The sequence below is a fragment of the Clavibacter sp. VKM Ac-2872 genome, assembly GCF_015351105.1.
In the GTDB taxonomy this organism is placed as follows: Bacteria; Actinomycetota; Actinomycetes; order Actinomycetales; family Microbacteriaceae; genus Clavibacter.
The window spans coordinates 53831-277452 of record NZ_JADKRR010000004.1 but is presented as its reverse complement, the minus strand read 5'-3'; the positions used below and the strand labels follow the sequence as shown (position 1 = coordinate 277452).

218 protein-coding genes, 4 tRNA genes and 1 pseudogene (2 of these 223 running past the window's edge) are annotated in these 223622 nt (G+C 72.7%); 100 read left to right on the top strand and 123 right to left on the bottom strand.

Going from position 1 to position 223622, the window contains the following annotated elements:
- A protein-coding gene (locus ITJ40_RS16000; RefSeq protein WP_194668005.1) for a LacI family DNA-binding transcriptional regulator crosses the window boundary here: on the bottom strand, positions 1–474 show its 5' end (the start). 576 nt of this gene lie to the left of the window's left edge; 474 of the gene's 1050 nt are visible here — the first part of the coding sequence; it begins with the start codon at positions 472–474; its stop codon lies beyond the left edge, outside the window.
- Complete coding sequence (locus ITJ40_RS15995; protein WP_194668004.1) at positions 453–2471, bottom strand: aldo/keto reductase; 2019 nt, start codon at positions 2469–2471, stop codon at positions 453–455. Before ITJ40_RS15995 ends, ITJ40_RS16000 begins: the two co-directional genes overlap by 22 nt.
- Before the next feature lie 312 nt (positions 2472–2783).
- On the opposite strand from ITJ40_RS15995, the gene ITJ40_RS15990 reads away from it, so the two are divergent.
- Together ITJ40_RS15990 and ITJ40_RS15985 are read left to right on the top strand one after the other, a co-directional pair.
- Positions 2784–3623 carry a trypsin-like serine protease gene (locus ITJ40_RS15990; RefSeq protein WP_194668003.1) on the top strand — a complete coding sequence of 280 codons (840 nt, stop codon included), beginning with the start codon at positions 2784–2786 and terminating at the stop codon, positions 3621–3623.
- A gap of 177 nt (positions 3624–3800) precedes the next feature.
- Positions 3801–4277 (top strand): OsmC family protein, encoded by a 477-nt coding sequence (locus ITJ40_RS15985; protein WP_194668002.1) that lies wholly within the window; start codon positions 3801–3803, stop codon positions 4275–4277.
- 39 nt (positions 4278–4316) lie between these two features.
- Here ITJ40_RS15985 and ITJ40_RS15980 read toward each other — a convergent pair whose 3' ends face one another.
- Positions 4317–4823 (bottom strand): MarR family transcriptional regulator, encoded by a 507-nt coding sequence (locus ITJ40_RS15980; RefSeq protein ID WP_194668001.1) that lies wholly within the window; start codon positions 4821–4823, stop codon positions 4317–4319.
- Between the two features lie 97 nt (positions 4824–4920).
- On the opposite strand from ITJ40_RS15980, the gene ITJ40_RS15975 reads away from it, so the two are divergent.
- Positions 4921–5418, top strand: coding sequence for a general stress protein (locus ITJ40_RS15975; protein ID WP_194668000.1), 498 nt, complete (start codon positions 4921–4923; stop codon positions 5416–5418).
- 52 nt (positions 5419–5470) lie between these two features.
- Here the strand turns inward: ITJ40_RS15975 and ITJ40_RS15970 are convergent, their stop codons facing one another.
- The 3 genes from ITJ40_RS15970 to ITJ40_RS15960 all read right to left on the bottom strand — a co-directional run bounded on the left by ITJ40_RS15970 (position 5471) and on the right by ITJ40_RS15960 (position 8712).
- Positions 5471–6082: an acetyltransferase gene (locus tag ITJ40_RS15970; protein ID WP_194667999.1), complete on the bottom strand. Its 612-nt coding sequence runs from the start codon at positions 6080–6082 to the stop codon at positions 5471–5473.
- Positions 6083–6226: 144 nt separating this feature from the next.
- On the bottom strand, positions 6227–7528 hold the full coding sequence (locus tag ITJ40_RS15965; RefSeq protein WP_228512630.1) for a nucleotidyltransferase domain-containing protein: 1302 nt from the start codon (positions 7526–7528) through the stop codon (positions 6227–6229).
- Positions 7525–8712, bottom strand: a complete 1188-nt coding sequence (locus tag ITJ40_RS15960; protein WP_194667998.1) for a ThiF family adenylyltransferase — start codon at positions 8710–8712, stop codon at positions 7525–7527. The genes ITJ40_RS15965 and ITJ40_RS15960 overlap by 4 nt, the downstream gene beginning before the upstream one ends.
- Between ITJ40_RS15960 and ITJ40_RS15955 the strand changes: the two genes are divergently transcribed.
- Positions 8711–10417, top strand: coding sequence for a hypothetical protein (locus ITJ40_RS15955; RefSeq protein WP_194667997.1), 1707 nt, complete (start codon positions 8711–8713; stop codon positions 10415–10417). The genes ITJ40_RS15960 and ITJ40_RS15955 overlap by 2 nt on opposite strands.
- Here the strand turns inward: ITJ40_RS15955 and ITJ40_RS15950 are convergent.
- Positions 10393–11289, bottom strand: coding sequence for an alpha/beta fold hydrolase (locus tag ITJ40_RS15950; protein WP_194667996.1), 897 nt, complete (start codon positions 11287–11289; stop codon positions 10393–10395). The two genes, ITJ40_RS15955 and ITJ40_RS15950, sit on opposite strands and share 25 nt — an antisense overlap.
- Before the next feature lie 87 nt (positions 11290–11376).
- On the opposite strand from ITJ40_RS15950, the gene ITJ40_RS15945 reads away from it, so the two are divergent.
- Both ITJ40_RS15945 and ITJ40_RS15940 read left to right on the top strand, forming a co-directional pair.
- Positions 11377–11880 (top strand): CGNR zinc finger domain-containing protein, encoded by a 504-nt coding sequence (locus ITJ40_RS15945; protein ID WP_194667995.1) that lies wholly within the window; start codon positions 11377–11379, stop codon positions 11878–11880.
- Positions 11881–11911: 31 nt separating this feature from the next.
- A complete protein-coding gene (locus tag ITJ40_RS15940; RefSeq protein WP_194667994.1) occupies positions 11912–12331 on the top strand; it encodes a hypothetical protein in 420 nt (139 codons plus the stop codon).
- Here ITJ40_RS15940 and ITJ40_RS15935 read toward each other — a convergent pair.
- From ITJ40_RS15935 to ITJ40_RS15910, 6 genes are all read right to left on the bottom strand, one after another.
- Positions 12328–13215: a DMT family transporter gene (locus tag ITJ40_RS15935; RefSeq protein ID WP_194667993.1), complete on the bottom strand. Its 888-nt coding sequence runs from the start codon at positions 13213–13215 to the stop codon at positions 12328–12330. The two genes, ITJ40_RS15940 and ITJ40_RS15935, sit on opposite strands and share 4 nt — an antisense overlap.
- 18 nt (positions 13216–13233) lie before the next feature.
- Positions 13234–14172: a 4-(cytidine 5'-diphospho)-2-C-methyl-D-erythritol kinase gene (locus ITJ40_RS15930; protein WP_194667992.1), complete on the bottom strand. Its 939-nt coding sequence runs from the start codon at positions 14170–14172 to the stop codon at positions 13234–13236.
- Between the two features lie 10 nt (positions 14173–14182).
- Entirely contained in the window at positions 14183–15109 is a 927-nt protein-coding gene (gene rsmA / locus ITJ40_RS15925; RefSeq protein WP_194667991.1) for a 16S rRNA (adenine(1518)-N(6)/adenine(1519)-N(6))-dimethyltransferase RsmA, read from the bottom strand.
- Positions 15106–16056 carry a TatD family hydrolase gene (locus ITJ40_RS15920; protein WP_194667990.1) on the bottom strand — a complete coding sequence of 317 codons (951 nt, stop codon included), beginning with the start codon at positions 16054–16056 and terminating at the stop codon, positions 15106–15108. Before ITJ40_RS15920 ends, rsmA begins: the two co-directional genes overlap by 4 nt.
- Positions 16057–16127: 71 nt before the next feature.
- Entirely contained in the window at positions 16128–17705 is a 1578-nt protein-coding gene (metG, locus tag ITJ40_RS15915) for a methionine--tRNA ligase (RefSeq protein ID WP_194667989.1), read from the bottom strand.
- A 72-nt stretch (positions 17706–17777) separates the two neighbouring features.
- Complete coding sequence (locus ITJ40_RS15910; protein WP_194667988.1) at positions 17778–18929, bottom strand: bifunctional 2-methylcitrate synthase/citrate synthase; 1152 nt, start codon at positions 18927–18929, stop codon at positions 17778–17780.
- A 255-nt stretch (positions 18930–19184) separates the two neighbouring features.
- On the opposite strand from ITJ40_RS15910, the gene ITJ40_RS15905 reads away from it, so the two are divergent.
- From ITJ40_RS15905 to ITJ40_RS15895, 3 genes are all read left to right on the top strand, one after another.
- Positions 19185–20666: an NAD(P)/FAD-dependent oxidoreductase gene (locus tag ITJ40_RS15905; RefSeq protein ID WP_194667987.1), complete on the top strand. Its 1482-nt coding sequence runs from the start codon at positions 19185–19187 to the stop codon at positions 20664–20666.
- A gap of 34 nt (positions 20667–20700) precedes the next feature.
- Positions 20701–21282, top strand: a complete 582-nt coding sequence (locus ITJ40_RS15900) for an NAD(P)H-dependent oxidoreductase (RefSeq protein WP_194667986.1) — start codon at positions 20701–20703, stop codon at positions 21280–21282.
- Between the two features lie 74 nt (positions 21283–21356).
- A complete protein-coding gene (locus tag ITJ40_RS15895; protein ID WP_194667985.1) occupies positions 21357–21740 on the top strand; it encodes a VOC family protein in 384 nt (127 codons plus the stop codon).
- A gap of 49 nt (positions 21741–21789) precedes the next feature.
- On the opposite strand, the gene ITJ40_RS15890 is transcribed toward ITJ40_RS15895, so the two are convergent.
- Positions 21790–22263 carry a DUF3021 domain-containing protein gene (locus ITJ40_RS15890; RefSeq protein WP_194667984.1) on the bottom strand — a complete coding sequence of 158 codons (474 nt, stop codon included), beginning with the start codon at positions 22261–22263 and terminating at the stop codon, positions 21790–21792.
- A gap of 154 nt (positions 22264–22417) precedes the next feature.
- Between ITJ40_RS15890 and ITJ40_RS15885 the strand changes: the two genes are divergently transcribed.
- Genes ITJ40_RS15885 through ITJ40_RS15875 form a run of 3 tightly spaced genes read left to right on the top strand, consistent with a single transcriptional unit; the run spans position 22418 to position 26636 of the window.
- Positions 22418–23833: a 3' terminal RNA ribose 2'-O-methyltransferase Hen1 gene (locus tag ITJ40_RS15885; protein WP_194667983.1), complete on the top strand. Its 1416-nt coding sequence runs from the start codon at positions 22418–22420 to the stop codon at positions 23831–23833.
- The gene (locus ITJ40_RS15880; RefSeq protein WP_194667982.1) at positions 23830–26421 is read left to right on the top strand and encodes a polynucleotide kinase-phosphatase; all 2592 of its coding nucleotides are present in this window, start codon (positions 23830–23832) and stop codon (positions 26419–26421) included. The genes ITJ40_RS15885 and ITJ40_RS15880 overlap by 4 nt, the downstream gene beginning before the upstream one ends.
- Before the next feature lie 59 nt (positions 26422–26480).
- A complete protein-coding gene (locus tag ITJ40_RS15875) occupies positions 26481–26636 on the top strand; it encodes a hypothetical protein (RefSeq protein ID WP_194667981.1) in 156 nt (51 codons plus the stop codon).
- A gap of 3 nt (positions 26637–26639) precedes the next feature.
- Here the strand turns inward: ITJ40_RS15875 and prpB are convergent, their stop codons facing one another.
- The 3 genes from prpB to ITJ40_RS15860 form a co-directional block, all read right to left on the bottom strand.
- Complete coding sequence (prpB, locus tag ITJ40_RS15870) at positions 26640–27554, bottom strand: methylisocitrate lyase (protein WP_194667980.1); 915 nt, start codon at positions 27552–27554, stop codon at positions 26640–26642.
- A complete protein-coding gene (locus ITJ40_RS15865) occupies positions 27554–29104 on the bottom strand; it encodes an MmgE/PrpD family protein (protein ID WP_194667979.1) in 1551 nt (516 codons plus the stop codon). Before ITJ40_RS15865 ends, prpB begins: the two co-directional genes overlap by 1 nt.
- A 147-nt stretch (positions 29105–29251) precedes the next feature.
- Entirely contained in the window at positions 29252–31093 is a 1842-nt protein-coding gene (locus ITJ40_RS15860) for a glycoside hydrolase family 3 protein (RefSeq protein ID WP_370532073.1), read from the bottom strand.
- Between the two features lie 166 nt (positions 31094–31259).
- Between ITJ40_RS15860 and ITJ40_RS17495 the strand changes: the two genes are divergently transcribed.
- From ITJ40_RS17495 to ITJ40_RS15845, 3 genes are all read left to right on the top strand, one after another.
- Positions 31260–32171, top strand: a complete 912-nt coding sequence (locus ITJ40_RS17495) for a GNAT family N-acetyltransferase (RefSeq protein WP_194667978.1) — start codon at positions 31260–31262, stop codon at positions 32169–32171.
- Between the two features lie 165 nt (positions 32172–32336).
- On the top strand, positions 32337–32687 hold the full coding sequence (locus tag ITJ40_RS15850) for a putative quinol monooxygenase (RefSeq protein ID WP_194667977.1): 351 nt from the start codon (positions 32337–32339) through the stop codon (positions 32685–32687).
- Positions 32688–32736: 49 nt separating this feature from the next.
- Positions 32737–33339, top strand: coding sequence for a TetR/AcrR family transcriptional regulator (locus ITJ40_RS15845; protein WP_194667976.1), 603 nt, complete (start codon positions 32737–32739; stop codon positions 33337–33339).
- A gap of 43 nt (positions 33340–33382) precedes the next feature.
- On the opposite strand, the gene ITJ40_RS15840 is transcribed toward ITJ40_RS15845, so the two are convergent.
- A complete protein-coding gene (locus ITJ40_RS15840; protein ID WP_194667975.1) occupies positions 33383–34129 on the bottom strand; it encodes an SDR family NAD(P)-dependent oxidoreductase in 747 nt (248 codons plus the stop codon).
- A 380-nt stretch (positions 34130–34509) separates the two neighbouring features.
- Between ITJ40_RS15840 and ITJ40_RS15835 the strand changes: the two genes are divergently transcribed.
- Positions 34510–34683 (top strand): hypothetical protein, encoded by a 174-nt coding sequence (locus ITJ40_RS15835; RefSeq protein ID WP_194667974.1) that lies wholly within the window; start codon positions 34510–34512, stop codon positions 34681–34683.
- Between the two features lie 3 nt (positions 34684–34686).
- Entirely contained in the window at positions 34687–35526 is an 840-nt protein-coding gene (locus tag ITJ40_RS15830) for a DNA-3-methyladenine glycosylase (RefSeq protein WP_194667973.1), read from the top strand.
- 52 nt (positions 35527–35578) lie between these two features.
- Here the strand turns inward: ITJ40_RS15830 and ITJ40_RS15825 are convergent, their stop codons facing one another.
- Positions 35579–35788, bottom strand: a complete 210-nt coding sequence (locus ITJ40_RS15825) for a three-helix bundle dimerization domain-containing protein (RefSeq protein WP_194667972.1) — start codon at positions 35786–35788, stop codon at positions 35579–35581.
- Between the two features lie 161 nt (positions 35789–35949).
- Here ITJ40_RS15825 and ITJ40_RS15820 point away from each other — a divergent pair.
- A pseudogene (locus ITJ40_RS15820) lies at positions 35950–36790 on the top strand (aldo/keto reductase).
- A 122-nt stretch (positions 36791–36912) separates the two neighbouring features.
- On the opposite strand, the gene ITJ40_RS15815 reads toward ITJ40_RS15820, so the two are convergent.
- From ITJ40_RS15815 to modA, 4 genes are read right to left on the bottom strand one after another with little or no spacing between them, the layout of a single operon-like run.
- Positions 36913–37959, bottom strand: coding sequence for a sulfate/molybdate ABC transporter ATP-binding protein (locus tag ITJ40_RS15815; RefSeq protein WP_194667971.1), 1047 nt, complete (start codon positions 37957–37959; stop codon positions 36913–36915).
- Positions 37956–38765, bottom strand: a complete 810-nt coding sequence (locus ITJ40_RS15810) for an ABC transporter permease (protein ID WP_194667970.1) — start codon at positions 38763–38765, stop codon at positions 37956–37958. The genes ITJ40_RS15815 and ITJ40_RS15810 overlap by 4 nt, the downstream gene beginning before the upstream one ends.
- Positions 38766–38790: 25 nt before the next feature.
- Positions 38791–39195 carry a molybdopterin-binding protein gene (locus tag ITJ40_RS15805; RefSeq protein ID WP_194667969.1) on the bottom strand — a complete coding sequence of 135 codons (405 nt, stop codon included), beginning with the start codon at positions 39193–39195 and terminating at the stop codon, positions 38791–38793.
- 43 nt (positions 39196–39238) lie between these two features.
- A complete protein-coding gene (modA, locus tag ITJ40_RS15800; RefSeq protein WP_194667968.1) occupies positions 39239–40030 on the bottom strand; it encodes a molybdate ABC transporter substrate-binding protein in 792 nt (263 codons plus the stop codon).
- Positions 40031–40373: 343 nt separating this feature from the next.
- Between modA and ITJ40_RS15795 the strand changes: the two genes are divergently transcribed.
- From ITJ40_RS15795 to ITJ40_RS15785, 3 genes are all read left to right on the top strand, one after another.
- On the top strand, positions 40374–41900 hold the full coding sequence (locus ITJ40_RS15795; protein WP_194667967.1) for a tyrosine-protein phosphatase: 1527 nt from the start codon (positions 40374–40376) through the stop codon (positions 41898–41900).
- Complete coding sequence (locus ITJ40_RS15790) at positions 41897–42547, top strand: class F sortase (protein ID WP_194667966.1); 651 nt, start codon at positions 41897–41899, stop codon at positions 42545–42547. Before ITJ40_RS15795 ends, ITJ40_RS15790 begins: the two co-directional genes overlap by 4 nt.
- A 62-nt stretch (positions 42548–42609) precedes the next feature.
- Positions 42610–43713, top strand: a complete 1104-nt coding sequence (locus ITJ40_RS15785) for an aromatic acid exporter family protein (RefSeq protein WP_194667965.1) — start codon at positions 42610–42612, stop codon at positions 43711–43713.
- Between the two features lie 18 nt (positions 43714–43731).
- Here the strand turns inward: ITJ40_RS15785 and ITJ40_RS15780 are convergent, their stop codons facing one another.
- Entirely contained in the window at positions 43732–44694 is a 963-nt protein-coding gene (locus tag ITJ40_RS15780; RefSeq protein ID WP_194667964.1) for a DMT family transporter, read from the bottom strand.
- A gap of 73 nt (positions 44695–44767) precedes the next feature.
- On the opposite strand from ITJ40_RS15780, the gene ITJ40_RS15775 reads away from it, so the two are divergent.
- The 3 genes from ITJ40_RS15775 (at position 44768) to ITJ40_RS15765 (ending at position 47228) form a co-directional block, all read left to right on the top strand.
- Positions 44768–45337, top strand: coding sequence for a CGNR zinc finger domain-containing protein (locus ITJ40_RS15775; RefSeq protein WP_194667963.1), 570 nt, complete (start codon positions 44768–44770; stop codon positions 45335–45337).
- 171 nt (positions 45338–45508) lie between these two features.
- The gene (locus ITJ40_RS15770; protein ID WP_194667962.1) at positions 45509–46096 is read left to right on the top strand and encodes a hypothetical protein; all 588 of its coding nucleotides are present in this window, start codon (positions 45509–45511) and stop codon (positions 46094–46096) included.
- A gap of 508 nt (positions 46097–46604) precedes the next feature.
- Positions 46605–47228 (top strand): hypothetical protein, encoded by a 624-nt coding sequence (locus ITJ40_RS15765; RefSeq protein ID WP_194667961.1) that lies wholly within the window; start codon positions 46605–46607, stop codon positions 47226–47228.
- Positions 47229–47337: 109 nt separating this feature from the next.
- Here the strand turns inward: ITJ40_RS15765 and rsmI are convergent, their stop codons facing one another.
- The 3 genes from rsmI to ITJ40_RS15750 are packed head-to-tail and all read right to left on the bottom strand — an operon-like array spanning position 47338 to position 48641.
- Positions 47338–48153 (bottom strand): 16S rRNA (cytidine(1402)-2'-O)-methyltransferase, encoded by an 816-nt coding sequence (gene rsmI / locus ITJ40_RS15760; RefSeq protein WP_194667960.1) that lies wholly within the window; start codon positions 48151–48153, stop codon positions 47338–47340.
- Positions 48150–48482 (bottom strand): hypothetical protein, encoded by a 333-nt coding sequence (locus ITJ40_RS15755; RefSeq protein WP_194667959.1) that lies wholly within the window; start codon positions 48480–48482, stop codon positions 48150–48152. Before ITJ40_RS15755 ends, rsmI begins: the two co-directional genes overlap by 4 nt.
- 3 nt (positions 48483–48485) lie before the next feature.
- Positions 48486–48641 carry a hypothetical protein gene (locus ITJ40_RS15750; RefSeq protein ID WP_228512623.1) on the bottom strand — a complete coding sequence of 52 codons (156 nt, stop codon included), beginning with the start codon at positions 48639–48641 and terminating at the stop codon, positions 48486–48488.
- 380 nt (positions 48642–49021) lie between these two features.
- On the opposite strand from ITJ40_RS15750, the gene ITJ40_RS15745 reads away from it, so the two are divergent.
- Positions 49022–49465, top strand: a complete 444-nt coding sequence (locus ITJ40_RS15745; RefSeq protein WP_194667958.1) for a DoxX family protein — start codon at positions 49022–49024, stop codon at positions 49463–49465.
- A 9-nt stretch (positions 49466–49474) separates the two neighbouring features.
- On the opposite strand, the gene ITJ40_RS15740 is transcribed toward ITJ40_RS15745, so the two are convergent.
- The 3 genes from ITJ40_RS15740 to ITJ40_RS15730 all read right to left on the bottom strand — a co-directional run bounded on the left by ITJ40_RS15740 (position 49475) and on the right by ITJ40_RS15730 (position 51958).
- Positions 49475–49699, bottom strand: a complete 225-nt coding sequence (locus tag ITJ40_RS15740) for a hypothetical protein (protein WP_194667957.1) — start codon at positions 49697–49699, stop codon at positions 49475–49477.
- Between the two features lie 73 nt (positions 49700–49772).
- Positions 49773–50693: a hydroxymethylglutaryl-CoA lyase gene (locus ITJ40_RS15735; protein ID WP_194667956.1), complete on the bottom strand. Its 921-nt coding sequence runs from the start codon at positions 50691–50693 to the stop codon at positions 49773–49775.
- Positions 50690–51958: a CaiB/BaiF CoA transferase family protein gene (locus ITJ40_RS15730; protein ID WP_370532075.1), complete on the bottom strand. Its 1269-nt coding sequence runs from the start codon at positions 51956–51958 to the stop codon at positions 50690–50692. Before ITJ40_RS15730 ends, ITJ40_RS15735 begins: the two co-directional genes overlap by 4 nt.
- Before the next feature lie 275 nt (positions 51959–52233).
- Between ITJ40_RS15730 and treS the strand changes: the two genes are divergently transcribed.
- Entirely contained in the window at positions 52234–54504 is a 2271-nt protein-coding gene (gene treS / locus ITJ40_RS15725) for a maltose alpha-D-glucosyltransferase (protein WP_194667955.1), read from the top strand.
- 177 nt (positions 54505–54681) lie between these two features.
- Here the strand turns inward: treS and ITJ40_RS15720 are convergent, their stop codons facing one another.
- Positions 54682–55107 (bottom strand): hypothetical protein, encoded by a 426-nt coding sequence (locus ITJ40_RS15720; protein WP_194667954.1) that lies wholly within the window; start codon positions 55105–55107, stop codon positions 54682–54684.
- Positions 55108–55291: 184 nt separating this feature from the next.
- Here ITJ40_RS15720 and ITJ40_RS15715 point away from each other — a divergent pair, with 184 nt between their 5' ends.
- From ITJ40_RS15715 to ITJ40_RS15695, 5 genes are all read left to right on the top strand, one after another.
- Positions 55292–55978 (top strand): hypothetical protein, encoded by a 687-nt coding sequence (locus tag ITJ40_RS15715; RefSeq protein WP_194667953.1) that lies wholly within the window; start codon positions 55292–55294, stop codon positions 55976–55978.
- 66 nt (positions 55979–56044) lie between these two features.
- Entirely contained in the window at positions 56045–57739 is a 1695-nt protein-coding gene (locus ITJ40_RS15710; protein ID WP_370532072.1) for a dolichyl-phosphate-mannose--protein mannosyltransferase, read from the top strand.
- On the top strand, positions 57739–58743 hold the full coding sequence (locus tag ITJ40_RS15705) for a YeiH family protein (protein WP_194668031.1): 1005 nt from the start codon (positions 57739–57741) through the stop codon (positions 58741–58743). The genes ITJ40_RS15710 and ITJ40_RS15705 overlap by 1 nt, the downstream gene beginning before the upstream one ends.
- A 79-nt stretch (positions 58744–58822) precedes the next feature.
- On the top strand, positions 58823–60118 hold the full coding sequence (locus ITJ40_RS15700; RefSeq protein WP_194667952.1) for an O-acetylhomoserine aminocarboxypropyltransferase/cysteine synthase family protein: 1296 nt from the start codon (positions 58823–58825) through the stop codon (positions 60116–60118).
- 98 nt (positions 60119–60216) lie between these two features.
- Positions 60217–60747: a CoA-binding protein gene (locus ITJ40_RS15695; protein ID WP_228512690.1), complete on the top strand. Its 531-nt coding sequence runs from the start codon at positions 60217–60219 to the stop codon at positions 60745–60747.
- An 18-nt stretch (positions 60748–60765) separates the two neighbouring features.
- On the opposite strand, the gene ITJ40_RS15690 is transcribed toward ITJ40_RS15695, so the two are convergent.
- Entirely contained in the window at positions 60766–61275 is a 510-nt protein-coding gene (locus tag ITJ40_RS15690) for a DUF427 domain-containing protein (protein ID WP_194667951.1), read from the bottom strand.
- Positions 61276–61460: 185 nt separating this feature from the next.
- Here ITJ40_RS15690 and ITJ40_RS15685 point away from each other — a divergent pair, with 185 nt between their 5' ends.
- The 4 genes from ITJ40_RS15685 (at position 61461) to ITJ40_RS15670 (ending at position 65646) form a co-directional block, all read left to right on the top strand.
- Positions 61461–61721 carry a GlsB/YeaQ/YmgE family stress response membrane protein gene (locus ITJ40_RS15685; protein WP_043583378.1) on the top strand — a complete coding sequence of 87 codons (261 nt, stop codon included), beginning with the start codon at positions 61461–61463 and terminating at the stop codon, positions 61719–61721.
- A gap of 172 nt (positions 61722–61893) precedes the next feature.
- Complete coding sequence (locus ITJ40_RS15680) at positions 61894–62553, top strand: hypothetical protein (protein ID WP_194667950.1); 660 nt, start codon at positions 61894–61896, stop codon at positions 62551–62553.
- Positions 62554–62562: 9 nt separating this feature from the next.
- A complete protein-coding gene (locus ITJ40_RS15675; protein WP_194667949.1) occupies positions 62563–63930 on the top strand; it encodes an L-serine ammonia-lyase in 1368 nt (455 codons plus the stop codon).
- A gap of 1320 nt (positions 63931–65250) precedes the next feature.
- Positions 65251–65646: an SdpI family protein gene (locus ITJ40_RS15670; protein WP_194667948.1), complete on the top strand. Its 396-nt coding sequence runs from the start codon at positions 65251–65253 to the stop codon at positions 65644–65646.
- On the opposite strand, the gene ITJ40_RS15665 is transcribed toward ITJ40_RS15670, so the two are convergent.
- From ITJ40_RS15665 to ITJ40_RS15655, 3 genes are read right to left on the bottom strand one after another with little or no spacing between them, the layout of a single operon-like run.
- Positions 65643–66749 carry a hypothetical protein gene (locus ITJ40_RS15665; RefSeq protein WP_194667947.1) on the bottom strand — a complete coding sequence of 369 codons (1107 nt, stop codon included), beginning with the start codon at positions 66747–66749 and terminating at the stop codon, positions 65643–65645. The genes ITJ40_RS15670 and ITJ40_RS15665 overlap by 4 nt on opposite strands.
- A complete protein-coding gene (locus tag ITJ40_RS15660; RefSeq protein ID WP_194667946.1) occupies positions 66746–67540 on the bottom strand; it encodes an IclR family transcriptional regulator in 795 nt (264 codons plus the stop codon). The genes ITJ40_RS15665 and ITJ40_RS15660 overlap by 4 nt, the downstream gene beginning before the upstream one ends.
- Positions 67534–68328: an NAD(P)-dependent oxidoreductase gene (locus ITJ40_RS15655; protein WP_194667945.1), complete on the bottom strand. Its 795-nt coding sequence runs from the start codon at positions 68326–68328 to the stop codon at positions 67534–67536. Before ITJ40_RS15655 ends, ITJ40_RS15660 begins: the two co-directional genes overlap by 7 nt.
- Positions 68329–68441: 113 nt before the next feature.
- Here ITJ40_RS15655 and ITJ40_RS15650 point away from each other — a divergent pair, with 113 nt between their 5' ends.
- From ITJ40_RS15650 to ITJ40_RS15630, 5 genes are read left to right on the top strand one after another with little or no spacing between them, the layout of a single operon-like run.
- Positions 68442–69788 carry an ABC transporter substrate-binding protein gene (locus ITJ40_RS15650; RefSeq protein WP_194667944.1) on the top strand — a complete coding sequence of 449 codons (1347 nt, stop codon included), beginning with the start codon at positions 68442–68444 and terminating at the stop codon, positions 69786–69788.
- Positions 69785–70747 (top strand): carbohydrate ABC transporter permease, encoded by a 963-nt coding sequence (locus ITJ40_RS15645; RefSeq protein WP_194667943.1) that lies wholly within the window; start codon positions 69785–69787, stop codon positions 70745–70747. The genes ITJ40_RS15650 and ITJ40_RS15645 overlap by 4 nt, the downstream gene beginning before the upstream one ends.
- On the top strand, positions 70744–71649 hold the full coding sequence (locus tag ITJ40_RS15640) for a carbohydrate ABC transporter permease (RefSeq protein ID WP_194667942.1): 906 nt from the start codon (positions 70744–70746) through the stop codon (positions 71647–71649). Before ITJ40_RS15645 ends, ITJ40_RS15640 begins: the two co-directional genes overlap by 4 nt.
- A 4-nt stretch (positions 71650–71653) precedes the next feature.
- A complete protein-coding gene (locus ITJ40_RS15635; protein ID WP_194667941.1) occupies positions 71654–72886 on the top strand; it encodes an enolase C-terminal domain-like protein in 1233 nt (410 codons plus the stop codon).
- Positions 72886–73854, top strand: coding sequence for a 5-dehydro-4-deoxyglucarate dehydratase (locus ITJ40_RS15630; protein ID WP_228512621.1), 969 nt, complete (start codon positions 72886–72888; stop codon positions 73852–73854). The genes ITJ40_RS15635 and ITJ40_RS15630 overlap by 1 nt, the downstream gene beginning before the upstream one ends.
- 103 nt (positions 73855–73957) lie before the next feature.
- Here the strand turns inward: ITJ40_RS15630 and ITJ40_RS15625 are convergent, their stop codons facing one another.
- The 5 genes from ITJ40_RS15625 to ITJ40_RS15605 form a co-directional block, all read right to left on the bottom strand.
- Positions 73958–74392 (bottom strand): hypothetical protein, encoded by a 435-nt coding sequence (locus tag ITJ40_RS15625; protein ID WP_194667940.1) that lies wholly within the window; start codon positions 74390–74392, stop codon positions 73958–73960.
- Between the two features lie 117 nt (positions 74393–74509).
- A complete protein-coding gene (locus ITJ40_RS15620; RefSeq protein WP_194667939.1) occupies positions 74510–76417 on the bottom strand; it encodes a thioredoxin domain-containing protein in 1908 nt (635 codons plus the stop codon).
- 51 nt (positions 76418–76468) lie between these two features.
- The gene (locus tag ITJ40_RS15615) at positions 76469–77638 is read right to left on the bottom strand and encodes a magnesium and cobalt transport protein CorA (protein ID WP_194667938.1); all 1170 of its coding nucleotides are present in this window, start codon (positions 77636–77638) and stop codon (positions 76469–76471) included.
- Between the two features lie 46 nt (positions 77639–77684).
- Positions 77685–78524, bottom strand: a complete 840-nt coding sequence (locus ITJ40_RS15610; RefSeq protein ID WP_194667937.1) for an aldo/keto reductase — start codon at positions 78522–78524, stop codon at positions 77685–77687.
- Entirely contained in the window at positions 78521–80107 is a 1587-nt protein-coding gene (locus ITJ40_RS15605; protein WP_194667936.1) for a long-chain fatty acid--CoA ligase, read from the bottom strand. The genes ITJ40_RS15610 and ITJ40_RS15605 overlap by 4 nt, the downstream gene beginning before the upstream one ends.
- 140 nt (positions 80108–80247) lie before the next feature.
- Between ITJ40_RS15605 and hrpA the strand changes: the two genes are divergently transcribed.
- From hrpA to ITJ40_RS17490, 6 genes are all read left to right on the top strand, one after another.
- A complete protein-coding gene (hrpA, locus tag ITJ40_RS15600; RefSeq protein WP_194667935.1) occupies positions 80248–84066 on the top strand; it encodes an ATP-dependent RNA helicase HrpA in 3819 nt (1272 codons plus the stop codon).
- Between the two features lie 154 nt (positions 84067–84220).
- A complete protein-coding gene (gene atzF, locus ITJ40_RS15595) occupies positions 84221–86002 on the top strand; it encodes an allophanate hydrolase (RefSeq protein ID WP_194667934.1) in 1782 nt (593 codons plus the stop codon).
- Between the two features lie 130 nt (positions 86003–86132).
- Positions 86133–87662: an ABC transporter substrate-binding protein gene (locus ITJ40_RS15590; RefSeq protein WP_194667933.1), complete on the top strand. Its 1530-nt coding sequence runs from the start codon at positions 86133–86135 to the stop codon at positions 87660–87662.
- The gene (locus tag ITJ40_RS15585; RefSeq protein ID WP_194667932.1) at positions 87659–88633 is read left to right on the top strand and encodes an ABC transporter permease; all 975 of its coding nucleotides are present in this window, start codon (positions 87659–87661) and stop codon (positions 88631–88633) included. Before ITJ40_RS15590 ends, ITJ40_RS15585 begins: the two co-directional genes overlap by 4 nt.
- Positions 88630–89454 carry an ABC transporter permease subunit gene (locus ITJ40_RS15580; RefSeq protein ID WP_194667931.1) on the top strand — a complete coding sequence of 275 codons (825 nt, stop codon included), beginning with the start codon at positions 88630–88632 and terminating at the stop codon, positions 89452–89454. Before ITJ40_RS15585 ends, ITJ40_RS15580 begins: the two co-directional genes overlap by 4 nt.
- Positions 89451–90917, top strand: coding sequence for an ATP-binding cassette domain-containing protein (locus ITJ40_RS17490; RefSeq protein ID WP_194667930.1), 1467 nt, complete (start codon positions 89451–89453; stop codon positions 90915–90917). The genes ITJ40_RS15580 and ITJ40_RS17490 overlap by 4 nt, the downstream gene beginning before the upstream one ends.
- 33 nt (positions 90918–90950) lie before the next feature.
- Here ITJ40_RS17490 and ITJ40_RS15570 read toward each other — a convergent pair whose 3' ends face one another.
- From ITJ40_RS15570 to ITJ40_RS15555, 4 genes are all read right to left on the bottom strand, one after another.
- Positions 90951–91796, bottom strand: coding sequence for a sulfurtransferase (locus ITJ40_RS15570; RefSeq protein WP_194667929.1), 846 nt, complete (start codon positions 91794–91796; stop codon positions 90951–90953).
- A 28-nt stretch (positions 91797–91824) separates the two neighbouring features.
- A complete protein-coding gene (locus ITJ40_RS15565) occupies positions 91825–92358 on the bottom strand; it encodes a GNAT family N-acetyltransferase (RefSeq protein WP_194667928.1) in 534 nt (177 codons plus the stop codon).
- A 129-nt stretch (positions 92359–92487) separates the two neighbouring features.
- Complete coding sequence (locus ITJ40_RS15560; RefSeq protein WP_012039117.1) at positions 92488–93483, bottom strand: ribonucleotide-diphosphate reductase subunit beta; 996 nt, start codon at positions 93481–93483, stop codon at positions 92488–92490.
- Between the two features lie 153 nt (positions 93484–93636).
- Positions 93637–96141 (bottom strand): ribonucleoside-diphosphate reductase subunit alpha, encoded by a 2505-nt coding sequence (locus ITJ40_RS15555; protein WP_194667927.1) that lies wholly within the window; start codon positions 96139–96141, stop codon positions 93637–93639.
- Positions 96142–96470: 329 nt separating this feature from the next.
- Here ITJ40_RS15555 and ITJ40_RS15550 point away from each other — a divergent pair, with 329 nt between their 5' ends.
- Positions 96471–97682 (top strand): MFS transporter, encoded by a 1212-nt coding sequence (locus ITJ40_RS15550; RefSeq protein WP_194667926.1) that lies wholly within the window; start codon positions 96471–96473, stop codon positions 97680–97682.
- A 97-nt stretch (positions 97683–97779) separates the two neighbouring features.
- Positions 97780–98253: a hypothetical protein gene (locus tag ITJ40_RS15545; protein WP_194667925.1), complete on the top strand. Its 474-nt coding sequence runs from the start codon at positions 97780–97782 to the stop codon at positions 98251–98253.
- A 66-nt stretch (positions 98254–98319) separates the two neighbouring features.
- On the opposite strand, the gene ITJ40_RS15540 is transcribed toward ITJ40_RS15545, so the two are convergent.
- Together ITJ40_RS15540 and ITJ40_RS15535 are read right to left on the bottom strand one after the other, a co-directional pair.
- Positions 98320–99312 (bottom strand): aldo/keto reductase, encoded by a 993-nt coding sequence (locus ITJ40_RS15540; protein WP_194667924.1) that lies wholly within the window; start codon positions 99310–99312, stop codon positions 98320–98322.
- A 9-nt stretch (positions 99313–99321) separates the two neighbouring features.
- The gene (locus ITJ40_RS15535) at positions 99322–99843 is read right to left on the bottom strand and encodes a hypothetical protein (protein ID WP_228512615.1); all 522 of its coding nucleotides are present in this window, start codon (positions 99841–99843) and stop codon (positions 99322–99324) included.
- A 135-nt stretch (positions 99844–99978) separates the two neighbouring features.
- Between ITJ40_RS15535 and ITJ40_RS15530 the strand changes: the two genes are divergently transcribed.
- Positions 99979–101619 (top strand): S1C family serine protease, encoded by a 1641-nt coding sequence (locus ITJ40_RS15530; protein WP_228512613.1) that lies wholly within the window; start codon positions 99979–99981, stop codon positions 101617–101619.
- 70 nt (positions 101620–101689) lie between these two features.
- Here the strand turns inward: ITJ40_RS15530 and ITJ40_RS15525 are convergent, their stop codons facing one another.
- The 5 genes from ITJ40_RS15525 to ITJ40_RS15505 all read right to left on the bottom strand — a co-directional run bounded on the left by ITJ40_RS15525 (position 101690) and on the right by ITJ40_RS15505 (position 107704).
- Positions 101690–103228 carry an alpha-N-arabinofuranosidase gene (locus tag ITJ40_RS15525; protein WP_194667922.1) on the bottom strand — a complete coding sequence of 513 codons (1539 nt, stop codon included), beginning with the start codon at positions 103226–103228 and terminating at the stop codon, positions 101690–101692.
- 82 nt (positions 103229–103310) lie between these two features.
- Complete coding sequence (locus tag ITJ40_RS15520; protein ID WP_194667921.1) at positions 103311–104231, bottom strand: carbohydrate ABC transporter permease; 921 nt, start codon at positions 104229–104231, stop codon at positions 103311–103313.
- Positions 104228–105172, bottom strand: a complete 945-nt coding sequence (locus tag ITJ40_RS15515) for a carbohydrate ABC transporter permease (RefSeq protein ID WP_194667920.1) — start codon at positions 105170–105172, stop codon at positions 104228–104230. The genes ITJ40_RS15520 and ITJ40_RS15515 overlap by 4 nt, the downstream gene beginning before the upstream one ends.
- A gap of 78 nt (positions 105173–105250) precedes the next feature.
- Complete coding sequence (locus ITJ40_RS15510) at positions 105251–106600, bottom strand: extracellular solute-binding protein (RefSeq protein WP_194667919.1); 1350 nt, start codon at positions 106598–106600, stop codon at positions 105251–105253.
- A gap of 102 nt (positions 106601–106702) precedes the next feature.
- Positions 106703–107704 carry a LacI family DNA-binding transcriptional regulator gene (locus ITJ40_RS15505; protein ID WP_194667918.1) on the bottom strand — a complete coding sequence of 334 codons (1002 nt, stop codon included), beginning with the start codon at positions 107702–107704 and terminating at the stop codon, positions 106703–106705.
- A gap of 118 nt (positions 107705–107822) precedes the next feature.
- Here ITJ40_RS15505 and ITJ40_RS15500 point away from each other — a divergent pair, with 118 nt between their 5' ends.
- The gene (locus ITJ40_RS15500) at positions 107823–108260 is read left to right on the top strand and encodes a pilus assembly protein CpaE (protein WP_194667917.1); all 438 of its coding nucleotides are present in this window, start codon (positions 107823–107825) and stop codon (positions 108258–108260) included.
- Positions 108261–108279: 19 nt separating this feature from the next.
- On the opposite strand, the gene ITJ40_RS15495 is transcribed toward ITJ40_RS15500, so the two are convergent.
- From ITJ40_RS15495 to galU, 7 genes are all read right to left on the bottom strand, one after another.
- Positions 108280–108675 carry a DUF3054 domain-containing protein gene (locus ITJ40_RS15495; protein WP_194667916.1) on the bottom strand — a complete coding sequence of 132 codons (396 nt, stop codon included), beginning with the start codon at positions 108673–108675 and terminating at the stop codon, positions 108280–108282.
- A gap of 9 nt (positions 108676–108684) precedes the next feature.
- Positions 108685–110304 (bottom strand): methyltransferase, encoded by a 1620-nt coding sequence (locus ITJ40_RS15490; protein ID WP_194667915.1) that lies wholly within the window; start codon positions 110302–110304, stop codon positions 108685–108687.
- A 76-nt stretch (positions 110305–110380) separates the two neighbouring features.
- Positions 110381–111973, bottom strand: a complete 1593-nt coding sequence (locus ITJ40_RS15485) for a cellulase family glycosylhydrolase (RefSeq protein ID WP_194667914.1) — start codon at positions 111971–111973, stop codon at positions 110381–110383.
- Between the two features lie 112 nt (positions 111974–112085).
- A tRNA-Ala gene (locus ITJ40_RS15480) sits at positions 112086–112158 on the bottom strand.
- A gap of 47 nt (positions 112159–112205) precedes the next feature.
- The gene (locus ITJ40_RS15475) at positions 112206–113165 is read right to left on the bottom strand and encodes a hypothetical protein (protein ID WP_194667913.1); all 960 of its coding nucleotides are present in this window, start codon (positions 113163–113165) and stop codon (positions 112206–112208) included.
- 98 nt (positions 113166–113263) lie between these two features.
- On the bottom strand, positions 113264–113932 hold the full coding sequence (locus ITJ40_RS15470) for a GNAT family N-acetyltransferase (RefSeq protein ID WP_194667912.1): 669 nt from the start codon (positions 113930–113932) through the stop codon (positions 113264–113266).
- A gap of 54 nt (positions 113933–113986) precedes the next feature.
- Positions 113987–114883, bottom strand: a complete 897-nt coding sequence (gene galU / locus ITJ40_RS15465) for a UTP--glucose-1-phosphate uridylyltransferase GalU (RefSeq protein ID WP_012039135.1) — start codon at positions 114881–114883, stop codon at positions 113987–113989.
- A gap of 40 nt (positions 114884–114923) precedes the next feature.
- Here galU and ITJ40_RS15460 point away from each other — a divergent pair, with 40 nt between their 5' ends.
- The 3 genes from ITJ40_RS15460 to mscL are packed head-to-tail and all read left to right on the top strand — an operon-like array spanning position 114924 to position 116418.
- Positions 114924–115499, top strand: a complete 576-nt coding sequence (locus ITJ40_RS15460; RefSeq protein ID WP_194667911.1) for a 5-formyltetrahydrofolate cyclo-ligase — start codon at positions 114924–114926, stop codon at positions 115497–115499.
- Between the two features lie 6 nt (positions 115500–115505).
- A complete protein-coding gene (locus tag ITJ40_RS15455) occupies positions 115506–115907 on the top strand; it encodes an FmdB family zinc ribbon protein (protein WP_194667910.1) in 402 nt (133 codons plus the stop codon).
- A gap of 28 nt (positions 115908–115935) precedes the next feature.
- A complete protein-coding gene (gene mscL, locus ITJ40_RS15450) occupies positions 115936–116418 on the top strand; it encodes a large conductance mechanosensitive channel protein MscL (RefSeq protein ID WP_194667909.1) in 483 nt (160 codons plus the stop codon).
- A gap of 39 nt (positions 116419–116457) precedes the next feature.
- Here the strand turns inward: mscL and ITJ40_RS15445 are convergent, their stop codons facing one another.
- Both ITJ40_RS15445 and ITJ40_RS15440 read right to left on the bottom strand, forming a co-directional pair.
- Positions 116458–116706 carry a hypothetical protein gene (locus ITJ40_RS15445; protein WP_194667908.1) on the bottom strand — a complete coding sequence of 83 codons (249 nt, stop codon included), beginning with the start codon at positions 116704–116706 and terminating at the stop codon, positions 116458–116460.
- Positions 116706–120512, bottom strand: coding sequence for a DUF4011 domain-containing protein (locus ITJ40_RS15440; RefSeq protein WP_370532071.1), 3807 nt, complete (start codon positions 120510–120512; stop codon positions 116706–116708). Before ITJ40_RS15440 ends, ITJ40_RS15445 begins: the two co-directional genes overlap by 1 nt.
- A gap of 129 nt (positions 120513–120641) precedes the next feature.
- Here ITJ40_RS15440 and ITJ40_RS15435 point away from each other — a divergent pair.
- The 10 genes from ITJ40_RS15435 (at position 120642) to ITJ40_RS15390 (ending at position 128748) form a co-directional block, all read left to right on the top strand.
- A tRNA-Arg gene (locus tag ITJ40_RS15435) sits at positions 120642–120713 on the top strand.
- A 145-nt stretch (positions 120714–120858) separates the two neighbouring features.
- Positions 120859–122856 (top strand): hypothetical protein, encoded by a 1998-nt coding sequence (locus ITJ40_RS15430; RefSeq protein WP_194667907.1) that lies wholly within the window; start codon positions 120859–120861, stop codon positions 122854–122856.
- Positions 122857–122860: 4 nt separating this feature from the next.
- Positions 122861–123634, top strand: a complete 774-nt coding sequence (locus tag ITJ40_RS15425) for a hypothetical protein (protein WP_194667906.1) — start codon at positions 122861–122863, stop codon at positions 123632–123634.
- 42 nt (positions 123635–123676) lie between these two features.
- The gene (locus ITJ40_RS15420) at positions 123677–124273 is read left to right on the top strand and encodes a hypothetical protein (protein ID WP_194667905.1); all 597 of its coding nucleotides are present in this window, start codon (positions 123677–123679) and stop codon (positions 124271–124273) included.
- Positions 124274–124311: 38 nt separating this feature from the next.
- On the top strand, positions 124312–124890 hold the full coding sequence (locus tag ITJ40_RS15415; RefSeq protein ID WP_194667904.1) for a PqqD family protein: 579 nt from the start codon (positions 124312–124314) through the stop codon (positions 124888–124890).
- Positions 124887–125396 carry a hypothetical protein gene (locus ITJ40_RS15410; RefSeq protein WP_194667903.1) on the top strand — a complete coding sequence of 170 codons (510 nt, stop codon included), beginning with the start codon at positions 124887–124889 and terminating at the stop codon, positions 125394–125396. The genes ITJ40_RS15415 and ITJ40_RS15410 overlap by 4 nt, the downstream gene beginning before the upstream one ends.
- A gap of 21 nt (positions 125397–125417) precedes the next feature.
- A complete protein-coding gene (locus ITJ40_RS15405) occupies positions 125418–126119 on the top strand; it encodes a hypothetical protein (protein WP_194667902.1) in 702 nt (233 codons plus the stop codon).
- A 42-nt stretch (positions 126120–126161) separates the two neighbouring features.
- Positions 126162–126746 (top strand): hypothetical protein, encoded by a 585-nt coding sequence (locus tag ITJ40_RS15400; RefSeq protein WP_194667901.1) that lies wholly within the window; start codon positions 126162–126164, stop codon positions 126744–126746.
- Positions 126747–126795: 49 nt separating this feature from the next.
- On the top strand, positions 126796–128121 hold the full coding sequence (locus ITJ40_RS15395) for a type IV secretory system conjugative DNA transfer family protein (protein WP_194667900.1): 1326 nt from the start codon (positions 126796–126798) through the stop codon (positions 128119–128121).
- 48 nt (positions 128122–128169) lie between these two features.
- Complete coding sequence (locus ITJ40_RS15390; protein ID WP_194667899.1) at positions 128170–128748, top strand: hypothetical protein; 579 nt, start codon at positions 128170–128172, stop codon at positions 128746–128748.
- Positions 128749–128891: 143 nt separating this feature from the next.
- Here the strand turns inward: ITJ40_RS15390 and ITJ40_RS15385 are convergent, their stop codons facing one another.
- Positions 128892–130004 carry a type I restriction endonuclease gene (locus ITJ40_RS15385; protein ID WP_194667898.1) on the bottom strand — a complete coding sequence of 371 codons (1113 nt, stop codon included), beginning with the start codon at positions 130002–130004 and terminating at the stop codon, positions 128892–128894.
- Positions 130005–130240: 236 nt separating this feature from the next.
- Here ITJ40_RS15385 and ITJ40_RS15380 point away from each other — a divergent pair, with 236 nt between their 5' ends.
- Together ITJ40_RS15380 and ITJ40_RS15375 are read left to right on the top strand one after the other, a co-directional pair.
- Entirely contained in the window at positions 130241–130819 is a 579-nt protein-coding gene (locus tag ITJ40_RS15380) for a hypothetical protein (RefSeq protein WP_194667897.1), read from the top strand.
- A 559-nt stretch (positions 130820–131378) separates the two neighbouring features.
- Positions 131379–132581 carry an LLM class flavin-dependent oxidoreductase gene (locus ITJ40_RS15375; RefSeq protein ID WP_194667896.1) on the top strand — a complete coding sequence of 401 codons (1203 nt, stop codon included), beginning with the start codon at positions 131379–131381 and terminating at the stop codon, positions 132579–132581.
- Positions 132582–132605: 24 nt separating this feature from the next.
- Here the strand turns inward: ITJ40_RS15375 and ITJ40_RS15370 are convergent, their stop codons facing one another.
- The 3 genes from ITJ40_RS15370 to ITJ40_RS15360 form a co-directional block, all read right to left on the bottom strand.
- Complete coding sequence (locus tag ITJ40_RS15370) at positions 132606–133106, bottom strand: hypothetical protein (RefSeq protein WP_370532070.1); 501 nt, start codon at positions 133104–133106, stop codon at positions 132606–132608.
- A 664-nt stretch (positions 133107–133770) separates the two neighbouring features.
- Entirely contained in the window at positions 133771–134397 is a 627-nt protein-coding gene (locus tag ITJ40_RS15365) for a hypothetical protein (RefSeq protein WP_194667894.1), read from the bottom strand.
- A complete protein-coding gene (locus ITJ40_RS15360) occupies positions 134394–135041 on the bottom strand; it encodes a hypothetical protein (RefSeq protein WP_194667893.1) in 648 nt (215 codons plus the stop codon). Before ITJ40_RS15360 ends, ITJ40_RS15365 begins: the two co-directional genes overlap by 4 nt.
- 283 nt (positions 135042–135324) lie before the next feature.
- Between ITJ40_RS15360 and ITJ40_RS15355 the strand changes: the two genes are divergently transcribed.
- From ITJ40_RS15355 to ITJ40_RS17485, 9 genes are all read left to right on the top strand, one after another.
- Complete coding sequence (locus ITJ40_RS15355) at positions 135325–136692, top strand: cytosine permease (RefSeq protein WP_194667892.1); 1368 nt, start codon at positions 135325–135327, stop codon at positions 136690–136692.
- Positions 136689–138248, top strand: coding sequence for a hydantoinase/oxoprolinase N-terminal domain-containing protein (locus ITJ40_RS15350; RefSeq protein ID WP_194667891.1), 1560 nt, complete (start codon positions 136689–136691; stop codon positions 138246–138248). Before ITJ40_RS15355 ends, ITJ40_RS15350 begins: the two co-directional genes overlap by 4 nt.
- On the top strand, positions 138241–139368 hold the full coding sequence (locus tag ITJ40_RS15345) for a DUF917 domain-containing protein (RefSeq protein ID WP_194667890.1): 1128 nt from the start codon (positions 138241–138243) through the stop codon (positions 139366–139368). Before ITJ40_RS15350 ends, ITJ40_RS15345 begins: the two co-directional genes overlap by 8 nt.
- Positions 139369–139391: 23 nt before the next feature.
- Positions 139392–140486 carry a DUF917 domain-containing protein gene (locus tag ITJ40_RS15340; RefSeq protein ID WP_370532069.1) on the top strand — a complete coding sequence of 365 codons (1095 nt, stop codon included), beginning with the start codon at positions 139392–139394 and terminating at the stop codon, positions 140484–140486.
- The gene (locus ITJ40_RS15335; protein ID WP_194667888.1) at positions 140483–142036 is read left to right on the top strand and encodes a helix-turn-helix domain-containing protein; all 1554 of its coding nucleotides are present in this window, start codon (positions 140483–140485) and stop codon (positions 142034–142036) included. The genes ITJ40_RS15340 and ITJ40_RS15335 overlap by 4 nt, the downstream gene beginning before the upstream one ends.
- A 218-nt stretch (positions 142037–142254) precedes the next feature.
- A complete protein-coding gene (locus ITJ40_RS15330) occupies positions 142255–143037 on the top strand; it encodes an L-threonylcarbamoyladenylate synthase (RefSeq protein WP_194667887.1) in 783 nt (260 codons plus the stop codon).
- Between the two features lie 361 nt (positions 143038–143398).
- The gene (locus ITJ40_RS15325) at positions 143399–143749 is read left to right on the top strand and encodes an Lsr2 family protein (RefSeq protein WP_012039150.1); all 351 of its coding nucleotides are present in this window, start codon (positions 143399–143401) and stop codon (positions 143747–143749) included.
- A 220-nt stretch (positions 143750–143969) separates the two neighbouring features.
- A complete protein-coding gene (locus tag ITJ40_RS15320; protein ID WP_194667886.1) occupies positions 143970–145223 on the top strand; it encodes a hypothetical protein in 1254 nt (417 codons plus the stop codon).
- A gap of 239 nt (positions 145224–145462) precedes the next feature.
- Positions 145463–146227 (top strand): bacterial transcriptional activator domain-containing protein, encoded by a 765-nt coding sequence (locus ITJ40_RS17485; RefSeq protein ID WP_194667885.1) that lies wholly within the window; start codon positions 145463–145465, stop codon positions 146225–146227.
- A 42-nt stretch (positions 146228–146269) separates the two neighbouring features.
- Here the strand turns inward: ITJ40_RS17485 and ITJ40_RS15310 are convergent, their stop codons facing one another.
- The 4 genes from ITJ40_RS15310 to ITJ40_RS15295 all read right to left on the bottom strand — a co-directional run bounded on the left by ITJ40_RS15310 (position 146270) and on the right by ITJ40_RS15295 (position 151173).
- On the bottom strand, positions 146270–148336 hold the full coding sequence (locus ITJ40_RS15310; RefSeq protein WP_194667884.1) for a prolyl oligopeptidase family protein: 2067 nt from the start codon (positions 148334–148336) through the stop codon (positions 146270–146272).
- A 33-nt stretch (positions 148337–148369) separates the two neighbouring features.
- Complete coding sequence (locus ITJ40_RS15305; protein WP_053775155.1) at positions 148370–148867, bottom strand: HNH endonuclease; 498 nt, start codon at positions 148865–148867, stop codon at positions 148370–148372.
- A gap of 358 nt (positions 148868–149225) precedes the next feature.
- The gene (locus tag ITJ40_RS17340; RefSeq protein ID WP_370532068.1) at positions 149226–149948 is read right to left on the bottom strand and encodes a C40 family peptidase; all 723 of its coding nucleotides are present in this window, start codon (positions 149946–149948) and stop codon (positions 149226–149228) included.
- Positions 149949–150474: 526 nt separating this feature from the next.
- On the bottom strand, positions 150475–151173 hold the full coding sequence (locus ITJ40_RS15295) for a metal-dependent transcriptional regulator (protein WP_194636120.1): 699 nt from the start codon (positions 151171–151173) through the stop codon (positions 150475–150477).
- Positions 151174–151281: 108 nt separating this feature from the next.
- On the opposite strand from ITJ40_RS15295, the gene serC reads away from it, so the two are divergent.
- Positions 151282–152400, top strand: coding sequence for a phosphoserine transaminase (gene serC / locus ITJ40_RS15290; protein ID WP_194667882.1), 1119 nt, complete (start codon positions 151282–151284; stop codon positions 152398–152400).
- A gap of 69 nt (positions 152401–152469) precedes the next feature.
- Here serC and ITJ40_RS15285 read toward each other — a convergent pair whose 3' ends face one another.
- Positions 152470–153123, bottom strand: coding sequence for a DUF3027 domain-containing protein (locus tag ITJ40_RS15285; RefSeq protein WP_194667881.1), 654 nt, complete (start codon positions 153121–153123; stop codon positions 152470–152472).
- Positions 153116–153499 carry a cold-shock protein gene (locus tag ITJ40_RS15280; RefSeq protein WP_194636117.1) on the bottom strand — a complete coding sequence of 128 codons (384 nt, stop codon included), beginning with the start codon at positions 153497–153499 and terminating at the stop codon, positions 153116–153118. The genes ITJ40_RS15285 and ITJ40_RS15280 overlap by 8 nt, the downstream gene beginning before the upstream one ends.
- Before the next feature lie 157 nt (positions 153500–153656).
- On the opposite strand from ITJ40_RS15280, the gene ITJ40_RS15275 reads away from it, so the two are divergent.
- From ITJ40_RS15275 to ITJ40_RS15250, 6 genes are all read left to right on the top strand, one after another.
- Complete coding sequence (locus ITJ40_RS15275; protein WP_194667880.1) at positions 153657–153926, top strand: hypothetical protein; 270 nt, start codon at positions 153657–153659, stop codon at positions 153924–153926.
- A 10-nt stretch (positions 153927–153936) separates the two neighbouring features.
- On the top strand, positions 153937–155823 hold the full coding sequence (locus ITJ40_RS15270) for a helicase-associated domain-containing protein (protein WP_194667879.1): 1887 nt from the start codon (positions 153937–153939) through the stop codon (positions 155821–155823).
- Positions 155824–155843: 20 nt separating this feature from the next.
- Complete coding sequence (locus ITJ40_RS15265) at positions 155844–157484, top strand: DNA repair helicase XPB (protein WP_194667878.1); 1641 nt, start codon at positions 155844–155846, stop codon at positions 157482–157484.
- Positions 157485–157549: 65 nt separating this feature from the next.
- Positions 157550–158242, top strand: coding sequence for a response regulator transcription factor (locus ITJ40_RS15260; RefSeq protein WP_012039163.1), 693 nt, complete (start codon positions 157550–157552; stop codon positions 158240–158242).
- 124 nt (positions 158243–158366) lie between these two features.
- A complete protein-coding gene (locus ITJ40_RS15255; protein WP_194668026.1) occupies positions 158367–160127 on the top strand; it encodes a HAMP domain-containing sensor histidine kinase in 1761 nt (586 codons plus the stop codon).
- A 46-nt stretch (positions 160128–160173) separates the two neighbouring features.
- Complete coding sequence (locus ITJ40_RS15250) at positions 160174–160464, top strand: WXG100 family type VII secretion target (protein WP_015491075.1); 291 nt, start codon at positions 160174–160176, stop codon at positions 160462–160464.
- A gap of 122 nt (positions 160465–160586) precedes the next feature.
- Here the strand turns inward: ITJ40_RS15250 and groL are convergent, their stop codons facing one another.
- The 4 genes from groL to ITJ40_RS15230 all read right to left on the bottom strand — a co-directional run bounded on the left by groL (position 160587) and on the right by ITJ40_RS15230 (position 163777).
- On the bottom strand, positions 160587–162206 hold the full coding sequence (groL, locus tag ITJ40_RS15245; protein WP_012039166.1) for a chaperonin GroEL: 1620 nt from the start codon (positions 162204–162206) through the stop codon (positions 160587–160589).
- Positions 162207–162398: 192 nt separating this feature from the next.
- Complete coding sequence (locus ITJ40_RS15240) at positions 162399–162617, bottom strand: cold-shock protein (protein WP_012039167.1); 219 nt, start codon at positions 162615–162617, stop codon at positions 162399–162401.
- Between the two features lie 222 nt (positions 162618–162839).
- Positions 162840–163415, bottom strand: coding sequence for a LytR C-terminal domain-containing protein (locus ITJ40_RS15235; protein WP_194667877.1), 576 nt, complete (start codon positions 163413–163415; stop codon positions 162840–162842).
- A gap of 32 nt (positions 163416–163447) precedes the next feature.
- On the bottom strand, positions 163448–163777 hold the full coding sequence (locus ITJ40_RS15230) for a DUF3263 domain-containing protein (protein ID WP_194668025.1): 330 nt from the start codon (positions 163775–163777) through the stop codon (positions 163448–163450).
- A gap of 236 nt (positions 163778–164013) precedes the next feature.
- Between ITJ40_RS15230 and msrB the strand changes: the two genes are divergently transcribed.
- Together msrB and ITJ40_RS15220 are read left to right on the top strand one after the other, a co-directional pair.
- Positions 164014–164415 carry a peptide-methionine (R)-S-oxide reductase MsrB gene (gene msrB / locus ITJ40_RS15225; RefSeq protein ID WP_012039170.1) on the top strand — a complete coding sequence of 134 codons (402 nt, stop codon included), beginning with the start codon at positions 164014–164016 and terminating at the stop codon, positions 164413–164415.
- Complete coding sequence (locus ITJ40_RS15220; protein ID WP_370532067.1) at positions 164412–165023, top strand: nitroreductase; 612 nt, start codon at positions 164412–164414, stop codon at positions 165021–165023. Before msrB ends, ITJ40_RS15220 begins: the two co-directional genes overlap by 4 nt.
- 14 nt (positions 165024–165037) lie before the next feature.
- Here the strand turns inward: ITJ40_RS15220 and ITJ40_RS15215 are convergent.
- Positions 165038–165110, bottom strand: a tRNA-Thr gene (locus ITJ40_RS15215).
- Positions 165111–165151: 41 nt separating this feature from the next.
- On the bottom strand, positions 165152–166087 hold the full coding sequence (locus ITJ40_RS15210) for a thioredoxin domain-containing protein (RefSeq protein WP_194667876.1): 936 nt from the start codon (positions 166085–166087) through the stop codon (positions 165152–165154).
- Positions 166088–166401: 314 nt separating this feature from the next.
- Here ITJ40_RS15210 and ITJ40_RS15205 point away from each other — a divergent pair, with 314 nt between their 5' ends.
- Positions 166402–167502 carry an ABC transporter ATP-binding protein gene (locus tag ITJ40_RS15205; protein ID WP_194668023.1) on the top strand — a complete coding sequence of 367 codons (1101 nt, stop codon included), beginning with the start codon at positions 166402–166404 and terminating at the stop codon, positions 167500–167502.
- A gap of 100 nt (positions 167503–167602) precedes the next feature.
- On the top strand, positions 167603–168907 hold the full coding sequence (locus tag ITJ40_RS15200) for a DUF4032 domain-containing protein (protein ID WP_194636109.1): 1305 nt from the start codon (positions 167603–167605) through the stop codon (positions 168905–168907).
- Between the two features lie 71 nt (positions 168908–168978).
- Here the strand turns inward: ITJ40_RS15200 and rlmB are convergent, their stop codons facing one another.
- From rlmB to ITJ40_RS15180, 4 genes are all read right to left on the bottom strand, one after another.
- On the bottom strand, positions 168979–170049 hold the full coding sequence (gene rlmB, locus ITJ40_RS15195) for a 23S rRNA (guanosine(2251)-2'-O)-methyltransferase RlmB (RefSeq protein WP_194667875.1): 1071 nt from the start codon (positions 170047–170049) through the stop codon (positions 168979–168981).
- On the bottom strand, positions 170039–171493 hold the full coding sequence (cysS, locus tag ITJ40_RS15190; RefSeq protein WP_194667874.1) for a cysteine--tRNA ligase: 1455 nt from the start codon (positions 171491–171493) through the stop codon (positions 170039–170041). The genes rlmB and cysS overlap by 11 nt, the downstream gene beginning before the upstream one ends.
- A gap of 83 nt (positions 171494–171576) precedes the next feature.
- Entirely contained in the window at positions 171577–172809 is a 1233-nt protein-coding gene (ispD, locus tag ITJ40_RS15185) for a 2-C-methyl-D-erythritol 4-phosphate cytidylyltransferase (protein WP_194667873.1), read from the bottom strand.
- Between the two features lie 44 nt (positions 172810–172853).
- Positions 172854–173336 (bottom strand): CarD family transcriptional regulator, encoded by a 483-nt coding sequence (locus ITJ40_RS15180; protein ID WP_045529466.1) that lies wholly within the window; start codon positions 173334–173336, stop codon positions 172854–172856.
- A 164-nt stretch (positions 173337–173500) separates the two neighbouring features.
- Between ITJ40_RS15180 and ITJ40_RS15175 the strand changes: the two genes are divergently transcribed.
- Positions 173501–174067 carry a hypothetical protein gene (locus tag ITJ40_RS15175; RefSeq protein WP_194667872.1) on the top strand — a complete coding sequence of 189 codons (567 nt, stop codon included), beginning with the start codon at positions 173501–173503 and terminating at the stop codon, positions 174065–174067.
- Between the two features lie 85 nt (positions 174068–174152).
- On the opposite strand, the gene ITJ40_RS15170 is transcribed toward ITJ40_RS15175, so the two are convergent.
- Both ITJ40_RS15170 and ITJ40_RS15165 read right to left on the bottom strand, forming a co-directional pair.
- Positions 174153–174833, bottom strand: a complete 681-nt coding sequence (locus ITJ40_RS15170) for a response regulator transcription factor (RefSeq protein WP_194667871.1) — start codon at positions 174831–174833, stop codon at positions 174153–174155.
- Entirely contained in the window at positions 174830–175993 is a 1164-nt protein-coding gene (locus ITJ40_RS15165) for a cell wall metabolism sensor histidine kinase WalK (protein WP_194667870.1), read from the bottom strand. The genes ITJ40_RS15170 and ITJ40_RS15165 overlap by 4 nt, the downstream gene beginning before the upstream one ends.
- Before the next feature lie 205 nt (positions 175994–176198).
- Here ITJ40_RS15165 and phoU point away from each other — a divergent pair, with 205 nt between their 5' ends.
- Positions 176199–176852, top strand: coding sequence for a phosphate signaling complex protein PhoU (gene phoU / locus ITJ40_RS15160; protein WP_012039182.1), 654 nt, complete (start codon positions 176199–176201; stop codon positions 176850–176852).
- Positions 176853–176935: 83 nt separating this feature from the next.
- Here phoU and ITJ40_RS15155 read toward each other — a convergent pair whose 3' ends face one another.
- The gene (locus ITJ40_RS15155; RefSeq protein ID WP_194667869.1) at positions 176936–177691 is read right to left on the bottom strand and encodes a phosphoglyceromutase; all 756 of its coding nucleotides are present in this window, start codon (positions 177689–177691) and stop codon (positions 176936–176938) included.
- Positions 177692–177726: 35 nt separating this feature from the next.
- On the opposite strand from ITJ40_RS15155, the gene ITJ40_RS15150 reads away from it, so the two are divergent.
- Positions 177727–178545, top strand: a complete 819-nt coding sequence (locus tag ITJ40_RS15150) for a class I SAM-dependent methyltransferase (RefSeq protein WP_194667868.1) — start codon at positions 177727–177729, stop codon at positions 178543–178545.
- A gap of 27 nt (positions 178546–178572) precedes the next feature.
- Here ITJ40_RS15150 and ITJ40_RS15145 read toward each other — a convergent pair whose 3' ends face one another.
- From ITJ40_RS15145 to ITJ40_RS15125, 5 genes are all read right to left on the bottom strand, one after another.
- Positions 178573–180093, bottom strand: a complete 1521-nt coding sequence (locus tag ITJ40_RS15145) for a hypothetical protein (RefSeq protein ID WP_194667867.1) — start codon at positions 180091–180093, stop codon at positions 178573–178575.
- A gap of 178 nt (positions 180094–180271) precedes the next feature.
- On the bottom strand, positions 180272–181276 hold the full coding sequence (locus ITJ40_RS15140) for an aromatic acid exporter family protein (RefSeq protein WP_228512605.1): 1005 nt from the start codon (positions 181274–181276) through the stop codon (positions 180272–180274).
- A 100-nt stretch (positions 181277–181376) separates the two neighbouring features.
- Positions 181377–182531: a folate-binding protein YgfZ gene (locus tag ITJ40_RS15135; RefSeq protein WP_194667865.1), complete on the bottom strand. Its 1155-nt coding sequence runs from the start codon at positions 182529–182531 to the stop codon at positions 181377–181379.
- Positions 182521–183120, bottom strand: coding sequence for an FABP family protein (locus tag ITJ40_RS15130; protein ID WP_194667864.1), 600 nt, complete (start codon positions 183118–183120; stop codon positions 182521–182523). The genes ITJ40_RS15135 and ITJ40_RS15130 overlap by 11 nt, the downstream gene beginning before the upstream one ends.
- 171 nt (positions 183121–183291) lie before the next feature.
- Positions 183292–183558, bottom strand: coding sequence for a hypothetical protein (locus tag ITJ40_RS15125; RefSeq protein WP_194667863.1), 267 nt, complete (start codon positions 183556–183558; stop codon positions 183292–183294).
- Between the two features lie 53 nt (positions 183559–183611).
- On the opposite strand from ITJ40_RS15125, the gene ITJ40_RS15120 reads away from it, so the two are divergent.
- The 8 genes from ITJ40_RS15120 (at position 183612) to pstB (ending at position 192801) form a co-directional block, all read left to right on the top strand.
- A complete protein-coding gene (locus ITJ40_RS15120) occupies positions 183612–184304 on the top strand; it encodes a response regulator transcription factor (RefSeq protein ID WP_194636094.1) in 693 nt (230 codons plus the stop codon).
- Positions 184273–185202, top strand: coding sequence for a mycothiol synthase (mshD, locus tag ITJ40_RS15115; RefSeq protein ID WP_194667862.1), 930 nt, complete (start codon positions 184273–184275; stop codon positions 185200–185202). Before ITJ40_RS15120 ends, mshD begins: the two co-directional genes overlap by 32 nt.
- A 93-nt stretch (positions 185203–185295) precedes the next feature.
- Positions 185296–187479, top strand: a complete 2184-nt coding sequence (locus ITJ40_RS15110; RefSeq protein ID WP_194667861.1) for an RNA degradosome polyphosphate kinase — start codon at positions 185296–185298, stop codon at positions 187477–187479.
- 32 nt (positions 187480–187511) lie between these two features.
- The gene (locus tag ITJ40_RS15105) at positions 187512–188462 is read left to right on the top strand and encodes an NUDIX domain-containing protein (protein WP_194667860.1); all 951 of its coding nucleotides are present in this window, start codon (positions 187512–187514) and stop codon (positions 188460–188462) included.
- Between the two features lie 203 nt (positions 188463–188665).
- Positions 188666–189763 (top strand): phosphate ABC transporter substrate-binding protein PstS, encoded by a 1098-nt coding sequence (locus ITJ40_RS15100; RefSeq protein ID WP_194667859.1) that lies wholly within the window; start codon positions 188666–188668, stop codon positions 189761–189763.
- Positions 189764–189868: 105 nt separating this feature from the next.
- A complete protein-coding gene (gene pstC / locus ITJ40_RS15095; RefSeq protein ID WP_194667858.1) occupies positions 189869–190879 on the top strand; it encodes a phosphate ABC transporter permease subunit PstC in 1011 nt (336 codons plus the stop codon).
- Positions 190879–191979, top strand: a complete 1101-nt coding sequence (gene pstA / locus ITJ40_RS15090; protein ID WP_194667857.1) for a phosphate ABC transporter permease PstA — start codon at positions 190879–190881, stop codon at positions 191977–191979. Before pstC ends, pstA begins: the two co-directional genes overlap by 1 nt.
- Positions 191980–192021: 42 nt before the next feature.
- Positions 192022–192801: a phosphate ABC transporter ATP-binding protein PstB gene (gene pstB, locus ITJ40_RS15085; RefSeq protein ID WP_012298002.1), complete on the top strand. Its 780-nt coding sequence runs from the start codon at positions 192022–192024 to the stop codon at positions 192799–192801.
- A gap of 77 nt (positions 192802–192878) precedes the next feature.
- Here the strand turns inward: pstB and ITJ40_RS15080 are convergent, their stop codons facing one another.
- From ITJ40_RS15080 to ITJ40_RS15070, 3 genes are all read right to left on the bottom strand, one after another.
- A complete protein-coding gene (locus tag ITJ40_RS15080; protein ID WP_194667856.1) occupies positions 192879–193742 on the bottom strand; it encodes an anti-sigma factor in 864 nt (287 codons plus the stop codon).
- Entirely contained in the window at positions 193739–194341 is a 603-nt protein-coding gene (locus ITJ40_RS15075; RefSeq protein WP_086514237.1) for a sigma-70 family RNA polymerase sigma factor, read from the bottom strand. The genes ITJ40_RS15080 and ITJ40_RS15075 overlap by 4 nt, the downstream gene beginning before the upstream one ends.
- A gap of 547 nt (positions 194342–194888) precedes the next feature.
- Positions 194889–195521 (bottom strand): DNA-directed RNA polymerase subunit beta, encoded by a 633-nt coding sequence (locus ITJ40_RS15070; protein ID WP_194667855.1) that lies wholly within the window; start codon positions 195519–195521, stop codon positions 194889–194891.
- Between the two features lie 98 nt (positions 195522–195619).
- On the opposite strand from ITJ40_RS15070, the gene ITJ40_RS15065 reads away from it, so the two are divergent.
- The 3 genes from ITJ40_RS15065 to ITJ40_RS15055 all read left to right on the top strand — a co-directional run bounded on the left by ITJ40_RS15065 (position 195620) and on the right by ITJ40_RS15055 (position 196375).
- A tRNA-Lys gene (locus tag ITJ40_RS15065) sits at positions 195620–195695 on the top strand.
- 82 nt (positions 195696–195777) lie between these two features.
- Positions 195778–196119: a hypothetical protein gene (locus tag ITJ40_RS15060; RefSeq protein ID WP_194667854.1), complete on the top strand. Its 342-nt coding sequence runs from the start codon at positions 195778–195780 to the stop codon at positions 196117–196119.
- 70 nt (positions 196120–196189) lie between these two features.
- Positions 196190–196375 carry a hypothetical protein gene (locus ITJ40_RS15055; protein ID WP_194667853.1) on the top strand — a complete coding sequence of 62 codons (186 nt, stop codon included), beginning with the start codon at positions 196190–196192 and terminating at the stop codon, positions 196373–196375.
- Here ITJ40_RS15055 and ITJ40_RS15050 read toward each other — a convergent pair.
- The 21 genes from ITJ40_RS15050 to ITJ40_RS14950 all read right to left on the bottom strand — a co-directional run bounded on the left by ITJ40_RS15050 (position 196372) and on the right by ITJ40_RS14950 (position 216905).
- Positions 196372–197616, bottom strand: coding sequence for a GDSL-type esterase/lipase family protein (locus tag ITJ40_RS15050; protein WP_194667852.1), 1245 nt, complete (start codon positions 197614–197616; stop codon positions 196372–196374). The genes ITJ40_RS15055 and ITJ40_RS15050 overlap by 4 nt on opposite strands.
- The gene (locus ITJ40_RS17480; RefSeq protein ID WP_194667851.1) at positions 197616–200081 is read right to left on the bottom strand and encodes an Ig-like domain-containing protein; all 2466 of its coding nucleotides are present in this window, start codon (positions 200079–200081) and stop codon (positions 197616–197618) included. Before ITJ40_RS17480 ends, ITJ40_RS15050 begins: the two co-directional genes overlap by 1 nt.
- 9 nt (positions 200082–200090) lie before the next feature.
- Positions 200091–202121 carry an SGNH/GDSL hydrolase family protein gene (locus ITJ40_RS15040; RefSeq protein WP_194667850.1) on the bottom strand — a complete coding sequence of 677 codons (2031 nt, stop codon included), beginning with the start codon at positions 202119–202121 and terminating at the stop codon, positions 200091–200093.
- A 153-nt stretch (positions 202122–202274) separates the two neighbouring features.
- Complete coding sequence (locus tag ITJ40_RS15035) at positions 202275–202601, bottom strand: hypothetical protein (RefSeq protein WP_228512603.1); 327 nt, start codon at positions 202599–202601, stop codon at positions 202275–202277.
- A complete protein-coding gene (locus ITJ40_RS15030) occupies positions 202598–203008 on the bottom strand; it encodes a hypothetical protein (protein WP_194667849.1) in 411 nt (136 codons plus the stop codon). The genes ITJ40_RS15035 and ITJ40_RS15030 overlap by 4 nt, the downstream gene beginning before the upstream one ends.
- Positions 203008–203490, bottom strand: a complete 483-nt coding sequence (locus tag ITJ40_RS15025; RefSeq protein ID WP_194667848.1) for a hypothetical protein — start codon at positions 203488–203490, stop codon at positions 203008–203010. The genes ITJ40_RS15030 and ITJ40_RS15025 overlap by 1 nt, the downstream gene beginning before the upstream one ends.
- On the bottom strand, positions 203487–204392 hold the full coding sequence (locus tag ITJ40_RS15020; RefSeq protein WP_194667847.1) for a hypothetical protein: 906 nt from the start codon (positions 204390–204392) through the stop codon (positions 203487–203489). Before ITJ40_RS15020 ends, ITJ40_RS15025 begins: the two co-directional genes overlap by 4 nt.
- A 3-nt stretch (positions 204393–204395) precedes the next feature.
- Positions 204396–205718 (bottom strand): hypothetical protein, encoded by a 1323-nt coding sequence (locus ITJ40_RS15015; RefSeq protein WP_194667846.1) that lies wholly within the window; start codon positions 205716–205718, stop codon positions 204396–204398.
- Positions 205718–206608, bottom strand: a complete 891-nt coding sequence (locus ITJ40_RS15010) for a hypothetical protein (RefSeq protein WP_194667845.1) — start codon at positions 206606–206608, stop codon at positions 205718–205720. Before ITJ40_RS15010 ends, ITJ40_RS15015 begins: the two co-directional genes overlap by 1 nt.
- A complete protein-coding gene (locus tag ITJ40_RS15005; protein ID WP_194667844.1) occupies positions 206605–209775 on the bottom strand; it encodes a hypothetical protein in 3171 nt (1056 codons plus the stop codon). Before ITJ40_RS15005 ends, ITJ40_RS15010 begins: the two co-directional genes overlap by 4 nt.
- A 381-nt stretch (positions 209776–210156) precedes the next feature.
- Positions 210157–210486: a hypothetical protein gene (locus ITJ40_RS15000; RefSeq protein WP_194667843.1), complete on the bottom strand. Its 330-nt coding sequence runs from the start codon at positions 210484–210486 to the stop codon at positions 210157–210159.
- 83 nt (positions 210487–210569) lie between these two features.
- Positions 210570–211175, bottom strand: coding sequence for a hypothetical protein (locus ITJ40_RS14995; protein ID WP_194667842.1), 606 nt, complete (start codon positions 211173–211175; stop codon positions 210570–210572).
- Between the two features lie 65 nt (positions 211176–211240).
- A complete protein-coding gene (locus ITJ40_RS14990) occupies positions 211241–211669 on the bottom strand; it encodes a hypothetical protein (RefSeq protein ID WP_194667841.1) in 429 nt (142 codons plus the stop codon).
- Positions 211662–211931, bottom strand: coding sequence for an HK97 gp10 family phage protein (locus ITJ40_RS14985; RefSeq protein WP_194667840.1), 270 nt, complete (start codon positions 211929–211931; stop codon positions 211662–211664). The genes ITJ40_RS14990 and ITJ40_RS14985 overlap by 8 nt, the downstream gene beginning before the upstream one ends.
- 1 nt (position 211932) lies before the next feature.
- Positions 211933–212283 carry a hypothetical protein gene (locus tag ITJ40_RS14980; protein ID WP_194667839.1) on the bottom strand — a complete coding sequence of 117 codons (351 nt, stop codon included), beginning with the start codon at positions 212281–212283 and terminating at the stop codon, positions 211933–211935.
- Positions 212283–212636: a hypothetical protein gene (locus tag ITJ40_RS14975; protein ID WP_194667838.1), complete on the bottom strand. Its 354-nt coding sequence runs from the start codon at positions 212634–212636 to the stop codon at positions 212283–212285. The genes ITJ40_RS14980 and ITJ40_RS14975 overlap by 1 nt, the downstream gene beginning before the upstream one ends.
- A 17-nt stretch (positions 212637–212653) precedes the next feature.
- A complete protein-coding gene (locus tag ITJ40_RS14970; RefSeq protein ID WP_194667837.1) occupies positions 212654–212908 on the bottom strand; it encodes a hypothetical protein in 255 nt (84 codons plus the stop codon).
- Positions 212908–213846 carry a hypothetical protein gene (locus ITJ40_RS14965; RefSeq protein ID WP_194667836.1) on the bottom strand — a complete coding sequence of 313 codons (939 nt, stop codon included), beginning with the start codon at positions 213844–213846 and terminating at the stop codon, positions 212908–212910. Before ITJ40_RS14965 ends, ITJ40_RS14970 begins: the two co-directional genes overlap by 1 nt.
- Before the next feature lie 7 nt (positions 213847–213853).
- Positions 213854–214219: a capsid cement protein gene (locus ITJ40_RS14960; protein WP_194667835.1), complete on the bottom strand. Its 366-nt coding sequence runs from the start codon at positions 214217–214219 to the stop codon at positions 213854–213856.
- A 2-nt stretch (positions 214220–214221) separates the two neighbouring features.
- The gene (locus ITJ40_RS14955) at positions 214222–215481 is read right to left on the bottom strand and encodes a head maturation protease, ClpP-related (RefSeq protein ID WP_194667834.1); all 1260 of its coding nucleotides are present in this window, start codon (positions 215479–215481) and stop codon (positions 214222–214224) included.
- Complete coding sequence (locus ITJ40_RS14950; RefSeq protein ID WP_194667833.1) at positions 215478–216905, bottom strand: DUF935 family protein; 1428 nt, start codon at positions 216903–216905, stop codon at positions 215478–215480. Before ITJ40_RS14950 ends, ITJ40_RS14955 begins: the two co-directional genes overlap by 4 nt.
- A 46-nt stretch (positions 216906–216951) precedes the next feature.
- Between ITJ40_RS14950 and ITJ40_RS14945 the strand changes: the two genes are divergently transcribed.
- Positions 216952–217512 (top strand): NUMOD4 motif-containing HNH endonuclease, encoded by a 561-nt coding sequence (locus ITJ40_RS14945; protein ID WP_194667832.1) that lies wholly within the window; start codon positions 216952–216954, stop codon positions 217510–217512.
- On the opposite strand, the gene ITJ40_RS14940 is transcribed toward ITJ40_RS14945, so the two are convergent.
- The 11 genes from ITJ40_RS14940 to ITJ40_RS14890 all read right to left on the bottom strand — a co-directional run.
- Positions 217509–219065 (bottom strand): terminase, encoded by a 1557-nt coding sequence (locus ITJ40_RS14940; protein WP_194667831.1) that lies wholly within the window; start codon positions 219063–219065, stop codon positions 217509–217511. The genes ITJ40_RS14945 and ITJ40_RS14940 overlap by 4 nt on opposite strands.
- 73 nt (positions 219066–219138) lie before the next feature.
- Positions 219139–219498 carry a hypothetical protein gene (locus ITJ40_RS14935; protein ID WP_194667830.1) on the bottom strand — a complete coding sequence of 120 codons (360 nt, stop codon included), beginning with the start codon at positions 219496–219498 and terminating at the stop codon, positions 219139–219141.
- A gap of 172 nt (positions 219499–219670) precedes the next feature.
- Entirely contained in the window at positions 219671–219820 is a 150-nt protein-coding gene (locus tag ITJ40_RS14930) for a hypothetical protein (protein WP_194667829.1), read from the bottom strand.
- Positions 219821–219822: 2 nt separating this feature from the next.
- Positions 219823–220230 (bottom strand): hypothetical protein, encoded by a 408-nt coding sequence (locus ITJ40_RS14925; RefSeq protein ID WP_194667828.1) that lies wholly within the window; start codon positions 220228–220230, stop codon positions 219823–219825.
- On the bottom strand, positions 220227–220478 hold the full coding sequence (locus tag ITJ40_RS14920) for a hypothetical protein (RefSeq protein WP_194667827.1): 252 nt from the start codon (positions 220476–220478) through the stop codon (positions 220227–220229). The genes ITJ40_RS14925 and ITJ40_RS14920 overlap by 4 nt, the downstream gene beginning before the upstream one ends.
- 304 nt (positions 220479–220782) lie before the next feature.
- Positions 220783–221262, bottom strand: a complete 480-nt coding sequence (locus ITJ40_RS14915) for a hypothetical protein (RefSeq protein ID WP_194667826.1) — start codon at positions 221260–221262, stop codon at positions 220783–220785.
- A gap of 137 nt (positions 221263–221399) precedes the next feature.
- Entirely contained in the window at positions 221400–221672 is a 273-nt protein-coding gene (locus tag ITJ40_RS14910) for an HNH endonuclease (RefSeq protein ID WP_194667825.1), read from the bottom strand.
- Positions 221673–221705: 33 nt separating this feature from the next.
- Positions 221706–222638 (bottom strand): M15 family metallopeptidase, encoded by a 933-nt coding sequence (locus ITJ40_RS14905; protein ID WP_194667824.1) that lies wholly within the window; start codon positions 222636–222638, stop codon positions 221706–221708.
- Between the two features lie 315 nt (positions 222639–222953).
- Entirely contained in the window at positions 222954–223184 is a 231-nt protein-coding gene (locus ITJ40_RS14900) for a hypothetical protein (RefSeq protein ID WP_194667823.1), read from the bottom strand.
- A gap of 9 nt (positions 223185–223193) precedes the next feature.
- Positions 223194–223529: a hypothetical protein gene (locus ITJ40_RS14895; RefSeq protein WP_194667822.1), complete on the bottom strand. Its 336-nt coding sequence runs from the start codon at positions 223527–223529 to the stop codon at positions 223194–223196.
- 73 nt (positions 223530–223602) lie between these two features.
- On the bottom strand, positions 223603–223622 hold the end of the coding sequence (locus ITJ40_RS14890; protein ID WP_194667821.1) for a hypothetical protein. Its footprint extends 349 nt past the window's final position; only the last 20 of its 369 coding nucleotides appear in the window; its start codon lies off the right edge, out of view; the stop codon is at positions 223603–223605.

Genomic DNA, 223622 nt, shown 5'->3' with positions numbered 1-223622 from the left:
GCCGAGCCGGGCGATCCACTCGGCGGCCCGCGATCCGAGGGTCCCGATCACGGCGTCGGTCTGCGCACCGAGCGCCTCCACCATGCGGTCGGAGTCGGCGGCGAGGCCGACGTCGGCGAGCGAGACGTTCCAGCCCCGGGCCGCGGCGATGCGCACCACCGCGGACGCGAGCTCCGGCGACCACGGGTTCCGCAGGTCGTCGACGACGAGGCCGAGCTGATGGTCGCCGCCCGTGACGAGCCCGCGCCCGAACCGCGACGGCCGGTACGCGAGTCGATCCGCGGCCTCGAGCACGCGCCGCTTCGTCTCCTCGCTGATGCCCGGCATGCCGTTCATCGCGCGCGTCACGGTCTGGCGGGAGACCCCGGCGGCGGACGCGACGTCGTGGATCGTGGCGCGGCCGGCCGGCTCCCTGCCCGGCTCCCGGCCGGCCGCGCCGTCGCCCGCGCCGCTCAGCCGCGCAGGTCCAGCCACGCCACCTGCTCCGGGGTGAGCTCGATCGAGAGGCCGCGCATCGATGAACGGACCTCGGAGATGGTGCGCGGCCCGAACAGCGGGAACGTCGGGAACGGCTGCGCGAGCACGTAGGCCAGCGCGATCGCCGTGGCCTGCACGCCGTGCTCCGCGCCCAGCTGCTCGGCGCGGCGCAGGCGCTCGAAGTTGTCGTCGCCGTAGTAGCAGCGCACGAGCTCCGGGTCGCTCAGGTCGTCGGGGCGGGCGCGGCCCGTGAAGAAGCCGCGCGCCTGCGACGACCACGGCAGCAGCGGGATCTGCCGCTCCTCGAGCCATGCCTTGGACGCGGGATCCGTGACGTGCACGCATCCCGCCCACGGCACGTCGTACGCCTCGGCCAGGCCGAAGTGGTCGCTCAGCGCCTGGAACCCCGCGCGGCCGTTGGCCTCCGCGTACGCCTGCGCCTCGTCGAAGCGCTCGGGCGTCCAGTTCGAGACGCCGTAGGACCGGATCCGGCCGGCGCGCTGGTGCTCGTCCATCACGTCGACGAACTCCCCCACCGGCACCTCGAGGTTGTCGCGGTGCATGAGGTAGATGTCGGCGTAGTCCGTGCCCTGGCGCTCGAGGCTCTCGAGCAGCTGGCTCGTGAGCGACTCGGGGTCGCAGTGCGGGGTGTGGGCGCCCTTGGTGATGACGACCACGTCCTCGCGGATGCCGCGGTTCTGGATCCACTTGCCCAGGCGGCCCTCGAGCACGCCGCCGCCGTAGATGTAGCCGGTGTCGAAGGCGTTGCCGCCCTGCTCGACGAAGTGGTCGAAGATCGCGGACGCGTGCGCGAGGTCGGGCTGGTTGTCGACGCCCATGACGAGGCGCGACATGCGCTTCCCGACGCCGGGGATCTCGCCGTAGAGCATCGGGCTGTCGTCGCGGACGCGCAGCGGGCGGCCGGAGACGGTGGGGATGTCGGCGTCCTCGGACTCGAACGGGTAGCGCAGCTCGAGCGCCGCGCGCCAGCGGTCGAGGGTGCGGGCGGTGGCGAGGGTCTCGTCGAGCGTCATCTGCGCCGCCTCGCCGAGGCCGGCCGCGAGGGCGTCGGTCGTGGCGTCGGCCTCGATCGCGTACGGCTTCGCGCCCGCGAACGTGAGGGTGCGCGGCTCCTCGCCGACGACGGAGACCTCGATGGTGGGCGCGTCGCCGAGGGTCCACGGGTCGCTGAGGTGGATGCGGCCCCGCGAGCCCAGGATCGTGAGCGCCTGCGGCTCGTCGAGCGCGACGCCCGTGCGGAGGGTCGCGGTGATCCCGCCGCGGTAGGTGGCGCGCGCGACCGACCACTCGTCGACGCCGGTCGGCCCGACGGTGCCGTCGACCTCGAGCGTGAGCGGCTCGGCGACGGCGATCCCGGTGGCGGCCTGCACGACGGCGGCCGCGGCGGTGACCGTGTAGCCGCCGACGTCGAGGATCCCGCCGCCCGCGGTCGCGGTGTCGTAGAGGCGGCCGGTGCGGGATCCGGTGCGGAAGGAGAAGGACGCGTCGACGTGGGCGACCTCGCCGATCACGCCGTCGCGCAGCAGCTCGAGGAGCGCCGCGGTCTGCGGGTGGAAGCGGTACATGTACGCCTCGACGAGCGGGAGGCCCGCCTCGCGGGCCGTGTCGACGAGCGCCATGGCGGTGCCGTGGTTGACGGCGAGCGGCTTCTCGCAGAGGACGGCCTTGCCGGCCTCGAGCGCGCGGATCACGAGGTCGGCGTGGCCGGTGTGCACGGTCGAGATGTAGACGGCGTCGACGTCGGGATCGGTGAGGACGGCGTCGTAGTCGGCGGCCGTGACGTCGGCGAAGCCGTGGTCGGCGGCCTCGGCCGCGAAGGCCTGTGCGCGCTCGGCGCTCGAGCTGCCGGCCGCGACGAGGCGCGCGTCCCGCTCGCTCGCGGGGAGCTGGGAGAGGAAGCGGCGGGCGATGCTGCCCGGGCCGAGGACCGCCCAGCCGGGTGCGGTCGAGGTGGTCGGGGTGGGGTCGGTCATGGTGGGGCCCTTCGCGGCGTCGTCGGCGTGAACGTTCACGTCGACGCTACGTGGATCGGTCCAGGATGGTCAAGGGCCATGGTCGAATCAGGTCGTGAACGTTCACGTCAGCAGCACTCGACCGTCCCTCCGGGGAGGGCATCCCGATCTCGCCCCGGCCGCCGCGCATGTGCGCTGCGCGCTCGGCCCGCACGATGCCGCGGCTAGCGTCCGCATCCGGAGGAGGCGCGCACCGGGAGGTACCGGTCGGACAGCAAGCCACCTCCACCCCGGCCGCGTGATCACGCGGCCGCGCATCCAGAAGGAGAACCCATGCACCTCGCACGTCCTCGCAGCACCCGGAACCGGAGCGGCCTCGGCCGACGATCCCGGCTCGTCACCCTCCTCGCCGCCTTCGTCGCCGTCGTGGCCCTGGCATCCGCCGGCGCCGCCCCCGCGAACGCCGACCAGGCCGATCGGAGGCCCCTGCCCGTGATCGCGGGCTCGATGATCAACTCGTCGGCCGGCACCTGCACAGTGGGCGCCGTGCTCGTCCCCCGCAGCTGGTTCCTGAGGCTCACGCCGTACCAGAACGCGACCAGGTACATCGTCACAGCTGCGCACTGCGGGCCGATGTACTCCACCGTCCACGTCGGCGCCGCGGCCATCGGCACGGTCGACTGGATCTCGCCCCACAACTCCGACATCGAGCTGATCCGCGTCTCGCCCCAGCCCGACGAGCGGACGCTCTACTGCCGGTCGCACCACTCGTCGGCGGCGTTCTGCAGCCCCATCCAGACCTACACGCCGCGCGCGAACAGCCAGGTCTTCATGCCCAGCCGCGGCCGCGTCGGACGCCAGCCCATCCAGGGCACCACCGCCCCCGAGGGCAGGTTCTGCACGAGCGGACACGCGTCCGGGGTGAAGTGCGTGTTCCAGCCGGTGAGCCTGCCCCCTGGCGTCGAGACCAGGTGGAACCACGTGTCGGCGGGCGAGTCGGACGAGCACAACGCCATCACGGGTGGTGACTCCGGGGGTCCCGTCGTGTCCTACGGACACAAGCTGATCGGCATCATCTCGGGCCAGACGGCGAACGGTCACTTCCTGCTCTACACGTCGATCGACCAGGTGCTCGCGGAGCTGCCCGCCTACGTGCTGGCACCCACGAGCTGATCCCCTCCGGTGGCCGGCGGACGACCGACGGCCACCGGAGCCCTCGCCGGCGGGTGCTCCCCGCGTCACGTTCCGTCACGCGGGCCCGGATCGCAGAACGGCTGCCTAGGGTCGACCGCACCGCACCGCACCGCGGCCGGCCGGCCGCCCACGAGCCGCACGACGAAGGAGCGCACCATGCCGCAGCACCCCAAGGGATCCGTCCTCGAGTTCGACCTCCGCGGAACGGGATCCGGTGTCCTCCAGGAGGTGTCGATCGACGGGAGCGCGCACATCGTCCGGGCGGAGGGGCACACCGCGTTCGGCGGCACGGACAGCGCGCCCAGCCCGCTCGACCTCGTGCTCTCCGCGTACGTCTCCTGCAACCAGGTGACGGCGACGATCATGGCGCTCGGCCAGGGAATCACCCTCGGCGCGTTCGAGGGCCGCGTGCAGGCCGAGCTCGACAACTCGGTGCTCGTGTTCGGCGCCGAGGGCGACGGCACGTTCCAGCGCCTGACCCTCACGGTGGACCTCGAGACCGAGCTCGACGACGCCGACTTCGACGCCTTCGTCGCCGAAGTCGCCCGCCGTTGCCCGCTGACGCAGCTCTTCGAGCGGGCGGGCGTCGAGATCACGAACGTCTGGACGAACCGCGCGCTCGCGCGGGTCTGATCGCTCCGTCTCCGAGGCGTCCCCGCCGGTCCGCGCTGCTCACCGGGTCGCGCGGTCCGCCGCATCGCTCGCCCAGCCTCCGCCCTCCGCCTCGATCTCCGCGACGAGCCGCCCGAGCAGCCGGGTCAGCTCCGTCCGCTCCCGCGGCGACCACTCCCCCACGAGCTCGCCGAGGAGGGCGCGCGCCGTCGCCGAGTTGCGGTCGAGCACGCGCTCGGCGTCCGGAGTCGCGCGCACGAGGACCGCGCGCCGGTCGTCGGGGTCGGGCTCGCGGATCACGAGGCCCCGCTCCTCGAGGCGCCGCACGTGCGCGGTCATCGTCGACTTGTCGACGCCCTGCCAGTCGGCGAGGACGCGCATGCGGGTCGCCCCGGACTCGGCGAGGTGGGCGATGAGCCAGGTGTCGGTCGGCGAGAACGCCTCCCCCTCGGCGGCGAGCATCCGCCGACGCACGTCGGGCCGCGAGGCCCAGCGGGTGATCGCGAGGACCGCCCGTTCCATCGCGGCCGCGACGGCGATCCCGTCCTTGCCTGGGAGCTCGCTCACTGTCGCATCCCCGTCCCCTCCGCGCTGGCCGACCGTTGGTATCCTCAAACCATATCATCCCACCCGGATCGATCGAACGACACGAGAGGAAGACCCCATGTCCACCCCGAGCACCGACCCCCGCGCGCACGCCGTCCCGGCCACGCCCCGCGAGGTGATCGCGAGCTACACCGAGTACGCCGACGCGCAGGCCGCCGTCGACACCCTGTCCGACCGTGAGTTCCCCGTCGCCTCGACGCAGATCGTGGGCCACGACATCCGCACGGTGGAGACCGTGACGGGCCGGGTCACCAACGGCAGCGCCGCCGTGCGCGGGGCCGCGGGCGGCGCCTGGTTCGGCCTCATGCTGGGCCTGCTGTTCGGGATCTTCACCCCCGGCGTCGCGTGGTTCGGCGTCCTCCTGGTCGCGGTCGGGATCGGCGCGCTCTGGGGCGCGCTGTTCGGCTTCGTCGGCCACTACGCCACGCGTGGGAAGCGCGACTTCGCGTCCGTCCAGACGCTGACCGCCGGCCGCTACGACGTGCTGGTCGACAGCGCGCGGGCCGCCGAGGCGTCGCGGATCCTGTTCGACACGACGGGCGCGCCGCGCGCCTGAGCGTCCGCATCCTCACGACGCGGACGGACGGCTCAGCCGCCCGTCCGCGTCGTCACGTCCGGGGTGCGTCCTCGGGCGCCTCGAGCGTGAGCCACTCCTCGTCGATGCGGTAGCCGAGCGCGGCGCCGGCCGCGATGATCGCCGCGTTCTCGCGGGATCCACCGGTGCGGAACGCCGTCACGCCCGCCCCGAGGAGCGCCAGCACGGAGGCCGCCTTCACGCCCGCGCCGAGGCCGCGCCCGCGGTGGGCGGCGTCGACGACCGTCACGTCGGTCTCGGCGGCTTGGCCCGTGGGATCCAGGTCGACGAACGTCATCGCGAGGAGCACGCCGCCCGCGTCGAAGGCGCCGTAGCCGCGGCGGCCGGATGCCGGCACCCGCACGTCCTCGGGTGTGAAGGCGGCGTGTCGGGTGGCCGGGCCGCCCGGGTAGTCGTCGAGCGTGGCGGCGTCGAGCGCGAGGATCGCATCGGCGTCGTCCGGGCCCAGCTCGCGCAGCACTGCGGATCCGGCGACGCGGGCGACGAGCGCGCGCAGGCGGTCGGGCTCCGCGTCCGCCGCGTCGAGCTGCGCGCCCCACGACCGGGCGGTCACGATCCAGCCCTCCTCCACGAGGCGGGCCACCCGCGGGTCGTCAGATCGGGCGATGACGGGCTCGGCGCTCATGTCGCGAGCCTCCCATGGCGGACTGCTCGACCCGACCGTGCTGCCGATACGGAACGGCCGCGCCCGGCTCGGAGAGCCACGAGAAGCTGCGGCTGCTCGGGGTGAACGGCGCGCTGGCGTCGGGGCGAGGTGCCCCGATCCCCGTCAGCCGAGGAAGTAGTCGCGGGTCTTCTCCTCGGAGTCGAGGATCCGCTCCGTCTCCACCCCGACCGAGCGCGCGAGGTCGACCGAGCCCAGGAGGGCCGCCTCGACGTCTGGAGAGAAGGCCCGTTCGAGCACGGCGAGGAACGTGGCCATGCTCGCGTCGAGCTCGTCGATCAGCTCCTGGTGCTCGGCGGCGAGGCGCTCGTCCAGCTCGCGCTGCTCATGCAGGTAGCCCTCGATGAGGGCGGCCTCCCGCCGCGAGAGCGCGTCCGAGACGGCCGAGTGCATGATCATGCCCACCGTGTTCCCGATGACCGCCCCGAGCACCGGCACCGGGATGAGCGCCTGGCCCACGAAGGAGGACAGCGCGCCGACGGCCGCCTCCAGGCATACGAGCTCGGCGTTCTCGAGGAACTCGACCTCGGCGATCTCCCCCGTGCGGAGCCGGTGCGCCTGCTCCGCGACCCCGAACGCCGCGGTCACCATGGCACTGGCGACCGCGGCGGAGGTGGCGGTGAAGTTGGTGAGCGAGTAGATGCTGAGGCCACGGATCCCGCCCGTGAGGAAGCCCTTGCCGGAGTCGCCCGCGATCTCGGCCCAGTCCTCGCTCGTGAAGTCCTGGAGCCTCGTCCCCGCGCGGCGCTTCCGCACGACGGTGAGGCGGTGGGCGAGGATCGCGTGCGCCGCGGAGCACGCCGCCTCGGAGAGGAGACCCGCGCACTGCGCGACCCGGCCGTGGCGGGCGTGGCCCTCGCGGGCGTAGTGCAGCGTCAGCTCCGCGCGCTGCCACCAGACCGCGGGCGCCGACGCGCGCAGGGCCGGCGGGTACGGGAACCGCGGCACCTCGCCGCGGAGGGCGCGGTTGACGCCGACCTCGGCCAGCAGGATCGTGCTCGGCAGGCCCGCCTGGTGGAAGAGCAGCGTCTCGATGGCGAAGCGGCCGGCGAGCGCCTCCGCGTGCACGGCCTCGATCGCGTCGAGGTCGCGGTAGTGCACGTCGACCGTGCGCCCGTCGACGCGCAACGCGCCGCCGCCGTCGAAGATGCGGCCCCAGCCGCCCCGAGGGCTGAGGACGCCGGGCCAGCCGAGCGCGCGCAGGTCGTCGGGATCGAAGGACCCGCGGTAGTAGACGGCGACATCCCAGTCGCTGTCGGGCCGCGCGACGCCCTGGGCGCGGGATCCGCCGAGCGCCACCCCGCGGACTCCGGGCACGGAGACCAGCGCGTCGGCGACGTGCTCGAGGAACGCGTCGTCGTCGAGCCCGAGGGCCGAGCCGGCGTCGAGGTCGTCGCCGGAGCTCACGCCCGCCCCGCCACGCTCCGCCACGACTGGATCCCGCCGCGGAGGCTCACCGCATCCCGCCCCGCCTCGCGCAGCGCCGCCGCAGCCGCCCGCGAGCGCACGCCCGAGGCGCAGTAGACGATGACGCGGTCGGTGATCTCGCCGGGCACCGCACCCGGATCCACCGTGACGATGCGGACCGGCACCGCGACGTGGCCGGGGATGGAGTCGACGAGGCGCTCGTCGGGCTCGCGCACGTCGAGGAGCACCACCTTCTCGTCCGAGGCGAGGATCCGCTCCACCTCCTCCGCGTCGAGCTCGGTGCCGTCGGTGGCCGCGCCCACGCCGCAGAAGAGGTCGTAGTCGGCGAGCGCCGTGACCCGCTGGCGGCCCTTCGCGCGCTTCACGCCGATGGTGCGGCTGGTGCCGGCGAGCGCGTCGAGCACGACGACCCGGCCGACGAGCGGCGTCCCCGCGCCGGTGACGAGCTTGATGACCTCGGTCGCCATGAGCGCGCCGACGGTGCCGCACACCGCGCCGAACACCCCCGCCTCCTCGCAGGAGAGCACGGCGCCGTCGGCGGGCGGCTCGGGGAAGACGTCGCGGTAGTCGATGCCGCGGCCGTCGGGTGCGGCATCCCAGAAGACGGTGACCTGCGCGTCCCACCGGTACACGGATCCCCACACGCACGGCACGCCGACCAGGGCCGCCGCGTCGCTGATGAGGTACCGCGTGGCGAAGTTGTCGGTGGCGTCGACGACCACGTCGTATCCGCTGAGGATCCGGACGGCGTTGTCGTTCGTGAGGCGCTCGGCGTGCTCGATCACCTCGATGCCCGGGTCGGTGCGGTGCACGGAATCGGCCGCTGACGTGGTCTTCGGCCGGCCGACGTCGGGCGTGCCGTGGATGGTCTGGCGCTGGAGATTCGAGAGGTCCACAGCATCGTCGTCTACGATTCCGAGGGTCCCGATCCCCGCCGCGGCCAGGTACTGCAGCACGGGGGAACCGAGGCCGCCCGCGCCGATCACGAGCACGCGTGCCTGGTCGATGCGGGTCTGACCCCCCATCCCGATGCCGGGAAGGGCGAGGTGCCGGGAGTGGCGTTCGCGTCTCTCGTGCGCATCCTGCCCGGAGCCATGACCACCGAGGCCCCGCCCCCCGGGGTGCGTGCCGTCCAGATCGACGAGCGGCAGAGACGACCCCATGACAGACCTCCGTACGGACGGCGGACGCGGACCCGCGTCGACCGGTCCCAGCGTACGACGGCCCGCCGACGGGATCCGCGGCGGACGCCCCGCGGGCGGCCTCGGCCGCTTCCACCACCGCCGCTGGGGCGACGCGTGGCTCATCGGCCTCCTCGGCTTCCTGCTCGCGCTCCCCCTCGCCGGCGCGCCCTCCGTCTGGTACGACGAGGCGGCCACCGTCATCTCGGCCACGCGCGGCTGGGACGACCTCCTCCGCGAGCTCAGCACGGTCGACGCCGTCCACGGCCTCTACTACGCGGGCATGAAGGTGTGGTTCGAGCTGGTCGGCTACTCGCCCACGTCGCTGCGCTTCCCGAGCGAGGTGTTCATCGGCCTGGCCGCCGCGGGCGTGGTGCTGCTCACCCGCACGATCTCCACGCGCGCCACGGGCATCGTCGCGGGGCTGGTCTTCGTCGTGATCCCCCGCTCGGCGTGGATGGGCACGGAGGGGCGCTCGTTCGCGCTCGGCACCCTCACCGCGGTGGCGCTCACGGTCGCGTTCGTCCTGGCCGCCCGCCGCGCGGGATCGAGCTGGCAGGTGCAGGCCAGGTGGTGGGCGCTGTACGGGCTGCTCGCGTGGCTCGGCGCGTCCACCTTCGTGTACCTGGCGCTGCTCGTGGGCGCGCACGGCGTCGTGATCCTGTGGGCCATCGCCTCCGCGCGCGCCGGCCGCCGCAGCCGCCGGCCCATGGTCGTGTCGCTGCTCGGCTGGGCGCTCGCCTCCATCACGGCCGGGCTCCTGTCGCTGCCGCTCGTGCGCGTGGTGACGGAGCAGTCGGGCCAGGTCGGGTGGATCAAGCCCATCGGGTGGAACACGCCGTTCCAGGTCGTCTCGACGCAGCTCTTCGCCGACAACGACGCCTTCGCCGTGCTGGCCTGGGCGCTCGCGCTCGTCGGCCTCGCGCTGCTGGTGCGCCGCGGGATCCGCCTGGTGCGCGCCCGCCGGGCCTCGACGGTCGAGCCCGAGGGCGGACTCGCCGAGTTCGAGTCCGCGTACCTGCACGCCGGGTGGTCGCCGACGATCCTGCAGCTCGCGGTGGTCTGGTTCGTCGTCCCCACGCTGCTGCTCATCGGCGCGTCCACCCTCATGTCGCCGCTGTACTCGCCGCGCTACATGGCGTACACGGCGCCGGCGTTCGCGATGCTCATGGCGGTCGGGATCCTCGCGCTCAAGCGGAGGCCGCTCATCGCCGCCGTCACTGCCGTGCTCGTGGCGCTCTCGCTCCTGCAGATCGTGCACGACCGCACCACCACCGAGAAGGCCGACTCCGACTGGGCGGCCATCGCGCGGATCGTCTCCGAGGAGCGCGCGCAGGAGGCGCCCGGCACCGCCGAGGCCGTGATCTTCGGGCCGGTCCGCCGCCACCCCAAGGCGACCTCGCGCATCGTCGCGTACTCCTACCCGGACGCCTTCCGCGGCATGGACGACATCCTGCTGCGCACGCCGCCCGGCGACACGGACGGCCTCTGGGAGCAGACGTACCCGCTGGCCGACCGGGTCGACGAGGTCGACGGCGCCGACGTCGTCTGGCTCGTCACGAGCGACAAGCAGGACATCCGGGACGACGTGGCCGCGGCGCTCACCCCGCGCGGCTTCGCCAAGACCGACGCCTGGCACGTGATGAACGCGAACGTCGAGCGCTACGAGCGGGTCGCAGCGGGCTGATCCACCCCGGCTCGCTCCGCGGGGTGCCACTTCCCGATCGCCGCGACGACCTCGTCGAGGTGGGACTCGAGCAGGAAGTGGCCGCCGTCGACGAGCTCCACGCGCGCGTCCAGGGCGTCGCGGCGGAAGGCCTCCGCACCGGCCGCGGCGAAGATCTCGTCGTCCCGGCCCCAGATCGCGAGCACCGGCACCCGGGACTCCCGGAGCCAGGCGTGCACCGCCGGGTACAGCTCCCGGTTGGTGGCGTAGTCGCGGAAGAGCGCGAGCTGCACGTCGTCCTGGCCGGGGCGGGCGAGGAGCGCCAGGTCGTGCTCCCAGGCGTCCGGATCCACGACCGTCGGATCCGGCACGCCGTGCGTGTACTGCCACTCGACCGCCGCGCGTCCGAGCGCCGGCCGGAGGGCGTCGCGCGTGGCGTCGGTGCGCTCGGCGGCGTCGGCCCAGATCGGGTCCCAGAACGACGGCACGAAGCCCTCCTCGTAGGCGTTGCCGTTCTGCGTGATGACGCCCGTGACCGCGGTCGGGTCGGCGAGCGCCAGGCGCCAGCCGACCGGGGCGCCGTAGTCCTGCACGTAGATCGCGTATCGCTCGACGCCGATCGCGGCGAGGAAGCGGGCGGCCACCTCGGCGAGCGCGGCGAACGTGTAGTCGAAGTCGTCGACGGACGGCGCGGACGAGCGCCCGAACCCGAGGTGGTCCGGCGCGATGACGCGGAAGCGGCCCGCGAGCGCCGGGATCAGGTGGCGGAACATGTGCGAGCTCGACGGGTACCCGTGCAGGAGCAGGAGCACGGGGGCGTCGGCGGGCCCGGCCTCGCGCCAGAAGACGTCGAGGCCGTCGATCGAGACGGTGCGGTGGTGGACGGCGACCATTGCTAACCCCTTTGGCTTGTTTTGGTGGGTAGCAGGACGGTAGCATGGATCCATCGCGCCACCCGGGCGCGGAGGATCGAGGAGCAGGTGGACCGCGACGAGGAGCTGCTGCTGGCCGTGCTGAACAGCGCACCGGTGGTCGACGGGCAGCGCGAGGACCGGCTCGCCGGCGCATCCGGCCGCCAGCTCGCCCGCGACTGGGGCGGCACCGGCACCGCCGCCGAGCTCGAGCGCCTGCGTCGCACCCGCGATGCTCTTCACGCCGTGATCCGCCGCGATGCCGCTGCGCCCGCCGCCCTCGAAGAGCTCGCGGCCGTGGTCGACGGCGCCGTGCGCACGCCGCGCGTCACCGCCGACGGCGTGGTCTGGGAGCTCCGCGTGCCGCGCGACGACCGCATCCCGGTGGACGCCGTGCTCGCCTGGTCGACCGTCACCGCCCGCCTGCCCGGCCGCCTCCGCCCGTGCGCCAACGACGAGTGCGAGCTGTTCCTCGTGGACCACAGCCGCCCGGGCACGGCGAGGTGGTGCTCCATGGCGACGTGCGGCAACCGGATGAAGGCCCGCGCCCACGCGCAGCGCGTGCGCGACTGAGGCGACCCGGCACCCGCGGTACGGTCGCCGCGTGAACTCGTTCTTCATCGCCGGCAGCTGGCGCAACCGGGATGCGGTCGCCGAGGTCCTCGACGCGCTCGACGACGTCGGCGCGCGCTCCTCCTGCTTCATCCGCACCTCCTACGACGCCGAGGCCGCCGCCTTCGCGTCGCCGGGCGGGGCGGACGACGCCGACCTCGACCACCCGGGGATCCGGCGCCTGTTCGAGCAGGACCTCGCGGCGCTGCGAGCCGCCGACCGGTTCGTGCTCGTGCTGCCCGCCGGCGCCGCCGCGCACATGGAGGCCGGCATCGCGTTCGGCCTCGGGAAGCCCTGCGTCGCGGTGGGCCCGGCCGACCGCACCGAGACGCTGTACCTGGCGTTCGAGGCGATGTGCGCCGACCCGGCCGACCTGATCCGCCACCTCCGCGCGACGGGGGCCGTGCGCTAGACGGGCCCCCGCGCCGCCCGCGGACGCAGCTCGCTGACCAGCGTCCCCGCGACGATGAACGCCGCGCCGAGGATGGCGAGCGCGGGCAACCGCTCCCCCGCGACCCGGCCGATGACGCCCGCCCACACCGGCTCGCCCGCGTAGATGATGGTCGCGCGCGTCGGCGAGACCGAGCGCTGGGCCCAGTTCATCGTGAGCTGGATGTGGCAGCTGCTCGCCCCCAGCGCCAGCGCCGCCACCAGCCACACCCCGGAGAACGCCGGGATCGCCTCGCCGGCGACGGGCATGCACGCGAGCGACAGCGCCCCGGCGACGACGAGCTGCACGACCGTCACCCGACCGACGTCCACGCGTCCGGCGAACAGCCCGATGAGGATGATCTCGGCGGCGATCGGCAGCGTGCTCACGAGCGTCGCCAGCTCCCCCGCACCCAGCGCCACGCCCTGCTGGGGGCCGGCGACGAGGAGCAGCCCGACGAACGCCAGCGCCACGCCCGCCAGGGCGAGCGCGCTCGGCCGCCTCCGGAACGCGGCCCACTGGAGGAGCGGCACCAGCGGCACGTAGAGCGCGGTGATGAAGGCGGACGTACTGCTCGGGATCGTCTGCAGGCCGTAGGTCTGGAGTCCGTAGCCGAGGAAGATCATCAGGCCGATCGCGGACCCGGCCGCGAGGTCGATCCGACGCATCCCGCGGATGGCCCGGCGGAACAGGACCGCGCTGATCAGCCCCGCCGCGAGGAACCGGAGCCCGACGAAGAACAGCGGCCCGCTGTGCTCCATCGCCACGTGCACCGCGAGGAACGTGCCGCCCCAGATGGCCGTGATGCCCATCAGCGCCCACTCGGGGCGGGACGGCCGGACGGCGCGGGGCAGCATCGTGCGCATGGGGCGGAGCGGGCCGGGTCAGCCGGTGATGATGCGCGCGCCGTGCACGGGCCCGGTGGCCCGGATGACCTGCAGGCGGGCGGCGCTCAGCGCGATCTGCAGCTCGAGCGCGCTGTCGAGGTCCGCCGCGAGGAACGCGACCGTGGGGCCGGATCCCGAGACGATGCCCGCGAGCGCGCCGTTCTCCTCGCCGAGCTGCAGCACCTCGCCGAGGCCGGGCGCGAGGTGGAGCGCCGGCGCCTGGAGGTCGTTGTGGAGGACCTCGGCGAGCATGTGCGGATCCCCCGCCCGCAGCGCCTGCAGCACGCCCGAGTCGACCTGCGGGATCTGCTGCGCCGGGAAGATGTCCTGCGCGTGGCGCTCGCGGTGCCGGTCGAGCTCGCCGTAGACGTCGGGCGTGGAGACGCCGAACTCGGCGATCGCGAGCACCCACTGGAAGGTGCCCTTGGCGAGCGCGGGGCTCAGCCGGTCGCCGCGGCCCGTGCCGATGGCGGTGCCGCCGGCGAGCGCGAACGGCACGTCGGCGCCGAGCTCCGCGCCGAGGGCGAGCAGCTGGTCGCGCGTGCGCTCGGTGCCCCACAGGGTGTCGCAGGCGAGGAGGGTGGCCGCGGCGTCCGCGGATCCGCCGCCCATGCCGCCCGCGATGGGCACGTCCTTCTCGATGCGCAGGTGCACGCCGCCGCGGTAGCCGGTGCTCCGGGCGAGGAGGCGCGCGGCGCGGACGGCGAGGTTGTCGGCGCCGGTGGTGAGGTGCGACGTGTCGATGGATCCGCCGAACTCGACCGAGAAGCCGTCCGAGCGGGTGGCGTACACGTCCTCGTAGAGGCTCACCGCCTGGTACGCCGTGGCGACGTCGTGGTAGCCGTCCTCCTGGAGGGCGCCCACCGTGAGGGAGACGTTGATCTTGCCCGGGGCCCGCGCGTGCACCACGTCAGAGCTGGTGGCCGCGGAGGTCATGTGCTCCAACCTAGCGGAGGCTGGGAGCCTCTCCGTCACCCTCCCGATCGGCCCAGGCACGGGCTATGCGGAGGTAGTCGTGGACGCTCAGCTCCTCGCCCCGCGAAGTGGGGGCGACCCCTCCGGCCTCGAGGAGGCCCGATGCGGCCTCGCTCCCGCCGAGCAGCTCGGCGAGCGCCTGGCGGAGCATCTTGCGGCGCTGCTGGAAGGCCGCGTCGACGATCCGGAAGGTGCGCGTGCGCAGCTCCTCCGAGGCGAACGGCTCCGCGTGCCGCTCGAACGCGACGAGCACGGAGTCGACGTTCGGCACCGGCCAGAACACCTGGCGGCTGACCTGGCCGGCCGTGCGCCACGCGCCGTACCAGGCGGCCTTGACGCTCGGGGATCCGTACACCTTGGATCCGGGCCCGGCGGCGATGCGGTGCCCCACCTCGGCCTGCACCATGACGACGCCCGTGCGGATCGCGGGGAAGTGCTCGAGCAGGTGCAGTAGCACGGGGACGGACACGTTGTAGGGCAGGTTCGCGACGAGCGCGGTGGGATCCCCGGGCAGCTCGGCGACCCGGAGCGCGTCCTCGTGCACGACGGTGAGCGCGGCCTCCGGTTGGTAGAGGCGCACCGTGATCGGCAGCTGCTCGGCGAGCCGGCCGTCGATCTCCACCGCGACGACGCTCGCGCCGGTCTCGAGGAGGCCGAGCGTGAGGGATCCGAGGCCGGGACCGACCTCCACCACGTGCGTGCCGGCCTCGACGCGGGCGACCCGCACGATGCGGCGCACGGTGTTCGCGTCGATGACGAAGTTCTGGCCGAGCTTCTTGGTGGGCGCGACGCCGAGCAGCTCGGCGAGGTCGCGGATCTCGGCGGGGCCGAGGAGCGTCGGCGCGGGCGCGGGCGCGGGCGCGGCGGCAGGAGCGCCGGACGCCGTCTCGTCGCTCACGCGCGGTCCGCCGGGTCGAGCTCGGCGGGGTCCTTGGCGGGCGACGTCACGGGCTCGTCGTCCCAGCGCCCGTAGACCAGCTCGGTGTTGGAGGAGATCTGCGCGGCGAGCATCGACACGTCGGTGCCGAGGTGCGCGGCCATCGCGCGGAGCGTGTGCGGGATGAGGTAGGGCGCGTTCGGCCGGCCGCGGAACGGCACGGGCGTGAGGAACGGCGCGTCCGTCTCGACGAGCAGCAGCGAGCGCGGCGCGAAGGCGAGGGCCTCGCGGAGGTCTCCCGCGTTCTTGAAGGTGACCGTGCCGGAGAACGACATGTACCAGCCGTTCTCGGCGCAGATCCGGGCGAGGTCCTCGTCGCCGGAGAAGCAGTGGAAGACCGTGCGCTCGGGGGCGCCGACGCGCAGCAGCGTGGCGACGACCTCGTCGTGCGCGTCGCGGTCGTGGATCTGGAGGGCGATGCCGCGCTCCTTGGCGATGCGGATGTGCTCCTCGAACGAGCGCTGCTGGGCCGCGCGGCCGTCCTCACCCGTGCGGAAGAAGTCGAGGCCGGTCTCGCCGACGGCGCGCACGCGCGGGCGCCCGGCGAGCTCGTGGATCTCGGCGAGCGCGTCGTCGAGCGTGCCCGCCTCCTCGTACGCCGGGGCCTCGTTCGGGTGGATCGCGACGGCCGCGAGCATGCGCGGCTCGTGCGCCGCGGTCTCCGCCGACCAGCGGGAGGTCTCGAGGTCGCCGCCGACCTGGATCACGCCGCGGACGCCGACCGAGCTCGCGCGGTCGAGGTGCTCGGTGAAGTCGATGGGCGACTCGCCGTCCGCGATCTCGAGGTGCGTGTGGTTGTCGTAGACGGGGACCGTGAGCGCCTCGGGCAGCGGCGGGTACGTGAGGTCGCGCGTCTGGCCGTGGGCCGCGGAGGTGTCGCGCTGGCGCACGTAGTTGGAGTCGGACATCGCGCTCACTCTACCGACGGGCGGGTGCCGTGCCCGGCGGGGCGCGGCGGTCGCGGATCAGGCGGCGGGCGTCAGGCGGAGGCGGTCGCCTGCTCCTGCTCGATGCGCGGGAACAGCGGGGCGTCGAGCGGGGTGACCGTGCCGGATCCGGTCCACTCGTCCGCCAGGTCGATGCGCTGGGCGCCGACCGTGCCGGTGCCGCCGAGCGCGGTCCAGAGCTTCGTGGTGGCGCCGGGCAGCACGGGCGCGAGCAGCACGGCGAGCGTGCCGAGCCCGCGGACCGCGGTGTGCAGCACGGTCTCGAGGCGCGCGCGGTCCTCGTCGTTCTTCGCGAGGGCCCACGGCTCCTGGCTCGTGATGTAGCCGTTGAGCTCGTCGACCAGGGTCCACACGGCGGCGAGCGCCTCGTGGATCGCGAGCCGGTCGATGGCCTCGTCGGCGGTGGATGCGGCGGCGCGCGCGACGGCGAGCACGCGCTCGTCGGCCTCGGTGAGCGCGTTCGCCGCGGGGATCCGGCCGTCGAAGTAGCGGCCGACCATGGCGATCACGCGGGAGGAGAGGTTGCCGAAGCCGTTGGCGAGCTCCGCCTGGTAGCGCGCCGACAGGTCCTCCCAGCTGAAGGATCCGTCCTGCCCGAACGCGATGGAGCGCATGAAGTGGTAGCGGAACGCGTCGATGCCGAAGGTGTCGGTGATGGTCTGCGGCACGATGCCCGTGAGCTTCGACTTCGACATCTTCTCGCCGCCGACGAGCAGCCAGCCGTGGCCGAAGACGCGGCGGGGCGGCTCCTCGCCGAGCGCCATGAGCATGGCCGGCCAGATGACCGCGTGGAAGCGGAGGATGTCCTTGCCCACGAGGTGGGTGGCGGGCCAGCGGCGGCGGAACGCGTCGTCATCCACGCCGTAGCCGATGGCCGTGACGTAGTTCATCAGCGCCTCGAACCACACGTACACGACGTGGCTCTCGTCCCAGGGGATGGGGATGCCCCAGTCGAAGCTGGAGCGCGAGATCGAGAGGTCCTCGAGGCCGCGACGCACGAACGACAGGATCTCGTTGCGCGCGCTCTCGGGCTGGATGAAGTCGGGACGCTCCTCGTAGAACGCGAGGAGCCGCTCGCCGAAGTCGCTCATGCGGAAGAAGTAGTTCTTCTCCTCCAGCAGCTCGACGGGCTTGGAGTGGATGGCGCACACCAGCTGGCCCTCGAACGGGCCCGTGCCCTCGAGGAGGTCGGAGGGCTGCTTGTACTCCTCGCAGCCGACGCAGTAGTAGCCCTTGTACTCACCCGTGTAGATGAACCCGGCGTCGTGGAGGCGCTGCAGGAAGATCTTGACGCTCTCCTCGTGGCGGGCGTCCGTGGTGCGGATGAAGTCGTCGTTGGAGATGTCCACGGCCTCGAGCAGCGGCTGCCAGCTCTCGGTGACGAGGCGGTCGGCCCAGGCCTGCGGGGTCGTGTCGTGCGCCGTCGCCGTGCGGAGGATCTTCTGCCCGTGCTCGTCGGTGCCCGTGAGGAACCAGGTGTCGTCGCCGCGCTGGCGGTGCCAGCGGGCGAGCACGTCGGCGGCGACCTCGGTGTACGCGTGCCCGATGTGCGGGACGTCGTTCACGTAGAAGATCGGCGTGGTGATGTAGAAGGGCTCGCCGCGGGACATGGGCTCCATCCTAACGATCGGCGGGAGCGCTCCCGGCCGTGTGACGGGGGCTCGACGGGGCCGCGCTCCGTCCTAGGACAGGTGGCGCTCCGCCGGGCCGTCGTACTCGGAGAGCGGCCGGATGAGCGAGTTCGACGCGCGCTGCTCCACGATGTGCGCGGTCCAGCCGACCACGCGCGCGGCGACGAACAGCGGCGTGAAGGCGCGGGTCTCGAAGCCGAGGAGCGCGTACGCGGGGCCGGACGGGTAGTCGAGGTTCGGCAGGATCCCGGTGCGCGCCGCCATGCCGCGCTCGAGCGCGTCGTACAGCTCCATGGTGCGGGTGGCGGACTCCCCCGTGGGGCCGCCGCCGGCCACGCGCGCGGCGACGAGGTCGTCGAGCGCCGCCTTCATGGTGGGCACGCGCGAGTCGCCCGCGCGGTAGACGCGGTGGCCGAAGCCCATGACCTTGCGCTTGGCGGCGAGCGCCTCGTCGAGCCACGCCTCCACGCGCGACGCGTCGCCGATCTCGTCGAGCGTCTCGAGCACGGCCTCGTTGGCGCCGCCGTGCAGCGGGCCCTTGAGCGCGCCGATGGCGCCCGTGACCGCGGAGTGCAGGTCGGCGAGGGTGGAGGTGATGACCCGGGCCGTGAAGGTGGAGGCGTTGAAGGAGTGCTCGGCGTAGAGGATCAGCGACACCTCCATGGCCTTCGTGTCGGCCTCCGTGGGGCGCTCGCCGTGCACCATGAGGAGGAGGTTCTCGGCGAGGCCGAGGTCGTCCCGGGGCTCGACGGGCGCGAGGCCCTGGCGGCGGCGCTGGTCGTACGCGATGAGCACGGGGATCTGCGCGAGCAGCCGCACGGACCGCTCGAGGTCGGCCGCAACCGAGTGGTCGTCGGGCGTCGGATCCGCGGCGCCGATCGCGCTGACGGCGGTGCGCAGCACGTCCATGGGGTGCGCGTCGACGGGCAGCGCGTCGACGATCCGCAGCACCGCGTCGGACGGCCGCCGCTCGGCGCGCTCCTGGTTCTCGAAGTGCGCGAGCTCCTCGTCGGTGGGCAGCTCGCCGTGCCAGAGGAGGTACGCGACCTGCTCGAAGGAGCAGTGCGCGGCGAGCTCCTGCACGGGGTACCCGCGGTAGAGGAGGGAGTTGGTGGCCGGCTCGACCTTGCTGATGCGGGTCGTGTCGACGACGACCCCGGCGAGGCCCTTGCGGATGTCGGCCATGATGCTCCTTCGCGGCATGCCGCACCCGTGTCGGTCGGGCGGATCGGGTCGCCTCGGGGTGCGTTCGTCACTGTATCGGGGCGGGCGGCGCGGGGGCGAGGTCCGCGGACGTCGATGCGGTGGACGCGCGGCGGCGGGCTGGGGAGGAGGCGCGGGCGACCGCGCGATGACGAGAGCCTCCGCACACGGGCCGCCGGTGGATCCGCTCGGTAGCCTCTCGATCAGGCGCACCCGAGGCGCCGCCCGCGCAGCCGCGCCGACCCGGAGGACGCCATGCCCGAGAGCACCGACCACGCCGATCCCGCCGCAGAGGCCCAGGCCGCGGCCGACGCGCAGTCCGACGCCGCGACCGGGCCCGACCGCTACGACGTCGCCGTCATCGGCGCCGGCCCCGCGGGCACGGCCGCCGCCCTCCGCGCCGCCGAGCTGGGCGCGTCCGTCGTGGTGCTCGAGGCCGGCCGCGTCGGCGGCACGTGCGTCAACACCGGGTGCGTGCCCACGCGCGTGCTCGCGAAGACCGCGCGGCTCGTGCGCGAGGTGCGCTCCGCCGGCGAGAACGGGATCGGCGTGGGCGAGCCTGCGCCGCACTGGCCGTCGATCGTGGCGCGCGTGCACGCGCAGGTCGACCGCGTGCGCTCGCTCAAGGATGAGGCGGCGCGCTTCGAGGCGGCGGGCGTGACGCTGATCCACGAGGGCCGCGCGCGCTTCGTCGACGACCGCACGCTCGTGCTCGACAGCGGCCGGCGGATCACCGCGGGCTCGATCATCGTCTGCGTCGGCGGCCACTCGCGCCGCCTGCCCGTGCCCGGCGCCGAGCTCGCGACCGTGCCCGAGGGCGTGCTCGCGCTGCCGGGGATCCCCCGCCGCCTCGCCGTCATCGGCGCGGGCAACACGGGCGCGCAGCTCGTCACGGTGTTCCGCTCGTTCGGATCCGAGGTCACGCTGCTCGACGTCGCGCCGCGCGTGCTGACGGCGTCCGACGAGGCGATCTCGGAGGCCGTCGCCGACGCGTTCACCGCGCAGGGCGTGCGCGTGCGCACCGGCATCGACACCGTGACGGGCCTCACGAAGACGGGCGACGGGTCCATCACCCTGCTCTGGCGCGCGGGCGACCGCCCGCAGTCCTCCAGCTTCGACGCCGTGATCATGGCCACCGGCTGGCCCGCCGACGTCGAGGATCTGGGGCTCGAGCACGCGGGCGTCGAGGTGTCGCGCTCGGCGATCCCCGTCGACCGGTACCTCCGCACGCGCGTGCCGCACATCCTCGCGGTGGGCGACGCGAACGGCAAGGACATGCTCGTGCAGGCCGCGCAGTCCGAGGGCGAGGCCGCGGCCGAGAACGCGGTGCTCGGCGTCAACAGGCGGATCCCGCTGCAGCTCCTCCCGGCCGGCGGCTTCACCGACCCCGACTACGCGGGCGTCGGCCTCACCCAGGCGGAGGCGCGCGAGCGCGACGGCGCGTGCGTGGTCGCGCGGGTGCCGTTCGCCGAGGTCGACCGGGCCGTGATCGACGACCGCGAGGCCGGCTTCCTCCTCCTCATCGCCGACCGACGCCGCGAGCTCATCCTCGGCGCGCACGCCGTGGGCGAGAACGCGGTCGAGGTGATCCAGTCGGTCACCACCGCGATGGCCGCGGGCGTCGACGTCGCCACACTCGCGCACGTGCGGTTCGCGTACCCGACGTACAGCGCGATCATCGGGATCGCGGCCCGGCGCCTGCTGCAGGAGGACGACCGGGAGGGCGAGCTCGACTGAGGCGCTGCCCGGGCGGGCGTGATCGGATGGAGGCATGACCGCGCTCATCGTCACGGCCCATCCCGATCCCGACTCCCTCACCCACCACGTCGCCCGCCGGCTCGTCGCCGAGCTCGGGGCCGACCGGACGGAGGTCGCGCACCTCGCCCAGGAGGGCTTCGACCCGGTGTTCGGCATGGCCGACCGGGCCGCCTACGCCGGCGGCCCCGCGCCCGCGGACGTCCTCGCCGAGCAGGCGCGCCTCGACGCCGTGGACCACGTCGTGCTCGTCTTCCCCGTGTGGTGGTGGTCGATGCCGGCGCTCCTCAAGGGCTGGATCGACCGGACCTTCATCGGCGGGTGGGCGTTCGACATCGACGACGACGGGCGCGTGCACACGCACCTCGAGCGCCTCACCGTGCACCTCCTGCCCGTCGCCGGCTTCGGCCGCGCGTCGTTCGCCCGGCACGGCTACCTCGCGTCGTTCCAGACGCAGATCGGCCACGGGATCCTCGACTACTGCGGCGCCCGCCACGGCGCCCTGGCGTTCGTGCACGACTCGGAGTCGGGCGACCGCGACGCCGTGGGCGCCGAGGTGGATCGGGCCGTCGCGGAGGTGGTGGCGGCGGTCGGCTGATCCCGCGGGCCTCCGGCCCTGTTCATCCCGCCGGGAGACCCGCCGTCGTCCGCGGCCGTCGGTACAGTGCCGACATGGCCTCCCGCACCGCCAACTTCTGCATCGACGCCGTCGACCCCCGCGCCCAGGCGCTCTGGTGGGCGCAGGTGCTCGACGACTTCGAGATCGTGCCCGCGGGGACGATGGAGGACGACGAGGCCGAGCTCCGCGGCCCGGGCGGACGGTGGCTGGAGTTCATCCGGGTCCCAGAGCCGAAGTCGGTGAAGAACCGCATGCACATGTGCCTCCGGCCCGCCGGCACGACGCGCGATGCCGAGGTGGCGAGGATCCTCGCGCTCGGGGCGAGCATGGTGGACGACCGCCGCGAGACCGACGGATGGGCGGTGCTCGGCGATCCGGAGGGCAACGAGTTCTGCGTCCTCGCCACGTCGGCGGAGGACGCCGGCATCAGCCGCTGAGGCCGAGCGCGACGGGCGGGCGGCAACCGGCGTCCGGATCCCCGGACACCTAGGCGCGCGACGCCGACCGTGCCGCGCGACGCCGCTCGACCGCCGTCATCACGAGGTACAGCGTCGTCCAGAGCACGAGGCCCGTGGCGAGGAAGATCCCGACGACCGCGAGCACGCCTCCCGCGGTGTCCGTCGGGAACCAGCCGCTGAGCAGGAGCGCCGGGAGCACGGTGACGAGCATGAGCGCGAAGTGCGTGACGGATGCCCGGGTGACGCTCCAGCGGTCCACCTGGTAGAGGAGCGAGCCGGCGGCGGTCGCCGCGACGATGACGCCGACCGCGAGGGTGGAGCGGCCGTCCGCGATCTGGCCGGCGGCGAGCAGGGACGCGCCGATCGCCGACATGACCACGAGCGGGATCCCGCCGAGGAGCGCGGCACGGAGGAGCAGGCGCGGTCGGCGGCGCGCGGCGGGCGCGCCCGCGGGGCTCTCGGCCGGCGCTGATGCCGGTGCCGGTCTCGGTGCTGGTCGCATGGCTCCTCGTCCCCCACCCAGTCGACCACGCGCGCGACGCCGGAGGGAACCCCCGATGAGGGGGCCGTGTCGCGCGCCCCCGCGGGGACCCCCCGATCGCTACGGTGGCCCCAGGCCTCCGCACCGGGTCGCATCCCCCACGAGAGAGACCACCGTGCTCATCACCCTCACCTCGACCGCGCCGTCGGCGTCCGACCTCAGCCACCTGCTCCGCAAGCACCCGGCGAAGGCGCAGTCCTTCGCCCTCCCGGTGGGCGTCGCGCACGTCCTCTACCCGGAGGCGACCGACGAGCGCTGCACGGTCGCGCTGCTCCTCGAGGTGGATCCCATCGGGCTCGTCCGCTCCACGCGGTTCCGGAGCGCGGGCGCCGCGAGCATCACCCACTACGTGAACGACCGGCCGTACGCCTCCTCGTCGATGCTCGCCGTCGCGCTCGGGCACGTGTTCCGCACGGCGATGGGCGGCCGCAGCGACAGCTTCCCCGACCTCGCGGCGAGCGCCCTCCCGCTGACGATCACCGTCGCGGCCCTCCCCGCGCGCGGCGGTCCCGACCTCGTGCGCGACCTGTTCGCGCCCCTCGGCTGGCGGGTCGAGGCGACGCCCGTGCCCCTGGATCCCGCGTTCCCCGGGTGGGGCGACTCCCTGTACGTCGACCTCGTGCTCACCGGCGACGTCCGCATCGCCGACGCGCTCCGCCACCTCTACGTGCTGCTGCCCGTGCTCGACGACGGCAAGCACTACTGGGTCTCCGAGGACGAGGTGGGCAAGCTCCTGCGCGCCGGCGAGGGGTGGCTGGCCGAGCACCCGGCGCGCGACCTCATCACCCGGCGGTACCTCGCGCACCAGCGCGACCTCGTGGGCGAGGCGGGCGAGCGGCTCGACGCGGGATCCGGCGCGGCCGCCGAGACCGCTGCCGCCGCGGCCGCCCCCGCCGGCCCCGCGCTCCCCGCGCCGCGCTCCCCCTCGCTCGCCCGCCTGCGCGCCGAGACCGTGCACGCGGTGCTCACGGAGGTGGGCGCCCGCACGGTGGCCGACGTGGGCTGCGGCTCGGGGGCGCTGCTCGCGCACCTGATGGCGGATGCGGCGTTCACGCGCATCATCGGCACCGACGTCTCCTCGTCCGACCTGGAGGCGGCCGCCCGGCGCCTCGACCTCCGCGACGCGAGCGACCGGGTGCGCGAGCGGATCCGGCTGCTGCAGTCGTCCGCGACCTACGAGGACCCGCGCCTCGCCGGCCTCGACGCCGTCGTGCTCATGGAGGTGATCGAGCACGTGGATCCCGACCGGCACGCGGCCCTCGAGGCGTCCGTGTTCGGATCCGCGTCCCCCGCCACCGTGGTCGTCACGACCCCGAACGCCGAGCACAACGCGCTGTACCCGGGCCTCGCGGCCGGGGCGCTCCGGCACCCCGACCACCGCTTCGAGTGGACCCGCGCGGAGTTCGCCGCCTGGGCCGCGCGCGTCGCCGACCGCTTCGGCTACCGCGTGGAGATCCGGCCCGTCGGCGATGCGGATCCCGTCCACGGCGCCCCCACCCAGCTCGCGCTCTTCCGGAAGGCCACGCGATGACCGACGCCACCGCCCCCGCGGCGCTCCCCCTCCCCCGCATGTCGCTCGTGCTGCTCGTCGGCGCGAGCGGATCCGGCAAGTCCACCTTCGCCCGCACCCACTTCGGCCCCTACGAGGTGCTCTCGAGCGACGCCTTCCGCGGCCTCGTCTCGAACGACGAGAACGACCAGAACGCCACATCCGCCGCGTTCGAGGCGCTCCGGCACGTCGCCGCGCACCGCCTCCGCCGGGGCCTGATGACCGTGATCGACGCCACCAACGTGCAGCCCGAGTCGCGCCGGTCCCTCGTGCAGCTCGCCCGCGACCACGACGTGCTGCCGGTCGCGATCGTGCTCGACGTGCCGGTGGGTGTGTGCGTGGAGCGGAACGCCGCCCGCACGGATCGCACGTTCGGCGCGTCCGTCGTGAAGCGGCAGCACGACCAGCTGCAGCGCTCGCTGAAGGGCCTCGGCCGCGAGGGCTTCCGGAAGGTGCACGTGCTCCGCGGCGTGGACGAGATCGCCGCCGCGCGCTTCACCGTCGCGCCCCTGCTCAACGACCTCCGGCATGAGCGCGGGCCCTTCGACGCGATCGGCGACGTGCACGGCTGCCGCGCGGAGCTCGAGACGCTGCTCCGGGAGCTGGGCTACGAGATCCGGCGCGACGAGCGGGGCCGACCCGTTGACGCCGCGCACCCCGCGGGCCGCCGCGCGGTGTTCCTCGGCGACCTCGTGGATCGCGGACCCGACACCCCGGGCGTGCTCCGCCTCGTGATGGGGATGGTGCGCGCCGGCCACGCCTTCGCGGTCCCGGGCAACCACGAGGACAAGCTCGTGAAGGCGCTGCAGGGGAAGAAGGTGCGGGTCGCGTACGGCCTGGCCGAGTCGCTGGCGCAGCTCGCCGAGGAGGACGAGGCGTTCCGCGCGGACGTCGAGCGCTTCTGCCGCGAGCTCGTCTCGCACCTGGTGCTCGACGGGGGCGACCTCGTCGTCGCGCACGCGGGCCTGATCGAGGCGTACCAGGGCCGCGCGTCCGGCCGCGTGCGCGCCTTCGCGCTCTGGGGCGACGCCACCATGGGCGAGACGGATGAACACGGCCTGCCCGTGCGTCGCGACTGGGCGCTCGACTACCGCGGATCCGCGACGGTCCTCTACGGGCACGTCGCCGGCGTCGGCACCGAGTGGGTCAACGGCACCATGTGCCTCGACACCGGATGCGTGTTCGGCGGCGAGCTCACCGCCCTCCGCTGGCCCGAGCGCGAGGTCGTCGCCGTGCCCGCCGAGCGCGTCTGGTCGGAGCCGACCATGCCGCTGGGGCGCCGGTACACGTCGGCCGCCGCCGCATCCGCTGACGGATCCGCGGCGGACGACGTGCGCGACCCCGGCCTCCTCCGCATCGACGACGTGCTCGGCAAGCAGGTGGTGGAGACGCGCGCCTTCGGCCGGGTCGGGATCCGCGAGGACGCCGCCGCCGGCGCCCTCGAGACCATGAGCCGCTTCGCCATCGACCCCCGGCACCTCCTCTACCTGCCGCCGACGATGAGCCCGCCCGCGTCGTCCGGCCACGACGACGTGCTCGAGCACCCGGCGGAGGCCTTCGAGGCGTACCGGCGCGACGGGCTCGAGCGGGTGATCTGCGAGGAGAAGCACATGGGATCCCGCGCGGTCGTGCTCCTCACCCGCGACCCCGCCCGCTTCGACGCGCCCGCGGGCTGGCGCGGCGTCGTGCACACGCGCACCGGCCGCCCGTTCTTCGACACCGCGGACTCGGACGCGCTGCTCGCCCGGCTCGACGCCGCGGCGGACGAGGCCGGCCTCTGGGCGGAGCTCGACACGTCGTGGCTGCTCCTCGACGCCGAGCTGCTGCCGTGGTCGGTGAAGGCCGGGCCGCTGATCCGCGACCAGTACGCGTCCGTCGGCGCCGCCGCCACGGCCGCGCTGCCCGCCGCCGTCCGCGCGCTCGAGCAGGCCGCCGGGTCCGGCATCGACGTCGCCGACCTCCTCGCGCGCACGCGCGCCCGGGCCGCCGACGCGGAGGCGTATGTCGCCGCATACCGGCGCCACGCCGCGCCGTACGACGGCCTCGACGACGTGCGCCTCGCGCCGTTCCAGCTCCTCGCCACCGAGGGCGCGACGCACCTGGCGCGCGAGCACTCCTGGCACCTGGCGCTGGCGGGGCGGCTGGCCGACGCGGATCCGGGCCTCGTCGTGCCGACCCGCTCGATCGCCGTCGACCTCGCCGACCCGGAGTCGGAGGCGGCCGCCACGCGCTGGTGGCAGGAGCTGACGGACCAGGGCGGCGAGGGCATGGTCGTGAAGCCCGTCGCGGGTCTCGTCCGGGGGCGGAAGGCGCTCGCGCAGCCGGGCATCAAGGTGCGCGGACGCGAGTACCTCCGCATCGTCTACGGCCCCGACTACACGGAGCCCGCGAACCTGCATCGCCTCCGCGACCGCGACGTGGGCCACAAGCGGTCGATGGCCCTCCGCGAGTACGCGCTCGGCGTCGAGGCGGTCGAGCGGTTCGTCGCGGGCGAGCCGACGTGGCGCGTGCACCAGGCGGTCTTCGGCGTGCTCGCGATGGAGTCCGAGGCGGTGGATCCGCGGCTGTGATCCCCGCCGTGTGTGGACGCTCGGGGGCCGCGCGGCGCGCCCGCGGCTAGCCTCGCGGGATGCCCGCCGCCCCCGCCGCCCGATCCGGCGGGGTGCGCGCGGTCACCCGGGCGGGGCACGTCCTCGCGTCGCTCGCGATGGGGATCCTGCTGGCCGTCATGATGCTGGGCCTCGCGCTCGACGGATCCCTCCGGCGCCTCGTCGAGCGCGACTAGGGATCACGCCCCGCCGCGGTTCCCCTCCAGCGTGAACGTGAAGACGTCCTCGTCGAAGGCGCTGTAGCCCGCGTAGTCGAGGAGCTCGTAGAGGCGGGCGCGGGTCTGCATCTCGGGCACCTTGCCGGCGAGCGTGCCCTCCTCGAGGATCGCGTCGAGGCCGCGCTCGGCGGCGCCCATCGCGAGACGCAGGAGCGAGACCGGGTAGATGACGATGTTGACGCCCACGTCGCGGAGCTGCGACGTCGTGAACAGCTCGCTCTTCCCGAACTCGGTCATGTTGGCGAGGATCGGCACGTCCACCGCAGCGCGCATCGCCTCGAACTCGGCGAGGTCGGCCATCGCCTCGGGGAAGATCGCGTCGGCGCCCGCGTCCACGAGCGCGCGGGCCCGGTCGACCGCGGCGGCCATCCCATCGACGCCGCGCACGTCGGTGCGGGCCATGACGAGCAGGTCGGGGTCGCGGCGGGCGTCGACGGCCGCGCGGATCCGCTTCAGCGCCGTCGACTCGTCCACCACCTGCTTGCCGTCGAGGTGGCCGCAGCGCTTGGGGTTCACCTGGTCCTCGATGTGGAGGCCCGCGACGCCGGCGTCCTCGAGCATCTGCACGGTGCGCGCGACGTTCATCGGCTCGCCGAAGCCCGTGTCCGCGTCGACGAGGCAGGGCAGGTCGGTGACGCGCGCGATCTGCTGCGAACGCCCGGCAACCTCGGTGAGCGTGGTGAGGCCGATGTCGGGCAGGCCGAGATCCGCCGAGAGCACGGCGCCGGAGATGTAGACGCCGTCCATGCCCTTGTCCTGGATGAGGCGGGCCGACAGCGGGTTGAACGCGCCGGGCATCCGGAGCAGCTCGCCGCTCGCGAGCCGCTCGCGGAACGCGCGGCGCTTGGCGGCGGCGGTGAGGGTGGAGTGCAGCACTAGAGGAGTCCCTTCGGGGCGCCGGCGCCGTCGAGGAGGCCGGGTCGTGCGGTCACGGTGAGGCCGGCGAGCTCGTCGGCGGTGAGCTCGGGCAGGCGCTCGACGAGCGCGAGGAACCGGTCGACCTCGCGGTCCTCGAGCACGCCGTCGGCGAGCGTGCGGAGCTTGGCCACGTAGTCGGCGCGCGCGAACGGCCGGGCGCCGAGCGGGTGCGCGTCGGCGACGGCGATCTCGTCGACGATGGTCGAGCCGTCGGTCAGGCGGATCTCCACCCGGCCGCCGAACGCCTTCTCGGCCGGGTCCATGGAGTGGTACCTGCGGGTCCACTCCGGGTCCTCGGTCGTGGTGACGCGGCGCCAGAGGTCCACCGTGTCGGGGCGGCCGGCGCGCTCGGGCGCGTACGAGTCGACGTGGTGCCACGCGCCGTCCTGCAGGGCGACCGTGAAGATGTACGGGATCGAGTGGTCGAGCGTCTCGCGGCTGGCGCGCGGGTCGTACTTCTGCGGGTCGTTCGCGCCGGATCCGATGACCACGTGCGTGTGGTGCGACGAGTGGATGAGGATCCGGTCGATGGCGTCCGCGTCGGCGAGCACCGGATGCGTGTTGTGCAGGCGACGGGCGAGGTCGATCCACGCCTGCGCCTGGTACTCGGCCGAGTGCTCCTTCGTGTAGGTGTCGAGGATCGCCCGCTTGGCCTCGCCCGGTGCGGGCAGCGGCACCTCGTAGGAGGCATCGGGGCCGTCGAGCAGCCACGCGATCACGCCGTCCTCGCCCTCGTAGATGGGGGTGGGGCTGGTCTGGCCGCGCATCGCCCGGTCGATCGCCTCGACGGCCATCTTCCCGGCGAACGCGGGCGCGTGCGCCTTCCACGTGCTGATCGCGCCCTTGCGCGACTGGCGCGTGGCGGTGGTGGTGTGGAGGGCCTGGCCGACGGCCTGGAAGACGGTCTCCTCGTCGAGCCCGAGCAGCGTGCCGATGCCGGCGGCGGCCGACGGGCCGAGGTGCGCGACGTGGTCGATCTTGTGCGCGTGCAGGCTGATGGCCTTCACGAGGTCGACCTGGATCTCGTAGCCGGTGGCGATGCCGCGGATCACGTCGGCGCCGGTCAGCGCGCGGCCGTCGGGCCGGCCTCCCGCTGCGGCGTGCTGCGCGGCCGCGAGGATCGGCGGGATGTTGTCGCCCGGGTGCGAGTACTCGGCGGCGAGGAAGGTGTCGTGGTAGTCGAGCTCGCGCACGGCCACGCCGTTCGCCCACGCCGCCCACTCGGCGCTGACGCGCGTGGCGGGATCCGCGCCCACGACGGTCGCGCCCGCACCGCCCGTGGACGGGCCGTGCGCGAGGGCCTGCGCGCGCGCCGCGACGACGGGCGCGCGGGTGAGCGACGCGGTCGCGACGGCGGCGTTGTCGATGATGCGGTTGACGATCATCTCGGTGACCTCGGCGTCGACCTCGACCGGGTCGGCGGCGACGGCGGCGATGCGCCCCGCCAGCTGCTCCCCGGGAGGCAGGGCCTCGTCGCTGCGGTGGACGCGGACGCGGTGGATCTGCATGGTCTTCCTCACGGTCGGGGCACCGTCGCGGAGGGCTCGGGGCCTCGTCCGCGTGGCACCGGTCCAGCGTATCCATCGAGCACCCGGACGCGTCCGACGCCCCACCCGAATCGGATGGGGCGTCGGACGGGACAGGGCTGGGCGCCGTTACCGCGTGAACGCCACGTGGTGGCCGCGGCGGTAGAGCACGCCCGTGGCGTCGCTGCGCGGGATGTCCACCGCCAGACGACCGGTGGGGGCGACCTGCCCGTAGAGCACGCGACCGAGCGCCTCGAGGGCGTTCTCGGCGTACGAGTACGTGAGCAGATGGGTGGCGACCTCGGTCGTGTACGCGATGTCGTAGGGCTCGAGCACGGCGACCGAGACGACGGGCGTGCCCGCCTTCACGAGCTCGGCGACCAGATCCCGCTGCCCGGAGCTCGTGTCGGCACCGAGGTCCCGCGTGCACACCACCACGAGGTCGGCCTGCTTCGCGAGCGCCACCGTGGAGCCGATGGTCGCCGCATCCGGGGAGATGCCGGTGGTGGCGAGCGTGGTGGTGGAGCCGTGCGCCGTCAGGACCTTCGCCAGGTTCTTCGTGGTGGTGACGCCCCAGCCGGTGACCAGCACCGAGCGCGGCCCCGTCGACAGCGGCAGCAGGTCCGCGTCGTTCCTGAGCAGCGTGATGCCGCGCTCCGTGGCGGCCCGCGCGGTCGCGAGGTGCGCGGCGCTGCCGACCACGAGCGTCGCGGCCTGCTCGTCGACCGGGGCGGCGCAGAAGATCCCCGCATCCCTCTTCAGCCGGAGGATGCGGGTGACGGCCTCGTCGATGCGCGACCCGGGGATCTCCCCGCTGCGCACCGCGGCGAGCACCGCGTCGCGCGCCGTGGGGAAGTCCGGCGGCATGAGGAGCTGGTCGACGCCGGCCTTCAGGGCGAGCACGGGCACGCGGGCGTCGGTGTACTTCTGGCGGACGCCGGCCATGTTGAGCGCGTCGGTGATGACGACGCCGTCGTAGCCGAGCTGGTCGCGGAGCACACCCGTGAGGATGGGCCGCGAGAGCGTGGCCGGGTCGCCGCTCGGGTCGAGCGCGGGGACGACGATGTGCGCCGTCATGATCATCCCGATGCCCGCGTCCACGGCCGCGGCGAACGGCGGCAGGTCCACGCGCTCGAGCTCCTCACGGCTGCGGGTGATGATGGGGATGCCCGTGTGGCTGTCGGTGTCCGTGTCGCCGTGGCCCGGGAAGTGCTTCGCCGCGGCGACCAGGCCGCCCGGCTGCTGGAAGGTGCGGATCATCGTGGTGGCGAGGGCGGACACGGTGCCCGGGTCGTCGCCGAACGAGCGCACGTGGATGATCGGGTTGGCCGGGTTCGACGCGACGTCCACGACGGGCGCGAAGTCCTGGTTGAGGCCCATGGCCCGGAGCTCGTCGCGCGTGATCGTGGCGACGTCCCGCACGTCGTCCTGGGCGCGCGGGCTCGCGGCGAGCGCCATCTCGCCCGGCAGGAGGGTGATCGGCGCGCGCACCACGTATCCGCCGTTCTCCTGGTCGGTGGAGAGGAGGAGCGGGATGCGGCTCGGCTGCGCGACGGCGGCGCGCTGCAACCCGTTGGACAGGGCGGCGATCTGCTGCGGGTCCGCCAGGTTGTCCTGGTCTCCGGGGAAGTAGATGATGCCGCCCGGCCGGTGCGCGGCGATGACCTGCGCGGGCGTGTCCACGCCGTAGGCCGCGCGATTGGCGGCGACGGCCGTCGCGTCGGTCGTGTCCGCGGTCCGGCCCGAGACGGCGAGCACGAAGAGCTGGCCCACCTTGTCCTCGAGGGACATGCCCGCCAGCAGCGCGGCGACGTCCGGCTCCGTGCCGGTCGCCGCTTCCGCCCGGTCCGCCGGCATCAGCTGCGACGCCACGACGGCGCCGAGCGAGCAGGCCGCGGCCGCGGCCACGAAGCTCCGCCGCGTGAACGCGGATCCCTCGTGCGATGGGCGTGGGTCGCGGTCGAAGTCCACGTGTCCTCCTCCAGGGCGGAGGGAGACGTCGCCGAGGCGGACACGTCGCTCACCGCGGTCGAGCACCGAGGATACGCATGGCCGTCGCGGTCAGGTCAGACCCTCCACATCGTGGAGCGGCGCCGGCCCCTCGGCTCCGCGCGACCCACCCGTCCTACGCTGGGGCGTGCCCACCGTCACCCCGGAGTCCCCCCGCCAGGACGACGTGCTGCCGCTGCTGCGGCAGGCCGACGACTTCGCGCTCGCCCTCTACCCGGCCGAGAACTACCACGCGCTCGACGTCGGCGACCTCGAGCGGCCCGGCGTCACGTTCCTCGTGGCGCGCGAGGACGGCCGCGCGCTCGGCACGGCGGCGGTCGTCGACGGGGGCGATGGATCCGCGGAGCTGAAGCGCGTGTTCGTCACGGACGGGGCGCGCGGCCTCGGCGTCGGTCGGGCGCTGCTCGTCGCCGCGGAGGACCGCGCCCGCGAGCTCGGCGCCGACGTCATGCGGCTCGAGACCGGCCTGCCGCAGACGGCGGCCATCGCGATGTACGAGCGAGGCGGGTACCGGCACGTGCCGCGGTTCGGGCCGTACGCGGCGGATCCGACGAGCGTCTGCATGGAGCGCGACCTGCGGGTCGCCCCCGGGCCGCTCCCCCGCTGGATCCTCCGCCCGGCGCTCCCCGACGACGCCACGTGGATGGCCGAGCTGCGCGCCATCGTCCTCCGGCCCGACCTCGAGCGGCTCGGCCGGTGGGATCCGGTGCGGGTCCGCCGTCGCTTCCTCGACAGGTGGGCGCCCGAGCGCACCTGGGTGATCCGGGTCGGCGGCCGCGACGCGGGCCTCATCGCCCGCCGCGACGAGCCCGACGCGCACTGGATCGAGCACTTCTACCTGGATCCCGCGCTGCACGGCCACGGGGTCGGCGGCGAGGTGCTGCGCGATCTCATGGACCGGCACGACGACGGCCGCCCGTTCCGCCTCGACGTGCTCCAGGGCAGCGCGGCGCGGCGGCTCTACGAGCGGGCGGGGTTCCGCGTCGAGCGCGAGGACGCGGTGGACGCGTGGCTGGTGGCGCTGCGGTCCTGCGGATGACGGGGTGGTCGAGATCCGCGGGCGTCGTCCGGATCTCGAGCCGGAGCGCCGGCCCGCCGACGGGAGGACGGTCCGCGGCGCAGAGTTATTGACGACTTGGTCAATAACGGAGGTAGGGTGGCCATGCCGACGCGGACGCCCCGTGGTCGCAGAGGAGAGGGCACGATGATCCCCCACACCAGGCACACCCCCACCGGCAAGGTCATCAGCGCCTGCTACACGATCCACCCCGACGACCGACAGGCGTTCCGCGACGCCGTCATCCCCCACCTGACCACCACCGCCCGGCAGGACGGCTGCACGTACTACGTCTTCGCCGAGGACCTCACCGACCCGAACACGATCCACCTCACCGAGGGGTGGCGCGACCAGGCGGCCATCGACGCCCACATGGCGGATGAGCGCTTCCTCGAGGCCGTCACCGCCGTCCTCGGCGGCATCCGGATCCTCGACTACCAGGCCGAGTACTACGACGTGGCCGCCCAGACCGCCGACGCCCTCCCCGCCGCGAGCTGAGGGCATCCCGACCAGCGGCCCCGGCCCCGGCCCCGCATAGGATCACGCCATGCCCCGACCGCGGAAGTTCGACGAGGACGCCGTCGTCGACGCGGCCGCCGGTGCCTTCGCGGCTGCCGGCTACGGGGGCACCACGATGGAGGAGCTCAGCCGCGCCACCGGGCTCGGCAAGCAGAGCATCTACAACACCTTCGGCGGCAAGCGGCAGCTCTTCCTGCGCGCGCTCGAGCGGAGCACCTCCACGCAGGTCGAGCGACTGACCGTCGAGCTCGCGTCCGGGACCCCCTCTCCGCTGGGGAGGATCCGAGCGCACCTGGACGCGCTCGCCATCACGTTCACCTCGGCAGGCCCGCTGGACTCGCTGTTCACCAAGGCCACCGTCGAGCTGGCCGACCGCGACCCGGACGTCGCCGCAGCCGCCCGTCGCGCCTACCGCCGCCTCGAGGACGAGTACGCCGGATGCATCGTGCAGGCGCAGGAGGCCGGGGAGGTGGACGCGGCGCTCGACGCCCGTGCCGCCGCGACGTACTTCGTCGCCGTCACCCGCGGCATGGAGGTCCTCGGCACCGCCGGCGCCGACCGGACGGTGCTGCTCGACCTCGGCCGAGCGGCATCGACCCTGCTCACGCGAGGCGCTGCTCGCGGGGACTAGGTCGTGCCGCGCCTCCGCGTCGTCGAGCGGATCGCCGTCGGGACTAGGGACGGACCGCCAGGTTGGAGGTGGTGTGCCCTCCATCGACGGCCAGCGTCTGCCCGGTGACGAACGCCGCGGCCGAGCTCAGCAGGAACACGACCGCGTCGCCGATCTCCTCGCCGATCCCGAGGCGACCCAGGGGAACCGTCCCTTCGTACGTCGCGAACAACACGCCGTCCGCGTGCTCGTGCTCGGTCGCCTCGGTGCGGGTCAGACCGGGCCGGACGCCGTTCACCCGGATGCCGCGGGGCCCGAGCTCCGCGGCCAGGGCTCGAGTGGCCGCGTCGAGCGCTCCCTTCGCCGCCGCGTAGAGCGCCGAACGCGGGCTGCCGACAGCGGCCAACGTGGACGAGATGTTCACGATGCTCCCGCCGTCGCGCATCGCCTTCGCGGCCGCGCCGGCCAGCAGGAGTGGTGCACGGACGTCGAGTGACATCGTCAGGTCGATGTCGCTGGCGCTGAGGAGCTCGATCGGCGAGAAGTGCGCGGTCCCGGCGTTGTTGACCAGGCCGTCGATCCGTCCATGGCGTTCGAGGGTCCGGGCGAGGATCTCGGTCGGAGCCGCCGGGTCGTGCAGGTCCGCCTGGACCCAGCTGGCGGCCTCGCCGAGCGTCGCGGCGTGCTCGCGCAGCGTCCGGGCGTCGCGGCCGACGAGGACGACATGGGCACCTGCTGCCACGCAGCGGGAGCTGATCGACGCGCCGAGGCCCCTCGAGCCCCCGGTGATGATCACGACCTCGTCGGCCAAGGGGGAGAGGGGGGACGGGTGTGGGGTGTGGACGCTCATGGCTGCTCTCTGTGCTGGGAACGCACGCCAGCCACCGCTCGCGACGTGGGTCGCCGCGCGGACGACGGGGCTGGATGCGAGGGTTTCCGGCCCCGGATCACCCACGCAGGGCGACCGCTTCACGAAGGTGAACGACGGGATCGTATCGGTCTCCTCCCTGGGGGCCTCCCCGTCGTCACCGCCCGGCCGCGACGCACGGCGCAGACCGTCGATGACGGGGAGCGTGGGCTACGGTGGTCTCCTGACCGACTCCCATCGGTGTGGTCGATCCGCTTCTCGATGCGGTCGATCCGTGGCTGAAGACCTCCGGAGATGCGCACTCGAAGCCCGGAGGTCGTCCCATGATCGCGTCGCCGCCGACCGCGCCCCGCGCATCCTCCTCGCGCGCGGGGGCGCTCGTCGCGCTCCCCCGACCCGTCGTCGTGCTCGACAGCACCATCGTCGGTCGCGCTGGCAGCCCGCTCACCGACTCCGACCCCGACGGCGACGCCGCCGCCCTGAACGACGAGGACTGATCCATGACACGACTCGAGACCGTCCACGAGGTCCTCGGGCCCTGGTCGCTCGCGACCACCACGCGCTTCTGGGAGGGCTTCACCCCCAACCGACTCGCGTCCCAGCCACAGGCCGCTGGCCTCCACGCCGCCTTCCTCTGCGATGCCGACTGGCAGCGCGTGGATGCCGCTGTCACCCAGGACGGTCCATCCGTGCGCATCGTGGTCGAGGGCCCGGGCGACCTGGACGCCGCCACCGAGCAGGTGCGCCGCCTGCTGTCGGTGGACATCGACGGGCGCGGCTGGCCCGACGTCGCGGTGCGCGACGACGTCATCGCGGATGCGCAGGCACGGCTCAGCGGGTTCCGGCCATGCGGCTTCTTCTCCCCCTACGAGGCGGCCGTGTGGACGGTCCTGTCGCGCCGCCTGCAGATACGGCAGGCGGCCGCGCTCCGGACGCGGCTCACGGAGCGGCTCGGCGACGACGGCGCGTTCCCGTCCCCGGCCATCCTGCGTGCGGCGGCGCTCGATCTGCCCGACCGCAAGGCGGAGTACCTGCACGCGATCGCCGAGGCCGCTCTCGACGGCCGGCTCTCCGGGGCGCATCTGCGCTCGTCACAGCCGTCCGATGCGCTCGTCCAGGTCCAGAGCATCCTCGGGATGGGGCCGTTCTCCGCCGAGCTCGTCGTGATCCGCGGCGCGAACTTCCCCGACGTGCTCCCGCGCCACGAGGGCAAGCTGAGCGACGAGATCGCGAAGCGCTACGGCACCGACCGCTCGATCGACGAGATCACCGAGGCGTGGAAGCCGTTCCGTTCGTGGGCAGCGGTGCACCTGCGCGCGCTGCGGGCGCTCGAGGAGTAGGCGATCGGCTCCCGGGCACCGCGGACATCGCCGACGCAGCGCACGCTGCTCGTCAGTCGGCGCGGCCCTGCGCCTTCATCCGCTTGCGGGCGGCGCGGACGGTGAGCACGGAGAGGTAGTCCTGCACCGTCGCGTCCCGGAGCGTCGCCAGCTCCTCCTCCACCACCGTCCGGAGCTCGGCCTCGGAGCGCTCGGGGAACTTCTTCCGCAGCTGCTCGATGGAGTCGCGGACGATCTGGTCGTAGTCGACGTCAGTGGTCATGACAGCATCATCCCCCGGGATCGGGATGGCCCCCCACCGCGCTCCTGGCCGGCCCGGCACGGCGGCCACGCGCATCGCGCATCCTCCGAGTGGCTCCTGGCACCAGCCCGACATCCCGCCCGCCGGGCGACCGATGCCGGTGCCGCCTCGCCCTCGGCTGCATGACGTACGGCGATCCCACCCGGGGCATGCACTCCTGGACCATGGACGAGGAGGCGTCGGCGCCCTTCTTCCGCCAGGCGGTCGAGCTCGGCATCACGTTCTGGGACACCGCCAACGTGTACCAGCAGGGCACGAGCGAGGAGTACGTGGGCCGTGCCATCCGGCGCTTCTCCCGGCGCGAGGACATCGTGCTCGCGACGAAGGTGTCCGGGTGGATGCCACGACGGACCCGGCGGATCCGGGCTGTCCCGCGCCGCGATCCTCGAGCAGGTCGACGCCTCGCTGCGCCGGCTCGGCACGGACCACATCGACGTCCACTACCTGCACCGCTTCGATCCGGAGACGCCCGTCGAGGAGACGATGCAGGCGCTCGACGACGTCGTCCGCGCGGGGAAGGTCCGCTACCTCGGCGCCTCGTCCATGCACGCGTGGCAGTTCGCGAAGCTGCAGCGGGCCGCGGCGGTCAACGGGTGGACGGGCTTCGCCGCGATGCAGGACCAGTACAACCTCCTCAAGCGCGAGGAGGAGCGCGAGATGATCCCGCTCTGCGCCGCCACCGCGCGATCGCAGACCGACGAGGTCGCCCGCGCCTTCGACACCGACGCCGACGGTCCGGTCATCGACGCCGTCGAGCAGGTCGCCTCCGCGCGCGACGTGCCCATGGCCCGCGTCGCGCTCGCCTGGGTGCTGCGGAACCCGACGGTCGCCGCGCCGGTCATCGGGGCGACGAAGCCGCACCACCTCACCGACGCCGTCGCCGCGCTCGACCTGGAGCTGACCGACGACGAGGTCGCCCGCCTCGAGAGCCCCTACGTGACCCAGCCGCCGTTCTGGTGGTGACGCGCGCCCGGTGGTGGTGCCGCACCCGATGGGCGATCGTGGCGTCGCGGCCCCTCGTCAGCGCGGCGGATCCCCGGGGAGGTCGAGCCCTCCGACCGCGGTCGCGGAGGTCTGCCGGGCGGTCAGCCCACCGGGTACAGCACGACCGCGTCGGGGTCGATGGTGAAGTCCACCTCGTCCCCGATCTCGATGCCGGATGCCGCGAGCTCCGCGGGGCCGAGATCCGCCGAGATGCCCGCGGCGCGCACCCGGATCGCGTCGCCGTGGCGCTCGAGGTCGTGCACGCGGCCGCGCACGCGGTTGCTCGCGGGCTGCTGCGGGGTGGCGGCCGCGACCGTGACGGCGGTGGGCCGGAACGCCGCGGCGACCGCGGCTCCCGCAGGGAGATCGCGGCCGCGAGGGAGTCGCAGCTCGTGGCCGGCGCCGTCGTCCAAGCCCGTCCCGGTGGAGGTCCCGACGAGGAGGTTCAGGCCCGCGATCTCCGCGGCGAAGGCGGTGCGCGGGCGCTCGAGCACGTCCCGGGTCGGCCCGTGCTCCACGATCCGGCCGCCGTGGAGGATGGCGACGCGGTCCGCGAGCGTATGGGCGTCGAGCACGTCGTGGGTGATGAGGATCGTGGTGCGGTCGCGGAGGACGCGACGGAGCATGCGCCGCAGCTGCGGGGCGACGGTCACGTCGAGGGCGGCCATCGGCTCGTCGAGCAGCAGCAGCTGCGGGCGGGGCGCGAGGGCCCGGGCGAGGGCGATCCTCTGCGCCTGCCCGCCGGAGAGCTCGCGGGGGCGACGATCGGCATGCTCGGTGGCATCGACCGCGGCGAGCCAGGTGCGCGCCAGCGCGGTCGCCTCCGCGCGGCCCATGCCGGCGCTCCGGGGTCCGAAGGCGACGTTCTCGAGCACGCTGAGGTGCGGGAACAGCAGCGCGTCCTGCGCCAGGAGCGCCACGCCGCGCCGGTGCGGCGGGAGGCGCAGCCCGGTGCCCGTGTCGAAGAGCACCGTGCCGGCGAGCGACGCCCGGCCCGCGTCGGGCGCGAGGAGGCCGGCGATGAGGCTCACCAGCGTCGACTTGCCGGCGCCGTTGGGGCCGAGGACCGCGGTCGTGGTGCCCGTCTCGACGCGGAGGTCGACGTCGAAGTCGCGGTCCCGCAGCCGCGCGCGGAACTCCAGGCTCATGATCCCGTCGCCCGGCGCGCGGGGCCGGGTCGGCCCGATCGGCCGTGGGCCAGGCCGATGACGAGCACGGCCACGACGACCAGGACCAGCGACAGCGCGACCGCGGCATCCGGGTCGGTCTCGCGCTGCAGGTAGATCTCGAGCGGCAGCGTCCGGGTCACGCCCTCGAGGCTCCCCGCGAACGTGAGGGTGGCGCCGAACTCCCCGAGCGCCCGGGCGAAGGCGAGGATCGCGCCGGACAGGAGCCCGGGGAGGATCAGCGGCAGCGTCACCCGGCGCAGCACCGTCGTCGGCCGCGCGCCGAGGGTGGCGGCGACGCTCTCGTAGCGGCTGCCCGCGGAGCGCAGCGCCCCCTCGAGGCTGAGGACCAGGAACGGCAGCGCGACGAAGGTCTGCGCGAGGACCACGGCGGCGGTGGAGAAGGAGATCTGGATCCCCAGCGCCTGCAGCGTGCCCCCGAGCAGGCCGAGCCGGCCGAACGTGTAGAGCAGCGCGATGCCCCCCACCACGGGCGGCAGCACGAGCGGCAGGAGCACCAGCGACCGGACGAGGCCCTGGCCGGGGAAGGACGTGCGGGCCAGCGTCAGCGCCATCGGCACGCCGATCACGACGCACAGCGCGGTGGCGGTCCCGGCCGTCCGCAGGCTGAGCGCCAGCGCGGCGACCGACGACTCGGAGGTGATGAGCGGGATGAACCGGGCCCAGTCCACGCGGGTGAGGATCCCGACGAGGGGGAGGAGCACGAACGCGCCGCCGACGATCGCCACGGCGACGACCCAGCGCGGGAGACCGGACGAGGCCCTCATCCGCCTCCCCTCCGATGGCGCGGGATCATGCCCTGCCGGTCGGGGTCTCGACGATCACCATGGTGGCCTTGACCACCGCGATCGCGGGCGACCCGGGCTCGAGCCCCAGCTCGCGGACCGCCTCGGTGGACATGAGCGAGACCACCCGGTGCGGGCCGCACTGCAGCTCGACCTGGGACATGACCCGGTCCGAGGTGATGTCGGTCACGATGCCCACGAAGCGGTTCCTGGCCGACCGGCCGACCTCGCTCGCGTCGACCGGCAGCACCGCGTTCTCCCGAGCGTGGCGCGCGAGCGAGAGGCTGTCGATGACGAGGCGACCGGATCCGTCCTTGGAGCTCTCCAGGGTGCCGTTGTCGATCCACCGCCGGATGGTGTCATCGCTGACGCCGAGGTAGTCGGCGGCGTTCTTGATCCTGATCTGCGGCATGCGACCCATGCTAGGTCCGGATCAGCGGAAGGGGAGGCCCGTCCTAGGGGGTGCCGAACCCGGCGGCGGCGAGGACCCGCCGGCCGGCGGCACCCGTGACGTACGCGGTGAAGGCCGCGGCGAGGTCCGGGTCCGGGGCGGCCTTCACGGGCGCGATCGGGTAGGTGTTCACCGCCCCCGCGGACTCCGGGAACGGGATGCCCGTGACGGCGTCGCCCGCGGCCGTGACGTCGGTCACGTAGACGAGGCCCGCGTCCGCCTCCCCGGAGGTGACCTTGCCGAGCACGTCGGTGACGGAGGACTCCTCGCTCACCGGCCGGATGTCGACCCCGGTCGCCTTCTCGAGCGTCGCGGTCGCGGCGCCGCAGGGCACCTGCGCGGCGCAGACGACGGTCGTCACGCCCGCCTTCCCGAGGTCCGCGAAGGAGGCGACGCCGGCCGGGTCGCCCGGGGGCACGGCGATCTCGAGCGTGTTGGTCGCGAAGTCGGTCGGGGTGCCCTCGATGAGGCCCGCGTCGGTGAGCTTGGCCATGTTCTTCTCGTCCGCGGAGGCGAAGACGTCCGCCGGGGCGCCGTTGGTGATCTGCGTCACGAGATCCGAGGAGCCGGCGAAGCTGAGCTCGACCGTCGTCCCGGGGTGCTGCTCCTCGAACGCCGACGCGAGCTCGGTGAACGTGCCCTTCAGGGACGCGGCGGCGAACACGGTGATGGAGCCCGAGGGGGACGAGCCGGGCGACGCGGGCGTCCCCTCCCCCGCGGGAGCCGAGCATCCGACGAGGGCCGCGAGGAGCGCTCCCGTCGCGACCATCGAGGCGAGGGAGCGGGACCGCATCATGCGCGTGCCTTCCGGTCGACCGGACGCGAGCAGCGCCGCGCCGGATGCGGGGATCCGCGTCCGCGTGATCCCGGCCAGTCTAGGCGGGCAGACGCGGAACCGCAGGCAGTCTCCAGCCGAGCCTGCGTACCGGGTCACCCCGGCGCGAGCCGGTGCGCACGGGCGGGAGCGACGGATCGCACGGCGAGCGCCGATCGCGTCGGGGCCCTCCCCTCGGCGGATGTTCACCGAAGCAGAACGTCCCGTTCATGCCCGGCCCCGCGCCGTGCTCCATGCTCCTGTCGCCGAGCGCCCGCGCCGGCCTGCGCGACCCCGCGCGCACCCCCACCACAGAAGGACGAACGTGACGATCCCCCCTGCCCGCCGTGCCGCCCCCGCGCGCATCGGCGCCCTCACCGTGGCAGCCGCCGCGGTGGCGCTCTCCGTCGGCATCGGCGCGCCCGCGCACGCCGCCGCCGACCCCGCGCTCCAGCCGGCCCCGACCGCGCGCGACCACCTCATCACCGACGTGCCCGGCCTCGTCAACGGCCGGGAGCTCGGCGCGTACACCGGCCTCGACGGGCGCACGGTCGCCGCGAGCCGCCTGATCCGCACGGAGTCGCTCGACAAGATCACCTCCGCCGGCGCCGCCACGCTCGCGAGCGTGCACCACGTCGACCTCGTGATCGACCTGCGCACGCCCGGCCAGATCCAGGCGAAGCCGGACGTGCCGATCCCGGGCGCGAAGACCGTCGCCATCTCGATGTTCGGCGCCGACGGCGACTACCCGGACGACACCGTCATGTACCGGGACCTCATCGACAAGGGGCGCGTCAACGACGCCCACCCGGGCGTGATGATCAGCGCCTACCGCAGCATCCTCCAGGCCATCGCGTCGCACACGGGCGGCGGCACGATCCTCATCCACTGCTCGCACGGCATGGACCGCACCGGCACGGTCATCGACCTGCTCGACCGGATCCTCGGCGTCGGCAGCGCGGACATCCTGCACGACTACCTGCTCTCGAACACGCAGCTCGGCGTCGACTGGGCGAAGCCCGCGCTCCTCCAGGGCACCTTCGAGGCCGGCATCGCGTCGCGCTACGCGGGGCTCGACTCCTACATCCGCACCACGCTCGGGGTCGACGACCAGGAGATCCAGGCCCTGCGCTCCGAGTTCCTCGTCTCGGACGACGCGGCTGCCGCATCCATCACCGTGGGCGGCGTCACCGTGCCGCTCGGCGACGCGGCCGGATCCGCCGGTGCGGTCGTGCCCGTCGGCCTCCCGGCCCTCACGGCCGGCGACGTGCGGGTCACCACCGCGGACGGAACCGCCACGTCGGCCGTCGCGGTCGACGGCCGCACCGTCACCGTCACCGTGACCGCGGCGGACGGGCGCACGACGCGCACGTACCGGATCACGGCCGGGCTCTCCGAGATCGCGCTGCCGACGGGATCCGCACCCACCGCGGGCGGCACCGTCGCGTTCCGCGCCGCCGGCCTCACCCCGGGCGCGACGTACCGCGTGGTCCTGCACTCCACGCCGACCGACGTCGGATCCGTCACCGCGGCCGCCGACGGCACCGCGGCCGGCACCGTCACGATCCCCGCGGGCACCGACCCCGGCACGCACACGCTGACCCTCGTGGACGCGCAGGGCCAGGCGGTCTCGGATCCCGCGACCATCACCGTGAGCGCCGCGGCCGTCTCCGGCATCACGGCGACCGCGACCGGCGCGCGCCACGCGGGTCCCGCGGTCGCGACCGGCGGCGCCTCCGTCGCCGCCGACCCGTGGCCGGGCCTCGCGCTCGCGGCCCTCGGGCTCGCGGGCCTGGCCGCGATCGCGGGCCGCACCATCGCGCGCCGCCGCGCGTCGCTGCGCAGGCCGTGACGACGGACCGCCCGGCGCCCCGGCGGCGGCTCCTCGCCGCCGCCGGCGTCGTCGTCGCGTCCGCGGCCGTGGTCGCGGGCGCGCTCGCCGCGGTGGGCGGGTGGCCGGTCTCGGCCGACCTCCCCCGCGACCTCGCGGGCGCGCCGGTGCAGGCCGACGTCCCGGCACCCGCCGCGAGCGCCGACGGCGCCGGCACCGCGGTCGACTCCGGTCTCGGCCGCTTCCGCGCGCCCTCGGTCGGGCTCGACGTGCCGCTCGGCGCGGTCGACGTGGTCGACGGGGTCGTGGATCCCCCGGGCTTCTCCTCCGCGTACCGCGTGCGCGGCCTCGGCGTCGCCCCCGAGGACGCCGCGACGGGCACGGTGTTCGTCGTGATGCACTCGGTCCGCGGCGGCGGCACGGGCCCCGGCGACCTGCTCATCGACGCCGCCGCGGGCAGCGCGAGCGTCGCCCCGGGCGCGGTGATCCAGGTGGCGGGCGTCGACTACGCCGTCGGATCCCGCCGCGCGGTGCCCAAGGGCCAGCTGCCGGACGACGCCGAGGTCTGGGCGGACACCCCGGGCCGGCTGGTCGTGATCACGTGCCTGCAGCGTCCGGACGGCAGCCCGTCGCGCGACGACATGGTGATCGAGGCGACGCGCGCCTGATCGAGGCGGGGAGCGCGACGCCGGATGCGGCCGGGCGCTCCCCGCCTCGATAGCCTCGGCACATGGGGATGGACGGCGCACGGCTCGAGGTCGCGCGCGCCTGGCGCGCCGCCGTCTCCCCCGACCGACTGCTGCTCGCCGCCAAGACCGCGCTCGCGGTCGGGATCGCCTGGGCCGTCGCGCCGTTCGTGCCCGGCGTCGCGAACGAGTACCCCTACTACGCGCCGCTCGGCGCGCTCGTGAGCATGTACCCGACGCTCATGGGATCCGCGCGCACCGGCCTCCAGACGCTCCTCGGCCTCGCGGCGGGCATCGTGCTCGCGACCGCCGTGATCGCCACCACCGGCCCCTCGTGGTGGTCGATCCCCGTGATCGTCGGCATCGGCGTGATCCTCTCCGGCTCCGGCTGGTTCGGCGCCGGCCGCGAGTACGTGCCGATGGCGGCGCTGTTCGTGCTCATCGTCGGCGGGCAGGACGCCGACCAGTACTCGCTCGGCTACCTCGTGCAGATGGCCGTCGGCGTCGTGACGGGCCTCGTCATCAACGTGCTCATCGCGCCGCAGCTGTCGAGCGGGGCCGCGGGCGCGCGCATCAGCGCGTTCCAGCGGGAGGTGGCCGACCGGCTGCGCGACGTCGGCGACGCGATCGAGGCCGACTCCCCTCCCGCGCATGCCGACTGGATCCGCGCGAGCGAGGACCTCGCGGGCACCGCGCGCGCCGTGGGGGCCGACCTCCGCGAGGCCGACGAGAGCCGCAAGGGCAACCCGCGCGCGCTCGTCAACAAGCGCGACGTGCGCATCGACCACGCCCGGCTCGAGGCGATGGACCAGATCGTCTTCCACGTCCGCGACATCTCCGCGGCGCTCGCGGACACCATCTGGCAGGAGCGGGGCGCGCTGGGCCTCGACCGGGAGATCACCGGGCCGGTCCACGACGCGTGCCACGCGGTCGCGGGCGTGCTCGACCTCGACGACCCCGATTCCCCCGAGCGCCACCGCGCGATGGGCGAGGCGGCGCGGCAGGTGCGCCTGCTCGTGGAGGCGGTCGACCGGCGGGCGCAGGAGCTCGGCCGGGCGATGGGCCCGGGCGTGCTCACCGCGATGCACCTGAAGCGCGTGCTGCACCACCTCGAGCCGGTGGACGCGGCGGAGTCGCCGGCGCCGTAGCGCGCTTCCGCGCGCGGGCTAGGCCGACGCCGCAGCAGCCGCCGCGCCCGCCTCGCCGCCCACCGGGAGCGGGTCCGCCCGCGCGTCGAACCGCACCGCGACGATGCCGGCCACGATGAGCACCCCGCCCACCAGCTGCAGCGCCGTCAGCTCCTCGCCGAGCAGGATCCACGCCCAGGCGCCGGCCGCCGCGACCTCGAGCAGGCCCGTGAAGGACGCGAGGCGGGATCCGAGCATCGCGCCCGCCGTGATCCCCGCCCCGTACGCGAGCGCCGTCGCGACCACGCCGACCACGAGCATCGGCACCCACCACGGCACGACGCTCCCCAGCATCACGACGTCGGCGACGGAGCCCGTGAACGGCAGGATCCCCGTCGCGCCGACGAGCGCCAGCAGCACCGCCGCCACCAGCAGCCCCGCGGCCGCGAGCGCCACCGGCGGCAGCCCGTCGGCGCCGCGGGCCGCGATCGCGAAGTAGCCCGCGCAGCCGACCATCGCGCCGAGCGCGAAGAGGAGGCCGACGGGATCGAGCGCCCCGCCGCCGGACGGCGACACCACGAGCGCGAGCCCGCCCGCCGCGGCGACGGATCCGAGCAGCACCGGCACCGCGGGCCGCCGACGGCTCATCGCCCACGCCACCGCCACGAGCAGCAGCGGAGCCATGAACTCGATGAGGATCGCCGTGCCGACGGGGATCCGCTCGATGGCCGCGAAGTACATGACCTGCGCGCCCGCGACGCCCACGAGCGCCATGCCGAGCACCCGGCGCCACGCCCGCAGCACGGGCCGGAGGTCGCCGCCGAGCTGCACGAGCGCGACGGGCGCGAGGACCAGCCCGCCGATGAGCGCCCGCAGCGCGACAGCCGCGACCGGGCTCCACCCGGCCTCGAGCAGCGGCTTCACGAACGCGCCCGACAACCCGAATGAGCAGGCGGCGACGATCGCGAGTACGAGTCCGGTGGTCAGGTGGCGTCGATCCATGGTGCGCTCGTCTCGTCAGGGGCCATGCGGCCTACGGTCCTGACGTTAGACTCGTGGTGGATAAGGAGTCAACTTGCCTTTCACCCCTGACACCGAGGACGTGCTGACGTTCGACGCCGTGATCCTCAACACGGCCCCGCGCGCCACCCGCTCGGGCGACGACCTGCTCGCGACCCCGGAGCAGCTCGCCGACCTGATGACCCGCAGCGGCTTCTCCGGCCGCTTCGACCGCGACGAGCGCGAGCTGCGCGAGGTGCACCGCGCCCGCTCCCGCCTGCGGGAGATCTGGGGCCTCGACCGCGACGCCATGGTGGATCCCGTCAACGAGCTGCTCGCGCGCCACCACGCCGCGCCCCGGCTCGTGCGGCACGACGCCCTCGACTGGCACCTGCACGCGACGCCGGAGGACGCGCCGCTCGCCGACCGGATCCTCGTGGAGGCCGCCATGGCCCTCGTCGACGTCGTGCGCTCCGACGCCACCGACCGCCTCCGCGAATGCGCCGCCGACGACTGCGACGGCGTGCTCGTCGACCTCTCCCGCAACGGGTCGAAGCGGTTCTGCAGCGTGCGGTGCGGCAACCGGATGAACATGGTCGCGTTCCGCGAGCGCCGCGCGTCCGCGCCCGCCGCTCCCGCCCCATGACCGCGCATTCGCCTGCAGATGCATTCGGCGGGGACGATGCGCGAAGCTCCCCGGCAGGCCGGGAATCGCCGCGAAGAGAATGCAGAATACGTGCGAGGAATTCGCCGCGCTGATCTGCGCCGGGCCGTCCCCGCCATCGCCGGACTGGTCGCGGTCGTCGGCTCCCTTCTGGTGGCCCCGTCGCCCGCGCACGCGTCGGAGGTCGCCCTCGACGGCGCTCGGGCCGCGATCTCCTCCTCCGTGAGCCGCGGCACCTACGAGCAGGACGTCCTCTCCGGGAAGATCACCGTCGAGCACATCGTCGATGTGAACCTCGATGCGCGTTCGTCGGCCGCACCGTCGTCCACCGCGGTACCGAGCCGCGCCGAGCTCACGCGCGAGACCACCGAGGAGATCGCCCAGATCCGAGCGACCGGCGTCGACCCGGCCACGTCCGAGCCGACCACGACCACCGGCTCCGCCCCCGCCACCGACCCGGTCGCCACGGACAAGCACCGGTGGAACACGTTCACGCACTGGGGCACGGCCAAGGTGTCAGCGCTGGCGCTCGCCGTCGCGGGCGGGACCACAGGTGGCGTCCTCCGCTTCCTGGCCGGTGCGTGCGCCAGCTTCGGCGCCTTCCTCTGCGCGGCCGTGGACACCATGGCCACCGCCACCGCCGCCGCCCTCGGCGTGCGGGGATCGCTCTGCCTCGCCGATCACCACGACTACCTCTACATCAAGATCCCCGACGTCACCGACTCGCACTGCGGCGACTGATCGCACGGCCGCGCCACCGCGGGTGATCCCCGCGGGCCACGGGGCCTCCCGGATGGACGACACCCCTCGTCGTCGTCCGGGAGGCCCCGTGGCACGCTCGCACCCGGATCACCCGATCCGAGACGGCCTCGTGCGCAGGTCGTGTCGATGCTGCCACCTCACGCGTGCACGCGAGGATGCGCGCAGATGACGACGCGAACGACGCGTGGAATGCCGAGCCGAATCTCGGTCACGCTCGATATCGAACGCCGAACGACTCGTTGATATCCGCTCGCACGAGCGCGCCGGACCGGAGATGCATTCGAGGGCCTGTGCACGGCATGCACGAATCGCCGCGTTCCCCCTTATGCTCATCGCGCATATGCGGTCGCAGCATCCCGCATCTGCGCCCTGTCGATCGACGTGGCGCTTCCTTCTCCGAAAGGCCGTCATGTCCTCATCCGCATTCCCCACCTCATCCCCCGGTGCGTCCTCCCGTCGGCACCGCACCGGGCGGATCATGCCCGGAATGGCCGTCGCCGGACTCGTGGCCGTCATCGGCTCCCTGATCGCCGGACCCGCGCACGCCTCCGAGACGACCCTCGCCGAGGCCCGAGCCGCGATCTCCTCCTCCGTGACCGGGGGCACCTACGAGCAGGACATCATCTCCGGGAAGATCACCATCGAGCAGATCGTGGACGTCAACCTCGCCGTTCGCTCCACCGCCGCCGCCACCGCCATCACTCCGGCCCCCAGCCGGGAGGAACTCACCCGACAGGCCACGCAGGAGCTCGCCCACCTCCGCACCACCGGATCCCTGAACACACCGGACCTCTCCCCCACCACCGGCTCACGCCCCGCAACCGACCCTCTCGTCGAGAACAAGCACTGGTGGAACAAGCTCAGCCACTGGGCCACCATCCCCATCAACGCGCAGAACCTCGCCATCGGCTCGTCGGTCGGCGCGAGCACGCTCGCGGCCCTCTTGGGCGCCTGCTCGGCCAGCGGCGCCGCCATCTGCGCAGCCGTCGCGGGGATGTCCTTCCTCACCGTTACCGGTCTGGGCCTGGAGGGGATCAAGTGCCTGGCGTATGGCGAGAGGACGTTCTACGTCAAGATCCCCGACTTCTGGAACAGCCACTGCGGCAACTGACCGCACTGCCGACGAAGGCAGCGCTCGACTCCGCCCCGGTCCCGTCGTGCACGGCGGGACCGGGGCGGAGTCGCCTGCGGAACAGCGCCGACCACGCGACCCGCGCGCGTCACCGGGCCTGCAGCGCCGCCTGGTACAGATCCCGCTTGCCGAGGCCCGTCGCCTCCGCGATGGTGCCGGCCGCGTCCTTGAGGCGCGCGCCGTCGCCCACCAGCTCGAGCACCTGCGTCACGCCGGTCGCGAGGTCGATCTCCAGCGCCGCGGCGCCCTCCGCGACCACGACGATCTCGCCGCGCACGCCCTCGGCGGCCCAGGCGGCGAGCTCGGCGGCGGATCCGCGGCGCACCTCCTCGTACAGCTTCGTGAGCTCGCGGCACACGACTAGCCGGCGATCCGGGCCCCACTCGGCGACGACGTCCTCGAGCGACGCCTGCAGCCGGTTCGGCGACTCGAAGAAGACCATGGTGCGGCGCTCGCGCACGAGCTCGCGGAGCACCCGGCGCCGGTCGCCGCCCTTGCGCGGCAGGAATCCCTCGAACGTGAAGCGGTCGGTGGGGAGGCCGGAGACGGCGAGCGCACTGAGCACAGCACTGGGGCCGGGGATCACCGTGACGCGGACGCCCGCGGCGGCCGCCGCCTCCACGAGGTGGAAGCCGGGGTCGGAGATCGCGGGCATGCCGGCGTCCGACAGCACGAGGACGTCTGTCTCGCGGGCCAGCTCGACGAGGTCGGCCGAGCGCTCCTGCTCGTTGTGGTCGTGCAGCGCGATGAGGCGCGGCCGGTTCTCGACGCCGAGCGCGCCGAGCAGGCGGATGGTGGTGCGGGTGTCCTCGGCGGCGATCACCGTGGCGGAGGACAGCGCCTCCACGAGCCGCCGCGACGCGTCGCCCAGGTTGCCGATGGGGGTCGCGCCGAGGATGATCACCGGTCGATCATCCCATCCGGGCGGCGCTCGTCCTCGACCCCGCCGCCACCCTCGCCTTCGCGCGGGAGGCCGGCCCGGTCGCCGACGGGCGCGGGGTCCTCGACCTCCTCGTCGCCCGGGTCGCTCCAGCCGCGGAGCGCATTCGCCACGCCGACGCCGATCGACATGAGCCCGAGCGGCACCCCGAACAGCACGAGAGCGGATCCGCGCGAGGTGGTGAGCTCGCCGAGGACGCCCGTGAGGCCCAGCACCGACGTCAGGCAGAGGAAGAGGCCGAGGATCACGTAGCCCCAGGTCTCGCGCCCCCGCGACCGGCTCCGCAGGAACACGGGTCAGCCCACGTCGGGCGCGTCCGCGCCCAGCGCCGTGAGGTGCCGGTGCGCGATGACGGGATCCCACCGCTTCCGGGTCTCCCCCTGCGTCCGCGAGATCGCGAACGCCACCTCCGGCGGGACGGGGACGATGCGACGGGACTCGACGACGGGCACGCATCCATGCTGGCACGGCGGGCGCGGGCCCCCGTCTGCCCGCGGCGGGATTTGACTCCCCTCGACGCACGCCCCTACGTTGGTTGAACGCTCAACGAATGAGCGCCGGGCGCCACGGCGCCGGACGGACCCGTCGCTCGACGGCGGGCCGGCCGGGTCTTCCGCCGTCGATCCTCGCGCACCACGCGGGCGCGGCGGACGCCCGGGGAGACCGCACCGGATGCCTCCGCCCCGCCTCGCCGGCCCCTCGATGCCGCCCGGATCCCGGTGCTCGCGCGCACGATCGCGCGCCCTCCCGCCGACACCGTGCCCGCGCGCCGGACCGCTCGACCACGCATCCGCACGTCGACCCTCACCACCGAACAGAAGGAGAACCCCGCATGCGCACGCTGCTCCACCCCGCCCGCACGTCGCCCGTCCTCCAGGACGCCGCCCTGCTCATCGCCCGCGTGGCGATCGGCTTCATCCTCATGGCGCACGGACTGCAGAAGTTCCTCGACTACACGCTCGACGGCACCGCCGCCTCCTTCACGCAGATGGGCATCCCGATCCCGGCCGCGGCGGCGGTCTTCGCCGCGACGGTCGAGACCGTCGGCGGCGCCGCGCTGATCATCGGCCTCCTGACCCCCGTGGTCGCGGCCCTCAACGTCCTCAACCTGCTCGGGGCCTTCGTCATCGTCCACGCCGACAAGGGCGTCTTCGTCGACGGCGGCGGCTACGAGCTCGTGCTCGCCCTGATCGCCGGCCTGGTCGTCGTCGGGCTCCTCGGGGCGGGCCGCCTCAGCGTCGACGGCCTCCTCGGCCGCCGCACCCGCGCCGCCTGAGCGCAGGGGCTACAGGCCGCGCCGCGCCATCCATCGATAGACGAAGAACGCGATCACCCCGAGCGCCATCAGGGCGGGGCCGGCGATGAGGAAGATCGAGCCCAGACCCCCGGTCGCACCCCGATACGTCGCGATCGCGCCGCCCGCCACCGCGGCCCACGGCATGATCTGCCGCGCGGATCCGGAGCCCGGCTTCGGTCGTCCCTCGGGAAGATGGCCCGCGTCGTCGATCATGCGGCCAGGCTATCCGCCGGCTCCACCGCGGCCATCGCGCCCGGCTCCCCACCGGGACCTGCGCCCGACGCGGTCAGCCGTCGGCGACGACCCAGGGGAACGCCCGGGCCGTGGAGCGGGCTCCCTGCCGGGCCCGCGAGCGGTTCGGCTCGCCCAGGTCGTCGAGCAGCCGCTCGGATGCGCGCACCAGGTCGGCGAAGGCCGCGGTGGTGAGCCAGTCCGGGCGCAGCGCGAAGACGAGGTCCTCGGTGGCGGTGTTGCCGCTCGCGCCCGGGGCGAACGGGCACCCGCCGAGTCCCCCGAGCGCCCCGTCGACCACGGTGGCCCCGGCCTGGATCGCGGCGAGCGCGTTCGCGACGCCCGCGCCCCAGGTGTCGTGCCCGTGGAACACGATCTCGCGGGCCGGCGTCTCCGCGGCCACGCGGCCGACGAGGGACGCCACCCGCTGCGGGTGCGCCTGCCCGAGGGTGTCGCAGATCACGATGTCCTCCGCCCCCGCGGCACGCGGGTCGTCCGCGATGTCGATCACGCGCCGCTCGGGGACGTCGCCGTCGAACGGGCAGGTGAACGAGGTCGCGATGCAGAGCTGGATGCGCCCGCCCACCGCGTGGGCCAGATCCACCGCCTCCGGCATGGCGCCCAGGCTGGCATCCGTGGTCCGGCCGATGTTCGCCTGGTTGTGGGCGTCGGATGCGGAGAGGCAGTACTGGAAGTTGCGGGCCCCCGCGGCCGCGGCGCGCGCGACGTGACGCGGCGTGGCGACCCACACCCACGAGCGCTCGAGCTCCTCCGGGGTCAGCGCGGCGATGACGTCGAGCGTGTTCGCCATCGGCGGGACCAGGTCGCCGCGCGCCATGGAGCCGATCTCGAGCTCGGGGACCCCGGCAGCGAGGAGGGCCCGCGCGAGCTCGACCTTCCGCTCGGTGGGGAGCATCCCGCCCGTGAGCTGCAGCCCGTCGCGGAGGGTGACGTCGCGGAGCCGGACGGCGGTCATCGGTCGCCCGCCGTCTCGTCGTCGCCGCCGGCATCGCGGGTCGCGCCGGTCGCGCCTGGCGCTCGGGGGTCGTCGAGCATCGCGAGCACCTCCTCGGTGTCCTGGCCCAGGGCGGGCGCGAGCGTGCGGATGGGGAGGGAGCGGCTGCCGAGGACGGGCACGATGCCGGGGAAGCCGACGCCGGGGACGATCCCCGCCCCCGTGTCGACGTCGAACTCCTGGATCATGCCGCGGGCGGCGTACTGCTCGCTGGAGCTGATGTCCGCCGCCGTGTAGATGGGGCCGGACGGGACGCCCGCCTCGTCCAGGGCGGCCAGCGCCTCCGTCGCGGTCCGGGTCGCGGTCCATGCGCCGATGGCCGCGTCGAGCTCGTCGCGGCGGATCCACCGCTGGTCGTTCGCGGCGAGGCCCTCGTCCGCGGCGAGATCGGGTCGTCCGATGATCCCCATCAGGCGCGGGAAGATGGCGTCGCCGTTGCCGGCGATGATGATGCTGGCGCCGTCGGAGCACGTGTAGGCGTTGGACGGGGCGATGCCCTCCATGCGCCCACCGACGCGCTCGCGCACGATGCCGTGGGCCTGGTAGTCGGGGATGAGGGACTCCATCATCGAGAACATGGACTCGTTCAGCGCGACGTCGACGACCCGCTCGGCGAGCGGCGCGGGCGGGAGGCCGGCGCCCCGTCGCGCCTCGCGCTGGTAGAGCCCCATCATGGCCCCGTAGCCCGCGTAGAGGCCCGCGACGGAGTCGCCGATCGAGATGCCCACGCGCACGGGAGGACGATCGGGGTCGCCCACGAGGTCGCGGAACCCCGCCATCGCCTCGGCGACGGCGGCGAAGCCGGGACGCTGCGACAGCGGCCCGGTCTGCCCGAAGGCCGAGATGCGCGCGATGACGATCTCGGGGTTGATCGCGTCGAGCACGTCCGGCCCGATCCCCCAGCGCTCGAGGGTCCCCGGCCGGAAGTTCTCGAGCACGACGTCGCACTCCGCGGCCAGCCGCCGCACGGCGTCGCGCCCCTCGTCCGTGCGCAGGTCGAGCGTGATCGAGCGCTTGTTGCGGTTGATGGCGTGGAACAGCATCGACGTGGTCGAGCCGGCGTGCAGGCGCCACCTCCGCAGCTCGTCGCCGGTGCCGGGCCGCTCGACCTTGATCACCTCGGCCCCGAAGTCCGCGAGGAGCCGTCCGGCGGTGGGGGCGGCGATGAGGTTCCCGAGCTCCAGGACCCGGATGCCGGCGAGCGGGGCGATGCTCGATGCGTCGATGATGATCGGCCTTCCTGACGGGGTGCATGGGGGTGCGGACGGGGATCGCGCCGCGCGCGACGACCGACGCTATCGAGACCGCGCGGGCGCGAGCCGTGAGGGTCCCCCGGTGGCCGGCCGGGCGCTGACGGCAGGGCCGGAGCACGTCGCCCGGTCGCCGTCGCCGCCCCGTCGCCGCGCACGGCGCCCCCGCATCCTGCGTACGCTCGTCACAGCGGCCCCGCGGGCCGACGGCGCCCGCATCGGGCGCGCACCACCACACCCGAGGAGCACCAGTGGACGACGCCATCGAGACGAACGCGATCCCCGAGCCGGAGCCCACGGAGATCACGTACGACGAGGAGCGCTTCCCGGCCCGCCCCGCCCGCCTGCGCGCCCGTCCGCAGCTGCGCGCCAGCGGGATCCGCCGCTCGTCGAACGACCCGCGCGCCGCCGACGCCTCGAACCCCTCCTACGTGGAATGGCTCCGCCGCCAGTCGATGCTCGGCGACGCCGACGTGCTGAGCCGCGGCCTCTCCGGATCGCCCAGCATGTGGTCGAACCCGTACGCCCGGCCGGACGCGCGCCGCGCCATCGACACCGCGTCCGTCTGGTTCACCGCCTACCCGATCTCGCTCATCACGAAGGAGGGCGAGTCGTACCTCGGCGCGCTCGGCGACCCGCAGCTGTGGGAGATCTTCCAGTCCATCGGCATCGAGGCCGTGCACACCGGACCCGTGAAGCTCGCCGGCGGCATCACCGAGTGGTCGCAGACCGCGAGCGTCGACGGCCACTTCGACCGCATCAGCACCCAGATCGACGCGGCATTCGGCACGGAGGACGAGTTCCGACGCCTCACCGAGGTCGCCGACCAGCACGGCGGCAGCGTCATCGACGACATCGTGCCCGGCCACACCGGCAAGGGCGCCGACTTCCGCCTCGCCGAGATGGGCTACAAGGACTTCCCCGGGATCTACCACATGGTCGAGATCCCCGAGGAGGACTGGGGCCTCCTGCCCGACGTGCTGCCCGGCCGCGACGCCGTGAACCTCGACGTGGCCGCCGAGCAGGCGCTCGCCGACCAGGGCTACATCATCGGCCGCCTGCAGCGCGTGATCTTCTACGCGCCCGGCGTCAAGGAGACCAACTGGAGCGCCACCGCGCCCGTGCTCGGCGTCGACGGCCGCGTGCGCCGCTGGGTCTACCTGCACTACTTCAAGCAGGGCCAGCCCTCCATCAACTGGCTCGACCCCACGTTCGCCGGCATGCGCATGGTCATCGGCGACGCCCTGCACTCGCTGGGCGACCTCGGCGCGAGCGCGCTCCGGCTCGACGCGAACGGCTTCCTCGGCGTGGAGAAGAGCGTCGAGGGTCCGGCGTGGTCCGAGGGCCACCCGCTCTCGGAGGCCGCGAACCACCTCATCGCGAGCATGGTGCGCAAGGTCGGCGGGTTCTCCTTCCAGGAGCTGAACCTCACGATGGAGGACATCCGCGACACCGGCCGCGTCGGCGCCGACCTGTCCTACGACTTCATCAACCGGCCCGCGTACCAGCACGCCCTCGCGACGGGCGACACCGAGTTCCTGCGCCTCACGCTCCGCACCTCGCTCGAGGTCGGCGTCGAGCCCGTGACCCTCGTGCACGCGCTGCAGAACCACGACGAGCTCACCTACGAGCTCGTGCACTGGGCGACCGAGCACTGCGCGGACGTGTTCCCGTTCCGCGGCGACGAGATGACCGGGGCGGACCTCGCGGAGACGATCCGCGGCGACCTCCTCGAGGAGCTCACGGGCGAGAGCGCCGACTACAACCACGTGTTCACGACGAACGGCATCGCCTGCACCACGGCGTCGGTCATCGCGGCCGCGCAGGGCTTCACGACGCTCGACGCGATCGGCGACGACGACGTGGCCGGGATCCGCGCCGCGCACCTCCTGCTGGCCAAGTTCAACGCGTGGCAGCCGGGCGTCTTCGCGCTCTCCGCGTGGGACCTGCTCGGCGTGCTGCCGCTGCAGGCGTCGCAGGTGGCCGACCTCATCGAGGGCGGCGACACGCGCTGGGTGCACCGCGGCGGGCACGACCTGCTCGACGCGGCGCCCGAGGCGACCGGATCCGCGTCCGGCATGCCGCGCGGCCGCTCCCTGTACGGATCGCTGCCCGCCCAGGTCGGCGATCCGTCGTCGTTCGCCTCGGGGCTCCGGAGCGTGCTCGAGGTGCGCGAGCGCTTCGACGTCGCGCTCGGCACGCAGCTCGACGTCCCGGACGTCGGCCACCCCGGCATGCTCGTCATGGTGCACCGCCTCGACAACGGCGACCCGGAGGCCGACGCGCGCCTGCAGCTCACGGTGCTCAACTTCACGGGCGAGCCGGTCCTCGCGACGGTCCGCTCCGAGGAGCTGCCCCCGCGCCGGACCGTCCGCGACGCCACCACCGGCGAGGAGGTCGGCACGGTCGACGACCTGTCCAGCTTCCCCGTGCAGCTCGAGCCCTACGCGGGCCTGTTCCTGCTGCTGGACGAGGCGCCCGAGGTCGAGGGCGACGACGCCGAGGACGACGCGGACAGCTAGGAGCAGCCCGCGCCGCCGCCGGCACCCCTGCACGTGACGGCGCCAGGGTCTCGTGGACGCTCACCGCCGAGCGTCCTCCGGTCGGATGGATACGGGGCGGATCAGCACGGTCGGCACACGGCGCGGGAAGGGCATGCGCCCGGTCCACCCCGCGCCGCCCCTCCCGCGTCGGGACGCTCAGCCGTGCTCCTCGGCCTCGTGCTCGCCGCGACGGCCGCAGCCCGGATCACCGCGCGGGCGTCGCGGACCCGCAGAGCGCACGCCGCCGTCGCCCCGGCCGGTCCGACCGCGCGTTCCGACGCGGCCGCCGAAGACGACGCCCAGCGCGGCCGCCGCGAGCGCGAGCACCAGGAGCGTGAGCGGCGGCACGACGGACTCGCGACGGCGGGCGTGCACGACGACGACGATCATCAGCGCCGCCAGGCCGATCGCTTCGACGACCTCGAGGGCCGCGATCGCCTTCACGGCGGTCGCGGAGAAGCCCTCGGCCCATTGCATGCCGCCTTCGACGGTGTCCTGTCGCGAGCGGACGAGCTCGAGGGTCCCGGCGCCGAGCATGCTGACGGCCAGCATGCGGGACACGGCCCGGAGGGCGATGAGCACGGGTCCCGCTCGTCGTGCTCCGGCGACTGCATGGCGGGTGCCGGCCGAGCACCGCGTCGCGCGCGGCCCTGTGCACCCGGTCGACCTGGCCGAGGCCCCGCGCCCTACGGTCTCGAGTCACACGGGCATCCCGCGCCGTGTCGACTGCGATCCCCGGTCGATCGTCCACCGTAGAAAGGCCCTCATGTCCTCGACGCCACCCCGCCCCGCGTTCCGCACCCCCTCCTTCATCGCCCGCTCGCATCGTCCCGGTCGGGCAGGTGCCGGCGTCGCCATCGTCGGCGTCCTCGCCGTCGTCGGCTCCTTGGCCGTCGGCCCCACCCCTGCGCGGGCCTCCGAGGTGTCCACGCAAGCTGCAGAAGCAGCGATCTCCGCATCGGTGAGCCGAGGCACGTACGAACGGGATCTCGTCACGGGCCGCATCACCCCTGAGCAGGTCGTCGACGTCACCGTCGCGGCAGACACCGCCTCCGGGACCGCCGTGGCCGACCGGGACACGCTCGTCCAGCGAGCGACCGCGGAGATCGCCCAGCTCCGCGCGGACAGCATCGCCGAGTCCGCCCCGCCCGCTGCCCTTTCGAACGCCCCGGTCACTGAGAGCAAGTCCTTCTGGAAGAAGTTCAAGCACTGGGCCACGCTGACGGTCGACTCGAAGGCGCTCGCGAGCGCCGGCGGCGGCGCCGCCGGCGTGCTCGCCGTCATCGGCGGTACGTGCTACGGCTTCGCCGCGTACGTCTGCGCCGCTGTCTTCGCACTCGGGGCAGGGGCCGCGCTCGGCCTCTTCGCCCTCGCGATCGGGTGCGTCGAGGACGGACAGAAGTACACCTACGTCAAGGTCCCGGACTTCGGGAACAGCCACTGCGGCAACTGACGAACCCGGGCGCGCCGCGGAGCGTCCGCCCCCGGGTGGCCGCGCGCGTGCGTGCGATGATGAGCCGTGCCCGACCTGCCCCATCGCCCCGCCGAGCACGACGCCCCGCCCGCCGGTGTCCCGGGGCACGACGACGACAGCCCCACCTTCGTCGGCCGCCGCGCTGACGAGCGCGCGGTCTCTGCCCGCGGATCCCGCCTCGACGACCTGCTGGCCCGCCTCGTCACGACCCCCTCCCGCCGCCGCGCGCTCGAGTGGGGCACGGTCGCCGCGATCGCCCTCCTCGCCGCGGTGCTCCGCCTCCAGCACCTCGGCCACCCCGACACGCTCGTCTTCGACGAGACCTTCTACGTGAAGGACGCGTGGACCCTCCTCCACCTCGGCTACGAGGGGTCGTGGCCCACCGATCCGAACCCCGCCTTCATCGCCGGGCAGACCGACGGGTACCTCCAGGCGCCCGGGTTCGTGGCGCACCCGCCGCTCGGCAAGTGGGTCATCGCGCTCGGGCTCGCGGTCTTCGGCGCGGCGGATCCGGTGGGCTGGCGCATCGCGACGGCCGTCGTGGGCACGCTCGCCGTCGTCCTCCTCGTCCTCATCGCCCGCCGGCTCACCGGATCCGCCGTCGTCGCCGCCATCGCCGGCCTCCTGTTCGCGATCGACGGCCACGCCATCGTCATGAGCCGCACCGCGCTCCTCGACACGCACGTCATGTTCTTCGGCCTGCTCGGCGTCGGCGCGATCCTCCTCGACCGCACCTGGCACGAGCGCCGCTTCACCGCGCTGCTCGAGCGGCGCCGCGCCGCCCGCCCCGACGACGCACGGCCGCTCGAGTTCGGCCCGGTCGTGCTGTGGCGCCCGTGGCTCATCGCGGCCGGCCTCGCGTTCGGCGCGACCTCCTCCGTCAAGTGGTCCGGCATCTTCTTCCTCGCGGGCTTCGGCCTCTACGTGGTGCTCACCGACATGCTGCTGCGCCGCCGTCACGGGCTCGCCGCGTGGTTCACGGCGGGCGCCGCGGTGCAGGGTCCGGTCTCGTTCCTCCTCCTCGTGCCGCCCGCGATCGCGGCGTTCCTCGCCTCCTACGCGGGCTGGTTCGCCACCTCGAACGGGTACTTCCGCAACTGGGCGGCCGAGGGCGCGAACGCCTGGCAGGGCGGCCTCGCGTGGGTGCCGCTGTCGATCCAGAGCCTCTGGCACTACCTGGCGCAGCAGTACGCGTTCAACGTGGGGCTCGACGTCACGCACCCGTACCGCGCGGATCCGCGCCTCTGGCTGCTCCTCTACCGGCCGACGCAGTTCTACTACGAGGCCTACGGCTACGGGCAGTCGGGCTGCACGATCGACGCGTGCTCGGCGTCCATCACGTCGATCGCGAACCCCATCATCTGGTGGCTGTCCGTCGCCGCGATGCTGTACCTCGTCTACCGGCTCGCCGCCCGCCGCGAGTGGCGCGTGGGCCTCGTGCTCATGGGCATGGTCGTCGGGTACCTGCCGTGGCTGCTCTACGTGAACCGCACGGTCTTCCAGTTCTACTCGATCGCCTTCGAGCCGTACCTGATCCTGTGCCTCGCGATGGTGCTCGGCATGATCCTCGGCGACCGCGGCGATCCCCGGCCCCGCCGCACGCGCGGCATCGTGATCGTCGGCGTCGTCCTCCTCGTGTGCGCGCTCGTCAGCGCGTTCTTCTACCCGCTCTGGACCGGGCAGCTCGTGCCCACGTGGTTCTGGCGGCTGCACGCGTGGATCCCCTCGGGCTGGATCTGATGCCCGCGACCGCCACCCGGCTCCACCCCGCGCTCCCCGGCCTCGGCGCCGCGGCGGCGGCGGCGCTCGTCGCGTGGGCCGTGCACGCGCTCGTCCCGGCGATCCCGCTGCTCACGGTCGCGGTGGCGCTCGGGATCGTCGCCGCGCAGATCCCGGCCGCGCGCCCCGCGCTCACCGGCCCGCTGAAGCCCGGCCTCACGCTCGCCTCCAAGCGGCTGATGCGGATCGGCGTGGTGCTGCTCGGCCTGCAGCTCGGCCTCTCCGACATCGTCGGCCTCGGCTGGCGCGCGGTGCTGCTCGTGGTCGCGGTCGTGGTGCTGTCGTTCGCGGGCACCTACGCCATCGCCCGCGCCCTCCGGATGCCGGGCCAGCAGCCGCTCCTGCTCGCCGCCGGATTCTCGATCTGTGGCGCGAGCGCGATCGGCGCGATGGCGGGCGTCACGCGCGCCAAGCCCGCCGACCAGGGCGCGCCCGTCGCGCTCGTCACCCTCTGCGGCACGCTCGCGATCGCCGTGCTGCCGCCGCTCGCGGGCCCGCTCGGCCTCGACGACGTCGCGTTCGGCCACTGGGTGGGTGCCGGCGTGCACGACGTGGGACAGGTGGTCGCGACCGCGCAGATCGCCGGATCCGCCGCCCTCACCATCGCGATCGCCGTGAAGCTCACGCGCGTGCTGCTGCTCGCGCCCGTGGTCGCCGTCGCGGGCGTCGTGATGCGCCGCCGCGAGGGCCGCGTCGAGGGCGCCGCGCGTCCGCCGATCGTGCCGCTGTTCGTGCTCGGCTTCCTCGCCGCCGTGCTGGTCCGCACCCTCGTGCCGCTGCCGGACGGCGTGCTCGACGCCGCGCAGGTCGTGCAGACGGCGCTGCTGGCGATCGCGCTCGTGGCGCTCGGATCCGCGGTGCGCCTCCGCGAGCTCGTCGGCCAGGGCGGATCCGCGCTCGCCGCCGGCCTCCTCTCCTGGGCGCTCATCGCGGGCCTCGCGCTCGCGGCCGTGCGCCTGTCCTGATCCGCCGGGCCGCCGCCCGCATGTCGCCCCGTTACGGCCCGGCCGGGGAACCGTCGGGAGCGCGGGCTAGCGTCGGGTCATGGTCGATCGCGAGTACGGGTTCAAGACGAGGGCGATCCACGCGGGCAACATCCCCGACGCCACCACGGGCGCACGCGCCCTCCCCATCTACCAGTCGAGCGCGTTCGTCTTCGACGACACCGCCGACGCCGCCGCGCGCTTCGCGCTGCAGAAGTACGGCAACGTCTACTCGCGCCTGTCGAACCCCACGGTCGCCGCGTTCGAGGAGCGCGTCGCGAGCCTCGAGGGCGGCCTCGGCGCGGTCGCGACCTCGAGCGGGCTGAGCGCGCAGTACATCACCTTCGCCTCCCTCGCGGGCGCCGGCGACCACATCGTCGCCTCCGCGAACCTCTACGGCGGATCCATCACCCAGCTCGACGTGACCCTCCGCCGCTTCGGCGTCGAGACCACGTTCGTGCAGTCGAGCGACCCGGCCGACTACGCCGCCGCCATCACCGACCGCACCAAGCTCGTCTTCGCCGAGACCGTCGCGAACCCCTCGGGCGAGATCGCCGACATCGAGGGGCTCGCGGCCGTGGCGCACGCAGCGGGCGTCCCGCTCGTCATCGACTCCACCATCGCGACGCCGTACCTCAACCGGCCCATCGAGTGGGGCGCCGACATCGTGATCCACTCGGCCACCAAGTTCCTCGGCGGGCACGGCACCACGCTCGGCGGCGTGGTCGTCGAGTCCGGCCTCTTCGACTGGGAGAGCGCGCGCTTCCCGCTCCTCGACCAGCCGGTGCCGAGCTACGGCGGCCTCAACTGGACCGGCAACTTCGGCGAGTACGCATTCCTCACGCGCCTCCGCGCCGAACAGCTCCGCGACATCGGTCCGGTGCTCGCGCCGCACTCCGCGTTCCTGCTCGCGCAGGGCGTCGAGACGCTCCCGTACCGGATGCAGGCGCACATCGACAACGCGCGGGCCGTCGCCGAGTGGCTGGATGCGGATCCGCGCATCACGGCCGTCAACTGGGCCGGCCTCCCCGCGCACCCGCACCACGAGCGGGCGCGCAAGTACCTGCCGACGGGACCCGGATCCGTGTTCACGTTCGAGGTCGCGGGCGGCCGCGCGGTCGGCCAGCGCTTCATCGAGTCGGTCGAGCTCGCGAGCCACCTCGCCAACATCGGCGACGCGAAGACGCTCGTCATCCACCCGGCGTCCACGACCCACGCGCAGCTGAGCGAGGCGCAGCTGATCGACGCGGGCGTGCTGCCCGGCATCGTCCGCATCAGCGTCGGCATCGAGGACGTCGCCGACATCATCCACGACCTGGACCAGGCGCTGACCGCCGCCACGGAGGGAGCGAAGTGAGCTTCGACACCGGCGGCGTGCCGCCCGAGCGCACCGGATCCGCGCCCCAGCCCGCGGCCGACGCCGCCGGCACCCAGACCACCCAGCTCCAGAACGGCCTGACCTGCGCGATCCCGCGCTCCAGCCCGCTCGCCGCGCTGCTGCGCTCCGAGCGCACGTGGACCGGCCCGAGCGCGAAGGAGCGCCAGGCGATCCTCCGCCGCGCGAAGAGCGTCGCCATCGTCGGCGCCTCGCCGAACCCGGCCCGCTCCAGCTACTTCGTCGGCACGTACCTCCAGCAGTCGAGCGACTTCCGCGTGTACTTCGTGAACCCGAACGCCACCGAGATCCTCGGCCAGAGGGCCTACCCCGACCTCGCGTCGCTGCCCGAGGTGCCCGACATCGTCGACGTCTTCCGGAAGGCGAGCGACATCCCGTCCGTCGTGGACGACGTGGTCGCGATCGGCGCACCCGTCATCTGGGTGCAGCTCGGCATCTGGAACCAGGAGGCGGCCGAGGACGCCGAGGCCCGCGGCCTCACGGTCGTGATGGACCGGTGCATCAAGGTCGAGCACGCGCGCTTCCACGGCGGCCTGCACCTGCTCGGCTTCGACACGGGCGTCATCAGCTCGCGGAAGGCGGCGGTCTAGCGGAGGCGGCCGCGCGGATCACCAGCCGAGCGTGCCCGGCGCGCCCTTGAACGGGCCGACCACGCGCGGCGTGATCCAGCCGCCGTAGAAGTCGCCCTCCTGCGCCTCGACGACGACGCCGTCGACCGTGATGCGGTCCATCGCCGAGGGGTACACGGCGATCTTGTCGGCGAGCACCTCGAAGCCGCGCGTGGGCGACGGGTACCACCAGGCCGCGCGGTCGGCCGTGACGCCGCCGGCCGTGAGCGAGAGGTACGACGCCTCCCCCTTGTACTCGCACCACGACCGGCCCGCGGCGGAGGACAGCACGCCCGCCGCGAAGTCGGCGGAGGGGAGGTAGTAGACCGGCGGGTGACTCGTCTCGAGCACGCGCACGGCGGATCGGCTGTCGAGGACCACGCGTCCGCCGAGCTCGATCACGACGCGCTCGGCCGTCGGCTCGACGCGCGGCGGCCGCGGGTAGTCCCACACCGACTCCTGCCCGTCGCCGGGGATCTCGCGGGGACGACGGGCCGGTGGGATGCGCATGCGCCGACGGTACCGCGGGTGCCTGGGCGCCCCGGATCCCCCGACGGGCCGGGCCTCGCGCCCCCGTCCGGTAAAGACGTATCCACTAAACGTTTTTGCACGAATGGTCCTCAGGGTGCTTGACTGGGTGACGTCCACCCGCATTCGGGTGTCACACAGCACGAAATCTTCGAGGAGTAACGCACATGGGCATCATCGGTTTTCTGGTTCTGGGTCTGATCGCCGGAGCGCTCGCCAAGCTGATCCTCCCGGGCAAGCAGGGTGGCGGAATCATCGTCACGCTGATCCTGGGCGTCGTCGGGGCCTTCCTCGGCGGCTTCATCGGCAGCGCGCTCTTCAACAAGCCGGTCGACGGCTTCGACCTCGGCTCGCTCGCGCTCGCCATCGTCGGCGCGATCATCGTCCTGCTGGTCTACGGCGCGATCGTGGGCCGCAAGAAGGCCTAGTCCTTCTGCACCGCGGAGCCCTCGTCGCCTGATCCGGACCGGATCGGCGGCGGGGGCTCTCGTCATGCATGGGGTGTCCGCCTCCCGATGCGCGTGGATGGACGGGGGCTCTCGTCATGTCGGGCTCCTGATGCGCAGCCGGACCCGGGCGCACCCTGCCTACGATGACCGCATGCCCGACGCCGTCGCCCCCGCCCGATCCCGCTCCCGCACCGCCGCCGTCCTCGTGGCCGTGGCCCTCCCGCCGCTCGCCCTCGCGGCCGCGGGCCTCTCGCACCCCAGCTCGCTGACCGACGACACCGCGATGCACTGGCGCGACCTGCACATCGCGCTCCTGCCCGTCTTCCCGCTGCTCGCCATCGCGCCGATCCTCGTCACGCGCCGCCACGACCGCCGCCTCGGGATCCTCGCGGTCGTCCTCGGCTTCGCCTACGCCGTCTGCTACCAGGCGCTCGACATCCTCGCGGGCATCGCGGCCGGCGCCCTCCAGCTCGAGGGCGGCCAGGGCGTCGGCACCATGTACGGGCTCGCGGACCAGATCGTCGTCACGGGCGTGTGGTCGTACGTCGCCGCGACCGTGCTCGCGAGCGCGCTCGTGATCCGGCACGCGGGCCTGCGCGCGCTGCCGGGCGCGGCGATCGCCGTGGTCGCGGCCGTCTCGTTCGTCGACAGCCACATCTTCTTCCCCCGCGGCGTGATCACCATGCTCGGCCTCGCGGTCGGCTGGACGTGGCTCGCGCTCGCCTCGTACGGACGCGCCCGCGGGCCGATCCGCGCGTCCGCCGGCTCCGCGGGTGCCCCCGTCGCCGACCGCGCGGGGGCGGCGGCATAGTCTGACGGGATGACAGCGTACGTCTCGGCACTCGACCTCTTCTCGATCGGGATCGGGCCGTCGAGCTCGCACACCGTCGGGCCCATGCGCGCGGCATTGCTCTTCGCCGAGGAGTGCCGGGAGGCGCCGCGGTTCACCGAGATCGCGCGGGTGACGGTGCGGCTGTTCGGCTCCCTCGGCGCGACCGGGCTCGGCCACGGCACGCCCGACGCGGTCGTCGCCGGACTCGCGGGCCTCGCGCCCGAGACGTGCGACCCGGACGAGGTGCGCGGCCGCTGGTCCGGGCTCGGCGAGGGCGTCGACGTGCCGCTCGCGGGCGTCCACCCGGTGCGCATGGTCGGCCGCGACCTCACGTTCGAGCCGTTCACGCGCCTCCCCCGCCACCCCAACGCGATGCACCTCGCCGCGCTCGACGCCGACGGCGGCACGGTGCTCGAGAGCACGTGGTTCTCGGTCGGCGGCGGGTTCGTGCTGCGCGAGGACCAGGCGCCGTCGGCCGTGCTGCCGACCGGGCTCCCGCACTCCTTCTCCAACGCCGACGAGCTGATCGAGCTGGCCGAGACCACCGGGCGCTCCATCGCCGACGTCGCGCGCGACACCGAGGAGTCGATCCACGGATCCCGCCGGGCGGTCGCGGGCCTCGACGCGATCTGGGACGCCATGGCGGCGTGCGTGACCGCCGGGCTCGGCGGCCAGGGCACGCTGCCGGGCGGTCTCAACGTCCGACGCCGGGCGGCGCGCGTGGCGTCGCAGCTCGCGACGATCGACGCCGAGGGCGCGCGCGACACCTCGCACGAGTGGCTGCACGCGTTCGCGCTCGCGGTCAACGAGGAGAACGCATCCGGCGGCCGCGTGGTCACGGCGCCCACGAACGGCGCGGCCGGCATCATCCCCGCGGTCGGCTCCTACTACCTGCGGTTCGTGCCCGGCGCCGACCGCGAGGGGATCCGCGACTTCCTCCTCACCGCGACCGCGATCGGGTCGCTCGTGAAGGCAAACGCCAGCATCTCGGGCGCGGAGGCCGGCTGCCAGGGCGAGGTCGGCACGGCGTGCGCGATGGCGGCCGGCGCGCTGTGCGCGGTCCTCGGCGGATCCCCGCGGCAGGTCGAGAACGCCGCCGAGATCGCGATGGAGCACCACCTCGGCCTCACGTGCGATCCCGTGGGCGGGCTCGTGCAGATCCCGTGCATCGAGCGGAACGCGATCGCCTCCTCGACCGCCGTGAACGCCGCGCGCATGGCGCTGCACGGCGACGGCACGCACCTCGTCTCGCTCGACACCGTGATCGAGACCATGCGCCAGACGGGCCTCGACATGTCCACCAAGTACAAGGAGACGTCCACCGGGGGCCTCGCGGTCAACGTCATCGAGTGCTGAGCGCCTGCCGCGCGTCATAGGTCTCGAGCTGGGCGTTCGCCTGCCGACTTAAGGTAGCCAGTGACCCTTCACCCGCCAGCGTGTTCTCAACTGCTTGAAGTTCTCCAAGGTCGCTATCCGAGTAGTTGAATTTGGCGGCCAGGTACCTTCCTCAGCAAAGGGGTACAAACAAAAGCGGACCGCAGCCGGGTGGCGCCAGAGGTCCGGACAGGTTGCGGCCCCTACCAGCCGAATGATCTGCATTTTGCGCACGGAACTGAGAGAACTAGCCGCCTCGGAGTCATAAGCAGTACGGAGCAACTGCAACCCATCTTGCCGAACGGCACCCAGCGACGCGGGTCGCTGAGCGTAAGTTTTTCTCGGGTAGCATATCTCCGAGTAGGCGTGGCTTGCATTCCCACTTGCCAGCTCATCCAAATACTCCGAGACAATGCTGCACCAAACGTGCGCGTCCACGATGTTGATACTGTCGACGTCGGAGCCAATCACGCCGATCGCCGACGTTGTTATGCGTTCCACGAAGGCGCGCTGTGCAGACCGCAACTGAGTGTCTTCAGCCATACTTGCGGCCGCAATCTCAATGAAGGCAGCGTGGAGCCCTTCATCTACAACCAACGACTCAAACCAGGACGCCCCTTTTTTAACTCCTGTGCGAAGGTGAGGCAGCTCCTGCGCCTCTGGGACCGCCCTTGACCCACGGGAAGGCGTCGTGATATCCGAAGGGGAAGAGTGAAACCCACCTAGTACTCGCTCAAGGTCATTGAGCAGCCCAGTGTAAATTTCTGCATCGCTGCACGAGACTGCACGGACAAGGAGGTCATTCTGATGACCAGCGCCGTGGCAGAAGCAGTGACAGTCAGCCAAAGTAGCAGTTTCGCACGCATGATTATGCTCATGCTCAATAATCTGATTCACGGAGGCCATCAAGAGTCCTTAGCTAGTCCATATATTTCGCATCCCCTAGGCGAATTTTACAGCCGATAGCCAGCTGCAGAGACCCCCAATATTGGGGCTAGATCCCTGTGCGCAGCGCTGAGCAAACTCGTGCGCGAATGTGCTTAACGCAACTCCGGAGATTACGCCGGGGCGATTCGAATGGCCGCGTCGCCGCCCCAAGATGCGCTCCGCGGTCCAGTTCTTCACATATCCGCATCTGTGGCCAGCATCCACTGCAACGACTGAGGCAGGCACGCGACGTCGAGTGCGCGCGCTTTTTTGCCCCAGTGATGAACGATCCGAACGTCGCGAAGGGCAGCCTCGCGGTCAACGTCATCGAGTGCTGAGGGCGCGGGGCGCGGCCCGTCGTGTCAGGCTGGGCGCATGGGTGTCCCCGCGCTGCTGCTCGCCGTCGCGGCGCTGCTGATCCTCGGCACCACGCAGCTCGCGGCCTGGGGCCTCCTGAAGCGCAACGGCTGGATCGGGATCCGCACGCGTCCCCTCCTGGCGAGCGACGAGGCCTGGCGCGCCGGGCACGTGGCCGCGCTCCCGGCGCTCCGCAGCACGTGCCTGCCGGTCGCGATCGGCGGCGTCATCGGCGGGATCGCGGCGGGCGCCGGCATGAACAGCGTCGCCAGCTGGGGTGGGCTGCTGCTCGTGGGCGGCATCGTCTGGAGCACGTTCCGGGCGGGGCAGGCGGCCAAGCGGGTCGCCCGCCGGCAGGAGGCCGAGCGGCAGGACGCCGGGCGGTACGGGCCGCCGCGGATCCGGCGCGACTAGCGCGGCGCAGCCGCCTCGCGCAGCGCGTCGCCCACGGCCGCCAGGCGCTCCCGGCCGATGAGGCCGAGGTGGTACACGTACGTGTCGTCGAGCCCGCGGACGGCGGCGGGCCAGCCGGCGCGGATGCTCGCGGGGGTGGCTGGCGGCAGCGCCCAGAGGTAGCCGCCGATCGGGGTGCCGGGCAGCCGTTCGCGGAGCCCGCGCATGGCCGCGGGGTCGTGGGCGACGGCGTCGAGCACCACGACGCCGTCCACCTCGTCGAGGTCGTCGAGGAGCGCGGCGAACGGACCGGTGGCCCAGGGATCCGCCTGGGCGTGCACCACGACGCGGGCGACGCCCGCGGCGCGCGCGGCGGCGACGCACGCGTCGAGGAGCCGCCGCCTGGCCCGGCCGCGCACACGCAGGACGGCGTCGAGGCCGTCGAGCCCCGCGGATGCGTCGACGCGGGCGCGCACCTCGGCCCGGAGCGCGTCCGGGTCCTCGCCCGCCTCCGCCAGCAGCGCGACGCACGCCGTGCAGAAGCAGATCGACAGCAGGGCCTCCGCCTCCGCGGACCAGTCCGCGCCCGCGGTCTTCTCGTGGTGCCCGAGGTGGCCGAGTCCCATGGGGCCGCACGCCTCGAGCATCACGCCGTCGAGGTCCACCGCCCGGGCGGTCTCGGCGACCAGCGCCGCCGCGTACTCGCGCACCTCGGGGCGCGCGGGGCAGAGCGCGTAGGGGTAGGCCTCGCCGAACGCGTTGACGACGCAGCTGTCCGGGTTGCGCGTGCCGACCGACGTCGAGTGCGTGAGCACGATCCACGCCTCGACGCGCAGGCCCGCCGCGCGCGCGACCGCGGCGGCGCGCACGAAGGCGTCCGGCCCGACCCAGGGCGTGTCGTCATCCGGACGGAGCGCGCCCCACGCCCCCTCCCGCACCGGGAGGTAGAGCGCGGCCGAGCGCGCGTCGACGATGCGGTGCCGCGGATGCAGCGGCGTCGCGGCCCGCACCGAGTGGTACGCCGCGGCGATGGCCACGCCGTCGGCGCCCGCCGCCCGCACGCGGGACGCGGCGTCCGGGTCGTCGATGAGGTCCCACGGGTAGGCGCAGAAGGAGACGCTCACCGCACGCCCGCCGACCGCAGCGTCTGGGCGAGTCGCTCCGCGTGCGCGCCGATGATGCGGGCCACCCGCTCCGCCTCCTTCGGCGTCGCGCGGTCGATCGGCATGGAGCAGCTGATGGCGTCGGTCGCGGGGATCCGGTAGCCCACGCTCACCGCCACGCAGCTGACGCCGGCCAGGTTCTCCTCGCGCTCGTGCGCGTAGCCGCGCTCGTGCGCCTGGTCGAGCTGCGCGTCGAGCGCGGCCGGGTCGGTCACGGTCTGCGGCGTGAGGGCGGCGAGCGGGCCGGATCCGAGGGCCTCCCGCCGCTCCTCGGCGCTGAGCTCGGCGAGCAGGGCCTTGCCGAGCGAGGTCGCGTGCGCGGGCAGCTGGCGGCCGACCCGCGAGGTCGCGCGCCGGGACTCGGTCGTCTCGCGCGTGGCGAGGTACAGCACCCGGTCGCCCTCGCGGCGGGCGTAGTGCGCGGTGTAGCCGGTCTCGTCGCGGATCCGCTCGAGGGCGGCGAGCGCGTGCGGCAGGGCCTTGTCGCGGTCGAGGTAGGCGGTGCCGACGACGAGCGCGCGGGATCCGATGGAGACGTGCGTGCCGTCCTGCAGCATCTCGATCCAGCCGCTCGCGGCCATGGTGTGCAGCAGCTGGTGCAAGCTCGAGCGCGGGTAGCCGGACGCGCGGTGGAGCTCCACCACGGAGACCGGCTCGGACGACGCGGCGAGCCGCTCCAGCAGGGCGAGCGTGCGCTCCGCCGACTTGACCGGCCGGGCGCCGCGCTCCGTCGCCGGTCCGTCGGTCACCATGCGTCTCCCAGTGCGTGCTCCGGGGCGGCCCACTCGCCGCCGATGAGGCCGTTCGCGTCCGCGTCGTCCGCGTCGTCGATGTCCGCGGCGAAGGCCTCGGCGTCGTCCTCAGGGTAGTAGCCGATCCGCTCGCCGGCATCGGGCGAGAACCACGCGCGCGCGTTGCGCGACACGCCCCAGACGATGTGGGCCCCGGGCTCCTCGAGCGCGGCGACGGCCGCGATGAGCCGAGCCAGGTCGGGGAAGGAGAGCCAGGTGGACAGCGAGCGACGACCGTTCGGGCGGTCGAGCAGGGTGCCGATCCGCGCGCTCACGACGCTCATGCCGTGGCGGTCGGCGTACACGGATCCGAGCGCCTCCATGGCCGCCTTGGTCACGCCGTAGAGGCTGTCCGGCCGGGGCGGGAGGTGGTCGGCCGGCTCCGCGGGCGCGGGATGGAAGCCGACGGCGTGCGTGGAGCTCGCCAGCAGCACGCGGCGGACGCCCTCCGCGCGGGCGGCGTCGAGCACGGTCCGCGTGCCGTCGACGTTCGCCGCGAGGACGTCCTCCCACGGCCGCTCCCGGCTGATGCCGCCGAGGTGCACCACGAGGTCGGCCCCGCGCACGGCCTGGCGCATCGCGTCGAGGTCGCGCACCGAGGCGATGATCGCGCGCTCCCCGTCGACCGGATGTGGGTCCACCAGGTCGAGGAGCACGAGCTCGTGGCCCGCCGCCCGCAGGAGGGGCCGGACGCCGCGCCCGGCCATGCCGGCGGCCCCCGTCATCACGATGCGCGTCGGGTTCGTCATGCCTTCTCCCCAGGGTCGTGGCGCGGCGATTGACATCGCCATCGAGTGCACCTACGGTAGCAGCGCATTCACACTGACGTAATGCATTCATGCATGCAAATGGAGATTCGATGATGAAGACTCGACTCGCGCGGCGGGCGATCGCCCTGGCCTCCGTCGCCGCGCTCGCGGGCACGCTCAGCGCCTGCTCCGCGTCGGACGGCGGCGGCTCCACCTCCACGGACGACCGCTCGCTCGAGGTGTGGACGCGCAGCACGCCGGACGACGCCGCGTCCTACCAGTTCGTGTTCGACGCCTTCACCGCGAAGACCGGCATCAGGATCGACTACAAGCCGATCCCCGAGTTCGACACGCAGCTGCAGGCGCGCGCCCAGCAGCGGAGCCTCCCCGACGTCATGGTCACCGACGCGGGCAACCTCGGCACCTACGAGTCGCAGGGCTTCCTCCGCCCCGTCGACCGCGACGCCGTCGCCGGCGGCGACCAGATCTCCGACGCCACCTGGCAGAGCACCCGGGGCATCGACGGCGACTACTACGGCATCCCGTGGTCGCGCCAGGCGAACATCACCTTCATCCGCAAGGACTGGCGCGAGAAGCTCGGCCTGCCGGTGCCCAAGACGTGGGACGACCTCTCCGCCCTCGCCAAGGCGTTCGCCGACGACGACCCCGACGGCGACGGCCAGGCCGACACCTACGGCATGGTCGTGCCGGGCAGCGCCGAGAACGGCTACATCGCGCGCTGGGCCGCGTCGTACATCTGGCAGGCCGGCGGCGACATCCTCAAGGCCGGCGGCGACGGCACCTACACCGCCGACTTCGACAACCCGGGCACCGCGACGGCCGTGAAGTGGATCCGCGACCAGTTCTGCACGCCCGGCGTGGTCGTCCCCGGCTCGGTCAACCTCACCACCGCGAACACGCCGTTCTTCGCGCAGGGCACGGCCGGCATCTACCAGACGGGCCCCTACAACCTCAGCTCGTTCGACGCGGCGGTCGGCGCGGACAACGTCGAGGTCATCCCGACCCCGGCGGGCCCGGGCGGCGGCACGGACTCGTTCGCGGAGGGCGAGAACATCTACTTCGGCGCCTCCTCGAAGAAGCAGGACCTGCAGGAGCAGCTGGCCGAGTTCATGATCACGCCCGAGGCGCAGGAGCTCGCGATGCAGGTGAAGACGAACGCGCAGGGCGTGCTCGCGCAGCCGGTGGTGCGGATCCCCGTCAACACCTCGGTCGACATCGGCCAGGTCAAGGCCGACCCGCGCTGGGACACCGCGAAGGAGGTCTACGAGGACCACGGCAGGTCGTTCCCCTGGGCGATCGACTTCACGCCGTACCGCCAGATCGTCGCGGACGGCCTGAACGGCGTCATCGCGGACTGCTCCAGCGACATCCCCGGGGCGCTCTCCGACATCCAGTCCCAGCTCTCCGACGAGCTCGACGAGCAGGGGGTCCAGGGATGAGCATCGGCGCCCCCGCACCCCTCCTCGTGGATCCCGAGCGCCGCGCGCCCGCGGGCCGCACCCCCGTGCAGCCGAAGGGCCGCCTGCCGTTCCGCACGCGCTCCCTCATCCCGTGGGCCTTCCTCGTGCCCGGCCTCGTGCTCGGCGCGCTCTTCAAGTTCATCCCGATGCTCGAGGGCTTCCGGATGAGCTTCGTGAAGGTCCAGCCGTTCCTCGGCGACAGGTTCCTCGGGCTCGACAACTACGTCCACGTGCTGCGCGACCGCCGCTTCACGGAGGCGCTCGGGCACACCGTGCTGCTCGGCGTCGGGCAGACCGTCGGCGCGCTGATCATCGGCCTCGCGCTCGCGCTGCTGCTCGAGGGCACGTCGCGCCGGCTGTGGTTCGTGCGCACGGCCGTGTTCCTGCCGGTCGTCACCGCGGTCGCGGTCATCGGCGAGATCTGGCGGATCCTGTACTTCCCCACCGAGACCGGGTTCCTCAACTCGCTGCTCGGGATGGTGGGGATCCCGCCGCAGGGCTTCATCAGCGACCAGTCGACGGCGCTCGGGTACGTGATGCTCGTCGGGATCTGGACGGGCGCGCCCTACAACATGGTCATCATCCTCGCGGGCCTGACCGGGATCGACCGCACGCTCTACGAGGCGGCCGCGGTCGACGGCGTGACCCTGCGCCAGCGCTTCCGGTACATCGTGATCCCGGCGCTCCGCCCCGCCGTCAGCGTGGTGCTGACGCTCGCGGCGATCCGCAGCCTCCGCACCTTCACCGAGGTGTACGTGCTCACGGGCGGCGGACCCGCGGGATCCACCGAGGTCTGGATGACCCGGGTGTTCTCGCTCGGCTTCAAGGCCAACGACCTGGGCGTCGCGTCGGCGGCATCCGTGCTGCTGCTCCTCGCGACGCTGGGCCTCACCCTCGGCGTCCGCGCCCTGTCATCCCGCAAGGAGAAGGCCAGATGAGCATCCTCGACCGCCCCACCGGCGCCACCCGCCGCGGCAACGACGGCCAGTTCGACAGCGCGCTCGGCTGGAAGCCCGGCCTCCGCCCGTCGAACGTGATCCGCTTCGCCCTCTGCGCCGTCGCCTTCGTGGTGTTCGCCGCGCCGTTCGTGATCATCGTGTCCGGCGCGTTCGACGCCTTCACGTCCTCGACGAGCATCCACCTCTTCCCGCAGCAGCTGTCGCTGGAGTCGTTCCGGGTCGCGTTCGACTCGGGCGTGCTCGGCTACCTCCGCAACTCGCTCGTGATCGCGGGCGGCGGGCTCCTCCTGCAGGTGAGCGTCGCGATCCTCACGTCGTACGCGCTCGCCCGGCACCGGTTCCGCGGCCAGTCGTTCGTGCTGCTGCTGTTCCTGCTCACGATGATGCTGCCGGAGGAGGTCATCGCGATCCCGCTGTCGCAGGTCATCGGGAACGTGGGCGGCACGGGCCTCGACCTCCGCGGGACGCCGTTCGGCGTGATCCTGCCCGTGGCGGTGTGGGGCTTCTCGATCCTCGTCATGACGGAGTTCATGAAGGACATCCCGCTCGAGATCGAGGAGGCCGCGCGCCTCGACGGCTGCGGCGAGCTGCGCATGCTGTGGACCGTGATCCTGCCCCTGTGCAAGCCGGTGCTCGGGGTCGTCACGATCTTCGGCTTCATGATGATCTGGGACCAGTACCTGCTCCCCCTCATCGCCGCGAACGACCCGAGCGACTACACGCTCACGGTCGCGCTCGGCGTCCTCCGCACCGACCCCACGGTCGGCTCGGGCGTCCTGCTCGCCGGGGCGCTGCTCGCGCTCCTGCCGAGCCTCGTCATCTACCTGCTCATGCAGCGGTCGCTCATCCGGGGGATCACCTCGGGCGCGACGAAGGGATAGCACCATGATCATCCACGACCTCGTCGTCACCCCCATCGCCTTCCGCGACCCGCCCCTGCTCAACGCGGACGGCGTGCACGAGCCGCTCGCGCTCCGCACGATCGTCGAGCTCGTCGTCGACGGCGGGATCGTCGGCCTCGGCGAGGGGCAGGGCGGCGCCGTCGTGGCCGCGCGCGTCGCGTCCGTGCGGGACGCGATCGTCGGCCTCCGCGTCACCGACCTGCACGGCATCGAGCGGGCGGTGGACGCCGCCCTCGGCGGGGACGCCGGGCCGCTCAGCCGGCAGGAGCGCCGCGTCGTGTTCTCGATGATCGACGTGGCCGCGCACGACGCGTGGGGCCGGATCACCGGGTTGCCCGTGAGCGAGCTGCTCGGCGGGCGCGTGCGCGACCGGGTCCCGTACAGCGCGTACCTCTTCTACAAGTGGGCGGCGCACCCGGGCGAGGCGCCCGACGCGTTCGGCGAGGCCCTGGATCCCGCGGGCATCGTCGCGCAGGCCCGCCTCCTCATCGACCGCTACGGCTTCGGCTCCATCAAGCTCAAGGCGGGCGTGTTCCCGCCCGACCAGGAGGTCGCCGCGATCCGCGCGCTCGCCGAGGCGTTCCCGACGCACCCGCTGCGCATCGACCCGAACGGCGCGTGGACGCACGAGACGGCGGTGCGCGTGGCGGCCGAGCTCGACGGCGTGCTCGAGTACCTCGAGGATCCGGTGCTCGGCATCGACGGCATGGCGCGCGTCGCGGCCGAGGTGCCGCAGCCGCTCGCCACGAACATGTGCGTCGTGACCTTCGAGCAGATCCGGGAGGCGTTCGCGAAGGACGCCGTGCAGATCGTGCTCTCCGACCACCACTACTGGGGCGGCCTGGCGCACACCCGGGAGCTCGCGGCCATCTGCCGCACCTTCGGCGTGGGCCTCTCGATGCACTCCAACTCGCACCTGGGGATCTCGCTCGCGGCCATGACGCACGTCGCCGCCGCCAGCCCCGAGCTCGCCTACGCCTGCGACACGCACTACCCGTGGAACCGCGGCGACGACGTGATCGTGCCGGGCGCGCTCGAGATCGTCGGCGGATCCGTCGCCGTGCCGACCGCCCCCGGCCTCGGCGTCGAGCTCGACCGCGACGCGCTCGACCGCCAGCACCGCGTGTTCGTGGAGTCGGGGCGCACCGCGCGCGACGACTCCGGGTACATGCAGAGCATCCAGCCCGCCTACGACCCCACCCTCCCGAGGTACTGATGACGACGACCGACACCGCCGCCCACCCCGCCGCGGCTCCCGCACCCGCGACCGCGGGCCTCCTGCCGCCCTTCGAGGGCGTGCTCTTCTTCCCCGTCACGCCGTTCGACGCCGCCGACCGCGTCGATGTCGACGTGCTCGCCGCGCACGTCTCCCACGGCCTCGACCAGGGCGCGGGGGCCGCGTTCGTCGCGTGCGGCACGGGCGAGTTCCACGCGCTCGACATCGACGAGTACGCCCAGGCCGTGCGGGCCGGCGTCTCCGCGGCGGGCGGCCGCCACCTCGTCATCGCGGGGGTCGGCGGGCCGCTCGGGCACGCGCGCCGCTGCGCGCGGCTGGCCACCGAGCTCGGCGCCGACGGGATCCTCGTGCTGCCGCCGTACCTCGTCGCCGGCCCCCAGGAGGGCCTCGCCGCCTACGTCGAGGCCGTCGCCCGCGCGACCCCGCTGCCGCTCATCGCCTACCACCGCGGCCAGGCGCAGTTCACGGAGGCCACGGTCGAGCGGCTCCTCGCGCTGCCGACTCTGGCCGGGATCAAGGACGGCGCGGGCGACGTGGCCCTGTTCCAGCGCTTCGTGCTCGCCGCCCGCCGGGCGGGGCGCGACGACGTGCAGTTCTTCAACGGGCTCCTCACGGCCGAGTCGAGCCAGGCCGCCTACCGGGCCATCGGCGTGCCGCTGTACTCGTCGGCCGTGTTCGCGATGGCGCCCCGCATCGCGAGCGCGTTCCACGCGGCGTACCGCGCGGACGACCTCGAACGGCAGCGGTTCCTCCTCGACGAGTTCTTCACGCCGCTCGTGCGCCTGCGCGACGAGACGCCCGGGTTCGCGGTGTCGCTCATCAAGGCGGGGCTCAGGCTGGGCGGCGTGCCCGTGGGATCCGTGCGGGCGCCGCTCGTGGATCCGTCACCGCGGCAGCTGGCCGAGCTCGAGCGGATCCTCGCCCGCGGGGAGGACGTGGTCGCCTGAGCGGTCGCGCCCCGCTCCCGCCCGCGCACGTCCCCGGTCCGGATGCGCGAACGGCCCCGTCCACGCGGACGGGGCCGTTCGGCGTCGGAGGGTCCGCGCGGGATCAGTTGCGCCAGAAGGAGAACGACGGGTTGTCCGACGGGTAGCGCTCGTCGGCCGCCGACGTGAACTTGTAGATGGCGTTCTGCCGGAGCTGGTAGCAGGGGTCGCCGCCGAGCCCGATGCGCTCGCCGAAGCTCTCGCACGTGATCATGTACGCGAAGTTCTTGGCGGACGACCCCGCGTACGCCTGCCCGTAGTAGTTCTGCATGTACTCGACCTTGCGGGCGCAGGTGTCGTCACCGCCCTTGTAGACCTTGGTGACGAGGCCCGTGCCGATGCCCCCGCTGGTGTTCGCGGAGTTCCACGCGACGCATACGCGGAAGTTCGACTGGGCCTCGGCCGCGGGAGCGGGCCCGGCGGCGAGAGCGGAGAGGGCGAGACCGGCGACGGCGAACGCGCCGAGGCCGAGGCGGGTGAGCCGGGGGGAGATGCGCATGGGGGAGCTCCTTGTCGGTGGGGTGGAGCGCACGGGATGCCGTGGCGGACGCATGCTAGTGATGTCCTGACATGGCGCACGGGACCTCTCCACGGCCCGGATCCGTCGCGCCCGATCTCAGGCGACCGCGTCCACCTGCGCCCGGAGCTCCTCCGCCGTCGTTGCCGGGAGGCGGCACACGAACGCGCGGCAGAGGTAGGCCGTCCCCGCGGATCCCGCGACCCGGTCGGCGAGCAGCTCGAAGCCCGCGTCGGCCCACGCGCGCGCGGCCGTCTCCGTGACGACCAGCGAGACGTCGGGCGGGCGGATCATGGCGTCCGCGATCGCGGCGAGCGGATCCTCGGCGCGCGCTCCCCCGTCCGGCAGCACCACCACGAGCTGCCGTCCGCCCGCCTGCACCGCCGCCGCCTGCTCGAGCGCGCCGCCGAACGCGATCGGCCGGGTCGCGCCGCCCGCCGCGACCGTCGCGAGCGCGGCGCGGGCCGCCCGCTCGTAGCGCGGATCCGCCGTCAGCTGCCCGAGCACGCGCGCGGCCGACGACGCGGCCGTGAGGCCCGACGGGTACGCGCCCTCGGAGGGGTCGGAGGCGAGGTCGAGGCCGAAGCCCGCGAGCACGGGATCCGCGCCCGTCGGCACCCGGAACCCCGCCGCGCCCGCCCGCGGGTCGGCGTCGGCGTCGGCCGCCGCGATCAGCGCGTCGACGATCCCCCGCGCGCGCACGGCAAACGCGACCTCGCCCGTCGCGAGCGCGAGCGCGAGCAGCCCGTCGGCGAGCATCCCGTGGTCCTCGAGCGTCGCGACCGCGGGCGAGACCCGGCCGTCGATGGACGCCCGCACGAGCGATCCGTCTGCGCGGACGTGCTCCGCGAGCAGCATGTCGGCGGCGGCGCGGGCGGCGGCGATCCACGCGGGCCGGCCGGACGCGCGGCCCGCCCGCGAGAGCGCGCCGATCGCGAGCCCGTTCCACCCGGTGAGCACCTTGCCGTCGACCGCCGGCGGCTCCTCGGCCGCGCGCCCGGCGGCGTCGAGCGCGTAGTACCCGCCCTCGACGCGGCGCCCGCCCACCGTGCTCTCCGAGTCCTGCGCCGATGCGAACCCGCCGGACGGCCGCCGCAGCGTGCCGGTGAGGAACGCCGCGATGCCCGCCGCGACCTCCGCGTCGCCGGCGCGCGCGTACGCGTCGAGCAGCAGCGCGTTGTCGTAGAGCATCCGCTCGTAGTGCGGCTCGGACCAGTCGCGGCGCGTGGAGTAGCGGAAGAAGCCGCCCTCGACCGGATCGCGCAGGTCGGATCCGGCCATCGCGTCGAGGCTGCGACGCACGAGCGCGCCGGTCGCCGCGGCGCGCTCGGCCGCGAGCGCTCCCGAGGTCACGAGCGTGTCGAGCAGCAGCACCACGGGTGCGACGGGGAACTTGGGGGCGGATCCGAACCCGCCGTGCTCGGGGTCCTCGAAGCCGGCGAGCTCGGCGGCGACCCGGTCGAGGGCGGCGGCGTCGGGCAGGGGCGAGGCGACGGATCCGCGTGCCGAGGCATCCCGGATCGCGGCGCTCAGCTGCCCCGCGCCCTGCTCGACCTGGTCGCGCCGGGTGGTCCAGGCGTCGGCCACGGCGTCGAGCACCTGCCGGAACGAGGGGTGCCCGGCGCGCGGCTCGGGCGGCGAGTAGGTGCCCGCGTGGAAGGTGCGACCCTCGGGCGTCGTGAAGACGTTGAGCGGCCAGCCGAGCTGATCCGTGAAGGCGCCGGCCGCGGTGATCAGCGCCGCATCCACCTCGGGGTGCTCCTCGCGGTCGACCTTGATCGCGACGAACCCGTCATTGAGACGCGAGGCGAGCGCCGGATCGGAGAACGTCTCGCGCGCCATGACGTGGCACCAGTGGCAGGTCGAGTAGCCGACCGAGACGAGCACGGGCACGTCGCGGCGGCGGGCCTCCGCGAACGCCTCCTCGCCCCACGGCCGCCAGTCGACCGGGTTGTCCGCGTGGCTCTGGAGGTACGGGCTGACGGCGTCGGCGAGGCGGTTGGGCATGCGTCCACGCTACGCGCGGGCGCGCGACGGGACGAGGCGAGAAGCCGGGCGTCAGATCCAGTCGCGCTTGCGGAAGATCCCGTAGAGCACGCCGCTCACGCCGAGCATCAGCACGAGGGAGAAGGGGTAGCCCCAGTCCCAGTGCAGCTCCGGCATGATGTCGAAGTTCATGCCGTAGACGCTCGAGACGAGCGTGGGCGCGAAGAGGATGGCCGCCCAGCCGGAGATCTTGCGGGTCTCCACGCTCTGCCGGTTGCTCGACTCGCTCAGCTCGCGCATCTCCTCGTTCTGGCGCTGGCCGACGAGCGTCGAGTTCACGGTGAGGATGTCGCGCAGCAGCACGCGGAACTCCTCCACGCGCTCGTTCACGACGATGACGTGGTCGGCCACGTCGCGGAGCGCCTGCTGGAGGTCCTCGCTCACCTCGTACTTGCCGGATCCCGCCTGCAGCTGCTGCAGCATGCCGCCGAGCGGGCGCACCGCGCGCTGGAAGTCGATGACCTCGCGGGACAGCTCGTAGATGCGGCGGGACACGGCCGGATCCCCGTCGAACACCTGGTCCTCGATCTCGTCGATGTCGTTGGCGAGGCCCGTGACGACGGGCGCGTACCCGTCGACCACGGCGTCGAGGATCGCGTAGAGCACCGACTGCGGGCCGTGGGTGAGCAGCTCGGGCCGCTCCTGCATGCGCGTGCGGATGGCCGAGAGGTCGGGCGACTCGGCGTGCCGGACGGTGATCACGAAGTTGCGGCCGAGGAACACGTGCAGCTCGCCGAACTCCACCTCCTCGCGGTCGTCCACGTAGCGGGCGGCGCGCAGCACCGTGAAGAGGGTGGAGCTGTAGCGCTCGGTCTTGGGGCGCTGGTGGGCCTGGACCGCGTCCTCCACCGCCAGCTCGTGCAGGTCGAACTCCTCGGCGAGCGCCTGCAGCTCCTCGACCGTGGGGCGGTAGAGGCCGATCCACGCCATGGCCTCGGGCCGCTCGTCGAGCTCGCGGAAGGTGTCCGCGAGCGTGGCGGGCGAGGCGACGCGGCAGCCGTCGACGTACACGCCGTTGTCGACGAGGCTCGGGCGGCGCGCACCGGTGGGCTCCGCCGGATCCTCCCGTTCGGCCCGGGCCCGCGCCGCGCCGCCCGCGTGCCCGCCGCCGAGGGGCGCGACGCCCCGGGAGACCACGGACTTGAGGCGCGTGCGGATGCGGTGCTGGGACATGACGGACACGGTACCCGGCCGGGATGACGCGTCCGTGCCGCTGGGAGCGGCCCGCTCAGACCACCTGGTCGGGGTGGCTGCCGACGCGTCCCGCGGCCTCGAGCGCGGTGATCCCGGCCATCTCCTCGTCGGTCAGCGCGAAGTCGAAGACGTCGGCGTTCTCGATGAGCCGCTCGCGCCGCGTGGTCTTCGGGAAGACGACCGTGCCGCGCTGAATGTGCCAGCGCAGCACGACCTGCGCGTCCGTCTTGCCGTGGGCCCGGGCGGCGCCGCGCACCACGGGGGCGTCGGCGACGGCGCCGCGCGCGAGCGGGCTCCACGCCTGCACGGTGATCCCGTGCGCGGCGAGGTGCTCCGTCGTCGCGCGCTGCTGGTGCCGCGGGTGCAGCTCGATCTGGTCGACCGCGGGCGCGGGCAGGCCGGCTGCATCCAGCGCCTCGAGGTGCGGCACGAGGAAGTTGGAGACGCCGATGGAGCGGGTCAGCCCCTCGTCGCGGGCCGCGACGAGCGCCTCCCAGGTCTCGACGTAGAGGCCGCGCTCGGCTGCCGGCCAGTGGATGAGGATGAGGTCCACCGTCGGCAGGCCCAGCCGCTCGAGGCTCCGGTGCATCGCGTCGCGCGCCCGGTCCCGGCCGTGGTCGTCGTTCCAGACCTTGGTGGTGACGAACAGCTCGTCGCGCGGGATGCCGGACGCGCGGATCGCCCGCCCGACGCCCTCCTCGTTGCCGTACATCGCCGCGGTGTCGATGTGCCGGTAGCCGACCTCGAGCGCCTCGGCGACGATCCGCTCGGCGTCTCCGTCCGGCACCTTGTACGTGCCGACGCCGAACTGCGGGATCGGGACGCCGTCACCCATCGCGACCGACGGGATGGGGGTGCGGAGGGCGCCGCTCACGCCCCGAACCGCTCGACGAGCGCCCGCTTGAGGATCTTCCCGCTCGGCCCGAGCGGCAGCGCCTCGACCACCTCGACCCGGCGCGGGTACTTGTAGGACGCGATCCGCTCCTTCATGTACGCGACCACCTCCGCGGCGTCGACGGTGGCGTCCGCCTTCGCCACGATCGCGGCGACGATCTCCTGCCCGTGCTCCTCGTGCGGCACGCCGAACACGGCGCACTGCGCGACGGCCTCGTGCCGCGCCAGCACCTCCTCGACCTCGCGCGGGTACACGTTGTAGCCGTTGCGCAGGATCATGTCCTTCGTCCGGTCGACGACGCGGATGTAGCCCTCGTCGTCGATGGTGCCGAGGTCGCCCGAGCGGAACCAGCCGTCGACGACCGCGCGCGCGGTGTCCTCGGGGCGGTGCAGGTACCCGTTCATGAGGTTGTGGCCGCGGATCACGATCTCGCCGAGGACGCCGCGCTCCAGCAGCACGACGCGGTCCTCGTGCTCCGGGTCGGCGATCTCGATCTGCACGCCCCAGATGGGCTTGCCCACCGTCCCGGGCCGCGCCGGGACGCCGACGTGGTTGAACGACGCGACGGGCGACGTCTCCGTGAGGCCGTAGCCCTCGTGGATCTCCGCGGCGAAGGCCTCGCGGAAGGCCTCGATCACGGCCACCGGCAGCGCCGCGCCGCCCGAGACCGCGTAGCGCAGGGCCGGGCGCGCGGGGTTCCGGGCGGCGGCCGCCAGCAGCGCGAAGTACATGGTCGGCACGCCCATGAAGACCTGGGTGTCGTGCTCGACCATGAGCGCGAGCGCGGTGTCGCCGTCGAAGCGGGGCACCATCACGATCGTGGCGCCGGCCCGGAACGACGCGTTCATGGTGCAGGTCTGGCCGAAGGTGTGGAACAGGGGCAGGCAGCCGAGGATCCGGTCGCCCGCGCGCAGGTCGAAGGTGTCGAGGAGGACGACGTCGACCTGCATCACGAGCGCGAGGTGGGAGCCCTCGGCCCCCTTCGGCTGGCCCGTGGTGCCGGAGGTGTAGAGGATCGTCGCGGTGTCGGACGGCCGGCGCGGCACGTAGGTGCGGATGGGCGTCGCGGCCCGCGCGAGCTCCTCGAGCCGGTCGGGCCCGCCCTCGGTGGATGCCGGCACGAGCACGCTGATCACGGGCACCTCGGCGAGCGCCGCGCCCTTGGCGCCCTGCTCGAGCAGCGGGCCCGCGCAGACCAGCAGCGCGGATCCCGAGTCGCGCAGCACGTACGCGATCTCCTCGGCCTTCAGCAGCGCGTGCACGGGCACGACCACGCCGCCGAGCGCGAGCACCGCGTAGTAGACGCGGGGGAAGTCGGCCACGTTCGGGATGAGCATCGCGACGCGCGTGCCCTCCCCCACGCCCTGGCCGGCGAGCGCGCCGGCGTAGGCGCGGGTCTCGTCCCAGAGCTCGCGGTACGTGGTGGAGACGTCGCCCACCACCACGGCGACGCGATCGGCGTGCCGCTCGGCGGACTCGGCGAGGATCGCGGCGACCGAGACGGTGGAGAACCCGCCGTGGGGCTGCTCGTGCTCGGGCTGGAGGGGCGTGTCGGAGCTCATGGGTGGATCCCGTCGGTCGTCGTCGACTCGGGAGGCGGTGCCGCCCGCGCGCCGGTGTGGCCGGCGCCTTCTCTCGACGATATCCACCGGCACCCGCCCCGGGGGGGGGCCCGACGGCCCGCGGATAGACTGACCCCAGCATGGAATTCAGCATCGCGTACCCGCCCGAGCTCCCCGTCAGCCGGATGCGGGACGAGATCGCCGACGCCATCCGCGACAACCAGGTCGTCATCGTCGCGGGCGCCACGGGCTCCGGCAAGACCACGCAGCTGCCGAAGATCTGCCTCGAGCTCGGCCGCGAGAGCATCGGCCACACGCAGCCGCGCCGGCTCGCCGCGCGCACCATCTCGGAGCGCATCGCGGAGGAGCTCGGCGGCGAGGTGGGCCAGCTCGTCGGCTACCAGGTGCGCTTCACCGACAAGGTCTCGGCCGACACCCGCATCAAGCTGATGACCGACGGGATCCTGCTCAACGAGCTCCAGCGCGACCGGCTGCTGAGGAAGTACGACACGATCATCATCGACGAGGCCCACGAGCGCAGCCTCAACATCGACTTCCTGCTCGGCTACCTCAAGCAGCTGCTGCCGCGCCGGCCGGATCTGAAGCTCATCATCACGTCGGCCACGATCGACCCGCAGAGCTTCTCGCGGCACTTCGGCGACGCGCCCATCGTGGAGGTCTCCGGGCGCACGTACCCGGTGGAGATCCGGTACCGCCCGCTCGTCGCCGAGGCCGCCGTCGCGGGCGAGGACGACGACCTCGCCGACGCGCCGATGGAGCGCCCGGCCGACGATCGCGACTTCCTCGAGGGGATCAACGCGGCGCTCGACGAGCTGGCGGGCGAGACGTCGGGCGACGTGCTCGTGTTCCTCAGCGGCGAGAACGAGATCCGCGACGCCGAGGACGCGATCCGCAGCCGGAACCTCCCGCACACCGAGGTGCTGCCGCTCTACGGCCGCCTCTCGTCGGCGGACCAGCACCGCGTCTTCCAGGCGTCGACGCAGGCCGGCGTGCGCCGCCGCATCGTGCTCGCCACCAACGTCGCCGAGACGAGCCTCACGGTGCCCGGCATCAAGTACGTGATCGACGCCGGCACCGCGCGCATCTCCCGCTACTCCGTGCGCTCGAAGGTGCAGCGCCTCCCCATCGAGGCGATCTCGCAGGCGTCCGCCAACCAGCGCTCGGGCCGCTCCGGCCGCACGAGCGACGGCATCGCGATCCGCCTCTACTCGGAGGAGGACTTCCTCCGCCGGCCCGAGTTCACGGAGCCCGAGATCCTGCGCACGAACCTCGCGGCCGTCATCCTGCAGATGGTGTCGCTCGGCCTCGGCGACATCGCCGCGTTCCCGTTCCTCCAGCCTCCGGACTCGCGCGGCATCAAGGACGGCGTGGACCTGCTCACCGAGCTCGGCGCGGTCGTCCGCTCCCCCGATGGCACGCCTGCCCTCACCAAGGTGGGCCGCGACCTGTCGCGCCTGCCCATCGACCCGCGGTTCGCGCGCATGGTCGTCGAGTCGCGCAAGCACGGCGTGAGCCGCGAGGTCATGATCATCGTGGCCGGCCTCACCATCCAGGACGTGCGCGAGCGCCCGCTCGAGAAGCGCCCGCAGGCCGACCAGCAGCACGCGCGCTTCGTGGATCCGGCGAGCGACTTCATCACGCTCCTCAACCTCTGGAACCACCTGGAGGAGAAGGAGTCCGAGCTCTCCTCGAGCGCGTTCCGCCGCATGTGCAAGGCCGAGTTCCTCAACTACGTGCGCGTGCGCGAGTGGAAGGACGTGTTCCGGCAGCTGCGCCAGCTCGCCCGCCCGCTCGACCTGCAGATGAACGAGCCGAAGGCCGATCCGGACGGGATCCACAGGTCGCTGCTCGCGGGCCTCCTCTCCCACATCGGGCTGAAGGACGCGCAGAAGAAGGACTACGTCGGCGCGCGCCAGTCGCGGTTCGTGGTGTTCCCCGGATCCGCGCTCGCGAAGAAGCAGCCCGACGCGATCATGAGCGCCGAGCTCGTGGAGACCAGCCGCCTGTTCGCGCGCACGAACGCGGCGATCGACCCGGCGTGGGCCGAGCCGATCGCGGGCTCCCTCGTGAAGCGCACCCACAGCGAGCCGCACTGGGAGAAGAAGCAGGGCGCGACCGTCGCCTGGGAGCGCGTGACGCTGTACGGCGTGCCGATCGTGCTCAAGCGCCGCGTGCAGTTCTCCCGCATCGACCCGGCGTACGCGCGCGAGCTCTTCATCCGGCACGCGCTCGTCGAGGGCGACTGGGAGTCGCAGCAGGCGTTCGACCGCGCGAACCGGAAGCTCCGCGAGGAGCTCGCCGAGGTGGAGGAGCGCACGCGTCGCCGCGACATCCTCCACGACGACGAGGCCGTCTTCGAGTTCTACGACAAGCGGATCCCGCGCGACGTCGCCTCCACCCGCGCCTTCGAGGGCTGGTGGAAGAAGCAGCGCCAGGAGACGCCCGAGTTCCTCACCATGACCGCCGAGGAGCTGCTCGCCGAGGACGCCGTCGACGTCGACGAGGCCGCGTTCCCGCCCACCTGGCAGCAGGGCGACCAGCGCCTCTCCCTCACCTACCGCTTCGAGCCCGGCGCGCCCGACGACGGCGTGACCGTGCAGGTGCCGCTCGCGCTCCTCGCGCGCCTCAGCCCCGCCGGCTTCGACTGGCAGGTGCCGGGCATGCGGCGCGATCTCGTCACCGCCATGATCAAGGCCCTCCCGAAGGCGCTCCGCAAGAACGTGGTGCCCGCCGCCGACTGGGCCGACCGGCTCCTCGAGGGGCTGCCCGAGCCGGATCCGCAGCACCCCGTGGCCTTCACCACCACCATCGCCGGCCTCATCATGCGGAAGGCGCACGTGCGGGTCGCCGACGACGACTTCGACCTGGACCGGATCCCCGCCCACCTCCGGATGGCGTTCCGCGTGGTCGACGAGCGCGGCCGCGAGGTCGCCGCCGGCCGCGACCTCACCGAGCTGCAGGCGCGCCTCTCCCGCCGCGCCCGCGACAGCGTCGCCCGGGCCACCGCGCGTCCCGTCGAGCGCGTCGCGGGCGCCTCCGGCGGCGCGACCCGCGGCATGGAGCGCACGGGCCTCACCACGTGGGACCTCGACGAGCTGCCGCGCTTCGTCGACACCGCGCAGGGCGGCACGGGCGACAGCCGGCACGTGATCCGCGCGTACCCCGCCCTCGTCGACGAGGGATCCACCGTCGCGATCCGCCTCATGGCGACCGCCGAGGACCAGGCGCGCGCCATGCCCGGCGGCGTGCGGCGCCTGCTCGTGCTCGCCATCGCGAACCCCTCGGCCTACGTGAAGCAGCACCTCACGAGCCAGGAGAAGCTGATGCTCGCGACCAGCCCCTACCCGAACGTGCAGGCGCTCTTCGACGACTGCCTGCTCGCCTGCATCGACCAGGTGCTCGAGCGCGTGGCCTCGGGCGGCGCCATCTACTCCAAGGAGCTGTTCGAGACGGCGCGCGACCGCGTGTCCGGTGTCGTCATGGACTCCATGTTCGACACGGTCGCTCTCGTCAACCGCGTGCTCACGGGCGCGCGCGACGCCGAGCGGGCGATCAAGCAGGCCACGAGCATGCAGCTGATCGGCGCGCTCACCGACGCGCGCGAGCAGCTCGCGGGGCTCGTGCACCCGGGCTTCGTCTCGGCGACCGGTCTCGCCCGGCTCCAGCGCCTGCCCGCGTACCTGTCCGGCCTCACCCACCGCGTGCAGCGCCTCCCCGACCAGCCGGCGCGCGACCGCGCGTGGATGACCGAGGTGCAGAAGGCGACCGACCTCTACCGCGAGGCCGGCGGCGTCATCCCGTCCGCGCCGCACGCTCCCGAGTCGCTCGTGCACGCCAGATGGATGCTCGAGGAGCTGCGCCTCAGCCTGTTCGCCCAGCACCTGCCGACGGCCGAGCCCGTGTCGCTGCAGCGGATCCGCAAGGTGCTCGCGGGCTGACGCGGCGGATCCGGTCCCGTCTCCGCGATGCGACGCGCGCCGCCGGCTCCGCGCCCCTCCCTCTCGGGCGGGGAAGATGGAGCCGCCCGTCCGCGCGCCGCCCCGCCATCGCCGCCGCGCCCCGACCGCCGCACCCCGAACGGAGAGACCCCGCATGACCGCATCGTCCCCGACAGCTCCCCTCGCGCATCCCGCCGACCCCGCGGGGGCACCGGATCCGGTCGCCCGCGTCCGCGCCGCCTACCGGCGCATCGCGGAGGCGGACCGGCCGGAGGTGTGGATCGCGCTCCGCACGGAGGAGGAGGCCGTCGCCGTCGCGGCCGGCGTCGCCCGGGCCCTCGTCGAGCAGGGGGCCGGGGCGCTGCCGCTCGCGGGCCTGGTGGTCGCCGTCAAGGACAACATCGACGCCGCCGGGTTCCCGACGACCGCGGCCCTGCCCGCCAGCGCCTACGAGCCCCAGGAGAGCGCCACGGTCGTGGCCCGCCTCGAGGCGGCGGGCGCCGTGGTCATCGGCAAGACCAACCTCGACCAGCTCGCCACCGGGCTCGTGGGGACGCGCAGCCCCTACGGCGAGGTGCGGGGAGCGGCCGATCCCGAGCTCGTGTCCGGCGGATCCAGCTCGGGCTCCGCGGTCGCGGTGGCGCTCGGCATCGTGGACGCGGCGCTCGGCACCGACACCGCCGGATCCGGGCGCGTGCCCGCCGCCTTCAACCGGCTCGTGGGGATCAAGCCCACCCTCGGCCTCCTGCCCGCCCGCGGCGTCGTGCCCGCCGCGCCCTCCTACGACACCGTGACCGTCTTCGCGCGCACCCTCGCCCTGGCCGAGCGCGTGGCCGGGGTGATGGCGGGCGTCGACGAGGCGGATCCGGCCAGCCGCCCCTGGCCCGCCGACGCCCCGCTGAGCGCGGCCCCCGCCCTCCGCCTCGCCGTGCCGGGCGACGCGGACCTCACGCCCATGTCGCCGGCATGGCGGAGGGCCTTCGACCGGACGGTGGCGATGCTCGCGGATGCCGGCGTGGAGATCGTCGAGGTCGACATCTCCCCGCTGCTCGCGGCCGCCGCCCTCCTCTACGACGGCGCCCTCGTGGCCGAGCGCACCCAGGCCGTCGGGCACCTGCTCGCCGGGTCGCCCGCGGGCGCGGATCCGTCGGTGGCCCGCATCATCGGATCCGGCGCCGCGAAGACGGCCGTCGAGCTCGTCGCCGACCAGCAGGCCCTCCGCCGCCACCGCCTGGACGCCCGACGCATCCTCGCCGACGTGGACGCGCTCCTGCTGCCCACCGCGCCCGGGCATCCGTCGCGGGCCGAGGTCGCGGCCGATCCGATCGGCGTGAACTCCTGGGTCGGCACCTACACGAACTTCGTGAACCTCCTCGACCTGGCCGCGATCGCGGTGCCCGGGCCCGACGCCGACGGCCGGCCCTTCGGCGTGACACTGGTCGGCCCGGCGTTCTCGGATGCCGCGCTCGTCGACGCCGCGGACCGGCTGCAGCGCGCGGTCGGCACGTCGCCGGACCAGCCGCGCACGCCGGCGCCGTCGTGGGGCCCCGCTGCCACGCCGATCGCCGTGTTCGGCGCGCACATGGTCGGGCAGCCCCTCAACGGGCAGCTCACCGCGCTCGGCGCCCGGCTGCTCGGCGATGCGGTCACCGCGCCCGCCTACCGCCTCCACGCGCTCGCCACCGTGCCGCCCAAGCCGGGTCTCGTCGCCACGGAGTCGGGCGGCGCGTCCATCACCGGGGAGCTGTGGGCGATCCCGTCGGGCCGCGTGGCCGACTTCGTCACGCAGCTCGCGCGCCCCATGGTGGTCGGGAAGGTGGCGCTGGCCGACGGATCCGAGGTGCTCGGCTTCCTCTGCGAGCCCGCCGCGATCGCGGGCGCCCCGGACATCACCGACGGCGGATCCTGGCGCGCGCACCTCGGCGCCGGTCGCTGACCCGGGCGGGACCATGCGGGTCCTCAGGTGGGCATGTGGAACTTCCTGAGAATGATTCTCGATAAGCGGCTAGCCTGCGTCTCGATCCGCGCCGTCGCGCGGATCCCCACGCAGCTGCACGGAGGATCCCATGACCACGCTCCCCAGGAGGCATCCCGCGATCACCGCGGCTCTGCTCGCCCTCGCGATCACGGCGGGAGCGTCCGGCTGCGCGCCGTCCGCGCCCGCCACCGCGGACGCCGCCGCGACCGGCGGCACGCTCCGCGCGGCCTTCCCCGGCGGCGGCGCGGCCGAGACCCTCGACTACCTGGTCGGCCCGACCGCGCTCGACTACGTGCGCGCGCGGCTGGTCCACGCGCCCTTCTGCGAGATCGACGCGTCGGCGGCCGACGGCGTCTCCTACGGCGCCCTCTCCTCCATCGACGTGAGCCCCGACCTCTCCTCGTACACGCTGCACGTGCGGCCCGACGTGCCGTTCACCGACGGATCCACGCTCACCGCCGCGGACGTCATCTACTCGCTCCGCGCCCCCGGGCTGCTGCACGGCCTGCCCTTCACGCAGATCGTCGCGCGCGACCTCGACGTCGACGCCGCCACGGCCGTCGATGACCTCACCGTCACGCTGCCGACGCGGCACCCGGTCGCCGACGGGCGCCAGCTCATCTGCCAGAGCATGCTCGCCATCAAGGACGGCACCACGGAGTTCACCGAGACGACGCCGTCCTCGGGGCCGTTCACCATCAGCGGATTCGAGCCCGGCCAGAGCACGGTCCTCACCCGCAACCCGACCTTCTACGGCACCGCCCTCGGCACCGGACCGACGCTCGACTCCATCGAGCTGCTGTCCATCTCCGACCCGACCGCCCGCGAGGACGCGCTGCGCCAGGGCCAGGTCGACTACGCGAGCGGGCTCGCCCCGGCGCAGGCGCAGGAGCTCACGGGAGCGCAGGGGATCACCGTCTCCACGAGCGAGCTGCCGTACGCCTCCTCCCTGCAGTTCCTGATGAACCCGTCCTTCGCCCCCTTCGCCGACGAGCGCGTGCGGGAGGCGTTCAAGCTCGCGATCGACCGCCAGCAGATCGTCGACACCGTCTACTTCGGCCACGCGTTCGCGGGTGACGACGTCCCCGGGCTCGGCTTCCCGAGCTACGACACGACGCTGCCCGTGCGCGAGCACGACCCGGATCGGGCGAAGGCGCTGCTCGCCGAGGCCGGACAGAGCGGCATGGCCGTGACGCTCACGGCGGGCCCCGAGCTGCCCGGCATGGTCGAGACCGCGACCCTGATCGTGCAGGACCTCCGCGCGATCGGCGTCGACGCGACCCTCTCCGAGCTGCCGGCCGGCCAGCTCTACGCCGACTACGCCGCGTACCAGAAGCTGCCGTTCGCGGCCGGGTACACGCCGCCGGCGCTCTTCGAGCCGAACCACGTGCCCGGAGCGCTCCCCGAGGCGGACGCGCTCGTCGCCGAGGCCCGCAGCGCCGCCACCCCGGAGGCCCGGCTCGCCGCGTCGCACCAGGCGCAGCAGATCATCTGGGCGAAGGGCTACACGATCGCGCCGGTGTTCGTGCCCTCGATCAGCGCGCAGTCCGACGGGGTCGGCGGCGTCCGCGAGCTGCAGTTCCCCGACCTGTCGCGGGCGACGGTCGCGGCCAGGTGAGCTCCGCGGCGCCGCTCGGCCGGTGGATCGCCGGGCGCTGCGGCGCCGCGCTCGTGACCCTCGTCGCGCTCTCGGTCGTCGTGTTCGCGAGCGCGTCCGCGCTGCCCGGCGACGCCGCGGGCGCCCTCGCGGGCAGCGGCGCGACCGCGGCGGAGCGCGACGCCCTGCGCACGGACCTGGGCCTCGACCGCCCCGTGGCGGAGAGGTACCTGGCCTGGGCCGCCGGCGCCCTGCACGGCGACCTCGGCCGATCCCTCGTCTCCGGACGCGAGATCGCCCCGCTCCTCGTCGCGCGCCTCGCCGACACGCTGACGATCACGGCGCTCGCGGTCGCGGTGATCGCCGTGGCCGCGACCGGCCTCGGCCTCGCGTCGGGCATGCGGGAGGACAGCGCGGCCGACCGGGCGCTCACCTCCCTCACGGTGGTGATGATGGCGACCCCGGACTTCCTCGTGGCCGTCGCGCTCCTCGTGCTGTTCACCTCGCTCGTGCCGGTGCTCCCGGCCGTCGCGCTCCTCCCGCTGGGCGATGCCGCGTGGCAGCACCCGGAGGCGCTCGTGCTGCCGGTCGCGACGCTCGCCCTCGCCGGGGCGGGCCCGGCCGCGCGGATGCTGCGCGCGGCCGTCGTCGACGTGATGCGCGCGCCGTTCATCGAGCACGCGCGCATCAACGGGATCCGCGGTCTCCGCCTCGCGCTCGTCCACGTCCTCCCGAACGCGGCGGCTCCGGCCCTGCAGTCGCTCGCGCTGGTGGCCGCCGGGCTGCTCGGCGGCGGGATCGTCGTGGAGACGCTGCTCGGCGTCCCGGGCATCGGCCTGGAGCTCACGCGCGCCGTGTCCGCGCGGGACCTGCCCGTGGTGCAGGCGGTCGCGCTGACGCTCGGCGGCACGGCCCTCGCCATCCTGCTGGCGGGCGACATCGGCGCCGCCCTCCTCCGACGCCGCCGGGGCGCCGAGTCGGTCCGCGGATGAGCGACGCCCCCCTCGGCCCCCGCGCCCGTGCCGGGTTCCGGATGCTCGCCCTGACCCTCGCCGCGGGCGTCGTCGCCGCCGCCCTGCTCGGACCGCTCCTGCCGCTCGGCCCGCCGGACGAGGTCGTGGGCCGCCCGTTCGCGGCCCCGGACGCCGCGCACCCGCTCGGCACGGAGCTGCTCGGACGCGACCTGCTCGCGCGCGTCGCGGCGGGGGGTCGCGGACTCGTGCTCGAGGCCGTCGCCGCGACCCTGGTCGCGAGCGCCGCGGGGCTCGCGCTCGGGATCTGGGCGGGACTCCGCCCGTCCCGCCTGGCCGCCGCGGCGGTACGCGTCGTCGACGCCGTCGCCGCCCTGCCCGCGCTGCTGGTCCTGCTCGTGCTCGCCGCGGGCGCCCCGGGCCAGCCCGCGGTGATCGTCGCCGCCATCGCCCTCGTGAGCGCCCCCTTCTCCGTGCGCGTCATCCGGCAGCAGACGCGCATCGTCGCGGCGGCCGACCACGTCGTCATCGCCCGCGCGCGCGGCGACGGGCTCGGCAGCCGGCTGCGGCACGACATCCTCCCCGGCATCCGATCCGTCGCCCTGGCGGACGCGGGCCTCCGCTTCATCGCCGCGCTCCAGCTCGCCGCGGCGGCCGGGTTCCTCGGCATCGGCGCGAGCGCGCCCGCGGCCGATTGGGGGCGGATGGTCCGGGAGGACGTGGTCGGCATCCGCGCGAACCCGCTCGCGACCCTCGTGCCTGCGGGCCTCCTGGTGGCGGTCTCGCTCGGCGTCACGCTCGCGGTGGACGCGTCCGGCCGGCGACGGGAGGCAGGCCGGTGAGCCCCGCCATCGAGGTCAGCGGCCTCGTGATCCGCGGCGCGGCCGACGCGAGCGGCACCGCGCCGACGCTCCTCGACCGGATCGACCTCCGCGTCGCGTCCGGCGAGGTCGTCGGGCTGTCCGGGCCGTCCGGCAGCGGCAAGTCGACCCTCCTGCACGCGCTCGTCGGGCACCTCTCCCCCGGGACCCGGGTCGTCGCGGGGAGCGTCCGCGTCCACGGCGTGGATCCCCTCACCGAGGCCGGCCGCCGCCTCCTCCGCGGACGGGTCGTCCGGCACGTGCCGCAGGATCCCGCGAGCGCCCTCGATCCCGCGCGCACCGCGCTCCATCACATCCGCCAGGCGGCTCGGCGGTCCGCCGTCCGCCCCGGCCGCGCGGACCTGGGCCGGCTCGCGCTCGAGGCCGCGCGCGACGCGCACCTCGACCCCGCGCTGCTGGGTCGCCGCGGATCCGAGCTCTCCGGCGGCCAGGCGCAGCGCGTGATCCTGGCGGCGCTCCTCGCCGGCCGTCCCGCGGTGGTCCTCCTCGACGAGCCGACGAGCGCCCTGGACGCCGAGACCGCCGACCTGGTCGCGCGGCACGTCGCCCGCCTCCCGTGGCTCCCGGCCGTCGTCCTCGCGAGCCATGCGCCCGACGTGCTCGCGCGCACCGGCGCACGCGTCGTCACCCTGCGCGACGGGGCGGGGGGACCCGGCCCGGCGCCGACCGCCGCGCCGCCTCCGCGCGCCCGCGGTCCGGTGACCGCCGAGGCGCGCGCGGCCGCACCGGTCCCGCCCGCCGGAATGGACCTCGCCCGGCCGGTCGCACCCGTCGTGGAGGTCTCGGATCTCCGCATCCGCTTCGGCGCGCACGCGGTGGTCGATGCGGCGTCCTTCCGCATCCCGCCCGGCGGGATCCTCGCCCTCCGCGGCCGATCCGGGTCCGGGAAGACGAGCATCGGCCGGGCGGTCGCCGGCCTCCTCGTGCCCGAGCGCGGCGCGCTCGACCTGGCGGGCACCCGCATCCCGTGGGCGGGCGACGACCGCTCCCGGTCCGAGAAGCCGCTCGTGGGGCTGGTGCTCCAGGATTCGCGCGCCGCGCTGCACCCGGGCGAGACGGTCCGCGCGACCATCGGGCGAGCGGGTCGCGCCGCCGTCCGCCGGGGGTGCCCGGCCGCCGATCCCGCCGAGCTGCTGGCGCGCTTCGGGCTGGATCCGCGCCTCCTCGAACGCCGGCCGCACGAGCTGAGCGGCGGTCAGCGCCAGCGCGTCGCGATCGCCCGGGCGATGGCCGCCGCACCGGCGCTGCTGGTGTGCGACGAGATCACCGCGTCCCTCGACGCCGCCGCCGAACGGATGGCGCTCGACGCCCTCGACGAGGCGCGCACGCGCACGGGGGTCGCGATCCTGCTCATCACGCACAGCGCGAGGGCGGCCGATCGCGCCGATCGGGTGCTCACGCTCGCCGACGGCCGGCTCGGCTGACGGGTCTGCTGGCGGGGTCTGCTGGCGGGGTCGTCAGTCGCGGCCCGGCGCCGCCCCCGTCGCCGCGGGCAGCTCCGGCCGGTTCGCCCACGCCGACCAGGATCCCGGGTACAGCGCCGCGTCGATGCCCGCGATGGCGAGCGCCGCGATCTCGTGCGCGGCCGTGACGCCCGAGCCGCAGTAGACGCCGACGGCGTCACCCGGCCGGATCCCGAGGGCGGCGTACCTCGCCCGGAGGACGTCGGCCGGGAGGAAGGCGCCGTCCGCGTCTATGTTCCCGGCCGTCGGCGCGCTCACGGCGCCCGGGATGTGGCCGGCCCGGGGATCCACGGGCTCTACCTCGCCGCGGTACCGCTCCCCCGCGCGCGCGTCGAGGAGCGTCCCCGTGCGCGCGATCTCGGCGGCGGCGTCCTCGTCGAGGATGGGCAGAGCGCCGCGGGTGAGCGTCACGTCGCCCCGCTCGGGCACGACGGATCCCGTCGCCAGCGGCAGCCCCGCTGCGACCCAGGCGGGCAGCGCGCCGTCGAGGATCCGCACGTCCCGGATCCCCGCGTCCCGCAGCAGCCACCACGCGCGCGCGGCCGCCGTGTTGCCTCCCCCGTCGTGCACGACGACCGTGTCGCCCTGCCGGATCCCCCAGGCGCGCGCCGCCCGCTCGAGGTCGGCCGTCGCGGGCAGCGGGTGCCGACCCTCCTCGGGAGCGCCGTGTCGCGACAGCTCGGTGTCGAGGTCGGCGTACACGGCACCGGGGATGTGCGCGGCCTCGTGCAGCGGCCGGCCGGGAGGGCCGCCGAGCGACCACCGGACGTCGAGCACGCGCACGTCGTCGCGGGTGCGCAGGGCATGGTCGAGCTCGGCGGGCGTGATGAGGATCTCCATCGCCCCATGCTCGCAGCGCCGGGCCGGATCAGCGCAACGGCTTCTCGAAGCACACCGAGTTCGTGACCGGGATGTACGGCGGATACACGTCGATGGGCAGCCACCCCGCGGTCGCGTAGAGCTGGATCGCGTCGGGCTGCCGGTCGCCCGTCTGCAGGATCAGCCGACGCGCGCCGCGTTCCCTCGCCACGCGCTCCAGCTCCGCCATGAGCACGCGGGAGAGGCCCGTGCCGCGGTGCGCCGGATCCACGACGACCTTCTTCAGCTCGAGCTCGTCGCCGAGGTGCCGGATGACGCCGTGCGCCGCCGCGTCCCGGTCGTCGCCGTCGAGGACGAGCAGCACGACGGCCTCCACGTCGGCCGGGTCGAACGCGAACGCCACCGCCGCCTTCGCGGGCCAGTCGGGGTCGTCCGCATGGCGCCCCTCGTACCGCACGTCCATCTCGGCTTCCATGGCCGCGCGGATCCGTGCCCCGCGCGGGTCATCCCAGCCGACCACCTCGGTGCGGTAGACCCGTCCGTCGCGCGCGACGTGCCGCGCCTCGGTCTGCTGCTCGGTCATGCTCCCTCTCCCTGTCCGTCCCGGCCGGTGCCGGCGCGAGCATGACGACGCCCGCACCGGCATCCGGGTGGATGCGCGGCACGGGCGTCGTCGGTGGTGCGGTGCCGCGGTCTCCCGCGGCGCGCGGTCCTACTTGGCGCCGACGGTGGCCGACGCGTTCGACTCGTACGACGTGTTGGTCGACTCGAAGAAGTTGACGAGCTGCAGCGTGTCGTTCGCCGTCGCCATCCACTTCGCCGGGTTGGAGACCTTGTACTCGGCCTCGAAGCCGAGCTCCTCGAGGCGGCGGTCGGCCAGGTACTTCACGTACTGGTTGATGTAGTTCGCGTTGAGCCCGAGGATGCCGTTCGGCAGGAGGTCGCGGTTGTACTGCTCCTCCATCTCGACGGCGTCGAGGATCATCTGCTTGATCTCGGCGGCGAACTCCTCCGTCTGCAGGTCGGGGTTCTCCTCGAGCACCGTGAGGATGAGGTTGATCCCGAACTTGAGGTGCAGCGACTCGTCGCGCACGATCCAGTCCATGAGCGAGCCGAAGTTGCGCAGCAGGTTCCGCTGGCGGAACGACAGCGACACCATGAAGCCCGAGTAGAACCAGATGCCCTCGAGGATCACGTTGTACGCGACGAGGTTCCGGACGAAGTCCTTCTTACCCTCGGTGGTGGTGATGTCGAGGGTCTGCTCGGTCATGCGCTTGATGAACTTGACCTCGAACTCCTCCTTGCGCGCCATCGACGGGATGTCGACGTGGGAGTTGTACGCGGCCTCGCGGTCGATCGGGAACGTCTCCAGGACGTACTCGAACGACATGCAGTGGTTCGCCTCCTCCCACATCTGCTTCGCCAGGTAGAGGTGGCACTCCGGCGCGTTGATGTAGGGGTAGACGCCGAACGCGAGCGCCTTGTTCACCAGGAGCTCGTTCGGGTTGAAGTAGCTCATGAGGAACGTGATCGCGTGGCGCTCCTCGTCCGTCATCTTCTTGAAATCCGCGATGTCCTCGCCGAGCTGGATCTCGTTGGGGAACCACGTGTTGGCGACGGCCTGGTCGTACAGGTCCATGGCCCACTGGTAGTTGACGGGCTTGAGGAGGAGGCCCTCCTGGATTCCCGTGCCGAGGATCTTCGACATTGGTGTCTCTACTTTCGCGCTGCGTTACGGGTCGTGCGGGTGGGGGCGGCTGCGTTCACCGCGACGGCGGTCCTGCCTACTGGCAGGAGTCGCACTGGAGCTCGTCCATGGGGTCCATGGGGACGACGTAGTCGCCGAACGTGTCGTCGTTCATCAGCGTGCACCTCCCACTCCGCCGAAGCCGAAGCCCTTGCGGGGCGCGGGAGCGGACTGCGGCGCCGGGGCGTCCGCGGTCGCGGTGGATGCGGGAGCGGCCGACGCGGGCACGGCCGCGGGAGCGCCGCCGCCGAATCCGCCGAAGCCCTTGCGCTTGGTGCCGTCGGCGTCCTGCGACTTGTCGACCTTGACGGTCGACTGCTCGGCCGTGTGGCGCGGCTTCATGTGCAGGTAGTACGTGGTCTTGACCCCGCGCTCCCAGCCGGCGAAGTAGATGTCCATCATGTCGCCGAGGTCGCGCGTCTCGAGGTACATGTTGCGGCTGATGGCCTGGTCGATCCACTTCTGCGCACGCGCCGCGACCTCGAGGAACGCGTACGGCGAGAGCTGGAAGCTCGTGCGGTACGTGGCCTTGACCGAGTCCGGGATGGCGGCGATGTTCTGGATGTCGCCCTGGCTGCGGAGGATGTTCTCGCGCACCGTCTCCCAGAGGCCGAGCTCCTGCAGGTCCTTCACCAGGTTCCGGTTGACCTCGAGGAACTTGCCCGAGGAGGTGGAGCGGCTGAAGATCTGCGAGAACTGCGGGTCGAGGCCGGGCGTGGTGCCGGCGACGAGGCCGATGGACGCGGTGGGCGCGATCGCCATGAGCGTCGCGTTGCGCATCCCGCCCTTGACCTTGGCGCGGAGCGCGTCCCAGTCGAGGCGCGTGGTGCGGTTGACCTTGACGGGCACGCCGCGGTCGGCCTCCATGAGCGCGATCGAGTCGAGCGGCACGAGGCCCTCCGACCAGCGCGAGCCCTCGAAGTTCGGGTACGCGCCGCGCTCCTTCGCCAGATCGGCCGACTCGTCGATGGCCGCGTAGGAGACGTGCTCCATGATCTCGTCGATGAGGTCGTACGACTCCTCCGACTCGTACGAAAGCCCAAGCTTCTCCACGACGTCGGTGAAGCCCATGACGCCGAGGCCCACCGCGCGGTTCTGCTGGTTGGAGAAGTCCGCCTCCTTCACGCTGGAGCGCGTGATGTCGATGAGGTTGTCGAGCTGGCGCACCGCGAGGCGCGCGCTCTGCTCGATCTTGGCGAAGTCGATCTTCCCGTCGGCGAAGTGCTGCGACAGGTTGATCGACGCCAGGTTGCAGACGGAGACGTTGTCCTCGTCCTGCGGCAGCGTGATCTCGGTGCAGAGGTTCGAGAGGTGGATCGTGCCCGTGTTGTTGTTCAGGGCGCGGTTGTTGATCGTGTCCTTCCAGGTCAGCCACGGGTGGCTGGTGGTCTGGAGCGAGATGAGGATCGCCTTGAACTGCTCGCGCGCCTTGATGCGCTTGAACATGCGGATGCGCCCGGCCTCGGCCTCGCCGACGTAGAACGCGTAGCGCTCCGAGAAGGCCTTGCCGTAGAGCTCGTTGAGGTCGGCGACCTCCAGCGGGTCGAAGAGGTACCAGTCGTCGTCGTTCTGCACGCGCTTCATGAACTCGTCGCTGATCCACACGGCCGTGTTGGCGGTGCGGGTGCGGCGGTACGGGTCGCCCGAGTTCTGGCGCAGGTCGAGGAACTCGGGGAAGTCGAGGTGCCAGTTCTCCATGTAGAAGCAGAGGGCGCCGAACTTCTTGCCGCCGCGGCTGACCGCGCGGAGCACCGAGTCGATGGTGTGCATGAACGGGATCGGGCCCGTGGATGTGGTGTTGTTCGAGCGGATGGGCGAGCCCTGCGCGCGCAGCTTGGAGACGGAGAGGCCGATGCCGCCCGTGCCCTTGGTGAGCCACATGACGTCGCGCGTGGTCTTCGCGATGTGCTCGATGTCGTCCTGCATCTCCATGACGAAGCAGTTCGCGAGCTGGGGGTAGATGGTGCCCGCGTTGACGAGGGTGGAGCCGGCAGCGAGGTACTCGAGCTTCGACATCTTCTCGTAGAAGGCGATGGCCGTCTCGGTCGGGTTCTGCTCGTTGAGCGTGAGGCCCATCGCGATGCGCATCCAGAAGTACTGGGGCACCTCGAGGGCGTCGCCGTTGCGTCCCTTGATGCCGTAGCGGTTGTTCAGCGTGACGACGCCGATGTACTTGAGCAGCTCGTCGTGCGCCGGCTCCAAGGCCTGGGCGAGGCGCTCCAGGTCGAACAGCTGCACGAGGCGGGAGTCGAGGAGCATCTCGTCGACGCCGCGCTGGATGTTGCGGGCGAAGTGCTCCGCGTGGAGGCGCTTGAGCTCCTCGGGCGAGGAGTAGTCGCCGAGGACGCGCTTGTAGATGGTCTTGAGGAGGAGGCGCGCGGCGACGGTGTCGAACGCCGGGTCGTCCTTCACGTTCTGGAGCGCGACCTGGATGACGGCCTCATCCAGCTGCTGCGTGGTGATCCCGTCGAAGAGGGTGATCTCCAGCTCGGAGGCGATCTGCGTGACCCAGCCGATGTTCTCGTCGAGGCCCTGCGTCGCGTCCTCGATGGCGAGGTTGATCCTGTTCGCGTCGTACGGCTCCTTCGAGCCGTCCCTCTTGACTACCGTGATCGACACTCTGCATCTGCTCCTTGCGGTCTCGAGGCCCATGCCTCTGGGAGGGGCTGTGCGCCCTGGTTCATAGAGCCGATGACGTGCTGATTCCGGTCCGCTGAAATGCCAGCGCCGTGAACCCGTCATATAGCGGCTGTCGGCTGACAGCCACTATATGGCGGGTAACGGCGATCGCCTAGCCACCACATCTAGTGGGCGTGTCATCCACAGAATGTGGACAAGTCCGCGGACTTGTGCACAAGCCCCCACGCTACGGAGCGCCCCCGACATCGCTGTCCGGTGGCGCCCGGGGCTGCGGGAGGAGGCCTCCCGGCCGGTATGATCTGACCCTCGTGAGCACGTACGGAAGCCTCCTCAAGACCCGCGGCGTGGGCCGGATCATCGCCGCCCAGCTCGTGGCGCGCTTCCCGGGAGGCATGCTCTCGCTGGCGTTCCTGATGCACGTCGAGCGGATCCACGAGTCGTACGGCGCCGCCGGCCTCGTGCTCGCCGCGACGAGCATCGGCCAGGCGGTCGCCGGCCCCCTCACGAGCCGGTGGATGGGCGTCTGGGGCATGCGCCCGGTCCTCATCCTCACCTCGGCCGTGTGCACGGTCGCGGTGGTCGCGGTGGCCCTCGGCGACGCGAGCACGTCCGTCCTCGCGTTCATGGGGCTCGGCCTGGTGGCCGGCCTCGCCAACCCGCCCGTGCAGCCGGCGGTCCGCACCATCTACCCGAAGATGGTCAACTCCAAGCAGCTCACGCCCCTGTTCTCCCTCGACGCGTCGGCGCAGGAGATCATCTGGGTGCTCGGCCCGGTCATCGCCACGTTCCTCGCGATCCAGGTGGACACGAGCGCCGGGATCCTCGTGGCGGCCGCCTTCCTCGTCGGCGGCGGCGCGTGGTTCATCTCCTCCCCCGAGCTCGGCCGGGTCCGCATCCCGCGCAGCAAGCGCCGGTTCGGCGTGGTCCTCGGGCGCCCGCCCGTGCTGCTCAGCACCGTCGTCGGGTTCCTGCTCATCGCGGCGTGCGCGGCCATCGAGGCGGGCGTCGTCGCCGTGTTCGGGCACGGCGGCCCCGAGGCGGGCTTCGTCCTCGCGATCTTCGCGGTCGGCTCGCTCATCGGCGGGCTCGCCCTCGGCCACATCCCCATCAGCCCGTGGGCCATGGCCCGGCGGATGGCGATCATCCTCGCCGGCACCGCCATCGCCGCCGTCTCGATGAACGTCGTCTGGCTGTCGGTGTTCCTCTTCCTGGCGGGCGTCGGCATCGCGCCGGCCCTCGCGGTGCTCTTCGCGGTCGTCTCCTCCTCGGTGCGCTTCAGCGACACCGCCGAGGCCTACGGCTGGGTCGGCACCGGGCAGCTCATCGGCGCCGCGCTCGGCTCGGCCGCGGCCGGCTTCGTCATCGACGGGCAGGGCGCGCAGGGCGCCTTCGTCGTGGCGGCGGCGCTGCTGGCGGTCGGCTCGGCCATCGCCGTCGTCTTCCACCGGCACAGCCCGGATCTCCGCGGCCGCGACGCGGGACCCATCCCCGACACGGAGCCCGTCCCGGTCATGACCTGACGCGCAGGCCTCGCGCCCCAGACGCGCCGCCGCATCCGCGCCCCAGAGTCTCCGCCCCCGTGGAAAAACGGCCCGCTGCGCTGGATAGTGTGAGGGCATGACCTCTCCGCAGACCCCTCTGACCACGCGCCGCCTGCGCGTCGGGATCGCCGGGCTGGGCCTCGTGCTCGGCCTCGCGCTCGCCGGGTGCAGCTCGCCGGCCGCCGACGACGCCGCGACACCCGCGCCGTCTGCCTCCGCTTCCGCCGAGGCCGCGAGCCCCACGCCCGAGGCGACCACAGAGGGCGACGCCGGCTCCGGCGACGCCGCAGCCCCCGGAACCGATGCCGCGACGCTCGCGAAGGTCCGTGACTTCACGTGCGGCCTGAAGGACAAGGACTCCGTCGAGGAGTCGGACGTACAGGCGTACCGGGACCTCGCCGCCCAGGCGAAGGACAGCGGCGTGCCCAACGCAGAGCAGTACGCGCAGCAGATCAGCTCCGGCGCGGACCAGCTGGCCACGCAGGTGGGCAAGCCGTTGCCCGATGACCTGCGGACGAGTCTCTCGAGCGCCTGCGACGCGCTGCAGTAGCGCATCCGCGCGGACGACGGCCCCGGTCAGCATCGCTGACCGGGGCCGTCGCACGTCCAGGTGGGACTACCAGCGCGGGTGGACCGCGGCGCGGAAGTACCGGTCGTACACGTCCGCCACCTGGCGCTCGAAGACCTCGCCGAGCGCGGGGGCGTCGCCCGCGCGGGCGTTCGCCTGGGCCTGCTCCGCGTTGCGGGCCCCGGGGATCACCGTGGAGACGCCCTCGCGCTGCACGATCCAGGCGAGCGCGACCTGCGCGGGTGTGAGGTCGGGCGCGGCCTCGTGCGCGGCGGCCGCGAACTCGCGGGCCGCGGCGACGCCGTCGTCGTAGTCGACGCCCGAGAACGTCTCCCCCACGTCGAACGCCGCCCCGCCCCGGTTGAAGGTGCGGTGGTCGGTCTCGGCGAAGGTGGTGTCCGCGGTGTAGCGGCCGCTGAGGAGCCCGGACGCGAGCGGCACGCTCGCGATGATCCCGACGCCCGCCTCCACGGCGGCCGGCAGCACGCGGTCGAGCGGCTTGAGGCGGAACGCGTTGAGGATGATCTGCACGCTCGCGACGCCGGGGCGCGCGATGGCGAGGAGGGCCTCGTCGGTCGTCTCGACGCTGACGCCGTAGGACGCGATCGCGCCGTCGGCGACGAGCTCGTCGAGGGCGTCGTAGACGCGGTCGCTCGAGAAGACGGGCGTGGGCGGGCAGTGCAGCTGGACGAGGTCGAGGGTCTCGACGCCGAGGTTCCGGCGCGAGCGGTCGGTCCACTCGCGGAAGCGGTCGAGGGTGAAGTTCGCGGGGTCCTGCGCGTCGCGGCGGCCCATCTTCGTGGCGACCGTGACGCCGGCGTCGGGGTGCGCGCGCAGCCAGGAGCCGATGATGGTCTCGCTGCGGCCGTCGCCGTAGACGTCGGCCGTGTCGAAGAAGGTGATGCCGGCGTCGGCCGCGGCGTCGAGCACGGCGAGTGCGTCGTCCTCGGCGACGTCACCCCAGTCCCCGCCGAGCTGCCAGGTCCCGAGTCCGATGACCGAGACGTTCCGATGGGTCCTGCCGAGGCTTCTCTGCTCCATGCGTCGAGCCTACGCGCGGGGGCGGTCGACTCCGGGGTCGCCGGAGTCGGAGCCGGATGGGCGGCGACGCAGGGCGTGCACGGCGAGCGCGGCGATCACGGCCATCGGGCCGCCCGCGACGACGCCCGGCGCCAGGGTCACGAGCAGGGGCACCAGCTCGAGGAGCCAGCGCTCCCCCAGCGGATCGCCGAAGCTGGAGTACGGCATCGAGGTCGTGATCCCGGCGGCGAGCGCGCGCAGGCCGAGCCCCGCGGCGGGGAAGGCGACGGCGAGGATCCAGAGCACCGGGGCAAGCCAGGCGGCGAGGGCGGGACCGTCGGTCGGCCGGTCGCGCGGCCCGACGGACGGCATCGGCTGCGGCGGGGGATCCCCCTCCCCGGCCGGCGCGGCCGGGACGTCGGCGCCGATGCCGGGAACCGGAACCGGATCCGTCCGCGGACTCGGCCCCGGTGACGCAGCCCGCTGGAACGCCGGATCGAAGCGGGGATCCACGCCGGCCGGCTCCCCGTCCCCGTCCGACCTCCGCGTCATGCCGCTCAGGGTACGCCCGGGCGGGGCCCAGGATGCATGGCGGACGCTCGTGCCCGTCATGGGGTGCTCATAGGGTCGCCGGGTGTGATCTCCTCATGGCCCCCAACGGGCCAGCCGAGACACGAAGGACCCGTCATGAACGAGACACCCCAGGAGCCGACCGGACGTCCGGACGAGGCCCCCATCGACGCCACCCGCCCCACCGACGATGCCACCCCGGCCGTCGCCGCCGCTGCGCCCGTCGCGGGTGACGGCTCGCCCGCGACCGGGCAGCCCGCCTGGCCGGCGCCCGCCGGGCCCGCCACCGACGGCCCCGCGGCACCCGCGGCGCCCGCCACTCCCCACGCACCCGCCACTCCCCACGCACCCGCCGCCCCCGCCGCCCCCGCATCCTGGACCGCCCCGACCGCCGCGTACGCCGCCGCGGGCCCCGCGGTCGGCGCCGGCGCGCCCGCCGCGCAGCAGCCCACCGCGCAGCAGCACCCCGCGGGCGGCCACCCCGCCGGATCGCCGTGGCCCGCTCCCGCGACCGACGCGTTCGGACGCCCCCTCGCCGTCGACGCGGCCGGCAACCCGATGCCCCCGAAGCGCATGCGCCGCGGCCTCCGCACGGGCCTCATCGCCGGGGCGTCCGCCCTCGCGCTCCTCCTCTCCTTCGGCAGCGGCACCGCGGTGGGCTTCATGGCCGACCTCGGCCGCTCGAGCTCGCAGGCCGGGGGCACCCAGATCCAGGACCCGGGCTCCTTCACGCCCGGCCAGGGCTTCGGCCGCGGCACGACCACGCTGCCCGGGCAGGGATCCGGAAGCGGCTCGGGGTCGGGATCCGGCGCGCCGTCCGGCACCGGGAGGGGCACGTCCGTCACCTCCCCCGAGGCGACGACGGCGCAGAAGGCCGGGGTCGTCACCATCGACTCCGCGCTCACCTACGAGAACGCGGCGGGGGCCGGCACGGGCATCATCCTGTCGTCCGACGGCACGATCCTCACCAACAACCACGTCGTCAGCGGCGCCACCAGCATCCGCGTCACGGTCGAGTCGACCGGCAAGGCCTACGTCGGGAAGGTCGTCGGCACCGACGCCACGAACGACGTCGCGGTACTGAAGCTCGAGGGCGCGTCGGGCCTCACGCCGGCGAAGCTCGACACGGACGGCGCCCAGGTCGGCGAGGCCGTCACGGGCGTCGGCAACGCGGGCGGCACGGGCACGCTCACCGCCGCGACCGGCCAGGTCACCGCGCTCGGCCAGACCATCACCACCCAGTCCGAGGGCACGGCCGCGGGCGAGACGCTCACCGATCTGATCCAGACGGACGCGGCGATCGTCTCCGGCGACTCCGGCGGGCCGCTCGTGGACGCGCAGGGCGGGGTCGTCGGCATCGACACCGCAGCCTCCTCGGGCTCCGAGCAGATCGCCGGGTTCGCCATCCCGATCGACAAGGCCGTGTCCATCGCGAAGCAGATCGAGAGCGGCACGGAGTCCGGCACCGTGAAGATCGGCTACCCGGCGTTCCTCGGCGTGCTGCTCGCGAACGGCGCAGGCACCGTGGCGGGCGCGCCCGTGCAGGGCGTCGTCGACGGATCCGGTGCCGCGAAGGCGGGCATCGGCCAGGGCGACGTCGTCACCTCGGTCGACGGGAAGGCCGTCGCCTCGGCGTCCGAGCTCAGCACCGCGATCTCCGCGCACAAGCCCGGCGAGTCGGTGAAGCTCGGCTGGACCACCGCGGCCGGCGCCCAGAAGACCGGCACCGTCACCCTCACCGAGGGCCCCGTGAGCTGATCCGCTCCCCTCACGACGACGACGGCCCGTCCCGCATCGCGCGGGGCGGGCCGTCGTCGTGCGGCGGGCGTCAGCTCCGGGTCACGTCCAGCACCACGACCGCCCAGGACAGCGCCGGGAGCGTGAGCGTCAGGCGCCCGCCCTCCGCGTGGACGCCGTCGAGCGGCACGAGGCCGACCTGCTCGCCGGTCTCGAGCGTGTTGCTCGCGTGCCGGTCGCCGCCGTCGGGCACGCGCAGGACCTCGGCGCGGAGGATCCGGCCGGCGTCGAGCCCGCGCAGCGCGACCTCGGTCGACGCGTCCTCCTCGAGCCCGCGGTTGGCGAGGAAGAGCGACACGGTGCCCGCGTCCTCGTCCCACGTCGCGCTCACGTCGACCACGTCGGCGGTGCCGAACCGGTCGTTGTCGTAGCGGTCGCTGTCGACCTCGACCCGCAGGATGCGGCCCGTCGCGAGCTGCGCCATCCGGGCGAACGGCCAGAAGATCGACTGCCGCCACGCGGGCCCGCCCTCCTCGCTGCGGATCGGCGCGATCACGTTCACGAGCTGCGCCTGGTTCGCGATCTTCACCCGGTCGCCGTGCCGCAGCAGCGAGTTGAGGAGCGTGCCCACGACCACCGCGTCGGTGACGCTGTACTCGTCCTCGATCACCCGCGGGTGCTCGCGCCATCCCGCCTTCTCGATGCGGTGCGGCTGGTCATAGCCGTCGAGCCCGCGCTGGTACCAGACGTTCCACTCGTCGAACGAGAGGTCGATGCGCTTGCGGTTCTTGAGGCGCGCGCCGGTCGCGTCCGCGGTCGCCACCACGGACTCGATGAAGAAGTCCATGTCGACCGCGCTCGCGAGGAAGCTCCGCACATCGCCCTCGTGCTCCTGGTAGTAGGCGTGCAGGGAGACGTAGTCGACGACGTCGTAGGTGTGGCCGAGCACGGTCTGCTCCCACTGGCCGAACGTCGGCATGCCCGAGTTGGAGCTGCCGCACGCGACCAGCTCGATGCGCGGATCCACCAGCCGCATGGCCTTGCCCGCCTCCTGCGCGAGGCGGCCGTACTCGTCCGCGGTCTTGTGCCCGATCTGCCACGGCCCGTCCATCTCGTTGCCGAGGCACCAGAGCTTGATGTCGAAGGGCTCCTCGGCGCCGTTCCTCCGGCGCAGGTCGGAGTACTTCGATCCGCCGGGGTGGTTCGCGTACTCCACGAGCGAGCGCGCCGCGTCGACGCCGCGCGTGCCCAGGTTGATGGCCTCCATCACCTCGACTCCGGCCGCCTTCGACCAGCCCACGAACTCGTGCAGGCCGAACGCGTTGGTCTCCACGGTGTGCCACGCGCCGTCGAGCCGTCGCGGCCGGTCCTCGACGGGACCCACGCCGTCCTCCCAGTCGTAGCCGGAGACGAAGTTGCCGCCGGGGTACCGGACGACGGTGGCGCCGAGCTCCTTCGTGAGGTCGAGCACGTCCTGCCGGTAGCCCTCCGGCGTCGCGGTCGGATGGCCCGGCTCGTAGATGCCGCTGTAGACGCAGCGGCCCATGTGCTCGACGAACGAGCCGAAGAGCCGACGGGGCACGTCGCCGACGGTGAAGTCGCGGTCGATGGTGATGCGGGCGCGGGTCATGGGCGTCCTCCAGGTCGTGGGGCCCAGGCGCGTGCGTCCCGGGCGGGGTGGGTGGATCGGTCGGTCGCGGGAGCTGCGCGGGTCACTGCCCGCCGAACCCGGTCGTCGAGATGCCCTTGATGATCTGGCGCTGGAAGAAGAGGAACACCAGGATCAGCGGCAGCGCGGCGAGCACGGCCGAGGCCATGTTCTGCGCGTACTGGATCCCGTAGGCGTTCTTCACCGTCTGCAGGCCGACCGGCAGGGTCATGAGCGTGGCGTCGTTCGTGGCGATGAAGGGCCAGAGGAAGTTGTTCCACGCGCCGATGAAGATGAAGATCGCGACCGCCGAGAGGATGGGGCGCGACAGCGGCATCACGATCTGCAGGAACACGCGCACGCGTCCCGCGCCGTCGACGCGCGCGGCGTCCTCCAGCTCGATCGGGATCTGGTCGAAGAACGCCTTCAGGATGAACACCATGGCCGGATGCACGATCTGCGGCAGGATCACGGCCCAGAGGGTGTCCACCAGGTTGAACGAGAGCATCTGGTAGAAGAGCGGGACGATGAGGATCTGCGGCGGGACGATGATCGACGCCACGATCGCCCCCATCAGCACCTTCCGGCCGCGGAAGTCGATGCGGCTGAGCGCGTAGCCGGCGAGCGCCGAGAACACGACCGCCACGACCGTGATCACCGTGCTCGTGAGCAGGCTGTTCCAGGTCCACAGCGGGATCGTGCCGCCGTTGAGCACCGATGCGTACGCGTCGAGCGTGAAGCCGCCCGCCGGGAAGACGGTGACCGGGAACGCCGCGGCGTCCGTCTCCGACTTGAACGAGGTGAGCACCGCCCACAGGATCGGCAGCAGCCACGCGGCGGCGAGCACGATGAGGATCAGGAGCGCGGCGATGCGCGACGGCTGGAACCGCGGCGTGCCCGTGCGGCCCTGGCGGGCGGCGACGCTGGTCGCGGGCCTCCGGGCGAGCGTGCCGGAGGAGAAGGCGGGACGGGTGGCGGTGGTCATGACTTCCTCCGTGTCGCGGTGAACTGGATGACCGAGATCACGACGATCAGGGCGAAGAAGATGTACGAGATGGCGGCCGAGTAGCCGAAGCGGAAGCCGGTGAACCCGGTCTCGAAGACGTACTGGACGATGGGCCGGGTCGATCCGCCCGGGCCGCCCTGGGTCATCTGGTAGATCTGGTCGAAGACCTTGAGCGACGCGAGCACCTGCAGGATCGCGAGGAGCGCGGTGGTCGGGGCGAGCTGCGGGATCGTGATGGAGAACAGCTGCCGCCACTTCCCCGCGCCGTCGAGCGCGGCCGCCTCGTACTGCTGGTCGGGGATGTTCTGCAGCGCCGCCAGGTAGATGAGGAAGTTGAACCCGACCGTCCACCACACCGTGGTGACGACGACGCTCGTCATGGCGAAGGAGGGGTCCTGCAGCCACGCGGGTTGCGGGAGGCCGAACGCGCCGGCGATCGCGTTGATGACGCCGAGCTGCGGGTTGTACATCCACAGCCAGAACAGCGACACCACCGTGGAGGCGAGCAGGAACGGGAGGAAGAACGCGAGCCGCCAGAGCCACTGGCCCGGGAGCCCGAGGTTCACGAGGAGCGCGAGCACGAGGCCGACGACGAGCAGCGGGATGGTGCTCGCGATCGTGAACACCACGGTGTTGCCGAGCGAGCGCCACATCTGCGAGTCGCCGAAGGCCTCGGCGTAGTTCGCGAAGCCGATGAGCTCGCTGTTGGCGCCGGTGAGGCTCTGCCCGGTGAGGCTCTGGTAGAAGCCGTAGAGCACCGGCCAGACCAGGAACACCAGGAAGGTGATGAGGAACGGGGCGATGAAGAGCATCCCCATGGATTGCTCCTTGGCCCGCACCTTCGGGCTGCCCGCGGCGGGCCGCGGGGACGGGGACCCGGCCGCGAGGGCGACCGGGGTGGGTGGTGCTGCTGTCGTCACGAGTGGACTCCTTCGTCGTTTCGCTGGAAGAGGGGTGCGACGCCGCGCACGGGCGGCGACCGCGAGGCCGGTCGGGCCCTACAGGGGGTTGGGCTTGGCGAGCAGCGCGTCGATCTGCCGGATGAAGGCGTCGAGGCCCTCGCCCGCCTCCTGGCGCCCGAGGAACACGTTCTGCACGTTCTCGGCGAAGTAGGTCTGGAAGTCGGAGCCGGAGCCGGTGAAGTACGCCACCGGGTCGTACTCGATCTGCTCGGCCGCGTTCGCGTAGTGCGCCTGCGGCAGGAGCTGCGCGTACTCGGGACTGTCGACGACCGGCTTGTAGGCTGGGATGTGCCCGGCGCCCGCCCACTGGAGCGAGTTCTTCAGGAGGTCCGTGACGAAGGCGTAGGTCCTCTCGCGCTTGACCGGATCCGGCGAGCTCTGGTGGGGGAGCACGAACGCGTGCGAGTCCGCGAAGGTCGCGGGCGTCCCGAACAGGTTCGGGATGGGCATCGCGTCGAACGGCACCTTCGCCTTCTGGAAGGTGGGGAGCTCCCACACGCCCGTGACGATCGCGCCGCTCTTGGCGCCCGCGAACTCGGCGATCGCGGTGCCCGCGTCGCCGCTCGCGGTGGCGATCGTGCCGTCGAGCAGGGTCTGGATGTACTCGAGCGACGCGACGGCCTTGTCGCGGTCGTAGACGACCTGGCCGCCCGTGGGCAGCTCCATGTCGCCGCCCATCTGCTTGTAGAACGTGTAGAAGAGGCGCCACATCTGGGCGCCGTCGCCGAGGTACCCGTAGCTGAGGGCGTGCTCGCCGGTGACGGCCTGCATCGCCCGCATGACCTCGAGGAACCGGTCGGGCGACGTGATCTCCTCGAGCCGGCCGTCACCGCCGAGGACGCCCGCCTGGGCCGCGATGTCCGTGTTGTACATGAGGATGAACGGGTGGCTGTCGAGGGCGATGGAGTACAGCTTCCCGTCCACGACGCCCTTGTCCCACACCCGCGGCTCGAAGTCGGCCTGGCTGACGCCGAGCTCGGCGAGCTTGTCGGTGTCCCAGGCGTCGAGCAGGCCGCCGGGCGCGAAGCCGGGCACGCGGGCCGCGTGCATGATGGCGACGTCGGGCGCGCGTCCGCCGACCGACGCCATGGCGAGCTTCGTGTAGTACGGCTGGCCCCAGGCGAGGACGGTGGCCGTGACGTCGAACCCGCCGCCGGAGTCGTTCGCCTCCTTCACCATCTCCGTCATGCGGATGCCGTCGCCGCCGGACAGCAGGTGCCAGTACTTCAGGTCGACGATGCCGCCGGCCGACGCCACCTGGGGTGCGCAGCCGGCCAGCCCCCCGACCAGGAACGCGCCGCCCAGGGCCGCCGCTCCGCCCAGGAGGACCTGACGCCTCGACCATGCCGAGGGGCGTCCCCCGGCCTTTCCCGTAACAGGATCCATTGACCACTCCTTTGTGATGCAGCGATCATTACATCGTTGTAATGCGCAGCGCAACGTTTCTGCCCGGCGATCCGCCGCGCGTTCGCGGAGCGGCAGGTCCGGTCAGGAGGACGGGCGCGTGCTGCCGCGGACCACGATGCGGTGCGGGATCACGATCTGCACGGGCGGCCCGTCGCGCTCCTCGATCCGGCGCACGAGCTGGCCGACGGCCGCCTCCGCGTAGGCGCGGATGTCGAAGTGCACGCTGGTGAGGGTGGGGATCGAGAAGCGCGACTGGTCGACGTCGTCGAAGCCCGCGACCTGGATGTCCTCGGGGACGCGGATGCCGTGGTCGGCGAGCGCGCGCAGCGCGCCGAACGCGAGTCCGTCGGTGAAGCAGAACAGGGCGTCGGGCACCGGGTTGCCGTCGGTCAGCCAGGCGTCGACGGCCTCCGCCCCGGACGCGCTGTTCCAGCCCGTGCGGTCGATCTCGACGGGCGCCTCGCCCGCCTCCTCCATCGCGCGCAGGTAGCCGATGCGGCGGAGATCGCCGGCCGCGGACTCCTCGCGGGTGGCGGTGCCGACCGCGGCGATGCGGCGCGCTCCCGTGCCGAGGAGGAACCGCGTCATGTCGTACGCCGCCCGGACGCTGTCGACGAGCACCCGGTCGACGATCTCCTGCTCGACCTCGCCGATCACCACGACGGGCGGCAGCGACTCGGCGCGCGCGATGGCGCTCCGCGAGAGCAGCACGGGGTTGAGGATCAGGCCGTCGACGAGGTGCTCGCGCGCCCGGGACATGAGGTCGCGCTCGCGGTCGGGCCGCGAGCCCGTCTCCTCGACCTGGATGCTGTAGCCGGCCTCGTGCGCGACCTCCACCAGGTGGTGCGCGAGCTCCGCGGAGTACGCGGTGCCGAGATCCGGCAGCGCGACGGCGATGACGCCCGTGCGTCCGTTGCGGAGACCGCGCGCGGAGAGGTTCGGCACGTAGTCGAGCTCGGCGACAGCACGCTCGACCCGCTCGCGGGTCGCGGGGCTCACGGCGACGCGGCCGGTGATCACGTTCGACACGGTCTTCGGGGAGACGGCGGCACGTGCGGCGACGTCCTTCACTGTCGCGCGCATGGTCCTCCCCGTATCCGACCGGCGGCGGCGTCTGCCGCAGGCGGTGCCCCGAATCTAATGCACACGCATTCCCCCGCCCGCGGAGGTGACGCCCGGGAGCGCCCGGCATACTGCACGGATGATCTCCACCGCGCATGCCACGACCCTCCTGGAGCTCGGCCTCGAGTGGAGCCCCGAGCCCGGCGACCGGTTCCGGATCCGCGGCCAGGGCTTCGAGTCCGACGTCTTCACCATCAGCGAGCTCACGATCGAGGCGCACGAGCACGCGACCGGCACCGTCCTCGGCTTCAACGGCACGACGGAGTGGGCGCTCGACTCCGTGGCGCTCGAGGACAGCCTGTGGCTGCCGCGCGAGGACCAGCTCCGGGCGCTGCTCGGCGGCGCCTTCCGGTCGCTGCGGCGCGAGATCGGCGGCGCGGAGGACGGTGCGCACGTGGTGCTCGTCGTGATCGACGGCGAGGAGGGCGAGCACCGGGATCTCGAGGCCGAGGAGGCCTACGCGAAGGCGCTCATCGCCGTGATGGAGGCGGCGGCACCGACGACGCCCGGCGTCTGAGGCGGACCGGCCGGCGGGCTCAGGCCCGCACGCGCCGGCGGACGACGACGGCGGAGATCGCGCGCCAGCCGAGCATCAGGAGCCCCAGGATGATCGCGGTCGTGATGACGAACGGCACCACGACGCCCTCGCCACTGAGCGCGCGGAGCACCATGCCGACCACCACGGTCACGCCCCACACCAGGAGGCCGGTGGGCACGACGCGCGACGGGCTGCGCCAGGCCCGCGCCACGATCCAGCCGACGAGCCCACCCGCGAGGAACGGCCACGCGGTGCCGAGCACGCCCGACGGCGCGAGGTCCTCGCCGTGGCTCGCGCGGCCGATCAGGACGAAGACGACGATGAGCGCGGCGTCGAGGACGACGGCGCGGACGATCTCGGGACGGGCGGCGCGGCGGGAGGTGCGGGGAGTCACCCGGCGATCCTAGGCGTGGCGCGCTGGACGGTCGGCGTGGGCGTCCCCCGTCGTCGCACCCGGCAGGAGCAGGAACCCGTCGGCGACGAGCGCGCGGATCCTCGGCAGCAGCTCGGCGCGCAGGTCATCCGCGTCCACCGCGGTGAGCTGCGCGACGGCGTCGACGATGGCGCCCACCGCGAGCTCCCCGTCGCACGCGCCGACGAGCGCCGCGAGCCCGGTGTCGAGCGGCACCTCGCGTCCGAAGCCCGCGCCCTGGCGGAGCGTCATGACCGTGGGATCCTCGTCGCCCGGCCAGTAGTGCCGCTCCTCCGTGACGTCGCCCGCCACCACGAGCGCGAGCCCGGCGAGCACGCGGTCGTCGACGCCGGCGAGGGCATCGTGCGCGGCGAGGGAGGCCCGGAGGTGGTCGCCGAGGCCGGTCGGGTTGTGGCCGAGGCCGCCGTGCAGCCGTTCGATGCGGCGGAGCGTCGGCGTCCCCGCGGCCGGCCGGCGCAGGGTGAGGTAGCCGAAGCCGACCCCGTCGACCCCGCGCGCGGCGAAGTCGTCGAGCCAGGCCCCCATGAGCGCCTCCGACTCGGGGGTGCCGGCGCGGGTGCCGCCGTCGCGGATCCACGTCTCGGCATAGAGCGCGGCGTCCTGCACCTCGCGCTCGACGATCCACGCGTCGAGGCCGGATCCGGTGCGCGCCGCCGCCCTGTCGAGCCAGCCCGCGACGCGCTCCAGGCCGGGCTCCCCGGCGCGGTGCTCCCAGTTGCCGAGCAGCTGCGCGACGCCGCCGGGCGTCAGGTGGTCGGCGAGGTCGGAGACGACGCCCTCGACGAGCGCGTCGCCGACGAGGCCCGCGTCACGGTACTCGTAGGCCGGCACGCCCTCCGCGCGCGGGGTGATCACGAACGGCGGGTTCGAGACGATCTGGTCGAACCGCTCCCCCGCGACCGGCTCGAACAGGCTCCCGAGCCGCAGCTCGATGGTCGTGATCCCGTTGAGCGCCGCGTTCAGCGCCGCGAAGGCGAGGGCGCGCGCCGAGATGTCGGTCGCGACGACGCGGTCCGCATGACGGGAGGCGTGCAGCGCCTGGATCCCGCAGCCGGTCCCGAGGTCGAGCGCGGTGGCGACGGGCGCGGAGATCATGAGGCCGCTGAGCGTGGCCGACGCGCCGCCGACGCCGAGCACGTGGTCCTCGTCGAGGGCGCCGCCGGTGGCGAGCTCGCCGAGGTCGGACGCGATCCACCACTCGCCGACGCCGTGCGCGTCGATGAAGCCGTAGGGGCGGAGGTCGACGGCCGGGCGCACCCGGTCGCCGGCGACCTCCACGAGGCCGAGCCGCACGGCGCCGTCGAGGCCCAGCGTCGGCAGGGCGGCACGGAGGTCGCTCGCGTCGACGGGATCGCCGAGTACGAACAGGGCCGCGAGCGCGGCGGCCGCGGGGAGCCCGTGGGCCGTGCGGGCGGCCGCGACGGCGCGACGGGCCGGGATCCGGTTCCCGCGGTGCAGCGCCTGGCCGGCGGCGTCGCCCCACACGTCGAGCGCCGACGCGAGCGTGAACGGGGCCGCTTCGAGGTCCGCCCGCAGCGCCCGCACCTCGGGGGTCGCGACGGTCACGGTCGGGATCGCGGGGCGGGGCATTGGTCGAGCTTAACCGGCGAGGCGCCGGCCGCCGGGCGGATGCCCGACGACCGGCGCCGTGGATGCGGGATGCGGCTCAGCGGCTGGTGACCGTGAGCTGCGGGGAGGACGGCGCCGGGCCGCCCGCCGCCTGCAGGCCGACGTGCACGGTCTGACCCGCGGACAGCGCACCGGCCCAGTCGGCGCCCGTGCACGTCACGGTGCCGGAGGCGACGGCGCAGCGCATCCCCCAGCTGTTGCCGACCGAGGTCGTGCCCGGGCTCGCCCACGACACGGTCCACCCCGCGACCGCGGACTTCGCGGTGACGTCGATGTCGGCCACGTAGCCGGACGACCAGGATCCGCCGGGCTGCCACGTCGCCGTCACCGCAGCCGAGGTGCCGGGCTGCGGCTGGGGCTGCGGCTGCGGCTGCGGCTGGGGCTGCGGCTGCGGCTGCGGCTGCGGCTGCGATCCGGAACCCGAACCCGAACCCGACGCCTGAGCCGGGTGGAGGATCGGCGCCATCGCGTCGAGCTTCGCCTGCTCGGGCGTGACCCAGTCGCTCTGCACGAGCCCGCCGGTGTCACCGCTGTCGGGGTTGAACGACCAGAACGACGAGCTGATCCCGGTGGTCGTGAGGTACGACACGAGGGTCGTCAGCCACTGCTTGTCGCTGGTGGTCTCGAGCCTCGTGCCGAACTCGCCGAGCAGCACCGGGGCGATGTTCTTCTTCGCGAGGTAGCCCCAGTGGGTGTCCCACACGCCGGGCAGGTTGTTCGGGTAGTCCGGCGAGCTGAACCACGACTGCGCGTAGATGCTCGCGGGGTAGTCGTGCGGCGAGTAGACCACGCGGTTCGGGACGCTCAGCTCGACCGGCTTGTCGCCCGCGGCACCGAGGGCACCACCCCACCACGTGCCGGATCCGTCGGGCTGCTTCTCGGTGCCCTCGACGATGACGAGCAGCTTCGGGTTGACGGACAGCACCGCGTTCCCGCCGCGCTCCGCGGCCAGCCGCCAGTCGGTGCCCATGTCCCCGGTGCCCCACGTCGCCTGGCCGTGCGGCTCGTTGTGCAGGTCGACCCCGATGACCGTGGGGTCGTCCTTGTAGCGGTCCGCGAGCATCTTCCAGTCGGAGATCCACTGGGACTCGGGGAGGTCGTTCGTGTACCACAGCTCGGACTGGCCGTCGGTGGTGGGGCGATGCTGGTCGAGGAACACGTTCAGGCCGTTGGCCTTCGCGGAGGCGATCGCCCGGTCCATGAGCTGCAGCGGGGTGATGCCCTTCAGATCCGGATTGGCGGTGGTGCCCCCGTCGGCGACGCTCGACGCCCGGAGGCAGCTGTTCGCGAACGGCATGCGCACCGTCGTGAAGCCCATGTCGTGGAGGTGCTTCATGCCGCTGTCGAGGGTGATCTTGTCGAGCCCGTGCAGCACGCAGCCCGACGACTCGAGACCGAACCAGGCGGCGCCGCGGATCGTGTACGTGGAACCGGTGGAGTCGACGATCTTCCCGCCGTCCGTGTGGAGCCAGCCGGACGCGGTGGATGCGGCCGACGCCGCGGCGGGGTGCGCCGAGGCGGAGCCCGGGTCAGCTGCGGAGGCCGAGGCAGCTGACGCTCCCGCTGTCGCGAGCGCGACCGGGAGGAGCAATCCGAGCAGTGCTGTGGTGAGGCCTCTTCGTGTCTTCATGCGGGAAGGCTAGGGCCGCCATCGCGTGTCGCGTTCCCATCCCTCACAGCACGTGAGGGATACCCATCGCCCGCAGCGGACAAGCAAAAACCCCGCCGGAGCGGGGTTCTTGTGGACCTAAGGAGATTCGAACTCCTGACCTCCTCGATGCGAACGAGGCGCGCTACCAACTGCGCCATAGGCCCTGACAACTCCACGAGACTACCACGCCGCGAGGAGCCCTCCGAACAGGTCAGCCGACCGCGCGACGGCGGCGCAGCACCTCGTCGAGGTCCCCCATCCCGGGCTCGGCGTCGTCGACGATGCCCATGCGGGAGAAGCGGCTGACGGGAGCGGTGCGCGCGGCGGGCGCGGCCGGGGCGGCGGATGCGTCCCCCTCGTCCTCGGCCGACAGGCGGGCGACCTCGGGCTCGAGGTGGGCGCGTCGCAGCGTCTCCTCGGACGCGGCGGCGGCGCGGCGCATCTCCTCGACGGGCGAGAGCGGCGTGCGCGGCGCGCTGCCGGCGCCGGGACGCGGGCCGGGCGCCTGCGAGCGGGAGAGGTAGAGCGGCTTCGGCACGGGCACGGGGGTCCAGGACTCGCCCTCCTCGCGCTCCGCGACGGGCTCGGCGGTCCGCGTGGCGGACTCCTGGAAGTCGGTGAACCCGGTGCGCGGCATCGGGCGGGCCTCGGGCGCCTGGTGGCGGCGGGCGGCGGCGACCTGCGACATGCGCTGCAGGATCGCGAGCGACCCCATGGCGGCGACGGACGAGATCACGAGCAGCGTCCAGGCGCCGGCACCGACGACCTGGGCGATCCCGGCGACCACGCCGACGAGGGCGAGGGCGAGGACGGCGGTGGCGGCGAGCCGGCTGCGGCGGAGGCGCGTGGCGGCGGAGGGCGACGTTGCGGACACGGGGGCCACTTTCGGTAGGGCGCGCTGGGCGGCGGCGTCTCGCGCACGCGCGGCGGCTTCGGCTTCTTCTGCGGCCCGGCGGAGGGCACGCTGCTGCTCGACGACGCTGCGGGCGCTGGTCTCGGCGCGCACCGCGTCGGGGACCTCGGCCGTCTCGGCCAGGATCCGCAGGGTCTGCTGGAGGCGCACGGCGTTGCGCTCGGTCGCCATGTACTGGCGCCGGTGCAGCCACGTGGGCAGCAGGTAGGCGAGCCAGAGCACCGCGGAGAGCGCGATGATGATGCCGCCGGATTGCATGTCCCGAGGCTAGGAGGTCCGGCGGGCCCGACGCGGGAAGCGCGCCGCGTGTCCATGCCCGGACCGGCGCATCCGCAGGTCCGCGGACGCTGCTGACCTCAGATCCGGCGCTGCACCGCCAGCGGCACGGCCGCGGCCTGGACGTCCTCGTCGGGGACGCGCGACCACTCCGGATCCACGCCGCCCTCCTTCCAGCGCGCGAGCACGCTGGTGGACAGCTCCTCGACGACGAGGCCGAAGCAGAAGTGGTCGCGCCAGTCGCCGTTGATGTGGATGTAGCGGCGGCGCAGGCCCTCGTAGCGGAAGCCGAGCTTCTGCACGACGCGGAGGCTGGGCGCGTTCTCCGGGCGGATGCAGATCTCCATCCGGTGCAGTCCGAGCGTCGTGAAGCAGTAGTCGGTCGCCAGCGCGACCGCCGTGGGCGTGACGTTCCGGCCGGCGAACTCCTGGCCGACCCAGTAGCCGATGGTCGCGCTGGAGAGCGAGCCGTACGCGATGGACGACACGTTGAGCTGGCCGGCGAACTCGTCGTCGTAGTCGATGACGAGCGGCACGCCGAGACCGGCGCGCGCGTTGGCCTGCAGGGATCGGATGCTCGCCCGCGTGTCGAACGCCATGGGCGCGTAGGGGCTCGTCGCCTCCCACTTGCGGAGCCAGGAGCGGTTGTCGAGCAGCGAGCGCTCGAGGGCCCGCGAGTCGCGGAGCCGGATGGGCCGGACGGAGATGCGCCCGTCCCGCATGGTAGGTACGGTCTGCGGCACGTCCATGAGCCTAGGCCTCAGCGCGCGCGCCGGTGCGCCTGGCCCGCGCTCCGCCGCCGATCAGCGCTCGAGCGTCTTGACGAACTCGGGCAGCCACTCGCGCAGGCCCTCGCCGAGGTCCTCGTGGTCGACGCCGAGCTGGACGATGGCCTTCAGGTAGTCGAGCCGGTCGCCCGTGTCGTAGCGACGGCCGCGGAAGACGACGCCGTAGACGCCGCCCGTCCACTCGGGTGCGGCGGCCATCTTCTCGAGCGCGTCGGTGAGCTGGATCTCGCCGCCCTTGCCGGGCTCCGTCTTGTGCAGCACGTCGAAGACCTCGGGTCGCAGCACGTAGCGGCCGATGATCGCGAGGTTGGACGGCGCCGTGCCCGCCGCGGGCTTCTCGACCATGCCGGTGATGCGCACCACGTCGTCGTCGTCGGTTTCCTCGACCGTGGCGACGCCGTAGAGGTGCGTCTGCGAGGGATCCACCTCGAGCAGCGCGACGACGGAGCAGCCGCGCTGGAGCTGGACCTCGATCATGCGGGAGAGGAGCACGTCGCGCTTGTCGATGATGTCGTCGCCGAGGAGCACGGCGAACGGCTCGCGGCCCACGTGCATCTCGGCGCGGAGCACCGCGTGGCCGAGGCCCTTGGGATCGCCCTGGCGGACGTAGTGCATGTCGGCGAGGTCGGTGGACTCGTTGACCTTGCGGAGCTTCGCGTCGTCGCCCTTGAGCTGGAGGGTGGCCTCGAGCTCGGCGTTGCGGTCGAAGTGGTTCTCGAGGGCGGTCTTGTTGCGGCCCGTGATCATGAGGACGTCGTGCAGTCCCGCTCCCACGGCCTCCTCCACCACGTACTGGATGGCCGGGCGGTCGACGACCGGCAGCATCTCCTTCGGCATCGCCTTCGTCGCGGGAAGGAAGCGCGTTCCGAGTCCCGCGGCGGGGATGACGGCCTTCGTGATGTGGGTGACCATGCGATCGAGCGTAGCGGGCGAACATACCTAGACTCGAACCATGCCGAGCGATGTCGGGAACGAGAAGAGGGCCCTGCGGGCCCAGCTGCGGGAGCGTCGTCGGCAGATGACCACGACGGAGCGCGACGAGGCGGCGCACGGGCTGACCAGCCGATTGACCGAGCTCGTGGCGAACCACGACGCGGACCGGGTGGCCTGCTACCTCTCCACGGTCGACGAGCCCACCACACGGCCGTTCCTCCAGTGGCTGCACGCGAACGACAAGCAGGTGCTGCTGCCGGTGTCGCGCAACGACGGCCTTCTCGACTGGGTCGTGAGCGACGGCACCGAGACCGAGGGCCTGTTCGGCCTGCCGGAACCCGTGGGCGAGCTGCTCGGGCCGATCGCCATCAACGACGTCGACCTCATCGTCGTGCCCGCGGCCGCCGTCGATCAGGGCGGCATGCGCATGGGCTGGGGCCGCGGCTACTTCGACAAGACCCTCGGATCCATGGAGGCCTGCCCCCCGGTCTACGCTGTGGTGTTCGACGCCGAGTTCGTCGACGAGCTCCCGCGGGAGAAGCACGACATGCCGGTCGACGGCATCGTGACCCCGACCCTCATCCACTCCTTCTAGGGACCAATGCCCACGTACTCCTACCGCTGCACGGTGTGCGGCAACGCCTTCGACGTCGTCCAGGCGTTCACCGACGACTCCCTCACCGAGTGCCCCGTGTGCGGCGGCAAGCTCCGCAAGCTGTTCGCCGCCGTCGGCGTGAGCTTCACCGGCAGCGGCTTCTACCGCAACGACTCGCGCACCGAGGACGCGGCGAAGCGGTCGCGGTCGTCGTCGGGGTCGTCGGCGGCGGCGAAGTCGAGCGACGCGTCGTCCTCGTCCTCCTCCGACTCGTCGTCCTCCTCGTCGTCGGGTTCCTCCGACTCCTCGGGATCCGGGACGACCGGCCAGGGCTCCGGTACAGTGACCCCCAGCACCCCCTCCGGTCCCGCGTCCTCGGGCTCCGGTCCGTCCTCGCCGTCCACCTGATCGGACGGCCCGCACGTCAGGAGCACCCGTGAAGGGCTTCAAGGAGTTCATCCTCCGCGGCAACGTCATCGACCTCGCGGTCGCGGTCGTCATCGGCGCCGCGTTCACCGCGATCGTGACGGCCATCGTCACCAACGTCTTCAATCCGCTCATCGGCGCTCTCTTCAACGCGTCGACGCTCGCGGACGCATTCCAGATCGGCATCCCGACCGCGTCGGGCGGCGAGGCGACCCTCTCCCTCGGGGCCGTGCTGGCGGCGCTCATCAACTTCCTCATCGTCGCCGCGGTCGTCTACTTCGCGCTCGTGCTGCCCGTCAACCACCTCAAGAAGGTCGCGTTCGCGAAGCAGAAGGCCGAGGAGGAGGCGACGCCCCAGGACGTGCCGCCGACCGAGACCGAGCTGCTCATCGAGATCCGCGACCTGCTCGCCGGGCGGCCGTCCCCCGAGGGCGCGCACACGATCCCGTCGTCGACCGGCCAGCACGTGGCCGAGCCGGGGACACCCGCCTAGCGCGGATCCGCACGACCCGACCGCCTCCGGCGTCGAGCGTCAGCCCCAGTGGGGCGGTCGGTCGAGCCGGAGGCGGTCGTCGTTGGCGTCGGAGGCGGCGGGTGCATCGCCCCAGCCCTGCGGCGCGTCCTCGGCCGCGGGCACCGCGGGGGCGCGCGCGGCGGCCTGCGGCGTGGGGTCGGATCCGGGCACCGGCGACGTCCACGCGCGCCGCGACCGGCGGGCCGGGCGACGCTCCCCCGCGGCGTCGGCCGCCCGGTCGGCGTCCGACGCGTCGCGCTCCGGCATCAGTCCGCCCGGTGCGCGCCGGCCTGGACCTGCACGGGAGCGGTCACCGGATGCGCGTCCGAGATCGCGCCGAGGGCGGTGGCGATGCGGCGGGCGACGGCGTCCGGATCCGCGAACAGCTCGAAGGAGTGCACGCGGAGGTAGTGCCAGCCGAGGCGCTTGAGCATCTCGGGCCGGAGGCGCAGCGACTCGCGGAGGCTCGTCTGGTTGACGACGGGATCCGTCTCGATCGCGATGGCCCTGCCGCCGTAGGAGGCGACGAGCCCGAGCTTGTCGCGGTGGCCGAGGGCGGGCGCGAGGCCGAGGCCCTCGAGGCGGCGGGCGAGGTCGACGAGCATGGCGTCGCCGTCGTCGGGGATCGGGTCCTCGCGGAAGCGCGCCTCCGCCTCGGAGAGGATCTGGGCGAGCGCGACGATGCCGTGCTTCATCCGGTCCTGGTCGATGTCCGAGGGCTGGAAGCAGGAGACGACCACCATCGACCGGCGGGCGCGCGTCATCGCGACGGCGAGCAGGCGCTCCCCGCCGGGCGCCGCGAGGGCACCGAAGTTCGACAGCACGCGGCCGTGCGGGGTGCGGCCGTAGCCGACCGAGAAGATCACGCGGTCGCGGCTCTGCGCGACGCACTGCTCGAGCGTCGCGACCATGAACGGCTCGGCGCGGTCGCCGATGAAGAACTCGGTGACGTCGCTGCGCTTGGCCGCCGCGTGGAGCACGGCCTGCTGCACGCGCACGGCGTGACGGGCGCTCGCGGTGATGACCATGAGGGACTCGCGCGGGCGGTGGCTCGCGTGGTCGAGCACGAGCTCCACCACGCGGATCACCTCGGCGTCGACGCTCTCGACGGCGCCGGTGTCCTCGTCCGGCATGCCGTGGCCGTCGGCGACGAAGTCGAGCGACAGGCTGCCGTGGCCGAGGAACGTGCCCGCCCACGGGAGGGACTGGATCCGGCCGCCGTAGAAGCGGCGGTTGACGAGCTCGGCCAGGTCCTCGCCGCCCGCGCGGTAGCTGCGCGTGAGGGAGAGGGTGGGCAGGAGCTCGCCGAGGCGCGCGAGCGCGGAGTCGGCGTGGCGCTCCTCGAGCGTGGAGTCGTCGTCGGCGAGCTGCGGCGTGGAGCGCTCCGGCTGCGGGACGACCGCGATGGTGAACGGCGACGGCGTCTGCGTGACGGGATCCCCGAACACGACGGTCTGCTTGCCGCGGCGGATGCCGCCGAGGGCCTCCGCGAGCGTCATGGCGCCGGCGTCGACGAGGAACACGGCGTCGAACGGCATCTCGTCGGTGATCGCGGGCACCTCGTAGGGCGACGCGAGCCAGACCGGCGCGATGGTGCGGGAGAGGTGGGGCGCGGAGTGGTGGAGGGCCGCGGCGTCGACGGGGGCGGATCCGCCGAGCAGCTGGCGCAGGTGGTGCGCCTCCTCGGGCCAGTCGACGACGCCGATCTTCCACGTCTCCGCGAGCTGCCAGGCGAGCAGTCCCGCGCTGGCGGTGGCGTGCGCCTCGTCGACCAGACGGAAGTCGGACTCGAGGCGGTCGAGCACGCTCGTGTTCGCGTTGAGGAGCGCCTTGTCGCCCGCGAGCATCTGCTCCAGCACGGACTGCCACCACGCGAGCTCGAGCTCGGCGGCGACGGCCTCCTGGGGCACGTGCCGGTCGGAGAGGTCGCGGAGCAGCGGATCGAGGTCGAGGCGGCGGAGCTCGGCGAGGAGGGAGGTGCGCTCCTGCAGGTTCTGGAGCACCTCGCTGTCCTCGGCGAGCTGGGCGACCTTCTCGCGCAGCTCGTCGATGGGCAGCTGGCCGAGCGGGGTGGGACGCGTGAGCATGCTCAGCGGCTCGTCGAGCACCTTGAGGTCGGCCGCGACCTCCTGGTAGCGCACGTGCACGTCGGAGATGCCGCGCGGGACCTCGGGCGTGGAGCCGACAGCGACGTAGCGCTGCCACAGGATCCGCTGCTTCTGGATGGCCGTGAGGCTCGCGTGCATGTCGGAGATGTGGACGCCCGGGCGCACGTACTCGCGTGCGAGCTTGCGGAGACGACGGCGCGTGATGCTCGTCATCTCGGGGGCGTCGCGGCGGGAACCGGTGGCCGCGATGATCTCGCTGAGCGACCGGTCGAACACGACGGGCTGGAACTTGTCGAGCGTCTCGCGCACGTCGAGGAGGAGGCGCAGGTACACGCCGAGCTCGTCGATGGACCGGTAGGCGCGCATCCGCGTCTGGCCGATGAGCTCGTCCGCGCGCTCGAGGAGCCGCGGCAGGCCGTCGGCGGAGAGCGACTTCGCGAGGTCGTGCGCGTGGGTCGCCGCCGCGCTCGTGGAGAAGGTGGCGCCGTACCAGGGCGAGTCGCCCGGCCCGTAGCGGAACTCGCCGAGGCTCGCGGCCTTGACGAGGGAGGCGGCGGCGCTCGCGCGGTCGTGCGCGATGGCCGTCACGGCGTCCCGGGTGAGGCGCGCGGTCGTGGCCGGCGGATCCGGCAGGAGCGCCAGACGGGACAGCTCGCCGAGCGCGTCGAGCACGGAGACGCCGAGGTCCTTGTCGGGGCGCCCGAGCGCGAAGCGGTAATCCAGCAGCACGTGGCGGAGGCGCACGAGCGCGTCGTCGACCTCGGCGGTCTGCGCGGGGGCGGCCTTCTCGTTGCGGACGATGGACTGGACCACGTCGCGCTTGAGGGACTTCGGCGCGACCGCGAGGCCCGGCAGGCCGACGTCGGCGAGGCGCTGGCCGATGCCCTTGAGCGAGGAGGCGCGAGGGCTCACGACGAGCACGCGCTTGTTCTGCGCGACGAGGCAGCCGATCGAGTTGACGATGGTCTGCGTGCCGCCGGTGCCGGGGAGCGTCGTCACCACGAGCGAGTTGCCCGCGTTGATCTGCGCGATGACGTACTCCTGCTCGGGATCCGCGTCGAGCAGCAGCGTGTCGGTGACGGGCGGGCGCTGGTCCTGCGGGATCGGGTCCACGGGCGCGTAGGCCTCGCCCACGCCCCACTTCGCGGTGGGGTTGCCGGCGATGGCGTCGATGACGAGGTGCTCGAGGTGCTCGGCATCCTCGGCGAGCGCCCGGCCCACCTCCGCGAAGGAGGAGACGACGAGGCGCGGCTGCACGGCGAACGCGGGCAGGTGCGAGGTGAGGCCGCGGAGGCGGTCGATCACGGGCTGCGGCTTGAACGCGCCGTTCTGCACGGCGAGCGCGACGAAGGACTCGGCGTCGAGCGTGATCTGGAACTGCTCCTCGAGCGCCCGGGCCAGCGCCGGGTTGAGGAACGGCTGGCCCTTGAGGCGCACCTCGTAGTCGCTGCCGTGGCGGCGGATCGCGAGCGGGCGCAGGAGCACCGGCGCGCGGAACTGCTCGTCGGCGAAGCGCCACTCGGCGAGGCCGATGGCCAGGTGGATCGACTCGATGCCCCGGGCCGAGACCAGCTCGATGCCCTTCTGGGTGATGCGGTTCGCGGCCTTGCGGGCGCTGCGGAGCGCGAGGTCGTCGCGGATCAGAGAGGACAGCAGCGTCGTCTTGCCCGTGATGAACTGCGCCAGGCCGCCCGGGTGCGTGGTGCTCAGCTCGATGCGGGAGCCGGGCGCGTCCACGAAGTGCAGGAGAGGGGAGGTGCCGCCGATGTCGGCGAGCTGCTCGCGCCACTCGCGCCAGCGGGGCTCGGCCACGTTGCCGCTCCCGAGCTGCACGTCGCCGACCCGGAGGTCGTGGGGGCTGGTGCTGTTGTGGGAAGCATTCACGTGGGGGTCCTCAAGAGGCTCGGCGGCGAACCCGGAGAGCAGGTCGTCGTCGTCGTCGGATCGTTCATTGGCACGCCACACCCGGCAACAGTACGACGCGGCGGGTGGGGAAACCGGCAGGCGACGCCGTGCGGGGGCGGATCCGCCGGCGGTGTCCCCCGGCGGCCTCCCCCGCCACACGGCGACCCCTCCGCTACCATGGGCCGGTCAGCCTCTGTAGCTCAATGGAAGAGCAGTTCCGTCCTAAGGAAAGGGTTGGGGGTTCGAGTCCCTCCAGGGGCACCCTCCGCTTCGCGCGATCGCCCGTCGCGGACCCCTCGGGCTCGGCCCGACCGCGACGCCGGTCCCGCCGTGGAGAACCCCGGTGGCCGCGCGTCGGCTGACGCTACTTTCAGCGCATGATCAGGTCAGCGGCCCCGTGCACGCCGTGACGAGGCGCCGACCGACCCCGGACACGCTGCGGGCGCGCGGGCGCCGACGCCTCGCTGCCGCCGCGCTGGGCATCGTCATCGCGTTCGCCCTCAGCGCCTGCGGGGCGGTGATCGACACCACGATGACCGTGGACGCCGGCGGATCCGGCTCCCGGCAGATGACCGTCACCCTGAGCCAGCAGGACCTCGCCAAGGTGTCGGGTGGCTCGGCGGCCATCGACGCGTCGGTCCGCCGGCACCTGCCCTCCCGCCTGGCCTACTCGGGCATCACCGGCACGGCCGACGGCGGCGTCACCGCGACCTTCACGCTCGCGTTCTCCTCCCCCGCGGACTACTCGGGCCAGGTCGCCGCGCTCCTCTCCTCGCGCACGGGCTCGTCCGCGCCCCGGTTCACGGTCACCGACTCCGCGCTCGTGCGGGGCATCGACCTCCAGGAGTCGTTCACGAGCAGCGACCTGCTGGGGTGGATGTTCTCCGGCCTGATCGCGGACGGCGTCGTGGACGGCAGCGAGGGCGTCGGTTCGTTGCGCGAGGAGGGCAGCGCAGCCGTCGTGTTCGCGGGAGCGCGGCACACGGACGTCGGGGATCCGCTCTCCTACTCGCACGAGGAGAACCACGGCTTCGACGGCGTCTCGATGGCGACCGACGCATCCGACCCGGGGCGCATCACGCGGACCATCACGTACCGCGCCGAGCCGGGAAGGGACCAGGCCGACCAGGCGCGCCTCGACGCGTTCCTCAAGGGCGCCACTCCGGCGGGAGCCGAGGTCGCCGCACCCGAGCCGGGCACGTGGACGATGACGTTCTCCGGCGACGCGGGCTCCATCCGGTCGGACACGGCGACCGCGCTCGGCGGCGGCGCCACGAGCTTCGCGGTCGACATCTCCCCGCAGGCGGACGACCCGTCGCAGCAGGTCATGCAGCTCACCGACACGGCGTCGTGCGCGGCGGTCTGCGCCCCCGACGCCGTCGGTCGGGGCGGCGTGCAGGATCACTTCACCGCAGGTGCCGGCTACGCCCCGGTGTCGGCGGACGTGGGATCGTCCACCTCGAGCCCTCAGAGCTTCGTGCTCAGCCCGCCCATCTCCTCGCTCGCGTCGCACCTCTCCGTCGGCTCCGGCGGGGACGTGACCGGCACGACCACCATCGTCGTCCCGAGGTCCAGCGCCGACGCCGTCGGGGACGGCTTCCTGCAGCGCTACCGGCCGGATCCGGACGTCGGCACGATCGCCTCCGACGCGGGACCGGACAGCACGACCTACACCGTGACCATCGCGGGTGCGAGCGTCGAGGACTTCGCGGACCGCTACGCGCGATGGGCCCCGGGAGCCTCCGTCGGGATGCGGGTCGTGGACGACGGCCTCCTCGTCCGCCACTCCGAGTACGCGATCGACCCCGGATTCGCGACCCTGGCGTCCGGGCACCGCGTCCTCGACGGCACCGACGTGACGCTGGATCTCCCGCTCGGCTCCTGGGTCGACTCGGCGGACAGCCGCCGAGGCGGGGACGATGCCACGCGGGCGACCGTCGTCCGGACGAGCAGCCTGACGCCGGCGGGCGTCGCCGCCGCAGCGCTCCTCGCCCTCGCGGTCGCCATCGGGCTCGTGCTCCTGATCCGGCGCCGACGGGCGGTGGCGGCGCGCGTCGGCTCGGCACGCGCGCGGCTCGACGCCACCCTGTCCGCGCGCCGCCGCACCCGGCTCGACGAGCGGCTGGCGGGAGATCCGCCCCTCGGCGCCCGCGCGGTGGAGCGTTGCTCGCTGCTCGCGTCGCCGGCCCCGCCTGCGGCATCCGGCGGACGCACGGGTGCGCTCGACGTGGATCCGCCGCCCGATGTGGTCGGCGGGCCACCCCGCCACGGCGCCCTGGCCCTGGCCCCGCCGCCGCCGCGCATCACGGGCACGCGACCGACCCTGCTCGGCGACCGACCCGCGTCAGCCGCGACGTCCACCACCGCACGCACCACCGACCGCACCGACCCCTGGGGAGCCTGACCGCATGTTCGAACCGCAGATGGATGACGACGCCGCGACGAAGCCGATCGTCGAGGACGGCGGCGGAGGTGGCACGGTCCCGGCCGCGCCGACGCACCCCTTCCGCCTCCTCCCCGACGAGACCGTGCTCGGCACGTACCCCGTGGCGCGCCGCACCCGCCCGCTCGGGCGCCTGGTGAGCTACCTCTTCGTCACCGACTCCCGCGTGATCTACTCGGCCGAGGCGAAGACGGTCTCGTCCTCGTCCACCTACTCGCGCGAGTACAAGATCGACAAGGTCGACGGCATCGAGGTGGGCCGCGACACCGGCTACGACGCGCTCGGCGTGGCGGCGCTCGCCGGCACCGCGATCAACCTCCTCGTCAGCCTCATCGCCTGGCTGCTGCTCGTGGGCGCCGACACCTCCAGCCTCGACGGCCTCGCGTGGCTGTTCGGCGTGGGCACCTTCTTCGCCCTCGTCCTCGGGGTGATCGGGTTCTTCGTGCTCCGCAGCAGGGCGGCGGTCATCAGCGTGATCTCCGGCAGCCAGCGGCAGGAGATCACCACCCGGCACGACGTGGCGAAGATCCTCTTCGTGCTCGTCCTCTTCGTCGCGCTCGGGGTCATCGCGGTCCTCGGCGCCGCGCTCTGGGTGCTGGCGCGCGAACTCGGCATCGTCAGCGCGTCGGACGCGGGCCTCTACATCCGCCCCGACGACCTCGACCGCATCTCGTTCGAGGCCGGCGCCCTGATCCTCGACGCCCAGGCACGCGGCAAGCTCGCGGGTACGTGGGGCTGAGCCGCCGCACGATCGCGGATCACGCCGCAGACAGGGAGGCACATGCACGTCGTACAGCTGGGCCAGCTCCGGGACTCCGGACCGACGCCGGACATCACCATCCAGGATCCCCTGACGAACGAGGCCCGGAGCTACACCCTCACCCCGCGGCTGCTCGACCTGATCCGACGCGTCGACCCGGTCGCCGCCGACCAGCCCTTCACGGCGGATGGACGCCGGATCCTCCGCAACATGGCCGGGATCGGCGTCATCGCGCTCGTCCCCGACGACGCTCCGTTCGCACGCTTCGACTTCCTCCCCGTCACCCGGACCGACATCCTCTTCGACGCGGCGCTCGAGGAGGGGTACCGCCTCAGCTCCGAGCCGGGGGGTCCGTTCGAGCTGAGCGAGTACGCCGCGAGGTTCCTGCACGAGGCCGACGGCCGGCGCACCCTCGGCGAGATCATGCAGAGCGTCCGGGACCGCGCGCTCGACGATGACGACGAGCGCCGGGAGATCGAAGAGGACGAGCGTCGCGGCATCCTGTTCGACGATCTGCTCCGGGATGAGGCCTTCCGGTTCGCGAAGGCCTGCGCCGCGAATCCCGCCCTCAGCCTCGAACCGCGCCCCGGCCAACCTGCGAGCGCATCGCTGGCGTAGCCACCCTCGTCCCGACATCACCCCTTCGGAGGAAGACCATGCACGTCGTACCCCTCGGCAACATCAGCGACTACGCCGGCGCACCCACCGTCACCGTCCAGGATCCGTTCACCGCGGAGGCGAGGAGCTACACGCTGAGCCCTCCCCTCTCAGATCTGATCCCGTCGCTCGACGCCCGGGAGACCGACAGGGCGTTCACGGAGGAGGAGTCCCGGCTGCTCGAGGGCATGGCGCGCCTGGGGGTCGTCGCGCTATTCGACGACGACGCTCCGCTCACGGCTCTCCGCTTCATCCCCGTCACCCGCGCCGACGTCAGGTTCGACGCGGCGCTAGACGATGGCTTCCGCTTCGACTCCGACCTCCATCGGCCGTTCGAGCTGAGCGAGTACGGGACGCGGCTGTTGGAGAAGGTCGACGGCCGCACAGACATGGGCGCGATCGCGGAAGCGGTCCGGCGGGAGGCGCTCGCCGACGAAGGCGACCGGGAGGAGATCGAGGAGCACGTCCGCCTCCAGGGGCAGAGCTTCGAGGACTTCCTCATCGTCGAGGCCTATCGCTTCGTGGACGCCCTCCGCGGGAACCCGACGGTCACCTTCGAGCCGGCGCCCGCTCCGTGAATCGCGGACGCACAGGCCGCGTCGCTGCCATCGGCGGTGTCGCGGCGGCGATCGCCCTCAGCTCCCCGGCACCTGCGCAGGACGCTCCCGACCTCGGCAAGGTGATCGATGGGATGGAAGCTGCCGTGACACCCATGGAACGACGCGCGGAGCAGGAAGCACAGAACGACGAGGCCGCGGATGCAGCCCGGGACGATGCTCCCGGGCTCGACCGTGAACTAGTGAGACCCGACGATGTGACGGACCCGGACACGACGACCGTCCACCTCGACCCACCGCCTGCCGAAACGAGCCGGCCTCCGGAGGAGAACCGTGACGGTGAGGGCGTGTCCGAAGACGATGCGCCGACGACCGACGAGCGGTCGGAGCGACCGGGCGGAGCCGATGGAGCTCCAGGGGCCGATGATCTGGCTTCCGAGTCAACCGCGGAATCGTCCGATGCGGACGCGATCGAGGCCATGACCCCTGGTCCGCCGGACCTCGCCGACCCGGAGCCGGAATGGTGAAGGCCGAGCGGAGCGCGTGGGGTGGGCGTCGCGCCGACACACCTCGCGGAGAATGCGAGCGAGAGGAAGCCGATGCACGTCGTGCGACTCGGATACCTCAGTGAGGTGGACGGCGAACCCAACGTCACCGTGCAGGATCCCCGGACGGAGGAGAGGAAGGGGTATCGGCTCGACCCCGCCATGTTCGCGCTGCTGCACGCGCTCGACCCCACAGACACGGTCCACGACTTCACGCCGGAGGAATGGCGGTACCTCCGCGGCTTCGCGCGTCTCGGCATCGTGGCGATCACGAGCGACCAGGACTCCGTCGACGAGCTGACGTTCATCCCGGTCCCCCGCGCCGACATCAGGTTCGTCGGGATGACCGACCGCGGCTATCAGCTGACGTCGACGCTCGGCCGGACATTCGAGTTGAGCGAGCACAGCACCCGTTTCCTCGGTCTGGCCGACAGCAGGCGGAGTCTCGCGGAGATCGTCAGGTCCGTCCAGCAGGAGGCTGTCGCCCGCGCGGAGGAGCAGTCCGACATCGAGCGGATCGAGCGGGAATCGGGCGCGTCCTTCGGCGAGTTCCTCGAAGCCGAGGCGTACCGGTTCATCCGAGCGCTCCGCGGGAACGACGCGGTCTCGTTCGAACCGCACGCGATCCACCTCGCCGTGGACGAGCGGGCCACGAGTCACGCGGAGCCCGGAAGGCTCCCTCCGACAGGCGAGTCCCCCGCGTGATCATGCGGCCCACACGCACAGCGCCCCGAGAGGATGGATGACATGCACGTCGTGCAGCTCGGCCACATCGCCGAATTCGACGGCCTCCACAACATGGCCGTCCAGGATCCCCTGACGCGGAAGTCCGCGAGCTACGACCTGACCCCGGAGGCGCTCGAGCTCCTCCTCTCCCTCGACCCCACCGAGACCGGCCGCGTGTTCACCCCGGAAGAGCATCGCCTCCTCGAGATCTGCACCGCGCTCCGCATGGTCGCGCTCGTCGAGGACGGGGCGGCCCTGTCCGAGCTGTCGTTCATCCCGGCCCCTCGGTACGACGTGGTCCTCGACGCCATCCTCGACGACGGCTACCGCTTCTCGTCGGAGGTGGACGAGCCGTTCGAACTCAGTGAATACGGCGCGCGCCTCATGTCCCGGGTCGATGGCAGGAAGACCCTCGGGGAGATCGCTCTGGCCGTCAAGCAGGAGGCGCTCGCGGACGAGGAGGACAGGGCCGCGATCCGCGTCGGCGAGGTGGAGCTGCAGCAGACGTTCGATGAGTGCATCGAGGACGAGGTCTTCCGCTTCATCGCCGCCCTGCGCGGACGAGAGGCGGTCACGTTCGAGGCGACCGCCGAGGAACCGGCGTGAGCACCGAGATGCCTCTTGCGATCCGCGCTTCCGTGCGACCGGAGTGGTGATGCCCTACTCGGAGGAGGTCGTCAGCGGCACGGCGCTGCGGGACTGCGCGGGGCACCTCGGACCGCGGCCGGCGGAGTTCGGCGTGCACGGCGTCACCGGCACGAGCATCGGGTTCGACGACGCCATGCTCGGCCGGCACGTGCTCTACCTCGGCGGCATAGGGACGGGGAAGACCGTGGGCATCTCCGCGCTCGTCACCTCGGTGCGCGCGAGCATGACCGCCGACGACGTGATGGTCGTCTTCGACACCAAGGGCGACTACCACGAGACGTTCCACCGGCCGGGCGACGCGGTGATCGCCGCGACGCTCGCCGACGAGTTCGCGGGTCAGGTCTCGTGGAACCTGTTCGAGGAGTTCCGCGCGCTGCCGCCGGGCCGCCTGCCCGAGGACGAGATCTTCGAGATGTGCAGCGGCCTGTTCTCGCGTCTCATCGCGGACGCCGGCGACAACGCGTACTTCGCCAACGCCGCGCGGGACGTGTTCACGGCCCTCGTCACGGCGATGTACCGGGAATCCGAGGAGCGCTCGAACCGCGACATCCGCATGATCGTCGGCGGCATGGGCATCGGCGAGATGCACGCGCTGCTCGACCGTCCGGACAACGCCGACCTCCGCGGCGCCCGCCACCACATCGCCAAGGAGGGGTCGAACTCGACCATGGCGACGATGGCGTTCATGCAGCAGGTGATCCAGGAGTCCTTCCGCTCCTCGTTCGGGCGGCCGGGGGACTTCTCCATCCGCGCGTTCCTCCGCGCGAAGGGCGCGCGGGCGCTCTTCCTCGAATACGACATCGCCTCGGGCAGCACGCTCGCCCCGGTGTTCACGACCATGCTCGACGTCGCGATGAAGGAGGCCATGTCGCGCCGCCGCGCCGCCGGACGCGTGTTCTTCGTGCTCGACGAGTTCGCCCTGCTGCCCGAGCTGACGCACCTCTCGGACGGCGTGAACTTCGGCCGCTCGCTGGGGTTGCGGTACATCGTCGGCACGCAGAACGTCAAGCAGGTGCAGGAGATGTACGGGCCCGAGATGGCCGCGTCGGTGCTGTCCGCGTTCGGATCCGTGTTCGCGTTCCGGCTCTACGACGGCGACTCGCGGCGCTTCGTGGGCGACCGATTCGGCGCGAACCGCAAGCTCACGCGGTTCGACGCGTCGGTGCGCGGCACCGGTCTCCGCGAGGAGGTCATCACGGGTGCGGTGGTCGAGGACTGGGACCTCTCGAGCCTCGGCGTCGGGACCTGCGTCGCGGCGCTGCCGGACGGCCCGCCGGTGCGGTTCCGGTTCGCGCCGCCGTCGGTGCCATCGCCAGCCGGGGTGCGCGCCTGAGCTCGCGCGACGCATCGAACCAATCCCACGACAGGAAGAAGAGGACCCATGCACGTCGTCCCACTCGGGTACTTGGGCGAGTTCGAGGGCGAGCCGAACCTCGCGCTGCTGGATCCCCTCACGTCGAAGACCAGGAACCACACGCTCGCGCCGGAGACGGCCCGGCTGCTGCGGTCGATCGACCCGACCCTGGCCGACCAGGATCTCGACGAGCAGGAGCGCCGTCTCCTCGTCGGGTACGCGAAGCTCGGCATCGTCGCCCGCATCGGCGACGACGCACCTCTCTCGGCCCTGGACGTCATACCCGTGCCGCGCGTGGACATCATCCTCGATGAGGTGCTCGACGACGGATACCGCTTCAGCTCGGGATCCGACGAGCCGTTCGAGCTGACCGAGTACGGCGCCCGGTTCCTCACCGAGGCCGACGGTCCACGCACGCTCGGGGAGATCGCCGAGGCGACGCGCGACGATGCCCTCGCGGTCGACGCCGACCGCGCCGCGATCGAGGAGGGCGTTGCGCGCACCGGGCAGTCCTTCGAGCGCTTCCTGATGGACGAGGCCTACCGCCTCATCTCCGCCCTCCGGGGTCGCGTGGCCGTGACATTCGAGGCGACCGAGCGGCCGTGAAAGGGCGCCGGATCCTGGGGGCGTCCTGGTCGGAGGAGTCGCCTTCGTCGGTGCGGCGGGCATCCCCCTCAAGCCACCCTCGTCTCCCCGACGAGATGCGGTGAGGTGAGGCGCAGCCCATCCGTCCCGCCCGGCGCCCGGGACTACGTGCCGACCGGCTCCCCCGCGTGGACCCGGATCGCCTCGCGGATCACGTCCGCGTGCGCGTAGATCTCGTCGAGCGATCCGATCGGGTGGCGCGTCTCGACCTTGTGCGCGTCGAAGAGCCCGAGGTACTTCTGCTTCTTGCCGTTGAAGTGCAGGCGCGCGATGGGCTTGCGGTTGTTGTCGTCGAGGAGGATCGCGAGGTACGACTTCGCGTCGCGGTGCACCACCCGCTGCGGCTTCACCTCGCTGCAGGCGATCGCCTTGACGATCTGGTAGCCCTCGAGCTCCTCGAGCGTCGTCTCGATCTCCGTGTCGCGGTCGAGGTCCGCCTCCACGACCTCCTCGCTGGTGATCGCGTCGGCCGACACCGCGGTCGGCGCCGACGGGAACGCGGGAGCCCCGAGCGCCGTCTTCAGCCGGTCGTTCACCTGCTCGTTCAGGTACTGCTTCGAGGCCTTGCCGACGAGCGTCGTGAACTGGTCACGCACCTTCTCCGTGAACATGCCGTCGTAGACGCGGCGGGTGAGGAGCTTCACCCATTCCGGGGTCGGCTCGCGGAACTCGGCCGCGATCGCGCGCTTCAGCGCCCCGACGTACTTGAGCTCGCCGGCCGCGCTGATGATCGAGTCGAGGTCGAACACATCCTTCGTGAGCTTCGTCAGCTCGGGCAGCAGGGTCTCGTCGATGTCGGCGAGGTCGAGCACGAGGAACGGCTTCTCGTCCATGCGGTTCGGCGCGTCGAGGTCCGTGTAGAAGTGGTAGACCTCGCCGTTCGTGAGCACCGCGATGCGCGCGTTCGTCACGGCGAAGTAGCGGAAGAGCTGCGACGCGTGCTCGATCTTGAGCGGCTCGGTCGACTTCTTGCACTCGATGAGGATCTGCACCTCGCCGTCGCGCATGATCGCGTAGTCGATCTTCTCGCCCTTCTTGAGGCCGAGGTCCGCGGTGAACTCGGGGACCACCTCGAGCGGGTTGAAGACGTCGTATCCGAGGATCGTGGAGATGAACGGCATGATGAACGCGTTCTTCGTCGCCTCCTCCGTCTGGATGGCCTCGCGCTGGTTGCGCACCTTCAGGGCCAGGGCGGCCAGTCGTTCGGCGAATTCCATGGGGACTCCCTCGTCTCGGTGATGCCGACGATACGGATGTCCATGCGCGCACATGGAGATGCGGGTGCCCCCATTTCGGGACGACGTCGACTCGCGCGGGTGACCCCGGGGAAGCGAACGCGGGATGGCCGGCCGACCGCTACAGTCGATGCCCGAGCACCGCCCCGCACCGCGCCAGACGCGCAGTGCACGACCCCGGCTCCGAGCCGCCGCCGTCCTCACGGAGAGAGATCACCATGCATGTCATCCAGCTCGGCCACCTGGGAGTCCTCGACGGGCAGCCGAACCTCGCGCTGCAGGATCCGCTGACGCGACGGACGCGCCACTTCAGCCCCCGACCCGAGGACGCGGAGCTGCTCCGGTCCATCGACCCGACGCGCACGGACCAGGACTTCACGGAGGAGGAGCGCCGCCGCCTCGTCGGATTCGCCCGGCTCGGGATCGTCGCCCTCTACGGCGACGACGCTCCGCTGTCCGCCCTCGACGTGATCCCCGCACCCCGTGTGGACATCGTCCTGGACGCGGTGCTCGACGAGGGGTACCGCTTCACCTCCGCATCCGACGAGCCGTTCGAGCTGACGGAGTACGGCGCTCGCTTCCTCTACAGGGTCGACGGTCGACGGACCCTCGGGGAGATCGCGCTCGCCACGCGTGATGACGCGCTCGCGGACGACGCCGACCGAGCGGCCATCGAGGAGGGCGTGCAGCGACTCGGGATGTCGTTCGAGGAGTTCCTCACCGAGGAGGCCTACCGCTTCGTCTCCTCTCTCCGCGGGCGCGTCGCGCTGACCTTCGAGACGACCGAGGACGAGTGAACGGACGCGCGATCGTCAGCGGCGCGATGGCAGGAGGCGTCGCGGTCATCGGCGCGCTGGGCGTCGCCCCGCAGGTCGGAGGACCCGATCCCCAGACCCTGCTCGACGCCGCGGAAGCCGCCGCGGTCACGCCGAGCGAGAGACGGGATGAGCAGGAGGAGTGGATCACGGCCGCGCGTGACGCCACGGCGGACGACCGACTGACCATCGGACCTCCGTCCCCGCGTCCGCAGGACCTGCCGATCGGGACGACCCCCTCCGCGCGCGTCCTGCCCGCGGCGAGCCCCCGGAGGCGGACACCTCTCCCTCACCGACCGGACCGCGGGCGGGGCCGCTGAGGCCGAGGCCCCCTGCGCCGACCCGACCGCACCGGCTCCGCGGTCGCACCGCGGCCGGCCCGTGGACAGCTCGCCCGCACCAGTCCCGCGCGGATGAGACTGGGGACCGCGCCGTGAGGCGATCCGGGAGGCGCGGCCGACATCACCGTCTCACCGCGCTCGGCATCTCGGTCGGCGTCCACGCCGCCGGATGGTCATCACCGAACACGAGGAGTCGACGCATGCCCGATGCCGGACGCGGATCCGGGACCACGCCGTCCACCGAGACGGGCGCAGCTCCCGGCACGGGCCGGCCCCCACGGCGCGTCCCGCTCTCCGTCCTCGACCTGGTGCCCGTCTCCGCCGGATCGTCGTCCGCCGAGGCGCTCCGCGACAGCGTCGACCTGTCCGTGCGCGCGGAGGCCGCCGGGTACGCGCGGTACTGGCTCGCCGAGCACCACATGAACCCGGGTCTCGCCGGATCCAGCCCGCACGCGATGCTGGCCGCCGTCGCCGCGGCGACCCGCTCCATCCGGGTCGGCTCGGCGGCGACCCTGATCGGGAACCACAGCGCGCTCCAGGTCGCCGAGGCGTTCGGCACCGTCACGGGGCTCTACGGGCCGCGGTTCGACCTCGGGCTCGGGCGCAGCCCGATGCCGCCGAAGCGGCCTGCGGGGGCGGGAGCCGACGCCGCCGCGCCTGCCGACGCCGAGGCCCGCGTCGTCGACGGACTCCTGGTGCCCGCACGCGCCGTGATGTTCAAGGACCGGTCCCGCGCCCAGCTGCAGGCCCGGCTCCTCCGTCGCGGCGACACCGAGGTCGCGCCCTTCGGCGAGACGGTGGACGACCTGCTGGCCTTCCTCGACGGGACGTACGCGGATCCGGACATCGGGCCGATCGCGGCTCCCCCGTCGGACGGGTCGACGGTCGAGGTGTGGATCCACGGATCGTCGGCTGGCGAGAGCGCCCGCGTCGCCGGATCCCGCGGCCTCCCCTTCGGCGCCAACTACCACTCGACGCCGTGGGGCGTCCTCGACGCCGTCGCGGCGTACCGGGAGCACTTCGTCCCGGGCGTGCTCGCGGCCCCGCACGTGATCGTCTCGGCGGACGTGCTCGTGGCCGACACCGACGCGGAGGCCCGGCGCCTCGCCTCGGGCTTCGCGCGCTGGGTGCTCTCCATCCGCTCGGGTCGCGGCGCGATCCCCTACCCCGCCCCCGACGACGAGGCCGCCGCGCCGCTCGACGCCGCGGAGCTGGCCCAGGTGCAGGACCGCCTCGACACGCGGATCGTCGGAGATCCCGCGACGGTCACGCGGAAGCTGGAGACGCTCCGGCGCGTCACGGGTGCCGACGAGCTGCTGATCACGACCACCGCCCACGATCCCGCGGCCCGGGTCCGCTCCTACGAGCTGCTGGCCGAGGCATGGGGGCCGCGCGGCCTCTGAGCGGTTCCGCGCCGGTGCACGGCATCAGCGCCGGCCCCCGTCCCCACCCGCCTCCCGCCGCTTCCGCTCGATCGCGTCGCGGTACTTCTGCATGGACCGTTCCCCGGCCCGACGGCGGATCTCCTCCACGTCAGGCGCGAAGGTCTCGCGGGTCATGTCCTTCAGCTCGGCGTACTTCCCGTCGAACTCGTCCTGCGTCATGCCGGGCTCCCACGGGCGGCCGATGGCGATCCCGACCGCGGATGCCAGCCCCCAGGCAGCTCCCACCGCCGTGCCCATCACGAAAGAGCCGCTCATGAGCCATCCGAGGGCCACCACCCCGACCAGCGCGACGAGCGGGGGCACGAGCGCGAAGTCCCAGCCGCCCGGCGACGAGAGCTTCCGACGCCGGGCGAAGGGATCCTCGACCAGGACCTCGATCAGCGCACCGACGCTGATGGCCACGGCGACGAGCGCCACCAGGTCACCGACTCCCCGCGAGGGGACGGCGGGCAGGAGGGTCGCGAGCCACAAGAGCACGAGCACGACCGGCGCCTTGACCAGCCCGAGGACGAGATGTCCTGACAGGGGTGCCCACAGGCCAGGCGGCTCCCACGAGTCGGGGTTGCGTGGTCGATCACCTGTCATGAGAGCGCCCTCCTTCTAGATCGGTTCATCCGAAGCAGTCTGCGATAACTCCGTCGACTCCAAGCAACGCTTCGATCACCTCAGCAGCGTCATCGCCGACGGCCACTGCGAAGTCGCCTCTGGCGATCGCACGAACGATCCCCGACAGCGAACCGAAGATGGAGCGAGCTTCCTTGATCCAGCCGATGACCCTGCCGACCGGAACGCGTGCTGCACGATCAATCCGACGAAGTCGGTCGCACGAGCGGACCAGCTGACGGCCAGTTGCACTTCCTCAAGAGGTTGTGACCGTGGGGCGGATGACGATGACCTCCGGGACAATGTGGGCTACCACACACTCTTTTCCCACGAGGGTTCTCATGACTCACGCCAATGCCCCGTTCACTCCTGTGGCCGAGCATCGGCTCGCCCGGATGGTTGTCGAAACGGGTAGCGGATGCGGCCTGCTGCGGAGCGGTTCCCGTCCTCGACCAGTACTGCACCGAGATGAGCACGCGGGCACTGTGTGCTCATGGAGAGGGGATGCCCTCTCTCGGGCCGGACATCGGTTGTCACGGAGGCGTCATGCGCTGCCGCCCTCGTCGCTTCCCGCCTCGCGCCGTTTTCGCTCGATCGCCTCGCGGTACCTCTGCATGCTCCGCTCCCCTGCGCGGCGGCGGATCTCCTCGACATCGTCAGCGAACGTGTCCTTCGTCATCTTCTTGAGCTCGACCCACTTGGCGTCGTGCTCCGCCTGGGTCATGCCGGGCTCCCACGGACGCAGCCACGCGATCTCCACGGCCTCGACGAGTGCCCACGCCGCGGCGAGGGCGAGTCCGACGATGAGCGCCCCGCTCAGCAGCCAGCCCAGGAGGACGACCATCGGCATGGCGGCGAGCGCCGGCACGAGGGCGAAATCCCATCCACCCGGCGACGACAGCCGACGTACGCGCGAGAAGCGGTCCTCGACCAGGACCTCGACCAGCGCCGCCGCCACGGTTGCTGCCGCCACGCCGACGACCATGTCGCCGAAGCTCACGCGGGCGTCTAGACAGAATGTCGTGAGAAGCCACAGGGCCAGCAGGACCCCCGGCGCTTTGAGGACCCCGAACATGAGGTGCCCGGATAGCGCGGCCCCGAACCCGGGCGGTTCCCACGTGTCTGAGTTGCGTGCTCGTTCGTTGCCCACTTGACTGCCCTCCCTGTTCATGTGAAGCAATCCGCGATGACACCGTCGATACCCAGAAGACCCTCCAGCACCTGCGCGGCGTCCTCTCCCTCAGTCACACCGAAGTCGCCTCGCCTGATGGCGGCCGCGATGGCGCGGACAGAGCCGTAGATGGCGCGTGCATCCTTGATCCAGCCGATGACCTTGCCGACCGGAACGCCGTACTGCACGATCAAACCGACGATGTCAGTCGCACAAGCGAACCAGTTGACGGCTAGTTCGATGCGAGGACCCGTCGTAGACGCCCCCGGGCCTCCCGAGTCCCGCGCGAAGAGAGCTGTACTGATGACAGGGCTGCTAGAGGCAATGCTCGAGCCCTCTGAGGCCCCGCCGCGTCGCGCATTGATCTCCGCGGTCAGCCTGTTTGCGTAGTTCGGAGTCGTCTTAGGGTCGGCCTGCTTCAGATCCTCGGGGAGGGACTCCAAGAGCGAGAGCATCTGACCCAGTTGATCGTCCTGAGCATCAGATACCGCTCGGGATGCGCTGACCGTGGCATCGCTGGTGCCGAGAAGCGCCGGTGACGATTGGACGACGCGTGAGCGCGCCTCACCGGTCGGATGAAGAGTCGTAGTCACCATCAGGGCCGCCGAAGCCGTCAGGCTGATCGTCGTGACGACGGCGCCCACAACCAAACGCCCTCTCGCCTGCCTGCCTGCCTGCCTGCCTGCCACTGTTCATATGTCAATTCCTCCTACGTGCGGACGTCCCTGGCCTGCTCGGGAAGAGGATGCCGGAGAGTCGCCGCGCGAAAAGCACTCATTACACAGGTCGCCACGGAGGCTCCACTCCTGGGCTCTTCCCCAGCACTCCGCCCCGCTTCACGCCCCCGACACGGCACTCTGCACATGGCGGCCTCCGGCGGCGGATCCCTACGCTGTGGCAACCCGTCGTGACACCCGAGGAGTCCCCATGGCATCCACCGCACCCGACGACTACGCGCTCGCGCGGGTCCCGCAGGAGGCGCGCTACCACTGGTTCCAGATCGCCACGCAGCGCGTCGGCCAGCTCTCGGCGCTGAGCGCCTTCGTCGTCGCCGCCACGCTCGGCTTCAGCATGAGCTTCTGGGATGCCTTCTGGGCCATCACCATCGGCGCCGTGATCCTCGAGGTCGTCTGCATCTTCACGGGACTCATCGGGCAGCGTGAGGGCCTCACCACCTCGATCCTGTCGCGCTGGACGGGCTTCGGGCACAACGGCTCGGCGCTCATCGGCCTGGCCATCGGCGTCAGCCTCATCGGCTGGTTCGGGATCCAGTCGGGGGTCTCCGCGTCCGGCCTCAACTCGATCATGCCGTGGCTCCCGGTGTGGGCCTGGTCGCTCGCGTTCGGCCTCCTCATCACCGCCGTCGTGATGCTCGGCTTCCACGGCATGCAGTGGGTCGCGAACGTCGCGGTCCCCCTCTTCCTGCTGCTCGTGGGCTGGGCCGTGGTGATCGAGCTGCAGAAGCACGACATCTCGGAGCTCGTGACGCAGCCGGCGCCCGGTCCGCAGATGTCGATCATCGCGGGCGCCTCGATCGTGGCAGGCGGCTTCATCGTCGGCGCGCTCATCTCGCCCGACCAGACCCGCTACAACCGGTCGGCCGCCGACGTCGTGAAGCAGACGGTCGTGAGCATCACGGTCGGCGAGTACCTCACGGGGCTCTCCGGCGTGCTGCTCGCCCACGCGGTGCGCACGGCCGACGTGTCGGCGATCATCCTGTCGTCGGTGGGCTGGGTGGGCGTGCTGGTGATCCTGCTGGGCACCATCAAGATCAACGACTGGAACCTGTACTCGTCGGGCCTCGGCGTCGTGAACTTCATCGACACGGTGTTCGGGCGGCGGGTGAACCGGGCGCTCGTGACGGTCGTCGTCGGCGTGATCGGGTCGGTGCTCGCGGCCGCCGGGATCCTCGGGCAGTTCACCGCGTTCCTGACGCTGCTGGGCGTGGCCTTCCCGCCGATCGTCGGGATCATGATCGCCGAGTACTTCGTCGTCAAGAGCTGGCGGCCGGCGCTCGACGCGTCGCGCGAGGCCGGCACGCTCCCGGCGAGCGCCCCGCGCTGGGTGCCGGTGAGCCTCGTGATCTGGGTGGTCTCCGCGCTCGTCGGCTACTACGCGACCTTCGGCCTCGGCAGCCTCAACGCCGTCATCACGGCGTTCGTGCTCTACGCGGTGCTCGGCAAGGCGGGGCTGATCCGCGGCGTCGGCGAGGTGCGCACCGAGACGGCCGACCAGGCCGCCCCCGGCGTCGCGGCGCCGGATGCGGCCACCGCCGGGAAGGTGGCGACCCGATGAGGATCGGCATCGACGTCGGCGGCACCAACACGGACGCCGTGCTCATGGACGGCGACCGCGTGGTCGTCGGCATCAAGTCCTCGACCACCGAGGACGTGACCAGCGGCATCGTCGGCGCGCTCGCGGAGCTCGACCGGCAGCACCCGTTCGACCCCGCCGGCATCGACGGCGTCATGATCGGCACGACCCACTTCATCAACGCGCTCGTCGAGGCCAGGCGGCTCGCGCCCACGGCGGCCGTGCGGCTCGCGCTGCCCGCCACCGCGTCGCTCCCGCCGTTCGTCGACTGGCCCGAGGAGCTCGTGGCGGCGGTGCGCGGCACGGGGTACCTCGCGCACGGCGGCCACGAGTTCGACGGGCGGGTCATCTCCCCGCTCGACCACGACGAGCTGAAGCGGCACGCGGCCGACATCGCGGCCCGAGGGCTGCGCTCCGTCGCGATCTCCAGCGTGTTCGCGCCCGTGAACAGCGAGTTCGAGGTGGAGGCGGCCGCGGTGCTCGCGGCCGAGCTCGGGCCGGACGTCGCGATCTCGCTCTCGCACGAGATCGGCCGCATCGGCCTGCTCGAGCGCGAGAACGCGACCATCATCAACGCGTCGCTGCGGGAGCTGGCCGACCAGATCGTCGGCGGGCTCGAGCGGGCGGTCCGCGGGCACGGGATCACCGCTCCCCTCTATCTGTCACAGAACGACGGCACGCTCATGGGCGTGGATTTCGCGCGCCGCTACCCGGTCGCGACCTTCGCCTCCGGCCCCACCAACTCGATGCGCGGTGCGGCCCTCCTCTCCGGCCTCGGCACGTGCGCGGTCGTCGACATCGGCGGCACCACGAGCGACGTGGGCGTGCTCGCGGGCGGGTTCCCGCGGGAGGCGACCGCGGAGATCAGCGTGGCCGGCGTCCGCACCAACTTCCGCATGCCGGACGTGCTCTCCATCGGCATCGGCGGCGGATCCCTCGTGCGCGGCGACGGCGACGTGGTCGGCCCCGAGTCGGTCGGCTACGAGCTGGGGCGCCGCGCGCTCGTCTTCGGCGGCGACACCCTCACGACCACGGACATCGCGGTCGCGGCGGGCATGGTCGACGTGGGCGACCCGGTGTGCGTGGCCCACCTCTCGCCGCAGCTCGTCCGCCGCGCGCTCGACACCATCGCGATGCGCGTCGCCGACGTCGTGGAGCGCATGCGCACGTCGTCCGCGCCGCTGCCCGTCGTGGCCGTCGGCGGCGGATCGATCCTGCTGCCCGAGGAGCTCGAGGGGCTCGGCCGCGTGCATCGCCCCGACAACTTCGCCGTCGCGAACGCGGTCGGCGCGGCCATCGCGCAGGTCTCCGGCGAGCTCGACCGCGTCTACAGCGTGAGCGAGGGATCCCGCCAGCAGGCCCTCGACGACGCCAGGCAGGAGGCCGTGGAGCGCGCGGTCGCCGCGGGCGCCTCCCCCTCCACCGTGGAGATCGTCGACTTCGACGAGCTCCCCATCCCGTACCTGCCCGGCAACGCGATCCGCATCCGCGCCAAGGCCGTCGGCGACCTCGACATCAGGAAGGCCGCGCATGCCTGACACGACCGTGCCCCGCACCCGCCTCACCGAGATCCGGCTGGAGCACCTGCCCGCCATCGCGCGCGGCGCGGCCATCCTCGGCACCGGCGGCGGCGGCGACCCCTACATCGGACGCCTGCTCGCCGGCGAGGCGATCAAGGAGCTCGGCCCCATCCCCCTCGCCGACCCCTTCGACCTGCCGGACGACGCCGTGGTGATCCCCGTCGCGATGATGGGCGCACCCACCGTGATGGTCGAGAAGCTGCCGACGGTCGAGCAGCTGCAGGGCGCGATCCTGTCGCTCGCGCGCTACCTCGGCGTGACGCCCACGCACGTGGCGTGCATCGAGGTGGGCGGCGCGAACTCCACCATCCCGATGGTCGCGGCCGCGCGCATGGGGCTGCCCATCGTCGACGGCGACGGGATGGGGCGCGCGTTCCCGGAGATCCAGATGGTGATCCCGACCATCGACGGGATCCGCGCCACCCCCATGTCCTTCGCCGACGAGAAGGGCAACACGGGCGTCGTCGACACCATCGACAACGCGTGGGCCGAGCGCCTCACGCGGCCGGTGGCGGTGCAGATGGGCAGCTCGATGATCATGTCGAACTACGCCATGACGGGCGCCCAGGTGAAGGCGTCGTTCGTGCCGCACACGCTGTCGCTCTGCCACGAGCTCGGCACGCTCGTGGAGGAGGCGCGCGACGCGCTCGTCGACCCGGTCGAGGCGGTCGCCGCCCGGCTCGGCGGCGCGATCCTGCTGGGCGGCAAGGTCACGGACGTCGCGCGGCGCACCGTCGCGGGGTTCGCGCGGGGCGAGGCCCGGATCCAGGGCACGGGCGCCGACGCCGACCGCGAGATCGTGCTCGGGTTCCAGAACGAGATGCTGCTCGCGTCCATCGACGGGGTGCCGGTCGCCTCGACGCCGGACCTCATCATGGTGCTCGACAGCGAGACGGGCGAGCCGATCACGACGGAGACGCTCCGCTTCGGCCAGCGGGTGCGGGTGGTCTCCGCGCCGGCCGACGAGCGGTGGCACAGCCCGGGCGGCATCGAGCTCGCGGGGCCCCGCTACTTCGGCTACGACATCGACCCCGTCCGCTCGCCCGTCGACGCCTTCTCCGAGCCGCCTGGCGCCTAGGGCCGGGTGCTACCGTGACGCCCGTGAGCCGCGATCTGGGAGTCGACGACCTCCCCGACCTCGTCTCCGGACTCCTCCTGCTCGGCTCGGGCGGAGGCGGCGACCCGCGGATCCTCACGGCCGCCACCGCTCGTCAGCTGCGGGACGCCCCGGTGCGCGGCCTCGGGCTCGACGACCTCGACGCGGACGACCTCGTGGTGCCGGTGGGCTACATCGGATCCACGTCGGTGCTGCGCGAGAAGCTGCCGTCCGGCATGGAGCTCGCCGAGGCCGTCGAGGCGCTCACCCGCTGGACCGGCACGCCGCCCGCCGCCCTCATGGCGCTCGAGATGGCCGGCGTCAACGGGCTCGCGCCCCTCTCGGCCGCCTCGACGCTCGGCCTCCCCCTCCTCGACGCCGACCTCACCGGCCGCGCGTTCCCCCGCATCGACCAGTCGAGCCTCGTCGTCTCCGGCCGCGACATCTCGCCGTGCGCCATCACCGAGCCCGGAGGGCGCACCATGCTGCTCGACGGCATGACGCCCGCCGAGGTCGAGGCGCTGCTCCGGCTCGTGATCGCTCACTCCTCCGGCTGGGCGGCGCTCGCCCTGCCGCCGCAGCGCGCCGGCGACCTCCGCGCGACCGCGATCCCCGGCACCGCCGAGCGCGCCCTCCGGCTCGGCCGCGCCCTCCGCGACGCCGACCGCGCCGGCACCCCGGCCGGGCTGGCGGCGGCGCTCGGCGGCGCGCTCCTCGGGCACGGCCGCATCGCGGATGTGGTCACGTCGCCCCGCCCCGGCCGCTTCGATGTGACGACGGTCAGCGTGGTCGACGAGTCGACGGGCGCGGTGATCCGGCTCGAAGCAGAGAACGAGTTCGTGCTCGCGCTCGTGGACGGCCGGCCGGTGGCCGCGTCGCCCGACCTCATCGCGGTGATCGCCGTCCCGGGCACGTCCGTGGCCGGGGCCCGCGTGCTCCTCGTCGACGACGCGCGGCCGGGCACGCGCGTGGTGGCCGTGTCCCTCGACGCGCCCGCCTGGTGGACCGCGACGCCCGAGCGCCTGGCCGCCGTCTCGCCCGCGGCGTTCGGGTTCGGCCGGGTCGACGTCGGATCCGACGCCGTCGGTGCGTCCGCGTGATCCGGCCGATCCCCCTCTCCGCGCTGCTCGACCACGCCTCGCTCGCGGACGTGCGCCGGGTGGCGGGCGCCGCGGATCCCGCGGTCTCCGGCGTGCGCGGCGTGCGGATGGACGCGCCCGCGGACGACGGGACGACCGGCGACGGCACGACCGGGGCCGACGTCCTCGTCGTCCTCGACCGCGCCGAGCGCACCACATGGCGCTTCGACGCGCGGCTGCGACGCCTCGCCGACCGCGGCATCGCGGCCGTCGTGCTCGATGCGGCCGTCACGGTGGATCCCGCGACGACGCTCCTCGCGGACCGCCTCGGCATCGTCGTGCTGGCCTGCGACGACGCATGGGCGACCTCCGTCGCCCTGCACGATCGCCTCGGCGAGGCGCGGGCCGCCGCCGGCCGTGCCGCGCTCGACGCCGTCGCCGCGGTGGCCGACGCGGGCCCGGATCCCGCCGACGCGCTGCGCGGGGCCGCCGCGGTCCTCGGGCGCCCGGTCCTCCTCGTGGACTCCTCCGGCCGCGCGCTCGCACCGGAGGGCGCCGTGCCCTCCCCCGCCGCGCACGCCGCCATCGCCGCCGGCCTGCCCGGCCACGTCGACGCCCGTCCCGTCGGCGAGCGCGGCGCGCTCGTCACCGCGCCCGTCGACTCGGGGCTCATGGCGCCGAGCTGGATCGCGGTCGAGGTGCCCGGATCCGTCGCCGCCGAGGTCGACGCCGTCACCGCCGCGCTCCCCGTCGTCGCCCTCGCGGTCGGGCACCGCCTGTCGCTCCGCCGGGTGGTCGACGAGCGCGAGGCACGCTGGCGCATCGCGCTCCTCGGCGAGCTCCTCGAGGCGGGCGACTCCCCCGGGGCCGGTCTCCTGCGCCGCGCGCTCGAGCTGGGGTGGCGCGTCGAGGGCTGGCACATGGGGATACGCGTCGTGTCGCGCCAGGACGCCGACCACGTCGGCCGCCGCTACGAGCTCATCGAGGCGCTCGCGGCGGAGGGCCTCGACGTCGGCGTGGTCGAGCAGGGCGACGGCTGGGCCGCGTGGATCTCCTTCGCGCTCGAGCCCGACGTCCCCGCCGCGAACGACGCGGCCCGCGCGGTCCGCCGCGCCCACCAGCGCTGGGACGACGACCTGCCGAGCGATGTCGGCGTCGGCCGCGTGCACCACGGCCCCGCGGGCATCGCGCGATCGCTCGCCGAGGCAGCCGACGCCGCCCGCCTCGCCGCCTCCCGCCCGCAGTCGGGCCGCTTCCTGCACGTCGACCGGCTGGGCCTCGCCCAGCTCCTCCTCGCCTGGACCCAGACCGACACCTTCCAGCCCGCCGCCCTCGAGCTGCTGGCCCCGCTGCGCCACCAGACGACGGGCGACCTGCTCACCACGCTCGCCACCTACCTGGACGCGGAGTCCTCGGTCGCGGAGACCGCCTCGATCCTCGCGGTGCACCGCAACACCGTGGCCGAGCGGATCCAGCGCGTCCAGCGCATCCTCCAGGTCGACCTCCAGGACGCCGAGACGCGCCTCGCCCTGCACCTCGCCTGCCGCACGGTGCTGGCGGCGGGGGCCTAGGCGCAGCCGGCGCGCCCCTGCGCAGCCGCTGCCGACGCCCGGCCCCGTCCGAGGCGGCGTCCGCGCTATCCTGTGGACGCTCGCCCGCTTCGCCGACCCCGCGCGCCTACCGTCGACATCACCGCTCTTCCGCCGCACGCGCGGTCAGGCGCGCCCCGGACCGACGCAGGTGCGCCGCCCGGTGGATCCATCCCGACACGCATGAGAGGCACCCGCCCATGACCGACACCACCCGCACGATCCCCTGGGACGGCACGCTCGACGAGCGCGCGGCCCGGGCCCTCGAGGCGCCAGGAGGCCTCGTCGTCGCCGCCACCAAGGTCGGCTACATCCTCATGACGACGGACGGCGCCGGCCTCGAGCGCAAGTTCGACGCCAAGCAGCGCAACCGCGACAAGCCGGGCGTGGTGCTGTGCACGAGCATCGAGCAGCTCACGCAGCTCGCCGTCCTCAACGACGAGATCCTCGCCTTCTACCAGGAGCACTGGGACGCCGACGTGCTGCTCGGCTGCATCCTCCCCTGGCGCGAGGACGCGAAGCACCTCCTCCCCGACGAGACGGCGCAGCAGCTCGCCATGGACCGCCGCGGCACCAGCTGCTTCGTGATCCGCTTCGGCCGTCCCGCCGAGCAGCTCGCCGAGCACCTGTGGGCGAGCGGCCGCCTGGCGTTCGCGAGCTCCGCGAACCCGTCCGGCAAGGGCAACCGCGGACGCGTCGAGGGCATCGGCGAGCGCATCGAGCAGCAGGCCGACGCCATCGTGGCCGCCGACGACTACGTCGCCTCCATCCAGCCGGGCCTCGACGAGACGAGCCGCCACGAGCAGGGCGTCATGGTCTCCATGGTCGACGCATCCGGCGCGCTCATCCCCGAGCAGAAGGGCGAGCGGTCGGTCACGCCGAACCCCACGCTCATCCGCCGCGGACTCGCGGTCGACGTCATCATGTCGGCGCTCGCGCGCTCGTTCCCGTCGTGGGACTACCGTCACGGCGAGTACTACTGATCCCGTCCGATCATCACCCCGAGGGCCCGCGGAGCACGTCTCCGCGGGCCCTTCCGCGTCCCCGCGCGGCCATTCGTGGGACGCCCCTACAATTCGGCAGGCGAGGAGAACGTGCGGCATTCCCCCGGGATATGCCGACCGCGCTCGACCGCGACGTGCGGGAAACGCCGTAGCCGAGCGCGCGTCGACGGGTCGGAATGCGCGCGACGACGGCGCGGCGACGTATCGGAGACCGCGTTCCCGTGGATTGTCGGACAATTGCGTCGCCGATTCACGAACGATGTCGGATTTCCTGCGGTCAACGGGTATCGTGGTTCTCGCCGCATCATCTGATGCGCCATCTGCAATGAGAGGAACAGACGTGGCTCGCAAGGTTGTCACCACGCTCGTCGACGACATCGACGGCGTCGTCATCGAAGAGGGAAAGGGCGAGACCGTCCCGTTCGCGCTCGACGGCGTGAATTACGAGATCGATCTGAGCGACGCCAACGCCGCGAAGCTCCGTGAGGCGCTCGACACGTACGTCGACCGCGCGCGCCGCGTCGGCCGCGCCACCACCGGCCGTTCGGCCGGCTCCCGCCGCTCGTCCTCCAGCGCGCCCAAGGAGGACCTCGGCGCCGCCCGCGAGTGGCTGCGCGAGCACGGCCACAAGGTCTCCGAGCGCGGCCGCATCTCCGCCGACCTGCTCGAGGAGTACCGCGCCAACAAGTAGGCGCAACGACGCGCGCATCGCGCGCAGCACGAAAGAAGAGGGCCGATCCGCCAGCGGATCGGCCCTCTTCGTCGTCCGCGGGCGGTCCGTAATGAATTACGCAGCCCCCGGAGTACCGGGGGCTGGTACGCGCGGCGCGCCGGGTGTCACGCGCGCGTCACGTCTGCGTCGCGGGCACGTCGCGGGGGCGCGAGCACGCTTGCCGGGAAGAAGGAGCACCGTGCCGAATCACCTCGCATCACCCGGGAACGACATTCCCACCCGCCGTCCGCGCCGCCCCCTCCGCGGGAGATTCCTCGCGTCAGCGGGTGCCGCGCTCATCGCGCTGGTGGCCGTCGTCGGCGTGACCGGCCAGATCCAGAGCGCATCCGCCGCCGTCTCCCCGACGACCACGGCCCAGTGCAACGACACCCCCAACGGCGGCGGCGACCAGGTCGAATGCGACGTGACGGTCGTCAACGAATTGAACGTCGCGACGCAGACCGGATCCTCGACGGTCACCACGCGCGTGTGCGCCGGCGCCGCGGGAGCGGCTCCCCTCTGCACCACCACGGTGTCGCAGCGCGACGGGATCATCATCACCGCGGTCGAGCAGTGCAACGGCGTCGCGAACGGCGGCGGCAGCAATGTCATCTGCAACGTGGACATCACGAACAACCTCGTCGGCGACAGCACCACGTCGCCCGCGACCGTCAACCAGTGCGTCGGATCCGCCACGGACGGCGCAGCGGGCGGAACGGCCTGCAACCCGGTCCCCAGCACCACGGGCGCCGACGTCACCCAGTGCAACGGCTCCGGCAACGGCGGCGGCGCCGCGGGTCGCGTGACCTGCACCGTGCCGACGTCCACGGTCACCTCCGCTCTCCTCGTCCAGGTGAACCAGTGCAACGGCTCCGGCAACGGCGGCGGCGCGACGGTCACCTGCAGCACGAACATCAGCAACTTCGTCACCGCGGTCGCGACGCCGACGCCGACCCCGACGGCCACGGCCACCGCGACCCCCACGGCCGAGCCCACGCCCACGGCCACGCCCACCGCCCCGACGCCCACGCCGACGGCGCCGACCCCCACGCCCACGGCCCCGACGCCGACGCCCACCGCGCCGACCCCGACGCCCACCGCGCCCACGCCGACGCCCACCGCGCCGACGCCGACGGCCACCGCGCCGACCCCGACCCCGACCGCCCCCACGCCCACCGCCACGGCGCCCACCCCCACGGCGACGGCGCCCACGCCCACGCCCACCGTCGGCACGCCGACCCCGACCGTGGGCACGCCCACGCCGAGCGTCGGCACGCCCACCCCGACGAGCACCACCGCCACCCCGATCATCCCCGGGGGCACCACCCCCGGCGGATCGCTGCCGGTGACGGGCTACGACCCGACACCCACCGTCGGCTGGGGCCTGGCCGCCCTCGTCCTCGGTGCCCTCGGGCTGGGATGGAACGCGCGACGCCGGTCCGCCCAGCGGTAGCCGCCCCGCGGATGACCTGACGCATCGCCCGACGACCCGTCGTCGGGCGATGCGTCGCGCGTAGCCCCAAAAGCACTTCCATGGTGGGCTTTCGCCCGCGAGCGGATACGGTGGCCGCCATGGAGGTGCCGGATGCATGAGCGAGTCCACGGCGGATCCCTCCGGTCGACGCGCGATTCGCCTGTCCGCCCTGGCGCCCGCGCCCGCGCCCGCCGCGCGATCCCCGCGGGGAGGCCATGGTGATCCGCGTCGACGTGCTCGGCGGCTTCCGCGTCGCGGGCCTCGGCGCCGGTCCCGCCTCGCCCTCGCTCGACCCGGATACGACGGGAGCCGCCCTCTCCGACGGCACCAGGAGGCTCATCGCCGCGCTCGCGATCCGCGCCCGCCCCGCCGACCGCGGCACCCTCGCCAGCCAGCTGTGGCCCGACGCCGTCGACGGCCGTGCCGCGTCGAGCCTCCGATCCGCCATCGCGCGCCTCGGCGACGGCGGGCGCGAGATCGTCGGCTCCGCGCCCGGCGGTCTGATGCTGCACGACGCGGTCGCCGTCGACCTCCGGACGGCCCGTGCGACGGCGGCCCGCCTGCTCGAACCGCGGGAGGAGGAGCCGGACGACGCGGACATCTCGCCGGCCGTGGTGGCCCTCTTCAGCGCGGATCTCCTGCCGGACTGGTTCGACGCCTGGCTGGAGCCCGCGGCGGAGGAGTGGCGGCACCTGCGCGTCAACGCGCTCGAAGCCCAGTCCCAGGCGCTCATGACCCGATCCCGCCTGCACGAGGCGGCCGCGGCGGCCCGCCGTGCCATCGACGTGGACCCGCTCCGCGAGACCGCGCAGCGCTGCCTGATCGCGGTGCACGTGGCGGCCGGCAACCGGTCCGACGCCGTGCGCGCATTCGAGATCTACCGCACGCGCCTCGAGCGCCAGGTGGGCCTGGAGCCGACGCCGATGCTGACCGGCCTCGTGTCCGACCTGCGCCCGCGCGCCGCGGTCCGCCGCGAGGCCTGATCCGGGGCCGGCTGCCCGCCAGCGCGGCCTACGCGCCCCCGGTCAGCGCGCCGCACCCCCGAGCCGCTCCCAGAGGAACGCGTGGATGAGCGACTGCAGCCGTGCCGTCGCCGGGTTGTCCGCCGATCCGCCATGGCCTCCGGCCGTGTTCTCGAAGTACCAGGCGTCCTCGACCCCGGTCTCGTGCAGCAGCGCGACCATCTTCCGCGCCTGCACGGGGCCGACGCGATCGTCGCTCGTCGCCGCGTAGACCAGCGTCGGCGGATACGCGATCCCGGCGCGCACGTTGTGGTACGGCGAGAAGGTCCGGATGAAGTCCCAGTCGGACGGCACGTCCGGGTCCCCGTACTCGGCGACCCACGAGGCCCCCGCCGACAGCCGCGTGTAGCGCCGCATGTCCAGCAGCGGCACCCCGCAGATCACGGCGCCGAACAGCTCCGGGTAGGTCGTCAGCATGTTGCCGACGAGCAGCCCGCCGTTGCTCCTCCCCTCGCAGCCGAGGCGCGCCGGGACGGTCACGCCGCGGGTCACGAGGTCGCGCGCGACGGCGGCGAAGTCCTCGTACGCGCGATGCCGGTTCTCCCGCAGGGCGGCGCGGTGCCAGGCCGGCCCGTACTCGCCGCCGCCCCGGATGTTCGCCAGCACGTAGACGCCGCCGCGCGCCAGCCAGCCGCGCCCCACCACGCCGCTGTACGACGGCAGGCGGCTGTTCTCGAAGCCGCCGTAGCCCGAGAGCAGCGTGGGCGCGGATCCGTCGAGCGGCAGGTCGCGCGGCCCCACCTGGAAGTAGGGCACGCGCGTCCCGTCGTCCGACACGGCGAAGTGCTGCTGCACCTCGAGCCCCGCGGCGTCGAAGGACGCGGGCTGCTCCTTGACCGGCCGAGGCGCGCCCTCCCCCACCACACCGTGCAGCAGCGTCGGCGGCGTGAGGAACCCGGTGGCGGCGAGCCAGTACTCGTCGGTCTCCCGGTCCGTCGCGACGACGGAGACGGACGCCAGCGGCGTCCCCACGCGCACGTCCTCCTCGCGCCAGCCGCCGGAGCCGTCCGTCGTCGGCGGCGTGAGGACGCGGATCCGGCTCGCGACGTCCTCGAGCAGCGTCAGCACGAGGTGCCCCGCTGTCCAGGCCCAGTCCTCGAGGCTCCGCGACGAGGTCGGCGCGAACAGCACGGCCAGCTCGCGCGATCCGGCGAGGAAGTCGTCGAGGCGCGCCGCCAGCAGTGAACCGGCCGCGTGCACGACACCGCCGATCTCCGTGTCGGTGCGCGGACGCAGTACGAGCCACTCGCGGTGCAGGTCGACGTCCACGTCCTCGGCCACGTCGATCGGCACCGTCCCCGCGTCCGTGAGCAGCAGCGTGCGCGACGTGAAGAAGTCCGGCACCTCGCGCACCACGTCCCGCTCGAAGCCGGGCGTGGGGTCGTGGGTCACGTGGACGAGCATGTCCGTGGCCCGGACCGCGTGGACCTCCGGCGCATCGACCAGGGCCTGCCCGCGGCTCCAGCGGCGCGCGGTGCGGGCGTAGGAGCTCTCGGTGAGGCTGCCCGGCCCGAAGTCGGTGCCGACGAAGACCGTGTCCCGGTCGATCCACGACACCATCGTCTTCCCGACCGGCACCTCGAACCCGCCCTCGACGAAGAGCCCGGTCGCGAGATCGAGCTCGCGGACCGCGACCGCGTCGCCGCCATCGGGAGAGAGCGACACGAGCGCCCGATCGCGCGTCGGCGACAGCAGCTGCGCCCGCGAGAACTGCCACGCGATCCCCTCGGCCGCGCCCAGCGCGTCCAGGTCGAGCAGGACCTCCCACTCGGGCGCCGGCGCCTGGTACTCGTCGAGCGTGGTGCGCCGCCAGAGGCCCTGCACGTGGTCCGCGTCGCGCCAGAGGTTGTAGAGGTGCTCCCCGTGCCGGGTCACGAACGGGATCCGCTCGTCGGATTCCAGCACCTCGAGGAGCTCGCCCGTGAGCTGCGCGCGCGCCCGCTCCGGCGACCGGGCGAGCGTCCGCTCGTTCTCCGCGCGCACCCAGGCGAGGGCCCGGTCGCCGTGGATCTCCTCCAGCCAGAGGAAGGGGTCGTCAGGGGTCGAGGAGGCGCGAGCGTCGGCGGTCATCCCCTCAGCCTACGGAGGCCGGGACCGCCTCGATCAGGCCGCCGGCGCCAGGAACTCATCCCACCCGGGTGCGGGGCGCTCCATGCCGCTGACCACCCAGCCGCTGCCCTGCGGGGCCCGCGGCGACGTCCGGAGCGTCCAGCCCATCTCCTCGGGCGTGCGGTCGCTCTTGCGGTTGTTGCACGACAGGCAGCAGGCCACCAGGTTCTCCCACGTGTCCTTGCCACCGCGCGAGCGCGGGAGGACGTGGTCGATGGTGGTCGCGTTCCGAGCGCAGTACGCGCATCGGCCACCGTCGCGCCGCAGCACCCCGCGCCGCGAGACGGGCACGCGGCGCGCGTGCGGGATCCGCACGTACCGGGTGAGCAGGATCACGGACGGGCGGCCCCAGGCCCCGCCGCTGCCGAGGATCGGGTGCTCCTCGTCCTGGGCGAGCATGGTGGCCTTGCCGCTCAGCACGAGCACCAGGGCCCGCTTGAACGACACGACGGCGAGCGGCTCGAAGCCCGCGTTGAGTACCAGTGTGCGCACGACATCCCTCTCAGACCGGCCTGGACGGCTTCCAGGAATCCGAATGAGGCGTCCCGCCCCCGGGAACACGCGAAGGCACCGCCGAGTAGCCGGCGATGCCTTCTAGGAGAGCGGGTGACCGCTCGGGTGGACCAGGTGGATGCCCACCCGGGGATGGTGCCGATGTCCGTGGCGCACGTGCGCATCCATGGTGCGGATGTCAGGTGCGGTGGTCATCGGGGCTCCCGGACGGGTCGAGGGACGTCTCACCGGACAGGGTAACCCAGCGCCCCTCGTTTGTCCCGGGGAACGCAGGAGGCCGGCGGCGCATCCCACAGGATGCATGCCGCCGGCCTCCCGGTCGATCTCGTGCCGGTCGTCAGCCCAGGAGGCGGACGTAGTGCACGTTGGAGCTCCAGACGGGGCGCTCCTTGACGTGGTCGCCGGGCTTCGGCGCGTCGATCATGATCCCGTTGCCGGTGTAGATGCCGTCGTGGCTGCCGTCGTTCCAGACCACGATGTCGCCGGCGCGCGCCTCGGAGGCGGGGACCGTGACGCCGGCCGCGCCCTGTGCCCGCACCGAGTGCGGCAGGTTGAGGCCGAACTGGGCGAACACGTACTGGACCAGGCCCGAGCAGTCGAAGCCCGCGGGGGTGTTGCCGCCGAAGACGTAGGGGACGCCGAGGTACTGGCGGGCGACGGCGGCGACGCCGGTGGCCGAGGTGCCGGGGTAGATGGGGTTCTGCGCGAGCTGGGACGCGGATGCGCCCGTGTAGCTCGTGGCCGATGACGCCAGCTGCGTGCGGCGCTGATCGGCGAGGGCGGCGCGCGCGGAGGCCGCCTTCTGCGCGTTGAGGTCGGCGACGGAGGTGGCGGTGAAGCCCTCCTCCTCGACCGGCGCGGACGACGCGTTGTCGGCGTTGACGACCTGCGCGTTGGCGGCCGTGTAGTCCTGCAGCGACGCACCCGGCGCCGACGCGGTGTGCTCGAGCGAGGATCCTGCGGCGTAGGCCGGGATGGCCATGACGCCCACGAGGCCGGTGACGAAGGTCATGACGACCGCGTTGGCGGCCTTCGTGCGGCGCGACCGGCCAGCGGGCACAGGTGCCGGGGACAGGCGGGGCGCGGGAGCCTGCAGAGTGCGGGTCGCGGAATCGCGACGGGGGCGGACGGCCTTCGCGGTCTCGGCGGCACGGAGCTCGCGGCGAGTGGGCAGACGATCCATCCCGGGTGCGGGCGGTCGAGTCGGGTCGGACGGGTTCCCGACGGAACCGCTGATGTCACCATGGGCCAAGTTGTCAACCTCCTGCGTCTCGACGCCGGACATGCTGGCGCCCCGTCCCTCCAAGGTCGTCGAGGGGTACTCATGCAGGGGACGGGTGTCGAGACGCCCTGCATCGGACCCGGAACCTCTGTGGTGGTCGGTCGGGCCTGTTCGAGAGTAAGGGACGCGACCCCGTTTGTCATCCTGAGGGACCATATTTCTAACGAATCCATAACGGCAGACGTCATCCTCGCGACGGATGCGGGACAGAACCCCCGGTGAGCACGGCATGCCCCGTTCGCGTACCCCGTCCGGGGGTGGTCCTGGGGATCCGCTCAGCGCCGGGGGACGCCGCGCTTCGGGATCAGCGCTCGATGAAGATGTGCCCGGCGACCTCGAGCGGCAGCTCGAGACCCGCCCCTGCCCCCTCGACCCGGACCAGGACGTACGCGCCCTCGCGGGAGAAGGACCCGGTCGCGCCCGGCAGCACGCCGGCCTGCTTGAGCTGCGCGAGGAGCTCGGGGTCGAACTGCACGGGCTCGCCCAGCCGGCGGATCACGCCGCGGGCGGGCGCGTCCTCGGTCGTGCCGAGCGAGGCCTCGACGATGCTCACGACGCCGGCCATGAACGCCACCGCGGGCGAGTCCCCCAGCTCGTCCAGCCCGGGGATGGGGTTCCCGTACGGCGACTCCGTGGGGTGCCCGAGGAGGTCGAGGATCTTGCGCTCCACCTGCTCGCTCATCACGTGCTCCCAGCGGCAGGCCTCGTCGTGGACGAACTCCCATTCGAGGCCGATGACGTCGCTGAGGAGGCGCTCGGCCAGGCGGTGCTTGCGCATCACGTGCACGGCCTTGCTGCGGCCCTCGGGGGTGAGCTCGAGGTGGCGGTCCCCGCTGACGATGACGAGGCCGTCGCGCTCCATGCGGGCGACGGTCTGCGAGACGGTGGGGCCCGAGTGGCCGAGGCGCTCGGAGATCCGCGCCCGCAGCGGGACGATGGCCTCCTCCTCGAGGTCGAGGATGGTGCGGAGGTACATCTCCGTCGTGTCCACGAGATCAGTCATCGGGCCTCCCTTGCGCCAGGGACCAGCCTACTTCCCCGGGTGCGGGATGACCGGCGCGGGTCGTGGGACGGCCCGGGGCGGCGCGGGACGGTCCCCTACCATTGCCGCATGCCGACCACGAAGATCCCCACCGAACTGCTGCCCCTCGACGGACGATTCGGCTGCGGGCCGTCCAAGGTCAGGCAGGCGCAGCTCGACCACCTGGCGCTCGCGGGTGCCCAGATCCTCGGCACCTCCCACCGCCAGGCGCCCGTGAAGGACATGGTCGGACGCGTCCGCGACGGGCTCTCCCGGCTCTTCCGCCTGCCCGACGGCTACGAGGTCGTGCTGGGCAACGGCGGATCCACCGCCTTCTGGGACGCCGCGGCCTTCTCCCTCATCGAGCGCCGCAGCCAGAACCTCGTGTTCGGCGAGTTCGGCGGCAAGTTCGCGAAGGCCGCGGCGGCGCCCTTCCTCGAGGCGCCCGACGTCATCAGCGCCGAGCCCGGCAGCCGCGCCTCCGCGAACCCGATCGAGGGCGTCGACGTCTACGCGTGGCCGCACAACGAGACCTCGACCGGCGTCATGGCACCCGTCGCCCGCGTCCACGGCGACGAGGGCGCCCTCACGGTGGTGGACGCGACGAGCGCGGCCGGCGGCATCGACTTCGACGCGGCCCAGGCCGACGTCTACTACTTCGCCCCGCAGAAGAACCTGGCGAGCGACGGCGGGGTCTGGCTCGCGCTGTTCTCCCCCGCCGCCCTCGAGCGCGTGGAGCGCATCGCGGCGTCCGGCCGGTGGATCCCCGAGTTCCTCAGCCTGAAGAACGCCGTCGACAACTCCCGGCTGAACCAGACGCTCAACACCCCGGCCCTCGCCACGCTCCTCATGCTCGAGGACCAGCTGGACTGGATCGGACGCGCAGGGGGGCTGGCCTGGGCCGACGCCCGCACGCGCGAGTCATCCTCCGTCCTCTACGAGTGGGCGGAGCGCGTGGAGTACGCGCGGCCGTTCGTGACGGATCCCGCGCACCGCTCGCAGGTGGTGGTGACGATGGACTTCGACGAGTCCATCGACGCCGCCGCCATCGCGAAGACGCTCCGCGCCAACGGCGTCGTCGACACCGAGCCGTATCGGAAGCTCGGGCGCAACCAGCTGCGGGTCGCGACCTTCACGGCCATCGAGCCGGACGACGTGCGCGCGCTGGTGCGCTGCATCGAGTTCGTGGTGGAGCAGGGCGCGGGCTGATCCCACTCCGCGCACCATGACGACGGCGGTCCCTTCGGGGGCCGCCGCCGTCATCACGCGAGAAGCGGGTCAGCGATCGGCGCCGTCGAAGCTCGTGTCGTCGTCGTCGTCGTCGTCATCATCATCATCATCATCGTCGTCGTCGTCGTCCGACGCGGGGGCCTCGAAGTCGACGCCGTCCAGCACGTCGTCCGTGTCCTCGGCGTCCTCCGCGGGGTCGTCGTCCTCGTCGTCGTCGTCGGACTCCGCCGCGAGGCGCTCCGCCTCCTGGTCGGCCTCGATCCCGGCGAGCCGATCGGACCACGGCAACCACTCGGGCGAGAGCAGGGCACCCTCTCCGGGCATCAGCTCGGCCTCGAGCACCGTCGGGGCGGCGTCATCGACGCGGGCGAGCGTGACCGTCCAGAACCAGCCGGGGTAGCCGGGCATGGTGTTCGCGAAGAGGAGCGACAGCACGCGGTCGCCCTCGACGAGGGAACCCGCCGGCTCGCCGACGGTCTCGTCCGGCGTGATCTCCCGGAGCGCGGCCCGCGCGAGGTCCACGGCCGCGAGGAGCTCGGCATCCGGGACGGCAGGCTCCGCCGGGGCGACGGCTTCCGCATCCACCGTGGAGGCATCCGCTCCCGCGGCGTCGGAGGAGCTCCCCCCTGCGGGCGGCGCGGAGAGCGCATCCGCCGTCGTCGCGTCGATCATCGGCGTCTCGTCGTCCCGCGGCTCAGGCATCGAGCTCCTCCGCTACCCGGCGCAGCAGCGCCGCGATCTTCCGGCCGTGCGCGTCATCGGGGTAGCGGCCGCGCTTGAGGCCGGTGCCGATCCCGTCGAGGACCTTGACGAGGTCCTCGACGATGACGGCCATGTCGTCGGCGGGCTTGCGGGACATCCGGGCGAGCGAGGGCGGGGCGTCGAGGATCCGCGCGGAGAGGGCCTGCGCGCCGCGCTTGCCGTCCGCGATGCCGAACTCGAGCCGGGTGCCGGCCTTCACGCCGGCGACGCCCGAGGGCAGGGCCGAGGCGTGCAGGAAGACCTCCTGGCCGTCGTCCGAGCTGATGAACCCGAACCCCTTGTCCTCGTCGTAGAACTTCACCTTGCCGGTGGGCATGCGATCCTCTTCCCTCGCCCCGGAGGGGCTCGATGTGCTGATTGGCGGTCCAGTCTATTCGCCGGGCCCCGCCCGAGCCCGTGCCGGCGGGCGACGACCTCCCTCCCGGAACGCCGTGGCACGCGCCCGGGCGCGTGCCACGGCGTAGTCTGAGCGGATGGCATCCGAGACCGCACCGAGCGAGGGACGGGCCGAGCGCATCCTCGCGTACATGCTCGCCGGCATCCTCCTGGTCGCCGTCCTCAGCATCCTCGCGATCCTGCTGGCGCCGCTCATCGCCGTCGACGCGTCGCAGTACAGCACCCCCGTGTGGCAGGTCATCCTGCTGCTGCCGGCCGTGGGCATCCCCATCGCCGCGCTCCTCTTCATCGCGATCCTGATCATCAGCGTCCGACGCCGACGTCGCATGGACGGCACGTCCCGCTAGCGGGACGACCATGACCGACGCCCTCGTGCTCGCGGCCCGCCTCCGCGCGCTCGACGACGCATCCCTCGCCGCCCTGGTCCGCGACAGGGGGCTCGACGCCGCCCGCATCGCCGACCTCTTCGACCTCGCGGACGCGCTGCTCACCCCGGACGCCGTCGCGCGGGCCATGGAGCAGCTCGACCGGACGGCGCTGGCCGTCCTCGCGATCGCCGCCGAGGAGGGGGCGACCGCAGGCCCCGTCGCCCTGGGCGCGCTCCGTGACTCGCTGGCCCGCCGATCCGGCGAGGACCCGCTGGAGCCCGCGGTGCTGGCGGACGCCGCCGATCGCGCAGCGGACACGCTCCTGGCCGCCGTCGACGACGCGGGCATCACGACGCATCCGGAGGTCGCGGCGGCACTCGCCGGCTGGCCCGCCGCCGGGCTCCCGGGAGCGGACGAGCTGGCCCGCCTCGCACCTCCCGCACCGCTCGCCGCCGTCCCGCGCGTCGACCCCGGCGAGGTCGATCGACGCGCGGGCGAGAGCGCCTTCCGCTCGGTGGTCGCCGTCGCGGCCCTCGTCGAGGAGCTCGGCCACGAGCCGGCGCGCGAGCTGAGCCGGGGCGGCATGTCCCTGCCCGACGCGCGACGGCTGGCAGCCGCGATCGGCGCCGATGTCGACGACGTCCCCGCCCACCTCTCGCTCGCCGCCCGCGCGGCGCTCGTGGAGCGGTCCGGCCGCACCTGGTGCACGGCCGCGACGGCGTCAGCGTGGTCAGCGCGTCCGACCGCCGAGCGCTGGGAGGCCCTCGCCGCGGCCTGGCTGGACGCGTTGGCGCCCGCGACCCGGAGCATCCTCGCCGAGCGCGCCGACGCGTCGTGGGGAGCAGGGCTCGTGGACAGCGTCCTCTGGCGGTTCCCCGGCGGATCCGCGTGGATCGGCGAGCGCATCACCGCCTTCACGCGCGACGCCGGCCTCCTGGGGATCACGACGGGCGACGTCCCGAGCTCCGCGGGCCGCGCTCTCCTCACGACGGGATCCGGTGCCGCGGCCGCCGCGCTCGCACCGCACCTGCCGACCGAGGTCGACCGGGTCTACCTGCAGCACGACCTCACCGTCGTCTCCCCCGGACCGCTCGACCCGGCTGTCGAGTCGCGCCTGCTGGAGGTCGCCGACGCGGAGGGCCGGGGACTGGCCGCGACCTACCGGATCTCCTCCGCATCCATCACGCGAGCCCTCGCGTCCGGCGGCACGGTGGACTCCATCCGCGCCTTCCTGACGGACGTCTCCCTGACCGGCGTCCCGCAGCCCCTCGACTACCTCGTCGACGAGGCGGCCGCCCGCTTCGGCCGCCTCCGCGTCCGGCCTGCGTCGCCCGCCGACGCGGTCCCGGACGCACGGACGGCGGTCGTCTCCGAGGACGGACCGCTGCTCGCCACCCTCCTCGTCGACCGCGACCTCGCGCCGCTCCGGCTGGTGCGCGCAGGCGACGGGGTGCTCGCCTCCGCCGCGTCCCCTGACGCCGTCGAGCACGCGCTGGCGGCCGCGCGGCTCGCCCCCGTCCGCGTGGACGCCGCTGGCCGCCTCGTCGCGCCCGCACCACGTGCCGCCCGGGCGGCCCCGCCCGCCGCGGATCCCGAGCCCGACGCCGCGGACGCCCTCGTGGCCCGCATCCGCGCGGCGGACGGCCCCGACGACGGCGCTGCCTGGACCACGCGCCAGCTCGAGGTGGCGATCCGCGCCAAGGCCGCCCTGCGTGTCCGCGTGCGCATGCCGGACGGGCGCGAGGTGGACCACGTGCTCGAGCCGTCCAGCGTGGCCGGCGGTCGGCTGCGTGCGCGCGACCGCGTCGCCGACGTCGAGCGCACCCTGCCCCTCTCGAGCATCCTGGCGATCGCCGCCGGACCGGCGACCACGTGAGCGCACCTAGGCTGGCGGGCATGCCCGACGGCCCCCTCATCGTCCAGAGCGATCGCACCGTCCTCCTCGAGGTGGCCCACCCGGACGCGGAGGACGCGCGCCACGACCTCGCCGTCTTCGCCGAGCTGGAGCGCGCGCCCGAGCACATCCACACGTACCGGATCACGCGGCTCGGCCTCTGGAACGCGCGCGCCGCCGGGCACACGGCCGAGGACATGCTCGCCACCCTCGAGCGCTACTCCCGCTTCCCCGTGCCGCAGTCGGTCACGGTGGACGTCACCGACACCGTGGGCCGGTACGGCCGCCTGGTCATCGGCCGCGACGCCGACGGCGAGCTGCAGGTGTCGAGCACCGATTCCGCGGTCCTCTCCGAGGTGGCGAGCTCCCGCCGCATCGCGCCCCTGCTCACCGAGCGCGTCGACGCGACGACCTACCGCGTGCAGGCCTGGGCACGCGGCCAGCTGAAGCAGGAGCTCGTGAAGATCGGCTGGCCCGCCGAGGACCTCGCGGGCTACACGCCCGGCACGCCGCACGACATGGCGCTCGTGGAGGACGGCTGGACGCTGCGGGGCTACCAGACCGACGCGGTCGACCACTTCCTCGACGGCGGATCCGGCGTGGTCGTCCTCCCCTGCGGCGCGGGCAAGACGCTCGTCGGCGCCGCCGCGATGGCCCGCGCCAAGACGACGACGCTGATCCTCGTCACCAACACGGTGTCGGCGCGTCAGTGGCGCTCCGAGCTGCTGAAGCGCACCACGCTCACCGAGGACGAGATCGGCGAGTACTCGGGCCAGGCCCGCGAGGTGAAGCCCGTCACCATCGCCACGTACCAGATCCTCACCGCGAAGAGGAAGGGCGAGTACGCGCACCTCGCGCTCCTCGACGCGCTCGACTGGGGCCTCGTCGTCTACGACGAGGTGCACCTGCTGCCCGCTCCGGTCTTCAAGCTGACCGCGGACCTCCAGGCCCGCCGCCGCCTCGGCCTCACGGCCACGCTCGTGCGCGAGGACGGCCGCGAGGGCGACGTCTTCAGCCTCATCGGCCCCAAGCGCTTCGACGCGCCGTGGAAGGAGATCGAGGCCCAGGGCTTCATCTCCCCCGCGGAGTGCTTCGAGGTCCGGATCGACCTGCCCGACGACGAGCGCCTCGTCTACGCGGCCGCCGCGGACGATGAGCGGTACCGCCTCGCCGCCACCGCGCCCGCCAAGCTCGACGTGACGCGCGCACTGGTCGAGCGGCACCGCGGCGAGAGCATCCTCGTCATCGGCCAGTACCTGGAGCAGATCGACGAGCTCGCGGAGGCGCTCGGAGCCCCGAAGCTCACGGGCGCGACACCCGTCGTCGAGCGCGAGCGGCTGTACCAGGCGTTCCGCGACGGCACGGAGCGCGTCCTCGTCGTGAGCAAGGTCGCGAACTTCTCGGTGGACCTGCCGGACGCCACGGTCGCGATCCAGGTGTCCGGGTCGTTCGGATCCCGCCAGGAGGAGGCCCAGCGCCTCGGCCGCCTGCTCCGACCCGAGGCGTCGGGCCTCTCGGCGAGCTTCTACACGCTCGTCTCCCGCGACACGGTCGACCAGGACTTCGCCCAGAACCGCCAGCGCTTCCTCGCGGAGCAGGGCTACAGCTACACGATCCTCGACGCGTCGGGCATCGCCGCCTGACCCCGTCGGACAGCCCGGTCTGCGTGTCCAGCTGACTCCCAGCGAGCGCGCAGATACTTCATCCCATGAGCGATGGCCCGAAGATCCTTATCGTCGATGACGAACCCAACATCCGCGACCTGCTGACCACGAGCCTCCGGTTCGCCGGGTTCGCGGTCCGCGCCGTCGGCAACGGCGCCCAGGCCATCTCGGCCGTCCTCGAGGAGGAGCCCGACCTCATCATCCTCGACGTGATGCTGCCGGACATGAACGGCTTCGGCGTCACCAAGCGCCTCCGGGCCGCCGGGTACACGGCGCCCATCCTCTTCCTCACGGCGAAGGACGACACCGAGGACAAGATCACGGGCCTCACCGTCGGCGGCGACGACTACGTCACCAAGCCGTTCAGCCTCGACGAGATCGTCGCGCGCATCAAGGCGATCCTCCGCCGCACGATGCACGCGGACGAGGACGCGATCATCCGCGCCGGCGAGCTCACGATGGACCAGGACACGCACGAGGTCCTCGTCGGCGAGGAGCCCATCGAGCTGAGCCCCACCGAGTTCAAGCTGCTGCGCTACCTCATGCTCAACCCCAACCGCGTCCTGTCGAAGGCCCAGATCCTCGACCACGTGTGGGAGTACGACTTCAACGGCGACGCGGGCATCGTCGAGTCGTACATCTCCTACCTGCGTCGCAAGCTCGACCAGCACTCCTCGGAGCCGGTCATCCAGACCAAGCGCGGCTTCGGCTACATGCTCAAGGCCGCCAAGTCCTGACGCCACGTCGTCGCGCGAGCGACCCGCACCACCAGATCGGCCGGATGCCCGCGGGCACCCGGCCGATCGCACATCCGGCGTCGCATATCCTCATGACGACACGGTCACCATGAGGGAACACGAGGTGCGGCCAATTCACGACTACGTCTCGGCGAAGTGGAACAACGTCTCCCTCCGCACCAAGATCACGGGCGTCACGGTCCTCCTCCTCCTGCTCGGGCTCCTCGTCTCCGGCGCGGGCACCATGTACCTGCTGCGGCAGCAGATGGTGAGCCAGCTCGACGCGCAGCTCCGGGTGACGATCACGCAGCTCCCGAAGGTCCTCAACACGGACGCGACCATGCCGGACACGTTCACGCAGGACGACGTGGCCACCGCCGATCCCGCCTGGTTCGTGGTGCTCCTCGACGCGCAGGGCGACGTCCTCGCCGACAACTGGACGGGCGACTCCGCCGAGCACCCGCGCGTGTTCGGCCTCGACCTGGCCAGGGCCTCGCAGATCAACAACGAGATCGTCGTCTTCTCGGACAACTCCGGCAAGAAGGCGTGGCACGGCATCGTCCGGGTGTCGCAGAACGCCTCGCCGGACGCGATGGAGTACTCGACGCTCGTCGTCGCCCGCCCGCTCGAGCAGGTGGACGACCTCGTCGCCACCTACATCGTGATCTTCGCGAGCTTCGGCCTCGCCGTCGTCGTGCTCGGCGCCGCGGTCACCCGCATGCTGGTGACCAGCACATTCGGTCCGCTCCGCGAGGTCGAGCGCACCGCGGCCGCCATCGCCGGCGGCGACTTCAGCCAGCGCCTCGGCGGCGCCACCCCGAACACCGAGGTCGGGCGCCTCAACCGCTCCCTGAACATGATGCTCAGCCGGATCGACCGCGCCTTCGCCGACCGCGCCAAGACCATCGACCAGATGCGGCGCTTCGTCGGCGACGCCAGCCACGAGCTCCGCACGCCGCTGGTCTCGGTGCGCGGCTACGCCGAGCTGTACCGCATGGGTGCGCTGCAGACGCCCGAGGACGTGTCGCAGGCCATGGAGCGCATCGAGAAGGAGGCCATCCGCATGGGCGGGCTCGTGGAGGACCTCCTCGAGCTCGCGCGGCTGGACGAGACGAAGCCGCTGCAGCTCGCGCCCGTCGACCTCTACCCCATCGCCCGCGACGCCGCCCTCGACGCGATGGCCTCTTCGCAGACCCGCACGGTGACGGCGCTGCCGCCTGTGCTCGTCAACCCCATCGGCCCGATCCTCGACGCCGACGGCCTCGAGCCCACCCAGGAGCTCACGCCGGACGCGCCGCGGGGCACCGGGACGACCTCCGGCGCCGACGCGACCGGCCCCATCGCCTTCGCCGGCGCCACCCTGTCGCGATTCCGCGCCCGCCGCTCGCGCCGCCCCGGCGAGACCGCGGCGGACGCGCTGGCCCCCACCCGCCCCGGCGACGACGGGGCGCGGGTTCCCGCCGAGGGCGTCGCGATGGTCTCCGCGGAGGAGAACAAGATCCGGCAGGTGGTGACCAACCTCATCGGCAACGCCGTGCGCTTCACGCCCGCGGGCAGCCCGATCGAGCTCGCCACCGTCGTCGACGAGGCTGCGCGGGAAGCCCGCATCGAGGTGCGCGACCACGGGGACGGCGTGCCCCCGCAGATCCGGGAGAAGATCTTCCAGCGCTTCTGGCGCGCCGACACGTCGCGCACCCGGGAGACCGGCGGCAGCGGGCTCGGTCTGGCCATCGTGTCCGCCATCGTCGCCGCGCACCGCGGCCGCGTCGACGTCGTCGAGACCGAGGGCGGCGGCGCCACGTTCCGCGTGATCCTGCCCCTCCTCCCCAGCTCGGAGTCCTCCACGGCCTCCACTCCCAGCGCCCCGGCCGCCCCCGCGTCCTGACCGCCGCGTAGCCTGCGCCCGTCACACGACGAGGAGGAGGAGACGCATGACGAGGTACCAGGTGGACAGCGAGGCCGTCCTGTCGGCCACCGCTGCCGTCCAGGGCAGCATCGGCCGCATCCAGGCGGAGGTGGCGGGCCTGCACGGCCAGCTCGCCGACCTGCAGGGGTCGTGGTCCGGGAGCGCTGCCACGGCGTTCCAGGGCGTGGTCGCCGAGTGGAAGGGCACGCAGCAGCGCGTCGAGGAGGCGCTCGCGAGCATCAACCAGGCGCTGAGCTCCGCCGCACGGCAGTACGCGGAGGTGGAGGAGGGGAACGCCCGGATGTTCGCCCACTAGCCCGTTCCGGCGTCCGAGGTCCGGCGCCAGAGCACCGCGCACGACGAAGCGGGCGGCCCCGTGAGGGACCGCCCGCTTCGTCGTGCTGGTGGGTGGAACGCTGTCGCTCCGACCCGGGCGGACTAGAAGTCCATGCCACCCGTGGGGTCGCCGGCCGGAGCCGGGTTCTTCTCGGGCTTGTCGGCGACGACCGCCTCGGTCGTGAGGAACAGACCGGCGATGGACGCGGCGTTCAGCAGAGCCGAGCGCGTGACCTTCACCGGGTCGTTGATCCCCGCGGCGAGCATGTCGACGTACTCGCCCGTGGCGGCGTTGAGGCCGTGACCCGAGGGGAGGTTGCGGACGCGCTCGGCCACGACGCCGGGCTCGAGGCCCGCGTTCAGGGCGATCTGCTTGAGCGGAGCGTCGACCGCGACGCGGACGATGTTCGCGCCCGTCGCCTCGTCGCCCTCGAGCTGGAGCTTCTCGAAGGCGAGCTTGCCGGCCTGGATGAGCGCGACGCCACCACCGGCGACGATGCCCTCCTCGACGGCGGCCTTCGCGTTGCGGACGGCGTCCTCGATGCGGTGCTTGCGCTCCTTGAGCTCCACCTCGGTCGCTGCGCCGGCCTTGATGACGGCCACGCCGCCGGCCAGCTTCGCGAGGCGCTCCTGGAGCTTCTCGCGGTCGTAGTCGCTGTCCGTGTTGCCGATCTCGTTGCGGATCTGCTGCACGCGGGCCGCGATCTCGGTGGCGTCGCCGCCACCCTCGACGATCGTGGTCTCGTCCTTGGTGATGACGACCTTGCGAGCCGTGCCGAGCAGATCGAGGGTGACGTTCTCGAGCTTGAGGCCGACCTCCTCGGCGATGACCTGGCCACCGGTGAGGATGGCGATGTCCTGCAGCTGCGCCTTGCGGCGGTCGCCGAAGCCGGGCGCCTTGACGGCGACCGACTTGAAGATGCCGCGGATCTTGTTCACGACGAGCGTGGCCAGGGCCTCGCCGTCGACGTCCTCGGCGATGATGAGGAGCTGCTTGCCCGACTGGATGACCTTGTCGACGATCGGCAGCAGGTCCTTGATGTTCGAGATCTTCGAGTTGACGATCAGGATGTACGCGTCCTCGAACACGGCCTCCTGACGCTCGGGGTCGGTCACGAAGTACTGCGACAGGTAGCCCTTGTCGAAGCGCATGCCCTCGGTGAGCTCGAGCTCGGTGCCGAAGGTGTTGGACTCCTCGACGGTGACGACGCCCTCCTTGCCGACCTTGTCGATCGCCTCGGCGATGATGGCGCCGATGGTGGAGTCGCCGGCGGAGATGGACGCGGTGGCGGCGATCTCCTCCTTCGTCTCGATCTCCTTCGCAGCGGCCTTGAGCTCCTCGGTGACGGCCGCGACGGCCTTCTCGATGCCGCGCTTGAGGCTGATGGGGTCGGCGCCCGCGGCGACGTTGCGGAGGCCCTCGCGGACCAGGGCCTGCGCGAGGACGGTCGCGGTGGTGGTGCCGTCGCCGGCGACGTCGTCGGTCTTCTTGGCGACCTCCTTGACGAGCTCCGCGCCGATCTTCTCGAACGGGTCGTCGAGCTCGATCTCCTTGGCGATGGAGACGCCGTCGTTCGTGATGGTGGGGGCGCCCCACTTCTTCTCGAGGACGACGTTGCGGCCGCGCGGGCCGAGGGTCACGCGGACCGCGTCGGCCAGGATGTTCAGGCCGCGCTCGAGGCCGCGGCGGGCTTCTTCGTCAAAAGCGATGATCTTAGCCATGTGTATCTCTCGTCCCTCCCGGACGTCAGGAAAAAGGCAGTCGTCTAGCACTCCCCGTGAGGGAGTGCCAGGGACGATTCTGGCACTCGCCCTACGGGAGTGCAAGCGAGCCGCTCACAGGCTGGGCGCCGGTCGGGACGCGACGACGCCGCCGCCCGGACGGGCGACGGCGTCGTGGTGGTGGGATGCGCTCTAGGCCAACGTGACGTTCTCCGCCTGCAGGCCCTTGGAGCCCTGACCGATCTCGAAGGCGACGCGCTGCCCCTCCTCCAGGACCTTGTAGCCGGACATCTCGATCGCCGAGTAGTGGACGAAGACGTCCTGCTGGGCAGGACCGCCCTCGACGGCGTCCACGGTGATGAACCCGAACCCCTTCTCCCCGTTGAACCACTTCACGGTGCCGTTGGCCATGTGCTTCTCCATGTGCGAATGCGAGCTGTCGGGAGCGCGGTGCCGCCACCCCCGGGTCGGCCGCGGAGCCCTGCAACGACGCCGCGCCACGCCCTCGGGACGTACGGCGCACAGCACCTGGTACGCGGCGGGCGTGCGACCAGTCAGCACGATAGACAGAGCGGTCGATGCCCCGTCCGGTTACTCCACGGAGAGGAGCCGACGACCGGACGAGGGAACCGGTCAGCCCTTCTTCGCGGCGTAGTCCGCGCCGAGCACGGCCGTGAGCTTGGCCGCCTGGGCCGCCGGCGTGCCCGCAGCGGGCCGGAACTGGTCGGACTGCTCCACGTCGCCCACCCCCAGCGCCGCGATCAGGCCGCGCGCGGCGCCCTCGTCGGCGTCGTCGTAGTAGTAGACCGTCGTGGTGGTGATGTCGGTGGAGCTCGCGTTCAGACGCGACGCGATCGCCCAGCCGCCCGACTGGAGCGCGGTCGCCGCGCGCGCGGAGAGGCCAGAGGTCTTCGTGCCGTTGAGGACGGTCACGATCATGCCGGGGACGGCGGTGGGCGCCGCGGTGGGCGCATCCGTCGGCACCGCCTCCTCCGAGGCGCCGTCGCTGGGGATGATGTCGGTGAACGAGACGCGATCGTCGATGACGAAGAGCCCCACGACGCCCAGCCCCACGAGGAGGCCGGTCGCGAGCGCCGCCCAGGCGAAGACGCGGAAGCGGTGGTGGCGCGGACGGGGGGCGCGATGCGCACCCACCCTGCTGAGGTCGCCGGGGACCTCGTCGAAGCGGTCGGGAGCGTGGGAGGGCATGCGGGTCTCGGGTCTCCTCGGTGGGGCGCGGGTCAGCGTGCGGTCGGTCGGTGCGGGAGACCGGTGGGCAGGGCGCGGGCCGCTCGTGCGGCGGCGCGCGTCTCGCGGAGGCGCAGGAGGCGCCCGACGAGCAGGGGGTCGTAGGCGAGGGCCTGGCGCGTCTCGATCAGGGACCCGAGCAGCTGGTAGTAGCGCGTCGCGGAGAGACCGAACGTCTGGCGGATGGCCTCCTCCTTCGCCCCCGCGTGACGCGTCCAGTCCCGTTCGAAGTCGAGGACCGCGCGGTCGCGCGCATCGAGGTCGACGACGGGATCCGGGCCGGCCGCCTGAGCGGTCGCGGAGCGGGTCTCGCGCTGGTCCACGGCGTGCTCCTTCCCCGACATCCACCACATACTAGGTGCGGCTCGCTGAGCGCCCCGCGCAGGTCCCCGGGGTGTCCGGGCACCGCGACCGACGGCGCGACCCGGGCGCGCATCCGGTCGCATCCCGGGGCGGATCATCCCCCGTATGCAGGAATCGACGGGACCCCGCAGCGGTTGACGATGGAGGCGCGCTGGGACGCCGCCCCTAGGATCGACCAGCGAGAAAGGACCCGCACATGGCCTACGAGATCGAGAAGACCGACGACGAGTGGCGTCAGGAGCTCTCCCCGGAGGAGTACGCGGTGCTGCGCCAGCAGGCCACCGAGCGCCCCTGGACCGGCGAGCTGCTGGACGAGGAGCGCACCGGCGTCTACGGATGCAAGGCCTGCGGCGCCGAGCTCTTCACGAGCGACACGAAGTTCGACTCCCACTGCGGGTGGCCGAGCTTCTATGCCCCGAAGGAGAGCGACGCCGTCAAGCTCTACACCGACACGAGCCTCGGGATGAAGCGCGTCGAGGTCGTCTGCGCCCGCTGCGGTTCGCACCTCGGGCACGTCTTCGACGACGCGCCGCAGACGCCCACGGGCGACCGGTTCTGCATGAACTCGGTCTCCATGTCGTTCCGCACCGCGGAGTGACCGACGTGCCGCGGCATCGAGCGGGCGGCGCCGCCGACCCGTCCGGGCCCGGCACGCCGGCGCACGACGGACCCGTGCTGGAGGCGCTCCGCGGACGACGCTCGCGCTCGTCCGTGGGCGATGCCGCTCCGACGCACGAGGAGCTCGTCCCGCTCGTCGAGGCGGCATCCCGACTCGCGGACCACGGGGGGCTTCGGCCGTGGAGGGTGATCGAGATCCGCGCGGGTGCGCGCGAACGCCTCGGCGCGGCCATGGACGAGGCCGCGGGCGATCCCGGATCCGGCAAGCACCGCAAGAAGACCCATCGTGCGAGCCTGCTCATCGCCGTCGTCGTCTGCCGGACCCCGAGCAGGAAGGTGCCGGACTGGGAGCAGGAAGCGGTCGCCGCCGGCGTCGCCCACGCCCTCACCCTGACGCTCGAGGAGCGGGGATGGGGCGTCTTCTGGCGCACCGGGAGCCTGACGCGCAGCGACGCGGTGCGGCGGATGCACGACCTGCGCGACGGCGAGGATCTCCTCGGCTGGCTCTACGTCGGTGACGCCGCGAGCGACGACAAGGGCCCTCGCTCGACCGTCGACGGCGAGCGGATGATCACCGTCCTCGAGTGAGGACACGCGTCGAGAGCCGGCCACGGGACTCGAACCCGTAACCGCCGCATTACAAGTGCGGTGCGCTACCAATTGCGCCAGGCCGGCCGACGGACCTCGCGGACCGTCGATCCATCATACGAGCCGCGCTACGGGGCGGTCGTCGGCGTCTCGGAGGGCGTCGGCGTCGCGGTGGGCGTCGGCGTCGCGGTGGGCGTCGTCGTCGCGTCCTGCCCGGCGGCCTGGAGCACGAACGCGGCGAACGCCTTGGCGTCGTCGGGCTGCCCCGTGTACTGGCGGTCGCCGACCACGATGATCGGCGCTCCGACGACCTTGTCGACGTTCGAGTCGGGGATGTCGCCGTCCAGGACCCGATCGGTCGCGGCGTTCACCCAGGACTGGAAGCGCTGGTCGGAGATGCACTTCGCCACGTCGGACGAGCCCGCGCCCGCCTGCCCGGCGAGCTCGACGATGCGCTCGTCGCTCAGGCCCGTGCTCTGCTCGGCGGGCTGCTCGGCGAACAGCGCCGAGTTGAAGGCCCAGAAGTCGTCCGGGGAGGCGTCAGCGACGCAGGCGGCGGCGTTGGCCGCTCGCAGCGAGTAGGCCTGGGACTTGCTGGTGAGGATGGCGACGGGGTGGATCTCGACCGTCGCGGCGCCGGACTGGAGCCAGCCCTCCATCTGCGCGCCGTTGGTGTCCTGGAACTCCTTGCACGCGGTGCAGAGGTAGTCGACGTAGACGCGGATGCGGGCGACGCCAGCGGCCTCCGACGCGGCCGGGACCGGATCCTGCTCGGGGTCGAGGGCCTTCGTGGGGGCCGCGGCGAGGTCCTTGCCGATGAGGATGCCGTCGCTCGCCATGTTCTGGGGCCCCGGTCCCGCGGGCCGCGCGCCCTGGACGACGACGAGGCCGACCACCACGACAACCGCGACGAGGGCCGCCGCGATGCCGCCGCGGATGAGGTAACGACCCGCGACATCGCGACGGCGCTGCTTCATCCGGTTGAGCCGCGCCTTCTCGCGCGCGGCCTCGCGGCGTCGTCGGTGACCGCCGTGCGGTTCGTGCGCGGGCGGCGTGCTGGTCATGGATCCTCGCTCAGGGGATGGGAGTCGGGTTCGGGCGGGCTCCCGGACGACCTCAGGACTCTAGGCGGCCAGTCTGGGAAAGCGGTGACGCGGCGGGCGCGGGTAGGGCGCCGCAGGAGACGATACAGGCCCCGCTGACGTTGTCCCCGGGTGAGGAATAGCCGTCGATCCGCGTCATGCCGCGCTTCCCGACCGCATGACCCCGTGCAATACTCGACACGTGGTCGTCGTCGCCCACAGCGATGAGCCATGAGCATCACATCCATCACCACGGATCGTCGGGCACGTACCTGCCCGTGAAGGAGAACACCGAAATGGCATCTGTAACTTTCGACAAGGCCACGCGCCTGTACCCGGGCTCGACGCGCCCCGCGGTCGACCAGATCGACCTGGAGGTCGCCGACGGCGAGTTCCTCGTCCTCGTCGGACCGTCCGGCTGCGGCAAGTCGACCACCCTCCGCATGCTCGCGGGCCTCGAGGAGGTCAACGACGGCAACATCTTCATCGGCGACCGCAACGTCACGGACGTGCCGCCGAAGGACCGCGACATCGCGATGGTCTTCCAGAACTACGCGCTGTACCCCCACATGACGGTCGCCGAGAACATGGGCTTCGCGCTCAAGATCGCCGGCGTCGGCAAGGACGAGCGCGCCACCCGCGTCCTCGAGGCGGCCAAGCTCCTCGACCTCGAGCCCTACCTCAGCCGCAAGCCCAAGGCCCTCTCCGGCGGCCAGCGCCAGCGCGTCGCCATGGGCCGCGCCATCGTGCGCCAGCCGCAGGTGTTCCTCATGGACGAGCCGCTGTCGAACCTCGACGCCAAGCTCCGCGTCCAGACCCGCACGCAGATCGCGTCGCTCCAGCGCCGCCTCGGCGTCACCACGGTCTACGTCACCCACGACCAGACCGAGGCGCTCACCATGGGCGACCGCATCGCGGTCCTCAAGGACGGCGTCCTCCAGCAGGTCGGCACCCCGCGCGACCTGTACGAGAAGCCGCAGAACGTCTTCGTCGCCGGTTTCATCGGCTCGCCCGCCATGAACCTCTTCACGGCGAACGTGGTCGACGGCGGCGTGCAGTTCGGCACCGCCGTCGTCCCGGTCGAGCGCGACGTGCTCACCAACGCGACCGGCGGAGCGGTCACCATCGGCGTGCGCCCCGAGGACGTCGTCGTCAGCACCTCGCAGGGCCAGGGCCTCTCGGTCACGGTGGACCTCGTCGAGGAGCTCGGCGCGGACGGCTACCTCTACGGCCACACCGACATCGAGGGCAAGCGCACCGACCTCGTCGCGCGCGTGGACGGCCGCCTGCACCCCAACGCCGGCGACACCGTCTTCATCACGCCCCAGCCGGGTCACCTCCACGCCTTCGACGCCGAGAGCGGCCTCCGCCTCAACGCGCCGGTCGCCGCGAGCTGATCGACCGCCCGCACCACCGCTGCCGCGGTCCCCACGCTCCCCTCGCCGGGAGCGCCGGGGCCGCGGCAGCCGCGTTTCCGGGGTCGGGTAGGGTCGCAGCATGGCCGGATCCCTGAACATCACCTCGGCGACGGTCGATCCCGCGCTCCTCGACCTGCCCTGGCAACTGCCGCTCGACGAGTGGCCCTCCTCGGCCATCGCGACCCTCCCGAAGGGCATCTCCCGGCACCTCGTCCGCTTCGCGAACCTCTCCGGCTACGTCATCGCCATCAAGGAGACGACGGACGAGATGGCCCGCGGCGAGTACGACATGCTGCGCACGCTGCAGCGGCTCGAGATCCCCTGCGTGGAGCCCGTCGCCGTGATCACGAACCGCACCGACGAGGACGGAGACCCGCTCAAGTCGGTGCTCGTCACCCGGCACCTCAAGTTCTCGCTCCCCTACCGGGCGCTCTTCTCGCAGCAGCTGCGGCCCGACACGGCGACGCGCCTCGTCGACGCCCTGGCCGTGCTGCTCGTGCGGCTGCACATGATCGGCTTCTTCTGGGGCGACGTGTCCCTCTCCAACACGCTGTTCCGTCGGGACGCGGGCGCGTTCGCCGCCTACCTGGTGGACGCGGAGACCGGCAAGCTGTTCAACGGCGGGCTGTCCAACGGGCAGCGCGAGAACGACCTCGAGATCGCGCGCGTGAACATCGCCGGCGAGCTCATGGACCTCGAGGCCGGCGGCCGGATCGAGGAGGGGCTCGACCCGCTCGAGACGAGCACGCGCATCGTCGCCCAGTACCGCACGCTCTGGAAGGAGCTCACCGGCCGCGAGGAGTTCCCGACCTCGGAGCGCTGGCGCATCAACGAGCGCGTCGACCGCCTCAACGACCTCGGCTTCGACATCGAGGAGCTCGCGATCCGCACGACGGCCGAGGGCTCGCAGGTGCGGATCCAGCCCAAGGTCGTCGACGCGGGGCACCACCAGCGCCGCCTGCTGCGCCTCACGGGCGTGGACGCGCAGGAGAACCAGGCCAGGCGTCTGCTCAACGACCTCGACTCGTACACGGCGGCGGCCGACAAGCAGGACCTCGACGAGGAGATGGTCGCGCACGAGTGGCTCGCGCGCGTGTTCGAGCCCGTCGTGCGGGCGATCCCGAGGGACCTCCGCGGCAAGCTCGAGCCGGCCGAGGTCTTCCACCAGCTGCTCGAGCACCGCTGGTACATGTCGCAGAAGCTGAGCCGCGACATCCCGCTCGCCGAGGCCGTGACCGCGTACGTGCAGGACATCCTCCGGCACCGGCGCGACGAGGCGACGGTCATCGACCCGCCGACCGAGTCCATCGGCGTCATCGAGGACGAGTCCGACGTGCCGATCACCGAGGCCGAGGCCGCGGAGGACTGGCGCACGAAGGTCTGACCGTCGCGGCTCCGGCCGGACGCACGAGGAGCCGGGACCCTGGGGTCCCGGCTCCTCGTGCGTGCGGCTCGCTACTTCCGCGTCGCGGCCCGCAGCTTGCCGATCTCGTAGAGCGTGACACTCGCGGCGATGCCGGCGTTGAGCGACTCCGTCGAGGCGCCGATCGGGATCGAGACGACGGTGTCGCACGTCTCGGTGACGAGGCGCGACAAGCCCTTGCCCTCGGAGCCGACGACGACCACGATCGGCCGGTCGGCGAGGGTGAACTCGTGCAGCGACATGTCGCCGCCGCCGTCGAGGCCGACCACGAAGACGCCGCGCTGCTTGAGCGCCTTCAGCGTCTGCGTGAGGTTCGACGCCATGGCGACGGGCGTGCGCGCGGCGGCGCCCGCCGAGGTCTTCCACGCGCTGGCGGTGAGGCCGACCGAGCGACGCTGCGGCACGATCACGCCGTGGCCGCCGAACGCGGCGACGGAGCGGATGATCGCGCCGAGGTTGCGCGGGTCGGTGATCCCGTCGAGGGCGACCATGAGCGGCACCTGGCCGCGCGAGATGGTCTTGTCGAGCAGCTCGATCGCGTCCGCGTACTCGTACGGCGGCACCTTGAGCGCGAGGCCCTGGTGCACGGCGTCGTGTCCGGCGATGCGGTCGAGCTCGGGGCGCATGACCTCGAGCACGGGGATCCCGCGGCCCGTGGCGAGCGACAGCACCTCCTTGACGCGGTCGTCGTACTCGATGCGCGAGGCGATGTAGAGCGCGGTCGCGGGGATCTTCGCGCGGAGCGCCTCGACGACCGAGTTGCGGCCGGTCACGACCTCGGACTCGTCCTGCTGCTTCGCGCGGCGGGCGCGCGGCGCGTCCGCGCCGGCGGGGCGGTCGGTCGCGCGGGCGCGGGGCGCCGCGGATCGGGGTGCGGGCGAGCGCTCGGCCCGCTCGTCGCGGCCGCGGTTGGCGCCCGCGGACGCCGCCTCGTACCTGTCCTTCGCGAGCTTGCGCTTGCCCGCGGGGTGGTACGGCCGGTCCTCGGCCTTCGGCGTGGGCTTCTTGCCCTCGAGGGCCTGCCTGCCCTGCCCTCCTGACCCCTTGAGCGGGCCCTTCTTGGTCTTCCGTACCGCGCCTGAGCGGCTGGGCTTATTCGCCATCGATGCTCCAATGCGACCCGCCAGGCGAGTCCTCTATCGTGATGCCGGCCTCGGCCAGCTCCTGTCTGATGCGGTCGGCGAGGGCGAAGTCCCTGGCCTCCCGCGCGGTCTGTCGCTCGGCGATCCGGTGCTCGACCAGCGCCTGCAGCGCACGGCGCGCGGGCTGGTCGGACGCGGTGCGCCACTCGTCGGCCAGCGGGTCGATCCCCAGCACGGCCACCATCGCGGAGACGTCCGCGCGCAGCGACGCGGCCTCCTGGAGGTCGCCGGCGTCGAGGGCGGCGTTGCCCGCGCGCACGGCGTCGTGGAGCACGGCGAGCGCCTGCGGGACGCTGAGGTCGTCGTCCATGGCCTCGGCGAACTCCTCGGGCACGGCGGCGGGTGAGCCGTCCGTCGCCGCGGGCGCGGCCTGGAAGCGCGTGCCGGCGAGGCGGCGGGCGCTGCGGTCCAGGAAGGTCTCGATGCGGTCGAGGGCCGCCTCGGCCTCGGCGAGCGCGCCGTCGTGGAACTCGAGGGTCGAGCGGTAGTGCGCGGATCCGAGGAAGTAGCGGACCACGACCGGCCGCGCGGAGGCGAGCAGGTCGGCGGCGAAGAGCGAGTTGCCGAGCGACTTGCTCATCTTCTGGCCGGCGACGGCGACGAGCCCGTTGTGCAGCCAGTAGCGGGCGAACGGATCCCCCGCCGCACGGGACTGCGCGAGCTCGTTCTCATGGTGCGGGAAGCGGAGGTCGAGGCCGCCGCCGTGGATGTCGAACTCGGCGCCGAGGTAGCGCGTGGACATGGCGGAGCACTCGATGTGCCAGCCCGGGCGGCCGGCGCCCCACGGCGACGGCCACGACGCGCTCGCGGGCTCGCCGGGCTTCTGGCCCTTCCAGAGGGCGAAGTCGCGCACGTCGCGCTTGGCGCGTGGGTCGGAATCCGTCGCGGCCTCCATGTCGCCGGCGCGCTGGCGGGTGAGCTCGCCGTACGCCGGCCAGGAGGCGGTGTCGAAGTAGACGTCGCCGGATCCGTCGTCGGCCGCGTAGGCGTGCCCGCGCTCGACGAGGCGCCGGATGATCTCCTGCATCTCGCCGATGCTCGCGGTGGCGCGCGGCTCGTAGCTGGGCGGGAGGATCCCGAGGGCCGCGTACGCGCCGGAGAACTCGAGCTCGACGCGGTACGCGAGCGCCCACCACTCCTCGGTGCCGCCGGCCTCCTGGCCGCGCCGGGCGTTGTCGATGACCTTGTCGTCGATGTCGGTGACGTTGCGGACGAGCGTGACGTCGAGCCCGCGGTGGGTGAGCCAGCGGCGCAGCTGGTCGTACGCCAGCGCGGACCGGAGGTGGCCGATGTGCGGCGCCGACTGCACCGTGGGGCCGCAGACGTAGATGCCGACCCTGCCGTCGACGAGCGGCACGAAGTCCCGCAGGGACTGCGTCCGGGAGTCATGGAGGCGCAGGGTCACAGAGAGATCCTAGTCAGCGCGCATCCGCGCCCCCGCCGGATGACGGGCCGGGACGGCGGTCGACGGCCCCCGCGAGGAGGCGGTCAGAGGCGCTCGACGAGGGCCGTCGCGACCGCCGCTACGCCGTCGCCGCGACCCGTGAAGCCGAGCCCGTCCGTCGTGGTGCCGGCGAGCGAGACGGGCGCGCCCACGGCGGCCGAGAGGATCCCCTCGGCCTCGGCCCGCCGCGGCGACAGCTTGGGACGGACGGCCATCACCTGCACGGCGACGTTGACGATGCGGTAGCCCGCGCCGCGCACCAGCTCCGCGGTCCGTCGCAGGAAGACCTCGCCGTGCGCCCCGTCGAGCTCCGGGTCGTCGGTGCCGAAGATCCCGCCGATGTCGCCGAGGCCCGCGGCGGAGAGGAGCGCGTCGCACATCGCGTGGCTCACGGCGTCGCCGTCGCTGTGGCCCGCGAGCCCCGCCTCGCCCGGCCAGTGCAGGCCGGCGAGCCAGAGCGGCTGGGTCGGGTCGACCGCGTGGACGTCGGTGCCGATGCCCGAGCGGAGGCGGCAGGCGGCGGATCCGGCGTCCTCGGCCCGCGCGACGAGCTCCTCGGCGCGGCGGAGGTCCCACGCGGTGGTGACCTTGAACGCGAGCGCGTCGCCGGCGATCACGCGGACGCGGCCGCCCGACGCCTGGAACAGGGCCGCGTCGTCCGTGTGCTCGGCGGCGGCCCGGGCGTAGGCGGCGTCGAGGGCGGCCCGCGGGAAGCCCTGCGGGGTCTGGACCCCGACCAGGTCGCTGCGGTCGACGGTGCCGAGGCACTCCCCCGCGGGGTCCACGCGCTTGACGGTGTCGGTGACGGGGAGGCCGGGGACGACGCCGGCGTCCTCGGCGCGGACGGCATGGGCCACGGCGGCGAAGAGGGCGGTGGGCGTGAGCGCGCGGGCGGCGTCGTGCACGAGGACCGTGTCGACGGATCCGGCCAGCGCCGCGAGGCCCGCCCGCACGGACCCCTGCCGGGTCGCGCCACCGGCCACGACCGCGACGGATGCGCGCGCCGCTCCCGCGACGGCCTCCACGACGGCGGTCGTCTCGGCCAGGTGCGAGCCCGGCGCGACGACGACGACGTGCGCCTCCTCCGCGAGCCCGAGGATCGATCGCAGGGACCGGGCCAGCAGCGTGGCGCCGCCGACCTCGACGAGCGCCTTCGGGATCCCCGCCCCTAGCCGCGTGCCGCTGCCGGCGGCCACGACGACGACGCCGAGCCGGGGCCCGTCCGCCGCGCCGCCCTCGATGTCGCGGGCGGACGGGACGACGGGGTCGTGGCTCATGCGGTCAGGCTACCGGCGGCGACGCGGGCCGACGCCGGCGGGGATCAGGAGGCGAGGACCTCGTCGAGCAGCGTGGACGCGTGCTCCTCGTCGGTCTTCTCCGCCAGGGCGAGCTCGCCCACGAGGATGCCGCGCGCCTTCTGCAGCATGCTCTTCTCCCCCGCGGACAGGCCGCGGTCCTGGTTGCGGCGCCACAGGTCGCGCACGACCTCGGCCACCTTCAGCACGTCGCCGGATGCGAGCTTCTCGAGGTTCGCCTTGTAGCGCCTCGACCAGTTGGTGGGCTCCTCGGTGAATTCGGCGCGCAGCACGGCGAAGACGCTCTCCACGCCCTCGCGCCCGATGACGTCGCGCACGCCGACCATGTCGACGTTCTCCGCCGGCACCTCGATCTGCAGGCCGCCCTGGTTGACGTCGAGCTTGAGGTACAGCTTCTCCTCGCCGCGGATGACGCGCTTCTTCACCTCGATGATGGTCGCGGCACCGTGATGCGGGTACACGACGGTCTCGCCGACCTCGAAGATCATGGGTTCCCCGTTCTGTGGACGTGATCTCCAGGTTACCAGCCGGGTCCCGCGCACCCCCGGGCGGCCGCCCGCCACCCGATCCCGTAGGCTGACCGGGTCAGCTGATCCAGCGCGGACGCCTCCGGACGCCCCGGCGCCGGCCCGCGCGACAACCGGAGGGTCCCGTGAGAGCGCGTACCGCATCGTCCATCGTCCTCGCGGCCCTGATCGCGGTCGGCACGTCATCGTGCACGTTCATCACGCCCCAGGCCACGCAGATCTCCTACTTCCCGAGCGACGGGTTCGACACCACGGTCGGCGACGTCGAGGTGCGCAACGCCATCCTCCTCACCGAGGGCGGATCCACGGCGGGCGCGAGCCTCGTCGTCACGCTGGTCAACAACTCCGGCGACAGCCAGCGCGTCTCCTTCCAGCACGAGCTCACCGAGGGCAGCGCGGATCGCGAGACGCGCACCGTCACTGCGGCGCCCGGCCTCACGAAGTTCGGCGCCGAGGACTCCCAGCGCATCACCTTCGACTCGGTCGACGCGACGCCGGGCTCGCTCACGAAGGTCTACATCCAGTACGGCGACAGCGAGGGCGTCGAGATGGACGTCCCGGTGCTCAACGGCGACCAGGGCACCTACACGAACCTGGTCCCCGGCGAGACAGGGCCCACCCCGGACACGAAGGTCACCACGACCCCCGGCACCACGGAGGGCGACGAGGGCCTCGGGGACACCACGAACTAGCCCGCTGGCCGCGCTCGCGGCCCGGCACGACGTCGGCCCCGCCCTCTCGAGGGCGGGGCCGACGTCGTCTCCGTGGACCGGAGGGCTAGGCCTCGAAGCGGTAGCCCAGCCCGCGGACGGTGACGAGGAGCACGGGGTCGGACGGCTCGCGCTCGATCTTGGAGCGGATCCGCTTGATGTGCACGTCGAGCGTCTTGGTGTCGCCGAAGTAGTCGGATCCCCACACCCGGTCGATGAGCTGGCCGCGCGTGAGCACGCGCCCGGCGTTGCGCAGGAGCAGCTCGAGCAGCTCGAACTCCTTCAGCGGCATCGCGATCTCGCGGCCGTCGACCTCGACCGTGTGCCGCTCCACGTCCATGCGCACGGCCCCGACCTCGAGCACGTTGAGCGGCTCGTCGTCGACCTCGACGCGGCGACGCAGGACCGCGCGGATCCGCGCCAGGAGCTCACGCGTCGAGTAGGGCTTCGTCACGTAGTCGTCGGCCCCCAGCTCGAGGCCCACGACGATGTCCACCTCCGAGTCCTTGGCGGTGAGCATGATGATCGGCACGGCCGAGCGCGTGCGGATCTCCCGGCAGACCTCGGTGCCGGGGAGGCCCGGGAGCATGAGGTCGAGCAGGATCAGGTCGGCGCCGTCCTTGTCGAAGGAGGCCACCGCGGCGGGACCGTCCTCGACGACGTCCACCTCGTACCCCTCGCGCTGGAGCAGGAAGGCGAGCGGCTCGCTGAGCGACGCCTCGTCCTCGACGAGCATGATGCGTGTCACGTGGGTTCTCCGATGTCCGTACCGGCGAGCGCCGGGGTCTGCGATGCCTCGGGGAGGCGGATGGTGAAGGTGGAGCCGCGGCCCGGTCGGGACCAGACGCGCACGTCGCCGCCATGATTCTGCACGACGTGCTTGACGATGCTGAGCCCGAGCCCCGTGCCGCCGGTGTCGCGGGCGCGGGCCTGGTCGACGCGGAAGAAGCGCTCGAAGATCCGGCCCTGCTCGTCCTCCGGGATGCCGATGCCCTGGTCGGTGACCACGACCTCGACGGCGCCGTCGTCGACCATGACGCCGATGCCGACGCGCGACCCGTCGGGAGAGTAGTTGACCGCGTTGCTCAGCAGGTTGTGCACGGCGACCACGAGGAGGGCCTCGTCGCCGTAGACGGTGGAGCGCGACCGCTTGCCGCGGGCGAGCTCGATGCCGCGGAGCTCCGCGCCGAGGCGCACCTGGTCGAGCGCGACGCTGATCACGTGGTCGACGTCGACGGGCTCCGCCTTCTCCAGCGCGTTCGCCGCCTCGAGCCGCGACAGCTCGATGATCTCCTGCGTGATGCGCGCCAGCCGGGCCGACTCCGTGGTGAGCCGGGCGGCGAACCGCCGCACCTGCACCGCGTCGTCGGCGCACGAGTCGAGCGCCTCGGCGAGGAGCCCGACCGCGCCGATGGGCGTCTTCAGCTCGTGGCTGATGTTCGCCACGAAGTCGCGGCGCACCTGGTCGAGGCGGTGGGACTCGGTGCGGTCCTGCGCGAGGAGGAGCACGTAGCGGGTGCCGAGCCGGGCGACGCGCACGTGCATCTGGAACTCGGCCGAGCCGAACGGACCGCGCGCGAGCGACACCTCCTCGGCCAGCGGCTCGCCGGATCGACGCACGCGGTCGACCATCGAGACGAGCTCGGGATGGACGAGCGCCTGGTGGAAGACGAGGCCGGAGGAGATGGCGCCGGGCGAGGCCTTCATGACGTTGTTGGAGGGATCCAGCACGATGCCCGCCGACTCGAGCGCCTCGAGCACCTGGTCGACGCCGTCGGGGACGACCGGGTTCGTGATCTCGACGGCACGGTCGCCACGGTCCGCCGCGTGGTGCAGCAGCCACACGAATCCCGCGCCGACCGCCAGACCGATGAGGAGGCAGACGAGCACCAACGCACCGGTGTCCATGCGCCCACACTAGGAGACGGCGTCGGGCCGTCCCGGCCGTCCGGCCCCGCCATCCGCCCCAGGAGGCCGCGAATTCAGCTCGCCGGCACCGTGCGTTAACCTCGCATGACCAGAGTCGGAGGATGTGGGCCCGTCACCTAAGGGTCCGCCGTGCCCGAGAACCACCCCGCCCCTCGCAGCGGGGCGGCCTGAAAGGACGTCCCCCATGCGCGAAGTGTTCCAGCAGGAGCTCCACGAGGTCCAGGAGCGTCTCATCGAGATCTCCGCGCTCGTCGCCATCTCCATCGAGAACGCGACCCGGGCGTTCAACGAGTCGAACGTCAGCCTCGCGGAGACGGTCATCGAGCAGGACCGCCGCATCGACGAGCTCGCCACGAGCCTCGACGAGCTCGCGATCAACATCCTCGCCCGCCAGCAGCCCGTGGCGCGCGACCTGCGCATCGTCGTGAGCGCCCTCCGGATCAGCGCGTCGCTCGAGCGCATGGGTGACCTCGCCGAGCACATCGCCCAGCTGTCGCGCTACCGCTTCCCGGACAAGGTCGTCCCGAAGTCGCTCCGCCCCACCTTCCTCGAGCTCGGCCAGCTCGACGTGGCCATCGCCCGCAAGCTCACGGACCTCCTCACCACGGAGGACCCGAAGCTCGCCGAGGAGATCCGCAACGACGACGACCGCATCGACGAGCTGCACCTCAGCGTCTTCGACAAGGTGCTCGGCGAGACCTGGAAGGGCGCGGCCGTCGACACGGTCGACTCCACGCTCGCGAGCCGCTACCACGAGCGCTTCGCGGACCACGCGGTGTCCATCGCGAAGACCGTGCAGTACCTCGCGACCGGCGACTGGGTGCAGGCCGACGCCTGATCCCAGGGCGGGCCGCGACCCGCGGCGATGACGAGAGCCCGACCGGATGATCCGGTCGGGCTCTCGTCGTCCGTGCGGGCGCGCTACTTCTTGGAGCCCTGCGCGGCCACGGCCGCGGCACCGGCGGCCGCGGCCTCCGGGTCGAGGTACTCGCCGCCGGGGACGATCGGGCTGTAGTCCTCGTCGAGGCGGTACACGAGCGGGATGCCCGTGGGGATGTTGAGCTCGGCGATGTCCGCGTCGGAGATCCCGTCGAGGTGCTTCACGAGCGCGCGCAGCGAGTTGCCGTGCGCCGTGACGAGCACGGTGCGGCCGGACGCGAGGTCGGGCTGGATGTCGGACTCCCAGTAGGGCAGCATCCGCTCGATGACGTCCTTGAGGCACTCGGTGCGGGGCAGGGCGTCGCCGAGGTCGGCGTAGCGCGGGTCGGCCGACTGCGAGTACTCGTCGTCATCGGCGATGGGGGGCGGCGGCACGTCGAACGAGCGGCGCCAGGTGGCGAACTGCTCGGGGCCGTACTCGGCGAGGGTCTGTGCCTTGTCCTTGCCCTGCAACGCGCCGTAGTGGCGCTCGTTGAGGCGCCAGGTGCGCTGGACGGGGATCCAGGAGCGACCGGCGCGCTTGAGCGCGATGTTGGCGGTGTCGATGGCGCGGATGAGGACGGAGGTGTGCAGCACGTCGGGGAGGATGCCGGACTCGGCGAGGAGCTCGCCGGCCCGCTGGCCCTCCGCGACGCCCTGCTCGCTCAGCTCGACGTCCACCCAGCCGGTGAACAGGTTCTTCTGGTTCCAGTCGCTGTTGCCGTGACGCAGCAGCACGAGGGTGCGGGGTTCAGCCATGCCGCCAGCCTATCGAGCGATGGGAGACTGATCCCATGCCGGGCGCCGCCTCCCCCGTCGGCTCCGTCACCCGCGGGACGACCAACACGAACCGCCTCCGGCGCGTCGACAGGTGGATCGCGACCCTCGACTCCCTGCGCACCGCGGACGCCCCGCTGGTGGTCGACCTCGGCTACGGCGCGAGCGGCATCACGGCGCTCGAGATGCACCGGCGGCTGCGCGCGACGCGGCCGGACGCGCGCGTCGTGGGCATCGAGATCGAGCCGGGTCGCGTGGCGCGGGCGCGCGAGCAGCTGGCCGCGTGGCCGGACGCCGAGGCGCGGGAGCGCGTGTCGTTCGCGCGCGGCGGCTTCGAGGTGCCGCTGCCGGGAGGCGAGCGCCCGACGGTGATCCGCGCCTTCAACGTGCTGCGGCAGTACGACGAGGCGGAGGTGCCGGCCGCCTGGGATCGCATGGCGGCGCGGCTCGCGCCCGGCGGATCCGTGGTGGAGGGCACGTGCGACGAGATCGGCCGCGTGGCCAGCTGGGTCGACGTGCGCGCCGAGGGGCCGCGCAGCCTCACGATCTCGCTGCGGCTCGCGGGGCTCGAGCTGCCGTCGATCGTGGCGGAGCGGCTGCCCAAGGCGCTCATCCACCGCAACGTGCCGGGCGAGCGCGTGCACGACGTGCTCGCGCTCCTCGACCGCAGCTGGATCCTCAGCGCGCCGCTCGGCGTCTACGGACCGCGCCAGCAGTGGCTCGGGGCGGTCAGGCGGATGCGCGACGCGGGCGTGCCCGTGGAGGGCGGGCACGCGCGCTGGCGGCTGGGCGAGCTCACCGTGCCGTGGTCGGCGGTGGCGCCGGCATCCCTCTGACGGCGGAGGGCGCCGGCGCTGGCGGGATCAGGACGGCAGCCGGAGGATGCGCGCGACGTTCCAGCGCGGACCGGGGAACGCGGCGTCCGAGTGCTCGGCGGGCGGGGTCGCCGCCCCCGGCATCGCGCGCTGTGCGGACGCGCCCGGCGTCCCGGACATGCCGGGCATCGCGGACATCCCGGGCATCCCGGAGGACGCCGACTGCCCCGGCATGTCGGACATCCCCGGCATCGCGGACATCCCGGACATCGCCGCCATCCCGGACGATGCCGATGCGGGCACCGCGGACACCGCGGGCATCGCCTCCATCGCGGACCCCGCATCCGTGCCCCACATCGCCGGCATGCCCGCCGCCTGCTGCATGATCGCGCCGGAGGGGACCGAATCCGTGGTGCTGGGCGCGGGTTCCACGGTGCGCCCGTCCGCGCCGCAGGGGACGGTCACGTCCACGGTCGCCTGATGCGCGTCCTCGTCCATGGCCACGACGCTGACCGACATGCCGTGCCGGAGGTCCGCCTCGTCGCCCGGCAGCAGGCGCTCGGCCATGTCCGACTCGTCGCCCGGCCGCACCGCGATGGACGTGGCCTGCGGGTAGAGGGGGTCCGTCCGCGACAGCTGCACGCCGGAGGGACGCACGTCGGAGGAGGCGTACGGCGAGTCGTAGACGGCCTGGTACTCCTGGCCGTCCACGATGTCGCGGTACTGCACGAACCAGCTCACCGACGGGTCCTCGGGATCCGCCCAGGAGATGATGCGCTGCGCGTCGTAGCCGCTCGACATGGTGTCGATCGTGATGCGCCGGGCGCTCCCGCACGTGGGCACCACGCGGTGCGAGATGAGCCCCAGCCGATCCAGCGTGCCGGCGGTGAAGGGCAGGAACGTGTGGGCGTGCCCCATCAGGTCGGCGTCGTTGCCGTACTCGTCGCGCATGCACGAGTCGGGCATGGCGTGCTCGTCGTAGTCCCACGCGTCGGAGCACTGCACCGAGGAGGCGTGGAACAGCGACATGTTGTGGCCGAGCTCGTGGCTGAGCGTGGCGGGGATGTTCTGCCCGATGAACAGGAACCCCCCGTCGTTCACGCTCTCCCCCTCGGCGGCGTTGGAGATCTGCGCGCACGCGGGGTCGTACGGCACCATCGCCATGAGGTGCTTGTCCGGCCCGGGCGTGAACCCCGAGTACTGGAGCGCGAACGCGTTGATGGACGCGAAGTCGTCGCAGCGCACGCTCGGGTCGTCCGGCACCTGCCAGTCGCTGATCGAGGCGGCGTGGATGTGGACGCGGCCACCGGTCTCGTTCGCGTAGTAGGCGTCCGACGCGCTGAGGTTCCTCGCCACGTCCTCGGGCGTGTAGTCCGGCGTCACGCCCGCGGGGGCGACGAGCACGGCCGTCACCTCCTCGACCGCGGCCTCGCCCTTCGGGGCGGCGGCCTCCACCCGGTACGGCGCGGTCGTCGCCCCGCGGGCGGCCGCACCGGCGGGCGACGCGGTGGACGCGGCGAGGGCGACCACCGCCAGCGTGCAGATGATGAGCGGTCTCGTGATGCGCATGGGGCTCCTGTCAGGTCCGCCTGAGCGGGGATCCGGGTCCGCATCGGCGCCGCCGCCGAGAGCGGGCGGCGCGGGCCCGTCGACGCGGGGATTGCGCGTGGACGCGCCCTCGCGGTCGAGCCGACAGTAGAGGTGGTCAGACGACCGTCGTGCCGCGACCGCACAGGGTCCGACGCCGTCAGACCGCGGGCAGCGCCGATCGCGCCGCGGCCTCGTCCACGCCCGACGCCACCTGCAGGTCGACGAGCAGCGGCCGCAGGAGCATGACGAGCATCACCTCGCCGACGGGGGCGCCGGGGATGAGCTCGCGCGGATCCAGCCGCACGGCCACCAGCACGAGGTTCTGCTGGGCGAGCGGCGCCGCCGACGGGTCGGACAGGCTCTGCCCGAGGAGGTTCACGCCGTTGGAGACGGTGGCGAGCAGCTCCGCGAGCACCGGGCGCCGGACGCCGTCGACCACGAGGAAGTCGATGCGCCGCGAGATGACGCGGAGGTTCCGCACGGCCAGGTCCATGCCGTCGAGCACGCGGCGCTGGGCGCGGAGCTCCGGCAGGTGCCGGCGGAGGAAGGGCGAGATGCGCGCGATCGACAGGGCCGAGTCCGCCGCGGCGCTCCACGCGTCGATGAGCGGCTGGGTGCGCCGGAGCCGGTCGAGCGCCCGGTCGGCCGCGGTCGCGTCGCCGAGCCGGAGCGCGGTGACGAGCGAGGTGAGCGCGTAGGACGCCTCGGAGAACACGCGGCGGGCCTCGCGGATCGCCTGGCGCCGGGGATCCCGCGGGATGAGCGCGGTCGCGATGAGCGCCACCGCGCCGCCCACGAGCCCGTCGACGCTGCGGACGAACACCCCGCCGGGCGGCGCGGGGAGGAGCGCGACCAGCACGGCCTGCACGCCCGCCGCCACCGCGAACGCCGAGTTCGACGACAGCAGCCGCGCCACCAGCAGCGTCGCCAGGATGATGACGAACAGCTGCCACGCGCCCCGCCCGATCCCGAGCAGCAGCACCTCGCTCAGCGTGATGCCGACGGTCATGCCGATCGCCGTCTCGAGCACGCGCACGGGTCGGGCGTCGCGCACGAAGCCGAGGCTCGTGATGGTGACGGTCGTCGCGAGCAGCGGGGTGTCGTGGCCGAGCACGTGGTGCGCGAAGGCCCAGCCGCCCGTGGCCGCGATGGCGATCTGCAAGGCGGCGGGCGCGGATCCCCACAGGCGCAGGAGCGCGGCGCGCGGATCCGCCCGGTGCCTCAGGGTGCGGGCGGCACGGGCCGACCGCTCCCGCCCGCGCTCAGCGGCGGACCGCACCGAGCCGCGGCAGGCGGGGGACGTCGGCGGAGCGGCCGGCGTCGGTGGGCACGATGACGTCCTGCATGGCCTGCACGCGCACGTCGTCGGCGACGACCTCGAGCTGCAGCGCGGGATCGACGCCCCGGCGGACGACGGCGAGCGCGACCGGGCCGAGCTCGTGGTGCAGCGCGCTGGAGGTGACGGCGCCGACGACCTCGCCCGCCGTGCCGTCCGCCTCCGCGGGGAGGCGCACGTCGGATCCGGCGCCCGGCAGCACGGCGTCCGACCCGTCGAGGTGCAGCAGCACGAGGCGGCGCGGCGGACGGCCGAGGTTGTGCACCTTGGCGACCGTCTCCTGCCCCCGGTAGCAGCCCTTGCTCAGGTGCACGGCGCTGCGCAGCCAGTCGAGCTCGTGCGGGATGGTGCGGTCGTCGACCTCGGTCTGGAAGCGCGGGCGCCACGCGGCGATGCGGAGGGCCTCGGCGGCGAGCGCTCCCGCGACCGGCAGCTCCCCCGAGGCCGCGCGGCCGGCGAGCGCCGGCAGCTCCGCGCGCGGGACGAGCCGCTCGCTCCACGTCCACGACGCGGACGGATGCGCGGCGGCGGTCGCGTACTGGTGTCCGCCGGGCGCGACGTGGATCCACGGGTCGCGCCACACGAGCGGCACGCCCGCGGGCGCGGCCACGGGGAGGTCGGGCTCGCCGAGGGTCCCGATCACCGCGAGCTCCGCGGTGCGGTCGGCGGGCTCGACGCGGAGCATGAAGCGCATGCGCTGCAGGTACGCGAGCAGCGACGCCGCGTCCCCGGCGCCGAGGAGCAGCCACGTGGTCACGCCGTCGTCGAGCACGCCGACCGCGTGCTCGAGGCGGCCGTTCTGGTCGAGGAAGAGGGTCTCGGCCGAGTCGCCGGGAGCGAGGCCGCGCAGCGACTGGCTGGTGATGGAGTCGAGCCAGGTCAGCCGGTCCTCCCCCGTGACCGAGAGGACGGCCCGGTGCGAGAGGTCGACGATGGCGGTGCCCGCGGCGAGCGCCCGCTGCTCGGCCACGAGCGATCCGAGGTGCGCGGGCACGCCGGCGTCCGGCCCCTCGGCGGCGACGGCGCCGGGCAGGTCGAGGAAGGGCGAGCGGGCGACGGCGGGATCCGGGTCAGTCGACATGCGACACCCGCCCGGAGGCGTGCGTGCGCAGCGGCTGGCCGAGCGCCGCGATGTCCCAGGCCCAGAGCAGGTCGCGCTCGACGAGCCCGTAGAGCCGCGTCGCGCCCGTGTACGCCTTGGCGCCCTCGGTGCGCAGGACGGCGTCGGTCGCGAGGTCGATGCGCGCGCTCTTCACCTGGCCGACGTAGAGCTCGCTGACCCCGCCGGGGTGGACGAGCGCGACCTCGACGTCGAAGCCGCCCTCGGCGTTGCGCAGCGTCTCGACCTCCTCGGCCGTCGTGAAGGGGCGCTCGCCCGTGGGAGGCAGCATCGCGGGTCCCGGGTCGCCCTCGGTGACGCGGCGTCGCAGCCGCCAGTAGCCGGTCTCGGTGACGAAGGGGACGGGTCCGCCGTCGCCCTCGACCCACGCGTACGACGAGTAGTTGAGGTGCGGCAGGCCGTCGTGGCTGAAGCTGATGCGCTGCCCGAACTCCCGGCGGACGACCTCGTCCCCGACGGCGTACTCGACGACGCCCGAGCCCTCCCAGACGCCGAGCAGCCAGGACAGGGGGACGAGCTCGGCGGGCAGGCCGGTCGGGATCTCGATCATGCGGCGCGCGGTCAGCGCTGGCCGCGGAAGAGGTTGTAGACCACGACGAGCGACACCCAGCCGATGGAGAGGCTCGCCAGGACCAGCAGTCCGGTGAAGAAGAGTTCCAGAGCAAGCAGCGACGACATGGTCTCAATCTACCCCACGGGTCGCCGGATCCGACCGGCCGGTCTAGGCGGCGACGGGCACGAGCAGGACGACGGCCGTGGCCGCGGCGAGCACGAGCACGGCCCCGACCACGCTGCCGACGGCCCGGTCGACGAAGCCGGTCTTGCGGGGCAGCGCCAGCTGGATCACGAAGGTCGCGACGACGCACGTGGCGAGCACGAGCGGGAACCACCGGGGTGCCGCGTCGGGACCGACCGCGACCGCGACGACGACCGCGCCGACGGCGGCGGCCAGCCAGACGGGGAGGAGGCTGCGCAAGGGGGAGGTCACCCCGCAATCCTGCCCCACGTATCATGGGGGGAATTCATCCATGGAGGATCCCTGTGGCCCAGCTGTTGATCCTGACGTCGTCCGCGGACACCGACGTGCTCCCGGCGCTCGGGCTCCTCAGCCATCGGACGCGGCACATCCAGGCGGATGCGTCGAGCCTCGTGAACGCCCCCGCGGCCGATCTCGTGCTCGTGGACGCCCGCCGCGACCTCGCCAGCGCGAAGTCCCTCTGCAAGATCCTCACCACGACGGGCGGGGGCACGCCGCTCATCCTCGTGCTCACCGAGGGCGGGCTCACCGCGGTCAGCGCCGACTGGGGCGCGACCGACGTGATCCTCGACTCCGCCGGCCCCGCCGAGGTCGACGCGCGCGTGCGCCTCGTCATCGGCCGCGCGGCGCTCGAGCACACGGGCAGCAAGATCCAGGCCTCCGGCGTGGTCATCGACGAGGCCAGCTACTCCGCCAAGGTGCACGGCAAGCCGCTCGACCTCACCTTCAAGGAGTTCGAGCTGCTGCGCTTCTTCGCGAGCCACCCGTCGCGCGTCTTCACGCGCGAGCAGCTGCTCAGCGAGGTGTGGGGCTACGACTACTTCGGCGGCACGCGCACGGTCGACGTGCACGTCCGGCGCCTGCGGGCGAAGCTCGGCGACCTCGAGTCGCTCATCGGCACCGTGCGCAACGTCGGATACCGCTTCAACGTGTACGAGGAGGACGGTGAGCGCGATCCCGCCCCCGCAGGAGCCTGACGCGGCGGCGCCTGACGTCGACCGCGTCGAGCACGCCCGCCCGACGCCCGACGCCGTGCGCCGGACCCTCGCGCTCGCCGACCGCGCCCGCGAGGCCGACGGCGTCGCGCCGTTCAACGAGCAGACCCGCCTGACGCTCGGCGCGGAGGACGGACCCGCGCTCCTCGTCGTCGCGGGGACCGACGACGACCCGGTCGGCGCGGCCGTCGTGGCACGAGGCGACGGCGGGATCGAGGCCGAGCTCGTGGTGGATCCGGCCCACCGCCGCCGCGGCGTCGGCAGGGCGCTCCTCGACGCCGTGCTCGCGGAGGCCGCGGGATCCCCCGTCTCCGTGTGGGCGCACGGGGACCACCCCGCGGCCCGCGCCCTCGCCGACGCGACGGGCCTCGACCGGGCCCGCGAGCTCCTGCAGCTGCGCGCGTCGGTCGGAGCGGCGCACACCGGCCTCGGCGCGCGCCCGATGCCGGCGGGCCTGGCCCTCTCCTCCTTCACGACGGAGGACGCCGACGACTGGGTCGCGCTCAACGCGCGCGCCTTCGCGAGCCACCCCGAGCAGGGCCGGATGACCCGCGGCGACCTCGACGACCGCGTCGCCGAGCCGTGGTTCGACCCGACCCTCCTGCTCCTCGCCCGCGACGCGGACGGCCGGCTCGCCGGCTTCCACTGGCTGAAAGTCGAGGACGGCCAGGCGGAGGTGTACGTGCTCGGCGTGGATCCCGACCGCGCGGCCCGCGGACTCGGATCGGCCCTCCTCGCCGCCGGCCTCGACCTGCTGGCCGAGCGCGGGCACGAGGAGGTCGACCTGTACGTCGAGGCCGACAACGCTCCCGCCCTGGCGCTCTACCGCCGGGCCGCGTTCCGCGACGCCGCGGTCGACGTCCAGTACCGCCGCGGCTGATCCCCGCGCCTCCTCCGACTCTCCCCGGATGCGGTTCACCGTGCGTTCACCTGCCGGAGGGCGGAGCGCGCACCGCGATGCCATGATGGGCGGATGGACAGCGAGACGTACATCGGGGAGGCGAAGGCGGTCGCCGAATCCCTGGACGACTTCGACGACGAGGACGAGCTCCTCGAGGACGACGGGACCCTCCCCGAGGGGCGCTTCCTCGACCGCGAGCTGAGCTGGCTGGCCTTCAACCGCCGCGTGCTGGAGCTCGCCGAGGACCCCGAGCTGCCGGTCCTCGAGCGCGCCAACTTCCTCGCCATCTTCGCCAGCAACCTCGACGAGTTCTTCATGGTCCGCGTCGCCGGCCTCAAGCGCCGCATCGCCACGGGCCTCGCCGTCCCCACGAACATCGGCCGCACCCCCGCCGAGGTGCTCTCCGCCATCAACGAGACCGCGTACCGGCTCCAGGTGCGGCACGCGGCGGCCTTCAACGACAGCGTGCGCCCGGCGCTCGAGGAGCAGGGCATCCGCATCGTCCGCTGGGACTCGCTCGACGAGGCGCAGAAGGACCGGCTGCACGAGCTGTTCTCCGAGCAGGTGTTCCCGGTCCTCATGCCGCTCGCGGTGGACCCCGCGCACCCGTTCCCCTACATCTCCGGCCTGTCGCTCAACCTCTCGGTGCGCATCCGCAACCCCAAGACGAACCGCCAGGAGTTCGCGCGCATCAAGGTGCCGCAGATGCTGCCGCGCTTCATGCCGCTCACGCCCGACACGCGCTCCGGCCCCATCGACTTCATCGCGCTCGAGGACCTCATCGCGAACCAGCTGCAGACGCTGTTCCCGGGGATGGAGATCGTCGAGCACCACGTCTTCCGCGTCACGCGCAACGAGGACGTGCAGATCGAGGAGGACGAGACCGAGAACCTCATCCAGGCCCTCGAGAAGGAGCTGCTGCGGCGCCGGTTCGGCCCGCCCATCCGCCTCGAGATCTCGGACGACATGGACGCGGTCACCCTCGACCTCCTCATGCGCGAGCTCGACATCACCGAGCAGGAGGTGTTCACGCTCCCGTCCCCGCTCGACCTCGGCGGCCTGTTCGACCTCGCGAAGCTCGACCGCCCGGCGCTGCATTACCCGAACAACGTGCCCACCACGGCCGTCGCCCTGAAGCCCGCCGAGGACAACTCGCGCGCCGACATCTTCCGGTCCATCGCGCAGCAGGACATCCTCCTCCACCACCCCTACGAGTCCTTCACCACGAGCGTGCAGGCGTTCCTCGAGCAGGCGGCCGCGGATCCCCACGTGCTCGCCATCAAGCAGACCCTCTACCGCACGAGCGGCGACAGCCCCATCGTCGAGGCGCTCATCGACGCCGCCGAGGCGGGCAAGCAGGTGCTCGCGCTCGTCGAGATCAAGGCGCGGTTCGACGAGCAGGCCAACATCACGTGGGCCCGCAAGCTCGAGAAGGCCGGCGTGCACGTGGTCTACGGCGTCGCCGGGCTCAAGACGCACTGCAAGCTCGCGCTCGTCATCCGCCAGGAGAAGGGCGGGGTGCTCCGGCACTACAGCCACATCGGCACGGGCAACTACAACCCCAAGACCAGCCGCATCTACGAGGACCTCGGGCTACTCACCGCGGACGACGTGGTGGGCAAGGACCTCACGCGCCTGTTCAACGAGCTCTCCGGCTACGGCATCGAGAAGAAGTTCAAGCGCCTGCTCGTGGCGCCGCTGCACCTCCGGAAGGGCCTGCTGAAGCGCATCGCCGTGGAGACGCAGAACGCGCTCGACGGCAAGCCCAGCGGCATCCGCATCAAGGTCAACTCCATCGTCGACGAGAAGATCATCGACGCGCTCTACCGGGCCAGCAACGCGGGCGTGCCCGTGCAGGTCTGGGTGCGCGGCATCTGCTCGCTCACGCCGGGGCAGCCGGGCCTCAGCGAGAACATCGAGGTGCGGTCGATCCTCGGCCGCTACCTCGAGCACAGCCGCGTGTTCTCCTTCGTCGACGACGGCGACCAGGCCACCTACATCGGCAGCGCCGACATGATGCACCGCAACCTCGACCGCCGCGTCGAGGCGCTCGTGCGGCTCGTGGATCCCGCGCACCTGCAGGAGATCGAGGACCTGTTCGACCGCGCGATGGCCGACACGACATCCGCCTGGGTCCTCGACTCCGACGGCGAGTGGACGCGCCGCAACAAGGGCGCCGACGGCACCACGCTGGAGGACCTGCAGACCGCCGTGATGGGCATCGTGTCCAAGCGCAAGCGGCGCGTGCTCCGCTGAGCGGCGCTCCGCCCGGCACCGACCCCGCTAGCGTGGGGGATGTGCCGCCCGCTCCCTCCGTCCTCGCCGCGGGCGCCGTCGTCTGGCGCGTGGTCGAGGGGCGGATCCGGGTGCTCATCATCCACCGCACGCGCCGGCGCGACACCTCCCTGCCGAAGGGCAAGGTGGATCCCGGCGAGACGCTCCCGCAGACCGCCGTCCGCGAGGTGCACGAGGAGACCGGCCTGCGGGTGGCGCTCGGCGTGCCGCTCGGCGCCATCGAGTACGGCATCTCCGGCGGTCGCCGCAAGTCGGTGAGCTACTGGGCGGCAGAGGCCACGGACGCCATGGTCGAGGCCGGCCGGTTCGAGCCGGACGACGAGGTCGAGAGCATCGAGTGGGTCTCCCTCCCCAACGCCCGCAAGCGCCTCGACTACCCGGGCGAGGTGCAGATCCTCGACCTCTTCGCCGGGCTCGTGGAGACGGGGTCGCACCGGTCGTTCGCCCTCATCGCGCTGCGTCACGGCCACGCCGTGCAGCCGTACGAGTGGGACGGACCCGACGCGTCCCGTCCGCTCAGCGCGCGCGGACGCGACGAGGCGCGCGCGATCGTGCCGACGCTGCTCGCGTTCGGCCCGCGGGTCGTCACGAGCAGCACCGCCGTGCGATGCCTCGAGACGGTGGCGCCCGTCGCCGAGGCACTCGGCCGTCGCGTGAAGGAGGACGCGGGGATCAGCCAGGACGCGTACGAGACCGACGGCGGATCCGTGCGGGAGACCGTCGCGAAGCGCGTGCGCAAGGCCCGCAGCGCCGTGCTCTGCAGCCACAGCCCGGTGCTGCCGGAGATCCTGCACGAGATCGCCCTCGCCACCGAGACGCCCCGTGCCAGCCGCATGCCGCGCGCCGGGATGCTGTCGCCGGCCGAGTTCTCGGTGGTGCACCTCTCGGCGGCGGACCCGGAGGCGGGGATCCTCGCCGTCGAGACCTACGGCCCGTCGGCCTGACGCCCACGCCGCCTCCTCGACGGATCCGCAGGCTGCCCGACCGACCACTGTGCGCCCGAGCGCCTGAGCCCGCACCCATCCACGCGGTCTGTTCACCTCCCGTTCACCGATATCCGCCGAGCCGGTCAAGAGCCCGACATAGCTTCTTCGAGAGGCATGCACCTGCCTCCTCACAGCAAGAAATACCCGGAAGGCTCCATCACGTGAAGATCTCGCGTCTCGGCAGCGCAGCAGCGCTCGCCGCCGTCACCGCCATCGCCCTCTCCTCCTGCGCCGCCAACGAGGCGCCCGCCGAGGGCGGCACCGCATCGGCGTCCACCCTGTCCGGCACGCTCAACGGCATCGGCGCCACGTCGCAGGGCGCCGCCCAGGAGGCGTGGAACGCCGCGTTCCAGACCGCCAACACCGGCGTCACCGTCACCTACGCCGGCGAGGGTTCCGGCGCCGGCCGCGAGGCGTTCATGGCCGGCGGCCAGAACGCGAACTTCGCCGGCTCCGACCGCGCGCTGAAGACCGACGAGCTCACGGGTACCTTCGGCCAGTGCGCCGACGGCGTCAAGCCGATCGACCTCCCCGCCTACATCTCCCCCATCGCCCTGATCTTCCAGGTCGAGGGCGTGAAGGAGCTGCACCTCGACTCCGCCACCACCGCGGGCATCTTCAAGGGCACCATCACGAAGTGGAACGACCCGGCCATCGTCGCCCTCAACCCCGACGCCAAGCTGCCCGACGCCAGCATCACCGCCGTGCACCGCTCGGACGACTCGGGCACCACCGAGAACTTCGCGAAGTACCTCAACACCACCGCCAAGTCCGTCTGGGACGCCACGCCCGCGGGCGTCTGGCCCTACCAGGGCGGCGAGGCGGCCCAGGGCACCACCGGCGTCGTCGACGCGGTCAAGGGCGGCACGAACATCATCGGCTACGCCGACGCGTCCAAGGCCGGCACCCTCGGCGTCGCGAAGATCAAGGTCGGCGACGAGTTCATCGGCTACTCGCCGGAGGCCGCAGCGGCCGTCGTCGAGGCGTCGCCTGAGGCCTCGGGCCGCGAGGCGAACGACGTCGTCTTCGACATCGACTACTCCACCACCGCGTCGGGCGTCTACCCGATCGTCCTCGTCAGCTACCTCATCACCTGCCAGGAGTACAAGGACCCGGCCGTCGGCGAGCTCGTCAAGGCCTACGCCGGCTACGTGACCAGCAGCGAGGGCCAGCAGCTCGCCGCCGAGAAGGCCGGCGCCGCGCCGCTCTCCGACACGGTCGCCGCTCAGGTCAAGACCGCGGTCGAGTCGATCAAGTAGCACCCCCGTCCGCCCCCTGATCCGCGCCCGCGCGGGTCAGGGGGCGTCCCCACGGGCGGACCGCCGCCCGCAGCCCCACCATCCAGACCGTAGGGACCCCGACCCATGACGACCGCCGCCCCGCAGCCTCCCCAGGCTCCCGAGTCCGATCGGCCGCGCGACGTCGCCGCCGCCCCCGCAGATCCCCGCAGCTCCCAGGACGCGAAGCCGAAGGCCCGCGTCGGCGACCGCGTCTTCTCCGGGCTCTCCCGCGGATCCGGCACGCTCATCCTCGTCATCCTCGCGGCCGTCGCGCTGTTCCTCATCGTGCAGAGCATCCCCGCCCTCACGGCCCCGCCCGCCGAGGTCTCCGGCGGCGACGGCTTCTGGGCCTACGTCGGGCCGCTCATGTTCGGCACCGTCTACGCCGCGGCGCTCGCCATGCTCATGGCCGTCCCCGTCGCCATCGGCATCGCGCTCTTCATCTCGCACTACGCGCCGCGCCGCCTGGCGCAGGGCCTCGGCTACGTGATCGACCTCCTGGCCGCCGTGCCCTCGGTCGTCTTCGGCCTCTGGGGCATCGCGGTGCTCGCGAAGTTCCTGCAGCCGTTCTACGCGTTCCTCACCGACGCGTTCGGCTGGTTCCCGCTCTTCGCCGGCCCCGTCTCGGGCACGGGCCGCACGATCTTCACGGTCGCCGTGGTGCTGGCCGTCATGATCCTGCCGATCGTGACCGCGCTCTGCCGCGAGGTCTTCCTCCAGACGCCGAAGCTGCACGAGGAGGCGGCGCTGGCGCTCGGCGCGACGCGGTGGGAGATGATCCAGACCGCCGTGCTGCCCTTCGGCCGCCCGGGCATCATCTCGGCCTCCATGCTCGGCCTCGGCCGCGCCCTCGGGGAGACGATGGCGGTCGCGATCGTCCTCTCCCCCGCCGCGGTCGTGAACTTCGCCTGGTTCCAGTCGACGAACTCCAACACCATCGCCGCGAACATCGCGCTGAGCTTCCCCGAGGCGTACGGCCTCAAGATCAACGAGCTCATCGCCTCCGGCCTCATGCTCTTCGTCATCACGTTGGCCGTGAACATGCTGGCCCGCTACATCATCAGCCGCCGCAAGGCCTTCTCCGGAGCGAACTAATGGCGACGACAGCCCCCTCCCGCACGCGGCCCGTCGCGAGCACCCTGCCCAACTCCCTCACCGCCGGCAAGCTGCACCGCTTCACGGCCCCCGCGATCTTCCTCGTGTCCTGGCTCGTCATGGCGGCCATCTTCCTGGTGCTCGAGCTGTCGGGCGCCGCGGACAGCTTCAACATCGTCGGCACGGCCGTGTTCGGCACGATCCTGTTCGGCGTCGCGCTGTTCTGCATCTCGCTCGCCGTGGAGGGCGAGCGGAAGGCGAAGGACCGGGTCATCACGATCCTCGTCACCGTCGCGTTCGTGCTCGCCCTCATCCCGTTGGTCTCGCTCGTGTTCACGGCCGTGACGAACGGCTCGGGGCGCTTCGACCCGCTGTTCTTCAACTCGAGCCTCCGCAACGTGGTGGGCGCGGGCGGCGGCGGCCTGCACGCCATCATCGGCACGCTGATCGTCACGGCCATCGCCGCGGTGATCTCCATCCCCGTGGGCCTCATGGCCGCCATCTACCTCGTCGAGTACGGTCGCGGCCGCCTGGCCCGCGCCATCACGTTCTTCGTCGACGTGATGACGGGCATCCCGTCCATCGTCGCGGGCCTGTTCGCCTACGCGCTGCTCGTGATCTTCCTCGGCCCCGGCGTGCGCCTCGGCTTCGGCGGCGCGCTGGCGCTCTCCGTGCTGATGATCCCCGTGGTCGTGCGCAGCGCCGAGGAGATGCTCAAGCTGGTGCCGAACGAGCTCCGCGAGGCGGCCTACGCGCTGGGCGTGCCGAAGTGGCTGACGATCCTGAAGATCGTGCTGCCCACCTCGCTCGCCGGCATCGTCACGGGTGTCATGCTCGCGATCGCCCGGGTCATCGGCGAGACCGCGCCGCTGCTCATCGTCGCCGGCTTCACGCAGAGCATGAACTACAACCCCTTCAAGGACCAGATGATGACCCTGCCGGTGTTCGTGTTCCGGCAGTACGCCGACCAGGGCAGCGACGCGGCGGCCTACGTCGACCGCGCGTGGACCGGCGCGCTCGTGCTGATCCTCATCGTCATGCTGCTCAACATCATCGCGCGGCTCATCGCCCGCATCTTCGCCCCCAAGCTCGGCCGCTAGCGCCCGCTCCCCCGGCCACGAACCCGAACGGTAAGGAACACCTTGTCCAAGAGCATCGAAGTCAACGACCTGAACGTCTACTACGGCAAGTTCAAGGCGGTCGAGGACGTCAACCTGCGGATCGAGCCGCGCACCGTCACCGCCTTCATCGGCCCGTCCGGCTGCGGCAAGTCGACCTTCCTCCGCACGCTCAACCGCATGCACGAGGTGATCCCCGGCGCGTACGTCGAGGGCGAGGTCCTCGTGGACGGCAACGACCTCTACGGCCCCGGCGTCGACCCGGTGCTCGTGCGCCGCCAGGTCGGCATGGTGTTCCAGCGGCCGAACCCCTTCCCCACCATGTCGATCCGCGACAACGTGCTCGCGGGCGTCAAGCTCAACAACCGCAAGATCTCCAAGTCGGACGCGGACGCGCTCGTCGAGCAGTCCCTGCAGGGCGCCAACCTCTGGAACGAGGTCAAGGACCGCCTGGCGCTGCCCGGCTCCGGCCTCTCAGGCGGCCAGCAGCAGCGCCTCTGCATCGCCCGCGCCATCGCCGTGCAGCCCGACGTCGTGCTGATGGACGAGCCGTGCTCCGCGCTCGACCCCATCTCCACGCTCGCCATCGAGGACCTCATCGAGGAGCTCAAGGCGCAGTACACGATCGTCATCGTGACCCACAACATGCAGCAGGCCAGCCGCGTCTCGGACCGCACGGCGTTCTTCAACATCGCGGGCACCGGCAAGCCGGGCAAGCTCATCGAGTACGACGACACGACCACCATGTTCTCGAAGCCCAGCGTGCAGGCGACCGAGGACTACGTCTCCGGCCGCTTCGGCTGATCCGCCGAGCGCACGGAGAAGGCCCCCGCATCCTCAGGATGCGGGGGCCTTCGTCTGCGCGGGATGCGCGGCGTCGATCAGGTGCTGGTGACCGCCACGATGGGCTCGGTCGTGGGCTGCTCGGATCCGCCCTCGGGCTCGACCGTGATGGCCACGGTGTCGCCGGGCGTGTAGCTGCCCTCGAGCACGGCGTGACCCGCGCCGTCCGTCGCCGACATGACGCCGGCGGACACCGGACCGGACGCGCCGACGTACCACATCTGCAGCACGCGGCCCTCGGGCAGCGGCGACGCGTCGTTCAGCACGACCGCCGTCTTGGCCTCGGAGGCGGAGAAGTAGACCGTCGCCGTGCCGCCGCCGACGACGTCGCGCTTGTCGATGACGACGTCGGACGCCGTGGTGACCTGCTCGTACGCCGAGGCGACCGGCGCCTGCGACGCCCCCGGACCGCCCACGTTCGTGCCGACGACGACACCGCCGACGACGAGCACGACGGCCGCCGCGGCGACGCCGATCAGGGCGCCGGGACGGCGGAACCAGCGCTCGGAGGCGCGGCCGGATGCGGATCCGAGGCGCTCGCGCGGCGCGGACGCCGACGGGGCCGCGGGACCGGTGGCCGCTCCCGCGGACGCCGCGGGACGCAGCTCGGTGACGGGCGCGGGACGCCGGTCGTCGTCCGTCACGGCGGACGGGACGGCGAGCGGCGGCAGCTGCGGGGTGGCGTCGAGCATGGCCATGAGGTCGCCCTTGAGGCGGGGCGAGGGATCCACCGGCTCGGTGGTCCAGGCGAGGTCCGCCGCGGTGGCCCGCAGCTCCTCGACCTCGGCGCGCAGCACGGGGTCGCGCTCGAGGAGCGCCTCGAACTCGGCCGCCTCCTCCGCGTCGACGGCGCCGAGCGCGTACGCCGCGGTGAGCATGCGGATGTCGTCTTCGGTGGTCATGATGCGACCCCCATCTCGTCGCGCAGGCGGATCATGCCGTCGCGCAGACGTGTCTTCACGGTTCCGATGGGCACGTCGAGCATCGACGCGACCTCGCTGTGGCTGTAGCCGCCGTAGTAGGCGAGGGAGACAGCCTGGCGCTGGATCTCGGTGAGCTTCGTCATCGCCTTCTTCACCCTCTCGTGCTCGATGCTGATCTCGACGGTCTCGGAGACCTGGTCGTAGCCGTGCTCGTGGTCGCGGATGCCGATGCGGACGTCGCGATCGCGGCTGGACTGGGAGGCGCGCACGCGGTCGACCGCGCGGCGGTGGGCCATGGTGAGCACCCACGTGGTCGCTGCGCCCTTCGCAGGGTCGAAGCGGGAAGCGGACTGCCAGATCTCCAGGAAGATCTCCTGCGTGACCTCCTCCGACTGCGCGTGGTCGACGAGCAGCCGGCGGACGAGGCCGAGGACGCGGGGCGCGAGCTGGTCGTAGAGCTCCGAGAAGGCGCGCTTGTCGCCCTGGGCGACACGGCCGAGGAGGGCCTCCTTCGACTCGGGGTCCGCCGGCCCGGGGAGGTCGGGACGCTCGATCGATGAAGGCACGAGCCCCAGCATCCCAGACCCGCGTGCGAACCGCATGCAGGCAGGGCGGGGCCCGGCGAGCTGGGGTGGTGCTGCGGGGAGGTCATGTGAGGCTTCCGGTCGGGTGCGGATGGGTGGGGAACGGATGTCCGGTGCCCCACATCAGCCGGGATCCCGCGGTGCGGGACATCTGGGATGGCCGGGCGGCCTGCCACGCGGGCAGGACCCGACCGATGCGGGTCGCACCCTCTCGGGTGACGGATGCGAGGCGGGTGAGCGCCTCACGATGACTCTTCGGCGCGGGCGGCGTCACGGATTGGTCACAGGCAGTGGGGATTCGCCGGCGCGGATGCGGGGCGGTCGGCCGCTCGCGCGGGGGCCGTGCCTCCGCGGTGGGGCGGGAGGGAGATGAGGAGCCGGGCCGCAGAACGCCTCTCGGCGCGAGGCCGCTCGGAGCGGCGAATATTGGTACCCGGGAGTTACTGCGGCCCGACCAGGGTCCACTGTAACCGAGTCCGTGCGGGCTGTCGCCCCGGGGGTCGCGCTCACAGCGAACGGGCGGATCCGCCGCCGCGACGGGTCAGTCGAGCCGCTCGCTCCGCCAGAGGCGCGCGCACTGCACGAGGTCGGCGGCCATCTGCGAGAGGCGGAGAGCGCGCGTGGTCAGCTCGCCCGCGCGCTCCGGCGACGCCGTCGCGTCGAGGTCGTCGGCGACGCTCGTGGCGCCGAGCGCGGCCAGCCGGCTGAACGCTCCGGCGCGGTCGAGGGCCACCGCGAAGTCGCCCGTGAAGAGGCCCCGGAGGATGCTGTCGGCGAGCTCGACGATCTCCGCGGGGCCCGTGGGCGCGGTGGCGCCGGCGACGACCTGGTCGATGGTCGTGGCCACCTCCGTGCCGCGCTGGTAGAGGAGGCTGATGCCGTCGGGATCCTGGCGGATGAGCGCGCGCATGAGGTACAGCCGCCAGAGCGCGCCCGGCAGGCTGCGCGGGCTGGCACGCGACCACAGCTCGGCGACCGCGTCGATGCCGTGCTCGTCGGTGTACGCGATGAGGCGCTCGACGACGGCAGGGTCGGGATCCGCCCGCACGCGCGCCAGCAGGGCCGACGCGGTCTCGTGGGCCACGCGGCTGATCGTGGCGGGGTCGTCGCCGCCGAGCATGCTCTCGAACTTGGCCCCGGAGAACTTGGTGGGCTTGTGGTAATCGCCGGACATCCCGGCCAGCGTACGCCGGACGGTCGGTCCCGGCCGGGCCCCGGCGACGTCGGCGGGCTCCCGGATGGCCGCCGCCCATCCCGTAGCATCGGGGGCGCGGGCCTCTAGCTCAGTTGGTAGAGCAAGGGACTTTTAATCCCTGGGTCGTCGGTTCGAGCCCGACGGGGCCCACCACCAGAATGCCCGGTCCGGGCGGGGAACGACGAGAAGCCCCCCGTGCCCGACGAGGGACACAGGGGGCAGATGAGGGGCAGGGGTGGCGAACAAGGTCCGGCCCGGCATGCTCGGCGCCGGCGACGAGCGGCCCGCCCAGGGCCCGGCGCTGTTCATGTCGACGCTCGGGTCGGCGGCCATCCGCGACGACGCACAGCCGCTGCGGTCGAAGCGGTACCTCGCGACCATCCAGCTCGGCGCCGACGGGTGGATCCTCCACGACAACGCGACCGTGTCCCGGCACGGCCCCTTCGCTGGACCGGAGGCAGCATTCGGGTGGTGGCTCGACCATCGGCGCGCGCTCCCGCCCGGGATCCGCGAGGTCGTGCGCCCGGAGTCGTGGCCGCCTGGCATCGACGAGGACCGGGCCGAGAACGACGAATAGCCCCCCAGACGCCCCGAAGTGGGGCGCCCAGGGGGCTGATCGTGCGGTCGTGCGGAGATACGGTCGACGCATGGACACATGCCCGGAGTGCGGACACGAGGCCGGCGTTGGCGAGCCGAGCCTCGGGCAGATGGTCCTCAAGGTCTTCGGCGTGAGGAAGCCCGGTCGGCACCCGGAGTGCCCGTGGTTCCACGTGGACTACGCGGTCGATCGGTGCTTCTGCCGGAACGCGTTCCACCCGCACCCGCAGGCCTAGCCGCGCACGACCTTGCCTCGGCCGGTCGCGAGGTCGGCGCCGCCGGCCGCGGTGAGGTGCAGCTGATCCGCCATGTAACCGGCCGCCTGCGCTGCGGTCCATGACCCGTAGCGCCCGAAGACGTCGTAGTACATGGAGCCGGTGTCGATCGCGATGGCGAGTAGTCGGTCGCGGTAGCCCTGCTCCCGGGTGACCGTGGCGCCCGAGTTCAGCGATGGGTCGGACGGAACGGGCGACTCGAGGAGGACGTCCCCGGTGACCTTGGCTGCTGCGATGATGCGCCGCAGGGCCGCTTCCCACTCTGCGGTCGTGCTGTAGGGGGAGAGCTGGGCGTCGTTCACGCCGAGCCGGATGACGGTCAGGTCGGGGGCGATGAAGGGGATGCCGTCGATCGCGGTCGTGGTGCCCGTGACACCCCAGGATGCGCCGCTCGCGGAGTAGGCCTTGGAGCTGCACACCCCGGCGTTGAACATCTGCACGCTCGGGCGGGTGGAGAGGAAGAAGTTGAACCCGAAGAGGAACACGGTGTTCACCCGCTTCACGAGCTTGATGACGTGCGCCGCGCCGGCGGCGAAGGTGATCGTCGCCTTCGCCCACCGCTGACTGCCCGAGCCCATGACGACGCTGGTCGCGAGCACGTCGTCCACGTACACGTCGACGGTGCCGAGACCGCTGTTCGCCATGTAGTAGAAGTCGAACGTGTCGCAGTTGATGTCCGGGCGGAGGATCCAGGGGGCGCTCTCGGCGGTACCGGCGTGCTGCAGGGCGTTGAAGAGCCCGAAGGACGAGTACCCCCAGCCGGCCGCCTCGCCCTTGTGGGTCGTGCGGCCGTCGACCTGGGCGCCGGTCACGGGTGCGTTGTCTCCCTCGATTCCGATATACCCGTAGCTCGTGTCGATGAAGCTCCGCTGGAAGTCGTCGGACATGACCTTCAGCGGCGGGAACCCGTCCGCACCTCCCGCGCCGAGACCCCACGACGTGCTGTCCCCGATCTCGAGGACGCGCGCGATGCCGGTCTTGGATCGCACGCGGCCCAGCGCCTTCCGGAGCCGGGACGAGGTGTCGAGGGTGACGTTGAAGGCCGGCACCGTGGCGAACGCCCCATCAGACCCGAGCGCGGCGAAGCGGGCGGAGAGCGACGGGTACGGACCGAACGCGTCCGCCTTGCTCACCGCCCCGCTGAGCGGCTGGTACTTCTTCGCGGCGTCGGCCGCGGCCATGCCGAGGGTGACTACATCCATCAGATCGCTCCTGTGATTCGGCCGTTGCTGTCGTACTGGAAGGTGCGGGTGACGCCCGCGATCGTCTGCGTCTTCACCGACCCGTCGGCGTTGTACGTGAACGTCGTGACCACGCCCGCCTGCGTCGTCGAGTCGACGGCTCCCGCAGCGTTGTACGTGACGCTGAAGGCAGGGTTCGGCGTCGCGAGCTCGTCATCTCCCCATCGGTCGTCCCACGCAGCGAGCGTCGCGAGATCGCCCGGGAGGCGGGTGTCGCCGAGCAGCATCGGGAGGACCGCGCCGGCGACGACGACGGGGACGTCGGGCACGGAGAAGGTCACCCAGTCCGTGAAGACGTAGTTGCCGGCCTTGTCCTCGAGGCGCGCGCGGATCCGCGGGATCGCGTACTTCGTGTCGCGGATCTGCTGCAGCGTGGCCGGCGCCGAGAACAGCGACGAGCCGATGTACTCGGCGTCCGTGAGCAGCACCTGGTCGACGAAGAACTGGACCTTCTTCACGCCCGACTCGTTGTCGATCGCGTACGCCTCGAGCGTGAACAGGTCCGGCAGGGTCGTGTTCGTGATCGGCTTCGTCATCCGCCCGGTGGGAGCGGAGACGTCCTTCACCGTGCCGGCGAGCACGTACGGGATCCGGTTCGAGAAGAACGTGGTCTGCGCGTTCGAGCGCGCGCCGACCGCGTAGTCGTCGCCGTCCTGGAACAGCACCCGGTCGAAGGTCTGCGACCACCGGGTGCCCGTCGCCGGACGGAGGAGGTTGTCGCGGTAGACGCCCTCGATGTTCAGCGGGACGAGCTCGATCCCGGACGCGTGGGTGACGTCCGCGCTGATCGTGATGGGCGAGCCCGGCACGTCGAACCCGGTGGCTGTGATGTTCGCGACCACGGGATCCGCCGGCGCGGTCGTGCGCAGCTTCACCGTCAGGCTGCGCGCACCCGTCGCAGGGGCCCGGTTCCCCGGGGCGTCGTACGCGACGATGAACCAGCGGATCAGCTCCTCGTCGTCCTCGAGGAACGCGCGGAGCTGCTGCCACGTGAGCGTGAGCTCGTACCGGCTGCCCTCGGTCTTCACGAGGTTCCCGAGCAGGTCGCCGTCCGTGGTGCGGACGACGGCGATGCCGATCGCGGACTCGGTGTCCGCGATGTCGGCCGAGATGGTGAACGTCCCGTCCGGGTTCACGGTCAGGTTGTCGCCCGTGATGACCGCGATGCTCGGCGGCGTGACGTCCTGCGTCGGACCGTCGTCGCCCGGGTCCTCCTCGCCGGGGTCCGGCGCGACGCCCGTGAAGGCCGACTGGTCGATGATCGACGCCGACGTCTTCGCGTAGCCGTACGGGAGCAGGTCGCCGAGGTACAGCTTGGACTTCGGGTGCAGGCCCTTGATGAGGTCGGAGCGGGTGTTCTCGATCCGCGGGATGCGGCCCGCGACGTCGCCCGACCAGAGCGAGTCGACGGACACCCACTCGTGCCGGGACGCGACGCGGCGCGCGGCGCGGTGCTTGCCGGGCCAGTCGTCGCCGGCGGCCGGGATCGCGTTCGGCTGCGCGTCGAACATGAGGTGCAGCACGGCGTTCTTGTTGACCTGGAAGAACCGGGTGACGTACTCCTCGAGCATCTGCTCGAACGCGTCCTCGGGGTCGCCCATGTTGTTCGTGCCGAGCGTCATCAGGCCGATGTCGACGCCGGACACCTGGTCGTCCGCGAGCAGCGGATGGACCTCGGCCCACTTCTGGTCGGGATCGGACGCCGGGCCGGTCTTGGCGAAGCTGTTCAGCGAGACGCCGGAGCGGCCGGCGTTGACGACGCGGATGCCCTTACGCTCGGATCCGAGGTGCGTGTCGATCGCGTCGAAGAGGCAGGTGCCGGCGACGAAGGTGATCGTCATGGTGTGCTCGCCGGCGGGCATGCCGATCTTCTCGTGCTTGCGCCACTTCCGGACGTTCGACGTCGAGGTGACGTTCGCGATCTCGACGCCGTCGACGGTGACCGTGTAGCTGTCGCCGACCTTCTGGGTCGCGACGTAGCACTCCATCGCGGTGGAGACCTTCACCAGCGACCGGACCTGGCCGGCCGTCTGGTTCGTGGACTGCAGGCCACGGCCGTGCTGGTAGTTGAAGCCCGCGACCCGGCCCGTGGGCGCCATGCCGTAGACGTTCGCGACGTCCCACGTGGTGCGCGAGAGGTGCGGCTCGAACGCGAGCGCGCGCAGCTTGTAGCCCTCGAGGCCGGGGACGACCGGGGTCGGCTGCGCCTTGATGAGCGCCTGGATGGACGGCACCTGGAACGCGGCGTCGAGGTTGCGCTGCAGACCGCCCCACCAGGATCCGTAGCGGCCGTCGATGGACTCGACCTGGTTGATCGAGTTGGTCTGCAGGAGGATCACGACACCCTTCTGGGTGCAGGACTGCAGGATGGCCATCTCCCGCTTGCGGAACGCGGCGGTCGAGGTCTTCGGTGCGGGATCTGCCACGGGGAGCTCCTAGCTCTCGATGCGGAGGAGGTACGGGGAGCCGGGGACGCGCTCGAGCTGCAGGCCCGAGCCGATGACCGGGGTGCCGCCGGAGGACCCGCCGGTGCCGCGGAGGCTGATCGCGGAGATCGCGGCGAGCAGGACCGCGACCTGCAGCGCCCGACCGGTCGCGATGGGGTGGACGCCGTCCGCGGGATCGACGAGGTACACGCCGCCGGACGGGGCCGCGACGAAGGCGTTGAAGGTGTCGATGAACCACCAGCCGCGCGCGGTCGCGTAGCCCTTGATCGCGGCCTGTCGTGCGGCGTGGTCGGCGACCCGAGACTCCGGGGCGCCGGTCGCGGGCACGTAGTACCGCGGGTTCTGGGTGACGATGCCGATCGGCACCCCGGGGTAGAGGGCGAGGAACGCGTCGACGAACCGCTGGATGTCGGCGAGGAACTCGGCCGGCGTCGCGTCGGCGTAGTTCAGGCCGTGACCGATGAGCAGCAGGTTCGGCCGGACGGGGTAGAGCTTCCGGAGCCGGTCGAGCTGGGAGTCGATCTTGGATCCGGCGATGGCGCCGTTGTAGACCGCGGCCTGCAGCCCGACGCCGGGGTCGACAGCCTCCGGGGTGCCGCCGCCCGCCGTCGTGGTGACGGTGATCGCGGTCGCCTGGAAGTAGTCGAGCCGGAAGCGCGCGTTGGTGGACACGGCGCGGACCTCGTCGTAGTCCTCCCACGCGGCGATCTCCTCACCGGTGAGCTTCCCCGACGCCTCGCGCGTGGCGAGAGCGGGGATGGTGGTCTCCATGCGCACGGTCGCGCTCTGGCCGGTGATGTTGATCTTGATGTCCGAGAACTGGTCCGAAGTGTTCGGCGCGAGCGCGGCGCCGTCGAGCGACGCGACGATGCGCTCGGTGCCGGCCACCCGGGAGACGAGGTCGAGCTTGTGGGTGTCGGCGGTGGTGCCGGTGTCGATGCGGAGGAACAGGCCGCTGTCGGTCGCGGACACGTACGGGCCGTAGATCGCGGTGACGCCGGGGGTCTTCGTGGTGAGGCGGGTGACGGTGGCCCACTCGCCGTCGCGGGATCCGTCGTGCGGGAGCGTCGCGGCGTGGATCGGGTCGGTGATGGTGCGTCCCTCGAGGCCCTCGACGACGCCCTGGCTGCCGACGAGCGTGAGCCGGTACTGCCCGGCCTTGCCCTTCCAGACGCCGCCGGTCTGCGGGAGCGTGCCGACGAGGTCGTCGGCGACGCGGTTGAAGTTGTCGCTGAAGACGGTCTTCTTCGTCGTCGTGGTGACTGCACCGGTTCCGGTGCCGGACGCCGCAACGATCGCGGTTGCGGGGCGGCCGTTCGGCGCGGTCCGCCAGACGAGCTGCGAGGCGTACTCGTCGGTCGCCTTGTTGAAGCGGCGCAGCACCCACGACCGCTCAGGCCAGAACGCGGACGCCTGCTTCCATGCGCCCTCGAAGATCTCGTCGGCCTCGTCCCACGTGGAGTCCGCTGCGGACGCGACGACCCACTTCTGCGGGTCGGCGTCGTCGAGGAGGCGGATCGCGTCGCCCGCGGCGCCGGCGTCGATGGTGTCGGCCGGCGGTGCGACGACGGTCTCGAGCAGCTTCTTGATCTGGTCGCGGAGCGTGCGCGATTCGGCGACGGCCTTCAGGGACTCGGCCTGGGAGACGGCCGCCTTGTCGGCGGACACGCGCGCCTCGTTCGCGGCGAGCATCGCCTGCGCGGACCAGGTCGGTCCGTAGCCGAGCTCGGTCTGGTCGGTGACGTCGGGGAGCTTGTCGTAGAAGACCGCGGTCGTCGACGCGGGCACCCGGACGGCACGGCGGTGCGGGCCGCCCGGGAGCACGGCGTCGACGAACCAGACGCCCGGGGCGACCTGCACCGAGCCGGCACCGTCGACGAGGTCGACCCGGCCGGGGCCGGCCTCGGTGACGGTGCCGTCCTCGAAGATGCGCGAGGACGGGGTCCAGACCTGGTAGTTGATGTCCGGGTCCTGGTGCGGGCCGGACAGCTGGCGGATGATGACGGTGGTGCGGGCCATGCGGTCCTCCATGAGTCCGGGCATGCGAACGCCCCCGGCGTCGTGCCGGGGGCTCAGGGGGTGGAGCGGGTGCCTACTGGCAGGAGTCGCACTGCAGCAACTCCATGGGGTCGACCGGGACGGGGTAGCCGTCCACGGTCTCGTCGTCGCCGGTCACGAGCCGAGGTGGCGGGCGCCGGATCCGACCTCGCGGGAGAGCGCGTCGGCCGACCGCTTCGTGACGAGGTCGTAGGACGCCTGCGAGACGACGACCGCGAGGAGGATCAGCGCCGGCCACGCGGGGACGGGGCTGCCCATCCACCACGCGAGGAGCAGCACGACCGCGGCGAGCACGACGGACGTGATGATCGCGACGAGCTTCTTCTGACCGACGGGCCACCGCGGGTCGACGACGATGGCCGTCGCGTACGGGGCGAAGAAGTTGAGCAGGACGAGGACCCCGACGGGGACGGCGGGGATGGCGATGTCGATCGGGTTCATGTGGTGGGTCCTTCCGGGACGGTGGTGCTGGTGGTGGGTGGATCGAACAGGCCGTTCAGGCCGAGGCGCTCGAGGATCGGGAAGGAGAGCTGCGGGATGACGCCGACTCGGCCGCCGGTCTCCCAGCGCCAGAGGCGCACCTCGCGGGAGCGCACCGCCTCGTTCATCTCGTGGGACTCCGCGGTGACCACCGCGAGCTGCTCCTTGATCGGGGTGAGCTGGCGCTCGACCTCCTTCGCGACCTCGTCGCGCATGTACTTCGCGAGCTCGGACGTGGACTCGAAGCGGTCCTGGATCTCGGTGGTGCGGTCCCGCCTCCGGGTGGCGAAGGCCGTGATGAGCGCGGCCACGCCGCCGAGCCCGAAGAAGCCGAGGACGAGTTGGGTCCATGCGGGGGGTCCATCCATCACGTCTGGTCCTCCCACTGCAGCGGGGGGCGGCGCCGGTCACCGATGTCGCGACCGAGGATCCAGAGGCGGTAGAGCGCGAGGACCATCGCCATCGCGACGACGCACCCGATGAAGTCACGCGTCCCCTCGCCGTTCAGCGACGGGTGCCGGAGGGCTAGGAGGTAGACCCCGAGGAGCGCGAACATCAGCACCTTCCCGGCGATCTCGACGGCCCAGGCGGCGGGGAAGGCGATCCCGACGAGAGCGGCGAAGCCGGCCGCGAGGAACAGGTACCCCGCGAGATCGGAGATCCCGGCCGGCAGGAGCCGGTCGATGGACGGGATCCCGTGCTGGATCGCGACCCATCCGGCGGTGACGGCGAGCGCGTCGAAGAGGGGAAGGAAGACCCGCTTGAGCGGCGAGGCGTACTTCCTCTCGGCGGCGGGGATCGCGTCGGGGTGCCAGATGGTCTTCGCGTAGATGCGGCGGAGGGCGCTCATGCGGGCATCGCCTCCATCCGGACCTGCACGAAGTCGCGGGTCGCGCTGTCGAAGTTGGTCGACCCGACGAGCTGCAGGAGGTTCGAGCCGATGCGCGTGGTGCCGCGGCCCTGCACGGTGAAGGGGCGGCGGGCGTCCTTCGCCTCGATCTTGTCCCAGGCCGTGTAGCCGATCCGGTCGCCGTTCAGCTCCATCCAGAGTTTCCCCGCCGCGGGGCCGCCGGCGAAGGGGCCCTCCTCGCGCACGCCCCACATGCCGTAAGCCGTGCCGACGACGCGCTCGGGGCGGAGGGTCGTGAACTCGAACTCGAAGATGACCAGCGTGGCGCCGGTCGGGATGATGCCGAGGCCGTCGAAGTAGCCGGACCGGAAGTCCTGCTGGTCGTTCGTGACCGGGATGGTGCGCGGGTGCATGCGGCGCATGTCGCGGAGCGCGACGCCGAGGCGGCTGAAGTTGCCGGACGCGCCGACCCACCCCCAGTAGAGGAGCTGGTGCGTCTTCACGCCGGGCTGCACAGTCCAGCCGTTCGGGTTCACCTCCGGCAGGAGCGTGTACATCTCGTCCCGGTCCTCGGTCGTCGGGCCAGGCAGGACCACCAGGCGCGCGGTGACGGGGCTGCCGGGGAGGTTCGTGGCCGAGACCCGCTCGAGGGCGAGCGCGTACCACTGGCCGCCGCTGGTAGGCCGCGGGAAGGTGACGGACTCCGTGCCGGCGCCGATGACGTCGTGCCCGTACGCGGCGGCCGAGCCGGGCGCGACGGTGACGACGCGGGATCCCTCGACGGCGGTGGCCGCGAAGGACGCCGGGTCGCCGACGGTCGGGTCGCCCGCGAGGTGGCCCATGTAGGTCGCCCACTCCTTCGGGCCGATGGACTTCGTGATGCCGAGCGTCGTGAACTGCATGCGCTACCTCCCGGTCGAGCGTCGTCGGCTGCTCTGCGCGAGCCGGATGAGGTTGTCGAAGATGACCGCGGTCTCCGGGTCCTCGCCGGCGGCGGGCTCAGATCCGAGCGTGGGCGTCGCCGTGGTCTCGCCGTTCTTGTCGGCCTTGACCGTGCACGCCGTGATCTGGTCGCGCAGCGGGACGCCGTGCGAGGTGATGCCGAGCCAGTCGCCCGGCTCGTACCCGTTGTCGTCGATGCCGTAGTAGAACGACTCGTTCTCCGCGAGCTCGGTCGTGAGCGCCGCCTTCGCGGCGAGCTCGGCGAGCTTGTCCGAGCCGACGCGGATCATGTAGGCGCGCAGCGCGTCCTTCGTGGCCTGCGGCACGTCGCCCCGGTTGTGGAGCTGCGACCAGATGCGCTCGTCGTCGGGCACGCCCTCGGGCCACTCCACGTCCGGCGAGGTCGCGTCGACGACAGTCTCGATGACGTAGCCGAACTCCTCCTCGGCCGCCTCGTCGATCACGTACTCGAAGGCGCGGCCGGCGTCCTCACCCGGGCCCATCACGAGCGCCCGGGTCGCGTCAGGGTAGCCGAGCTTCCCGGTGCCGCCCTTCAGCGTGCCGGTCTCGGCGTCGAGCTCCTGGCCGTACTCGGAGGGCTCGACGACGTCGACGAGGATGGTGCGCCCGTCGGGCTCCTGCCACGCGCGGAGGACGAGGCCCGACCACGCGAGCAGGGACGCGATGCCCTCGGCCACGTACCCGTTCCGCAGGTCCTCGGGCAGCCGACCCTCAAGGCGCGCGTTGCCGCCGCGGCCGAGGTCCGCGCGCATGGTGACCGGGCGCCGGAGGCGGTCGCGGACGTTCTCCGCGACGAGCCGCTTGATCGCGGTCTCGGTGGTGAAGACGTCCTCGTCCCAGAGGTAGCAGCCCCACTGCCCGGCCACGGTCTTCCCGTCGCCGGGGTACCGCTGGTACGCCTGGCCGAGGTCGGCGAGCGACGCCGGCCGGATGGTGCTCTTCGGGCGCACCATGGCGAGCGTGTCCTCGAAGATCGACCAGTCCCCCACCAGCGTGTACGTGATGGGCTTGTTCGGCAGCAGGTCGAACTCCGGCAGGATGACGCGGCCCGAGGAGTGGAAGCGGCCGCCGTAGGTCGCGACGTACCGGCAGTCGCTGTTCATCAGGTCGACGTTCGCCGGGTCATCGGCCTCGAGGACGAGCGAGCCCGCGTCGGCCGCGTTCGCCTTGCGGGTGATCTCCGCGGAGACGAAGCCGGCGACGTCCTGCAGGAACCCGAAGCTGCGGTCGTACAGGGTGACCTCGAGCTTCGGGGTCGCGACCATCAGAACCCCCGGAAGAACTGCTCGTGGACGGTGACGGTCGCGTACCCGGCGCCCTGCTGGGAGCCGAGCAGGACGACCTCCACCGGGACGGACGCCCCGGGGTCGATCTGCGTGTACTGCCGCGCGGTGAGGCTGCGCGTGATGACCGTGCCGTCGGCGAGGACGGCGGACTTCCGGCGCGGCCGGGTGTCGACGACGAGCGTCTGCCCGACGCCGAGCGTCCGCGTCGCCGCGATCTTCCGGCCGCGCACGCCCACCTGGAAGCCGGTCATCGGACCGACGAAGGTCCAGACCGGCCAGGCCGGGACCTCGCCGTGGTTCGCGACCGTCACGAAGTCCGTGTCGTCCGCGATGTAGAACGGCGGGCCCGCGTCCTCGGGGCCGAAGAAGGGCGCGTCTCGGAAGCCGCCTCGCAGCGGATCCGAGGTGCGCGGGTCCACCGAGTACCACCACGGGTCGTCGGCGACGAGCTCGTAGTCGAGGTAGGTGAGGCGCCGCTGCGACGGGTCGACGGTGAGAATCGGGTCCTCGCCCGTCATCCGGAACGACAGCGCGCGCACGCCCCCGTCAGGAGCCGAGCACAGCAGCCGGTTCGTCTCGCCCGGGCGCATCATCTTCTTCCACGCCTGGTCGGTCGCGTACCAGCCGCCGAGCTCCTGCCGCTTCCGGGTGGAGACCTGCAGCGGGAACTCGCGCGGGAGCGCCTTCCACTCGACGAACTCCTGGCCGTCGAGCAGATAGGCAGTCCGGGTGAACGACTCGGTCGCGAACGCGTAGAGGACCTCGAGGGTCTGCTCCGTGACCGCGATCGGCCCGTCGTTCAGGTCCCACTTGGATCCGTCCCATCCCTCGATGTGGACGCGGATCCCGGCCGACGGTGTGCCGATCATGCCGTCACCCGGACCCTCCTGGCGCCGCCGAGGGCTGCCTTCCGTGCGCGCGTCGCCTCGCGGCGCTGCGCCTTGATGAGCTCGGGCACGTCCTGCGTGGTGACCGGGCCGTGGAAGATGACCTGCATGCCGCCGCCACCGCCGGCCCCGCCGCCACCGCCACCAGCCGGGGGCGGTCCCGGGTTGCCGGGGAAGCCGCCGCCGAAGTCGAAGACGTCGGGGTCGAAGCCGTCGGCGAACTGGTCGGTCACGGCCTGGCCGGACCGGCGCAGCTTCCGCCAGCCGGGGCCCATGAGCGGGCCCTTCTTCGCGGGGCTGTTCGGGAAGAAGTCGAGCGCGCCCTGGACGACGCCGGAGACGGCCTTCCCCACGTTGCCGATCATGCCCTTGATGCCGTCGATGAAGCCCTGGATCAGGGCCCGGCCGCTGCTGACGAGCTTGGAGCCGAGGTCTCCGAGCGCCGACATCGCCTGGCCGGGCAGCCCGCCGACGAACGCGACCGCCTCGCCGACCTTGGAGCGGACCGAGTTGACGATCCCGGCCACGGCGCCGACGACGCTCGAGGCGACGCCGACGACGAAGGACAGGATCCCGTTCCAGATGCCCGAGAAGAACGACAGGATCGACGACCAGGTCGACACCCAGAAGCCCGTGATGGACGTGAGCGCGCCGACGATGAAGCCCTGCACGGCGCCGAAGACGGTCGTGACGACGGAGACGATGCCATTCCACACGGCCGACAGGAAGCCGAGCACGGCGGACCAGACGGCGTTCCACCCGGCGGCGAGAGCCGCGAGTCGCTCCTGCGCCAGCGCGACCATGTTCTGGAAGTTGGTCGTGACGGTCGTCACGATCGCGTTCCAGATGCCGGAGAGGAAGTCCCCGATGGCCTGCCACACGGTGTTCCAGATGGTCTGGACCGCCGTGACCTGGATGAGGATCATGGTCGCGAGCGCCACGAGGACGGTCTGCACGAACGCGACGATCCCGTTCCAGAGACCGGTGAAGAACGAGGAGATGCCCGTCCAGATCGCGTTCCACATCGACTGGATGAAGAGCAGCTGCCCGGTCAGGAAGGACACGATCGCGTTGATGACGGCCTCGAAGATCATCTGCGTCCCCTGCCACGCAGTCGCGAAGAACGAGGTCACGTTGGCCCAGAGGTCCTGGAAGAACGTCGTCTGGGTGGCGAGGTAGACGATGCCGGCGATCAGAGCGGCGATGGCGACCACCAGGATCGCGACCGGGTTCGCCAGCGCGATCAGGTTGAAGCCCGCCTGGACGACCGCGAGCGCCTTCGTCGCGATGGCCCAGGCCTTCGTCACGGCCGCGACCGCGACCACCGTGAGCCGGTAGATCTTGAGCGCGACGACGCCGGCGAGGATCGCGGCGGCGAAGGTGCCGACGAGCTCGGTGTTCCGGCCCATGAAGCCGGCGAGCCCGACGAGGTCCTCGACGAGGTTCTGCAGGATCGGCGTCAGCACCTGCAGGGCCGCTCCGAGGACGGCGGTCAGCGCGCCGGCCACCTGGCCCGACAGCGACAGGAGGGTCGGCAGCAGCGGGGCGATGGCCGAGAAGACGAGCTGCAACGGAGAGAGCGCCGACACGAAGCCGACGACCTGGCCGATGAGCGTCGAGAGCTGGGATCCGTCGCCGGAGAACGCCGACGCGATCTTCGCCTTCACGTCCCCGAAGATGACGCCGACCTGGTCCGCGAAGCCGCGGAGAGTGACGCCGAACGACACGAGCCCGGCCGTCTTGTCGCCGAGGTCGAGCGCGGTCTTCCCGTCCCGGAACCCGTCGTAGACCGCCGTGATGGCGTCGACCCCAGCGAAGAGCGCCGGGACCAGGGTCGTGTTCAGCGCCCCGACGACCTTGAGGACGATCGGCAGGAAGAGCATGCCGAACGACGTCGACAGGTTCTCGGTCTGCGCCTTGAGGATGCGCTGCTGGTTCGCGAGCCCCTGGGAAGTGCGCGCGAAGTCGCCCTGCTGGGTGGAGGTCTGCGCCATGATCTCCGCCTGCGAGGCGAGGACCTTCTGCTGCTGGGTGAGCGCGTCGTTGCCGGAGTAGATCCCCATCTTCGTTGCGCGCGCCTTGAGCGTCGCGTCGTCGAGCAGGATGCCGTACGCGCGCAGCGGCTCGGACTCGCCGCGGAGGCCGGCGCCGAGCGCCTCGATGGCCTCCTCCGGGGAGGTGTTGTTGAACGAGGCGAGGTCGGCGGCGAGCGTGATGAAGTCGGTGCTGAATCCGGCGAGCTCGCCGCCGCTCAGGCCGGCCGCCTTACCGAAGACGCCGAAGACGCGGGCGGCGTCGAGGGTCTGGTTCTTGGACTGGCCGAGGCTTGTGGCGCTGTTCGCCGCGAAGGACTGGATGGTCTTGTCGGCGTCGCCGAAGACCGCGGTGATGGCGGTCGCCGACTCCTGGAAGTCGGAGGCGTTGGTGATCGACGACGCGAGCATGCGGCCGATGCCGAGCCCGGCGACGGCCGCGGCGAGCGGCGCGGCGAGCGAGCCGACGGCGCCGAGGATCCCGCCGCGCAGGCCCTCGCCCGCGCGGCGGCCGCTCTCCTTGCCGCCGCTGTCGCCGGCCGCCGCGAGGTCGCGCGTGAACGCGGCCTTGAGCGACGCCCCGAAGCCGCGCGAGGACTTGGAGGACTTCTCCTCCGAGTTGCTTGCAGCCTCGGACGCGGCGGCGAGCTGCTTGCGCGCGGTCGCGAGCCGGTCCGTCGAGGACTTCACAGTCGCCTGCGTGGTGGCGAGACCACGCTGCGCGGACGCGAGCTTCTCCTCGGCTGCCACGACGCGAGCGCTGTCGGCGCCGCCCTTCTTCCGGGCCTCGGCAAGTTGAGCCTCGGCGACGCGGACCTTGCCCGCGTCGTCCTGCTCCTTCAGCCGCGCGGTCGAGAGCGCCTTGGACGACGACACGACCTCGGCGTTGATCTGCTTCAGCGTCGCCGTGGCCGCGCCCCCGGCCTCGACGCCGAAGCTGGACCGGAAGCCCTTCCCCGCGCTGCGCCCGGCGTCCGAGCCGGACTTGGAGAACACCCGCGAGAAGAGACCGCCGGCCTCCTTCGCGGCGCCGTCGACCTCGGCCGAGGTCTTCTGCCGGAACCCCTTGAACGTGGGGAAGATCGCTACCTGGCCGGACCCGACTTCGCTGGACATGGCGGCTCCGTCTCACTGTTCAGTTGGCGAATGCCGTCTTGCTGCGCAGGTACGCGCGCGCCGCCTCGACCTCGTCCGCCGTCGCCACCTCGGGCTCGGGGGCGGTCGGCCACGGGAACGGCAGCTCGATCGGCTTCGGGTGGGCCTTCGTGTCCCGGTTGCCGTTGATGTAGGCCGAGCTGTGCAGCGCGCCGAGGACCTCGCCGTAGCTCGCCGCGAAGTCCCACCCCCACCCGGCGGCGTTCAGGTGGGATCCGAACTCGCGCTTGAGCTCGGCGATGTAGTCGATGGCCTCGCGGAACGAGATCGTCTTGCCGATGCCATCGACGCTGAGGCCGAGGTAGCGGCGGAAGTCCCAGCGCAGCGCCGCCCGGTGCTCCTCTACGAAGTGGAGGAGCGCCTGGATTCCCCCACGGAGGCACCGACCAGACGCTCGAACTCCTCGAAGAAGCGCATGATGAGCGCCATCGCCTCGATCGACCCGAGGGCCTTGACCTTACCGAGGGTCTCGGTGTCGCCGAGCGCCTCGAGCAGGGCGACGAACTGCTGCTGCTCGTTCTGGTCGCCGGCCGCGACGTCGACGAGGACGCCGAAGGGGATGTCGATGTCGAGGACGATCTCCTCGCCCTTCTTCGTGCGGTAATGCAGGTTGGTCTCGACGACCTGGAACGTGGGCTTGGGGCCGGGCTCCTGCGTGCTGGTGGTGCTCATGGTGCTCTCCTTGATGGGGGTGATGGGCTGATGGGAGAAGCTGGCCGGCGGCGCCCATCACGTCGCCGGCCAGCGGTCTAGGGCTACGACTTGGAGGTCGCGGCGGCCGCGGGCGCGACCTCGGCGTCGGGCGCGATGAGCCACTCGCCGATGTGCTTGTTGTTCAGCCGCGGCGAGCGCGCGATCTTGAACGTGACCTCATAGCCGACGACCTCGCCGCGGGTGGACTTGTCCTCCTTGACGGAGTCGATGGTCGCGATGTCGGCGATGCGGCGCCGGATCCAGAGGTTCTTCCCGATCTCCTCCGTGTAGAGGACGTAGACCTTGTCGGTGCCGCCGGCGTCGACCTCGATGTAGCCGTTCTCGTCGGGCTCCTGGCCGTGGATGATCGAGCGGACGATCTCGTCGGTCTGCGCGAGCTTCACCACGCACGTCGCGTTGGCGAGACCGGAGGGCAGGCTGTAGCCCTCCTGGTAGAAGACGATCGCGTCGCCGTCGCGCTCGAGCGTCCACTCGAAGCCGCCGTCCTCGGTGAGGAGGCCGGGCATCTTGAAGGCCGGCGCGAGCTTGAAGGTCGGCGAGCCTCCCTGTGCGGGTGTGGGGATGGTGGTGCCTTCGGGCGCAACGCCCATGTGCCCCGTGACGGGGATGAAGACCTTGGTGACGTCGATGCCGTTGGGTCCGGCCATGAGCTGCTCCTTCATGCAAGAAGCCCCCGCGGATGCGAGGGCTCAGGGGTGGTGGTGGTGATCGGTCAGAACGGGGATCCGACGACGACGAGCGTCGCGGTCGAGTAGCGGCGCGCGAACGGCAGGTCTTCCGCGACGGCGAACGGCCCGTTCATCGACTCGATGGCGGCGACCGGGTTCCCGGCCTCCGGGCGCGCGACGTCGGAGATGAGCGCGTTGACGATGAGCGCCAGGTCGACGGCGTCCTCCGGGGACTCCTTCGTCCCGGCGAGCACGCTGATGCCGATGGACCGCTCGGCGGTCACGGTCGACCGAGTCGGGCCGGAGTCGTCGCGGATGATGACCATGCGCTTCGGCACGGGGCGGTCGGGCAGCGGCTCGGTGTCGCGCACGGAGACGCCGGCGCACACGTCCTCGGTGCGGGCGGCGAGCTGGGCCGCGAGCCACGGGATGAGGAACGCCTGCAGGTCGACGTGGATGACGCGGTCAGCCACTCTTCCTCGCCGCCTTGACAGCCCGCGCGAGGTTGCCGGTCTTCGCCTCGATGAGCATCGTCTTCGGGTCGGTGCCGACCACGAGCGCGACGGCCCGGTCCTGGAACTTCCTCCGGACGACGATGCCCTCCTGGTAGGCGTGCGTGTCGACGGGGGCGCTGGCGCGCGCGGCCGCGGCGACGCGCTCGGCCGCTTCGTCCGTGAGCGCGATGACGGGGCCACTGCGGCCGAGCTCCTCGAAGAACGCCTGGTTGAACTCCACGTCACCCCTCCGTCGACTCGAGCGGGACCTCGAGGACCGGGGTCCAGTCGGTCCATGGGTTGGTGTCCGCCTCGGGGCGCTCGCGCACGAAGTACGCGATGCCGCCGGCGCGGATCCGGTCGCCGATGCGGACGTCGGCCGTGGTGTCCCCGAGGTAGAGGCTCTTCGCCGTGAGCACCTGCGACCGGGTCGCGTTGCGCAGCGACGAGGACGACGAGCTCGCGACGAACGCCTGCGGGATCTCGATCGTGTCGACGTCGTCCCAGCTGCCGGGCCGGGTCTCCGACGTGTAGCGCGACGGGACCTCGCGGCGCCGGTCCCGGTGGACGGTGACGCCGGCAGGGAAGTCCATCACCGCTCCTCGGGCCAGAGGCGCGACACGAGGCTCGACGTCGGGAACGACCCGATGGGGCCGCCCGGCGACGCCGACGCGCTGCAGAGCGCGCGGAGGGACGCGCGGTCGTCCGCGAAGAACCACGACTCCGACGCCCCGTAGTCGACCCGGGCGGGGCCGACGGACTGGCCCTTCACGTGGCGGGCGCCGCGGCTCTTCGCCTCGGCAGCCACGCCGCTCAGGATGGCGATCGCGGTCTCGCGGTCGTCGCCCTCGAGCGTGTGCAGGCAGGGGGCGATGGAGAGCGCGGTCGCGATCACCCTGAGCGCGAGCTTCTCATCGACGCCCGTGAGGTCGGTCTTGCCGATCACTCCATCACCCCCTCGTCCTACGGCTTGGCCGCGTCGGCGGCCTTCTTGTCGGCCGCCGCCTTCGCAGCGGCCGCCTTCTTCTCCTCGGCAGCGAGCGCAGCCTCGGCCTCCTCGCGCGCCGTGTCGACCGCGATGAGGCCGACGTCGAGCGCGTGCTGGATGCCGGCCTCGGTGAAGCCCTCGCCCACGGGCGCGCCGCGGTACAGGTACCGCTCGCCGCCGCCCTCGAGCGGGAGGACCACGCAGGCCGCGGTGACGATGTGCGCGGCCATCAGAGGCCCGTACCCGTCACGCGGAGGCCGGCCTTCGCCTCGAGGACCACCGGCACCGTGACGCGGCGCGCGCGGGCGCGGTAGGCGTCCCGCTGCGCGATGCGCTCGGTGAAGGTCTCGACGCCGATCGCGGCGTCGCGCGAGTAGCCGGGCGACTGCAGGTCCTCGTCCGCCATGCCGCCGAGCTGGTCGCGGTCGAGGAGCAGCGGGTCGTTGCCGACGATGAACGGCGACGTGACCCACGTGAAGCCGAGCAGGTTGACCGGCAGGGCGCCGTTCACGATCGGGTTGCCGTCCTCGCGGGGCAGCACGCCGGCGCTGGCGAAGAGCGCCATGACCTTCGCGTACTGCGCGCCGGAGAGCGCGACCGTGTCGGGGTCGATGCCGAGCGCGAGGTCCTCGCGGTTCGCCTTCGCCGCGAGCAGCGAGCCGACGACGGCCGCGACGCGCTCGTCCTTCGTGCCCGTCGACCAGGACGCGGTCGCCGCGAAGGCGGTCGTCACCTTGGACGCGATGACGGACATCGCGGTCGAGTCGACCGTGCGGACGACGCTGTTCGCGAGCTTCACGAGCGCGCTGTCCACGGGGCGGATGCCGAGCCGGCTGATGGCCTCGTCGGTGACCTCGGTGTCGAGGCCCCACTTCGTGGTCTTCGCGGACGCGAGCTCGCCACGGGTGAGCACCGTGGTCGGGTACTCGCCGCCGGGGGCGACGACCTCGGGCGCGTCGGCGGGGAAGATCTCCTCGCCGGTCTCGTAGAAGATGCCGCCGCCGATGGCCTGGAAGCGACCGGTCAGCAGGAAGTCGGCGATGAACCGCTGGTCGGCGAGCGTCGCGACGCGCTTCGCGATGACCGCCGGGTTCTGCAGGAGGAGGTGGATCTGGGCGGTGGTGAGCGTCCCCTCAGGGCGCGCAACGGGGTAGGTGTACGAGGGCATGACGCTCCTAGTTGAAGAGGACGTCGATGACGTCGTTGGCGGCGGCGGCGGGCTGCAGGGCGATGCCCACGCGGTTGGTGCCACCGGTGGTGGCGAGACCGGCGGCGGCCGCGGTGACGGGCGCTCCGGTGGCGATGGCGCCCGACGCGGTGAGGCGCTGCACGCCGCCCGCGTAGACGGTGACGGGATCGCCGGCGGCGGCGTCGAAGCCGGCGACGCCGACGACGGCCGCGGAGTCGACGCCCGCGGGGCCGACGGTGCGGGTGCCGGGCGCGGTCGTGGTGACGGCCACGAGGCGGCCACCGATCACGGCAGCAGAGGCCGTGTAGGTGATGGCCTCGCCGGGCTTGAACTTGGGCAGGTAGTCGGCCATGGTCAGGCCCCCTTCTCGTCGGTGCCCCACGCGGACGCGTAGAGCGACTGGTCCGCGGTGGGCTCGGCGTTCTCGCCGAGCTCCGCCACGGGGATGGTGTTCGGGGTGAGCGACGCGATCAGCGACGCGGCACCCTCCTCGTTGGCCTCGAGCTGCGTGAGCCACGCGGCGCGGGACGCAGGCGCGATGCGTCCGTCGGCGAGGGCGGCGTCGACGATGGCCTCGCGGCGCGCGGTGGCCTGCTGCGCGAGCGCCTGGCGGCCCTCGTTGGCGGCGGCCTGCAGGTCCGCGAGGGCCGCGGCGTCCATGAGGACGGTCCCCGCGGGAGCGGCCGGGTTGGGCTCGGCCCGCTCGGCGAGGGCCTCGTCGAGCGCGGCGACGATCACCTCGTCGCTGGCGGTCGGGTCGAGCAGCCCGAGACGGGCACGGATGGTGGTGTTCAGGTCCGGCATGGCCGTCTCCTCTTCTGTGGGCGAACCGGGCGCGGATGCGCTCGGGGGGATCTGGGCGCGGGCGGCTGCCCGCTCGGGGAAGCTGATGACGCGCGCTCGTGCGGCGGCGTCCTCGATGTCGTCGTCGTCGAGCGTGATGACCACGAGCTCTTCGTCGTCGGTCACGGTGATCGCCTCGCCCGCGTCGGGGATGACGGCGACCCGGTCAGCGAGGCCGAGCTCGACGGCCTGCGCGGCGTTCAGCCACGTCTCGGCGGCGAGCAGCGCGGGCCAGTCCTTCTCGCCGGCCTTCGCCGAGTAAACCTCGATGAGCGACGACTCGATGCTGTCGAGCACCTCTGCCTGCTTGCGGAGGTCGGCCGCGTTGCCGCCGGCGAAGCTCCACGGCGAGTGGATCATCAGCTGCGTGCCGGGCGACATCACGGTCTCGTCGCAGCCCGCCGCGATGACCGACGCTGCGGACGCCGCGAGACCGTCGACGACCGCGGTCACCGACGCGCGATGCGCGCGCAGGAGGTTCAGGATCGCGATGCCCTCGAACACCTCGCCACCCGGGGAGTTGATCCGGAGGATGATCTGGGTGACCGACTCAGACAGCGCGTCGAGCACTCCACCGACGTCCTTCGTCGAGACCCCCCAGAAGCCGCCCCACGAGTCGATCGGACCGTAGATCCGGATCGTCGCGACCGTGCCATCGCCCGACGGGGCCGGCGTGGTGACCGCGTTGAAGAACTCGGCCTTGGACTTGGGGATGTCCTTCTCCCCCCAGAACCGGTTCTTGCGCCGGTTCTGCAGTTCCTTCGTGGTCACGGGGTCTCCTCGCTGGGGGGTGATGGTGCCGGCACCGGGCCGGGGCCGGTGAGGTTCGCGCCCGCGCGGCGCACCAGGTCGCGCGCCTCGTCGAGGGTGAGGACCTTGCCGACGCCGAGGTACGCCTTCTGCACGGTCTCCGCGGCGTAACGCGCGTTCTCCGCGTCGGTCGCGTTCCGCTTCCGGTCGGGGTCGTCGTCCTCGTCCTGGACGGGGAGCGTGTACAGCGCGCGGATGTAGGCCTCGAGCGCGGGGTCCGGGGTGATCGCGCCGGAGTCGATGAGCGCCTTGATGGCCTCCGCGGTCGGCGCGTGCTGGGATCCGATGGCCTTGAACACGAGCCGGGGCGCGGGTGCGGCCGGCCCGAAGTTGAGGTCGACGAGGTCCTCGACGACGTGCTGCTGCGTGACGTCGGCGATGTGCGCGGCGACCGCGTTGAGCGAGTCGGTGAAGAAGTTCGCGAAGGTCGAGCCGAGCGCCCACGACCCGGTCTCGGTGCCGAGGTTCAGGAAGTGCGCGAGGACCGCGCGGGCGATCTGCTCGTCGTGGTAGCGGATGGGCTGGTCGGTGTCCGGCAGCTTCCCGACGACGCCCTTCAGGTCGAGGGACGCGCTGTTCGGGATGGACGCTCCGGCGCCCTCTCCCGCGCGGAAGCCCTTCGCGAGGGCAAGGCCGGCGTCCTTCTCGGACTGCAGCCACCGGTCCCGCTCGTCTCCGGTCACGTCGTCGGGCACCTCGGCGCCGGTGTAGACCGGGACGCCGAGGCCGTTCCGCTCGACCGTGAGGGCCTGGGCGCGCAGCATGCGGTCCTTCAGGAGCCAGTTCTTGTAGGCCGTGCGGAGGAGGGACTGGCCGAACCAGTTGCCGCCCTCGCGGTCGTTGACGTACGCGACGCACCGCTCGACCGGGATCCGGATGTCACGGCCCAGGATGCCGCGCTGCTTGATCGCGAGCAGCCCGCCATCGGCCGCGACGTCGACGCCGGCGATGCTGCGCGGCGGCCGCCACGCGAGCTTCTTCAGCCGGAGCTTCGCGCCGTCGTACTCGTAGACCTGCTCGAAGAACGAGTGCCCGTACACGAGCTCGAGGAGCACCATGCGGAGGTGCTCGTCCCACGAGAAGCGGCCGCGCGTGCGGTGCTGCGGCTTCGGGATCTGGCCCTTCACGGGCAGCCCCAGGTCGGTGGCGACGAGCTCCACGACCTCGTCCGACGCGCCGTTCGGGTCGATCATCCACTCGGCGCTGCGGATGGGCAGCGTCACCGCGCGGAGGACGGACCCGACCTGCGAGTCCTCGCGGCGCATCTTGTCGTAGACCTCGAGCGACTTCGGCCACTGCAGCTCGGGGTTCGTCTCGGTCGACTCGGTCGCGAGGTTCGTCCACGACGCCACCCCCGAGGTCTGGTATCCCTGCTCGTTCGCCATCAGCGTCCTGCTCTCAGAAGTCGATCGGGGACGATAGGGTCAACCCATGCAGCCAGCCGAAGAATGGAAGCCCGTGGTCGGGTACGAAGGCGCCTACGAGGTCAGTGATCGCGGTGCGGTGCGGTCGATCCCGCGGCGAGCCAAGACCGGCGTCGGTACACGCCTCGTCCCCGGGGGGCTGAGGAAGCTGCGCGCCGACTCAGACGGGCGCATCAGCGTCAACCTGAGCGCCGGCAACCAGCGGCGAACCAGGAAGGTCCACCATCTCGTCCTCGAGGCATTCGGCCCCACCCGGGAGGTAGGCACCGAAGCGTGCCACGGCGACGGCAACCCCTCGAACAACTGCATAGACAACCTGCGGTGGGACACGCACCGTGAGAACACGCAGGACACCATCCGTCACGGGCGGAACGCGAACCTCAACAAGGCTCGGTGCCGCCGCGACCATCAGCTCGTGGAGCCGAACCTCAAGGGCGCCCAGCTCGCGAAGGGCGAGCGGTCGTGCCTGTCGTGCGCCCGGGAGTACGCGTTGGCGCGCGCTCAGGGGCGCGAGTTCGACCCGGCGCTCGCGGACGAGCGGTACGAGGCCCTCGGCTTCACCGTCTAGAAATCCGCCAAGGCGAGGTTCACCTCCCCGGGCGACACGTAGTCGCGGGTGATGAGCTCGGCTGGCGGGGGCGGTGTTGCCGGTGGGCGGGGTGCGGGGGCGGCGACGGACGTGAGCCCGTAGACCGCTTCGGACATCGCGACCAGGGGCGAGATGTCGACGGGCGAGGCGCCGCGGTCCCAGACCCAGACCTCGCCGAGCTTGCGGACGATGGCGCCGGAGACGGCCAGGCGGAGGGGCTCCTCCTGGCGGTGCACGAGGCGGCCGTCGCGGACGTGGTCCTTCATCTGCCCGGCGGTCGCGCCGAGCGCGGATCCCTCGATGCGGATGATCGTGAGGTCCAGCTCCTCGAGGCGGGCGACGAACTCGGAGGACGGGGCGCCGCGGGTCTGCAGCGCCACCTCCTTCGTGCCCTGCTTCGCGCAGAGGGCCGCGACGTAGTCGGGGACCCAGAGCATGCCGGGGCGCTCGGCGACGAGCTCGCCGATGATCTGGCCGTCGTCGGTCCAGCCGGCGACGCTGACGTAGGACATCCTCCGGTCGGTGGAGGTGTCGACTCCGACGACGAGGCGGGACCCCTCGGCGGCGCGCGCCTCGGGGTCGCCGGCGTCGTGCCACTCGGTCGGGTCGATGTGGGTCTCGACGCTGGCGAGGTTCCACTGGCAGAGGACCTCGTTGCGGAAGATGTGCTCGGGCTCGCCGGACGCGAGGTCGGACAGGATCGTCTCGACGTTGTAGCCGTACCCGATGGACGGGTTCGCCTGGCAGATCCCCTCCGGGTCGTCGACGTCGCAGCCCGGGAGCGCGGACCACTCGAACAGGCCGATGGACACGTCGTGCCCGTTGGCGAACTCCTCGATGCTCTGCACGCCGGCATCGACGTACGCCTCCCACTCCTCGAGCGCGCGTATCGCGCCGTCGCGCAGGTCCTTCAGGACCACGGATCGGGCGTCGCCGGCTGAAGAGATCGCCCAGAGCTGCGAGTTGAACGTGCCGTTCAGCGTCTTCGAGAATGCCGCCCAGCCCTCCCAGTTCTTCTGCTCGCGCAGCTCGTCGAGGATCGCCCGCGCGACCGAGTCGCCGCGGGCCCCGCCGGACGCGAGCGCGGCGATCTCGTACCGGGCGCCGTTCTTCAGGCGAATCGCCTCGGTGCCGTTCGTGGTCCGCGGCTTCGAGCTCAGGGCCGCGAGCGCGGGCACGAGGGCCTGGCGCTCGGCGTCGGTGAAGCGGGACGGCCACGACAGCACCTCGGGGTTGCACTTCCCGAGGACCCGGTTCCAGACCTTCTTCGCGGTGCCGACGTCCTGCGCGGCGCCGAGCACGAGGAACTCGCTCGCCGGCAGATGCTCGGGGAACGCGTCGGCATCGACGAACAGCCACCATGCGGCGAGGACCTCGATGAGCTTCGTCTTGCCGTTCTGCCGGCCGACGATGACGATGATCTTCCGGTAGCGGTAGGTGCCGTCGACCAGCAGCTCGAGGGCCGCGATGAGGAGCCACTTCTGCCACGGCCGCAGCTCGACGCCGAGCCAGACCCTCGCGAACTCGATCACGTGGAAGCCGTGCGACGTCTCCGGGGTCAGCGGGCGCAGCGGGCGGGTCCACAGCCGCGGGACCGTCTTCCCCTTAGCCCGCCGCAGCTCCGCCCTTCGAGCGCTTGAAACGGTCAAAGTCGCTCACCTTCGGGTCCACGTCGACGTCATCCGTCGCCTCGTCATCGGGATCGTCGTCCGCCGGCGCCGCGCCCGAGGACGCAGCGGTCTCACCAGGCGCATCGCGCAGCACCCGGCGCACGTCCTTCAGCGCGGAGAGGTACTGCTGCCGCGTCCGCGCTCCCCCGTTCAGGTCCAGCTCCTTCGCGAGGTCCTTCAGGAGCGTCACCAGGGGCGCCTCCTCGGGCACGTGCAGGAGCCCCGTGGCGCGCAGCATCCGCGTCACCGAGGCCCGATGGAGCCGCGATTCCTTCGGCTTCTTCGGCTCGGTCACGCGCGCTCCTAGGGGTGGTCAAATTCCGTGGCCAGAAACCGGGGGGAGAGAACCCGGTCGGGCGGGAGGTGGGCCGTGGTGGGGGTGGGCCTGGATTTTCTGGGGGATCCGGGCGAGGGGGTGCACGGAGGGGCGACAGGCGGGGCGTGGGGCCCCTGGGAGGGCCTAGGGCTTACTCGTGGTCGCGGGGTCGCTCTCGGGCCCTGGTGATGGGGCTGAGAACGACGGGGCGGATGGTGGGCAGGTGGACCTCGGCGTGCATGGGTCGGGTCACCTCGGGTCGGGCTACCCCGATGGGGATCACGATGATCGGGTCGGGCATGGTCACTCCTCCTCGAGGGCGGCGGCGAAGGCAGCCATCGCGCGCTGCAGCCGATCGGTCCCCGAGCTGACGATGACGCCGCCACCCAGCGGTGCGGTCGCCGTGCGGACGGGCAGGGTGAAGGTCCCGAGCTCGGCGGGCTCCGCGTCACCCACCCGGACGAGAATGGCGCCGGTGATGCCGCCGATGCTCGCGGGCGGTCCCGGCCGGCGTCGAGGCTCGCCGATCACGGTCACGCGCTCGGCGAGGAGGGTGAGGTCGACGGTGCCGAAGCGGGGGTGCTGCTGCTCGACGTGGATGTCCTCGCCCACCAGGTGGGGGAACTCGACGCCGTCGATGAGGATGCGGTGCTCGTCGTGGTCGAGCACGATCTCGTGCGGCATGGTCGGCCGCGGCGTGCTCTCGCTCATCGGGTCGCGATGTCCTGGTTGTAGATGCCGCGGTTGGCGCGCATGTGCACGTCCTCGAGCGCCGTCAGTGCGAGCGACTGGTTGCGGCCGGGCGGGACGAGCTCGGTGATGCCGACGGCCAGCTCGAGCACGAGGGCCGAGAGGTCGGCCGTGTCGGCACGCTGCTCGGCGGTGGGTGCCGGGCCGCCGGCGGCCGTGCCGAATCGGAGGGCCAGGTCGGAGGCGGGGCGCTCGGTGTGTGCGGTCATGCTCACTCCTCGGGTCGGGTGGGTAGCGGGGCGGGGCGTGCGCAGTCGTCGCACTCGGCGGGCCCCCGGTGGTCCGGTGCTCGGTACGTGGGCGCGCCGCATCGTGCGCACCGGTCGATGCCGCGCACGGTCACTGCCCCCAGGTCTGGTAGACGAGCGTCGTCTCTTCATCCGGTGGGGCGGTGGCACATGTGCTGGCCGTCGCGTCGTCGTAGTCAGGGCGCCCGCCCATGGCTACCTCCTCGCCGGATGGAACGACGAAGGGCACCACCCGTAGGTGATGCCCCTGCTCGTGCTGGTCGGTCTAGCGGATGGCGGCGTGGTGCAGGTCGAGGACCTTGTGGCACGGGACGCAGCGCGGCTGGTAGTGGTCGGGGTCGAGGCTGTACAGCGGTCGGCCCTTGATGTCCTCGGCCGCGAGCTCGTCAGGGTCAGCGTGGTCGTAGGACCACTGTGCCGCCGGGCCCCCACAGTCGGCGCAGTCATGCTCGGCTGCCCGTCCTCGGTCGACGGTGAGCCGGTCGTGGACCGCGTGGTAGGTCGTGGCCGTCCGCCGGTGGGCTCGTCTGTCGCCGCACGTGAGCGCGGCGCCCCGGTTCAGGTCTCCGGTGCGGGCGGTGGTGGTCGCGCCGCACGTGCACGCCGCGGACCACGAGTCGCTGTCGACCCGGCTCGTGACGATGAGGTCGCCGAAGCGGAGGCCGGTCAGGTCACGGTAGGGCCGAGGTGGCGTGTGCAGGGGGTCGCCGTAGCGCCACTTCCGCATGTAGTGCGAGGCGCACATGGCGGCCTTGTACGGCGGCTTCGAGCAGGCATCGACTGCGCAGATAGGATTCATGGCAGCCCTCCGATCAACTAGTCCTTGAAGGTGGGTCAGGCCCCGGCGAGTGTTGACGCACTCGATGCGGGGCCGTTCACATTCTAGGTCCAGTCCCTCGACGGCGGGCGGAGACCAGCACGAGGCGCATCCGCTCCGCGGTCTCTATTGCATCCGCTATGCGATGGGCGGAAATTCGACGGGTCGTCGTACAGGTCGGGCCGCTTGGACGCCGGGTGGAAGTGGTCGAGCTGGAAGCGCGACGGGTTCTTGTAGTCGTCCTGCGCCGCGGTGTAGTCGATCGGCTGCGAGCAGATCCAGCACGGCAGGTCCGCCGCCTCGGACTCCTTGCGGAAGGCGGGACGGAGGACCTGCATGCGCCGAGTGTTCGGGTGGTGCTGGCCCATGGGTCAGGCGGGGGTGAGGCGTTCGCGCTCGCGGCGGTCGGCCTCGTCGGCGGCGTACGTGGCGAACGTCGCGGGGTCGAGGCCGGACTCCTTGAGCTCGGCGACGACGGCCGCGTAGTCGAGGTCGACGTCGGGGCGGGCAACGGCGGCGACCGCACGGCGGGTGGCTTCGTGCTCGGCGGGCTCGTACCGGACCAGGTCACGGACGGGCACCATGAGCGGGCTGCCGTCAGCGGCCTTCGCGAGGGTGTGCTCGAGGCGCACGTCCCACGTCAGGTCGGGGACCTCGGCGATGCTGTTCGCGTTCGCCTGCCCGAGGAGGAGGGCGTCGCCGAGGGCGTGCTTCACGAGGCGCGGGCCGAGCGGGGTCTGGATCTCGGTGTCGAGGAGGATGACCGCGATGCGCTGCATCTGGCCCTCGGTGATGTCGGCCATGTCGTTCCCGTCGTTGTCGATGGCCTGCGAGCCGACGCTCGCGGGCTGGATGGTGGGGCGGGTCTCGCCGAAGACCCAGTGCCAGGGCTCGCCGTCGTTCCGGCCTTGGTTGTTGCCGAACCCGTACCGGTCGGCGTTCGCGGCCATCCACCGGTAGGCAGGGCTGGTGAAGGAGTCGATGGTGGCGTCGACCGCGAGGCCGTCCCCGTGCTTGGACGTGCCAGGGCGCGCGGCCGCGGGCACGCCGGCCTTCTTCACCCAGTAGGTGCCGTCGTACCAGAGGCCCGTGTTGCGGCTGGTCTTCGCGTACCGGGTGACGAAGTACGCGATCTGCGTGGCGAGCGGGCGGTAGGCCTCGCGGACACCGAGGCCGTAGCCCATGGCCTTCCGGAAGTCGCGCTGCAGGGCGTTCCAGTACCCGCACGCGTCGGCGCGGAGGAGGTCGCCGGGCTCGCCGTCGATCTGCGCGAGCGTGCGGGTGTCGAGCTGGCCGTTCGCCATGCGTGCGCTCCTCGGTGAAGGGGTCCTGCCGAACCGGCGGTGCGGGGTGGTGGCGGCGCGCACCCGGCGTCTCGGCGCTCAGGCGCGAGGTTCGTCGGGGCGCCGCGGGCATGTGCGTGTCCGGTGGCAGGAAGAGCGTGGGGCGGGGACGCGAGACTCCCCAGCGGGTCGCGTCCCCGCCGCGACCGCGCCCGAGGCGGTCGTCTGGGGCCGGGGCATGGTTCGCGCCCGGGAACAGGAAAGGCACCGTCGGGAGCGTGTCCCGCGGTGCCTTTCTTGTCTAATCTCCATCTGTGGGGTGAAGTCGTTGCGTTGTCAACCCCCAGACGCACTTTTCTTGCGCGACCCCTCCGGGCGCTTCCGATTCGGGTTCGCGATGAGGTTCTTCCGGTAGTGCAGGAGGAGGTCGTCGAGGCGGATCATCTTCTTCCCCCGCTTCCAGTGGAACCGCATCCCGTCGCGGTTCATCCAGAACTGGATCGTGCGGCGGGTGCGGTGGACGCGCTCGGCTGCCTCGCCGATCGTGAGCTCCTGCCGCTTGTTCATGTGCCGGGGCTAGGCCTCGCGGCGATCGATGTGCTCGACCCACTGCTGTGCGACGGCCGCGAGCTGGATGAGCTCCTCACGCAGCTTCGCAGGGTCGGACTCGGCGAGCGCCTCGTGGTACTCCTCGCGGAGGATGTCGAGCCAGGTAACCGTGCCGTCGGCTGCGTGCGCGTCCGTCGCCTGGGTGGCGTACCGGGCGAGGTCGTCCGCGCGCGGGAGGGCGCCAGCGAAGAGGAGCGGGCGCACATCGGGGCCAGTGCCGTCGGGGTGGTTCTGCTCACCCCACTTCGCGTTCTGGCGGATCCGCTCGGCGGCAGTATCGCGAGCGGCTGCGGTGTCGGTCATGTTGGGTCCTTCGTTCGGGTGGGGCTGTAGCGGATGAGGAGCAAGCAGAAGGCGGCGAGGATCAGGCAGGCCTTCACGGGTGGCCCTCCCAGA

What these genes read in the sequence shown, in the direction of transcription:
- ITJ40_RS15995 (WP_194668004.1), bottom strand. Translation starts at nt 2,471, where the DNA reads ATGACCGACCCCACCCCGACCACCTCGACCGCACCCGGCTGGGCGGTC.
- ITJ40_RS15990 (WP_194668003.1), top strand. Translation starts at nt 2,784, where the DNA reads ATGCACCTCGCACGTCCTCGCAGCACCCGGAACCGGAGCGGCCTCGGC.
- ITJ40_RS15985 (WP_194668002.1), top strand. Translation starts at nt 3,801, where the DNA reads ATGCCGCAGCACCCCAAGGGATCCGTCCTCGAGTTCGACCTCCGCGGA.
- ITJ40_RS15975 (WP_194668000.1), top strand. Translation starts at nt 4,921, where the DNA reads ATGTCCACCCCGAGCACCGACCCCCGCGCGCACGCCGTCCCGGCCACG.
- ITJ40_RS15970 (WP_194667999.1), bottom strand. Translation starts at nt 6,082, where the DNA reads ATGAGCGCCGAGCCCGTCATCGCCCGATCTGACGACCCGCGGGTGGCC.
- ITJ40_RS15955 (WP_194667997.1), top strand. Translation starts at nt 8,711, where the DNA reads ATGACAGACCTCCGTACGGACGGCGGACGCGGACCCGCGTCGACCGGT.
- ITJ40_RS15960 (WP_194667998.1), bottom strand. Translation starts at nt 8,712, where the DNA reads ATGGGGTCGTCTCTGCCGCTCGTCGATCTGGACGGCACGCACCCCGGG.
- ITJ40_RS15950 (WP_194667996.1), bottom strand. Translation starts at nt 11,289, where the DNA reads ATGGTCGCCGTCCACCACCGCACCGTCTCGATCGACGGCCTCGACGTC.
- ITJ40_RS15935 (WP_194667993.1), bottom strand. Translation starts at nt 13,215, where the DNA reads ATGCGCACGATGCTGCCCCGCGCCGTCCGGCCGTCCCGCCCCGAGTGG.
- ITJ40_RS15930 (WP_194667992.1), bottom strand. Translation starts at nt 14,172, where the DNA reads ATGACCTCCGCGGCCACCAGCTCTGACGTGGTGCACGCGCGGGCCCCG.
- ITJ40_RS15920 (WP_194667990.1), bottom strand. Translation starts at nt 16,056, where the DNA reads ATGTCCGACTCCAACTACGTGCGCCAGCGCGACACCTCCGCGGCCCAC.
- metG (WP_194667989.1), bottom strand. Translation starts at nt 17,705, where the DNA reads ATGTCCCGCGGCGAGCCCTTCTACATCACCACGCCGATCTTCTACGTG.
- ITJ40_RS15910 (WP_194667988.1), bottom strand. Translation starts at nt 18,929, where the DNA reads ATGCCGCGAAGGAGCATCATGGCCGACATCCGCAAGGGCCTCGCCGGG.
- ITJ40_RS15905 (WP_194667987.1), top strand. Translation starts at nt 19,185, where the DNA reads ATGCCCGAGAGCACCGACCACGCCGATCCCGCCGCAGAGGCCCAGGCC.
- ITJ40_RS15900 (WP_194667986.1), top strand. Translation starts at nt 20,701, where the DNA reads ATGACCGCGCTCATCGTCACGGCCCATCCCGATCCCGACTCCCTCACC.
- ITJ40_RS15895 (WP_194667985.1), top strand. Translation starts at nt 21,357, where the DNA reads ATGGCCTCCCGCACCGCCAACTTCTGCATCGACGCCGTCGACCCCCGC.
- ITJ40_RS15890 (WP_194667984.1), bottom strand. Translation starts at nt 22,263, where the DNA reads ATGCGACCAGCACCGAGACCGGCACCGGCATCAGCGCCGGCCGAGAGC.
- ITJ40_RS15880 (WP_194667982.1), top strand. Translation starts at nt 23,830, where the DNA reads ATGACCGACGCCACCGCCCCCGCGGCGCTCCCCCTCCCCCGCATGTCG.
- ITJ40_RS15875 (WP_194667981.1), top strand. Translation starts at nt 26,481, where the DNA reads ATGCCCGCCGCCCCCGCCGCCCGATCCGGCGGGGTGCGCGCGGTCACC.
- ITJ40_RS15865 (WP_194667979.1), bottom strand. Translation starts at nt 29,104, where the DNA reads ATGCAGATCCACCGCGTCCGCGTCCACCGCAGCGACGAGGCCCTGCCT.
- ITJ40_RS15850 (WP_194667977.1), top strand. Translation starts at nt 32,337, where the DNA reads ATGATCCCCCACACCAGGCACACCCCCACCGGCAAGGTCATCAGCGCC.
- ITJ40_RS15845 (WP_194667976.1), top strand. Translation starts at nt 32,737, where the DNA reads ATGCCCCGACCGCGGAAGTTCGACGAGGACGCCGTCGTCGACGCGGCC.
- ITJ40_RS15835 (WP_194667974.1), top strand. Translation starts at nt 34,510, where the DNA reads ATGATCGCGTCGCCGCCGACCGCGCCCCGCGCATCCTCCTCGCGCGCG.
- ITJ40_RS15830 (WP_194667973.1), top strand. Translation starts at nt 34,687, where the DNA reads ATGACACGACTCGAGACCGTCCACGAGGTCCTCGGGCCCTGGTCGCTC.
- ITJ40_RS15825 (WP_194667972.1), bottom strand. Translation starts at nt 35,788, where the DNA reads ATGACCACTGACGTCGACTACGACCAGATCGTCCGCGACTCCATCGAG.
- ITJ40_RS15815 (WP_194667971.1), bottom strand. Translation starts at nt 37,959, where the DNA reads ATGAGCCTGGAGTTCCGCGCGCGGCTGCGGGACCGCGACTTCGACGTC.
- ITJ40_RS15810 (WP_194667970.1), bottom strand. Translation starts at nt 38,765, where the DNA reads ATGAGGGCCTCGTCCGGTCTCCCGCGCTGGGTCGTCGCCGTGGCGATC.
- ITJ40_RS15805 (WP_194667969.1), bottom strand. Translation starts at nt 39,195, where the DNA reads ATGCCGCAGATCAGGATCAAGAACGCCGCCGACTACCTCGGCGTCAGC.
- modA (WP_194667968.1), bottom strand. Translation starts at nt 40,030, where the DNA reads ATGATGCGGTCCCGCTCCCTCGCCTCGATGGTCGCGACGGGAGCGCTC.
- ITJ40_RS15785 (WP_194667965.1), top strand. Translation starts at nt 42,610, where the DNA reads ATGGGGATGGACGGCGCACGGCTCGAGGTCGCGCGCGCCTGGCGCGCC.
- ITJ40_RS15780 (WP_194667964.1), bottom strand. Translation starts at nt 44,694, where the DNA reads ATGGATCGACGCCACCTGACCACCGGACTCGTACTCGCGATCGTCGCC.
- ITJ40_RS15765 (WP_194667961.1), top strand. Translation starts at nt 46,605, where the DNA reads ATGGCCGTCGCCGGACTCGTGGCCGTCATCGGCTCCCTGATCGCCGGA.
- ITJ40_RS15745 (WP_194667958.1), top strand. Translation starts at nt 49,022, where the DNA reads ATGCGCACGCTGCTCCACCCCGCCCGCACGTCGCCCGTCCTCCAGGAC.
- ITJ40_RS15740 (WP_194667957.1), bottom strand. Translation starts at nt 49,699, where the DNA reads ATGATCGACGACGCGGGCCATCTTCCCGAGGGACGACCGAAGCCGGGC.
- ITJ40_RS15735 (WP_194667956.1), bottom strand. Translation starts at nt 50,693, where the DNA reads ATGACCGCCGTCCGGCTCCGCGACGTCACCCTCCGCGACGGGCTGCAG.
- ITJ40_RS15715 (WP_194667953.1), top strand. Translation starts at nt 55,292, where the DNA reads ATGTCCTCGACGCCACCCCGCCCCGCGTTCCGCACCCCCTCCTTCATC.
- ITJ40_RS15705 (WP_194668031.1), top strand. Translation starts at nt 57,739, where the DNA reads ATGCCCGCGACCGCCACCCGGCTCCACCCCGCGCTCCCCGGCCTCGGC.
- ITJ40_RS15700 (WP_194667952.1), top strand. Translation starts at nt 58,823, where the DNA reads ATGGTCGATCGCGAGTACGGGTTCAAGACGAGGGCGATCCACGCGGGC.
- ITJ40_RS15690 (WP_194667951.1), bottom strand. Translation starts at nt 61,275, where the DNA reads ATGCGCATCCCACCGGCCCGTCGTCCCCGCGAGATCCCCGGCGACGGG.
- ITJ40_RS15685 (WP_043583378.1), top strand. Translation starts at nt 61,461, where the DNA reads ATGGGCATCATCGGTTTTCTGGTTCTGGGTCTGATCGCCGGAGCGCTC.
- ITJ40_RS15680 (WP_194667950.1), top strand. Translation starts at nt 61,894, where the DNA reads ATGCCCGACGCCGTCGCCCCCGCCCGATCCCGCTCCCGCACCGCCGCC.
- ITJ40_RS15675 (WP_194667949.1), top strand. Translation starts at nt 62,563, where the DNA reads ATGACAGCGTACGTCTCGGCACTCGACCTCTTCTCGATCGGGATCGGG.
- ITJ40_RS15670 (WP_194667948.1), top strand. Translation starts at nt 65,251, where the DNA reads ATGGGTGTCCCCGCGCTGCTGCTCGCCGTCGCGGCGCTGCTGATCCTC.
- ITJ40_RS15660 (WP_194667946.1), bottom strand. Translation starts at nt 67,540, where the DNA reads ATGGTGACCGACGGACCGGCGACGGAGCGCGGCGCCCGGCCGGTCAAG.
- ITJ40_RS15655 (WP_194667945.1), bottom strand. Translation starts at nt 68,328, where the DNA reads ATGACGAACCCGACGCGCATCGTGATGACGGGGGCCGCCGGCATGGCC.
- ITJ40_RS15650 (WP_194667944.1), top strand. Translation starts at nt 68,442, where the DNA reads ATGAAGACTCGACTCGCGCGGCGGGCGATCGCCCTGGCCTCCGTCGCC.
- ITJ40_RS15645 (WP_194667943.1), top strand. Translation starts at nt 69,785, where the DNA reads ATGAGCATCGGCGCCCCCGCACCCCTCCTCGTGGATCCCGAGCGCCGC.
- ITJ40_RS15640 (WP_194667942.1), top strand. Translation starts at nt 70,744, where the DNA reads ATGAGCATCCTCGACCGCCCCACCGGCGCCACCCGCCGCGGCAACGAC.
- ITJ40_RS15635 (WP_194667941.1), top strand. Translation starts at nt 71,654, where the DNA reads ATGATCATCCACGACCTCGTCGTCACCCCCATCGCCTTCCGCGACCCG.
- ITJ40_RS15630 (WP_228512621.1), top strand. Translation starts at nt 72,886, where the DNA reads ATGACGACGACCGACACCGCCGCCCACCCCGCCGCGGCTCCCGCACCC.
- ITJ40_RS15625 (WP_194667940.1), bottom strand. Translation starts at nt 74,392, where the DNA reads ATGCGCATCTCCCCCCGGCTCACCCGCCTCGGCCTCGGCGCGTTCGCC.
- ITJ40_RS15620 (WP_194667939.1), bottom strand. Translation starts at nt 76,417, where the DNA reads ATGCCCAACCGCCTCGCCGACGCCGTCAGCCCGTACCTCCAGAGCCAC.
- ITJ40_RS15605 (WP_194667936.1), bottom strand. Translation starts at nt 80,107, where the DNA reads ATGAGCTCCGACACGCCCCTCCAGCCCGAGCACGAGCAGCCCCACGGC.
- hrpA (WP_194667935.1), top strand. Translation starts at nt 80,248, where the DNA reads ATGGAATTCAGCATCGCGTACCCGCCCGAGCTCCCCGTCAGCCGGATG.
- atzF (WP_194667934.1), top strand. Translation starts at nt 84,221, where the DNA reads ATGACCGCATCGTCCCCGACAGCTCCCCTCGCGCATCCCGCCGACCCC.
- ITJ40_RS15590 (WP_194667933.1), top strand. Translation starts at nt 86,133, where the DNA reads ATGACCACGCTCCCCAGGAGGCATCCCGCGATCACCGCGGCTCTGCTC.
- ITJ40_RS15580 (WP_194667931.1), top strand. Translation starts at nt 88,630, where the DNA reads ATGAGCGACGCCCCCCTCGGCCCCCGCGCCCGTGCCGGGTTCCGGATG.
- ITJ40_RS15570 (WP_194667929.1), bottom strand. Translation starts at nt 91,796, where the DNA reads ATGGAGATCCTCATCACGCCCGCCGAGCTCGACCATGCCCTGCGCACC.
- ITJ40_RS15565 (WP_194667928.1), bottom strand. Translation starts at nt 92,358, where the DNA reads ATGACCGAGCAGCAGACCGAGGCGCGGCACGTCGCGCGCGACGGACGG.
- ITJ40_RS15560 (WP_012039117.1), bottom strand. Translation starts at nt 93,483, where the DNA reads ATGTCGAAGATCCTCGGCACGGGAATCCAGGAGGGCCTCCTCCTCAAG.
- ITJ40_RS15545 (WP_194667925.1), top strand. Translation starts at nt 97,780, where the DNA reads ATGACCTCTCCGCAGACCCCTCTGACCACGCGCCGCCTGCGCGTCGGG.
- ITJ40_RS15540 (WP_194667924.1), bottom strand. Translation starts at nt 99,312, where the DNA reads ATGGAGCAGAGAAGCCTCGGCAGGACCCATCGGAACGTCTCGGTCATC.
- ITJ40_RS15535 (WP_228512615.1), bottom strand. Translation starts at nt 99,843, where the DNA reads ATGACGCGGAGGTCGGACGGGGACGGGGAGCCGGCCGGCGTGGATCCC.
- ITJ40_RS15530 (WP_228512613.1), top strand. Translation starts at nt 99,979, where the DNA reads ATGAACGAGACACCCCAGGAGCCGACCGGACGTCCGGACGAGGCCCCC.
- ITJ40_RS15525 (WP_194667922.1), bottom strand. Translation starts at nt 103,228, where the DNA reads ATGACCCGCGCCCGCATCACCATCGACCGCGACTTCACCGTCGGCGAC.
- ITJ40_RS15520 (WP_194667921.1), bottom strand. Translation starts at nt 104,231, where the DNA reads ATGACCACCGCCACCCGTCCCGCCTTCTCCTCCGGCACGCTCGCCCGG.
- ITJ40_RS15510 (WP_194667919.1), bottom strand. Translation starts at nt 106,600, where the DNA reads ATGGATCCTGTTACGGGAAAGGCCGGGGGACGCCCCTCGGCATGGTCG.
- ITJ40_RS15505 (WP_194667918.1), bottom strand. Translation starts at nt 107,704, where the DNA reads ATGCGCGCGACAGTGAAGGACGTCGCCGCACGTGCCGCCGTCTCCCCG.
- ITJ40_RS15500 (WP_194667917.1), top strand. Translation starts at nt 107,823, where the DNA reads ATGATCTCCACCGCGCATGCCACGACCCTCCTGGAGCTCGGCCTCGAG.
- ITJ40_RS15490 (WP_194667915.1), bottom strand. Translation starts at nt 110,304, where the DNA reads ATGCCCCGCCCCGCGATCCCGACCGTGACCGTCGCGACCCCCGAGGTG.
- ITJ40_RS15485 (WP_194667914.1), bottom strand. Translation starts at nt 111,973, where the DNA reads ATGAAGACACGAAGAGGCCTCACCACAGCACTGCTCGGATTGCTCCTC.
- ITJ40_RS15475 (WP_194667913.1), bottom strand. Translation starts at nt 113,165, where the DNA reads ATGCAATCCGGCGGCATCATCATCGCGCTCTCCGCGGTGCTCTGGCTC.
- ITJ40_RS15470 (WP_194667912.1), bottom strand. Translation starts at nt 113,932, where the DNA reads ATGGACGTGCCGCAGACCGTACCTACCATGCGGGACGGGCGCATCTCC.
- galU (WP_012039135.1), bottom strand. Translation starts at nt 114,883, where the DNA reads ATGGTCACCCACATCACGAAGGCCGTCATCCCCGCCGCGGGACTCGGA.
- ITJ40_RS15460 (WP_194667911.1), top strand. Translation starts at nt 114,924, where the DNA reads ATGCCGAGCGATGTCGGGAACGAGAAGAGGGCCCTGCGGGCCCAGCTG.
- ITJ40_RS15455 (WP_194667910.1), top strand. Translation starts at nt 115,506, where the DNA reads ATGCCCACGTACTCCTACCGCTGCACGGTGTGCGGCAACGCCTTCGAC.
- ITJ40_RS15445 (WP_194667908.1), bottom strand. Translation starts at nt 116,706, where the DNA reads ATGCCGGAGCGCGACGCGTCGGACGCCGACCGGGCGGCCGACGCCGCG.
- ITJ40_RS15425 (WP_194667906.1), top strand. Translation starts at nt 122,861, where the DNA reads ATGTTCGAACCGCAGATGGATGACGACGCCGCGACGAAGCCGATCGTC.
- ITJ40_RS15420 (WP_194667905.1), top strand. Translation starts at nt 123,677, where the DNA reads ATGCACGTCGTACAGCTGGGCCAGCTCCGGGACTCCGGACCGACGCCG.
- ITJ40_RS15415 (WP_194667904.1), top strand. Translation starts at nt 124,312, where the DNA reads ATGCACGTCGTACCCCTCGGCAACATCAGCGACTACGCCGGCGCACCC.
- ITJ40_RS15400 (WP_194667901.1), top strand. Translation starts at nt 126,162, where the DNA reads ATGCACGTCGTGCAGCTCGGCCACATCGCCGAATTCGACGGCCTCCAC.
- ITJ40_RS15395 (WP_194667900.1), top strand. Translation starts at nt 126,796, where the DNA reads ATGCCCTACTCGGAGGAGGTCGTCAGCGGCACGGCGCTGCGGGACTGC.
- ITJ40_RS15390 (WP_194667899.1), top strand. Translation starts at nt 128,170, where the DNA reads ATGCACGTCGTCCCACTCGGGTACTTGGGCGAGTTCGAGGGCGAGCCG.
- ITJ40_RS15385 (WP_194667898.1), bottom strand. Translation starts at nt 130,004, where the DNA reads ATGGAATTCGCCGAACGACTGGCCGCCCTGGCCCTGAAGGTGCGCAAC.
- ITJ40_RS15380 (WP_194667897.1), top strand. Translation starts at nt 130,241, where the DNA reads ATGCATGTCATCCAGCTCGGCCACCTGGGAGTCCTCGACGGGCAGCCG.
- ITJ40_RS15375 (WP_194667896.1), top strand. Translation starts at nt 131,379, where the DNA reads ATGCCCGATGCCGGACGCGGATCCGGGACCACGCCGTCCACCGAGACG.
- ITJ40_RS15365 (WP_194667894.1), bottom strand. Translation starts at nt 134,397, where the DNA reads ATGAACAGGGAGGGCAGTCAAGTGGGCAACGAACGAGCACGCAACTCA.
- ITJ40_RS15355 (WP_194667892.1), top strand. Translation starts at nt 135,325, where the DNA reads ATGGCATCCACCGCACCCGACGACTACGCGCTCGCGCGGGTCCCGCAG.
- ITJ40_RS15350 (WP_194667891.1), top strand. Translation starts at nt 136,689, where the DNA reads ATGAGGATCGGCATCGACGTCGGCGGCACCAACACGGACGCCGTGCTC.
- ITJ40_RS15345 (WP_194667890.1), top strand. Translation starts at nt 138,241, where the DNA reads ATGCCTGACACGACCGTGCCCCGCACCCGCCTCACCGAGATCCGGCTG.
- ITJ40_RS15330 (WP_194667887.1), top strand. Translation starts at nt 142,255, where the DNA reads ATGACCGACACCACCCGCACGATCCCCTGGGACGGCACGCTCGACGAG.
- ITJ40_RS15310 (WP_194667884.1), bottom strand. Translation starts at nt 148,336, where the DNA reads ATGACCGCCGACGCTCGCGCCTCCTCGACCCCTGACGACCCCTTCCTC.
- ITJ40_RS15295 (WP_194636120.1), bottom strand. Translation starts at nt 151,173, where the DNA reads ATGACTGATCTCGTGGACACGACGGAGATGTACCTCCGCACCATCCTC.
- serC (WP_194667882.1), top strand. Translation starts at nt 151,282, where the DNA reads ATGCCGACCACGAAGATCCCCACCGAACTGCTGCCCCTCGACGGACGA.
- ITJ40_RS15285 (WP_194667881.1), bottom strand. Translation starts at nt 153,123, where the DNA reads ATGCCTGAGCCGCGGGACGACGAGACGCCGATGATCGACGCGACGACG.
- ITJ40_RS15280 (WP_194636117.1), bottom strand. Translation starts at nt 153,499, where the DNA reads ATGCCCACCGGCAAGGTGAAGTTCTACGACGAGGACAAGGGGTTCGGG.
- ITJ40_RS15275 (WP_194667880.1), top strand. Translation starts at nt 153,657, where the DNA reads ATGGCATCCGAGACCGCACCGAGCGAGGGACGGGCCGAGCGCATCCTC.
- ITJ40_RS15270 (WP_194667879.1), top strand. Translation starts at nt 153,937, where the DNA reads ATGACCGACGCCCTCGTGCTCGCGGCCCGCCTCCGCGCGCTCGACGAC.
- ITJ40_RS15265 (WP_194667878.1), top strand. Translation starts at nt 155,844, where the DNA reads ATGCCCGACGGCCCCCTCATCGTCCAGAGCGATCGCACCGTCCTCCTC.
- ITJ40_RS15260 (WP_012039163.1), top strand. Translation starts at nt 157,550, where the DNA reads ATGAGCGATGGCCCGAAGATCCTTATCGTCGATGACGAACCCAACATC.
- ITJ40_RS15250 (WP_015491075.1), top strand. Translation starts at nt 160,174, where the DNA reads ATGACGAGGTACCAGGTGGACAGCGAGGCCGTCCTGTCGGCCACCGCT.
- groL (WP_012039166.1), bottom strand. Translation starts at nt 162,206, where the DNA reads ATGGCTAAGATCATCGCTTTTGACGAAGAAGCCCGCCGCGGCCTCGAG.
- ITJ40_RS15240 (WP_012039167.1), bottom strand. Translation starts at nt 162,617, where the DNA reads ATGGCCAACGGCACCGTGAAGTGGTTCAACGGGGAGAAGGGGTTCGGG.
- ITJ40_RS15235 (WP_194667877.1), bottom strand. Translation starts at nt 163,415, where the DNA reads ATGCCCTCCCACGCTCCCGACCGCTTCGACGAGGTCCCCGGCGACCTC.
- msrB (WP_012039170.1), top strand. Translation starts at nt 164,014, where the DNA reads ATGGCCTACGAGATCGAGAAGACCGACGACGAGTGGCGTCAGGAGCTC.
- ITJ40_RS15210 (WP_194667876.1), bottom strand. Translation starts at nt 166,087, where the DNA reads ATGACCAGCACGCCGCCCGCGCACGAACCGCACGGCGGTCACCGACGA.
- ITJ40_RS15205 (WP_194668023.1), top strand. Translation starts at nt 166,402, where the DNA reads ATGGCATCTGTAACTTTCGACAAGGCCACGCGCCTGTACCCGGGCTCG.
- ITJ40_RS15200 (WP_194636109.1), top strand. Translation starts at nt 167,603, where the DNA reads ATGGCCGGATCCCTGAACATCACCTCGGCGACGGTCGATCCCGCGCTC.
- rlmB (WP_194667875.1), bottom strand. Translation starts at nt 170,049, where the DNA reads ATGGCGAATAAGCCCAGCCGCTCAGGCGCGGTACGGAAGACCAAGAAG.
- ispD (WP_194667873.1), bottom strand. Translation starts at nt 172,809, where the DNA reads ATGAGCCACGACCCCGTCGTCCCGTCCGCCCGCGACATCGAGGGCGGC.
- ITJ40_RS15180 (WP_045529466.1), bottom strand. Translation starts at nt 173,336, where the DNA reads ATGATCTTCGAGGTCGGCGAGACCGTCGTGTACCCGCATCACGGTGCC.
- ITJ40_RS15165 (WP_194667870.1), bottom strand. Translation starts at nt 175,993, where the DNA reads ATGGACACCGGTGCGTTGGTGCTCGTCTGCCTCCTCATCGGTCTGGCG.
- phoU (WP_012039182.1), top strand. Translation starts at nt 176,199, where the DNA reads ATGCGCGAAGTGTTCCAGCAGGAGCTCCACGAGGTCCAGGAGCGTCTC.
- ITJ40_RS15155 (WP_194667869.1), bottom strand. Translation starts at nt 177,691, where the DNA reads ATGGCTGAACCCCGCACCCTCGTGCTGCTGCGTCACGGCAACAGCGAC.
- ITJ40_RS15150 (WP_194667868.1), top strand. Translation starts at nt 177,727, where the DNA reads ATGCCGGGCGCCGCCTCCCCCGTCGGCTCCGTCACCCGCGGGACGACC.
- ITJ40_RS15145 (WP_194667867.1), bottom strand. Translation starts at nt 180,093, where the DNA reads ATGCGCATCACGAGACCGCTCATCATCTGCACGCTGGCGGTGGTCGCC.
- ITJ40_RS15135 (WP_194667865.1), bottom strand. Translation starts at nt 182,531, where the DNA reads ATGTCGACTGACCCGGATCCCGCCGTCGCCCGCTCGCCCTTCCTCGAC.
- ITJ40_RS15130 (WP_194667864.1), bottom strand. Translation starts at nt 183,120, where the DNA reads ATGATCGAGATCCCGACCGGCCTGCCCGCCGAGCTCGTCCCCCTGTCC.
- ITJ40_RS15110 (WP_194667861.1), top strand. Translation starts at nt 185,296, where the DNA reads ATGGACAGCGAGACGTACATCGGGGAGGCGAAGGCGGTCGCCGAATCC.
- pstC (WP_194667858.1), top strand. Translation starts at nt 189,869, where the DNA reads ATGACGACCGCCGCCCCGCAGCCTCCCCAGGCTCCCGAGTCCGATCGG.
- pstA (WP_194667857.1), top strand. Translation starts at nt 190,879, where the DNA reads ATGGCGACGACAGCCCCCTCCCGCACGCGGCCCGTCGCGAGCACCCTG.
- ITJ40_RS15080 (WP_194667856.1), bottom strand. Translation starts at nt 193,742, where the DNA reads ATGACCACCGAAGACGACATCCGCATGCTCACCGCGGCGTACGCGCTC.
- ITJ40_RS15075 (WP_086514237.1), bottom strand. Translation starts at nt 194,341, where the DNA reads ATGCTGGGGCTCGTGCCTTCATCGATCGAGCGTCCCGACCTCCCCGGG.
- ITJ40_RS15070 (WP_194667855.1), bottom strand. Translation starts at nt 195,521, where the DNA reads ATGTCCGGCGATTACCACAAGCCCACCAAGTTCTCCGGGGCCAAGTTC.
- ITJ40_RS15055 (WP_194667853.1), top strand. Translation starts at nt 196,190, where the DNA reads ATGGACACATGCCCGGAGTGCGGACACGAGGCCGGCGTTGGCGAGCCG.
- ITJ40_RS15050 (WP_194667852.1), bottom strand. Translation starts at nt 197,616, where the DNA reads ATGGATGTAGTCACCCTCGGCATGGCCGCGGCCGACGCCGCGAAGAAG.
- ITJ40_RS15040 (WP_194667850.1), bottom strand. Translation starts at nt 202,121, where the DNA reads ATGGCCCGCACCACCGTCATCATCCGCCAGCTGTCCGGCCCGCACCAG.
- ITJ40_RS15035 (WP_228512603.1), bottom strand. Translation starts at nt 202,601, where the DNA reads ATGAACCCGATCGACATCGCCATCCCCGCCGTCCCCGTCGGGGTCCTC.
- ITJ40_RS15030 (WP_194667849.1), bottom strand. Translation starts at nt 203,008, where the DNA reads ATGGATGGACCCCCCGCATGGACCCAACTCGTCCTCGGCTTCTTCGGG.
- ITJ40_RS15025 (WP_194667848.1), bottom strand. Translation starts at nt 203,490, where the DNA reads ATGAGCGCCCTCCGCCGCATCTACGCGAAGACCATCTGGCACCCCGAC.
- ITJ40_RS15020 (WP_194667847.1), bottom strand. Translation starts at nt 204,392, where the DNA reads ATGCAGTTCACGACGCTCGGCATCACGAAGTCCATCGGCCCGAAGGAG.
- ITJ40_RS15015 (WP_194667846.1), bottom strand. Translation starts at nt 205,718, where the DNA reads ATGGTCGCGACCCCGAAGCTCGAGGTCACCCTGTACGACCGCAGCTTC.
- ITJ40_RS15010 (WP_194667845.1), bottom strand. Translation starts at nt 206,608, where the DNA reads ATGATCGGCACACCGTCGGCCGGGATCCGCGTCCACATCGAGGGATGG.
- ITJ40_RS15005 (WP_194667844.1), bottom strand. Translation starts at nt 209,775, where the DNA reads ATGTCCAGCGAAGTCGGGTCCGGCCAGGTAGCGATCTTCCCCACGTTC.
- ITJ40_RS15000 (WP_194667843.1), bottom strand. Translation starts at nt 210,486, where the DNA reads ATGAGCACCACCAGCACGCAGGAGCCCGGCCCCAAGCCCACGTTCCAG.
- ITJ40_RS14995 (WP_194667842.1), bottom strand. Translation starts at nt 211,175, where the DNA reads ATGGCCGGACCCAACGGCATCGACGTCACCAAGGTCTTCATCCCCGTC.
- ITJ40_RS14980 (WP_194667839.1), bottom strand. Translation starts at nt 212,283, where the DNA reads ATGGACTTCCCTGCCGGCGTCACCGTCCACCGGGACCGGCGCCGCGAG.
- ITJ40_RS14970 (WP_194667837.1), bottom strand. Translation starts at nt 212,908, where the DNA reads ATGGCCGCGCACATCGTCACCGCGGCCTGCGTGGTCCTCCCGCTCGAG.
- ITJ40_RS14965 (WP_194667836.1), bottom strand. Translation starts at nt 213,846, where the DNA reads ATGCCCTCGTACACCTACCCCGTTGCGCGCCCTGAGGGGACGCTCACC.
- ITJ40_RS14960 (WP_194667835.1), bottom strand. Translation starts at nt 214,219, where the DNA reads ATGGCCGACTACCTGCCCAAGTTCAAGCCCGGCGAGGCCATCACCTAC.
- ITJ40_RS14950 (WP_194667833.1), bottom strand. Translation starts at nt 216,905, where the DNA reads ATGGCGAACGAGCAGGGATACCAGACCTCGGGGGTGGCGTCGTGGACG.
- ITJ40_RS14945 (WP_194667832.1), top strand. Translation starts at nt 216,952, where the DNA reads ATGCAGCCAGCCGAAGAATGGAAGCCCGTGGTCGGGTACGAAGGCGCC.
- ITJ40_RS14930 (WP_194667829.1), bottom strand. Translation starts at nt 219,820, where the DNA reads ATGCCCGACCCGATCATCGTGATCCCCATCGGGGTAGCCCGACCCGAG.
- ITJ40_RS14925 (WP_194667828.1), bottom strand. Translation starts at nt 220,230, where the DNA reads ATGAGCGAGAGCACGCCGCGGCCGACCATGCCGCACGAGATCGTGCTC.
- ITJ40_RS14920 (WP_194667827.1), bottom strand. Translation starts at nt 220,478, where the DNA reads ATGACCGCACACACCGAGCGCCCCGCCTCCGACCTGGCCCTCCGATTC.
- ITJ40_RS14915 (WP_194667826.1), bottom strand. Translation starts at nt 221,262, where the DNA reads ATGTGCGCCTCGCACTACATGCGGAAGTGGCGCTACGGCGACCCCCTG.
- ITJ40_RS14910 (WP_194667825.1), bottom strand. Translation starts at nt 221,672, where the DNA reads ATGCAGGTCCTCCGTCCCGCCTTCCGCAAGGAGTCCGAGGCGGCGGAC.
- ITJ40_RS14905 (WP_194667824.1), bottom strand. Translation starts at nt 222,638, where the DNA reads ATGGCGAACGGCCAGCTCGACACCCGCACGCTCGCGCAGATCGACGGC.
- ITJ40_RS14900 (WP_194667823.1), bottom strand. Translation starts at nt 223,184, where the DNA reads ATGAACAAGCGGCAGGAGCTCACGATCGGCGAGGCAGCCGAGCGCGTC.
- ITJ40_RS14895 (WP_194667822.1), bottom strand. Translation starts at nt 223,529, where the DNA reads ATGACCGACACCGCAGCCGCTCGCGATACTGCCGCCGAGCGGATCCGC.